Raw genomic sequence first — 230,686 nt, 5'->3', positions numbered from 1 at the left:
CGGGGCGGACTCCAACGCCGTGAAGATCGAGTTGCAGGCCGATTGCTACGGCGGGATCTGGGCTCACCACGCCAACGCTTACCACGGCCTCGAGGCCTTTAGCCAGGAGCAGCTCAATCAGGCCATCGAGACCGCCGGGGCCGTGGGCGACGATAATATTCAGCGCCGCTCTGGCTCCGAGGTCAATCCCGAAGGCTTTACCCACGGCAGTTCCCGGGAACGCGAAGAGGCCTTCCTGCGCGGCTACGAGTCCGGGCGGATGGCCTCCTGCGACACCCTGGGGCGCGGCGCGTACCGAAGCTAAATCGGGTCTAGACCTGCAGATCCGGGTGCAGATCCTTGTGCTTGATCACCCGATGGCGCCGCGCGGCCATCGAGGAGATGAACAGCGAGAGCATTCCCACCAGCGTCAGCACCGCCACGGCGATGACGGCCCGGTGGTCGCCGCCCTCCGCGTCCAGGATGGCGTAGCGGAAGAGATTCACGCTGTAGGTCATCGGATCCACCGGGTGCACCCAACCGAAGAACGCGGGCTGCGTTTCCACAGGATAGAGCCCGCCCGAGGACGTCAGTTGCACCGCCATGAGGAGCATGCAGATCACGCGCCCGGCGGTGGCCCCCACCACGGCGTTAATCATCTGGCTCATGGCTACGAAGACCGCCGAGACCCCCCACATGCAGGCCAACATGAAGAGAGTGTGCTCGGACTTCAGGCCGATCAGGAACTCCAGCACCGCCCACACGATCGTGGCCTGGGCCAGGCCCACGATCAGGCCCGGAAGATAGCTGGCCAGAACCGCACGCAGCGGGCCGGTGCCGGAATCCACGGCCCGCAGCTGGAGGGGGCGCAGCACCATCCACATGGCGAAGGAACCCATAAAAAGCGCCAGGCTCATGAAGAACGGAGCCAGGCCCACACCAAACTTGGTCACGTCCTGATCCACCAATTCCCGTTCCACGGGCTGCCCGGCGGCGGTGGCGGCCTCGTCGAGGCGCTGGCCCTGCCAGGTGGGCAGCTGGGCCGCGCCCTGCCCCAGGCGCAGGCTCAGCTGCCCCGCGCCGTCATCGAGGCGACCCAGGCCATTGGCGAGGTCGCCCGCGCCGGAATCGAGGGTGACCAACCCGTCGCGCAGGGCGGTGGCTCCGACGGTAAGTTGCCTGCTGCCCTCCACGAGCTGGCTGGTGCCGTCGGCCAGCGTATTGGCACCCACGAGGAGCTGCGCGGAACCGTCCTTGAGCTGCGCGATACCGGCGGCTAGTTCCTGGGAGGCGCTGGCGGCGCGGTTCATCCCGGATCGGTATTCGGACACGGGGTTGCTCAGTTGGTCGGCGATCTGCCGGGCGCCGTCCTTGAGCTGGAGCAACTGGTTGAACTTCTCCGGGCCCAATCCCGCCTCCCGAATGCTGGCGGCCAGGCCCTCGACCTCGGCGGCTAGGCCGTTGGTGGGGGCGAGGTTGGCCTCGCGCAGCATGGCGGCAGCGTTATCCAGGCGTCCCACCAGGCGCTGCTGCGCCCCGGCCACGGTGCCCAGGGTATCCACCACCTGATCCACGCCTCCGGAGACCTGACCCGCGCCGTCGGCCAGGCGCTCGGTGCCGGCGTTGAGCTGGCCGAGTCCCTCGGCGAGCTGCTGGGAGCCGTCCTTGGCCCGGGTCAGACCGTCGTCGAGCCGCCCCGCGCCCTCCGCGAGCTTGTGCGCCCCGGCGTCGGCCTCGCCCAGTTTCTCGGTCAGGGTGCCCGAGCCATCGGTGAGGCGCTGGGAGCCGTCGGTGAGCTGGCCTGCGCCTTCGGCAAGGCGCTGGGAGCCGTCGAGGGCCGAGGTAGAGCCCTCGGCGAGCTGCTGGGAGCCGTCCACGGCCTGGCCCATCTTTTCCCCGATGGTGTTGAAGCCCACCAGGAGCTGATTACTGATCTGCTTGCCCAGTTCCGCGTCGATAGCCTGGAGCATGATGATGGTGGCTTGGTTACCCACCATGGTGGGGATGAAGCCGTTGTTGTTGTACAGGGCCACGTTGAGCTTGGCGCTGTGAGGCTTCTCTGAGTTCACACTCACGGCGGCCTGGGAAAAGTCCGTGGGCAGCTCCACCGCAAAGTAATAGTCGCCCCGGGTGACGCCCTTTCGGGCCTCCTCCACAGAAACGAGGTGGAAATCCAGCTGATTGGAGTCCACCATCTTCTCCGCCACCTGCTGGCCTGCGTTGATGGTGGTGCCCTCGCGCTGGGCACCCACATCGGAGTTCACCAGGGCCACGGGGAGCTTGTCCATGTTTCCGATCGGATCGTAGTAGGCCCATACGAAGAGCCCGCCAAAGACCAGCGGCAGGCAGGTCACCACGAGGATCGCCAGGCGCGGGAGCACGCCGTGGCCGAAGCGGCGAAGTTCAGAACCGATATGGAAAAGGGACATCAGTTTTCCTCCGAGAGGGTGGGAATCTCGTCCTGGTGGGCCGGAGTGTGCTCGAGGCACCGGTGTGCCGCGGCCCCTGCGGACTCGTACTCGTCCGCGTCCCCCTCCCGATGGGGGGTGCGCAGGTCGATCACCCGGGTGGCGATGCCGGTGTTATCTGGGTTAACCGTGGAGGCGATCACCGGCAGGCTCAGGGAAAGTTCGCGCAGCTCGGTGAGGATCTCATCGCGCAATCGCATATCACGCACCTGGTCGATATCATCCACGATGAGCACCGCGGCATCCGTGCGCGCCACGAGCGCGAGCAGCACGCGCAGGCGGAAGCGGTCGTGCGGGCTGATCTCTCCCACCTTCGCGTCGAGGTCGATGTCCAAGCCCAGGGGCTCAAGCCAGGGGCGCACCAGGTCGTGATCGAGGAGGTTTTTACCCACGTGCCTCCACCACGGGCTGGCCCAGGCGATCTGCTCGCGCAGCACCGCACGCACGGGCACGATGCGATCGAGGGCATCGACCTCCACGGCCCCGGCCAGCGCCACCAGGCGAAACAAGTCGGCGTGGCGCTGCACGGTCTTTCCCCGGTGGTCGAGGGTCACGGAGCCGGCGCTGGGGCGTCGCCGCCCCGCCAGCGTCAGACTCAGCGCCGTGTGGTAGTTCTCGCGTCTGTTGCGCAGCAGGGTCAGCCCCGGCCCCACGGCGAAGCTCCACCCGGGCTCCGGTTGATCCGCCTGCACGCGCACGTCGTTGGCGGCGAGCGTAAAGGAGGAGCGGTGCCGGGCTGCCTTCCCGTCGTTCATGGTGATACCTCTAATTCACGTCAAGTGGAGGATAGACTATCACTTTTCAGGGCCCTATACTCCATTTATGAAGGCCGCGGTGTCAAGCCGCACTCGCCCACCGAGACCAACCATAGGGAGGTTCCCCGCGCCGTGCGTACCGACGCCCGCGAACGCAGGCAACGCATCATCGACGCCGCCTGCCATCTCTTTCGCACCAGCCACCCCGCCGAGGTCACGATGGAACGGGTGGCCGAACGGGCCCGGGTGGGTATCGCCACGGTTTACCGCAACTTCCCCGACCGCGAGGCACTCATGCTGACCTGCGCCCTGTACCTCCTGGAAGTGGTGGAGTCGATGGAACTCGACGCCCTCGCCCGCTTCGCCGCCGACCCCGCCCGCGCGGAGTGCACGTGGCGGCGCTTCGTGTTCTCCCTCGTGGAACTCGGTGCCGGCACCCTGATCCCGGCGCTCACCCCCGATTCCCTGGAGGATCTCAGCCCGGAGGGGGCACGACACCGCCTCCTGGTGCGCCAGCACACCCAGGCGATCCTGAATGCCGCAGCCCGCCACGGCCTGGTTTCTCCCGCGCTGCCCGTCCACGAATTCGTCACCCAGCTCACGGTGCTGACCCGCCCGCCCGTGCCCGGCGTACACAGCCTCAACCCCGGGGTGACCGAACAACTCGTGGAAGCCTACCTCGCCCACCAGCGCACGCTGGGCCAGCGGACCGCCGAAGCCGCGTGGGAAGTCGCGACTCACTAGCGAGGCATTGGTGTGGAATAACTCGCCACCGATATTGTTGATATGTCATAGAAAGACGATCACAGCCCCTCCGAGGGGCACAGAATCCCTTGAGGAGACATCATGCAATTCGGAATTATGAGCGTCGGAGACGTCACCCAGGACCCCACCACCGGCACCATCCCCACCGAGGCCGAGCGCATCGAGGCCATCACCGCCATCGCGCTCAAGGCGGAGGAGGTGGGCCTGGACGTCTTTGCCACCGGCGAACACCACAACCCGCCCTTCGTCCCTTCCTCACCGACCACGCACCTGGCCTACATCGCCGCCAAGACCACCCGGTTGCGACTCTCCACCTCCACCACCCTGATCACCACCAACGACCCCGTGAAGATCGCCGAGGACTACTCCTTCCTCCAGCACCTCTCCGGCGGGCGCAACGACCTCATGCTCGGGCGCGGCAACAGCGGGCCCGTCTACCCGTGGTTTGGCAAGGACATCCGCCAGGGCATCCCCCTGGCGGTGGAGAACTACCACCTGCTGCGCAAGCTCTGGCGCGAGCGCGTGGTGAACTGGGAGGGAAAGTTCCGTACCCCGCTCCAGGGCTACACCTCCACCCCGTGGCCGCTGGATGACGTCCCTCCCTTCGTGTGGCACGGCTCCATCCGCTCCCCGCAGATCGCGGAGCAGGCGGCCTTCTACGGTGACGGCTTCTTCCACAACAACATCTTCTGGAACAAGGAACACACCGCTGCGATGGTCCACTCCTACCGACGCCGCTTCGAGGACTTCGGTCACGGGCGCGCCGACCAGGCCATCGTGGGGCTGGGCGGGCACGTATTCCTTGCCGATACGGAATCCGAGGCCAAGAAGCAATTCCGCCCCTACTTTGACAACGCTCCTGTCTACGGGCACGGCCCCTCCCTGGAGGAATTTAGCGAGCTGACCCCGCTGACGGTGGGCACCGCGGAGCAGGTCATCGAGCGCACCATGCAGTTTGCCGACTGGGTGGGCGACTACCAGCGCCAGCTCTTCCTCATCGACCACGCCGGGCTACCCCTGGAGGTGGTGCTCGACCAGATCGAACGCCTGGGCCGCGACGTGGTTCCGGAGGTGCGCCGCCGCATGGAGGCCCGCCGCCCCGAGCGCGTTCCCTCCGACCCGCCCACTCACGCAAGCCTGCTCGCGGACACCAAGCGCGCCCACCCGCACTTCCACGTCAGCCCAGGCATGGCGCAACAGCAGCACGAGGCTGCCCTACACTAACGCCTATCCCCCACAAACACAGGAGGACCATCGCCATGCACACCCTCGTCGCCGTCACCGCCGGACTCTCCACCCCCTCGACCACCCGCCAGGTAGCCGAGCTCATTGCCCAGGCCGCCGCCACCCGCCTGAATCAATCCGGGTATGAGGCCAACATCACCGTCATCGAGCTACGCGAGCTGGCCACCGACCTCGCCGGGGCCATGACCAGCAGCGGGTTGCTCACCCCCGCCCTGAACCGGGCCATCGAGCAGGTCACCGGCGCCGACGGCCTCATCCTGGTCACCCCCGTGTTTAAAGCCAGCTATTCCGGGCTTTTCAAGATGTTCTTCGATGCCATCGACGCCCAGGCCATCGTGGGCATCCCCACCGTGATCGCGGCCACGGCGGGTTCCGCCCGCCACTCCCTCGTCCTCGACCACGCGCTGCGCCCTCTGATGAGTTACCTGCGCGCCACCGTCATGCCCACCGCGATCTTCGCCGCCACCGAGGACTTCGGCAGCGACCAGGGCACGCAGCTCGGTGCGCGCATCAACAAGGCCGCCGACGAACTAGCGAGGGCTATCGCCGGGACCACGCCCACCGCTCCCGCACGGGAGGAGTCCTTCCTGGGGCTGCTACGTCAGCACGACGGAGCCCAGAGCACAGATGCGGAAACGACCATGTAACGTCGTGAGGGATTCCACGTGACCGCGACCTGATCGGAAGGGTTCCCCATGACCATTAGCGTTATCGATCTCTTCAGCATCGGCATTGGTCCCTCCTCCTCGCACACCGTGGGCCCCATGCGCGCCGCCCGCGCCTTCATCGAGCAGCTCAGCTGCGTCCAGCCCGCCACCATCCGCGTGGAGCTACGCGGATCGCTGGCGGCCACCGGGCGCGGGCACGGCACCGACCGCGCGGTGATCCTGGGCCTGGCCGGACACGACCCCGTGACCGTGCCCGCCGACGCCTCCCCTGCCCCCGGAGAACCCGTAGCCGTGGTAGGCACCGCCACCGGCCCCGTCGGTACCTACCCTTACGAGATCGACTTTAACCCCACCGCCCTGGAACTCCACCCCAACGGCATGATCTTCACCGCCCTGGACGTCTCGGGCCAACCGTTCCTTGCCCAGGACTACTATTCCGTGGGTGGCGGCTTCATCCTCACCGGTACGCAGCTACGCGCCCAGATCGACAGCGAGGGTGGCCTGGGCTCCGGGGCCGCAACCCAGGCCACCGAAGCCCCCGTGCCCTACCCCTTTCACACCGCCGAGGAGCTGCTCACCCGGTGCCAGGAACGGGAAAAGAGCGTGGCCCAGATCATGGCCGCCAACGAGGAGGCGTTACACGGGGACATCGAGGTGGTCATGGACCACCTCGATCGGGTGTGGCGCACCATGCGCCAATGCGTCACCGCGGGCATCTCCACTCGCGGCGTGCTCCCCGGCGGGCTCTCCGTGGTACGCCGCGCACCTGAGGTCTACGAGCACCTGCTTCAGGAGCGGGAAAAGAACGCCGCCGGCTTTGGCGCGATGGAGTGGTCCAACCTCTACGCCCTGGCCGTGAACGAAGAAAACGCCGCCGGGGGGCGCGTGGTCACCGCCCCCACCAACGGGGCCGCGGGCATCATCCCCGCCGTCATGCACTACGCGCGGGACTTCCTCGACGACTTCACCGCCTCCAAGGCCCGCGACTTCCTACTCACCGCCGGAGCCATCGGGGCCATCATCAAAGAAAACGCCTCTATTTCCGGCGCCGAGGTAGGCTGCCAGGGCGAAGTAGGCTCCGCCTCCGCAATGGCCGCCGCCGGACTATGCGCCGTGCTTGGCGGCACACCCGAGCAGGTAACCTGCGCCGCCGAGATCGGCCTGGAGCACAACCTGGGCCTTACCTGCGACCCCGTGGGCGGCCTAGTGCAGATCCCCTGCATCGAGCGCAACGCCATCGGCGCCGTGAAGTCTATCAACGCCGCCCGCCTGGCCAGGCTCGGCAACGGCACCCACCGGGTGAGCCTCGACGAGGTGGTGCGCACCATGGCCGAGACCGGACGCGATATGCTCACCAAGTACAAGGAGACCGCCGCCGGTGGCCTGGCCGTGACCCTGGGGCTGCCGGTGAGTTTTACGGAGTGCTAGGGGTATGCCTTAAAATCCACCGGTCGCGGTCGCCGTCACTGGGGCACGTCGCCCAGGCCGAGGCATAAACATTCTTGGTTCGACCGGTGCGTTCATTCTTCCGCTCAAACCGTGCATTCCCTTTACACCACTCTTCCTCCCCGCGCGGAGCAGCTGTGAAAAGTAAAATTATAGGTCTCTGTGCGTCCACTATACGGAAGATCAACCACCGATCCCCCAACTCAACCTCAACATTTTCAACTCTGCAGGGAGCAGTCAAGCACATTCAAGTATTCACCAAGATCCAAGGTATCAATATCGCCATCCAGCGTTAGGAAAAGCATCCATAGCACGAAGACAAACACCGCTAACATACCCAATATAAAGATAATGCACCGGAATAACCCTACATAGATTAAGGAGATTTTTCATACACGAAACGCACGGGGTGAAAATGTTATAACAAAATGCGGTAAAAGGAGTCCAATCCATTGGACCGTTTACATCCATTCCTCTGACTGGCATATTTCCCTCAACCATAAGGTACCTCATTTGACATATCTAAATGAACGATATTCACCCACCGGAACTAGAATTACGAAACTTGTTAAGTTAATCATATCACCACAATCAGATGAACTATACTTAGTAAAATTTAAGGATAAGTGATTTGGGCAATAAATTCCTATATCATGCCACAATACCTAGATGATCAGAATAAACGCCACCCCCGTCTTTCCACAACAGCCTCCTGCCGCCTCTCAGTATTATTGCGCGTCCAGCCAGAGGGCCGATCCCCATCGTGGGATCGGAAAAAGCCCCGTCTCCGTTGCTAAACGGATGAGTGTCAGTGTTGGAGCCCTTGTTCGTTCCGGCCCGGTTCACCCAATCCTGACGATCCCGCTGCGGCAGATCCACCACGGAATTATTGATCGTCTTCAGGTTCGTGGGACTACCGCCTTCATCCCATTGAACCCGAGAGAGGGATTCCCGCTTCGTTCCTCACTCATTCGTTACCGTCCAGTCCGTGCGCCCAGATCCATTCCGGCGGGGTGCTCGGTGGCGATCCTGCCGTCATCGGACATCCAGGCACGCTGCCCCGGCCACCGGATTCTTGGTCATATTCTCCGGACCCTTAGCCGGATTATCACTAGCAGGCTTGGTAGCGCTGTACTTGTCCGGATCAGCCATAATCGGCAACACCGTAGTACGCTCCGGATCCACCACCTGCACCAGTTTCCAAGTCTCCGGGCCTACCTCAAAGTAGGTGGGTACCTCCTGTCCCAGCGCATAGTATGCCCACGGGCCTTCACACGTTTCGTCACATTACCTTATGTGTCGAGCACCCCCACGGATCCATCCGAGTTTTCCACCACGCACACACCTGAACAGAGCACTTCTTCATGATCGCCATCTCCAAAATATGTGCCTTGGATCATATTTTAGGAGGCACTAATCACGCCCCAACATCGAGGCAAGCCTTCCACCCATTTATTTTCAAGATCAACACATATGCACAATACATTGGATACGCTACCCCCATTTCCTTACCCTCCCCATCGCCCCGGGCGTATATTTCTATGTCCGTCTAATAAGGCGAAGGGAGGGCGCGGCGTACCGCACCCTCCCCATCCCCTCATCCAGGCCCCTATCCCCGCACCTCATTCTCCACGAGGCCCACCACAGAATCCAACGCCACCTCCCGCTGGCTGTGCTCGGCAAGGTCTTTCACCGCCACGGTGCCCGCCTCAAGCTCCTGATCCCCCAGCACCAATGCCACCCGCGCCCCCGCGCGATCGGCCCCCTTCATCGCGCCCTTCAGCCCGCGATCGCCATAGGCCATGTCCGCACGCACCCCGGCCACCCGCAGGTCATTGACCAAGGCAGCCATCACCCGCTTAGCCTCGGCCCCCAGGGCCACGCCGTAGACCTCCACCCGCGGCGCGGACAGGTCGATCCCCTCGGCCTCCAGGGCCAACACGGTGCGATCCACCCCCAGCCCATAGCCGATGCCGGAGAGATCCTGGCCACCCAGTTGGGCCAGCAGGCCGTCGTAGCGCCCGCCACCACCAATACCGGACTGCGCCCCCAGGCCATCGTGGACGAACTCAAAGCAAGTCTTGGTGTAATAGTCCAGGCCACGCACCAGGTGCGGGTTCACGGTGTACTGCACCCCCATGTCATCTAACAGACCGGCGACCCGCTCAAAGTGCTCGCGGCTTTCCGCAGAAAGGTGATCGAGCATCAAAGGCGCCTCCGCCACCATCTCGCGCACCTCGGGGCGCTTGTCGTCGAGCACGCGCAGCGGGTTGATCTCCGCGCGGCGGCGGGTCTCCTCATCCAGCGGGAGGCCAAAGAGAAACTCCTGCAGCCTTTCCCGGTACTGCGGGCGGCAGGTGCGATCGCCCAGGCTAGTGATCTCCAGGCGGAATCCGCTGAGCCCCAGGGCGCGGTAACTGCGATCCGCCAGGGCGATGATCTCGGCGTCAAGCGCCGGATCGTCCACCCCGATCGCCTCCACGCCCACCTGCTGCAGCTGGCGGTAGCGCCCCGCCTGCGGGCGCTCGTAACGGAAAAAGGGTCCGGCGTAGCAGAGCTTGGCCGGTAGCTGTCCGCGATCGAGGTGGTGTTCGATCACCGCGCGCATCACTCCGGCGGTGCCCTCCGGGCGCAGGCTGACCGAACGCCCGCCGCGATCCTCGAAGGTATACATCTCCTTGGTTACCACGTCGGTAGATTCGCCCACGCCGCGGGCAAAGAGCTCCGTCTCCTCAAAGACCGGCAGCTCGATGTGCTCGAAGCCCGCGGTGCGGGCCTGCCGCACGAAGGTATCGCGCACCCGCACGAATCCCGCGGAGGCCGGAGGGACGTAATCGGGCACGCCCTTGGGCGCCTTATGGGCCTGGTACTTCTTCTTCTCGCTCACCCCCCATACTCTAGCCCCAGGCGCAGCAGATAAGGGTTGGTGGCCCGCTCGTGACGCACGGTGGTCTCCGCCCCGTGCCCCGGCAGCACCCGGAGATCGTCCACGAGCCCCGCCACCGGCCCGCGCAGCGTGGCCAGCATAGCCTCAGGATCGGAGCCGGGCAGGTCGGTGCGCCCGATTCCACCGCGAAAGAGCACGTCGCCGCTCCAGCACACCTCCGTTCCCACCACCAGCACGCTGCCAGGGGAATGGCCGGGGGCGGGCACCACCCGGTGCTCCTGCCCGGCGATACGTACCGCGTCGCCTAAGTGCTCGACGTCCCGGATCGGCACCATCGAGGCAACGTCGAATAGTTCCCGCAGCAGCGGGCCGCCGTCGAGCATGGGTTCGTCGGCCGGATGCACGCACACAGGCACGCCGAACTCTCGGGAGAGTTCACCGGCGTCGCGCAGATGGTCGATGTGTCCGTGGGTGAGCACGATGCCGGTCACCGGTACCCCCACACGCCGCGCCTCCCGGCGTACCAGCGGGGCCGCGCCCATCCCGGGGTCGATGATCGTGGCCTCCGCCTCCCCCACGGCGAGATAGCAGTTGGTATCCAGGGGCCCGCAGGTGAGCGTGAGAATATCCATGGCTCAACGCTACAATATGACCGATACCCAGTACCCCTAGCCGAGGAATCCGAGGTCATACACCGGGATGAATAACGAACAGCGAGGCCAAGAGGCCCTCCAAAAACTCGATCGAGCCCTGCGCGGCCGCGACCGCGCCGAAAGGACCAAGCCGCTGATGGTGGTACTCATGGCCGCCGTGGCCATCCTGGTTCTGGTGGGCGGCATCGTCTACGCCGCCACCCGCGACGGCGGCGACACCTCCGCCGAGGGGAGCACCGAGAACAACGCGAGCGAACTGCCCACCCCGGAGGTGCTGGCGATGTCCCGCGAAACCCCGCTGGATAAGACCGTGACCTGCGAGTACCCAGATGCAGGCGCGGCCGCCAAGCCGGCGAGCAAGCCCACGGCCAAGGACGTGCCCACCACCGGCACCGCCACCGTGACGCTCAAGACCAGCCAGGGGGAGATCGGCATGGAGCTGGATCGCTCCGTGGCCCCCTGCACCGTCAATGCCATCACGCACCTGGCCAAGGAGAAGTACTACGACAACACCGTGTGCCACCGCATCACCGACCAGGGCATCTACGTGCTCCAGTGCGGTGACCCCTCCGGTTCCAGCTCCGGCGGCCCGGGCTTTAGCTTCGCCGACGAATACCCCACCGATTCCCCCGAGGGCGAGAAAACCCAGGTCGTCTACCCGCGCGGCGCCCTGGCCATGGCTAACTCCGGCCCGGACACCAACGGCTCGCAGTTCTTCCTGAACTACCAAGACTCCCCGCTGGAACCCAACTACACCTACTTTGGCAAGGTCACCGACGCGGGCCTGGCCACCCTGGACGCCATCGCGCAGAAGGGCATCCAGGGCGGTGCCTCCGACGGCAAGCCCGCCGAGGAGGTCAAGATCACCAGCACCACGATTTCTTAAAGAATCCAAGAAACTTCCATCCCCACCGGCCACGGTGGGGATTTTCTTATGCCTAGTTGGTCACCCGGTAGACGTCAAAAACGCCCTCGGTATTGCGCAGGGTGGTCACCAGGGCGCCCAGCTGCTTGGTATCGGAGACCGCAAAAGTAAACCGAATGGTGGCGATGTGATCCTCGGAGGCCTGCGAGTTCATCGCCATCACGGACAACTTCTGCTCCGTGATGGCGCGGGTGAGGTCCATGAGCAGGCCTTCTCGATCTAGGGCCTCCACCTGCAGGGTGGCGCTAAATACCGACCCCTTCTGCTGCCCCGCCCAGGCGACGGAGATCAGCCGCTGAGTCTCCGAACGCAGCTTGTCCGCATTGGTGCAGTCGGTGCGGTGCACCGAGACCCCGCCGCCTCGGGTGACAAAGCCGAAGATGTCATCGCCCGGTACCGGCTGACAACACTTGGCGAGCTTGGCCATCACGTCCGGGCTGCCCTCCACCAGGATGCCGGAGTTATCCGCCGTGGCGGTGGGCTTGGCGCTGATGATCTCGGAGAAGGGCGTGCGATTGACCAGCTCATCCTCGGCGGCGTCTCGATCCCCAAAGATCGCCATGAGACGGTGCGCCACCTGCTGGGCGGAAATATTTCCCGAGCCGATGGCGGTGTACAGGGCGTCCACGTCGGGATAGTGCAACTCCGTGGCCACCGTTTTCATGGATTGGGCGGTAAAGAGCCGGTGCAGGGGCAGGCCGCCGCGCTGCACCTCGGCGGCCAGGGCGTCGCGCCCCGCTTCGAGGTGTTCCTCGCGGCGTTCCTTACTAAACCACTGGCGGATCTTCGCCTTGGCCCGACCGGAGACCACAAAGTCCTGCCAATCCCGGGAGGGCCCGGCGTTTTCATCCTTGGAGGTAAAAATCTCCACCCGATCCCCGGACTTTAACGTGGTCTCCAGGGCCACCAGCTTGCCATTGATCTTGGCCCCGATGCAGCGATGCCCCACCTCGGTGTGCACAGCGTAAGCGAAGTCGATGGGAGTGGAATCCACCGGCAGGTTCACCACGTCGCCCTTGGGCGTGAAGGCAAAGATCTGCTTGGCGGTAAGGTCGTAGCGCAGGGAATCAAGAAACTCATTAGGATCGGCGGCCTCCTTCTGCCAATCCAAAAGCTGGCGCATCCACGCTATCTGATCCACCTCGGCCTGATCGCCCTTATGAGAGCCCTTGGTCTCCTTGTACCGCCAGTGGGCGGCGATGCCAAACTCCGCGTTGTAGTGCATCTCGTGGGTGCGCACCTGTACCTCCAGGGGCCGCCCGGAGTTGGTCATTACGGTGGTGTGCAGGGATTGATATACCCCAAAGCGCGGCGCGGAGATGTAGTCCTTGAACCGCCCCGGCATGGCGGAAAACAGGGCGTGCACCACGCCGATGGCGGCGTAGCAGTTGTGCACGTTATCCACGAGCACCCGCACGCCCACCAGATCGAAGATCTCATCAAAGCTATGGCCCCGCACGATCATCTTCTGATAAATGGACCAGTAGTGCTTGGGACGGCCCATCACCTCGGCCTCGATGTTGTTCTCGCGCAGCGCCTCCTCCAGTTGCTCCTTGATCTCCGCCAGGGCGCGATCGCGCTGCGGGGAGCGATCGGCCACCAGCCGCACGATCTCGTCGTACTTCTTGGGGTAGAGAATCGCAAAGGAGAGGTCCTCTAGCTCCCACTTCACGCTGGCCATGCCCAGGCGGTGCGCCAGGGGAGCGATCACATCGAGGGTTTGCTTGGCCTTCTTGGCTTGCTTTTCCGGCGGAAGGAAACGCATGGTGCGCATATTGTGGAGGCGATCGGCCACCTTAATCACCAGCACCCGGGGGTCCTGAGACATCGCCACGATCATCTTGCGGATCGTCTCCGCCTCCGCCGCCGCGCCCAGTGCCACCTTGTCCAGCTTGGTCACCCCATCGACCAGCCGGGCCACCTCCTCCCCAAAGTCCGCGGTGAGATCCGCAAGGCTGTAATCGGTATCCTCCACGGTGTCGTGCAGCAGCGACGCCGCCAGGGTCGTGGTGTCCATGCCGATCTCCGCGGCGATAGTGGCTACCGCCAGCGGATGGGTAATGTAGGGCTCCCCGGACTTGCGATACACCCCCTCGTGCAGGCGCTCCGCGGTAGCATAAGCGCGATCGAGCAACTCCCCATCCGCCTTGGGATGGAACTGCCGATGAATGCTCAGCAGCGGATCGAGAACCGGATTGACCTTGGAACGGTTACCGGTGAGGCTGCGCGCCAGGCGCGCGGACATGCCGCGCACCCCTGCGGTGGCGCGGGGCTTGATGGGCTGTTCCTGTGCCATAACTCAACGCTCCTCGCTGCCCCGGGGATAGATCACGGTCAGCGGGGCGCCCCCCAGGCGCTCCCGCCCACCCAGGCCGGGCACCTCAAGGACCACCGCGTGCCCAGCCACTACGGCGCCCACCCGGCGCACTAGGGTCCCGGCGGCCGCCAGCGTGCCGCCGGTAGCCAGGACGTCGTCGATCAGCATCACCCGACGCCCGGCCAGGTTCATCCCCTCGGCGGGAATCTCCAGGCAGGCCGCACCGTATTCCAGGGTGTATTCCTCCCGCACCACCGGCGGCGGCAGCTTGCCCTTTTTCCGAATGGCCACCACGCCCAGACCCAGCTCGTAGGCCACGGCCGAGCCCAACAGGAAGCCGCGGGCATCCAGGCCGCCGATGAGCTGCGCCCCCGCATCGCGGGCCGCCCCGGCCAGGGCCGCAACGACCTCGTGGTATGCTTCGGCGTCCGCCAGGGCCGGGGTGAGATCCTGAAAGATCACGCCCGGCTCGGGAAAATCCTTGACGTAGCGAATGGTGCGCTCCAAGGCCGCCACGGCCTCCGGGAATTGGGGTGTGCCCACGGCTTAATCCTCACTCGTCTGCCAGCGATCCAGGTTCCAGCCAATGCCGGTGAGCCCGGTGTACACGTTTACGTTACTCACCGTGGGATCGACCACAAAGGTGCGGGGCTGCGCCGCCAGCGGGATGGCGGTCACCTCCTCCCACAACTGGCGTTCGGCGGCACGCAGGGCGGGAGCCTCCGTGTTTTCTAGCTCCATTTCCCCGTATTCCGCGGCCGGGTCCACCGCCCGCAACACCGCGTCCATCGTTTCTGTCCCAGGCGCGGCCGTGCCGGCCAGGGTACCCATATCCCCGCCCTCGGCGGAGACGTCCACTACCTCGATACCCGCCGGCTCACAGGAGGCGCGAATGGTCTCCACCATGGCCGCCTTGCGCGGGTCCGGGCCCGCGTAGCCGATGCGCACGGTGCTGCCGTCCAAGGCCGCGGCAATGTTCACATCCACGCCCAGGTGCGGATCGGCGATATCCGCGAGCTGGTGGCGCACCGGGTCGGTGGCCGAGGCCACGTGCGCCGCGGTAGGCGGCACCTCCACCCCGCTGACCGACGAGGAGGCATGAGCCACCGCGGCCTGATCCACGCAAGCGGCAAACTGCCCCCGGGCCTCTTTGGTGGCAAAGACGCCCTCGCTGCCCAGCACCAGGGTATCGGTGAGCGCTCCGGCCTCGGAATGCACCTCATAGGACTCGGTGCCCTGGGCGGCCGCCTCGATCCGCCGGGCGGCGTCACTGCTCACGTCGGCCACCCGAACCCGGGTTTGCTCGCTCAGTTCCTGCACATCGCTCGTACCCGGCCACAGGGTCAGGCGATCGAGGGCGGCGGGATCGCCGTAGTAGTCTTCATTGCGGGCCAGTACCACCTCGCCGCGATCCCCGACCTTTTCTATCCGATACGGGCCAGAAGAAACCTGCACCTCCGGGTCAAAGGAGGCCAGATTGTAGCCCTCGCGCCACACCCGGGCCACGTCCACCAGGGCCGGACGATCGTGATTGACCAGAGCATTGATGAGCTGTTGCTGGGACAACCCGGCCTTGCGGGCGATGGAATGCGCAGGCAACACCTCTCCCGGGCCAAACAAGCTGCGCCAACGCCCACCCATCTTCTGCTCAAAGACCACCGTGAAGGTCTTGGCCCCCGGCGTGCAATCCAGGCTTTGCACCTGCTCCATGAGCGGAAGGTGGGAGCCAAAGAGCCCGGACATTTCCCCCGCCTTGTAGGCCAGAAGGAAATCCGTGCAGGTGATCTCTACTCCATCGGAAAAGCGCGCGTTTTCCGCGATGGTGTAAACCACCTGGCGGTTTTCCCCGGGCAGCACCTGCGCCGTGGCCAAATCCGTGTTGGGGATCAACTGCCCCGAGGGTCCCGACAGGTACACCCCCGGATACACGCGCCCGGAAAGCACCTGGGCGTTCGTCGAGGCCCCAAGGTTGCTCCCGGCGTTGGAGGTAAGCAGGGGCACGGACACCAGATAGGCCGGATGCTCCAGGCTGGAGGCCTGCGGCGCGGCCTGCTCGGTCTGATTCGAGCAGGCCGCCAGGGTACAGGCCGCGATCGTGGCCACCAATCCCCCCGCGATCCTCATTACCGTCCGCCGGGCTGTGCGCATGGTTGCCGTCCTTTCGACCTTCCTCCGCCTACCGGCGAGCGTTCCTGCCTCGGTTCCTCTCCTGGCGCAAGTAAAAACCGAAAACTTATCGTGGCAAGTGTATCGCGTAGGCCCCGAGGCCGCGCCGAGCACCATCCGGCTCGGCGTCAAGGCCCGCTCCTCCCGTGGGACTCATCGCGGTCGCCAGGTCGCGCCACGCCCCTCCGTTTCGACCGGCTCCAGTGCGTTCGGGGATCGCACCACTCGGGGGCCAACGGACTCGGCGCTCGGCGCCGAGGCCTGCGCGTCTTCGTCCACGCTCCCGGCCCGATGCTGGGCCACCAGCTCGTTATGCTCGCGCACCTGCGCGGTGCGGTTAGCGATGCTCACCAGGATGGGGGTAGCCAAGAAGATGGAGGAGAACACGCCTTCGATCACGCCGATGAGCTGGATCAGCGCCAGATCCTTCAGATCGCCCACACCCAGCATCCACACCGCCACGACCATCAGCGCCACGATGGGCAGGGCGGAGATCACGGAGGTAGAGATGGAGCGCATCACCGTCTGGTTGATGGCGGCATTGGCGGCCTCGCCATAGGTCTGGGTGCGCGATCCCAGGATCCCGGCGGTATTTTCCCGCACCTTATCGAACACGATCACCGTGTCGTAGATGGAAAAGGAGAGCACCGTGAGCAGGCCGATGATAGCCGCCGGCGATACCTCGAAACCACAGAGGGCGTAAATCCCGGCGATCACCACCGCGTCGATGATCAGGGCAATCATCGCAGCCGCGGCCATCTCCCGCTTGAGCCGCACGGCGATGTAGAAGAAGGCGAGAACCAAGAACACCACCATGGAGACCACCATGCGCTTGGTGATCGTGGAGCCCCAGGACTCCGAGACGGTGGAATCGCCCACCGCATCCGGGGTGGGCTTCCCCGCGGCGTCCTGCGGCTGATAGGCCTCAAAGAGCGCCAGGCGGGCGTTGTGAATCTGTTCCTCGCTCAGGCGCTGGGAGTTGATCTCCAAGGTAGCGGTGGAACCGGAGCCCACCACCTGGGTCAGTTCGGGTTCCACCCCGGTCGCCTCCGCGAAGGTCTGGGCCACCTCCTCGGTGCTGAGTTGGGCGGCGGGCAGGCTCATCTTGGTACCGCCCTCGAAGTCAATGCTCATGTCGAAGCCGCGCAGGCCCACGGCCAGCGCGCTCAGAGCCACCAATGCCGCAGCAATCCAGTACCACAGGCGGGAGCGGCTGATGAAGTCGATGCCCCCCTCGCCGGTATACAGGCGGTCGAAAAAGCCCATCCGGGGGGCCGTCGTGGTGGTTGTGCTCATCGTTCCTCCTTGGAGCCCTCGGTCGCCGCTGCCTGGCGCGCCTGCGCCAGGACAAAGACCTTACCCATGCCATTGACGGCGGGTTTGGACCAGAACGGCCTATCCGCGGCAAGCTGCATCAGCGGTGCGGTGACCAGGAAGGTCACCACCAGATCAAAGACGGTGGTCATGCCGAGGGTAAAGGCAAAGCCCTTGACCTCACCCACGGCCAGGAAGTAGATGACCACGGAACCGATCAGCGTCACCATATTACCGGTGATCACCGTACGCTTGGCACGATCCCAACCGCGTCGGGTGGCGGAACGGAAGGTATGCCCCTCGCGCACCTCGTCCTTGATGCGCTCGTAGATCACCACGAAGGAATCGGCCGTGGCGCCCAGGCCGATGATCAGACCAGCGATGCCGGAGAGATCCAGGGAGTAATCCACCCAGCGCCCCAGCAGCACCAGCGCGCCGTAGATGACGACACCGGAGCAAACCAGGGTAAACAGGGAGATCAACCCGTAAAGGCGGTAGTAGGCAAAGACAAACACGGCGATGGCCGCCATGCCCACGATGCCCGCGATCAGGCCCGCCTTGAGCGAGGCCTCACCCAGGGAGGCAGGAATCGTCTCCGTAGTACCGCCGGACTCTCCGTTTTCACCCGCGAAGGACAGCGGCAGCGCGCCGTAACGGAGGTTATTGGCCAGGGTCTGAGCCTCCTCCTGCGTGAAGTTGCCCGTGATCGAGGTTCCGCTGCCCACCGGGGTGGCGGACTGGATAACGGGGGCGGAGATCACCTGGGAATCCAGGGTGATGGCTACCTGCTTCTTCTCGTACTCCGTGGTGAGCTTGGCCCAGGTCTCCGAGCCGCCACCGGTGGCAAAGGCGAAGTTGATCACCATCTGTCCCTGCTGGGCATCGTATCCGCCAAAGATCTGCTTGTCGGTATCAATCTGCGCGCCGGAAAGCCGGGTGCCATCCTCTCCTGCCGGCCCCACCAGCACCGGCGCGGGATCGAGCAGGATCACCGCCCGCGTTCCCTCGCCCGCGCTGGGGTCGCACGTCACCAGGGGCTTGGCGGGATCGTCGGTGCCCTGGAGCGGGTCGATCGAACCATCACAGGTCAGCAACGTGCTCGCCGCCAACTGGGTGGTGGGATCCTCCGACTGCCGATCCTTGCGCAGCATCTCCGTGAGTTCCTGGCGGCGCTCGGTGGCCTCGATGGAGTTAGCCGGCTCCGGCTTGGCGGTGGCCACCACCTCCGGGGCCTTCATCTCCTCCTGCCCCTCCGGGCGGGCGGCGTTGATACTCTCCACCGTCTTAGTGATCGCGGCCGTGGCATCCTCCCGGGAGAGCACGCCGTACTCCACCCACCGATGGGCCATGTCGCGGACCACCTCGGGGTAGGCCGCCAGATCCGGGTTGCCCCCCTGGGCCACCGGGCGGAAGAGCAGCTTGGAGGTCTGCCCCAGGGCACGGGCCTGCGAGGTGTCCTCGCCCGGGACCGTGATCACTAGGGTATTGCCATCGGTCATCACAGAGGCACCGCTAACACCCATGCCGTTGACGCGATTTTCCATGATCGTGCGAGCCTGGGCGAGCTGTTCCTGAGTCGGCTGATCTCCCTGGGGCACCAGGGTCACGCGCGTTCCGCCCTGGAGATCGATGCCGAGCTTGGGCGAGGCGTGACGATCCCCCGTCAGAAAGACCAGGGCGTACACCACCAAGACGAGCAGGAGGAACCCCGCCATCGCCTTATGCGGCCAGGTGCGGCTTGCCTTTGCGGCAGCCCGTGTTCTGGGTTGTGACACTACTTCCTTCTCCTCATTGGCTCGCGCCACGAGCGCGCAGCAGATGGTTCTTGTGGGAATCCAAGCCCACATGGTACGGCATGGCCGTGGCGATGGGAATGCGCAGGCATTAAGAGTCTTCCGGCTGCTCCCGCTGCGCCGCCGCGGCCTCGGCCACCGGTTCGACGGAATGCCCCGCGTCCAAGTTGCGCACCACCACCGGAAGTTCCCAGGTCGTGACCGTCCCGGGGGCGATTTCCAGCTCCACGCGATCCCCGCGCACCGCGCGTACCGTGCCGTGCAGACCAGAGGCGGTCACCACCCTGGCGCCGGGCCCCAGGCTGCGCTGTGTGTTCACGATCTCCTGCTGGCGCTTGCGCTGCTTGCTCACGAGCAGCATCTGCGGGACAAGGAACACCAAGAGGAGGCCGATGAGAAAAATCCATTCCATAGCCCCCTACTATCCCACGGGTGGCGCTCCCGCCGCGCTCTTACAGCCCGATGGCCCCCTCCGGGGGCTGCAACCCCAGGTGCCGCCAGGCGCTGGCCGTGGCCACCCTGCCTCGCCCCGTGCGCGCGATCAGCCCCGCGCGTACCAGATACGGCTCACACACCTCTTCGACGGTGGTGGGTTCCTCTCCCACCGCGATCGCCAACGTGTTCACCCCCACCGGGCCGCCGCCATGACCGCGCACTAGGGCCTCGAGTACCGCGCGGTCGAGGCGATCGAGGCCCAGCTCGTCCACGTCAAAGATTTCCAGGGCGCCACGGGCCGCCGCCACGTCCACGGAGCCGTTGGCATTGACCTCCGCGAAATCCCGGACGCGACGCAGCAGCCGATTGGCGATGCGCGGCGTACCCCGGGAGCGCGAGGCAATCTCCGTGGCGGCCTCGGGAGCAATACTCACATCGAGAATCTGGGCCGCGCGGGTGACCACGCGGGTGAGATCCGGCACGTCATAGAACTCCATCTGGGCGGTGAAACCGAAGCGATCCCGCAGCGGACCGGTCAGCATTCCGGAGCGGGTGGTGGCCCCCACCAGGGTGAAGGGGGGAAGATCCAAGGGAATGGAGGTGGCACCCGGGCCCTTGCCCACGATCACGTCGATGCGGAAATCCTCCATCGCCATGTAGAGCATTTCCTCCGCCGGGCGGGCAATCCGGTGGATCTCGTCGATGAAGAGCACGTCGCCCTCCATCAGGTTCGAGAGCATGGCCGCCAGGTCACCCGCGCGCTCCAAAGCCGGGCCGGAGGTCATGCGCAGGGAGGTGCCCAATTCCTGGGCCACGATCATCGCCATCGTGGTTTTCCCGAGGCCGGGCGGGCCGGACAACAACACATGATCGGGCACCACTCCCCTGTTCTTGGCCCCCCTCAACACCAGGGAAAGTTGCTCGCGCACCTTACGCTGGCCGATGAACTCCCCCAGGGACTTGGGCCGCAGGTTCTTCTCAATGTCCTGCTCCCCAGCGTTAAGCCGCGGATTGACCTCCTGAGAAGCGGAAGGCGGCTGCACCTGAAACTCGGTGCGTTCGATATCGGACACGGGCACCCCTAGTTCTTACCCAGGCTGGCCAGCGCGGCGCGCAGCACTCCCGCAGTGTCCAGGTCGGGCCGCTCTTCTAGCACCCGATCCACCGCGGATCGCGCCTGCTTCTCGGTAAAACCCAGCCCCATCAAAGCGTCTACCACGTGCCCGCCGTGGCCCCCCGCAGCCGGGGAAAAACCCGCACCGAGATCCTCGCTCGCTCCCACGGGCCGGCCCGCAAAGGACGCCACCTTGTCCTTAAGCTCCACCACCATGCGCTCGGCCATGCGCTTGCCCACGCCCGGAATGCGCTGTAAGGCCTTGGCGTCGCCGCCGGTAATGGCCTGGGCCAGCTCCGCGGGGCCAAACACGGATTCCGCCGCCAGGGCCAGCCTCGGCCCCAGTCCGGACACGGTTTGCAACACCGCGAACATCTCTCTGCTGGCGGCATCGGCAAAGCCATAGAGCACCATCGAGTCCTCCTTGACCGCCAGCGTGGTCATGACCGTGGCTTCCTCTCCCCGGCGCAGCGTGCCTAAGGTGGCCGGGGTGGCGCGGAAGAAGTATCCCACCCCGGCGCATTCGATCACGGCCCCGTGGAGCTCCACGCTCGTCACGGTGCCTCGCAGTGAAGCAATCAACGGGTTCCTCCTTGGGAAAGGGCAGAGGCCATGCGGGCGCGTTCCAATAGGGGCGCCCGCCAGCAGTGACAGACCGCCAGCGCCAGGGCATCGGCGGCGTCGGCGGGTGTGGGAGGCTCGCTGAGCCCCAGGATGCGGGTAATCATAACGGTCATCTGGCGCTTATCGGCTCGCCCGTTGCCGGAGACAGCCTTTTTCACCTCGCTAGGGGTGTACATGTAGACCGGGATGCCGCGTTCGGCGGCGGCGAGCACCAGGACGCCCACGGCATGAGCGGTATGCATCACCGTGGACACGTTGCCGCGCTCGAATACACGCTCGATGGCCACCACGTCCGGACGATACTCCGCCATCCATTCCGTCACGGCACGCGAGAGCCGCAGCAGCCGTTCCGATAGCTCCGCCCCAGCCGGGGTACGCACCACGCCCACCGCGATGGGTACCACGGAACGCCCGCGCCCGGCCTCCACCATGGAAAGCCCGCAGCGGGTCAAGCCGGGATCAATGCCCATCACCCGCAATCCCTCTAGGTTCACGCAGCCTCCTTGGTCGTACACTCGCCCCCCATTTTTAGCACATAATTACGAAAACCCCGGCGGCTGGAGGATCTCCAGCGCCGCCGGGGCGTTTCTCGGGAGGGCTTAAACCTCCAGCGCCGCCATCGCCTCGGGGCTCAGGCTCATATTCGTGTACACGTTTTGCACGTCATCGGACTCCTCCAGGGCGTCGATGAGCCGGAGGATTTTCTTGGCGTCGTCCGCCTCCAGGGGCACCTCCAGATCGGCACGGAAATCCTGCTCGTAGTCCTCCACCGGAATATCCGCCTGAGCCAGGGCCTCCCGCACCGCCGTCGTGTCCTCCGGGGCGCTCACGACCTCGAAGACCTCGCCCATCGCATTGACCTCTTCGGCCCCCGCATCGAGGACGGCCATGAGCACGTCGTCCTCACTCAGCTCCCCCTTGAGCACCTGTACCACGCCCTTGCGATTAAACATGTAGGACACCGCTCCGGAATCCGCCATGTTCCCGCCATTCTTGGTCATGGCCGTGCGCACCTCGGTAGCCGCGCGATTGCGGTTATCCGTCAGACACTCGATGAGCATGGCCACGCCGTGGGGGCCGTACCCCTCGTACATGATGGTCTGCCAGTCCGCACCGCCAGCCTCCTCGCCGGAACCGCGCTTGCGGGCGCGCTCGATATTGTCATTGGGAACGGAGGCCTTCTTGGCCTTCTTAATCATGTCGTCCAGCGTGGGGTTCGCCGCCGGGTCCCCGCCACCGGTCCGCGCCGCCACCTCGATGTTCTTAATCAGCTTGGCAAATTCCTTGCCTCGCTTGGCATCGTTGGCCGCCTTCTTGTGCTTAGTGGTCGCCCATTTAGAGTGTCCTGACATCTCGTGGGTCCTTTCTACGCCGCATGACTACGGGCCTAGCAACCCACCCACCGCGATGCCGGGGCGGGGAGGCGACCATAGCGCGATCAGCGGCTATCTCCGGGTACGGTTTTCTAGCTCGCTCGATTATACGCAGCGCGTTATACGCAACGCGCCCCGCCCGCTACTGGTCCCGCAGCGTGCGCGTTAGCCCCTCCTGAGCCACCGACGCCACCAGCTGCCCCTCCTGGGTATAGATCCGCCCGGTGCACAGCGCCCGCCCCTCACTCGCGCTGGGGGAAACCTGATCGTAGAGCAACCATTGGTCCACCCGGGCCTGGTGATGGAACCATATCGCGTGATCCAGGCTGGCCATCTGCACCAGGTGATTCCGGTGCGGTGCCATCGCCCCGTACAGGATGGTCATGTCGGACATGTATGCCAAGGCCGCGGCGTGAAAATCCGGGTCGTCCGGCATCCGCCGGCTAGCCCGGAACCACAGCCGCTGGTGCCCATAACCGTCCTCGGCATGGTTTTCCACCATGCGGAAATCCCAATCCTCCCACTCCGCAAAGAGCAGGAGATTTTTCTGCGGAAGGTATTCCCGACCATCGCTCAGCCCCTCCGGCGGGGGCACCTGCGGCATGGGAACGCTGTGATTGGGACCCGGATCACCGGGACGGCGGAAGTTCACATGACCCACGAAGAGGGTGCGCTCTGCCTGCGCGGCCCGCACGGCCAGGTTGGTATAGCTGCGCCCCCGGCGCACCGGGGTCACCTCCACGCTCATCGCCTGGGCGGCCTCGCCCCCGGACACGAAGTATCCGTGGAGGGAATCAACGACCTTCCCTCCTCCCGATTCCCGCCCCTCGCGCAGCGCGGCGATAGCGGCGGCCAGACTCTGTCCCACCACCTGGCCGCCGAATGTGCGCTTTTGCTTCGTTCCCGCGGCAATGCCTTCCCACGTAGCCCCGCCCTTGGGCTTCACGTTCAGGATCTTCTCTACGGTTTCCATGCGACGCTCCTCACAAAAATCGGTTTCTTCACACCGTAGCGGTTTAATGTGAGAAATAACACCTTGTAGGGACGGTGCGCTATCCCTCTAGGCTCCGAGCCAGCTCAAAATACACCGGCAGGGGCGCCGTTCCCCCCAGCCGCAGCATCCGGATCGCGGGGCGAGTGCGCAGCGCCCGGGTATCGGTGACCGCATCGTTATAAAACCTGCGCGCCAGCTCCACCCTGGCGGAGGCGTCTACCACCTGCGCGGGCAGCGTCTCCAGGCCCGCCAGGGCCTCCTCCATCGTGGTCTCCGCCAGCGCGCGGCGATCCAGCGCCGAGTAGTCCGCAGCAAGCAGCTCCCTCGCCTGCGGCGCGGCTTCGGGCACTAAGGCCTCCACCAGGCTGGCGCGGCGATCCAGGCTGGCATGAAGATTCTGCCGGGCGGAGTCGGTGCGAATGTGCAGCCTGTTGAGGCGCTGGGCCGTGAAATACGCCCAGGTCAGGGTCAGGGTCAGCAGCACCGCCAGTACAATCCATCCCCCCATCAGCGCACCCTCACCCTGGTGCCATCGGCCACCGTCTCGTACACCGCGCATACATCATCGGCCACGGTGGCCCAATCGTAGCGAGCGGCGCGCTGCACCCCGGCCTGGCGCAGCCGCTCCCGGTGCCCGGGATCGGCCAGGAGCAACCTGAGCTTCTCGCGCAGGTCCGCCGCCGAGCCATTCCTAAAGAGCAGTCCCGCCGGATGCGGTGCCTCAGCATCGCACACTGCGGCAAAGGCCTCCAGATCGCTGGCCACCACGGCGCAGCCCGCCGCCATCGCCTCGACCAGGACGATGCCGAAGCTCTCCCCACCGGTATTGGGGGCCACGTAGATGTCCGCGCGCCCCAGGATCCTGGCCTTGTCCTCGTCGCTGACCCGGCCCACAAAATCCACCCCCGGGACCTCGCGCGGCGTGCCTCCACCGATCACGGTCACCCGAACCCTCTCCCCCAGCCCCTCCAGGGCGCGCAACAGGATGTCCAACCCCTTACGGGATTCGTCGAGGCGCCCCAAAAACACGATCTCGGGTACCTCCGCACCGCCGGGCCGCCCGTGCTCGCTCCGCGCCCGGCGATAAACCTGGGTGTCCACCCCATTGGGGATAAGCACCGGATCCCCGCCCAACTGCTCCACCTGCCACCGCCGCGCCATCTCCGAGACCGCGATGCCCCCGCGGATTTTTTCCAGGTACGGGCGCAAAATGGGCAAGGCGGTCTTGAGCAACCGCGAGCCGGAGGCCGAAGCATGGTACGTGGCCACCAGCGGGCCGGAGGCGTACATCGTGGCGGCCATGGAATAACTGGGCGAATTGGGCTCGTGAATGTGCAGCACATCAAAGCGGCCACGTTCCACGAACGCGCGCACGTTGCGGAACACCTGCGGGCCGAAGGCCAGCCGTGCCACCGAACCGTTATAAGGAATGGGGATCGATCCTCCGCCGCGCATCACGTAGGGCGGCAGCGCGGTGGCCGACGCCGCCGGCCCCAGCACCTCCACGTGGTGGCCGCGACCGCGCAGCACCCGCGCCAGGTCAAGCACGTGGGCCTGAACCCCACCGGGTTCATCGAAGGAATAGGGGCAGACGATACCGATGCGCATGCGCCTACCCTCGCCGTCCGGCGTGGCGGGCCCGCCGCTCTTCGCGCAGGGCAACGTCGCTGGGCCACAACGGCTGAAGCATGTGCCAGTCCTGGGGATGAGCAGCGATATGAGCCGCAAAGAGATCCGCCACTCGCTGCATGGTGGGCCCCACCTCGCCCACCTCTATCTCCTCAGACACGGAAAATCCCCACGAGTCCGCCCCCTCGAACCAGCAATGCACCACGTGCAGAGGTGCCCCGGTTTGTCGGCATAGCTCCACCGCTCCCACCGGCATGGTGGTGGTTTCACCAAAAAACTCCACCTCCACGCCCCTGCGCTTAATATCGCGCTCGCCCAAAAGGCATACCACCTTGCCCAGCCCCAGGGCTTCCTTCAGGTGGGGAAAGGGCGGGGTGCCACCGGAGAGCGGGAAGATATCGAAGCCCAGGGACTCCCGGTACTCCACGAAGGCGTCAAAGAGGGCCTCGGGGCGCAGCCTTTCTGCCACCGACACCACGGAGCCGCAGGCATGAACCGCATAGACCCCGGCCATGTCCCAGTTACCAGAGTGCGGAAGCACCAGCACTACCCCCCGCCCCTTGGCGGCCGAGGCCGCCAGGTGCTCGGCTCCGCACACGAACCGGGCCAGCCGCTCCCCGAGGGCGCCATCGCGCGCCTGGGTGGGAAGCCGAAAGGCCTCGAGCCAATAGCGCGCGTAGGAACGCGTGGCCTCTCTCACCAGATCCCTGGTGACGTTTTCCGGCCCCACCACCCGCGCTAAGTTCCGGCGCAGCTGCTCCATGCCCCGGCCGCGATCGCTGGCGATGTCCGCCCCCCGCTCAAAGAGCCACCGCGCCCACGGCTCCGGCAGCAGGCGCACCGCGCGCCAGCCCGCGAGATAGCCCATCGTGCTCAGGTCCATACACCGCCCTTTCGTGGAGGTTCGTTAATCTTGCGCAGTCCGCGCTTCCTTCGATCCCGCCGGCGGGGCGGAAAGCTGCCCGGCTAGCGGAGATCGAGAGGCGAGGCGCAGGCGCTGGACAACGGTCACCACCGAACCCACCGCCAACGCCCAGACGGCCACATCCACCGCATAGGGCACGCCCATCCCCTGCAAACCGATGCCCACCAGACCAACGATCAATCGCTCCGGGCGCTCGATCAAGCCACCGACCATGCGGAATCCGCTAGCCTCACCGCGGGCCTTCACGTAGGAAATCACCTGGGAGCACACCAGCACCACCAGCGAGGCCGCCACCAGCGGCCGGGGGGCATCGTAGGAATACACCAACCACCACGTGATCGCGGCGAAAAGCGCCCCATCGGTCATGCGATCGCACGTGGCGTCCAGAGTAGCGCCGTACTTGGTTCCGCCGCCGCGCATCCGCGCCATGGTCCCATCGATCATATCCGTGGCGGCAAAGACGCCGGAGAGCACCGCGGCCCAGACCAGGTGGCCAGTGGGGATGAGCACCACCGATACGGCGATGGTCAGCACCGTGCCCACCACGGTGATGGCATTGGGAGACAAACCGGTGCGCAGCAGCGCCGAGGCCACCGGCTCGACCACCACCGCCGCGGGACGACGCCCGTAGACGCTAAGCATGGGAATCCTCCTGTGCAATCTCCGCCCATCCCTGGGCCAACAGCGCGCGGGTCTGGCGCAGCGTCTGCGCGAGCACCTTGGTACCCGCCAGCACGGTCATGAAGTTTGCGTCTCCCGGCCACCGGGGCACCACGTGCATGTGCAGGTGATCGCGCACCGAGCCACCCGAGCCGTGGCCCAGGTTCAGCCCCACGTTGATCCCCTGCGGGCGGGATACCCGCTTGAGGGTGCGCACCGCCTTTTGGGCGAAGGCCATGAGCTCGGCGCTCTCGGCCTCCGTGAGTTCCTCCAGTTCCGCCACCTTGCGGTACGGCACCACCATCATGTGCCCGGCGTTATAGGGAAAAAGATTAAGCAGACAATAAACGGTCTCCCCCCGGGCGACGACGAGGCCCTCCTCGTCGTCGCCGCGCGCCGCGGCGACGAAGGGGTCGGCGGGGGCGGTCGCGGTGACATACTGCATGCGATAGGGCGCCCACAGGCGCTGCAAGCCGTCGGGCTCCCCCGCCCCGGTGTCTTCCCAGGTCTCCTTATCGTCGCGCGGCAAGGCGTTCCTCATTCGGTTGCTCGTTGATGCGTTCGCCCACCCAGGCGGCGATGAGATCTACCGCCTCGGTCACGGGCACCCCGTTGATCTGAGATCCATCGAGGAAACGGAAGCTCACCGCCCCGGCCTCCGCATCGCGCCCCCCGGCAAGCAGCATAAAGGGAATCTTGCCGGTGGTGTGGTTGCGGATCTTCTTTTGCATGCGGTCGTCGGAAGAATCCACCTCCGCGCGGATGCCCCTCGCGCGCAGGGCTCGGGTCACCTCGCGGAGGTGCGGCACGAACTCATCGGCCACCGGGATACCCACCACCTGACGGGGAGCCAGCCAAGCCGGGAAGGCGCCAGCGTAGTGTTCCAGGAGCACCCCGAAGAACCGCTCGATGGAGCCAAAGAGCGCGCGGTGGATCATGATCGGTCGCTTCTTGGAGCCATCCGGGGCCGTGTATTCCAGGTCAAAACGCTCGGGCAGATTAAAGTCCAGCTGCACCGTGGACATTTGCCAGGTTCGCCCGATGGCGTCGCGCGCCTGCACCGAAATCTTCGGCCCGTAGAAGGCCGCGCCGGCCGGATCCGGCACCAACTCCAGTCCGGACTTGGCGGCCACGTCGCTAAGAATGCCGGTGGCGCGCTCCCATACCTCGTCGTCACCCACGTACTTATTCGGGTCCTTGGTGGATAGCTCCAGGTAGAAGTCGTCCAGTCCGTAGTCCCGCAGCAGGGAGATGATGAACTCCAACACATCGGTGAGCTCCCGCTCCAGCTGCTCCTCGGTGCAGTAAATGTGCGCGTCGTCCTGGGTGAAACCGCGGGCGCGGGTCAGGCCGTGCACCACGCCGGACTTCTCGTAGCGGTACACGGTGCCAAACTCGAACAGGCGCAGGGGCAGCTCGCGGTAGGACCTCCCCCGGGAGGCAAATATCAGGTTGTGCATGGGGCAGTTCATGGGCTTGACGTAGTAGTCCTGCCCCGGCTTGGTCTCCTGGCCTTCCGCATCGTACTCGGCGTCGAGCTGCATGGGCGGGAACATTCCCTCGGCGTACCAATCCAGGTGACCGGACTTCTTGAACAGATCGCCCTTGGTCACGTGCGGCGTATTCACGAAGGAATAGCCCGCGGCCAGGTGCCGCTGACGGGAGTGCTCCTCCATGGCAAAGCGCACGATCCCGCCATCCGGGTGAAAGACCGGAAAGCCCGAGCCGATCTCGTCGGGAAAGCTAAATAGGTCGAGCTCCGCGCCCAGGCGGCGGTGGTCGCGCTTCTCCGCCTCCTCCAGCATGGTGCGGTATTCCTCCAGGGCCTCCTTGGATTCCCAGGCGGTACCGTAAATACGTTGCAGCCCGGCGTTATTTTGGTCCCCGCGCCAGTAAGCCGCCGAGGTACGCATGAGAGCGAAGGCCGGAATGTACTTGGTGGTGGGCACGTGCGGCCCGCGGCACAGATCAAACCACTCCACCTCCCCCGTCCGGGGGTTCACGTTGTCGTAGGCGGTCAGCTCCCCGGCCCCCACCTCGGCGGCCTCATCAGAATCGGGATCGACGTTGCCCTTATCCTCGATCAGTTCGAGCTTGTAGGGCTCGGCGGCCAGGGCCCGGCGGGCTTCGTCCTGGGAGTGCCATACCCGGCGCACGAATTTCTGCCCGGACTTGATGATCTTCTTCATCCGCCTTTCCAGCGTGCGCAGATCCTCCGGGGTAAAGGGTTCCGCGGCATCGAAGTCATAGTAAAAACCGTTGTCGATGGCAGGGCCGATGCCCAGCGTGGTTCCGGGAAACTCGATCTGCACGGCTTGGGCGAGCACGTGCGCAGCGGAGTGGCGGATCACAAAGCGCCCCTCCTCACTACCGGCGGGCACCAGGAGGAACTCGGTGTCCGCCTCCGGGGCATGAGAAAGATCGCGGAGGTTGCCCTGCCGATCCTGCGCGCAGACGATAGCCTCCGGCCCCTTGGTGGGCAGATCGTGATCCCGCATCGCCGTGCCCACCGACACCCCGGCGGGTACGAGCAGGGACTTCTTCTCGGCAGAGTTCACCATAAGTATTCCGCGCTCCTTCTTTGCGCTCGCGCGGGCGACGGCATACCGGGCCGCCCCCACTGTTGTCCTCGCTGCTGCCCTGCCACCCCCGCGTCTCCGCACCGGGGCACGCTCGGGTCACAGGGCAGTAATCCGCCCACAGCATACCCCGACGGCGGTCAAACGCCCGCACTGCCGCGCAAGCCCGCCGCGGTGGAGTCAGCTCAGCAGCTCCGCTGCCCAAAAATCCCCCCGATCCGCGCCCGTGCCCGGGGGAACGAAGTACACCGCGGAACCGATGTGGGTGATCCACTGGTTGAGCCTATCGGCCTCATCCAGACGTTGCTGAATGGGGATAAACTGCACGGTGGGGTCTTGCTGGAAGCAAATGAAAATCTGCCCGGAATGGGAACGATCCTCCGCGCCCGGTTCCGGGGCGACATCCCAGTTATACGGGCGACGCAGGATGCGTTGTTCCGGATGGTCGGGCGGCGCCACCGCGCGCGCCATGTGGCTATTGGGGTCGATGACCGGCAGACCGTATTCGTCGCGCGCCCGAAAATCGGCGGGAGTGTGCTCCTCCCCCCCGGACAGCGGGGCTCCGCTGGTCAGCGTGCGACCCACCACCTCCTCGCGGGAGGGGCGATCGAGCTTTTCCCACTCGTCCATGTGCATCCTAATTCGGCGCACCACCATCGCGCTGCCGCCACGGACCCAGGCCGGACCCTGCTCTATCCACACCTGCTCGTTGAGTTCCTCCTCACCGCGGGGATTGACGGTGCCGTCTTTTTGCCCAAAGAGGTTACGCTTGGTCTCCTCCGGGGCACCGGCGGCGACGAACCCCTGCTGCAACCACTGCACCCCGGCGTAATCCGAACCGGAACGCACCATGCAGCGCATGGCGTGAGCCACGGTCAGTGGGTCGTCGCCGCAGATCTGAAGCACCAAATCGGACTGCCCCCAGCGCTCCTCCAATCGATCCCGTGAGAAGGCGGGAATGGGAGCCAGCCAGGCGGGACACCGCTCGGCCAGGCCCGCCGCCTCGAAGGCCCCCGGCCCCAAACCACAGGTGATCGTCAGCCGGGCCGGGTGGGAGGTCAGCTCCGGTTCCAGGCTGCCACGGGGGGTTCGTCCCGCGCACAGCTCCCGAGCGTCCTGCGTCCAGAGGGTGAGTAGGCGACGCAGGTCGCGCTTATCGACGCCGTCGCGCAGGGAAAAGGCCACCAGGTTCAGGTGGGGCTGCTCAGGGGTGGCGATGCCCGCCTGGTGGGGTCCATCGAAGGCCACGGTTTGCGTCGCCGAGGACGCCCCCGTCCGATCGCGCTGCTCACCCGAGGCGCGGCAGCCGGTCAGCACCGCGCCGCCAGCGGACAAGGAAAGCCCGGAGAGGAATCCCCGGCGGCTCACGGAACCCATAGGGCGCTACCCCTCCTTATGGGCGTGGTCACCGTGCTCGTGACCGTCTTGGCTGCCCTCAAGGTCGCCGTAGTTCTCCTCGCCCGCGCCGATGCTGCGCACCGGAATGGGATCCAGCTCGGTCTCGGAGCCATCGCCCAGGTTCAGCGTCACCGTAATCTCGTCGCCGGCAGCCACGGGGTGCGCATATCCCATCACCATCATGTGGTCGCCACCGGGACGCAGCTCGTGGGTGCCGTGCGCGGGGATCGCGAAGCCCCCGGACTTCTCCCGCATCACCCCGTCCACCACCTCGTGCAGCTGATAGTGTGCCTCGCCCAGGGAGGTGGTAAAGGACTCCACGGTGACGTCCTTGTCCGTGTCGTTGACCAGGGTGCCAAAGATACTGGTCATATCGTTGTCCTCCCCCTTGGCCTTGATCACCGCGTCGTCGAGCCGCACGTCCCCGTCGGCCTGTTCGTCGCTGTGGGAACAGCCCGCCGCCGTGAGCCCCAGCACCAGCGTGAGGATTCCCGCGCCAAGTTTGACAGCCTTCATGTTTTGGTTACTCCATTTCTTCAGAAAGACGACGATGTCGAGCCGTGGCCATTACCGCCACTGCGGCGATGGCCACGATCCCCAATCCTCCCGCGGACCACACCAGGGGTCCGGAGACAGAAGAAGCATTCTCGTCCTGAGATGCCTGCGACTCCGCGACGGCCGGATCATTCCCTCTTGCCACGCTGAAGGTGGTTTTACCCCGGGTGGCGTGACCGTCGGAGGAGGTGATCTGAAAGCCCACCGTATATCGGCCCAGGCCCGGATGAATATCCTCGGGCACGGTCACGCTGACCTTTCGCCCATCGAGCCGGGGCTCCTGGGAAAACAAGACTTCGCCGCTGTCGCTATCGCTCACCGCAAAGGTATTGAAAGTGTCCTTGGGGACGCCGGAAAAGGTTAAGATAATCTCGCGGGGAAATTCCGTCACCACGCCGCCGTCTTCGGGACTAGCCTCCGTCACGCTGTCGTGAGCGTGCGCAGCTTCCGGCATCATCATGCCCGCAGCACCCACACAAAGCACTGCCGCCGTCGTGGCGATTGCGCGGGAAAAAGCGATTCGCACCAGCATTCACCTCATGCCGTCGAGCCAACATGGACGAGAAACAGGATACTCGCGCCACCGGCGACGCAGCACCCTCATAGAGAAGTCGTTCCTCGCCCCTCCCGAGTTCCTCACTGTGTCTCACATCGCAGAAAGAAGAGGCCGCGGCTTTCCCCGCGACCTCTTCTTATTTCGTGGTCCCAGCTGGGATCGAACCAGCGACCTTTCCGGTGTGAACGGAACGCTCTTCCACTGAGCCATGGGACCGTGCCCGCCGTGCGGCTTGCGAGGAATAACCTAACATGCGGCTCGCTCACCCGCCTAATTCCCAGTTCAGAATGCTTTTTCACTATTTCCGCCCTGCCCGCCAGGCCTCACCATCAACCCCGCACCCCGTCTCCCCTACCCCGCGAGGCCACGGGAAAGCCACAGGAAAACCATCGCGCCGCTTCCATACCCCACCAAACAGGCGATTTGTCCCCACGTCCCCCTCGGTATAAAGTGTGTCATCGCACCACGGCGGAGCACCTACGCACCGCCTCGTGGCGCGCGGATGTAGCGCAGTTGGTAGCGCATCACCTTGCCAAGGTGAGGGTCGCGAGTTCGAGTCTCGTCATCCGCTCCGGGCATTCCCCTTTATCGCTTGCGCGTTTAGCTCAGCGGGAGAGCGCTTCCCTGACACGGAAGAGGTCACTGGTTCGATCCCAGTATCGCGCACAGAGGAGCAATCCTCCACGCGGATGTAGCGCAGTTGGTAGCGCATCACCTTGCCAAGGTGAGGGTCGCGAGTTCGAGTCTCGTCATCCGCTCCGGTACCACGTACCTGAGGCGGTTACGCCACGGTGGAATGGCCGAGTGGTGAGGCAACGGTCTGCAAAACCGTGCACACGGGTTCGATTCCCGTTTCCACCTCAAGAGTTAGCGCGTTTAGCTCAGCGGGAGAGCGCTTCCCTGACACGGAAGAGGTCACTGGTTCGATCCCAGTATCGCGCACAGAGGAGCAATCCTCCACGCGGATGTAGCGCAGTTGGTAGCGCATCACCTTGCCAAGGTGAGGGTCGCGAGTTCGAGTCTCGTCATCCGCTCCATTCTTGTTTTCGGGGTATAAAAATCACTATGGACATCGACGCCCTCCTCGGGCACCACGCTCCCCTGGGCAGCCCGGAAACCCGGGCCATCGCGATTAGCACCCCCACGGGAAGCTGCACCCTCCACGGAACCTCCGGCGCGCTGGGCAACGCCCTGGATACCGCCTTGCTCATGCGGTTGCGTCAGTGGGCAGACGTTGTTTTTTGCGGCGCCGCCACGATCCGCGACGAGGACTACGCCGGGGTGACGCTCGACACCGAAGCCACCCGGTGTCGCCAGGCGGAGGGACGCGCCGCGCTTCCCCCCATCGCCACGATCAGCGCCTCCCTGGACTTCGACCCCGCCAGCAGATTCTTCACGGATGCCTCCGTCCCCCCGCTCATCTTCACCTCCCGGGAGCATCACGATACCGAGCGCGCCGCCACGATCCGCCGCGCCGGGGCGCGGTTATTCTTCCTCGAAGATCCACAGCCCGCCCGGGTCATCGACCACCTCCGCGCCTTGGGCTACCCTAGGATCGTCTGCGAGGGCGGCCCCGGAATGTACGGGCGGCTCCTGGAGGCCGGGCTCATTGACGTCTTTCACCTCACCCTCGCTCCCCTGCTCACCTCCCGGGTGGAGCGAGCACTCGTAGAGGGCGCGAGCGCCGAACCCCACCGCTGGCGCCTGGAGCACACCTTCGCCCACCCCGACTCCACCCTCTTTCTGCGCTACCGTCGCGCGGCACCCGGTGGAAGCGCAGCCTAGCCGGGTACCATGATCGGGTGCCCTCTCTTCTGCGCGATCGCCTCGCCACCGCCTGGGTGGCACCCACCCCCCTAACCTCGCCGCGTTCCCATCCTCTTTCGCACACGGATCGCCTGCTGCGCCCCGCGCTATGGCCGCTGGCGCTGCTGAGCATGATCCACCTGGTGTGCTTCCCCGCGGCCACCGGGACGGAGACGGACGACTTCACCACGGTCTACCGCGCGCTCTCTCGCTTCCTCGACGGCGAGGTGGTCTATAGCGAGAACTACGCACACGTGGATCCCCATTACCTGTACAACCCCGGTGCCACGCTGCTTCTCTCCCCGCTCGGCCTACCCGGCGATCCCGCCTGCGCACGCATGGTCTTTATCCTGGCCAATGCCCTGGCCATCGCGGCCGCCCTCGGAATGCTCACCCGCCTCGTCGGATTTTCACTCCGCGGCTGGCTCTTCCCCGCCTCGATTCTCGCGGCCTCCGCCACGGAAGCCATGCGCAGCACCCTAATCTTCGCCAACATCAATGGCCTGCTCCTCCTCGCCCTCGTGGGTTTCCTGGCACTGCTGCTGGACCACCGACCCGGCTGGGCTGGGGTAGTACTGGGCCTGGCCATCGTCATCAAGCCGTTCTTCGCCCCCCTGTTGTTGCTTCCCCTAGTCAAAGCACAGTGGCCCGCGATCTTCTCCGCCGCATCCGTGGTCGCAGTGCTCAACGCCGCGGCCTGGCCACTGATGAGAGAGCCGGGACGCTACCTCACGGTGGTCGCTCCCTATCTCGGCCAGGTCCGCGATTATGCCAACGCCTCTCTTTCCGGCCAGGCGGTGTATTTCGCCATGCCGTCAGCGCTACAGACCATCGCCTCCCTCGTCCTGGCCGGATGCGTGTTCCTCAGCGTCTTCGTCCTATTACGGTGGCGCTACACCGATCCCCTCCTGTGGGCGATTACCACCTCCACAGCGCTGCTGAGCGGCGTCTTTCTCCTATCCTCCCTGGGACAGAAGTATTATTCTCTACTGCTCATCCCCCTCTTTTTCACTGTCGCTCAAAGCCGCAGCGTGGCACACCACTGGCTGACCTGGGTGGCCGCATATCTCATTTTCACCCCGCAGGTCTTTGCCTCCTCGGGCTGGCATCGGGAGTACGTCTTTACCACCGCCACCGTGACCGTGGGGTGGTCGCTCCTCCTCATCGCCATCGCCGGGACGGTGGTGGGCTGGTGGCGGCACCCTACCCACGAGCAGCACCCCGATGCACCAGCTCCCGGAATAATCCCCGCCCCCGGCGAGTTGCACCGGGAAGGCAGCCTTCCACCCCAGCAAAGGAGACCGCAGCCATGACCGATTTCACGCTCATCACCGATGACCAGTGGCGCGAGCGCCTTAGCGCGGAGGAATACCGCGTGCTGCGCCAGGCCGGAACCGAGGCACCCCACGTGGGCAAGTACACTTCCACCACAACGGAAGGCGTGTATTCCTGTAAAGGTTGCGGGGAAGAACTCTTCCGCTCCACGGAAAAATTCGAATCCCACTGCGGCTGGCCTTCCTTCTTTTCCCCCAAGGACTCCGACCGCGTCATCGAGCGCGAAGACCACTCCCTCGGCATGACCCGCACCGAGGTGCTCTGCGCCTCCTGCGGCTCGCACCTCGGCCACGTCTTCGCCGGCGAGGGCTACAAGACCCCCACCGACCTGCGTTACTGCATCAATTCCATCTGCCTAACCCTAGAGGAAAAACCCGTGGAATAACCCCGGCGCCTCCCCAAGGTTGCCCCTTGCTCAGGCCAGGCCCGTCAGCAGCTCCTCGGCGCTCTCCACACGCCGTCCGCTGTAAAACGGAACTTCCTCGCGCACGTGCAGGCGCGCCTCCGTGTAGCGCATCGTGTGCATGAGATCCACGATGCGATCCATGGAGCCGGCCTCAAAGGCCAGCATCCACTCGTAATCGCCCAGAGCAAAGGCCGCCGTGGTGTTCGCGCGCACGTCCTTGAAACCGGCCGCCGCGCGACCGTGCTCCGCCAGGATCCGACGTCGATCGGCGGGATCGAGTACATACCAATCGTAGGACCGCACGAAGGGATACACGGTCATCCAGCGCTCCGCTTCCTCCCCCATGATGAAGGAAGGCAGGTGGGACTTGTTGAACTCCGAGGGCCGGTGCAGGCCGTTGCCGCACCACACCAGCTCGGAGACCAGCCCCAGGGTCGTCTCCTTGCGGAAGGCATTCAGCGCGGCCTGGAGCTCGTCGAACTCCTGCGCGTGCCACCAGATCACGAAGTCCGCGTCCGCCTTGAACCCGGAGGCCAGGTATACACCGCGCACGGTCACCTTGCCTTCCTCGGCCAATGCGTCCAAGAAACCCTGCACCTGCTTCGCGGCCTGAGCGCGCTGCTCACCCAGCGCGCCGGGGGCAGTACGGAACACCGCCCACTGGGTGTAACGCTGCACTTTGTTCAGTTCCTCCAGGTCAAGCTCTGCCATGATCCTGTGGCCTTCCTTCCTCAATGAGACTCCTAGGCACGTACTACCCCATCATAAGTTGTAAGCGATGCCCGCGTGGAACGCCCCTTCCTCGGCGCGCCTCCGCGGCAAGCACCACCGCAATGTCTACCTTGGTGATCGTGACCGATTCCGATTCCCCCCCGACGCCGCCATCGTCCGCACCGGGTGCCATCCGCGGCCCGCAGGACTCCGAGGCCTGGCCCGCCGCCTTTTCCGCCGCGGTGGAATCCATGCACGCAGCGCGGCTGCGCCCGGAGTTATCCTTGGGCACCATCCGCCCCCCGCAACGCCTCGCACCCTATAGCCACGCGGTAGGCATCGAGGTGGAGCACCCCCGGGCAGACGTGGTACCCCGCGATTCCGAGGGCGACGCCTTTGGCCGCCTCATTGTGCTCCACGACCCCAAGGCCGAGGACACCTGGGAAGGATCCATGCGCCTGGTGGCCTACATTCAGGCGGATATGGACGACGAGGTGGCCTCCGATCCGCTCCTTCCCGAAGTAGCCTGGCAGTGGCTCACCGAGGGGCTCGGTGCCCAGGAGGCCCAGCATAGCAATTTAGGCGGCACCGTGACCTCCACCTCCTCGGTACGATACGGGGATATCGGCGGCCCGCCAAAGGCCTACCAGCTGGAGCTGCGCGCCTCGTGGACGGCCAGTTCGAATAACCTCGCCCCACATGTACAGGCCTTCGCCGAGGTCCTTGCCCACGTGGCCGGGCTACCCCCGGAAGGTGTCACCGAGTTGTCCCGCCCGCGTACCGCCTATGGGCGCTAGTCTTCTGCTCGCCCCAAAGGAAGGCACACCCCCGCTAGCACAGACCCCGGAGGACTTCGTCCGCGCGGCCGCCGCCCTGGCCCGGGGTCGCGGGCCCTTCGCCCTCGATACGGAGCGTGCCTCGGCTTATCGCTATGACGATCGGGTGTTTCTGCTCCAGGTGCGACGCCGGGGCGCGGGCACCTTCCTCTTCGCCCCCGAGGGCCACCGGCAGGAACTCCACGATGCCCTGGCACCCCTGCTAGGCGGGGCCCAGTGGGTGCTCCACGCCGCCGCCTCCGACCTCCCCGGGCTGGCGATGCTGGGCCTGCGCCCCGGGGAGCTTTTTGATACGGAACTCGCCAGCCGCATGGCGGGCTTCGACAAAGTCAATCTGGCGGCCATGACCGAGGCTATCTGCGGTTACTCACTCGCCAAGGGCCACGGAGCGGAGGACTGGTCCACGACGCCTCTCCCCCCGGAATGGCTCGCCTATGCCGCCCTCGACGTGGGCAGCCTCCTCGATCTCGCAGAGGCCCTCGCCGAGATTCTGGACGCCCAGGGCAAGCTGACCTGGCTGGAGCAGGACTGCTCCGCACTCGTCGATTCCGCCACCCCGCCCGCCCGATGCTGGGAAGGGCTCAAGGGGCTTGGCCGGTTGCGCCACCCCGCGCAGCGGGCACGGGCGCGGGCGCTGTGGCAGTCCCGGGAGAGCCTCGCGGCGCGGCGCGACGTGGCCCCCGGCAGCCTGCTGCCGGATAAGGTTCTGCTGGCTATCGCCGCCGATCCCCCCGTTCGCCCCGGTGACCTATGGCAGATCCCCGGGTATTCTCGGCGCAGCGACGCTCACCGTCAGACATGGCGGGCAGCGCTGCGCGATGCCCGCCATCTTTCCCCCTCCGACTATCCTCCGGCACCCACGCCGGCGAGGATTCCCCCGCACTCGCGCTGGCCCCAGGTGGCCCCGAAGGCCGCGCACCTTTTGAGCGCAGCCCAGGATGCCTTCCGCGATTGCTCCCGGAAGCTGGGCACCCCGAAGGAAAATCTCCTGCGCCCCAAGGTATTGCGGGCCGTGATCTGGGCTGCGGCCAAGGAACACCGGTTGCACGATACCGCCGATCTTCGTACGGAACTTCGCGCCCTCGGAGCTCGGGAATGGCAACAAGACCTCGGCGCCGCCCTGCTTGGCCCACTCCTGTGGGCCTAGCTCTCAGGCGAAAAGAGAACCCCGAGCCACTGCTCCACGCTCCCGGCGATGGCAAAGGCATCGAGGCCGACCTCCCGCAGCAGCTCAGCGCGCGAGGCGTGCTGGGGAAAGACGTCGGGAAAGGCAAGGTGACGCACCGGGGTATCTACCTCTGCGGCGGCCAAGGCCTCGCTCAGCTGCGCCCCGATCCCGCCTCGAATCACCCCGTCCTCCAGGGTTACCACCAGATCGTGATCGGCCGCCAGGGCGATCAGCGAGGCCGGAATCGGGCAGACCCACCGGGGATCCACCACCGTGATGCCCACCCCGGAGGTCGTCAAGGTTTCCGCCGCGGCCAAGGCCTCCCCGGCCAGCGCCCCGATGCTCACTATAAGCACCTCCACCCCGTCCTCGGGCGCGTCGGCGTAGCGCAGCACGTCCACCCCATCGGCCAGGGTTCCCACGGCGGGAACCGATTCCGGCAGCTCCCCCTTGGGAAAGCGCACCACGGTGGGCCCGTCTGTCACCTCCAGGGCCTCCCGGAAGAGCTCCGCGAGCCGCTCCCCGTCGCGCGGGGCGGCAATCGCCAAGCCTGGCACGAGGGAAGCGATGGCTAGGTCCCATACCCCGTTATGGCTGGGCCCATCGGATCCAGTGACCCCGGAGCGATCCAACACCAAGGTCACCGGTTGATGGAGCAAGCCTACGTCCATGAGCAATTGGTCAAAGGCCCTATTGAGAAACGTGGAATACAGGGCCACCACCGGATGTAGCCCCCCCAGCGCCAGACCGGCGGCGGAAGTCAGGGCGTGCTGCTCGGCAATGCCAACATCGAAGAAGCGCTCGGGGTATTTCTCCCCGAAGGCAGCCAGGCCCGTGGGGCCGGCCATCGCGGCGGTAATGGCCACCACGTCCTCGCGCCGCTCGCCCGCCGTGAGCAGCTCCCGGGAAAATACCGAGGTCCAACTCGGCCCCTTGGCTTGACTCACGGCACGGCCCGTGGCCGGATCGATCACGCCGGTGGAGTGCATGAGATCCGTCGATTCGGTGGCCGCCGGGGCATAACCGCGCCCCTTTTCCGTGACCACATGGACGATGATCGGCCCCTCGTAATCCCGGGCGTACGCCAGGACATTGCTCAGGGCCTTGAGGTTGTGTCCGTTGACCGGCCCCACATACTTCATGCCCAATTCCGGGAACATTTCCGTGGGCAGAACGGAGGATTTCACCCCCTCCTTCAGGGCGTGCAACGCGCCAAAGGCGCGCTCGCCCACCCACCCCAGGGACTTCAACGTGCTCTTGCCCTGTTCCATCACCCGGTCGTAGGTGCGCAACATGCGCAATTCGGCAAGGTTTTCCGCGAAACCGCCGATGGTGGGGGAATAACTACGCCCGTTATCGTTAACCACGATCACCACGTTGCGGGTCTTATCGGCGGCGATATTATTCAACGCCTCCCAGCACATCCCGCCCGTCATGGCGCCATCGCCCACCACCGCCACCACGCTGCGCTCGGATTCCCCGCGCAGCAGGAACGCCTTGGACAGGCCATCGGCATAGGATAGCGCCGCCGAGGCGTGCGAAGATTCCGTCCAATCGTGCTCGCTTTCCCCGCGGTCGGTGTAGCCGGACAGCCCATCCTTTTTGCGCAGGGTGTCAAAACGATCCCGACGCCCGGTAAGGATCTTGTGCACGTAAGACTGGTGTGAGGTGTCAAAGATGAGGGGATCCCGGGGGGAATCAAACACCCGGTGCAGGGCCACGGTGAGTTCCACTACCCCGAGATTGGGGCCGAGGTGCCCACCCGTGGCGGAGACCTTGGTCACGAGGAAGTCACGTATCTCCCGGCACAGCTGCTCTAACTGGTCGGCTTCCAGCGCCTTTAAGTCTGCGGGCGACGATATTTCACGGAGAATATCCATCAGTCTGCTCGGCTCCTTTTGCCTCACACCGGCGATTAGCGTTTGTTCTACTTTACCCCCGATCACTCCCCCGGAACGATCAGAGCCAGCGCCTCGCTGTGATGAGTTCCCGGGAAAGCGTTGATAAGCTCCAGCTTCTCCACCCGATAGCCGTTGTCGCGCCAGGCACGCAGATCCCGGGCGAAGGTGGCCGGATCGCAACCGATATGCACCACCGCCTTGGGCCCGGCCTGGGCGATGCCGCGCACCACCTCCGCGCCCGCCCCGGTGCGCGGCGGATCCAGCACCACCGCCCGCGGGGCCGGGAGGGTGCTCAAGCAGCGCTCCACCCGGGAGCCGCGCACCACCACATCGTAGGGCTCCAAGCAGTCCTGCGGCCGGGTGGTGGCGGCGTGGGAGGCGTCCACGGAATAAATGCGTGTCTGGCTCCCCAAGGCCGCGGCCAACGGCGGAACAAAGAGACCCACGCCACCGTAGAGATCCCAGGCCACGGCGGGCGAATCGGAGGGCCCGCCCAAGGCCTGCGTCAGCCACTGGATCAGGCGCTCGCTATAGGCCTCCGGTGCGCGCCGGTGGGCTTGCCAAAAGGCCGTCACCGGGAAGCGGAAGGTGTGCCCGGCCACCGTGTGCGACACCTCCGGGTCGCCCTCGATGGTCTTCCCGAGGCGCTCCGTGCGCCGACCACGCGCGGCCCGCCGCGTTTCCACCACATGCCGCTGACCGTCGTCGCCCATCACGGCCACCACTTCCGCCCCCGGGCTGAGCTCTCGGGCACCGTCGCCCACCAGGCCATCGAGCAGGCCGGCCACCGGCTGCGCACAGGCAACCTCGGTGATGAGGTCGTGGGAGGCTAATCGACGCACACCCGCGCGACCCCGATCGTCCACGCCCAGCCTGGTGCGCGTGCGCCACTGCGTCGCGGGCTCCAAAGGAGTAGTCGCCACGCGCTCGGAGCGAATGCCGCCGATGCGGAAGAGCTGATCGCGCAGCACGGTCTCCTTGATCTGTATTTCCGCCTCCGGGGTCAGCGCGGCGAAATCGCAGCAGCCCGCCCCGCGCTCGGCCGCCTCGCACCGAGACGCCCCGCGCAGCGGCGAAGCCTCCAGCAGCCGCTCGGTGCGACCGCGTAGAAAAGAATGCTTGGCCTTGGTAACGCGCACGTCCACGGTATCGCCAGGAAAAGCCCCGGACGCGAACACGATGCGCCCGTCAAGGGTGCCGATGCCCTCCCCGCCGTGCGCCATCCGGTCGATGCGCACGCGCACCGTTTCCTGTTTATCCGTCATGTTCCGGTGATTCCTTTCGCTCGGGGGAACACTTCGCCACGGCGGCATCGGCGCGGCGCACCATGACGATCGTCAAAACCGTCACCACGCCCGTGAGCGGCCACCCCATGAGCATCCTGGCCACGGCGAGGTCGGTGGTAGAAAAGTCCTCGTAAAGGACCCTTTGCACCAGGAATCGCGAAAAAAATACCGCGGCCCAGCCCGCGGTGGCCCAGGAGTAGGCGCGGCGCGCCCGCACTACGGATCGCCACGTCATCGCCTCGCCGTTAAGGCCCTTCCACATCAATCCCACCAGCGGCCAGCGCACCAGGATGGACACCAGCGCGGCGATGCCCAGCACCAGCGAAGCCCAAATGCCATAGAGGAAGTACCCCTTAGCGTCGCCCATCCACCACGCGATCGCCGCGCAGATCCCCACGCCAAACAGCCCGGAGATAGCGGGCTGCAGGGATTCCCTGCGTAGCAACCGCCAGAAGAATATGAGCAGGGCGGCCCCCAGGGCCGCCACCAGGGCCGGGGTCAGCCCCCAGAGGGTATTGACGGGCACCAGCACCAGCACCGGCAGCGTGGAGGACACCAGCCCGGTCAACCCACCCATCTGTTCGAGAAGGGTGGGCTCCGGGGTGGTCATCGTCTGATCTTCCACGGAGATGAGGCCCTACTGCTGGTTTTCCTGCTCGGCGCGCTGCTTCATCGCCTGATTGACCTGGTCCACCAGCTGCTTGGGCAGGGCCACCGGCAGGGAGTTACCAGCCAAGATAGGCTGCTCGCCGCGGTAGACAAACGTACGCGCGGCGAGCTCACGGCCCAAGGTGGCAAGCTCATCGGCGGCCTCCAACGGTCCGGCGAGCGTAAAGCGCAGCATCCAGCGCGGGCCGTCCACGCCGATGAGGCGAATCACCCCCGCGGTCCCTCGGGTCACGATCTCCCGACCCCAGGGACCATCCTCGATCTCCGGCTCGAGGCCATCGCCTCGCATTTGATCCACGATCTCCGTCACCGCCTGGCGCCACTGGCTACCGGAGCGGGGAGCCGCAAAGGCCACGGGGGTAATCCGACCGTGGCGGGTCACCACGTGGAGCATCCGCGGACCCTGCTCGCCCATCTCCACCTGGACCTGCGACTCGCTGGGCAGGGGCAGCTTAAGGGAACCAAGGTTGAGGATGCCGCCGGCAAAATCGGAGAAGTCAAAGTCCTCGATGTCCACGGAATCGCCGTCGAAGGGGCCCGTATCGCCGTTGATCGCGTCGTGGCGCAGCGGCAACCCCTCCGCACCGGCGGCGGGGTCTTCCGCCTCGGTAGAGGCCGGGACGTGCTGCACCTCCGGGTTGTCGGGAGACGGTGCCGCAAGGGCGCTGCCCTGCTCCTCCGTGGAGGGATTCTTATCCTTCTTGCCAAACGGCCACAAAGCCATGTGGGTGTCACGTCCTTTCGTGTACGGCGATCGCGGAGTGGGAGGGTATCGATTTATCAGTCCTAGGATAGCCATACCGCCAGCCTGGGACGCGATGGGGCGAGGCTTTTAGTCAATCCCCGTCGAACCATACCCCCCTGTGCCGCGCTCGGTCTCATCGAGTTCCTCCACCTCCAGGAAGTCCGGCAACTCCACTCTTTGCACCACGAGCTGCGCAATACGGGTGCCGCGTCGAAGGTGGATCGTTTCTCTCGGATCGAGGTTGATCAGGCACACCTTGACCTCGCCTCGATAAGCGGAATCGATAGTTCCGGGCGCATTGACGATGCTCAACCCCTGGCGCGCCGCCAGGCCCGAGCGCGGATGCACCAGGCCGACGGTGCCGTGCGGCAAGGCGATAGCAATGCCGGTACCCACGACAGCCCGCTCTCCCGGAGCCAGATCGACGGATTCGGCAGCGTAGAGATCCACGCCCGCGTCACCGGGAAAGGCCCGCGTGGGCAGCGGAAGCTCCGGGTCAAGGCGTTTGACTTTGATCGAGGAAAGCGCATTCACCAGTCCCACCCTACGGCCTGTCGCCTATCCGATGCTAGAGCCACCCTCCCACGCCACGGCACTGCCGCAGCGGCGTCACGATGACGTAAGCTAGAAAGCCGTGACTGACTCCGCCTCCCCCGCACGCACTGTTCTCTACCGGGAACGCCAGTGGGTGCCACTGTACTGGTGGCTCCTCGCGTTCGGCTTGGTGGCCCTGGTGACCGCCCAGCTCGCCCACAATCGTTCCCCGGTCTGGCTGGTGGCACCCGCGGTTATTCTTTCCTTGGTGGCCGTATGGCTATTGCTGTGGCTTTCCTCCACCGTGATCCAGGTGGAGCGCGACGCCGAGGGGATACGCTGGCTGCGCGTCGGCGGGGCGATCTTGCCGCACGAGGTAGTAGACCGCAGCTTGGCGGTGCCCGCCACCGCCAAGCGCAACGCGATGGGTCATCAGCTCGATCCCGCGGCCTTCGTGGTCTCCCACGGGTGGGTGCCGGAGATGGCAATGATCGTGCTCAACGATCCCGAGGACCCCACTCCCTATTGGCTCATTGGCTCGAAGAACCCCGAGGCCCTCCTGGAGGCCTTTACCCAAGGCGCATGACCCCTTTACCGTCGGGGCATCGCCACCCCGGGTCCCCCTCGGGGCATAAACTCCCCTATGTTTCTTTAGGCGCAGTCCTGGCAGATGACGGCACCGTCGTCCTCCACGTGGGAGATACGGTTTTTGCGCTGCACCAGGAAGCAGCTGGAGCAAGTGAACTCGTCAGACTGGCGCGGCACCACGGTCACGTTGATTTCCTCGCCGCTGAGATCCAGCGTCGGCGGCTCAAAGGAGTCGATGATCTCCCCATCCTCGTTCATAGAGGAGTTCTCCGCTTCCGCGGCCTTGATGCCCTCCAGGGAATCGGTCTCAAGCTCGTCCTCGGCCCTGCGTCGCGGGGCGTCATAATCGGTTGCCATGCGGTTCACCTCTGGCGTCGTCGTCGTGCCACGCCAGCCCGTGGTCCTGTCGCACGCGAAGCGTGGGGACACGCGCCCGGCTGGCGTTGTGTTCTTGGACGCGCATATTAAACCACACGACTAGCCCTGTCATATCCCCAGGTAAAAGGATATTTTACCGTGTCGGACCACCGATAATCGCACGACCGATACCGTCTGCTAATCGCCCAGGCGCGTCCCCGCCCCGGCGTCGTCGATAACCCGCTTCATCTCGGCGGCCACCCCGGGCGCCGCGGCGAATGTGCGGCGGCATTCCTCGCCCGGCACCGAGAGCGCCGGCGCTTCTACCACGGCTCCCGCCTCCTGCGCGATGAGCGCGCCCGCCGCATAATCCCAGCAATGGATCCCGTGCTCGTAGTAGGCATCCACCCGTCCTTCCGCCACGGCGCACAGGTCGAGCGCCGCCGAACCCAGGCGGCGAATGTCCCGCACCCGCGGCAGAATCTCCTGCAATGCCCTCGCTTGCTGCGCACGGCGCGCAGCATGGTAGGAAAAACCCGTGGCCACCAGCGCCTGAGCGGCTTGCTGCGTCTCCGTGACGCGCAGCTGCGTCACGCGCTTCCCGCGCACCACCTGGGCACCGCACCCGCGCGCGGCCCGATAGAGGGAGCCATCGGCCACGTTCATGACGGCGGCGGCTACCACGGTGCCGTCGATAGCTGCGGCGAGGGACACCGCGTAGTGCGCGAGGCCATAAAGAAAGTTCACCGTGCCGTCGATGGGATCGATGATCCACGACACCCCCGTGGTGGAGCGCTGGCTGGAGCCTTCCTCCGCGATGATCCCATCGCCCGACCGCCGCGCGGCGATCGCCTCCACCAGGAGTTCCTCGGTCATGGTGTCCACCACGGTCACCGGATCCACCGAGGAGGTCTTGGTGAAGGTATAGGGGCGTAGGTCGCCCAACTCCGCTTTCTTCTTCTCGATGGCTGCGGCGGCCTGTCTCACCCAGTCCTGAGCAAGGTCGCGCAATAAGGTCGGGTCCCGATCATCCGTCATGCACCCCATTGTGCCGATTTTGTACACTCCGAGGCTATGAGCAGCATCGGTTTTGGCATCGACGTGGGCGGTTCCGGGGTCAAAGGAGCCCGAGTGGATATGCGTAGCGGGGAATTCGCCTCCGAGCGGATCAAGATCCTTACCCCCCAGCCCGCCACCCCGGAGGCGGTGGCCGAGGTAACCGCCCGCATCGTCGAGCGGGCCGGATGGAGCGGGCCGGTGGGCATCACCGTGCCCGGCATCGTGCGCAACCACGTCGTGGAAAGCGCCGCCAACATCGATTCCTCCTGGGTGGGCACGAACGCGCGAGAACTCTTTTCTCGACACCTCGGCGGCCGAGCCGTGACCGTCCTCAACGACGCAGACGCCGCGGGCCTGGCGGAGGTTGCGTACGGGATCCCCGAGGCCGCCACCGGCCCGGTTATCTTCCTCACTCTGGGGACGGGGATCGGTTCGGCCATCCTTATCGACGGCCATCTCTACCCCAACAGCGAACTCGGACACCTGGAGGTGGGCGGCAAGGAGGCCGAGCGTCGCGCCTCCTCCACCGTCAAAGAACGCAAGAACCTGAGCTACGCGCACTGGGCCAAGCGGGTGGATAAGGTGCTGCACGCCTACGAGGCGTTATTCTCCCCCTCCCTGTTTATTGTGGGCGGGGGCATTTCCCGGAAGTCCGAAAAATGGGTGCCGCTGCTCACGTGCCGCACGCCGGTTCTGCCCGCCCGCCTGCTCAATACTGCGGGTATTGTGGGGGCAGCCATGGCCGCGCAGCGGCTATCCACCACCTAGGGCATTACCTGCTACACTGTGCGGTTGTCTATCGTGGCCCAGCATTGTAGGGACCACGTGCCCAGCGCAGCGATGGTGCCCGGAATCCTTCCGGGCCGCTATTGCTTGTGGATACGGGTATCATCCTTGGATGGTTTGAGGAAGCATCAAGCAAGTCGAAAGGGCGTACGTGGTAGCCACCACTACTTCAGGAAATTCCGGTGCGGGAGAAAACGAGGCGCATCAGCCTGTTTCCTCCACCGCTACCGCGAAAAAGACTGCCAAGAAGACCGCACGCAAGGCTGCGCGCAAGGCCGCGCCCCGCAAGGCCGTGGCTACCGCCCCGGAGGCTTCCACGGCACCCGCCGCCCCCGAGGCCACCTCGCAGGCTGCCGATGCCACGCCCACCCCGGTAAAAAAGACCGCCAAGAAGGCGGCCACAAAGACGGCTAAGAAAACAGCGAAAAAGACCGCACGCAAGGCTGCGCGCAAGGCCGCGGCGAAAAAGGCCGCCAAGAAAACCACCCGCAAGACGGCCGCGAAGAAGACTCCCGCTCGTCCGGCAAAGGTCAAGGAGGCACCCCCGGCCCCCGTGGAGGAGGATGAGACCCTCACGGAAGAGGAGCTCACCCCCCACGAGGAGGAACAGGACTTCGATCCCGATCTCGACGAGGACGACGATTTCGATAGCGAGGATGTCGAGGAGGACGACGATTTCGATAGCGAGGATGTCGAGGAGGTAGATGACACCGAGGTGTCCGAGGACGAGCCCGAGGACGACGGCGACGAGGAGAGCGAGAGTTCCTCGGTCTGGGACGAGGACGAGTCCGCCGCGCTGCGTCAGGCCCGCAAGGACGCTGAGCTGACGGCCTCCGCGGACTCCGTGCGCGCCTACCTTAAGCAGATTGGCAAGGTCGCGCTGCTCAACGCCGAGCAGGAGGTCTCCCTGGCCAAGCGGATCGAGGCCGGGCTGTACGCCACGTACCGCATGGAACAGATGGATGAGGCCTTTGCCGCCGGGGACAAGGATGCCAAGCTCACCCCGGCCGTAAAGCGCGATCTTCGTTCCATCGCCCGGGACGGACGCAAAGCAAAGAACCACCTGCTAGAAGCCAATCTCCGCCTGGTGGTCTCCCTGGCCAAGCGCTACACCGGGCGCGGCATGGCCTTCCTCGATCTTATCCAGGAGGGCAACCTGGGCCTCATTCGCGCGGTGGAAAAGTTCGACTACACCAAGGGCTATAAGTTCTCCACCTACGCCACCTGGTGGATCCGCCAGGCCATCACCCGCGCCATGGCGGATCAGGCGCGCACCATCCGTATCCCAGTACACATGGTGGAGGTCATCAACAAGCTCGGGCGTATTCAGCGCGAACTGCTCCAGGACCTGGGCCGCGAGCCCACTCCCCAGGAACTCGCCCGGGAGATGGACATCACCGAGGAAAAGGTGCTGGAGATCCAGCAGTATGCCCGCGAGCCCATCTCCCTGGACCAGACCATTGGCGACGAGGGCGATAGCCAACTGGGCGACTTCATCGAGGATTCCGAGGCCGTCATCGCCGTCGACGCCGTCTCCTTCACCCTGCTCCAGGATCAGCTCCGGGACGTACTGCACACCCTCTCCGACCGCGAGGCCGGCGTGGTCAAGCTGAGGTTCGGCCTCACCGACGGCATGCCGCGCACTTTAGACGAGATCGGTCAGGTCTACGGAGTAACTCGGGAACGCATCCGCCAGATCGAGTCCAAAACGATGTCGAAGCTGCGCCACCCCTCGCGCTCCCAGGTTCTGCGCGATTATCTGGATTAGGAACCTCGGGTCATCATCACGCGAAGCCCGTGCCCACCGGAGCACAACCGCCGGTGGGCACGGGCTGTTGCCGTGCGGATCGAGACTCAGCCCGCCATATGCTGAATCACCCCCTCGATGCACTGCGTCTGCTCATCAGAGCCATCGGGGTATTTATCCCTGCAATCAATGATGTCGCCGCTATTGCGCGCGATGAGCACCGTCACCACGACGGTGGTCACGAGGCTGATGATGAAGGCCGTGGCGGACATCACCAGGCCCGCCACGGATCTACCCATGTGGCGGCCCTCGGTGGTATTTTTCTTCGCCTTGCGCACGGCTAGTATGCCCACGATGATGCCGACCAGGCCCACCAGCAGAGGCGCTACCACGACGATCAGCGAGGCGAGGGAGGCGATGCCCACCCCCAACGCCCAGTTGGCCAGGTGGTTCTTCTCCACCGTCGCGGCCGTCCACCCCTCGTCCGGCTCCGTGGAGGTGTGCGGCACCTGCACCAGCGCGGGGACATCCTGGGCCGGCTTCTCCGGTTTCTTATCCCCCGCGGCCGCCTTGGGTTTCTCCTTCTTTTCTCCCGGGGCGGGGATCCTCGGAGCCTTCTCCACGGTCTTTTTCCCCTCGGCGGCGGCCTCCTCCAGGCCGGGCCACGCCGCAGCAGACGCCCCCTGTTTCTTCTCAGCGGCCTTCGCGTCCTCGGCGGACTCCTCCCCCGGTGTCCCCAGTGGAACGGAGATGAGGGGGGCAACATCCCCCTCGGGTTTCTTATCGGGCTGCTTGGCGTAGGGGTTTTTCCCCGAATCGGTCATCACATAATCCTTTCACCGGTTATCCGCATGATATTGGGAAACATTAACATTCCCGCCTCTCTCGCTCGCTACCTCGATTCCCTGGGCTCCCACCGCTGCGGCAGTCCGTCCTTGCCGTAACTCAGCCTCCGATGCAGTGTCTCCAGCGGTCCCGACTTCCCGGCGCACTCTAGCGCCACGGCGGCCAGGAGCGTGAGAGCCCACACGGCCACCGCGATCAACGACTTCCCCGCGGCCCCCATTCCCTCCGCGAGGTGGAGGGTAAAGGGCAGGACCACAAGGAAAAATAGCGCCGATTGGGCCACATACCCGGACATGGACCGTTTGCCCAGGGCCACCAGGGCGCCGATGACCGGGTGCATCGTGCCGTCCCGCTGCCAGCGGCGCTGCGCGGGCTGCACGAGCAGGGCGATGGCGGCCACAAGGCCCGGGCCAGTGACAAAGCCGGCGGCCTGGTTCAGTGCGTAGAGCGGCCCTCTCCAGGCTGCGGGCAGCACGCCGATCTCCGCCAGGCCCCAGGGCAGGCCCACGAGGAGGATGAACGCCGCGGCGATGCTAGCCCACGCCATGAGTCCGCGTCGGTGGGCGGGAACGTCGTGCAGCATGAGCAGGCGGGCCATGAGCAACCCCACGATCATCGGCGGCAGGAGGGAAAGGAGCAGCAGAGGACTCAGGATGGTCATGTTCACCAGGGTGAGGGCACCAAACTCCAGGTAGGAGAGGTAGGTCTCGGGGGGCGTTGGTGTCCCTTCGGAGACGAGGTTGAGCACAAAGACGGCGATGGCCCCGAGTAACCAGACACCACCCGCAATTCTCTGGAGGGTTTTGTTGCTCAGGGCGATGAGCCCGGTCAGAACGAGGCCGCACATGCCGTAGCTGAACATGATGTCTCCGTAGAAGAGAAAAATCATGTGGATGGCGCCAAAGAGGATGAGCCAGCCGTACCGGCGCAGCAGCACCAGCTGGGCGTTCATCCGGGGGTATCCCCGGCGCAGCAGGCTCAGCGAGATCATACCCACGCCGAATCCCAGGAGGGTGGCAAACATCGGCAGGCCCCGCACGTGCACGAACATAGCTCCGAGAACCACGGCGATCTTGTCGGCAAGGGAGTCCCCGCGTACTCCCCCGATCGCGGACGCCGTCATTGCTTCTCCCGCCGGGGCCCAGGCGGTCACCACGTTGGCTAGGGCGATAAAGAGCAGCATGAATCCCCGGGCCACATCGGGGGCGAGGAATCGGGTGGACACGGCGTGATTGTTGTGGGCCGGTGGCGTCATGGCGTCCTTTCTGGCGAATCGACTGTCGGTGGTTGTTACCACTTGCGCAGGTAAGCGATGCGGTCGCGCAGTTGTTCCGCCGAGCACATTGCCGTGGGCGGTCCCCCGCAGACCCGACGCGCCTCGTTATGGATGGAGCCGTGCGGGCGTCCCGTGCGCGCGGCGGTCATCGAGACGATGGCGTTGAGCTTCTTGCGCAGGATGGGCAGCTCCTCGCTGGCCACTCGGTCGCGGGCGGCCTGCGCCCCGGCCGAATCCTGGGCACGGGCCCGGCGTTCCTTGTCCCGCTCGGCCTCGGCGGTGCGGGCATCGAGCTGTTCCTTTTCCCGCTTGCGCAGCAGGGCGCGCATTTGCTCGGCGTCAAGGAGGCCGGGCAACCCCAGGTAGTCCGCCTCCTCGGCCGAGCCGGTGAGCGCCCCGGTGCCGTAGGTGGAGCCGTCGTAGATGAGGGATTGCAGCTCGGCCTCGGCGCCAAGGGATTGATAGCTGCGGTCGAGGTCTGGCTCGTTTTTTTCTTTGTTGGCCTCGGCCAGCAGTTCGTCATCGAGGCCGTCGGAGGGGCGGTCGGGTTGACTCAGCACGTGGTCGCGGGACTTTTCCAGCTTGGCGGCCAGATCCAGCAGCACGGGCACGGAGGGCAGGAACACCGAGGCGGTCTCCCCCGGGATGCGCGAGCGCACGAAGCGCCCGATGGCCTGGGCGAAGAAGAGCGGCGTGGAGGCGGAGGTAGCGTAGACGCCCACGGCCAGCCGGGGCACGTCCACCCCCTCGGAGACCATGCGCACCGCCACCATCCATTCGTCGGTGGAACGGGAGAATTCCGCGATGCGTTCGGAGGCACCCGCCTCGTCGGAGAGCACCACCGTCACCGGGGTCGCCGAGATACGTTCCAAGATGGCGGCGTAGGCGCGGGCGGTCTTGGTATCGGAGGCGATGACCAGCCCCCCGGCGTCGGGCATGTTCTGCCGCAGTTGGATCAGGCGGGTGTGCGCGGCGGACAGCACCGCCGGTATCCATTCGCCCTTGGGGTCGAGCGCGGTGCGCCAGGCCCGAGCGGTTTGTTCCGCGTTGAGGGGCTCGCCCAGCCGGGCGGTATATTCCTCGCCGGCACTATCGCGCCAGCGGGCCTCGCCGGAGTAGGCCAAAAAGACCACGGGGCGCACCACGCCGTCGGCCAGCGCGTCGGAGTAGCCGTAGGTATGGTCGGCCTGGCTGACCAGGTGTCCCTCGCCGTCCTCGGCGTAGCGCACGAAGGGGATCGCGGAGTCATCCGAGCGGAAGGGAGTTCCTGTGAGCGCCAGGCGATGCGCCGCGTCAGCGTAGGCCTCGCGGATGCCATCGCCCCAGCTTTTGGCGTCGCCGCCGTGGTGGATCTCGTCGAGGATGACCAGGCTGCGCCGCGCGGTCGATACGGAATAGTGCTTGAACGGGTGCAGGGCTACCTGGGCGTAGGTGACCACGATGCCGTCGTGGGAGGCATTGACGGCATCGGAATTGCGGAAGTTCGGGTCGAGCGAGATGCCCACGCGCGCGGCCGCGCTGGCCCATTGCACCTTGAGGTGCTCGGTAGGCACCACGACGATCACGCGATCCACGGTGCGGTTATCCAGCAGCTCGATGGCCACGCGCAGCGCGAAGGTGGTCTTGCCCGCGCCGGGGGTGGCCACCGCGAGGAAATCCTTGGGCTTTTTCACCAGGTAGGTGGTCAGTGCCTTGCGCTGCCACTCGCGGAGCTGCCCCTTGACGCGGCCCGTCACTTTTTCCGCAGGCCCTTGTACACCCGTTCGCAATCGGGGCATACCGGGGAGCCTGGCTTGGCCTGCTTGGTCACCGGAAAGGTCTCTCCGCAGAGGGCCACCACCATGTTTCCGCTGACGGCGGACTCCACAATCTGGTTCTTCTTGACGTAGTGGAAGAACGTGGGCCTGTCGTTATCGGTGGTGGTTTCTTCCCTGATCTCGGGGCGATCAATCGTCGTGCTCGTACTCACCCCACCCATCATGCCCCACCCGTGCCGGTGCGGGCCACACGCCCGGTTACCCTGGGAACATGGATTCTCACGGTGCCTCCCCGGATCCCGGGACTATCGATGCCCCCGTCGGCGCTTCCCCGCCGCGGCGGAGGGTATTGCCGGGCCCGCGGCGGAGGGTGGCACTGATTACCGACGCCCATCGCACCCCGGAGCAGAACCTTCGTCACCGGGAGCGCCTGTACGGGATCATGCAGGGGGTGCGCCTGCCCCTCATCGCGCTGGCGCTGCTCGCGCTGGTGGCCTGGAATAACTGGGTGATCGCCGGGGTGTTGTTCTGCGTGTCCATTCCCATGCCGTGGATCGCCGTGGTGATCGCCAACGGGCGCGGGGAGCCCCGAGATCCGCGCGTCCGGCGAGTGTATAAACCCGCGCTGGCACGCCAACAGCAGGCCACCGCCCTCGAGGCCCGCGCGGGGAAGCCCGAGATCTCCGCCTCGACGAGCGCCGATGACCACGCCCGCCCCGACCCCGCAAAGGATGCCTAAGCCATGTCCCTGTCCCTTCTGAAGGATGCCGCCGGCATTCTCGTTCCGTTACTGCGCGACGCGCAGTTCACCGCGGCAGGCATTCGCCGCCACCTCGGCCCAGAGGCCACTGGTGCCCTGCATCGCGGCGAGCCCGCCGCCGTGCGGCGCGCCACCCTCGATGATTCCCGCTTGTCTTTTCTCGTGCGGTTCTTTCTCCTCCACGACGAACTACCGTGGGAGCGCTGCCTCGATGCGCTGGGAGCGGAGGCATGCCAAAGCCTACGGAAGGCAGAAGCCCTTGTCGCGTGCGCGGACCGGGCGCGCACGACAATCGACGTCTACCCCCACGTGCTCTCCGGTCGAGATCAGTGGGTGTTCTCCGACGCCGATGCCTCCATGATCGCGCATGTTCCCGGACCCGATCACGTTCTGGGTGTGGGCGCGGCCAGTATCTCCCTGCTCGATTCCGTGCCCACCTCCCCGGTGGACAGCGTGCTCGATCTGGGCACCGGCTCGGGTGTGCAGGCCCTGGGGCAGATTCCCTATGCGCGGCGCATCACCGCGACCGATGTGCACCCCCGCGCCCTGGATTTCGCCCGCGCCACCTTCCGCGGGGCGGCCACCGCCGAGGATGCCGCTTTCCCGGAGATCGAGGTCCGCGCGGGCTCCTGGTTCGAGCCGGTGGCCGGGCGGGTATTCGATCGGATCATCACCAACCCTCCGTTCGTGGTAGGCCCGCCCGAGGTGGGGCACGTCTACCGAGATTCCGGCCTCGCCCTCGACGGTGCCTCGCGCCTGATTCTCTCCCAGGCCCCGCGCCACCTGCGCCGGGGCGGCACCGCGCACGCGGTGGCGGCCTGGGTTCACCGCGAGGGTGAGGCCTGGCAATCCCGTGTGGCCTCCTGGCTGCCCTCCCACGGGGTGGCGGCCTGGGTATTACAGCGCGACGTGGCCGATCCGGCCCTCTACGTAGGCACCTGGCTGCGCGATGAGTCCCTCGATCCACGCGGCGACGAGGCTGCCCAGCGCAGCGAGCAGTGGCTCGACTTCTTTGCCACCGAGAGCGTCACCGGCGTAGGCTTCGGCTTCGTGGCCCTCCAGCGGCTAGCCGACGACGAGCCCAGCGAGGTCATAGTCGAGGAACTCAGCCACGACTTCCAGGATCCCCTGGGACCGGAGGTGGAGGAATACTTCGAGCGCAGTCACTGGCTGCGCGGCCTTCGCGGTCACGAGGAGGTTCTCTCCTGCCGCTTCGTCCTACGCCCCGGCGTGGCTCGTGAACGCATCGGGATAACCGATACCGCCACCGGCATGGGATTTCGCCCCGCCGTGCAGCGACTGAGCCGCACGGATGGGCCGCGATTTAGCCACGAGGTGGACGAGCACATCGCGGCCATCGTCGCCGGCCTGCATCCCGAGGGGCTGAGCCTGGGCGAGGTGGTGCGCCTTTACTGCGCCGCCCAGGATCTCGCCGCCGAGAGCATCCTACCGGAGGTCGCCGCGGCGGTGGTCGATCTGGTACGCCACGGCCTGCTGCTGCCCGCCGATCTCCTCGCCGGGGGTCGCACGCATGGCGAGGAGTCTCGATGAAGGCGGTGGTAAGCAGGGTCACCCGGGCGGCAGTGCTAGTGGAGGGGGAAATGGTGGGGGCCTTAGAAGAACCCGGCGTCCTGGCCCTGGTGGGCGTGCACCGCGAGGACACTGCACAGGACGCGGTCGCGATGGCGCGCAAGATAGCGCAGCTGCGGCTGCTCGACGGCGAGGTCAATGCCGTCGACGCCGCGGCCCCCGTGCTGGTCGTCAGTCAATTTACCCTCCAGGGGCGCACCTCCCGCGGGCGTCGTCCCTCCTGGGCGCAGGCTGCTCCCGCCGAGGCTGCGGCCCCGCTGATCGAGGCGGTGGTATCGGAGCTTCGGGCCCAGGGCCTACGCGTGGAGCAGGGTCGGTTTGGCGCCATGATGCAGGTGGAATCCGTCAATGACGGTCCCTTTACCCTCCTGGTGGATACCCGGGAAAAATAAGCGGGAACTAATGTGCGGGGTCGGGCGTTGTACTTTGCAGCATCGGTGAGAACGAGGAGGCATTCATGACAGCGTCGGTGACCGAGTTTGACCCTGACGAGCAGGATCGCGGCAGCCGCCGCAACCAGACCAACGATAACCCCTCCGCCGACCTCGTCAGGGTGTATCTCAACGGCATCGGCAAAACTGCGCTGCTCACCGCCGAGGACGAGGTGGAATTGGCTCAGCAAATCGAAGTCGGTCTCTACGCCGAGCACCTCCTCGCCCACGCTCACGAACCCCTCACCCGGGCCAAAAAGCGCGATTTGAAGGTGCTGGCCCGCGAGGGGAAAAAGGCCCGCAGCCACCTGTTGGAGGCTAATCTCCGCCTGGTGGTCTCGCTGGCTAAGCGTTACACCGGGCGCGGCATGCCGCTGCTGGATCTGATTCAGGAGGGCAACCTGGGCCTCATCCGGGCCATGGAAAAGTTCGATTATTCCAAAGGCTTTAAGTTTTCCACCTACGCTACCTGGTGGATTCGTCAGGCCATTACCCGCGGCATGGCTGATCAATCCCGCACGATCCGCCTGCCGGTGCACCTAGTAGAACAGGTCAATAAGCTCTCTCGGATCAAGCGCGAGCTCTACCAGCACCTCGGGCGCGAGGCCACCAACGAGGAGCTCGCAGAGGAGTCCGGCATCGATGAATCCAAAATCGAGATGCTGCTGCGCCAGTCCCGGGATCCCGTGAGCCTGGACATGCCTGTGGGGGCCGATGAGGAGGCTCCCCTGGGGGACTTCATCGAGGATGCCGAGGCCGCGGACGCCGAGAGCGCGGTAGTCGCCTCCCTGCGCCACTCCGATATTCGTTCCGTGCTCTCCACCTTGGAGGAGCGCGAGCAGGACGTCATTCGGCTGCGCTACGGCCTCGATGATGGCGTGCCGCGTACCCTCGATCAGATCGGGCGGCGCTTTGGGCTCTCCCGGGAACGCGTGCGACAGATCGAGCGGGAGGTCATGAGCAAACTGCGCGATGGCGAACGCGCGGCCCGGCTGCGCGATTATGCCCAATAATGAGGCTTCCGCCGCGCTTCTCCGGCCTTCTCTCAACGAGGAGTCGGCGGAGCGGGTAGTGTGATGGTCACTTCCATAGCGCAAAAACATAAAAAGAGGTAAACAGTGAAAGATCTCGTCGATACCACCGAGATGTATCTGCGCACCATCTACGAACTTGAAGAAGAAGGCATCGTTCCCCTGCGTGCCCGCATCGTGGAGCGCTTGGAGCAATCGGGCCCCACGGTCAGCCAGACGGTCGCCCGCATGGAGCGCGACGGCCTGCTGCACGTGCGTCCGGATCGCAGCCTACTTTTGACCGATGAAGGCCGCGAGCGCGCCACCGCTGTGATGCGCAAGCACCGCCTCGCGGAGCGACTGCTCACCGACGTCCTCCACCTCGATCTCGAACAGGTTCACGATGAGGCCTGCCGCTGGGAGCACGTGATGAGCGACGAAGTGGAACGCCGGGTCGTCGATGTGCTGGGGGACGCCGCCTACTCCCCCTTCGGCAACCCCATTCCTGGTCTCAAAGAACTGGGGATCGATAGGGAGTCTCCCAGCGAGCGCGGCATACGCCCCGTGGATCTCCCCGAGGGCCGGGATATTCCGGCCCTGCTGCTTCAGGTCAACGAGATCGTGCAGATGGAAAACCGCCGCCTGCGCGCCTTCGCTGACGCTGGCATCGGCATAGGTTCCGAGGTGATTGTGCGCAACGAAGGCGGGCTGGTCACCATCTCCAAGGCGGACAAGACCATCGAGCTCGCCGACGACCTCGGGCACGCCATACGCGTGGAACCACTGGAGGGCTAGGGATCATGAAGTTGCTAGTTACCGGCGGGGCTGGCTACGTGGGCAGCGTCTGCTCCCAGGTGCTCGTAGAAGCCGGCCACGAGGTCACCATCCTCGATGATTTTTCCACCGGCAACCGCGACGCGATCGCCCCCGGCGCGCGGCTCGTGGAGGGGCGCGTGGACGAGGCGGTCGACGCCGTGTTATCCGAGGGGGGCTTCGAGGGCGTGCTGCATTGCGCCGCCCGCTCCCTCGTCGGCGAGTCGATGGACCGGCCCGCCGAATACTGGCGCGATAACGTGGGCACCTCGCTGAGCTTGCTCGATGCGATGCGCCGCCACCGCGTGACCAACCTCGTCTTTTCCTCCACCGCAGCCACCTATGGTGAACCAAACGCCGTACCCATCACGGAGGACTGCCCCACCGCCCCCACGAACACCTACGGAGCCACCAAGCTCGCTATCGATCACGCCATCACCTCCTATTCCCAGGCGTATGGGCTCGGCGCAACCAGCCTGCGCTACTTCAACGTAGCCGGAGCCTACGGGGACATGGGCGAGCACCGGCAGGTGGAGACTCACCTCATCCCACTCATTTTGGAGGTGGCGATGGGCCAGCGCGAAAAGATCCTCGTTTTCGGTGAGGACTGGCCGACCCCGGACGGTACGGCGGTGCGCGATTACATCCATATCCGCGACCTGGCCCAGGCTCACCTGCTGGCCCTGGAAACCCAGTCTCCCGGTACCCACCGCATATACAACCTCGGTTCGGGGGCCGGTAACTCGGTGCGCGAGGTCATTGCGGCCTGCCGGCGCATCACCGGGCACCCCATCCCCGCGGAGATTTCCCCCCGACGCGCGGGCGATCCGGCGGTGCTGATCGCGTCCTCGGACAAGATCATGCGGGAGTTAGGATGGCGGCCCGAGCATACCGATATCGAGACCATTGTCTCCGACGCCTGGGAGTACACACAGCGGCGCGGTTGACCTCCCGCGCGTTTTATCCTTCGGGGCGTGGTCGCTGCGTTACCGCGTTGAGCATGGTCTGCGCCCCGCACTGCGTCAAGACCGCGTGGAGGAGTCGGCTCAGGTTATGGGTGGGGGCCTCCGCCAGCGCCGTGTACAGGGCGAGGGCTGCCCGCCACGGCCGCCCGCACGCCACGGCGGCGATGGCATAAAGGCAGAGTGCGTTGATCCGCGCCTCTCCTCTGGTATGCCGGGCGGCCTGATGAAGTAAGCGATGGGACTGCTCGGCGTGCTCCACCACGGGATGTACGAGGGCATCGCGCAGCATGGTATGGCTTAAAAAGAAGACCACGTGCGTTTTGTCCCCGAGGCCACGGAGGATGTCTTGGCCCTCTGCCATGAGCTCCGCCAAGAGGCCTGGCTGTCGATCGATCTTCTCCACCAGATGCTGTATTTCTTGCTTATTTACCGGCCAGGGGTCTCCCGAGGGTTGGAAAGAAGCACACGCTTCTTTTCTGCTCAGTGCGGGTAATTCCCCACGATCCACCAGGACCTGCATGGCGGGGGTTGCGGCAATCATTGGGATCATGCCCGCGGGCCATCGGACGCTCCCATTCGATTCTCCCACGCGCATGTAGCGCTGCCCCGTAGCGATCTCGTCGCACCGCCACATGCCCCAGAGAAATAACTGCGGGTGGTGCAGGGCCCGCTGCAAGGCCATCACGGACTCCTCCGAGGGCACGGCGCCAACGAGGAAGACCATGCAGGATCCGGCACCCGCTTCGAGGATCGTGCGCACAGCCGCATCGAGAACATCCGGTGGCACGGGATAGTCTCCCCTCACCACCGGCCCCATCCGATACCGGCTGGCCCGATCATGATCCAATCCCACGAGTACCACCGATTCCTGGGGATAGAAGCCCAATACTGCGGGAATATTGGCCAGAAGGTAGCCGGGAATATTATCCGTGGGACACTTTTCTCCCGGGCCGCTATGCCGATGATATCCGTTCGCAATGCGCCCTGTGCCGTAGCCGCCGTGATCGTGCATACCTTTCGTCATGGTCCCAGCATGGCTGGTGGGGTACCTTGCCCTTGTCCTCGGACTCATCCGCCTGTGGATAATGCTCTTTATCCACAGGCATCTCACCGGCGCGTAGTGCGGACGACGTGAACGCGGTTGGTTACACTGGCGGGAAAAGCCACCTGGCTCCCGCGTTCCGACCTGTACACACCGGACCACGCGCTCGCTCCCAGGCCTCAGACCCGTATGAGCCTCCCGGAGCATAAAGGCGCAGCCTGGAATGAATCCACAGGGTTCTTCGTTGCACGAGGTAGACCAAGAAACAAGGAGGATCATCATGCCGGAAGAACACCGCCATATGTACGAATTGGAATACCCCACGCCGGAGGTGTCCTCGGACGGATCCTCCGGCCCCACGCTTATCGTCGCCCTGCATGGCTACGCGGATGCCGGCCAGGCCGTCAGCGCGAGCGCCGATCATCTGCTGGCCGCGTTAGAAAATCGGCTCCTGGCCTCGTTTAACACCGACGAACTCATCGATTATCGCTCCCGTCGCCCCACCGTGACCATGGAAAACCACGAGGTGACCAAGATAGAGAAATTAGCCCTGGAAATGCGCGTGCTCAGGGATACCAAAGGGCAGCATTTTCTGCTTCTTTCCGGCCCGGAACCGGATTTACGCTGGGATTCCTTTACCCACGCGGTGGCCGGCCTGGTGCGCAAGTACAACGTCAGCCGGGTGGTTTGCCTTTATTCCGCACCCATGATGGTTCCCCATACTCGCCCCCTCGTGGTGTCCGCCCACGGCACGAGCCCCGAGCTCATGCAGGATCTCTTCCACTTCGACGGTTCCGTGATGATGCCGGGTTCTGCAGCCTTGCAGCTGGAATCGGTGCTCGGACAGCAGCACACGGCCGTCGCCGGTTTTACCGCGCACGTCCCCCATTACGTTTCCTCCTCCGCCTATCCGGAGGCCACGTTGAAGCTCCTGCGCTCGGTGGCCCATAACGCCAACCTGGAGCTACCCCTGCAAACGCTGGAACACGACTGGGAACGCGCCGCCCAGCAGCTCACCGAACAGGTCGAAGGCTCCGCGGAGATTCAACACGTGGTCGCGGCCCTGGAACAACAGTACGACGAGGAGGTGGAACAATACCGCACGCGCCATCCCAAGGCCGCCCTACCCGGCGAAGAAGATCTACCCAGCGGCGAAGAAATCGGGCAAGAGTTTGAGCGCTTCCTCGCCAACCTCGACGAAGAGGAATAGGGGCCGGTACCCGCGGGGTCTTCTACTAGGGTGGGAAGAATGAATCTCTCCCACATGCTGCCGGATCTCAGCGAGGTACCCGAGTCACTCTTCGACGAGTCGATCTTTGATTCTTTTACCGCCTGGACCCGGGAGCACGGCATCAGCCTATACCCCGCACAGGAGGAGGCCGCCCTGGGAATCCTCGCGGGCGATAACGTCATTTTGGCCACCCCCACGGGATCGGGAAAATCCATGGTGGCCATCGCCGCCCACTTCATTGCCATGGCCCGGGGGCAGAGGAGCTTTTATACCGCTCCGATCAAGGCCCTGGTCAGCGAAAAGTTCTTTGCGCTATGCGAAATATTCGGTCCCGATAACGTGGGCATGATGACCGGCGATGCCACCGTGAATGGCAACGCCCCCATTATCTGCGCCACCGCGGAAATCGTAGCAAATATCGCACTGCGCGATGGAGCCGCGGCGCGTATAGACCAGGTCATCATGGACGAGTTCCATTACTATTCCGATCCCGAACGCGGCTGGGCCTGGCAGGTCCCGCTCCTCGAATTACCGCAGAGCCAGTTCCTGTTGATGTCCGCCACGCTGGGCAACACCGAATTTTTGCAGAAGGATCTCAGCACGCGGACGGGTCGCACCACCTCCTTGGTCGGCGGGACGACCAGGCCCGTACCCCTCGACTTCTCATACGTATACACACCCATACATGAAACGATCGAGGGGTTACTCTCAGAGGGGAAATACCCCATTTACGTGGTTCACTTCACCCAGCGGGAGGCCGCGGAACGCGCTCAGGCGCTGACCTCCCTGGCGATGTCCACTCCCGAGGACAAGCAGGCTATCGCCGCGGAAATTGGCTCATTCCGCTTCAGCACGGCATTTGGCTCGCAGCTATCCCGACTGTTACGCAAGGGAATCGGCGTACATCACGCCGGAATGCTGCCTAAGTATCGCCGCCTGGTGGAACGCCTTGCCCAAAAAGGCCTACTCAAGGTGATCTGCGGTACCGACACCCTCGGCGTGGGCATCAATGTGCCCATCCGCACCGTGGTGATGACCGGTTTGGCCAAGTTCGATGGCACGCGACAGCGCATCATGAAATCTCGGGAATTTCACCAGATCGCCGGGCGCGCCGGGCGCGCCGGCTTTGACACCGAGGGCACCGTGATCGTTGAGGCTCCCGAGCACGAGATCGAGAATTGGCGCTTGCGCCAGCGCGCGGGCAGCGATCCCAAGAAGCTCAAGAAGCTGCGCAAAAAGCATGCCCGCGAGGGCGAGGTGAGCTGGAGTGAACGCACCTTTGAGAAACTGACCCAGGCCGAGCCCGAGCAGATGACCTCGCAATTCAAGGTGTCCAACTCCATGGTGATTAACCTGGTATCCCGGCCGGGAAACACCTACGACCACTTTGCCCACCTCCTGCGCACCAATCACGATCCCCGGGGCAAACAGAATAAGGACATCGTCACCACCGTGGAACTGGGGCGCGGCCTGCTGCGCGCGGGGATCGTCGAAAAGCACGGTCAGGGCTACCGCCTCACCCGGGAGATGCAGCGAGACTTTGCCCTGAATCAACCGCTTTCCCCCTTCGCTCTGGCCGCGCTCACGCTGCTCGACCCGGAATCGGAGACCTATACCCTCGACATCATCAGCACTTTTGAGGCTATCTTGGACGATCCCCGTCCCATCTTGATCGCTCAACAAAAGGCCGCACGCGGCGAGCGCATCGCCGAACTGAAATCCGACGGCGTGGACTACACCGAACGCATGGCCCTCATCGAAGACATCACCTGGCCGATGCCCTTAGCGGAGGAATTGGAGGACGCCTTTGAGACCTTTTCTCAGGGCGCCCCCTGGGCCCGGGAGTTTAGGCTCAGCCCCAAATCCGTGCTGCGCGATATGATCGAACACGCCATGACCTTTTCCGATCTGGTGGCCACCTATTCCCTGGCTCGATCGGAAGGAGTCGTGTTGCGTTATCTCACCGATGCCTGGCGGACGCTTCAGCACTCCGTGCCCGCGGAATACCACACGGAGGAATTGGAGGACGTCGTCGTGTGGCTGGGCGAGCTTATCCGGCAGGTGGATTCCTCCCTCGTGGACGAGTGGGCGCACATGGCCGACCCCGATGCCCCCGTCTCGCAGGCCGTGGTGGAACAGGAATTGGCGTTCGGGGTGGACGATCCCACCGCGCTCAGCGCAAATCGCCGCGCCTTCACCATCATGGTGCGGAACGCTATGTTCCGGCTCGTGGAACTCTTCGCGCTCGAAAACGAGGAACGGCTGGAACAATTGACCGATTACCTCGACGAGGCTCCCGACTTCCCCGCCGCGATGGACGAGTACTTCGATCAATATGCCGACCTCGATACCGGCCCCTCGGCTCGCGGGCCGGAGTACTTCCTGCTGGAGACCACCGGCCGATCCTGGCGGGTGCGGCAGATCTTGAAGGATCCTGAGGGGGATCGTTCTTTTGCCTACGAGGCCGTGGTGGATCTCGATGCCTCCGATGCGGCCGGGGAGGTGCGGTTTTCCTCGCTGCGAATCGATGCACACTAGTGATGCGTCGGGAGCCTCGATAAGGAGTTATCAATGGCTCCCCGCAGCTGCCATAGGTTAAGGTAATGGACTATGCATCATAAAGAGTATCGGCCGACTCTTGCCCAACTTCGCACCTTCGTCACCATCGCGGACAACAAGCACTTTGGCACCGCCGCAGCGAAGCTGAACATCTCCCAGCCCTCGCTATCCCAGGCCCTCTCCGCCCTGGAAAACGGGATCGGAGTGCAGCTCATCGAGCGCTCCACCCGTCGGGTTATCGTCACGCCCATCGGCGAGCGTCTCCTGCCTTATGCCAAGGCCGCGCTGGACGCCACCGACATCTTCGTGGCGCACTCCCGAGGCTCCTACGGCCAGCTTGCCGGTCCGCTGTCACTGGGCGTTATTCCCACCATCGCCCCGTACCTACTGCCCGCATTGCTTCCCCTGCTCCAGCAGGAATACCCGGAACTCGAACCACGCATCGTGGAGGATCGCACCACGCACCTGCTGGCGATGCTGCGCGATGGGCGCATCGACGCCGCCCTGCTTGCCCTGCCCTCCGAGGCCTCCGGCCTCATCGATCTTCCCCTCTACCAGGAGGAATTCGTGGTGGTGGTACCCGCCTCGCATCACCTGGCCGGGCGCGACGATCTCACGCTCCAGTCCCTGGAGGAGTTGCAGTTGCTGTTACTCAACGATGGCCACTGCCTTCACGATCAGATCGTCAATCTCTGCCGCAGGGCGGATCTCAACCCCAGCGAGGCCGCAAGCGCCGTCACCCAGGCCTCCTCCTTGACCACCATCGCACAGCTGGTGGCCGGGGGGTTGGGTTCAACGTTGATCCCCCTTAGCGCGGTGGAGGCGGAATGCCGACGCCCCGGTCTCAGCACGGCCTCTTTTGCCCCCGGCGTCACTGCGGAGCGACACATCGGTCTGGTGTACCGGGCCTCCAGCTCCCGGGCACCGGAATTCACCAAGCTGGGTGCCACCATCACCCGCGCTTATCGCGCGACCGTACCGCTGCGGCCCTCTCCCCTCGACCGGTTTTAGCCTTCTCTCCCCTATTCGGTGGGAAGGGCACCCTGGCTCGCCTGGCGGAACATGTGGGCGTATACCAAGTAATAGGCGGGCAGCAGGATCACCACGCCCAGGGTGAGGGTAGCGATCATGCCAACAACAATCGCAAGTCCGCCCACAAAGCTAAAGACCAGCAGTGCGAGGTAGTTGCGCTTCCCCGCCTTGAGCCCGAGCACGATCGACTCCTTCACCCCATGACCATCGGCGGCATACCAGTTCCAGAAGACAAAGAATGGGCTGATCAGTATGCTCAGCAGCACAAGCACTCCCATGACACCCAGGATCACCCCGACGTTCGACTCCGCGTTAGCGCTCATCGTCGCGACCACCACGGGGACCACCACGGCGACAATCCCCAGTACACAGAGCAGCGTTTGTACCAGGGAGACGACGAGCACGCGGAGATAGTGCACGTCACGGAAAAAGTCACCCAGCCCGATGCGTTTCTTGTTCACCTGAGCCAGCAGGCCGGTGAGCAAGAACGGCATGATGAAGAACTGAACCATGCTGAGGCCTGCCTCGCTCCATCCGGCGTTCCAGGTCACAGAAGTGTCATCCATCCCCGCCAGGGACATCGCGACGGAGGCACCAGCACCCACCAAAAGAAGAACCAGGCTACCGAGGATCCAGATGTACCAGCTGCGAAAAACCGACTTGAAGCCCCAGGGCACCGCCGCCATCACGTCGATCTTTCCGGTTCCCCGCGCAGGCCGCTCCTGCGCCCATTCCGAAATCTCCTGGGGATACTGAGGGTACTTGTCAAATCCCGGGGAATCCTCCGGGTGCGGCGTAGACGGATAGGTCATAGCAGCTCCTTTTCTTCATTTTTATGTTTTCTTTCCCTGCACCAGGCTATCGCAATCTCTCGCATGACCTCGGAACGGAGGGCAACGTCGAGCCGTCCACAGCCGCGCTCCGCTCGTGCAGATCGTGGAAGGCCTCCCACCGTCCACTGGCACCGACTCGCCGGAGTGGTGAGCGAGGAAGAAAATAAAAAACAGCGCGATATGGATAAAAGCGCTGGCATGGCTATCGCACCATCGCACTTCCCCATCGTTGGCGCGAGGCCACCAATCCCCTAAAATCTGCTGACACCATGAATACTTCCAGTATCCAAGAGCGCATCGCGACCCGCCTCCCCCACGTTCCCCTCGCCCAGGAGCGTTCCCTGCGCCGCCGCTTCCGCGAGGCCACCACCGCCGAGGAGTGGCAGGCCCTTGACCGCGACGTCGAAAGTGGCTGTGCAGAGGTAGCGCGCCGCGCAGCGGCGATCCCGGAGATCTCCTACCCCAACGAGCTTCCGGTGAGCGCCCGCCACGATGACATCGCGGCGGCGATACGAGATCACCAGGTGGTCATCATCGCCGGCGAAACCGGCTCCGGAAAAACCACCCAGATCCCCAAGATCTGCCTAGAATTGGGCTTTGGCCGCCGCGGCATCATCGGTCACACTCAGCCGCGACGATTAGCCGCACGCACCGTGGCCGAGCGCATAGCCGAGGAACTGGGCCAGGACATCGGGCAATCGGTGGGATACGCTATTCGCTTCGACGACCGGGTGGGCCCGGATACCGCCGTCAAGCTCATGACAGACGGCATCCTCCTGGCCGAAATGCAGCGGGATCGCTTCTTCCGGGCTTACGACGTCATTATCATCGACGAGGCCCACGAGCGCTCGCTCAACATCGATTTCCTGCTGGGCTATCTTAAGCGGATACTTCCTCAGCGGCCCGACCTCAAGGTCATCATCACCTCCGCCACCATCGACCCCGAGCGCTTTGCGCGCCACTTTGCCGACGCGCAGGGCAATCCCGCCCCCATCGTGGAGGTCTCCGGCCGGACGTATCCGGTAGAGATTCGCTATCGACCCACCGACGAGGACCCCGATGCCCTGGTGCGCGCCATCGAGGAGCTCATGGCCGAGGGCCCCGGCGACATTCTGTGCTTTTTCCCCAGCGAGCGTGACATCAGAGATGCGATGGAGCTCCTGGAGGCCCAACGCTGGAGCGGCACCCACATCCTTCCGCTCTTTGGTCGGTTGTCTAATCAGGAACAACACCGGGTGTTCTCGCCTCATTCGGGGCGGCGCATTGTGTTATCCACCAATATCGCAGAAACCTCCCTGACCGTTCCCGGCATCCACTACGTGGTGGACACCGGGACCGCCCGCATTTCCCGCTATTCCACCCGCACCAAGGTGCAGCGCCTCCCCATCGAAGCCATCTCCCAGGCCAGCGCCAATCAGCGCTCCGGCCGCTGCGGGCGAGTGGCCGAGGGCGTGGCTATTCGCCTGTACTCCGAGGAAGATTTTCTTTCCCGCCCGGAATTCACCGACCCAGAGATCCTGCGCACCAATCTCGCCAGCGTGATCCTTCAGATGGCTTCCCTGCGCCTAGGCGATATCGCGCAGTTCCCCTTCGTGCAACCGCCGGAGGCCCGCCACATCCGCGACGGCCTCGCCCTCCTGCACGAGCTGGGAGCCATCTCCCCTCCCCGGGCGGGAGCACTGCCCAAGCTCACCCGCATCGGTCGCGACCTGGCGCGCATACCTGTGGATCCCCGGTTGGCCCGGATGCTGGTAGAGGCCCAGCGCCTGGGTTGCCTCCACGAGGTCATCGTGATCGTGGCGGCTTTGACCACTCAGGATATCCGCGAGCGTCCCCTGGATCATCAGGCCCAAGCGGATCAACTGCACGCGCGATTCCGCGATAAAAAGAGCGACTTCCTCAGCTACCTCAAGCTCTGGGAGTATCTGGATCACAAGCGACAGGAGCTCAGCGGCAACGGGCTGCGCCGATTAATGAAAGCCGAGTTCCTGCACTACATGCGCTCGAGGGAATGGCGGGATCTGGTTCGACAACTGCGCGAGGTCTCGCGTCAATTAGGGTGGAACATCCCCGATCCCACCGGAAACGCGGAGGCGATCCATAGCAGCCTGCTCGCCGGCCTGCTCATGAATATTGGGCAACGCGACGGTAATTCCAAGGAATTCCGGGGCACCCGCAACACCAGGTTCATGGTTTTCCCCGGCTCTGCCTTGGCAAAAAAGCCTCCGGAATTTGTGATGGCCGCCGAGCTCGTGGAGACCTCGCGCCTGTGGGCCCGCGACGTGGCCGCCATCGACCCCGCCTGGGTGGAGCGCCTGGCGGGAACCCTGCTCAAGCGCCAATACTCCGACCCCGTGTGGTCGCGCTCACGCGCCACCGCCGTGGTGCAAGAAAAAGCCACCCTCTACGGGGTGACCATCTATGCGGATCGCACCGTGCCCTATCACCGGGTGGATCCCGAGGCCGCGCGCGGTTTGTTTATCCGGCACGCCCTCGTCGAGGGCGACTGGGCCACCCAGCATCGCTTTTTCCATGACAACGCCGCCGCCCTCGCCCAGGCCGCGGAGGTGGAGGACAAGGCCCGGCGCCGCGGCCTGGTAGCCGACGAGGATGTTCTCTACGAATTCTACGAACAGCGCATCCCCGCCTCCATCACCACGGGGGCGCACTTCGATTCCTGGTGGAAGAAGAAACGACGCGCCGACCCCCACGCCCTGACGCTTACCTCCGAAGCACTGCTGCACGATGCGGCCCAGGACATCACCCAGGATCTCTTCCCCGACCACTGGGATCAATTCCGCCTGGAGTATTCCTTTGCCCCCGGCACCAAGGACGACGGGGTGCGCGTGCTCATCCCGGTGCCCATGCTCGCCAGCATCGACCCCGCCCCCTTCCAGTGGCTCGTGCCCGGCATGCGCGTGGAGCTGGTCACCGAACTCATTCGAGGACTACCCAAAGGGCTACGCCGCAGCGTGGTACCCGCCCCCACCTTTGCGGAGCGAGTCGTGCCTCTGCTCGATCCCCGCGAGGACCTGTGCGACTCGCTGGCCGCGGGGCTACGCCGGTTAGGCGGGACGGGAATCGATACCACCGATTTCTCCCTTTCTGCTCTACCCACACACCTGCGCATGACCTTCGCCGCCGTGAATAAGTGTGGAAAAATCATTGATGCAGATAAGGACATCCGCGCGCTTGCACGGCGCCAAGCCACGCAGATACGCTCCTCCATGGACCGCCTCAGCAACTACGCGGAAACGACCTCCGCCGAAGAATGGACCGAGGAGACCCTGGGCACACTGCCGCAGACCGTGCAAACCTCCGTGGACGGTCATTCCGTCACCGCATACCCGACCCTGCAGCTGCGCGGAAAGATCATTTCTGTCGCGGTGCTGCCCACCAAAGCCGCCGCCGATCAGGCCATGTTCACCACTACCTTGACCCTGCTGATGCGCGCAGTCAGCATCAATGCTAAGCAGATGACCAAGGGGCTTGTTTTGCAGCAACGTGTGGCCCTGGAGCACTATCCTCATGGCGGCGTGGAGGGAATCGTGGAGGAGGCTCGGGTAGCCGCCATCCGGGATCTTCTCCTGGCCGCCGGCGGCCCCGTGCGCAGCCCGGAAAAATTTGCCGCGCTACGAGATTCCCTTGTCCCCCAGGTGACCGCCCAGGTACGACGCAGCATTGTCACCATCGCCCCCGCCCTAGTCTCTTACGAGCGTGTGGCCAACGAGCTGAGCCAATGGGAGGGACCCGCGATCGATGACATGCAGGCGGAATTGCACTTCCTCCTGCCGCCCAAGGCGCTCATCGTGCACGGGATGAACCGACTCAAGCACCTTCCGCGGTATCTCCAGGCGATGACCATGCGATTGGCGGAGATGAATCACGACCCGGATAAGGACGCCGCGCGCCAGGAGGAGGTGGATGCGGTGATGACGCGTCTGCGCGCCGTACTGGCCAAGAGGCCTGAGGGAATGGACAAGACCACCCCCGTCAAGGATGTGCTCTGGATGATAGAGGAGTTTCGCGTGAGCCTATTCGCTCAGCGCCTGGGAACCGCCCAACCGGTATCGCGCAAGAGAATCATGCGAGCCATCGACAGACTCTAGACCTCGTGGCTCATCACCCCCTCCCGGCAACGGCGGCGCATGAGGCGAATTTCCTTCTCGAAATCCTCCGCGCAATCGAAGGATTTATACACAGAGGCAAAGCGCAGATAGGCCACCTCGTCAAGTTCTCGCAGGGGCTCCAGGATGGCCAGGCCTATGGCGTTGGCGTTGATCTGCGAGCTACCGTGGCTGCGCACCGTCTCCTCCACCTGTTGGGCTAGGCGCTTAAGGGCGTCGTCGGAGACGGCACGGCCCTGGCAAGCCCGCCGCACACCGGTGATCACCTTTTCTCGGCTAAACGGCTCCGTCACCCCATTGCGCTTGACCACCAACAGGATCGCCTTCTCCACGGTGGTAAAGCGCCCGGAACAGCTGCTGCATTCCCTGCGACGACGAATCGCCGCGCCGGCGTCGATCACCCGGGAATCGATCACTTTGGAATGCGTGTGATGGCAAAAAGGGCAGTACACGGAAAACCATGCCTCCTCGTGGCAAACGGCGAGAAACGTACAGGCCGATTCTATTGCCTCACCACGCCGACGCCGCGGGCACCGGGTGCGCGGGTGATCCCACCTCGGCCGCGGGATCTACGCCCTCATCCGTGAGAAAGACCGCGCCGAGCACCATGCTGAGCCCAAAAGCACCGCCCACCAGATAGGTGGTGATCTGATCCATGCGGCTGCGTCGCGGACATGTTCCCGCCCCTCCACCATCGCTGCGCGCGTAGGCGGGAACGGATCGCCGGCATCCCGAAACAGCTTCATTCGAATGAGTGATCGTTCGAACAGAAACCGGAACCATAGCGAACGACGGGCCAACGCCCATTTCGCGAACATCCACCGGAGAAACGGAAGAAGAGGACATCCGTGCACTTTGAAAGGGGATAAAGGGGGTGCTCATGCCGTTTCCTTTCGGAAGTTTTCACATCATAAATCGAGCGAACACACCCTCGAACACCCTCTCCCCAAGGATAGATCAGATGTTCGATACAGTGCTCGATACCCGTTATAGCATCCCCCCTCGCCTCTGTCTAGTCCCAGGGAAAAATTTTCGAACATCAGTCCCAACGGAGCGCGACCATTGTGTAAAGTGAAAGCATTGGAATCGCACCGGCAAAGGAGTACCGCGCATGCCACGCACCGCCAGCACCCCCGACGCAGACACATCCGCCCCCGACCTCACCTCGCTTTCCGCCCGACAGCGCCGGATCCTCGAGGTCATCCGCGACGCCGTGGTGCTGCGCGGATACCCGCCGAGCATTCGGGAGATCGGCGACGCCGCCGGCCTACAGTCCACTTCCTCCGTGGCCTATCAGCTCAAGGAGCTGGAGAAAAAGGGTTTCCTGCGCCGCGATCCCAATAAGCCTCGCGCGGTAGATGTGCGACACCTACCCGGCGACCCCTCCCCGTCTGCCTCAAGCAAGGGCGCTCCCACCGCAGCCACCCCACCGGAGGCACCTGCCCCCTCCTATGTACCGCTCCTAGGCAGTATCGCCGCCGGCTCGCCCATCCTGGCCGAGGAAAATATCGACGATTACTTCCCCCTTCCCAGCGATATCGTGGGCGAGGGCGAGCTCTACATGCTCAAGGTCTCGGGGGAATCCATGCGCGATGCAGGCATCCTGGACGGCGATTGGATCGTCGTACGCTCCCAACCGGTGGCCGAGGAGGGGGAATTTGTTGCCGCCCTCATCGAGGGCGAGGCCACCGTCAAGGAGTTCCATCGAGATTCCACCGGCGTATGGCTCCTGCCCCATAACGAGGCCTTTGACCCCATCGACGGCAGCCACGCCCAGATCATGGGCAAGGTGGTATCGGTCATGCGAAAGCTATAGGCATCATCGCCCCCAGAAAGGGGTAGCATCCCATCGACACCCCGCCTTTCCCACTTTCTGACCTCCGCTTTTAGCCCGAGCCAACACGAGATCAATCAATCCCACAAACCAAATGTGGTTTTTGTGGAACAATGGTAAGCGTTTGAAGGCTAGAAGCCCCGGATCAAGCCGGATCGGAAAGGAATAACCGCCATGTACGCAGAGGAGCGTCGGCGTCAGATCGCCGCGCAAACTGCCGTTGAAGGCAGGGTGAACGTGACGGAGCTCTCCCGAAAATTCGACGTCACGGCCGAGACGATTCGGCGCGACCTCGCGGTACTCGATCGGGAGGGAATCGTCCACCGCGTCCACGGCGGCGCCGTGGCCACGCAGTCTTTCCAAACAACAGAGCTATCCCTGGATGCCCGTCTACGCTCGGCTCCCAACGCTAAATCCGCCATTGCCCGGGCGGCGCTCAATTTCCTTCCCGAGACCCCGGGCGGCGGGTTATTCCTGGATGCAGGCACCACCGTCACCGCCTTGGCGGATTTGATCGCCGATACCCCCCAGGCCAATCAATGGTCCATCGTGACCAACAGCCTGCCCATCGCACTGAACATGGCAAACAAAGGACTCAGCGAGATTCAGCTACTTGGCGGCTCCGTCCGGGCCATCACACAGGCCGTGGTGGGCGATACCGCGCTGCGCACCCTGGCGCTCATGCGCGCGGACGTGGCTTTCATCGGCACCAACGCCCTGACCCTCGATCACGGGCTCTCCACGGCGGATGCGCAGGAGGCGGCCATCAAATCCGCGATGGTGACCAATGCCCGCCGCGTGGTGGTGTTGTGCGATTCCAGCAAGATCGGCAACGACTACCTGGTGAGTTTTGCCGCTATCGACAACGTCGATGTGGTCATCACCGATAGCAACGCCCCCGCATCCTACGTACAGAGCCTGCGCGACCGCGACATCGAGGTGGTTATGGCTCCCTAAGGTCGGCGCGGCACCTCCGCCGCACCTCCATGAGGCCCTTCCCTCACCTGGCTAGGACTAATCGAACCGCCTCACGCGCCTCGAAGGCGCCCTCGGAGGCCAGGGCCGCCGCAGCGGCGACCTCGCATTCCTCGAAAGTCACCTCCGCGAGTTGGGCCCCCACCCCGGCCACCGCTGTGGAGGCCGCGGACAGCGAATGAACGCCCAGACCGGCGAGCACACAGGCAAGCATCGGGTCGGCGGCCGCCTCACCGCATACGCCCACGGCGGTATTCGTGTCGCGCCCCACCACGCAGGTGTGCTGAATGAGCCGAAGCACCGCGGGCTGCCAGGGGTCGGTCAGGTAGGCCAGCTGGGAGGAAAGCCGATCGGCCGCCATCGTGTACTGCGTGAGGTCGTTCGTGCCGATAGAGACGAAGTCCAGGTGCGGCATGATCTTATCCGCCATGAGGGCCGCGGCGGGCACCTCGATCATCGCCCCCGGCGTCAGGCCACGCTCCTTGCATAGGGAGGCAAACCATTCCGCTTCCCGCGCCGTGGATACCATCGGGGCCATCACCCAGGTGGGGGCCTGCTCGCCGCGCCCCTCGGCGGCCTGTGCGATCGCGTCGAGCTGCCGGGTCAGCAGCGCCTCATTATCCCGCGCGATGCGCAGCCCGCGCACCCCCAGAGCCGGGTTTTCCTCCTCGCTCATGTTCGCGTAGGCGATCGGCTTATCCGATCCGGCATCGAGGGTGCGCACCACAACCTTGGACTCCGGGAAAGCGGAGAACACCTTGCCGTACAGCGCTGCCTGCTCCTCTACCGAGGGCTCCTCGGTGGCGGACAGGAAGCTCATCTCCGTGCGGTACAGGCCGATCCCCTCCGCCTGAGTGTCGGCGGCAATCCGAGCGGCATGGGCGTCCTGCACGTTGGCGAGCAGCTGTACCCGGTAGCCATCCTTGGTAACGGCGGGACCGGTCCACCGGGCGATCGCGGCCGCCCTCTCCTGGGATTCACACACCATGCGCTGGGCCTCCTGCGGATCCGCACCGGTGCGCACAAGCCCCAGGGAACCATCGATGAGCACCCGCTCCCCCGCCGTGACATCGCGGATCGCGGCACCCGCGGCCACGATGCACGGCAGATTGAGCTGCCGGGCGATAATGGCCGTGTGGCTGGTGGGTCCGCCAAGCTCGGTCACCAAACCGCGATAATGCTTCACATCCAGGCCCGCGGTATCGGCCGGGGAAAGGTCATCGGCAAAGAGGATCGCCTCGCCCTCGATCGCGGGAAGGCCGGGTTCTTCTTCCCCCCGCAGCTGGGCGATCACCCGGTCGCGAATATCTCGCAGATCGGTGGTGCGCTCGGCCATCACCCCACCCGCGGCGTTGAACATGGCGACGAACTTGGCCGTGGCCTCCATCGTGGCCACGGCGGCATCCATGCCCGATCGGACATTCTTGCGCACGGCCTTGCGCCATCCCCGGTCGCGTACCATGCCAGCGGTGGCACCGAGCACCTCCGCCGCGACCCCCTCGGCGCGGGCCGCCCGCTCGTCGAGGCGGCGCGCCACGGTCTCGGCCGCCTCCACAAACCTCTCGTATTCCGCCTCCCGTTCCCCCTCGGGAAGGGTGGTGCCGCCGGTGGGGAGCTCGGGCCGGGGACGCACCCACACCACGTCCGCGTAGGCGATGCCCGCCACCACGCCGGTCCCTTTGATGGTGAGGTGGGCAGAAGCGTTATTTCCAGAACCTTCGGTCATGCGCACCACTCTAGCCGGGGGCGCACCCGCCGCGCCACAGCAATGTGTCCGAACAAACCCCATATTCTCCCGAGCAGACATATGATCTCTTGACTTTTCGGACATAAAGGGAAAGGATTAAAGCATAACCAAACATAGACAGTGACCCTCCTCTCTCAGCAGCCAAGCGTCAAGGAACCACCGTGATCCTCACTCTCACCCCCAACCCCAGCGTCGATGCCACCTTGATCCTCCCCGAACCGCTTTCCCCCGGGGCCGTGCACAGACTCAGCACGCTCCACTACGTCGCCGGGGGCAAGGGCGTCAATGTTGCCCACGCGATCCATCTCGCCCATCGCCCCACCCTGGCGCTCTTCCCCGCCGCACCCACCGATCCCTTTGTCGATCTAGCCACCCGGGAGGGCATCCCCCACCGCGCGATTCCCATGCAGGAGCCGGTGCGCACCAACACCACTATCACGCAGCCTGATGGCACCACCACCAAGCTCAACGGACCCGGCCCTCGAATCGATGCGGCCGTGCGCGACCTCATGGCCGATACCCTGATCACCGTGGCCAAGCAGGACAACGTCCCATGGATAGCGCTGGCAGGCTCCCTTCCCCCCGGGCTGCCCGTCGGCTGGTACGGAGACCTCGTGGCGCACCTGCGGGCAGAGGTTCCCCGCGCCCGCATCGCCGTGGATACCTCGGATGCGGCCATGATCGCCCTCGGCCACAGCTTCGACCGCGCCGCCCCACACCTCATCAAGCCCAACGGACTGGAGCTGGGCCAGCTCGTCGGCTGCGATGGGCTGGAGCTAGAAAAACAGGCGGAAGAAGGACACTTCGAACCCGTGGTGGATGCCGCGCGATCCATCGTCGCCCGCGGCGTGGAATCCGTGCTGGTCACCCTCGGCGGGGCGGGGGCAGCCCTCGTGACGGCCCAGGGCGCGTGGATCGCCGCCGCCCCGCCCACCACCGTGGTCTCCACCGTGGGGGCGGGCGATAGCGCCCTGGCGGGCTACCTCCTGGCCGCCAGCACACAAGCGACCCCCGAGCAGCGCCTGCGCCATGCCGTGGCCTACGGAAGCGCCGCCACCGCACTGCCCGGCACTACCCTGCCCCGTCCGGAACAAGCCGATCTTAGCCGAACGCGCGTCACGGCCCTTGCTTCCGAGGCCTGAACCCACCCATATAACTCGATAGTCAGAAAGGAATCCCCGATGAACGCCCCTCTCATCACCACCGATCTTGTGGGCCTGGACATCGATGCCGGCACCAAACCCGCCACCGTCATCGAGCACCTGGCCCGGCTCGTCTCGGGTGCGGGACGAGCCACCGACCCCGCCGTGCTCGCCCACGACGCCCGCACCCGCGAGGAGAAATCCGGCACCGGCGTTCCCGGCGGCGTGGCCATTCCGCACTGCCGCTCCGCGGCCGTCACCGAACCGACGCTCGCCTTCGCCCGACTGCACCACCCCGTGGATTTTTCCGGCCCCGACGGCCCCGCTTCCCTGGTTTTCCTCATCGCCGCCCCCGATGGTGGGGGCAAAGAACACCTCAAGATCCTCTCCAAGCTCGCCCGGGCCCTCGTACGCCCGGATTTCCTTGAGGGGCTGCGCGGAGCGGGCAGCGCCGAGGAGATCGTCGCGCTCGTCACCGAGGTCATCCAGGCCGCGCCGAGGAAAAAGAAACCCACCGAGGAAACTGGAGCCTCGGATTCCGTCGCCTCCAGCACCAGACGCACTCGGATCGTGGCCGTGACCGCCTGCCCCACGGGCATCGCCCACACCTACATGGCCGCCGACGCCCTCACCCACACCGCCGATGCCCGCCCGGACATCGAGCTTTCCGTGGAACCGCAGGGCTCTTCTGCCGTCACCCCCCTACCGGCCGCCACCATCGAGGCCGCCGACGCCGTCATCTTCGCCACCGACGTAGGCGTCAAAGATCGGGAGCGTTTTGCCGGCAAGCCCGTGATCGAGTCAGGCGTTAAGCGCGCCATCAACGAACCGGGCGTCATGCTCGACGAGGCGGTGGCCGCCGCGACCGATCCCGGCTCCCTGCGCGTGGCCGGCGATCCCGCCGCGGCGCCGGAAGGCCACGAGGCCACCCCCGCCCAGGGCTCAAGCCTGAGTTGGGGCAAGCGCATCCAGCAGGCCGTAATGACCGGCGTTTCCTACATGGTGCCCTTCGTGGCCGCCGGTGGCCTGCTGCTCGCCCTGGGCTACCTCCTCGGCGGCCGCGCCGTAGGAGACTACTGGCAGGTGCTGGTCACCGAGTACTCCCTGACCAACCTGCCGGATCAGGCGGCCATGATCAACGGCCAGCTCGTGGCCTTTGACCAGGCGGGGCTGCCCCTTTACCTAGCCGCCGTGTTCTTTGCTACCGGCCAGGCTGCGATGGGATTCGTGGTGGCCGCGCTCTCCGGCTACATCGCCTACGCCCTAGCCAACCGCCCCGGCATCGCCCCCGGTTTCGTGGGTGGTGCCCTCTCGGTGGCCCTGGGAGCGGGGTTCATCGGCGGGCTGGTCACGGGTATTCTCGCCGGACTGATCGCCATGTGGATCGGCTCGTGGCGGGTGCCCCGCTGGGTGGCCTCCCTCATGCCCGTGGTCATCATCCCGCTGCTGAGCTCCATGATCGTGGGTCTGGCCATGTTCCTGCTGCTCGGCAAGCCTCTCGAGGCGATCATGACGGGACTCCAGGACTGGCTCAACTCGATGTCCGGCTCCTCCGCCGTATTGCTGGGAGTGATCCTTGGACTGATGATGTGTTTCGACCTCGGCGGGCCGGTGAATAAGGCTGCCTACCTCTTCGCCACGGCGGGCCTATCCACCGGCGACGAGTCCTCCATGACGATCATGGCCGCCGTCATGGCCTCGGGCATGGTTCCGCCCATCGCGCTCTCCCTAGCCACCTTCTTACGCTCCAGCCTGTTTACCCCGGTGGAGCGGGAAAACGGCAAGTCCTCCTGGCTCCTGGGCCTCTCCTTCGTCTCCGAAGGTGCGATCCCCTTCGCCGCCGCCGACCCGCTGCGCGTCATCCCCTCCATGATGGCTGGCGGGGCCGTCACCGGCGCGTTGAGCATGGCCTTTGGCGTGACGGCCAGCGCACCGCACGGCGGCATCTTCGTCCTTCCCGCTATCTCCCCCGCCGCGGGATGGGTGCTCTCCCTGGCCGCCGGGATCGCGGTATCCACCGTGGCCGTCCTGGCGATGAAGCAGCTGTGGCCCACTAAGGCCGTCGCCGAGAACACCGCCGCACGCCAGATCGCCGAACCTGGCACCGCGGACCCCGCACGCCTAAAATAGGTTACTGAGCATTTTTCGATCCCCGCCGCGCCCCAAGGACGCGGAAGAAAGGATAATCATGGCCTCTAAGACCGTCACCGTTGGCTCCGCCGTGGGACTACACGCCCGTCCTGCCTCCATCATCGCCGATGCCGCCGGCGATTACGACGAGGACATCTTCCTCACCCTGGTCGGGGGCGACGAGGACGATGAGACCGATGCCGCCTCCTCTCTCATGATCATGGCCCTGGGCGCCGAGAAGGGCGACCAGGTAACCGTGACCTCGGAGAATGCCGAGGCCGTGGAGAAGATCGCCGCCCTCATCGAAAAGGATCTGGATTCCGAGTAATCCCCCGATGCCAAGCGCCCCGCAGCGAGCGGGGCGCTTTTATCATGCGCGCTGCGCCGCGCCCTCGCCCACGCCACGGTAAAGGCGCATCAAGATGGGATAGCCCAAAATGATCCCCGCCGATCCCCAGGCTATCCCCTCCAACTCCACCGAACCCAGATTCAAGGTGAGATTGCCGATCCCCGCCACCAGGGCCACCGCCGCGGCGATGAGGTTCACCGGGTGATTAAAATTCACCTCATTATCCTGCCAGATCCGCACCCCGAGCATGCCGATGAGACCGTAGAGGACAAAAGTCGCCCCGCCCAGAACCCCGGTGGGAATACTCAAGATCAGCGCCCCGAATTTGGGGATGAAGGCCAGGGCCACGGCCGTGAGCGCCGCCACCCAGTAGGCCGCGGTGGAATACACCCTGGTAGCGGCCATCACGCCCACGTTTTCTGCATAGGTAGTGGTGCCCGAGCCGCCGCATCCCCCGGCGAGCGTGGTGGCCAGACCGTCGGCAAGCAGGGCATCCCCGGCGCGATCATCGAGGTTGCGCCCTGTCATGGCGGAGACCGCCTTGACGTGTCCCACGTTTTCCGCGATGAGCACGATCACCACCGGCAGCGTGACCACGATCGCGGAGAGGCGAAACTCCGGGGTGTGGAACTGCGGCATTCCCACCCAGGCCGCCCGGCCTATGGCCTCACGCGCACCCTCCGCAAGCGCACCCGTGGCCGCCGCAAAGATCCAACCCACGAGCACCCCGCCGAGGATCCCCAGGCGCGCGACCATACCGCGTCCGGCCACCGTGAAAATTAGGATGCTCAGCAGCGTCACGGCGCCCACCAGCGGTTGGGATTGAAAATTATGCGCGGCGGTGGGGGCGAGGTTCAGGCCGATCAAGGCGACGATGGCTCCCGTGACGGCCGGTGGCATCACGGCGTCGAGCACGCCCCGACCGGCCGCCTTGACTATCACCCCCACTACGACGAGCACCAGGCCGGCCACCACCACCCCGCCGAGTTGCACCGCAATCCCCTCCCCCTGGGTAGCCGCCAGCGGGGCGCTGAAAGCGAAGGAACTCCCCAGATAACTGGGCAACCGATTGGCGGTCATGAGGAGGAAAAGCATGGTACCCAGTCCGGAGAAGAGCAAGGTGGTGTTCACCGGGAAGCCCGTGAGTGTGGGCACAAGCAGGGTGGCCCCAAACATAGCAATGACGTGCTGCATGCCGATACCGATGGTGCGCGGCCAGTTCAGGCGCTCCTCGGGGGCCACTACTTCTCCGGGCAGGATCTTCTTGCCGTCGCCGTGGACGGCCCACCTCATCACAGTCGCACCTCGACGAAAAGACATGAGCGGAACCTATCTGCCAGAAAATGCTGTACGCGTAGGGATTATACGAGACCAAGGGTCGCAACAACACACTCCAGCGGCGGTTTCCGCGCGGGGTTTTTCGACACCTATTCTTCCGTACGGAATATCGTCAAATAAACAAAACCATAAGGCGAGGGTTGATTACTACCTTTTCACAGCAATCAACCCCCACCCTCTAGATGATTGCCGCATTAATTTTACCGACGATCATTCCCGACAAAAATCATCATAAGAAAAATACATAGTGACATGAATACCATTGATACCGTCACCCATAGACCGGAATTAACACTCACCACATCTATCGCCGCAAGAAGCCACCATAGGGGAATGAGGGGGATAGGTATTACCGCCCTCTTCAATGCAGAACGCCTATTTGTTTCCACAATAATCCCTCTTTACAAACCCATTATACGAATAGTACATAACAAGGCGTTGGCTATTAGGACATACCCCCATAGTGGAAATATAGGTAATCAACGCAGCAGAAATAACCGCAGAAACAACACATGCAACAGGCCCCGCAAGGCAAATACCCGCCACAATTCCAGCTACGCTACCGTTAGCTGCCATCTGTTGCTCCAGCGGAGTATACTCCACCCAGATTGACCTACCCTCAATTCCCGCACGCACACGATTCTCAAAAACCGCAGGAGCCGGCAAAGCAAAAACCCCACCGTCACCTACCGCATATTCAGCAATGGGAACACCATCCACTTCACGATACCCTCTCGGAAGATCACTCCGCTCCAGCTCCTTAGAAGCTTCATACCATACCTGACGAATAGTCATTCCATTTTTTCGGCATACTCTTCCACGGACTCAAAAGCTTCAGCATCAGAAACGGCACCATAAGCATGCGCCACAGAGGGCACAGTCACAAAGCTTGACAATATGACAACGCCCGAAAGAAACTCGGCAAGGAATTTCTTCAACACTACCGACCTTCCAGAAGGCCAAAAGCCAGTTGGTAACCTTTTTAATTACCCATACAGAAAGATATCACCGAGAGTGAACCGCCGCAAATAGTGGTAGAGTGATTTATATCATAAATGCAGATGTTGGTTGCCTGGCAGGATGGGACAGTTAAAGAAAATCTATGACGTATAAATCCCTCACATAGTCACTCTTCTCGGGAAGATACGGAAACAAACTCCCCCAGCTCCTCGACCAGGCGGCGCGGCAGTCGCACGTCGATGCGGGTGCCGGTATCCGTGTACCGCTCGTCGAGCACGGTACCCAGCTCGTGGACCCGGGAGACCACCTCTCCCCTGGTGAAGGGAATCTCCAGAAGCACGTGGCTATCGAGGGTGTTGAGGAAAAGCTCGATGCGCGATTCCAACTCGCCGATGCCCTCGCCCGTGGCGGCGGACACGAACACCGCGTCGTCGATGGCGTGGCGCAGCTCCGCTAACGCCAGCGGGTCCGCGATGTCCGTCTTGTTCACCACGATCACCTCCGGCGGGGCCTGTTTGCCCGTATCCCGCACGATGTCCGCGATCACGTGGTTGACGGCCTGGATCTGCTTGAGCGGGAAGGGATCGGAGCCGTCCACCACGTGCAGAACGAGATCCGCCTCCAGCACCTCCTCCAAGGTGGACTTGAAGGCCTCCACCAGCTGGGTGGGCAGATGACGCACGAAGCCCACGGTGTCGGTGACGATGATGGAGCGGCCGTCGGCCAGCTGCGCCTTGCGCGTGGTGGGATCCAGGGTGGCAAACAGCGCGTCCTCCACGAGCACCCCGGCCCCGGTCAAAGCGTTGATGAGGGAGGACTTCCCCGCGTTGGTGTAGCCCGCGATGGCGATCTTGGGGGTCAGCGAGGCGCTGCGCCGGGAGCGCTTGACCTCGCGCGAGGTGGTCATCGCGGAGAGTTCCTTGCGCAGGCGCGCCATATCCGCGCGCAGCCGACGCCGATCCGCCTCGATCTTGGTCTCGCCGGGACCGCGCAGGCCCACCCCGCCGTTCGAGCCCGCGCGTCCACCCGCCTGACGCGAAAGGTTGCCGCCCCAGCCGCGCACGCGGGTGATGAGGTATTCCATCTGAGCCAGGGAGACCTGTGCCTTGCCCTCCTTGGACTTGGCATGCTGGGCAAAGATATCCAGGATCAGCATGGTACGGTCAATAACCTTGGTGTTTAAGGCGTTTTCCAGAGCCACGAGCTGACCGGGGTTGAGCTCCCCGTCGCAGATCACGGTGTCGGCCTCGGTGGCGGCTACCACGTCACGCAGCTCCTCGACCTTACCGGAACCCACGTAGGTGCCGGGATCCGGCTTATCGCGGCGCTGGTAAAGCATGTCGACGACCTCCGCCCCGGCGGTCTGCGCGAGCGCGGCCAGCTCGTTCATGGTGGCCTCAACCTCCGCCAGGGTGCCCTGGGTCCACACCCCCACCAGGATCACCCGCTCCAGGCGCAGCTTGCGGTACTCCACCTCGTAGCCGTCGGCCTGCTCCTCGGCGTGGATGGTGGTCTGACGGTTGATCCGACGCAGGGAATTGCGCTCGGAAAGATCGAGATCGCCCACCGTGGGTTCCCGGTGACCGGGCTGTTGTCTCTCGCCCGCAGGGGTGGAGCGGGAAAGACTCTCGACGCGAAAGGCGGTGACATCCTTTGGATTATTCATCGCCGCCCATTGTCCCACACTCCTCGCGAAAGGCTAGAGTCATAAGCCATGAGCACGGATCTCAAAAGCATCGGCCTAGGTTTTTCTACGTGGCAGGACGCGGTGGAAGCAGCCATCGCTTCCGGAGCGCTCTCGGTGACCGGGGAGGTGCGCGGGGGGCAGCTGATCCAGTTTGCGGATCGCTCCGGAGCCCAGATCAACATTCTGGCGGTGGAACCCTTTGCCACCTACGCGGGCTTCGAGTCCGTCGCCCAAACCTACGCGCACGTGGATATGCTCACCGACGTGGTCGCCCTGTGTGAGATCGTTGATCCCCTGGGCAACGCCCTGGCCACCGTGACCTGCAACCTAGCCCAGGGGCCGCTGTTGGCTGAGGACGGCCAACAGCAGTTCCAGCCACTCGCGGTAACCGCCCTGGGCATCGAGACCGTCGTGTATCCCTCTGCGGTGGACTACGAGAACGCCACCGGCGACACAGTGGGCACGGTGTTGTCCGACGCCGCACGCGCCGTGGCGGAGGGCTCCGGCGGCACGGCCCCGGATGCCGGGGCGCGGTTCTCCGCGCGGGTACTCGACGCAGAATACCGCACCTCGGAGCTGACCGGGCAGCGGTTCATTCACGCCACGGTGGACGCCGCCTTCCCTTTCGACGTCTGCCTACCCGATAACCCGGTGCTACCGCAGCGCGACGAAATCATTGCTGGAAAGGCCGTACTGGTGGCCTCCGTGAAGGCACCCCTCGGCGGCGGGTGCTGCGGAGGGGGCGGCGGTTCCTGCGGGTGCGGAGGGCACTAGGAAAGCCGCTCTCCTCACCCTCGCTTCTATCCCTAGAGCCAGGTAGTCCCGGTAGCCACGATCTCCGAGGGGCCCGTCAGCGTCGTGGTTTCCCCCCCGAGGCATACGCTCACCTCACCACCGGGCACCCGCACGGTCACTTCTCCGGTGGTGTGCCCGGCGTCGGCAAGCGCCGCCGTGGCCGCCGCTACGGTGCCGGTGCCGCACGAGAGGGTCTCGCCCACCCCGCGCTCCCAGACTCGCATGTTCACGGCGCCGTCGGCGAGCGGGGTGAGGATCTCCACGTTGACGCCCTCGGGGAAAAACTCCACGTCCCACTCCGGCTGACGCAGTGGCCAGTCGCACAGACCCTGGGTGTCGAGCCCGGGGATCACCGCCGCTAGGTGCGGGTTACCCACATTGATACCCAAGCCCGCCACGGACTTATCACCTATGCGCGCGGTGGAGAGCCCCTCCACCCGCACCGGGCCCATATCCACGGATACCACTGCATGGCGCGCGGTGGACTCGTGGATCTTCACCTCCCGCTGGCCGGCCCTGGTGTCGACCACAAAGGAGGGGGAATCCACCAGGCCGCGGGAATAAAGCCAGTGCGCGAAGACCCGCACACCATTGCCGCACATCTCCGCCACGGAGCCATCGGCGTTGCGGTAATCCATGAACCACAGCCGGTCCCGGCGGACCACACGCAGGATGCCGTCTGCCCCCAGGCCCCGGTGCCGATCGGCGAGCAGCGCTACCCGCTCGGGGCTCAGATCGATGCGGTCATGTTCGTCGGGAATAATAAGAAAATCATTTCCCGTTCCGTGTCCCTTGGCGAAAAAGAGTTCTTCTTGAGTGCTCACCCCAGCCACTCTAGCGCCTGGGAGACGGTGTCTCTGGACGCATCGATCCAATGAATCCGGGGGTCTCGGCGAAACCACGACCGCTGGCGGCGCACGTAGCGCCGGGTACCAAAGGTGGTGCGCTCCTTTGCCTGCTCCCAGCTCATCTGGCCATCGAGGGCGTCGAGCACCTGCGCATAGCCGATCGCCCGGCCGGCCGTAGAATCCCGGCGCAAGCCGCGATGGGCTACCAGGTGCTCGACCTCGGCCACTAGTCCCGCCTCGAACATCCCTCCCGTGCGTCGCTCGATGCACGGATTGAGCCACTCGGAGTCTGCCCCCAGGCCGATGATGCGGGTATTCCAGCGCGGCGGTGCGCCGATCGGCGGCTGGCTAGCTTGATAGGGGCTGCCGGTGAGCTCTATGACCTCCAGGGCACGCACGGTGCGACGGGGGTCGCGATCCTCGATGATCGCGGCGGCCTGCGGATCGCGGCGGGCCAGTTCCCGATGCAGGGCGGCGATACCCACCTCGTCGAGGCGCTTCTGCCATTTATCGCGCACCGCCGGATCCGTGGGCGGAAACTGCCAATCATCCAGCAAGGCCTGCGCATAGAGCATAGATCCGCCCACCAGGATGGGGGTTATCCCCCGAGCGAGCAAGCGCTCCACGTCCGCGACGGCGGCCCGCTGATACCTGGCCACCGAGGCCTTCTCCGTGACCTCCCACACGTCAAGCTGATGATGGACGATTCCTTCGCGCTGCTCCATGGCAAGCTTGGCGGTGCCAATATCCATGCCTCGATAGAGCTGCATCGAATCCACATTGACGATCTCTCCGCCCAGCCGGTGCGCCAGCGCAAGACCTAGCGCAGACTTACCGGAGGCGGTAGGCCCCACCACGGCGATGGGAGTGGGTAGCCGATCGCGCACGCTCACCACTCCCATTGCGCCACGTAGCGGCCCACCCCGGCGGTGGCATCCGCGTCCACCAGACGCGCGCGGGTGGGCCGCAGGGCGGCCATCTCGCACCATAGATCTGGTTCGATCACCCCCCCGCGGCGCAACCAGCCGGGCAGATCGTCACCCACCGCTTTTTCCCCACGCCCCGCCAACAGATCGCGGCACCACTGATCGACCTCGGCAGCACCATCCCGGAGCGCGAGCGGAGCGCGCGGGGTTAGGCCCGCCGAGCCGTCTAGGGCCACCACAGTGAGCACCCCCTCGTCCGGTGATCCCAGACGGTCGCGCACCTGCGTCACCCGTACATCCGGGCCTAAGACATGGCGCATGACCAACTCCGGGAGATAATGTCCCTCCCCCACTCGCTCCTGCGGTGCCCCCCACGCGCGAAAGCTGCCCGCATGGGCGGTAAACCAGCGTTCATCGCGGCTTCCTACCAGGTGAACCGGCATATCCGCATATTTTTTCGCGCTGCGCCGCGCCAGCGCTCGCAGGCGCTGGGCCGCCTCGTCGCGGGGGGCCAAGGCCCGCACGAGGGCGGGGCTTCCGGGTATTACCAAGAGCTGAGCAGTCACGGGGAATAAGGTTAGTGGGTACACCATGACGTGTAAGGAGCAGCCCTGTACATTTGGTAGATGCGATGTGCGACGGTCGCGCGTAGCGCGGCGTGAGAACTCAACCCGTAAGGACGTGCTTTCCGATTATGACCCAGCAGCCCGCCCCCACCCCGGCGCAATTGGCAAAGAAGAAGCCCACCCCCGGCCCCGCGGCCGTGTCGCAGGCACCCGCAGCCCGTCCCGCGCCCAATAATCCCGCACAATGGGGGCGCGTGGAGGCCGACGGCACCGCCTGGGTGCGCACCGGCGATGGGGAGCGACGCATCGGCCAGTACAAGGCGGGCACCCCCGAGGAGGGCCTCGCCCACTTCGGCGCCCGCTACGATGACCTCTCCACCGAGGTATCCCTGCTGGAATCGCGCCTGCGGCTCCACCCCGAAGACGCCGAGGCCATCCGTTCCCAGGCCAAGGAGGTACGCGCCCAGCTAGACACCGCCGCCGTGATCGGCAACCTTGATGCCCTGGATACCCGCTTAGCCGGAATCATCACGGACTCCGATACCGCGCAGGCGCAGGTGACCCAGGAGCGACAGCGACGCCGCGCCGAGGCCATCGCCGCTAAGGAAAAATTAGCCGCCGAGGCCGAGGAAATCGCCGCGCATTCCACCGAGTGGAAAGCCGCAGGCGACCGGATTCACGCGATCCTCGAGGAATGGAAAACCATCCACGGAGTGGATCGCAAAACCGATGACAAACTCTGGAAGCGCTACTCGCGCGCCCGCGACTCCTTCAACCGCCGCCGCGGCTCCCACTTCGCAGACCTCGACCGCGCCCGCGCCCAGGCCAAGCGCGCCAAGGAGGAACTCGTGGAGCAGGCCGAGGCCCTCCGGGACTCCACCGACTGGGGTGACACGGCCCGCGCTTTCCGGGATCTGATGAAGGAATGGAAGACCATCGGGCGCGCCCCCCGCGAGACTGATGATGCCCTGTGGGAGAGGTTCCGCAGCGCCCAGGATCATTTCTTCGACGCCCGCACCGCCGCCAACAACGCCCGCGACCGCGAATATGCCGACAACGCCGCAGCGAAGGACGCCCTACTTGCGGAGTACCGTCCCCTCATCCAGCCCGAGGAAAACCTGGAGGCCGCCCGCGACAAGCTGGCGGAGTTACAGGAAAAATGGGAGCAGATCGGCTACGTTCCCCGCGGCAAGGTGCGCGAGTACGAGGATAAGATCGCCGCCCTGGAACGCCACGTGAAGGAAACCGCGGAAAGTGCCTGGCGTCGCACCGATCCCGCCGCCCAGGCACGGGCGGCGCAGTTCCAAGCCAAGGTGGAGGAATTCGCAGCCCAGGCCGCCCAGGCCGAGGCAAAGGGCGAGGCGAAGCGGGCCGAGCAGCTGCGCGCTCAAGCGGCCCAGTGGGCGGAGTGGGCAGATGCCGCCGCTCAGGCCGTGGAGAACCGTTAGGTCACGCCCCCATGCGGCCCCGCCGGGTTCCTAGGAGCGCACGCAGGAACCCGGCGGGGCCGCTACTCGGATTATTCCTCGCCCCGCGGAGAACGGGTGTGTTCGGCGCGGTGGGCGGCCCGGGCGCGGCGATCATCCACCAGCAAGGGGTTATGCTGCTCGCCGCGTTGCTGCTGCTTAACCAGGGCTGTGCGCTGGGCATAGCTTACCTCGTCAAGATCTTCAACCTCGGCGCGTGCCTGCGCGATGCGCTCCTGTTCCGGGGAGCGACGCAATGCTATCCGGGAGTACACCACCACGGCCACCAGCACCGCGCCAATCGCGAGGTACATCCCGACCCCGGCGCTCGTGGCCTCCTCGCTGCCGGAGCGCGTCTGACGCAACCACAGGGCCAAGAGCGCTTCCACAGCCGCCACAGTACACAGCATCCAGGCCACCAGCGCCCACACGGTACGGCGCAGCACCAAGGCGAGCGCCGTGCATACCCCGAGCCCCAGGAAAGCGCAAATCGCAAAGATATATTCGGTGATCTTGACCCCGGCCTGCGCGGCGGTGTCGGTCGCAAACACCACCTGATACCCCGCTACCCCCGTGACCTGGGGCAAGAAAAGCGAGGCCACGTAGAAGACAAAGGCACCCAGCAGCGCATAGCCCGGGGTACCCAACCACAGCCGCGAGGCTGCCTCGCGCTCAAGCTCGGCCAGGTGCGCTGCCGAATGTTCTTCCCTGCGTGTTTCCGCCATGAGTGGCTCCTGCCTAAATACTAGTGAGATGATGAGGAACGCGGGCGGACACGTGGCATGCCCAGCCCCACGCCCACGGGAGGGGTAGTAGGGGTGCGTCCCAGCTCGGCCATGTCACCGGCTCGGGTGCGGCGGTGCTGCTCGACACCGGAATCGGCGATGAGGAAGAAGGGGGTGGAATCCGTCACTGTCACCTCCACCACGTCGCCGGGCCGAATGGGCTGCGCTGCCCCCGAAGGATCGAAGTGCACCAAACGCCCATCGCGGGCGCGCCCGGACATGCGCCGGGTGCGGTGATTCTTGCGACCCGCCTGGTCTTGGACAATGAGCTCCACCCGCGTGCCCACCAGGGCGGCGTTATCCTCGGCGCTGATCCTCTCCTGCAGGGCGATGAGGCGCTCGTAACGCTCCTGCACCACTTCCTTGGGCACTTGGTGATCCATCTCCGCGGCCGGGGTGCCGGGGCGGGGCGAATACTGGAAGGTAAAGGCGGAGGTAAAGCGGGCTTTTTCCACTACGTCCAAGGTTGCCTGAAAGTCCTCCTCCGTCTCCCCGGGGAAACCGACGATGATATCCGTGGTGATGGCCGCGTGCGGGATCTTGGCACGCACCTCCTCGAGGATGCCCAGGAATTTCTTAGTGCGATAGGAACGCCGCATGGCCTTGAGCACCGCGTCGGAGCCGGATTGCAGGGGCATGTGCAGCTGGGGGCACACGTTGGGGGTCTGGGCCATCGCATCGATCACGTCCGAGGTGAACTCGGCCGGGTGCGGGCTGGTGAAGCGCACCCGTTCCAGGCCCTCGATGGTGCCGCAGGCACGCAGCAGCTTGGAAAAAGCCGAGCGATCGCGCTCCAACTCGGGATCAGCAAAATGCACACCGTAGGCATTGACGTTTTGTCCCAGCAGCGTCACCTCGGTAACCCCCTGGTCCACCAGGGCCTGTACCTCCGCAAGGATATCCCCAGGGCGGCGATCTGCCTCCTTGCCTCGCAGCGAGGGGACGATGCAAAAAGTACAGGTATTATTGCAGCCCACGGAGATGGATACCCACCCGGAATAGGCGGATTCCCGCTTGGCTGGCAGCACCGAGGGAAACTCCTCGAGCGCCTCCACGATCTCCACTTCGGCGCGCTCGTTGTGCTGAGCTCGATCCAGGAGCGCGGGTAGGGAACCGATGTTGTGCGTGCCAAACACCACATCCACCCAGGGGGCCTTATCCACCACGGTGGAACGATCCTTCTGCGCGAGGCACCCACCCACGGCAATCTGCATCCCGGGGTGTTGATCCTTGACCTTCTTGAGTTGACCCAGGGAGCCATACAGGCGATTATCCGCATTCTCCCGCACCGCACAGGTGTTGTACACCACCAGATCCGCCTGGGCGTCGGTATCCGCCGGAACGTACCCGGCCTCTTCCAAAAGGCCCGCCAGGCGCTCGGAATCATGCACGTTCATCTGGCACCCGAAGGTCTTGACCTCGTAGGTGCGGGGATGGGTGTCTTGCTGCATCACGGGCCACATTCTAACGGGCAGCCCCGGTTAGATCCCAAACCCCATCGGACCGCCAAGTTCCCGGTAACGCTCCTCTACCGCCTCGCGCGCCAGGGCCAACGACATCCCCTCGGAAAAACCCCGCCGGGCCAGGACGCCCACGACCCGGCGTAGGTCCTTGGCTTGACCACGGTAATCCCGCGGAACCTCTTTGATACCGCTCGCCTTTTTCCTCGCCAGACCTCGCGCCGTCTCCCGCTCTTCCTCCCGGCTGATCTGCCCCAGGGCCTCCTGGCATTCCCGGTCCGCCACCCCCTTGTCCTTGAGCTCCTGCGCCAGCGCCCGGCTGGACTTACCACGACCGCGCGAGCGCTGCCGCACCCATTCTTGGGCAAAGGCAGCGTCATCGACCAGGCCGACCTCCTGCAGATCGTTGAGAACCTCGGTGACCAGAGCGGGATCGTAGTCCTTGTCTAGCAGACGGCGCTGCAGCTCTCGACGGGATCGGGCCCGATAGTCCAATAAGCCCAACGCGCTCTCGCGCACCGCAGCCTTGTCCTTTTCCTCCCGCTCATCAATGAGGCCCCGGGGCCGGTAATTCGCCAGAGCGGTGCGCAATCGCTCCAGTTTCTCCTCCCGCCTAAGCCCCTCCGGTTGGCGAGCCATGGCGATTAATCCTCGTCGTCAAAGTCCACGTTGGGCACCACATCGACGGGTTCATCGCTGAGTTCCCCCTCGGTCCCACCTTCCGGCTGCTGTGGTTCCGCCTGATCACCCATGCCCAGCTTGGCCAGGATCTTGCGCTCGATCTCATCGGCCAGGTCCGTGTTGTCCTTAAGATGGAGCCGCACCTTTTCCTTGCCCTGGCCCAGCTGCTCGCCCTCGTAGGTAAACCAGGAACCGGACTTCTTGATCACGCCGTTTTCCACGCCCATATCGATGAGCGAGGACTCGCGCGAAATACCCTCGCCATAGATGATGTCAAACTCCGCAACCTTAAAGGGCGGCGATACCTTGTTCTTTACCACCTTGATCTTGGTGCGGTTGCCAATGGCATCCTGCCCATCCTTAAGCGTCTGGATGCGGCGCACGTCGCAACGCACGGAGGCGTAGAACTTCAAGGCCTTGCCGCCCGTGGTGGTCTCCGGGGAGCCAAACATCACGCCGATCTTCTCGCGGAGCTGGTTGATAAAGATGGCGGTGGTACCGGAGTTATACAGCGCACCCGTCATCTTGCGCAACGCCTGACTCATCAGCCGGGCCTGGAGACCCACGTGGCTATCACCCATCTCCCCCTCGATCTCCGCCTTGGGCGTCAGCGCCGCCACGGAGTCCACAACGATGATGTCAATCGCACCGGAACGCACCAGCATGTCCGCGATTTCTAAGGCCTGCTCTCCGGTATCTGGCTGGGATACCAGCAGGGCATCCGTGTCCACTCCCAGTTTGCGTGCGTATTCGGGATCGAGCGCGTGTTCGGCATCGATAAACGCGGCGATGCCGCCCTCCTTTTGCGCGGAGGCGATGGCGTGGAGCGCGACGGTGGTCTTACCCGAGGATTCCGGGCCGTAAATCTCCACGATACGACCCCGGGGAAACCCTCCCACGCCAAGGGCCACATCGATGGCGGTATTGCCGGAGGAAATAGCTCGCACCGGGGGCCGCTTATCCTCCCCCAGGCGCATGACCGCACCTTTACCGAAATCTTTTTCGATCATCGCCAGGGCGGCGTCGAGAGCCCTCTGACGATCCTCGCCAGCACTCTTTGCGTTGGCAGTTTTCTTCTTCGCAGCCATGATCCTCAATCCTTGCGATAACGATGCGTAAGCTCTAACAGTTTAGACCGCCGTGAAACCACACCGGTTCCCTCGTGGGTCCATTCCCACCCTAGAGGGCGGGCGCGACAGCTTCGAATATACACGCACACATGTTCGAACATCAAGCGCGGCACGCCAGTTCCCACCTAAACGATGTTCAAGGTAAGTTCTCTAAGCATGACTGGTTCCCTCCGCTCGCTGACCGACCTCGCGCTGGCCGCCGTCTTCGCCGCACTGATCATCGTGCTGGCCTTTGTCTCCATCCCCGTAGGCAGCGCGGGAGTGCCCATAGTTCTCCAAAACACCGCCTTCATCCTCACCGGCCTCGTCCTGGGCGCACGCCGAGGCCTACTCACCGTCGCTATTTTCTTCATCCTCGGACTCGTGCTCCCCGTCCTCGCCGGGGGCCGCAGCGTTACCGCAGCACTCGCCGGTCCCACCGTGGGTTACCTCATCGGCTATGCCGTTTCCACCGTCCTCGCCGGTACCCTCGCCTACCGACTGCGTGGTCACCGCTACGTCACCTTCAGCATCGCCGCCCTCGTCGCGCTGCTTTCCCAATACCTCTGCGGCACCATCGGCCTTATCCTGCGCGCCCACATGCCCCTGGGCGCCGCCGTGGCCGCCCAGGGTTCCTTCGCACTCATCGACGCCCTAAAACTCATCGTGGTCGTAGCCGCCGCGACCACGCTCCACACCGCTCTGCCGCACGTGCTCCGCCCCGCCCATGCCCGAGATTAAGTTCCGCGACGTCACCCTGGACCACGGCACCGGCCCCATCCTCGATACCGTCACCACCACGCTCAGCGAACGCCGCATCGGGATCATCGGGGCTAACGGCTCCGGCAAATCCACCTTCGCCCGCATGATCAACGGGCTGGTCCTCCCGAGCAGCGGCGAGGTACTCGTCGATGGGCTCAGCGTGCGGAAAAACGGCGCACGGGTGCGCACCAAGGTGGGCTTTATTTTCTCCGACGCCGACAACCAAATCATCATGCCGAACGTGCGCGACGACGTGGCCTTTTCTCTACGCAAAAACAAGGCCCTCAGCAAGGAACAGCGCCACCAGCGCGCCGAAGAAGCCTTAATCGCCGCGGGGCTGGGCAACCACGCGGACTCCTCCCCGCACGTACTCTCCGGCGGGCAAAAACAGCTCCTCGCCCTGACATCGGTTCTCATCGCCGAGCCGAGCCTGATCGTGGCCGACGAACCCACCACCCTGCTCGACCTGCGCAATCGCCGTCGCATCCAGCGCTACTTCACCGCCCTGCCGCAGCAGCTCATCGTGGTCACCCACGATCTCGACCTGGTGGCGGATTTCGACCGCGTGCTGTGCATCGATCACGGCCGCATCGTCGACGACGGCGCCCCGGGTTCAGTCATCGAGGCCTACCTGGCTCGCATCGAGGCGGAGCAATGAAGACGCGCTCCGTCGCGGTGCCACTGGGCACCTACGCCCCGGGCCGCTCACCGATCCATCGAGCGGCCGTGGGCCTGAAGATCCTCGGCGTGCTGGGCTACGTGCTCCTTGGGATAGTGGCCGTCCGTTCCATACTCGCCGCGGGTTTCTACGCCCTGCTCTGCGCGGGCCTTTATGCCCTGGCCCGCATCCCCCTGTCCGTGGCGTGGTCGCAGTGGTGGCCGCCGATGCCCGTGCTCCTCGCACTGGGGGCCTTCCAGTGGTGGCAACGCGGGGCCGAACACGCCGCGATCCTCGTCATCACCCTGAGTGCCTCCCTCATGACCGCCGCCCTGCTCACCCTGACCACCACCATCGCGGATCTCTTGGAGACACTGGAGCGCGGCCTCTCCCCCCTGACCCACTGGGGGTTTCCCGCCGAGCGCTTTTCCCTGGCGCTCTCCCTCACACTACGCATGATTCCGGTGCAGCTGAGCACGGTAGGCGAGGTCATCGAAGCACGAAAGGCACGCGGCGCCGCATGGAGCCCTCGAGCCTTTCTGACCCCCGTGCTCATCCGATCGCTCAACCGAGCCCAGGGCATCGCTGAGGCGCTCTGGGCTCGCGGTACCGGGGACGACACCTCGCACCCCGATACCCCTGGTTAGGATTCGCCGCGCAGCTCCCTCATCTTGCGCGCCACGGCGTCATCCCCTGGGGTCGACGCCGCACCGGCACCAGATTCGATCTGCCCACCCGAGGAGGGAGCACCGTGCATCTCGCGGCGGATCTGCTCCAAGCGGGAGTGCCCGGCCATCTGAATCCCGGCCTGCTGCACCTCCTCCATGCGCGCCTCCACGGAATTTTCCGCCAGCTCCGCCTGGCCCAGGGCGTGCGCATAACGGCGTTCGATCTTGTCGCGCACCTGATCCAGGTTCGGGGAAGAACCTGCGGTCAGGGAGTTCATCGACTTCACCGACTCCGCCACCTTTTCCTGCATCTTTGCCTGCTCCAGCTGGCTGAGGAGCTTGGAGCGCTCGGCTACCTGCTGCTGCAATCGGGCGGAGTTACGCTCCACCGCCTGCTTGGCCTGCTGCGCCTGTTGAATCGCCTGATCGTGAAGCTGCTTGGTCTCCTCCACCGACTGTTCCGCCGTAACCAACTGGGCGGCAAAGGCCTCCGCGGCGTTTTCATACTCCAGGGCCTTTTTCTCATCCCCCTGGCCGCGGGCCTGATCCGCCAGCCGCAGCGCCTGCTTGGTATTGGCCTGAAGCTTCTCGATCTCCTCCAGCCGACGATGAAGTTGCATCTCTAACTGGCGCTGGTTGCCGATCACCGCCGCGGCCTGGCGAGAAAGCTCCTGGTGCTGCTTCTGGGCCTGCGCCATTGCCTGTTCAATTTGTACCTTGGGATCGGCGTTTTCCTCGATCTTGCTATCGAAGAGTGCCATCAGATACTTCCACGCCTTGCTGAACCGGTTTGCCATCGTGTGTATTCCTCCTATGATGCGTCGTCAGTAGTGCATGGTACCGCGTTTTATCCCCTGGCCCCCAAGCCCTCATCCCTCCGGCCCTCGGGAACAAACGTCGTCTCCCGGGAGTTGAAAAGCATGATGGGTACTCAGACCGCTACTTTGACCACGCGCCCCGCGGCACCTCACCGTGGGCGAACGCACCCCGAACCCCTGCTGCGTGAGGCCCTCGGCGAGGCGTTGCGCGCTTTTCGCGCCGAACGGCGCATCACGCTGCGGGAATTAGCCGAGTCCGCGCGGGTCTCCCCCGGCTACATCTCCGAACTAGAGCGCGGACGCAAAGAGGTTTCCTCCGAGCTCTTGGCCGCCGTATGCCATGCCCTGGGGGTCACCGTGGCCGACGTCCTCATTGAGGCTGCCGGTTCCATGGCCTTGAGCGACGTCGCAGAAGAGCTCGCCACCGGTGAACTCGGCGCACAGGCACCCCGGGAGGCCTAGGCTTCCGGTTCCCCGTCGCATTGCGGTATGGAATCCGAGCGCACCTCGCGCAGCAAGCCGTCAAGGGCCGCCCACACAGCCTCCTGCCGTATCTCGGCGCGCCCACCGGTTAGGTCAATTCGCTGCACCCGCCGCACCCCCGGCCCGTAGTAGCCCAGCCACACTTCCCCCACCGGATGCCCATCGTGAGGCTCCGGACCTGCCACGCCCGTGAGCGCCACCGCCCAGGTCACCCGGAGTCTGCGCGCACACCCCCGAGCCATACTCAGCACCGTGGGACCAGCCACCGGGCCGTGGTGCGCCAAGACCTCACCGGGAACACCGGCCAAAGATTCCTTGAGATCCACCGCATACACCACCATCGCGCCGCGCAGTACCGCAGACGCCCCGGGAACTTCGGCCACGGTGGCGCTGGCCAACCCGGCCGTGAGGGATTCGCACCACCCCAATGTCTCTCCCCGGCGGGCGAGGAGTTCCACCACCTCCGTGGCCAGCGCGCTCACACTCGGCTTCGCCGCACCGGTCATGCTCGCTCCCTAGGACTTCTGGCGCTGCGCGTCCACCACGTACTGCACTCCGGTGACCACCGTGACCACGACAGCCACCACCATAACGGCGTGGGTGGGCCAGGCCATCCAGTCCGGCAACGGGCAAAGATACAGGGCTACGCCCAGAGACTGCAGCACGGTCTTGAGCTTGCCACCCCTGCTAGCCGGCACCACTTTGCCACCGCGCAGCAGCACCATGCGCCACAGGGTAATACCCAATTCTCGCACCACGATCACCACGGTGATCCACACCGGCATGGCCCCGACGACGTTGAGGCACACCAGCGCCGTGATCATCAGCGCCTTATCCGCGATGGGATCGGCGATCTTGCCGAAGTCCGTGACCAGCCCCCGCGACCTGGCGATATCCCCATCCAGCTTATCGGTGGCCATCAACACGGCAAAGAGGCCGAAGGCAGCCCACATCCCGCCCGCGTGGGAGTTTTCCGCCCGCAGGGTTAGCCATGCAAACACCGGAACAAAAACGATGCGCAGGCAGGTCAGGACGTTTGGCAGGTTCCAATTCGATGGTTCCTGCGCGGGGGACCCGCCGCTCGCCGTCGATGCATTCACGCCCATCACTGTACCCTCTAGGGGCGCGCGGGTGCCCCCGAGCCATGATCCCGTTTGTTCTTCCACAGGGAGGCGACGATGGTGATCGTCAACATGCCCACGATGACCAGGAGGGAGGTCTCCGTACCGATCTCCGGCGCTCCGTGCACGGACTCGCCGCCGTTGATGAAGGGCAGGTTATTCTCGTGCAGGGCATGGAAAATGAGCTTGACGCCGATGAATCCCAGGATGACCGCAAGGCCATAGGAGAGATAACCCAGGCGATCGAGCAGGCCGTCGAGCAGGAAATACAGTTGGCGCAGGCCCAGGAGGGAAAAAGCATTAGTGGTAAACACCAGGTATGCCTCCTGGGTCACCCCGTAGATAGCAGGGATGGAGTCCAGGGCAAACATCACGTCTACCATGCCGATGGCCACCAGGGCTACCATGAGCGGGGTGAAGTAGCGCTTGCCGTCTTTGCGGAGGGTGAGGTGATCGGACTCGTAGGTCTGCGTCACCGGGATGACCTTGCGCACCACCTTGATCACCCACATGTCCTGCGGGTCGGTGGGCGGGGCATCACGTACCTCATCCGCCACCATCTTGGCCGCGGTAAAGAGCAGAAAGATACCGAAGAGATAGAACACGTCCGACCACGCATTGATGATTGAGGCACCCAAAAGGATAAACACCAGGCGGAAAATCAAGGCCAAGGCGATACCGATGAGCAGCACCTTTTGCTGGTATTTCCGGGGGATCTGAAACGCCCCCATGATGAGAGCAAAGACGAAAAGATTATCCACGGAGAGGGCCTTTTCCGTGACGTAACCCGTGAGGTATTCCATGCCGTGCTGGTGATCCCACACCGCGTACACGACGCCACCGAAGACCAGGGCGATGAGAACATAAATCACCGACCACCAAGCGGATTCCTTGATGGTCGGTTCGTGCGGCACCCGCACGTGGGAATAAAAATCGAAGAAAAACAGGCCGAGGATCAGCGCGAGGGTCGCGGCCCAGACCCACAGGGGAACAGTCATACTTCTTTTTCTCCTCCGGTTCGATGGAAAAACAACCGGAGGTCTCCCCCACTCGCCATCGAGCCGAGCCGACAGGACCGGGAGTTCCCCCGCCCCGCGATACCGCGAGGTCAACCGGGGTACTCCGTGCTGACGATCCCTGCCGTGGGCGGGGTACTCCCCTCCAATGCCGGTTCAGTCTAGCACCAAACGCGGGACTAAAACGCCCCGCCGGTGGGATTGGAGGTGGCGCTCACGCTGCGCACCGCGTCGTATCCTCCGGACTCCTGCGTGGGCGCTAGCTCGGCTCCCTCCTCCTTGGGAGCCTCCGCGGGATCGGCGCCCTTAATCATCCAGAGGATCGTATCCAGCTCTTCTGGCTTGACCAAGACCTCGCGTGCCTTAGATCCCTCCGAGGGGCCCACCACGCCGCGCGACTCCATGAGGTCCATCAGGCGACCGGCCTTGGCGAAGCCGATGCGCAGCTTGCGCTGCAACATGGAGGTGGAGCCCAACTGCGAGGTCACCACCAGCTCCACGGCCTCCAAGAGGTCGTCCATGTCCTTGCCGATGTCCTCGTCAATCTCTTTCTTCTCCGCGGCCTTCTCCTCCGTCACACCCTCGGTGTAATCCGGTTCTGCCTGAGACTTGGCGGCCTCCACCACGCGCTGGATCTCCTCATCGGTCACAAAAGAGCCCTGCAGGCGCTGGGGCTTGCCCGCCCCCTGGGGGATAAAGAGGGCGTCGCCCATACCGATGAGCTTTTCCGCCCCACCCTGGTCGAGGATCACGCGGGAGTCCGTCAACGACGAGGTGGCAAAGGCCAGTCGAGAGGGAACATTCGTCTTAATCAGGCCGGTCACCACGTCCACCGAGGGGCGTTGGGTGGCCAGAACCAGGTGGATGCCCGCCGCGCGCGCCTTCTGGGTGATGCGCACGATGGATTCCTCGATCTCCTTCGGGGCCGTCATCATAAGGTCCGCCAGCTCGTCTACCACGCAAACGATGAAGGGGTAGGGCCGGTATTCGCGCTGCGATCCGGCCGGGGCCTGGATCTGCCCCGCACGCACCTTGCGGTTGAAGTCCTTGATGTGGCGCACCCGGGCGGCCTTCATGTCCATGTAGCGCTGTTCCATCTCCTCCACCAGCCACTGCAGGGCGGCGGAAGCCTTTTTCGGCTGGGTGATGATCGGGGTGATGAGGTGGGGAATCCCCTCGTAGGGCGTCAGCTCCACCATCTTCGGATCCACCAGGATCAACCGTACTTCCTCCGGGGTGGCGCGGGTGAGCAGGGAAACCAGCATGGAGTTGACAAAGGCGGATTTACCCGATCCGGTCGAACCAGCCACCAAAAGGTGCGGCATCTTCTGCACGGAAGCGCAGATGAAGTCGCCCTCGATGTCCTTGCCCAGGCCGATGAGCATGGGATCCTTGTTATCCACCGTGGCCGGGGCGTTGAGCACATCGGCCAGGCGGACCATCTCCCGATCCGTGTTGGGCACCTCGATGCCCACCGCGGACTTGCCCGGAATAGGGGTCAGTAGGCGAACATTATCGGTGGCCACCGCATAGGCTAGGTTCGACTGCAGATTAGTAATCTTGGAGACCTTCACCCCCGGGCCCAGCTCCACCTCGTAGCGCGTCACCGTGGGACCGCGAGAAAAGCCCGTCACCGCCGCATTGACCTTGAATTCCTCGAATACCGCGGTGATCGCCTCGATCATGCGATCGTTAGCCTCGGAGTGCTGGCGGGGCGGCTCTCCGGCGATGAGCAGCCCCGTGGACGGCAGCGCGTACTCGCCGTCCGAGGGTCCCTCGGTCGTAGTGGGACGAAACTCCTCGTCGTCCTCTTCTGGTTCCACCGCCGCCCGCTCCGGGGCGGTGGCCGCCGCGTCCATCCCGGAGCGGGCGATAATCGCCTGACGGATGGACTCGCGGCTGGTGGAGACCGCGTCGCGGGAGGCGGCTCGGGGGGCGGGTGCCTCCTCTGGCTCTTCCTCGACATCGGGCAAAGATTCCTCGGCTTCCACGATCGGGATCTCGTCGGTATCGGCCACCGAGGGCGCCGCCGGTGCGGGCTTTGTCTTCTTCCGCTTCTTGGCGAAGAGGCCATCGGGATCGAGTCCGGACGCATCGCCGGGCTCGTCCGCTGCGTCATAACCTCGCGGCGCGGGTCGCTTAGCCGGGCGGGGGGCACGGCGAGGAGACGAAGGGGCACCCGGGTGGGCGCGACGCTCCAGTTCCTCGTCCACGTGGGCATAAGCATCCTGGGGATCTTCCTCCCGATCCGCGTTCACGGAGCTGCGGATGAGATCCACCACGTAGTCGTAGCCCTCGCGCACCGTGATGCCGGTGACCTTGAGCGCGCCGTAGAAGATCACTAGGGCCAGGATGGGAATGGCAAGGTAGCGGCTAAAGCCCAGAGCGAGGATCCCCCCGGTGTAGGCCCCCACCAGCCCACCGGCGGCGGAGCGCGCGGACGCCCCGGCGGGATCCCCGGCGAGGAGGTGGATAAGGCCCAGCATGGCCACCGCGATGAGCCCCACGCCCCCCATCACGCGCGTCATCACCTCTCTGGGTTGGCGTATTCCCATCATCAGCGCCACCGCCACCACGACTAAGGCCACGGGCAGTACAAAGGCCCCCGCCCCGATCACGGTGTGCACGCCCCGGGCAATGAACTCACCGATGGGGCCCGCCACGTCGAACCACACCGAGGCACCCAACACCACGGCCACGCCGATGAGGCTGAGCCCGATGCCGTCGGAATGCTTCCGCACGGACTCCACCAGGCCGGTGTCCGGGGCCTCTTGTGGTTCCTCCTCATAATTATCCCGGGCGGCCTTCTTCCTCGGTTTCCTGCTCATATCCTCCGGTTTCTGTTCCTGATCTCGGGCACCACCAAGGCTGCGAGTAAGCTTTCCTGCCCCACCCGCCGCCGCGCTAAAGAGAGATTTCATGCCGCTGCCCACGGCCCCCACCGCGCTACCGGTACGCTCCTGCGAGGTCTCGGCGGCGCGGAAGGCCGCCGTGGCGGGAGCCGAGGAGAAAACCGCGGTACGCTCCTCCGCTCGGCGGGAATCACCCGCTCGGGCGCCGGCGCGGCGCGGTTTTCGGGGGGAAGGACTCGTGGCAGACATGGGCACCAGGATAGTTGCCTCGACACCACGATTCACATACGCCACACCAGATTGCGGAAAAACTTATCCGTACCCCCGAGTCATCCCTAGAGACTTGACTTAACGACGTCGTCCACCTCCCCCTCCACCGTCACCTCGACCGCGGTACGTCCGGAGCACCACAGCAGTATCTCGCCCGGATCCCCCTTAACCCGCACCACCGCGTCTCCTCGGGTAGCCACCCCGCGCTGCCGAGCCACCACAAGAGGGCGCATTCCCCGTCCCTCGAGTACCACCGGTCGCACGCTGCGCCGCAACAGAAGGGGTGCCATGCGCGCACACCACGACCACAGCGTCTCATCCACCCGGACGGAAAAATCGCGCGGTGTCACTTCTCCCCCGCCCCGACGCACGTCCTCGTGGTGAAGAAAGTGCTCGGCGGTGTTGAGGGGGGCGTCGATGAGCCGAACCGGGGAAAACCGACCCGGCCCGGCGGCCCACTGGCGCACTACGTCTTCGTAAGGGCGAGATTTGAGCTTAGCGGCGAGATTCTCCGCGTGGCCCCGCAGGGGATGAAGAAACATACCCGCTGCGGCATCGGGGCGCCGCTCCCGCAGCCACAGGTGGACGGCCAGGTCCTGCGTCGTCCACCCCTCGCACAACGTGGGAGCCCCCGGCCCCAGGCTCAGCAATAGATCGCGCAATCTCATCCGCTCGGCGCTCGCAAAAGACATGCACCCCAGCATAGGCCGGGGTGCACCGAAGCGTCGCGAATTACTACAGGGACTCGCGGGCGGAATCCACGTCCTCATCGGCAACCGGGTCGCCCTGATCCGAGGTCATGGGCACCACCGTGGGCAGGATCATCGGCTCGCGGCGCCACTTCTGCTCCACAAAGCGGGATACCTTACGACGCAGCTGCTGCACCATGCGATAGGGATCGTTCTCCCCCTCCGCAGCCAGGTCGTTCATGGTCTTTTCCGCCAGCTCGCGTACCTGCGGTACCACGGAACGATCGTCCTCGGCGAAACCCTTCGTCTGCACGGCAGGGGCCTCCAGCAGGCGGCCGGTGCGATTATCGATCACCGCGGTGATGCTCACGATGCCACCCTCACCCAAGGAGGTACGATCCGCCAACACATCCGAATCCACTTCGCCCATGGTCACGCCGTCAACGTAGAGGTGCCCGACCGGAATCTGCCCGACCACGCTGGCGCGACCATTGACCAGGTCCACCACCACGCCGTTTTGCGCCAACACGGTGCGATCCTCCGGCACGCCGGTGGCGATGGCCAGCTCCTTATTAGCACGCAGGTGACGCCACTCACCGTGCACCGGCATAGCGTTGCGAGGGCGCGCGGCGTTCCACAGGAAGAGCAACTCGCCGGCATAACCGTGACCCGAGGTGTGCACCTTAGCGTCGCGCCCGGTGATCACCGTGGCGCCGATCTGGGAAAGCATGTTGATCACGCCGAACACGGCTTCTTCATTGCCCGGCACCAGGGAGGAGGACAGAATGATGAGGTCGCCGTCGCGCACCGTGATCTGGCGGTGCTCCCGGCGAGCCATGCGCGACAGCGCCGCCATCGGCTCACCCTGGGTCCCGGTGGTGATCAGCAGCACCTTGTGCGGCGCCATCTTGGCGGCCTCATCCATCGAGACGATGGTGCCGCGCGGGGCCTTCAGATAGCCGAGCTTCTCTGCGATCTCCATGTTGCGGATCATGGACCGCCCATTGAAAGCCACCTTACGCCCGGCCGCCACCGCGGCATCCACCGCGGACTGCACCCGGTATACGTTGGAGGCAAAGGAGGCCAGGATCACGCGCTGCTTGGCCTCCCCCACCAACCGCTTGAGGGTAGGGGCGATCTCCGCCTCCGAGCCAGACACCCCGGGGGTGGTGGCGTTGGTGGAATCGCACAGCATGAGATCCACGCCCTCGTCGCCAAAGCGCGACAACGCCGGCAGATCCGTGGGGCGACCATCCGTAGGAGTTTGATCCATCTTGATGTCGCCCGTGTGGATCACCAGACCAGCGCCGGTCTTAATGGCGATGCCCAGGCAGTCCGGCACGGAGTGATTGACGTGCCAGAAACGAAGATTGAAGGGACCGCGATTTTCATGGGAATCCTCATGAACCTCGATCAGCTTGGGCCGCTGACGGTGCTCCTTACACTTGGCGGCAATCAGGGCCACCGTGAAGCGAGAGGCCAGGATGGGGATGTCCGGGCGCAGCTTGAGCAGCCAAGGAATCGCGCCGATGTGATCCTCGTGACCATGGGTGATCACCAGTGCGTCCACGCGATCCAGGTGCTTTTCGATGGGCCCGAAGTCCGGCAGGATGAGATCCACGCCCGGCTCGCTGGACGTGGGGAACAAGACGCCGCAATCCACGATGAGGAGACGGTTGTTGTACTCAAACACCGTCATGTTGCGGCCGATCTCGGAGATGCCTCCGAGGGCGTAGATGCGCAGGCCATTCTTGGGCGGCTTGGGCGGGGCGGGAAGACGCTTGGTCAGATCCGCCCCCTGCATGGACTTCACCACATTACGGCGGTTACCGCCCTGATGAGCGCGACTACCGCGACGGCCCCGGCCGCCGCGCTTGCTTCCGCCGTTACCGCTGCCCTGGAACCGCGAGGCGGATTCATTCTTCGCGCCGTTGCCGTTTCCCTCGTTCTTCTCCGGGGCCTGGAACACCGGGGTTTCCTCCGGGGGACCGGCCTTACGGGTGACCTTGCGGGAACGGTTTCGGGTTTCGCTCATATTTATAGGACTCCAGCTTTCTGCATGTCACGGCGGAGTTCCTCCACCTGATCCGGGGTCGGTGCGACCACCGGCAGGCGAGGATCCCCCACCTCGATGCCCTGCAGCCGCAGGGCAGCCTTAGCGAGGCTGACCCCGCCCAGGCGAGCCTGGGCGCAGACCAGCGGATTCAATGCGGCGTTGATTTCTCTAGCTCGAACGAGGTCGCCTTCCTCGAAACTTGTGTGCAGCAAGCGCAGCTGTGGGGCAGCCACATGCCCAATCACGGAGATGAAGCCGCTCGCGCCCAGGGAAAGCCAGGGCAGGTTCAGCGGATCGTCGCCGGAATACCACGCCAAACCGGTCTCCCGTATCAGGGCAGCCGCGGCGACCATGTCCCCCTTGGCGTCCTTGACGGCCATCACCGTGGGCAACTCCGCGAGGCGACGAATGGTATCCGGTGCCAGGGGAAGACCGGTGCGACCGGGGATATCGTAGAGGCAAATCGGAAGATCCGTGGCACCCGCCACGGCCTCGAAATGCCGATAGACACCCTCCTGGCTGGGCTTGGAGTAATACGGGGTGACCACGAGGAGGGCATCCGCGCCCGCCTCGGCCGAGGCCCGGGCGAGGCTTATGGACGCCCGAGTGTCATATGTCCCCGCGCCCGCGACGATACGCGCGCGATCACCCACCTCCTGCTTGACTGCGGTGAGCAGGCGCAGCTTTTCTTCTACCGTCACGGTAGGGGATTCCCCCGTGGTGCCGCCGAGAACGAGGGAGTCGCATCCGCTGTCCACCAAGTGGGCGGCCAGCCGGCGACCAGCATCAACATCCAGGTCCCCCTCCTTCGTTAGGGGGGTCACCATCGCAACGCTGACCGTGCCGAAGTGCTCGACTCCCGCCTTCGCTGTCAAACCTGTGCTCATGGCCCTCAACACTACCGCCTCGGCGGCGATAACGGGACAGCGCCCCGCGCTTAATCCATCCCGTAGGCGCTTTCCACCGCCGGCGTCCCGCCCGTAACGGGCACCTCCTCGACGTCGATGAGCAGCGCCGGGGCCACCGGCCGCAAAGCATCGAGCAGAGCAACGGCCAGGCTGCGCCGCTCCGCATCGGCGTGCTCGGCACCAAACCCGAGGATGACCGACCGCCAGGCCTGCATCGACGCGGTAACCACGAGCGAGGTCGCCACCGCCGCCGGAACAACCGCGTGCGCGGCCTGACGAGCTTGGCGCGCCGCCCACACGGCATCGTGGAGCTGAGGCTCGTTCTCTTCGAGTCCGTCCACCACCTGCTCATAGGCAAAGCAGGCCTCATCCACGGTCCGAAGGAACAGGCCGCGCAGGGTCTCGTCGCGCTCGATCGCCAGCGGAATCACCACCTCCGCCCCCTCCGCACTCACCGGAGGAGCCGCGCGGGTCACGGTGAGGTCTCGGCGGCAAGCCACGATATCCGCACACCCGCGCGACAGCCCCGCGATATGCACCGTGGCGATGGCATGCGCCATGAGATCCCAGCGCGCCACCTCCTGGAGGTGGCGCACATACGCCCCCGTGCCCCGTGTGCGCGGACGGGGATGCTCGAGGCTACCCGCCTCCAATCTGCCCGCAAACTCCACCACCGCCTCGGCCGCCGTGGCCCCCTCCTCCGGGGACCACGCGGTCTCAACAGGCGGGATCAGCATCGGTGCGCTGAGCAGGCGCACCCGCAACCGGGCCAAACGCACCACGTTAGAGCCCCAGGTAGGAATCCAGGCCCACCGTCAGCCCGGGGCGTTGGGCCACGGTACGCACCCCCAGCACCACGCCCGGCACAAAGGAAGTGCGATCGTAGGAGTCCTGGCGGATCGTCAGCGTCTGCCCCTGGGTACCAAAGATGATCTCTTCGTGTGCATTCATGCCCTGCATACGCACGGCGTGAACCGGAATGCCGTCCACCGTGGAACCGCGGGCGCCGTCCAAGGCCTGCTCAGTGGCGTCCGGGGCGGGGTCCATACCGGCCTCGCGCCGTGCCCGCGCGATCCCCTGCGCGGTGTGCAGCGCCGTCCCGGAGGGAGCATCCAGCTTATTCGGGTGGTGATACTCCACCACTTCGGCCGATTCAAAGTACGTGGCGGCCTGGCGGGCAAAAGCCATCGCTAACACGGCCGAGATCGCGAAGTTCGGAGCGATCAGCACACCCACCCCGGGATTACCCTCGCACCAGGCACGCACCTGGTCTCGGCGCTGATCGTCGAAGCCAGTGGTACCCACCACGCAGTGGATCCCCTGGTTGATGCAGAACTCCAGGTTCCCCATCACCTGATCGGGCACCGTGAAATCCACGATCACCTCCACCTCGGCGGTCACAAGGTCCTGCTTATCATCCCCGTGATCCAGGGCCGCGACGAGCTCCAGGCCTTCGGTATTCCTGATTCCCTCCGCGATCGTGGAACCCACGCGGCCCTGGGCACCCAGAACCCCTACCCTTATCGTCATGTCTTACCTCCTCGCGAGTGTTTTCTTTCCCCCACGCTAGCGCAGGCACCCGGCATCCACCTCGCCGGGATGGTCCTCGGGCTGCCGTCATCGAGATCATCGCCTCGATACGTCCTAGGGCACACCGACGCCAAATCCTACTGTCATCACCCACACATCGTCCTGAAAAAAGAACGCCTCGCCGTGTCCCCCACGGGAACCACGACGAGGCGATGAGCGGCGACTCTACTTGTCCGCCACCGGCACCAGGGAAAGCTTGCCGCGGTTATCAATATCCGCGATCTCCACCTCCACCTTGTCACCGACGTTAATCACGTCCTCGACCTTGTCGATGCGCTTGTTGCCGCCCAGATTGGAGATGTGAATCAAACCATCGCGGCCCGGGGCGATGGAAACGAACGCGCCGAAGGCCACGGTCTTGACCACCGTGCCCAGGAAGCGCTCCCCCACCTTGGGCAGCTGCGGGTTAGCAATGCTATTGATCTTCTCCACGGCGGCATCGGCGGCCTGCCCGCTGGCGGCGGAGACGTAGACGGTGCCGTCCTCCTCGATGGAAACCTCCGCGCCGGTTTCCTCCGTGATCGCGTTAATGGTCTTGCCCTTGGGACCAATGAGCTCGCCGATCTTGCTCACCGGCACGGTGACCGTGACGATCTTCGGAGCGAGCCCGCTCATCTCATCGGGGCCGTCGATGACCTCCATCATCGTGTCCAGAATCGTCAGGCGCGCCTCGCGGGCCTGATCCAAGGCGGAGGCCAACACCTTGGAGGGAATACCGTCGAGCTTGGTATCCAGCTGCAAGGCGGTGATGAACTCGGCAGTACCGGCCACCTTGAAGTCCATGTCGCCGAAGGCGTCCTCAGCCCCGAGAATATCGGTGAGCGCCACGTACTGGGTCTTGCCCTCCACCTCGCCGGAGACCAACCCCATAGCGATGCCCGCCACCGGGGCCTTCAGCGGCACGCCCGCGTTGTAGAGGGAAAGCACGGAGGCACACACCGAACCCATCGAGGTGGAACCGTTGGAGCCCAACGCCTCGGAGACCTGACGGATGGTGTAAGGAAATTCCTCTCGGGAAGGGATCACCGGAGCTACAGCGCGCTCGGCCAGGGCACCGTGGCCGATCTCGCGACGCTTAGGCGAACCCACTCGTCCGGTCTCACCAGTGGAATAGGGCGGGAAGTTGTAGTGATGGATGTAGCGCTTGGACTTCACCGGGGTGAGCGAGTCGATCTGCTGCTCCATCTTGAGCATGTCCAGGGTGGTCACGCCCAGGATCTGCGTCTCGCCGCGCTCGAAGAGGGAAGAACCGTGGGCGCGCGGCACCAGATCCACCTCCACGCCGAGGTCACGGATGTCGGTCAGGCCGCGACCATCGATGCGGAAGCCGTCGGTGAGGATCATCTCCCGCACGATCTCCTTCATCACCGCACCGTAGGCGGCGCGGATCTGCTTGGCGATCTCCTCCAGGTCTTCCTCCTCGGCGAAGCGCTCCAGCAGCTGTTCCTCCACCTCGGCGTAGAAGGCATCGGTGGCCTCGTCGCGCTCCTGCTTGCCAGCGATGGTGAGCAGCTTGCGCAGCTTCTTGGCGGCCTTCTTCTCCACGGCGGCGCGGATCTCCTCCCCATAGGGGGGAAAGAGCGGGAACTCGCGATCTTCCTTGCCCGCGCGCTGCGCCAGGCCCTCCTGAGCCCGGCACAACGTGGCCAGGAAGGGCTTGGCCGCCTCAAGCCCCTCGGCCACCACGGACTCCGTGGGGGCGGGCGCGCCCTGGGCGATGCGGTCCACGACGGTCTCTCCCGCACCGGCCTCGACCATCATGATCGCCACGTCCTCGACCGTGCGGCGGCCCTGGCGGCGCTTGACGATGCGCCCGGCCACCACGAGCTCGAAGAGGGCTTCCTCGTGCTGCTCGGCGGTGGGGAACGCCACCCACTGCCCCTTGGGATGCTCGTCATCGGCGAGCAGCGCCATGCGCACTCCGGCCACCGCGCCGGAGACCGGCAGGCCGGAGAGCTGCGTGGCCGCGGAGGCACCGTTGATGGCTACCACGTCGTAGAAGTCCTCGGGGGCCTGGGACATCACGGTGATAACGATCTGCACCTCGTTGCGCAGCCCCTTGGTGAAGGTGGGGCGCAGCGGGCGGTCGATGAGGCGGCAGGCCAAGATGGCGTCCGTGCTCGGGCGGCCCTCGCGGCGGAAGAAGGAGCCCGGGATGCGCCCGGCGGCATACATGCGCTCCTCCACGTCCACGGTCAGGGGGAAGAAGTCCAGGCCCTCGCGCGGCTTGCTCGAGGCCGTGGTGGTGGCCAGCAGCATCGTGTCCTCGTCCAGGTACGTGGTGACCGAGCCATCGGCCTGGCGGGCCAGCTGGCCCGTCTCGAACCGCACCTCGCGGGTACCAAAATCACCGTTGTCGATGATGGCCACCGCCTCGGTGAGGCCATACTCCTCATCGATATTGAACTCGAGGTTCTTCTCGACGTTTTTCAGCGGGTTATTCTCATTTTTCCGGCCGGGATTCGGTTTCCCGGACTGAGACTTCCTAGGCAAAAGGGCCCTCCTCTATGCTGCATAGCGTCATGGCGATCGTCGATGTCGCCTTCATTTCCACATTCGTGCTATGAACAAGGCTACCCTAACACGCTCGGTCACGCGCACGCACCCCGCGAGGGCCGAACACAACAAACCCCGCTCGCCGGATCGACGGCGTAGCGGGGTGAGGCAAAACCGAGCGTGCTTATCGGCGCAGCCCCAGCCTGGAGATCAGGTCGCGGTAGCGATCGATGTTGGTCTCCGAGAGATAGTTAAGCAGGCCACGGCGGCGGCCCACCATCAGCAGCAGACCGCGACGGGAGTGGTGGTCGTGCCTGTGGGTCTTGAGGTGCTCGGTGAGGTTGGAGATGCGCTCGGTCAGCAGCGCCACCTGCGCCTCGGGGGAACCGGTATCGGTCTCGTGCAGGCCGTACTCGGCCAGGATTTCCTTCTTCTTCTCAGTGCCCAGGGACATGGGAGTCATCACCTCGCGGTTATTTCAGTCCACACGAAAAAACAAGCGGGGCAACTACTGTGGACCGCAGTTGCCAAACCGGACTACACAATAGCAGGAATCGGCCCACCGCCGAAACCTCGCCCCGCACAGCGGATCGGTAGGTTAGCACAGGACCGAACCGATACGCTCCATGAATTCCGCGAGGAAGCGCGGGGCGTCCACCGCCACCGCGGCTCGTGAGGTGTGCTCGGCATCGTTGAGCCGCTTTTCATCGCCAATGGTGCGCCCGCGCGTGGGCCCCTCGAGATCCACCTTGAGGTTGATCGGCAACAGAGTGACTAGGGAGGGATCCACCGCCACGGCCACCGCCAACGGGTCGTGCAGGCCGCAGCCGCCGAGGTAGGGGGCGGTGGTCTCGTAGGCCTTGATGTAATAATCCGTGATGTCCGCCAGGGCGCGCCCCGCCTCGGTGCCCAACGCGCGCCACTGACGCGTCTCCTCGTAGGTAAGCAGGGTCTGCAGCGTCACGTCGAGGCCAATCATGGTCACGTCCGCCCCGGAGCGCAGTAGCGCGTCCGCGGCCTCCGGATCCTGGTTGATATTAGCCTCCGTCCAGGCGTTGACGTTGCCAGGCACGGTGAGCGCACCGCCCATGATGACGATGTGAGCGTGACGAGCAAAGCCCGGGTCTCGGGCGATAGCTGCGGCGAGGTTGGTCATCGGCCCGGTGGCCACAATCACCAGGTCGTCGCCGTGCTCGCGCACCGAGTCCACCAGGAAGTCCACCGCCGCACGCCCCTCCACCGCGCGCGGGGAGGCCGGGATCTCCACCTCGCCGATGCCGTTCTTCCCGTGGATAAAGGCCGAAATATCGAGTACCTCGAAGCCCTCCTTAGCCTGCGCGTGCGGCTCGCCCAGGAACACCGGCACCTCGGAATGGCCCAGCAGATCGAGCAAAGCGAGGTCATTGGCGGCCCCCTGCTCGATGAGGACGTTGCCGTAGGTACAGGTCACGCCGATGAGGTCGAGTTCCGGGGAACCCAGCGCATAGGCCAAAGCCAGGGCGTCATCAACGCCGGTATCCAGGTCGAGGATGATTTTCGGGCCACGGGATGCACTCCTTGTGCCGATCGTTTTTCGGTTGCGGTCACCCCATACTTTATCCCGCGAGAATCCCCCGGGCACGCCCCACGTCCTGCTCCATCGCCGCGAGCAACTCCTCCGCCCCGGAGAACTTCACCATCGGACGCACGTACGCCACAAACTCCACCGTGGCGGTATGCCCATAGAGATCCGCCTCCTGGTCGATCACGAAGGACTCCACGCTGCGCGGCTCGTCGCCAAAGGTCGGATTGGTGCCCACGGAGATGGCCGCCGGGTACCGGCGGCCGGCCACCATGGTTCCCGCGATCGGCCCCGAATCCATGACGGTCAGCCAACCCGCGTACACGCCGTCGGCGGGCAGCGCCATGTACTCCGGGAAATACTGATTGGCCGTAGGGTAGCCTAGTTCCTTGCCCCCGCGGCCCGCGCCGTGCACCACTTTGCCCGTCACCCGAAAGGGACGCCCCAAGGCCCAGTTGGCACCCTCGATATTGCTCTCGCTGAGGTAGCGGCGCACCAGGGAGGAACAGAGGCGCTGGCCGCCATCGTGATAGAGACCCACGACAATCGGATCAATACCGTAACTCTCGCCCAGCTCGCGCAGCGTCTGCGCGGTGCCTGCGGCATCCTTGCCAAAGGTAAAGTTCTCCCCCACCAGCACCGCGGCGGCCTTGAGCGTGTCCACCAGCAGCGAGGTGAAGTAATGGCGTGGGCTAAGTCCCGCCAGCTCACAGGTAAAGTTGACCACCAGCACGGCGTCCACCCCCAGCTCACCGGCCAGGCGCAACCGCTCATCGAGCGAGGTCAGTCGCGCCGGGGTTCGCTCCGGAAGGAACACCGACACGGGGTGGGGGTCGAAGGTCACCATCACGCAAGGCAGCCCGCGCCCGCGCGCCTCTTCCACCGCGCGCCCGAGCAGGTGCTGATGTCCCCGATGCACCCCATCGAATACCCCGATGGTGACCACCGAGGCGGCGAGATCAGAGGGAACGGCTGCAAGCCCGTACCAAATATTCACGCACCTAGACTACGACATACACTACGGGGCATGATGGATCCCCTCGCGCGCTCAGGAATAGTAGTGGTGGACAAGCCCCAGGGATTGTCCTCCCACGACGTTGTGGTCCGACTCCGCAAGGCAATGGGGACCAAAAAGGTGGGGCACGCGGGCACCCTCGACCCCATGGCCACCGGGGTACTAGTGACCGGCATCGGGCGCGGCACCAAATTCCTCGCCCACCTGACCGCCGCCACCAAGGCCTATCGCGCTACCATCCGCCTGGGGCAGGCTACCACCACCGACGATGCCGAGGGGGAGATCACCGCGCAGGCTAACACCGAGGCCCTGCGCGCGCTCGACACCCCGCGCATCGAGCACGCGATCGCCGCCCTCACCGGGGACATCATGCAGCGCCCCTCCTCCTTCTCCGCCATCAAGATCGATGGCCAGCGCGCCTACGCCCGTGCCCGCGCCGGCGAGAAGGTCGAAATCGCCCCCCGCCCCGTGACCGTCTCGCGCTTTACCCTGCTCGATCGCCGGGATACCGACCTCGATGTGGAGGTACGGTGCTCCTCCGGCACCTACATCCGCGCCCTAGCCCGCGATCTGGGTGCGACCCTGGGAGTAGGCGGGCACCTCACCGCGCTGCGCCGCACCGAGGTGGGCCCCTTAAGCCTGGCGGACGCAGCGCCCCTCGACGAATTGGCCGAAAACCCCCGGCTGAGCCTCACTCTGGATCAGGCCCTGCCCCGCTGCTACCCCACCGTGGCGGTGACCCACGCCGAGGCCGAGGCCCTCGCAAAGGGGCAATGGCTAGAGCCCCGGGGACTCAGCGGAGTGCACGCCGCGGTGGACCCGGAGGGGCGCAGCATAGCGCTCATCCGGGAGAAGGGATCGCGCCTGGCCACCGTCTTCGTGGCCCGGCCCTCCACCCTCTAGGGCGATCACGGGCGCGGCACCGTGATCGCCGCGCAGCAATAGCCCTCGCGCACCACCCACCGCCCCTGGAACGCCCGCAGGGGGGCGGCATCATGAAGCAGGCGCGAGGTAAAGGTGCCCCCGGGGTGCAAATCGATTTCGGCCTGGTCGAAGTCCAACCAGCGCTGTGTCAGGGGAAACCAGGCCTTGTAAGTGGCCTCCTTGGCGCAAAACAGCAAGCGATCCGCCCAGGTCCTGCCCTCCCTACGCCACCGCCGCACCACGTGCCGCTCCGAGCCCAGCGCGATGGATTCCAGCACGCCCTCGGGCAGCGCGGCCGCCGGTTCCACGTCCAGCCCCAACGCACGCACCTCCGCGCGGGGGGCCACCGCCGCGACGCGCAGCCCCTCGGTATGGGCGAGCGAGCCGGTAAAGCCCCGCGGCCACAGCGGCATCCCCTTAGGCCCCCGCAGAATCGGCGTGCTCACAGGCACCCCATAGCCCGCTAGAGCCTGATGGGCGCACCACCGCGCATCCCCGAACTCCGCCTTACGCTTGTCCACCGCGCCCGCCACCAACTCCCGCTCCGCGGCGGGCAGGGCCGCATATCGGTGTAGGGCGACCTCCCCCACCCGCAATAGGCGCCACCGCACCGAGGATCCAAAGAGCGTGTCCATCACCGCGCCTGCCCTCCCAGCACCGGGTAGGGCCACGGGCGCCGAGAGCGAGAATGCCGCTCCCTGGGATAGCCCAGGGAGGCCTCGATGTGTGCGACGCCACGCACCCGGGTCACCCCCGGCAGGTGCAGGTGCCCATACACCACGGCGCGGGCGCAATACCGCTGCGGCCAATGCCTCGTGTGCTCGGTACCGCACCACAGGGATAGCTCTGGTATCCCCAGGCGCATCACCGGCTCACGAACCAGGGGCCAGTGATTAACCAGCACCGTGGGTTTGCCCCGGAGCACGGCGAGCCTGCTCGCGCTGTAAGCCAGGCGCTCCCGACACCACCTCGGAACATCCACGAAGGGCTCCAGGGCGACCGCATCGATGAGCGCCCGCCCTGCGCGCAGCACTCCGTCCCGAGTCACCCCGGCGGGGGCAAGGCTGTAATCGTAAAGGGTACATAGTGGAGCCACCGCGCTGCCCTGAAACACCGGATACTCATCCTCCGGGGTATGCACGCCGATCTCCCGGCACCGGCGCACCAGCTCCGCATACCGCCCGCGCCCCCGGTGCTCATCACCGGCGCGACTGAGCAGCTCGTGATTACCCGGGGCCCAGATCACCTCGGCAAATCGCGCGCGCAGCAGGCCTAGGGTGTCTATCACCAGGTCCATGTTCTCCGCCACATCCCCGGCCACGATGAGCCAATCATCGGGGTGGTGCGCCCGCAGAGCCGCTACGCGATCCTGATTAGCCGGCACGGCGGCATGAAGATCGGAGACCGCCCACAGCGTCGGTCCGGTCACGTCACCGCCCACCTCATCGAGCGGAAGCGCCAAACCACCGCCACCAGGCGCAGCCCGATGAAGGCCACCAGGCCGCACCACACCCCCACCAGCCCGCTGTGGAAGGCATAGGCCAGCCACACCCCGGGTAGGAAACCGCAGAGCACCGCCGCCACCGTGGCGTTGCGCAGGAACGCGGCATCAGCGGCCCCCAGCAACACTCCGTCGAGGGCAAAGAGGACGCCACCCATCACGATCATGGCGATCATCAGCCACCACGGCCCGCGAATCTCCCCAAGCACCGCTTCCTCCGAGCTAAAGATTCCCGGTATCACCCCCGCCCCCACGGTAAAGCAGGCCGCAAGCCCGCAGGAGAAAAGAAAGGAATAGCGCGTGATGGTCAACCCCACGGCGCGCGCCCGCCGCACCGTGCCCTGGCCCAGGGCCGCCCCGGTCAGCGTCTGAGCCGCAATCGCCAGGGAATCAAGCACCAAGGTGAGGAAGTTCCACAGCTGCAGCAGGATCTGGTGCGCAGCCAGGGCCGCCACGCCGAACCGCCCCGCCACCCCGGCCGCGGAGAGAAAGGCCACCTGGAAGGAGGCCGAACGCACAATGAGGTCACGCCCCAGCACCAACTGACTCCGAATCATCGCCCACTGCGGCCGCCACGGCCCGCGGTGTTCACGCACCAAGGCCCCCAGGAACAGCAACGCGGACACGCTGACCCCCAACAGGTTGGCTACCGCCGAGCCCACCAGCCCCAGGCGCCCCACCAGAACGGGCACCAAGAGCGCGCCGGGTATCACCCCCGCCAGCGTGAAGTACAGGGGGCGGCGGGTATCCTGCACACCGCGGAGCCAGCCGTGACCGGCCATGACAATCAGGGTGAGCGGGATGCCCACTGCGGCCAGTCGCATCCAGGCGGTGGCTTGGCGTGCCACCTCCTCGCTACCGCCGAGCCACCCCGCCAGGACGGGCGCCCCAACGATCACGCCCAGGGTCAACGCCACCCCCACTGCCAGGGCCACCCAGGTTGCCTGCACCCCTTCGGCCACCGCCTCGGCCCGTCTGCCCTGGCCAAAAAGACGGGAAGCACGCGCGGTAGTGCCGTAGGACAAAAAGGTCAGCTGGGTGGTCACCTGGGATTGAATGGTCGTGCCTACCGCCAAGGCCGCCTGCTCCAGGCCACCCAGGCGCCCGACCACGGCGGTATCGAGCAACAAATACAGCGGGGTCGCCGCCAGGACCCCTAGGGCCGGCACGGCGAGCGCAAAGACGTCCTTCGCCGTCACCTCCCGGCCGGGTGCGGGCGCGCTCATGCTTTCTCGCTATATTCTCGCAGCACCGCGATAAGATCATCGATGGCCTCGTCGCGCGACCCCACCGCCGTATAGCCGGCCGCGGGGCGATGCCCGCCGCCGCCCAGGGCCGTCGCAATCCGGGATACGTCCAGGGTATCGCTGCGCAGAGACACCGCCCAGGTGCGCGGCGACGTGGCCTTGAATACCACCCCCAGCTGGCAGCCGTCCAGAGAATGCACGAAATCCACCAGCGACTCCACCGCCGAGGCCGAATGCCCTAGGACATCGCGGTGCTCGGCCACCAGGAGCGCCAGGCGGAGACCATCGATGTGGAGCACGTCGATGCCCGCGAGCACGGTGCCCACCATCTTCAGGTCATGAGCGGAGGCGTGATCCAACAGATCCGCGCTAATCCGTCGGGCCGCCACGCCCCGATTCAGCAGATCCGCGGCGATGGTGTGCATGCGCGGGCTGCCCCAGCGGAAGCTCCCGGTATCCGTGACTAACCCGGCGTAGAGGCTATGCGCGATCGAGGTATCGATCTCGACGCCCATGAGGTGAAAGAGATCGTAAAGGATCGTGGTGGTCGATTCCGCCCCCGGCACGACGCAATCGAGCGCCCCGAAACCGGGGTTCGAGGCGTGATGGTCGATCACGACGAGCCGGTCGCAGCGCTCGCGGAGCTGTTCGGCGAGTAAGCCCGTACGATCCAGGGAACCGCAGTCCACCGCCACATAGACGTCCGCCTCGGGCAGGCGCGCCCCACGCAACAGCTCCCGTGCCCCGGGAATGGTATAGAGATTTTCCGCAAAGCGCGGGTCCTGGCCAACGATCCCCTGGGCTCGTTGCCCCCGCTGGCGCAGCGCCGCCACCAGGGCGGTCACCGAGCCGATCGCGTCCGCGTCCGGGCGTAAGTGACCAATCACCACCACACTACCGGCGGCTTTCAGCCACGCGGCTACCTGCTCTAGCTCTGCCACTGGCGGTTAGTGCCCTTCTGCGGCATCGGCGTTCTTGTAGGGGTTAGCCTCCCCCGCCGGGGTGGCCTTTTCCTTGAGCCGGGCCAGCTCCTCGTCCCGGGCCTTGGCCCGGGCCAGCACCTCCTCCATGTGGGCGGAGGTCTCCGGCACCGTATCGAGCGCGAAGCTCAAGGTGGGGGTAAAGCGCACCCCCAGCTCCTCACCCACGATCTTGCGCAACTGCCCGCGAACCCGCCCTAGAGTCTCCGCCGCAGCCTCCTCGTCCGGGGCCTGGCCGATGTTCTCCCCGCGCACCGTGTAGTACACGGTAGCGTCGTGGAGATCGCCGGTCACGCGGGCGTCGGTGATCGTGATGAGTTCCACCCGGGGAGCCTTGATCTGGCGCTCCAACGCGGTGGCAACGATGGTCTGGATGCGCTTGGCCATCCGCCCGGCACGCGCCTGATCAGCCATCATGTTCCCCTTTCGCTCCGTGTTCACAAGGTCAATGCCACGGCATTTTACCTCGCCACCCAGATAAGAAGGCAGCGGGCCTACCGTGATGCAATCATCTCGGTAGGCCCGCTGCAACGAAACGCACGGGTGCGCGTTTATGCTTCGCGCGGCACCTCCACCATCTCGTAAACCTGGATCTGATCGCCCACCGCGATGTCCGGGTACGAAAGCACCATACCGCACTCGTAGCCCGCCGAGACCTCGGTGGCATCGTCCTTGCCGCGTCGCAGCGAGTCAATGGTAGCGCTATCGGTGATGACATTGCCGTCGCGGACCAGACGCGCCTTGGCATTGCGGCGTACCTTGCCCGACTCGACCATGCAGCCCGCGATGAGACCCACGGCGGAGGCCTTGAAGATCTGACGGATCTCCGCGGCACCCACCTCGCGCTCCTCGTAGATGGGCTTGAGCATGCCCTTGAGCGCGGACTCCACCTCGTCGATGGCCTGGTAAATGACCGTGTAGTAACGGATATCCACGCCCTCGGCGTTGGCCTCCTCCGTGGCCTTGCCCTCGGAGCGCACGTTGAACGCGATGATGATTGCGTCCGACGCCGCCGCCAGCGTGACATTCGTCTGCGTCACCGCGCCCACGCCGCGATCGATGATGTTGAGCTGAACCTCATCATCCACCTCAATCTTGAGCAGGGCGTCCTCCAGGGCCTCCACCGAACCGGCGTTATCGCCCTTAAGGATGAGGTTGAGGGTGGAGTGTTCCTTGAGCACCTCGTCCAGATCCTCCAGGGAGACGCGCTTGCGGTTGCGAGCGGCCTCGGCGCTGCGGCGACGAGCGTCGCGCTGGTTGGCGATCTGGCGCGCCACCCGATCGTCCTCCACCACGAGCAGGTTATCGCCGGCGCCGGGCACACCGTTAAGGCCCTGCACCTGCACAGGACGCGAGGGGCCAGCCTCTTCGACATCCTGGCCGTGCTCGTCCACCATGCGGCGCACGCGGCCGTAGGTATCGCCCACCACGATGGAATCGCCCACGCGCAGGGTACCGCGCTGCACGATCACCGAGGCCACCGGGCCACGGCCGCGATCCAGGTGCGCCTCGATGGAGGTGCCCTGCGCGTCCATCTCCGGGTTCGCGCGCAGATCCAGGGCGGCATCCGCCGTGAGCAGCACAGCTTCCAACAGGGACTCGATGTTCTGCCCCTGCTTGGCCGAGATGTCCACGAACATCGTGTCTCCGCCGTACTCCTCGGGCACCAGGCCGTACTCGGTGAGCTGGCCGCGGATCTTATCCGGCTGTGCTTCCGGCTTATCGATCTTGTTCACCGCCACCACGATCGGCACGTCGGCCGCCTTGGCGTGGTTGATCGCCTCCACCGTCTGCGGCATGACGCCGTCGTCGGCGGCCACCACCAGGATGGCGATGTCCGTGGACTTCGCGCCGCGGGCACGCATGGCGGTAAAGGCCTCGTGGCCGGGCGTATCGATAAAGGTGATCGTGCGATCACCGCCCTCGGCCTCCACGGTGACCTGGTAGGCGCCGATGCCCTGCGTGATGCCGCCGGCCTCGCGGCCGCCCACATTGGCGTTGCGGATGGTATCCAGCAGGCGGGTCTTACCGTGATCCACGTGACCCATGACGGTGACCACCGGAGGACGCTGGGCGAGATCCTCTTCGCCGCCCTCATCCTCACCGAACTGAAGGTCAAAGGACTCCAGCAGCTCGCGATCCTCGTCCTCGGGGGAGACCACCTCGACGGTATAGTTCATCTCCTCGCCCAGCAGCTTGAGCGTCTCCTCGGAGACGGAGGCCGTAGCGGTCACCATCTCGCCCAGGTTAAACAAAGCCTGCACGAGCGAGGAGGCGTCGGTACCGATCTTCTCCGCGAAGTCCGAGAGCGAGGCGCCCCGGCGTAAGCGCAACTTCTTGCCGCCGCCGTCGGGCAGGTGGACACCACCGATGACGTTCGGGGCCTTCATAGCCTCGAACTCGTTGCGCTTCTGACGCTTGGACTTGCGGCCCTTGCGCGGAGCACCACCCGGACGCCCGAAGGCACCCGCCGTGCCGCCACGACGCCCACCGCGACCGCCGCGGAACCCGCCGCCGGTCGGGCCGTTGCCGCGGTTATTACCGCCACGACCGCCACGACCACCGTTAGCGGAGGTAGCCGGCATCTGGTTCGGGTTCGGATGTGCCGGCATCATCGCCGGCGTGGGGGCCTTAGCCGAACCGCCTGGCCGCAGGGAGCCACCGGAACGCTTGGCCTGCTGCCCTGGCCGCGGGGCACCGTTCCGGTTGCCCCCGGTACCGCCGGGGCGCGGTGCCGGTCGATCGTTTCCACCCGTGGAGAATGGGTTGTTGGCCACGCGCGGGGCGCGGCCCCCCGGTTTCGGGCCGGGCTTGGGCATCGAGCGCGGGGTGGGACGTTCCGCCCCGCCCTGCTTGGCGCGAGGCTGACCGGGCCGGGGCATCTCCTGCCCCGTCGGCCCCGGCTTGGGGGCGGTGGGCTTCTTGGCCGCGGGGCCCGGTTTCGGGCCGGGCTTGGCCACGGGTCGTCCCGCATCCGGGGAAGCCTGCGCGCCGCGCGCGGTCTGGAAGGCCGGGCCGGGCTTGGCCGCCGGGCGAGGAGCGGCAGGCTTCTTCTCCGCCTGCTGCGTCGCAGGCCCCGGCTTCGGGCCGGGCTTCGCTGCGGAGCCGGGCTTGGCCCCGGGGGTGGGGGCGGTGGGCTTCTTGGCCGCGGGGCCCGGCTTCGGGCCGGGCTTGGCCGCAGTCTTTCCCGCCTGGGGCGCTCCGGCAGCGGCCTTGTCTCCGGCGCCGGAGACCGCCTCATAATGCGCGCGCATCTTCTTCACCACCGGGGGCTCGATGGTAGACGAAGCGGTCTTGACGAACTCGCCCTGCTCCTTGAGCGTGGCGAGCAGTTCCTTACTGGTAATACCGAGTTGCTTGGCCAGCTCGTGTACACGTAGCTTTCCGGGCACTTCTCTCCTTAGTGTTGTACTAAGAACCGCGAAGTACCCGTGAAGTCGCCGGGATACTTCCAGTCCCTAGTCCTGGTTCTTGACGTTCATCGCTGATGCTTCATCGTGTGCTCATCAGTGTTCGGTCTTCTTTCCTTGTTTCTGTTCCGTCCCGCGAACCCCTGGCGACGCCGCGAGGCGTTCCAGGAAGACGCGAACTTCACTCGTGTCCGTATCCACGGGCACCTTCAGCGCGCGCGGAATCGCGCGACGCTTCTCAGCAAGCTCCCATGCCGCAAGGTCCGGGGTGATCCACGCACCACGCCCAGGGGCTGTGCGGTGCGGATCGGGAACGATCCGCCGCCCGTCCTGGGGGCACACGACCATGCGCAGAAGCTCAGAATCGGGGTGACGCTGCCGGGTGGCAACGCAGGTGCGGATCGGACTTGTTCGCGTCAATCCCATCCCTTTCCGCCTGATTTTTCCATGCACAACCGAACCCCGTGGCTACCAGGGCCGGGATACAGTGTACGCGACGAATCATAGAATTTGTAGTTAGGTACGCCCCGGTCTATCGTCGCACCCCGAATAATCCCCGCGCGGGCCGGCCCAGAACGCAACTCCTCGTCCCCGCAACACGACGAGAGCGACGGTGGAAGTACCACCGCCGCTCCTTCCCCGATGACCCCCGCGTGGGTTTACTGCACCACCGCGTCCTTCTTCACCCAGAACCGCCCCTGATCGTCCTTGTAGACGATGTCACCGGACTGGGCGGTCTCGTACTCATTAACCTTCAGCTGGCGCAGGTCGCGCGTCTCCTCCTCGGGCTTAACGAACTCGCCGCCCGCGAACCAGTTCTCAAAGGCGGCCACGGAGGTAGAGGAGCCGGAGAACTGGTGCTCCTCGTATCCGGCGGGAGATTCGCCAGCACTAGCAGCTACGGCGGCGGAACCCAGAGCGAGGACGGAGGCACAGGCGGTGGCGATACCGCGACGAAGAGACAAGGACATGAGAGAGTTCTCCTTTACAACAATGTGGACCAAAACATCAACGCCTCCCAATCTAGGGAAACGGGGAGACAGTGTCAACAGTCACTGCCCCTCCACGTTTCGCACAGATCAGGGCGAGCAATGCGGCTTCTTTACTCCGCATCCGAGTGGATGTCGATCTTCCAGCCCGTGAGCCGCGCCGCCAGGCGGGCGTTCTGCCCCTCCTTCCCGATCGCTAGGGAGAGCTGGTAGTCCGGCACCACCACGCGGGCGGATTGCTCCTCGGCGTCGGTAATCTCCACGCGCACCACCTTGGAGGGGGACAACGCGTTGGCCACGAACTTCTTAGGATCCTCGGAGTAGTCGATGATGTCGATCTTCTCCCCCCCCAGGGCGTCCATGATGTTGCGCACGCGCTGACCGCGCGGGCCGATACAGGCCCCCTTGGCGTTGAGACCGCGGGAGCGGGCCTTCACGGCCACCTTGGAGCGGTGCCCGGCCTCGCGGGCGATGCCCACGATCTCCACGGATCCTTCCACGATCTCCGGCACTTCAAGCTCGAAAAGCCCGCGCACCAACTCCGGGTGGGTGCGCGAAAGGTTGATCTGGAGCCGCTGACCGCCCCGATTCACGCCCACCACGTAGGCCTTGACGCGATCGCCGTGAGCGAGCTTCTCGCCCGGAAGCTGCTCGGCGGGCAGCAGAATACCGTCCTGGGAATCCAGCTCCGTGCCCAGCTCCACCACCACGATGCCCTTCTGGTTGGCGTAGGCGTCGCGCTGCACCACGCCGGAGACCACGGTGCCCTGAATCTGCTGGTAATTGCCGTACGCCACGCCGGTCTCCGCCTCGCGGAGCCGCTTGATGAGGGAGCTCCGCACCACCGGGGCCGCCACGCCGGCAAAGCCCGCGGGGGTATCGTCATATTCGGAGGAGACGGACCCATCCTCCTCGTACTCCGTGACGACCACGCTGACCGCGCCGGTACGAGAATCGATGTCCACGCGGGCGCGCTCGGCCTCACCAGGCTGGGTTCCCCGGTAGGTGCGGTAGGCATGCAGCAGGGCCGCCGCCACGGTCTGGAGGAGTTCATCGACGGGAATGCCCCGGTCATTCTCGATCGCCTGAAGCGCGTCTAGATCAATATTCACTTGTGCTCCTCCTGCCACTGCATGGCTTCGTCGAATGAAAGGCCGGTGAGTGCGATCTGCTCCGCCGGCGGCTGTGCGAACTCAATTTGTACCACCGCGGTGAGTTCCCGATCCAATCGCTGCGCGCTCACCATCAGAGTCTTGCCCTCCTTGCGCACGAGGATCACCGCCGATTCGTCCTCCGCCAGGGCGCCGATGCGTCCCAGAACGGCTTCCCCTCCTTTCTCCTGGGTGATGGAGACCAGGCGATGCCGGTTGCGCCTCCAGTGCCGGGGACTGCTCAACGGGGTATCCACGCCAGGTGTGGATACCTCCAGGGTGTAGCCGGGGCCAAAGCTGCACTCCCCGGCCTCCTCGGCGGCATCGAACAAGGCCGATAACTCGCCGGAGATGGTCTCCAGGGTATCCGAGTCCGCATCCACCATGACGGCCACCAGGGATTTCCTTCCGGCACGGTTGATACGAACCCCTTCGATGGGGTGCCCGTGGGCCTCCACTACAGGGCGGGCGAGAGCGGTAATTTCTTCCGGAGTAGGAAAGGGCATGACCCAAGATTAGCGCGCAGCCGGTATGGTCAATGCACGTGTCACTCCGGTTTTCCTCCCGCGCTCACCTCGTCCTCGCCACCGGCCTCGCCGCCACCCTGCTCGGCGGCTGTGCGGTGGATGATTTCTTTGGCCCGCGGCCCCATGCCGCAGTGAGCTCCCTGGCGGCCGGGGCGCGTGCCGACGCGGATCGCCTGGCCACCACCGACCCCCCGCTAGCCGCGCTGCGCAGGAAGCAAGCCGAGATTTTTGACGCCGAGGTCGCCCGGCTCTGTGGCACCCTCCCCGACGGCACGACCCCCTCCTCCTGCGCCACCGGGCAGGACGATCCCGCCGAGGCCCCCGAGCACACGGGCCTGGAGCAGATCCTGGCGGCCTTCGATTCCCTCCCGGAAGAATCCCGCCCGCTGGCCGCCGAGCAGGCCATCGCCCTCGCCAAGGCCACGGGCACCACGGACGTGGAATCCGCGGCGCGTAACGCCGACCTCGCCCAGGATGCCCTCTCCGCCGAGGCCGCACGGGAGGTGCTGCGCCGGGAACACGCCCTGGCTTACGGGGTGGGGGTAGCCAGGGCCTTTGGCGCTGGCAATCTCGACGATCTCACCGCCTCCATCCACGAGCGCATCGCGGCCCTGACCACCGCCCTGGAACCCACCGGGAACGTCCCCGTGGCGGAGGCGGGATACCTGATCACCGGTGTGCCCTCCCCCACGGACGCCGCCTCCGCCCAGGCTTTCGTGGCGGCCGCCATCGCCCAGGCGGTGGATTCCTGGACGGCCGCGGCGGCGGCCGCCCCCGGCAACGGGTCAGGCTGGCTCGCGCTGGCCATCACCGGCGCGGCCCACGCGGGCCGCTTCCAATAACCGCCGCGCTAGCCGCGCACCCACTCCACCAGCGTGGAGACGGCCTCAGCCACCGGCACCTCGACGGACTCTCCCCCGCGCCTGCGCAGCTCGATCACGCCCTGCGCGTAGCCTCGCCCCAGTACGGCGGCGAAGGGCATTCCCAGCAGCTCGGCGTCCTTGAACTTCACCCCGGGGCTGACCTTGGGACGATCGTCAAAGAGCACGTCCAGGCCTTCCCGGGACAGCTCCTCGGCCAGGGTTCCGGCGGCCTCCACCGCGGCGGCATCCTTGTTCGCCGCCACCACGTGCACCTGGTAGGGAGCCACCTCCACCGGCCAGCGCAAGCCCTTCTCGTCGTGCATCTGCTCCGCCAACACCGCCATCACACGGGAGACGCCGATGCCGTAGGAACCCATCGTGGGCACGGAACGCTTGCCACTGACATCCAGGATCTGCACGTCGAAGGCCTCGGTGTACTTCCGGCCCAGCTGGAAGATGTGCCCGATCTCGATGCCGCGCTGCAGGGTCAGCGTGCCCTGGCCCTCCGGGGCGGGATCGCCCTCCTTGACCTGGGCGGCCTCCACAAAGCCATCGGGGGTGAAGTCGCGACCACACACCAGGTTCGTCACGTGGCGGTTATGTTCGTCGGCCCCGGCGATCCACCTGGTGCCGCGCACCACGCGCGGGTCGGCCAGCACGCGCACCCCGTTCTCCGCGAGGCCGCGCGGGCCGATGTAGCCCTTGACCAGGAAGGGGTTGTTCTTGAAGTCCTCCTCATCGGCCAGCTCCACCGTGGCGGGCTCCACGGCGGCCTCCAGGCGCTTCATGTCCGCCTCGCGGTCGCCCGGCAGCAGCACGCCGACAAGCTCGGCCTCCTCGGCACCCGGCTGGGTCAGCTTGACCATGAGGCACTTGAGGGTGTCGGCGAGCTGCACCTCGCGGCCGTCGATCGTTAGCCCCTCCGCGCGCGCCCACTGCACCAGGGAGTCCATCGTGGAAGCGTTCGGGGTCTCATAGACGCAGGCCTCCGGCTGCCCCTCGATCTCGCGCTCCTCGCCCGGCTGGGTCACCACGGCCTCCACGTTGGCCGCGTAATCGCCCTGCGTGGCGCACACGAAGGTGTCCTCGCCGTTGGGGGAGATCGCCAGGAACTCCTCGGAGGCCGAGCCACCCATCGCCCCGGAGGTGGCCGCGCAGATCACGTAGTCCAGGCCCAGGCGATCGAAGATTCGCCGGTAGGCGCCGCGGTGGCGCCGATAGGACTCCTCCAAGCCGGCGTCGTCCATGTCGAAGGAGTAGGAATCCTTCATCACGAACTCGCGCCCGCGCAGGATACCCGCGCGGGGGCGCTCCTCGTCCCGGTACTTGGTCTGGATCTGATACAGGGTCACCGGGAAGTCCTTGTACGAGGAGTACAAGTCCTTCACGGCGGTGGTAAACATCTCCTCGTGGGTGGGCCCAAGCAGCATGTCCGCGCCCTTGCGGTCCTTCAGGCGCAGCAGCGAGGAGCCGTACTCCGTCCAGCGCCGCGTGGTCTCGTAGGGCTCGCGCGGCAGCAGTGCCGGGAAGAGCAGCTCCTGGGCGCCGATGCCGTCCATCTCCTCGCGCACGATCGTCTCGATCCTGCGCAGCGTGCGCAGCCCCAGGGGCAGCCACGAGTAGATACCGGGGGCGACGCGGCGGATGTACCCGGCGCGCACCAGCAGCTTATGGCTGGGGACCTCGGCATCGGCGGGGTCCTCGCGCAGGGTGCGCAAGAAGAGCGTGGACAAGCGAGTAATCATGACCCCTGACTCTACCCGTTAGGCTAGTGCGCATGTTGATCGTCCTACCCCCATCGGAAACCAAGGCTCACGGGGGCGATGGCCCACCCCTTAACTGGGATCGCCTCTCCTTTTCATCGCTGAATCCGCGGCGCAAGGAGATCGTCGCCGCCCTCGCGGGGCTGCCGGTGGGCAAGGCGTTGACGGTCTTAGGAATCTCGGAGAAACTGCGCCCGGAAGCCGAGGAAAATACCCGGCTTTTCAGCGGCCCCACCATGCCCGCCATCGAGCGCTACACCGGAGTGCTCTACGACGCCCTGGGCGCCTCCACCCTGCCCCCGCAGGCCCGCGAGCGCCTCGCGGTGGGCTCCGCCCTCTTCGGCCTGCTGCGCGCCGACGACCTCATCCCCCACTACCGGCTCTCCGCCTCCACCAAGCTGCCCGACGCCGCCGGGGCCACCCCCACGATGAAGGCCCGGTGGGGCACGGCCATTACCGAGGCACTAAGCGAGGTAAGCGGACTGGTGGTGGATCTGCGCTCGGGCGGGTACCAGCAGCTCGGCCGCTACCCCGGCGCGCTGACGGTGCGGGTGGAGTCCGTGCGCGAGGATGGTACCCGCAAGGTGGTCAGCCACTTTAACAAGCACTACAAGGGACAGTTGGCCCGGGTGCTGGCGCTCGGCGAGGCCACCCCCTCCGACGCCGTCGGGGTTGCCCAGGTAGCGCGGAAGGCGGGGATGACCGTGGAGGAGGCCTCCCCCACGGAGCTGACGCTGGTGGTGTGAGGATTTTTGTCGCCATTCCGGGGAACCAGCCCGCCGCCACGCCATATCCCCTTTAGTCCTCACCGAGCGCGAGGCTGGCCAGGGCTTCGTCGTAGGCCGACGCCGTCTCCTGCGCCAGATTCCCCAGGATCTCCACGCCAGTCGCGACGTTATCCGCCACGGCGTCAACGCTCGTAGGGTCCTCCGCGAGGATGCTCAGCGCGTCCTGCGTCTGGATCCGTAGCTCCCCTGCGGCGTACATGGTGTTAGCGATAGCGATCTGCTCGGCGTCTGCCATCGTGACCGGCTCGGCGGGCTTTTTCATCTCCTCCGGTATCTCCCGCTCCGCCCAGTCCGCGACGCGCTGCTTGTGTTCCTTCACGGTAAGCATCGGATCGTGGGCCTCGGTGGACTCCGGCAGGCTGAAGTGCTCGTTGACCTGACCATCCGGGATGCCGTAGGCCTCCTCGAGAGCCACGTCGAAGGGCTGGGTGGTCATCAGCAGCCCCAGCATGGACTGCGTGGAGGCGCCCAGGGCCTCGCCGGTGGTGGGATCAAAGTTCACGCCGCCGGAATCGCCGGGGAGCGCCAGGCTGCTGGACCACAAGCTGTGACGCGTGCGCATGAACTGGATGCCGCAGGTGCGCCCGCTGGCGGCGCCGTCCTTGCAGATGGGTTGCCCAAAGTTATCGAAGGAGACCTCGTCTTCCCCCAGATCGGGGTAATCACGCACCCCGGTGAGCACCACGGGATCACCGTGCCTGCGCCCATGCTGATCCACGGAATCCGCCACGCGGGTCATCTCCGGCTCGGGGTTGAGGTTGACGGTGGCCCAGTCGGGGTCGGTGGAAAGCCAATAGTTAAGGTCGAGGGGGTTATCGCTATCGGTCGTGCGCACCTTCTCTCCCCGATCGGGAAGCGCGATGAGCCGGTTTTCCTCCTCCTTAGGGGCATACGAGGTAAGCGATGTCGTCCTCCCCCTCGACCCCATGGAGGCAGTGGGCCGCGCTGACCATCACGTTGCGCCGCTCTCCGTTCGGAAGCGCGACCGTGCCGGACAGGCCCTGGGAGCAAAAGCTCAGGGCGTCGTATCCCGGCGGCACCTCGATGGGAAGATCCTCGGCGATGTTGTCCCCCACCAGGATCATCATCGCTCCCGGAGCTACCTCGGCGGCGGTCGCTGGGTCGCAAGACCCAGGATGGCGGCAGTTAGGCACAGGACCAGTCCGATGCGTGCGTTCTTCATGATCATTCTTCCTTTCATCAGTGTGTGCCAAGGTGGCTTTTAGTTCACGGCGCAGCGGTTGACGGTTCGCCAGGCCAGCAGGCCCAGTGCCCCGATCGTGACGACGAGGATCGCCGCCGCGGCGGCCTGTCCGATATCCGTTCCCATGCCCGCGGCATCCACGCCCTGCACCACCACGATGCTGTTGCGCAGGGGCAGGAACTGCGCCAGCGTTTCCGCCCAGTCCTTCCCCAGAAGCGGCAGGCTCACCTCGAGAAAGAGCGCATCCAGAACCATCAGCAGCGCCGCATAGACCGCTCGGCCCAGGATGTAGGTGAGCAGCAGCGCGATGGTGCCCAATACGATCCACTGGGAATACACGGAGGCGATGCTCGCCCAGTCCTGCTTGCTCAGGACAAAGTCCACGCGGAAGCCGAGGGCACATACTCCCAGGATTCCCACGGCCACGCCCAGGCTCGCCGCCACGAGAAAAGCCCCCAGCAGCACCACGAGCTGGGCTGTCATCAGGGCAAAGCGGTTCTTATGGGAGAGGTAGCACCACGCCGTGGCTCCCTTGACCAGATCCGAGCCCGGGATCATCGCGGCCCCGAAGAGGACAACGATGAGCACGATCTGCCCGGACTCGAAGAATGAGCTAAAGGAGAAGGGTTCGTCTCGGCTCTCTCCGATGGTGAGCAGCATCGGGATGGCGGTCATACTCGCGGCGATAATGGCCATGTATATCCAGGTGATACGCAGGGAGAACAGGGCGCGGGCCTGGCTTTTCATATGCAACATGCGGGTAGTTCCTTTCTGAGATTATTTAGGCCGACCGGTATTCGGTGGCGTCGGCGGTGGCGGTCAGGAAGGCCTCCTCCAGGGAGGGGGCGCGGCGCTGTAGGCCCGCCACCGTGAGGTCCAGCGCCCGGCACACGGCCCCCACCTCGGCGGGGTCCTCCACCCCAAAGACGCGCAGCAGGTTGTCCGCCCCGCGCTCCGCCCGAATACCGTTGCCCGCCAGGGCGTCCTCGAGTTCGTTGGGACGATCCACCCGCACCTCGATCACGGATTCCCCGCTGGCTCCCACGAACTCGTCCACGGTGCCCTCGCGCACGAGCTGCCCGCGCCCGATGACCACCAGGCGATCCGCCGTCAAGGCCATCTCCGAGAGCAGATGGGAGGACACGAGCACGGAGCGCCCCTCGGCGGCCAGTTCCCGAATGCGATCGCGCATCCAGTGCACGCCCTCGGGGTCGAGGCCGTTGATGGGTTCGTCGAGCAGCAGGTGCTTGGGATCGCCTAATAGGGCGCAGGCCAGGCCGAAGCGTTGCCTCATCCCCAGCGAGTATCCGCTCACCTTCTTATGCGCCACGCTGGCGATTCCCACGCGCTCCAGGATGTCGTCCACTCGGCGCATGGACACCTGCTGCAGGGTCGCCATCATGCCCAGGTGCGCACGCGCGCTGCGGCCGGGGTGAAACCAGGTGGCGTCAAGCAGCGTGCCCACCGTCCTGCCGGGATGGGCGAGCCGGCGGAACTCCGTACCGTCGAAAGTCGCGGTCCCCACGGTGGGGCGTTCGAGCCCCACGGCCATACGCATGGTGGTGGACTTGCCGGCGCCGTTGGGGCCGAGGAAGCCGGTCACGACGCCGTCGGGCACGGTGAAGGAGAGGTCGTTCACCGCCCGTTTGAACTTGTAGGTCTTGGTGAGGTTCTTGATCTGAAGCATGACCTCATCCTCGCCCCCAACACCTCCGCCCCGCATCGCCCCGGGGGCTGAAACCTTGGCTCAGCCTTGGGGATGATGGAGCAATTCCTGTGGGCTGACCACACCGCGCCGATACGCGAACAGCACCGCCTGCACCCGGTCCCGCGAGCAGGTCTTCATCAGAATGTGACGCACGTGCGTCTTAACCGTGGCCATGGACACCACCTCGCGCTCCGCGATCTCCTGGTTATTCAGGCCCAGCGCCATCAGGCGCAACACGTGCAGCTCCCGCTGCGTCAGCTCCTCCACCGGTGCCGCCTCGCCTGGCGACGCCACCACGGACACCGGATCGGCTGGGCGTGCCGCCGCTAGATCCCGCAGGATATTGGCGGTGACCTTGGGCGCTAGGACGGCATCCCCGGAATGCACCACCCGCACGGCGCGCAGCAGCTCCTCCGGCTGGGCGTCCTTGAGCAAAAAGCCGCTGGCCCCGGCGTCCACGGCCCCGCGCACAAAGCCGTGATCGTCAAAGGTGGTGAGCATGATGACCCTGGTACGGGGATACCGAACCACGAGGCGCCGGGTGGCGGTGATGCCGTCCACCCGAGCCATCTGCACGTCCATGAACACCACGTCCACCGGTTCCTGGCCGGGCACCTGATCCCCGTCGCCGACTCCCCAGGCCACCTCAATGTCATCCTGGGAATTCAACAACATCTCAAACCCCGTGCGCACCAGGGGTTGGTCGTCCACCAGCCCTACCCGTATGAATGATTCCGTCTCGCTCACGCCGCCACCTGTGCCTTCACTAGAAAATCTCCGCCCTTTCTTTCCGCCTCCAGGGTGCCACCCTGGGATTGCAGTCGCTCCCGCATCCCCATCAGGCCAAAACCGCCGGACGAGGGCTCGCCCTCCGTGGGGTTGCGCGAATAAATGGCGATGGTGCGTCCCGACACCTCCACCTTGATGCTGCCCGTTCTGGTAGAAGAGTATTTGAGCATGTTGGTTAGCAGCTCCTGCACAGTGCGATAAAGAGTAAATTGCAGCAAGGGAGGAAGATCGTCCGGAAGAGAATCCAATCCGGTGACCATGAGCTCCAAGCCATTACGCCGGGCGTCGCTGACCAGGGCCAAAATATCGGTTATGCCGGGAGCGGAGTGACGATCCCTCCCTTCCTCATCGCGCAACACCGATAGCAAACCTCGTATCTGATTGAGCGCATCGCGGGATGTTTCCGAGATCACCTCCAGGGTGTCCACCGCCACCTGCGGATCGCGGACCGCGCTATACCGGGCGCCATCGGCCAGGGCGATCACGCCGGAAAGATTGTGCGCGATAATATCGTGCATCTCGCGGGCGATTCTGTTGCGCTCTAGGATCCCCGTCAGCTCGGCCCTCTCACGCATTAATAAAAGATTTTCCCGACGCTGTTTCATGGAAAATCCAACCAACCAAACCAAAGACGTAGGCAAAATAGCAACGGCGGCGCGACCCAAAACCCAGAAAAATGATTCCTCGAAGGAGAAAAAATTCCACAGCAAACAAATCGAAACGATGACCAGTAACCAGATTTTAGAATTCTTACTACTGGATAGCACGGCGGAGATATAACCCGCATACATGAATATGAAGATAATGTATACCGCCGTCGGGTAGGGGTATCCCAAAACCGCCAGAAGAATAAGGTGAGCGCAGATGACAGCGGAGGCGCGGCCCGCCAGTATCGGAACAAATATTATAGCGAAAAAGGTAGATAAGCAGACCGCACCGTAAATAAATCCATTTCTGGTAAATATTTCAGCAAATGCGGAACCCACCAAAATTATCAATAAAACCCTTAAAGGATGCCCCACCCATCGCGTCGGCCACACACGCTTAAGAAACTTCATAGTTCCCCCACGCTACCCCCGGCAGGCCCGGGCACGCCTCATCCCTGGGGCTGATCCGCGCTCAGCCCGGCCACCTCCCCGATCACGTACACCGCTGGAGAACGCACGTCCTTATCCCGCATAGTGTCCGCCAGGCTCCCCAGGTCACACCGCACCACGCGCTGATTCTCCGTGCTGCCCTCCTGCACGATCACGCAGGGCGTGGCGGGGTCCAAGGCGGCGTCGATAAGCGCCTGCGCGATCGGCCCGGCCTGGCGCACCCCCATGATCACCACGATGGTGCCGCCGCTGCGCGCCAACGCCCCCCAATCCACCTCGGAGCGCGGGTGCCCGGGCGGGAGGTGCCCCGAGACCACGTGAAAGGAATGCACCATGCCGCGCTGCGTGAGCGGCACCCCCGCCAGGGCGGGTACCGCCACCGCGGAACTCACCCCGGGAATCACCTCGCACTCGATGCCGTGGCTCAGGCAGTATTCGTATTCCTCGAAGCCGCGGCCAAACACGTAGGGGTCCCCGCCCTTGAGCCGGGCCACCACGGCCCCGGCGCGGGCGTACTCTACCAGCAGCTCGTTGATCTTTTCCTGAGCGGTCCTGCGCCCGTAGGGCATCTTGGCCACGTCGATGATCGTGGTGGTGGAGGTATCGCAGAGCCGATCCAGCTCCGCGGTGGGGCCAAGATGATCGGCCAGGATGACGTCGGCTCGTTGCAGCGCCCTCATGCCACGCACGGTGATGAGATCCCAGGCGCCCGGGCCTCCCCCCACTAAAAAGACGCGGCCGGGGGTGGGATGCTGCTGCTGTGCCCTCATGGGCATCGAGTGTACCGGCACGGGGGCGGCTCCTCGCGATTTTTTCTCACCCCTGTGTGACCGGTGTGGTTGCCTACCGACACACGGAGGCATGGCGGTCGCTCGACTCAGCCCCGTGGTGCTTCCGAGAACCACATCCGTCACGCAGCGATGAGAAAACTACGCCCAAACGCCACCGCCGCCCCTCGCATGAAGCGAAGAAGCGGCGGTTTCGGCCTAAGCCGACTAGCTCTCCAGCTGGAGCGTACGCTGGGTGTTCTCCCAAACCTCCGCGAACATGTCCGGCTCCCCAGCAAGCTTATGGCCATAGGAGGGAATCATCTCGATGAGCTTATCGGCCCAATCGATCATGCGCTCACCGAAGCAGCGTTCCAGCAGCTCCACCATCGCCGCCGGGGCGATGGAGGCTCCGGGGGAGGCGCCGAGCAGGCCGGCGATGGAACCCTCGGTGTCGTTGACCAGGGCCGTACCGAACTCCAGGGAACCGAAGCGCGGTGCGGCCACCGGCTGGATCACCTGCACGCGCTGGCCAGCGATCACGGTCTCCCAATCCTTGCCCTCGGCCAAAGGCATGTATTCGCGCAGGGTGTCGACACGACTGTCGAAGTTTTTGAGCACCTCGGTGACAAGGTACTTGGTCAGGCCGAATTCTTGCACCGCCACGCCGAGGTAGGAGGGGATGTTATCCGGGCGGATGGACTTGAATAGGTCGAGATAGGAGCCCTTCTTGAGGAACTTGGGCGTCCACCCAGCAAACGGGCCAAAGAGCAGGCCGCGCTTGCCATCGATCACGCGGGTATCCAGGTGCGGCACCGACATCGGCGGGGCACCCACGCGCGCCTTGCCATAGACCTTGGCCTGGTGCTGCGCGATCAGCTCCTCGTTGGTGCAGCGCAGCCACATGCCGGAGATAGGGAACCCAGCGATGCCGCGCACGTCGGCCACCCCGGCCTTGCGTAGGAGATCGAGCGCGTAGCCGCCGGCGCCCACGAACACAAAGTTCGCCCGCACCACGGAGAGGTCACCCGTGTGGACGTTCTTGACGGTGATGTGCCACTTCTTGCCCTCGCGCTTGAGGCCCTTGACCTCGTGGCCGTAGCGGAACTGCGTGCCGGCGCGCTGGCTGGCGTCGAAGAACTGGCGGGTCAGGGAGCCATAATTGATGTCTGTTCCGGCGTCGGTCCAGGAAATAGCCACGTCGTCGGCGTGCGCGCGCCCGGCGGCCATGAGCGGCAGCTTCTCCGCGAACTCGTCGCGATCATCGGTAAACTTCATGTTCGGGAAGAGCGGGTGACTCGCCAGCACCTCGTAGCGGCGTCGCAGGTATCCCACCTGATCCGCGCCCTGGGCGAGGGACACATGGGGGACGGGGTTGATGAAGTCCCGGGGGGAAGGCAGCACGCCGCTGATGACCTGATGAGACCAGAACTGCCGAGAAACCTGGAACTTCTCGTTAATGGCCACGGCTTTGGTCACGTCGATCTTGCCGTTTTTCTCCGGCGTGTAGTTCAACTCGCACAGGGCCGAGTGGCCGGTACCGGCGTTATTCCAGGGGGAGGAGGACTCCATCGCGGCACCGTCGAGGCGCTCGATCACCATCTGCGTCCACGTGGGTTCCAGCTCTCGCAGCATGGCGCCCAGGGTGGCGCTCATGATCCCCGCACCGATGAGTGCGACATCCACCTCGTCGCTGATCCTTGCATTCTCAGACACTGTTCTTTACCTCTTTTTCCTTAGCGCTGGCGGCTGTCTGACTTGGCTCCTGCCACCCCGCAGCGCCGCTTCTTGCTCACGCGGGCCGCAGTCAGTGACCTACACCTTACGCCCTCGGAGAATAAAATCCCGCACTATGGCGCGCCTCGCGCGCCGCAATCGGGTGTTCCAGCACGCCACGGCTACCGAATCCCACCCCCGCCTCCTCCCCCGTCTCCACGCTGCGAGACTGTCTACACTGTCTCGATATGAATCACGACTCCGAGCAAGAACCACTCTGGGATGCCGACATGCTGGGGGCGGGTTTTTCCGCCGCCACCTTAAATTTTGGCCACGACCCGGACGAGGAGGGTGAGGCCCTGGCTACCCTGGTGCGCGCCGAGACCTCCTTAGACAACCCTCGCCCCGCGGTCTTGTGGCTGCATGGCATGACCGACTACTTCTTCCACGCGCACGTGGCGGAGCGCTTCACCGACCAAGGGTATGCCTTCTACGCGCTAGATCTGCGCAAGTGCGGGCGCTCCCACCGCCCGGGCCAGCACTGGCATTACACCAGCGATCTGCGCCACTACTACCCGGAGCTGAACGCGACGGCGCGGCTGCTCGCCCAACGTCACGGCGGCGTGATCCCGCTAGCCCACTCCACCGGAGGCCTCATCGCCACCCTGTGGCTGGATCACCTGCGCGCCGCCGACCCCGGCCTCTTTGGCCGCATCCCGGCGGCCATCCTCAATAGCCCCTGGCTCGACATGCCCTTCCCCCGCCCCGTGGTGCTCGGCACCAAGGCGCTCACCAGCACCATCGGCAAGGTGCGCCCCTTTTTCTCCCTGCCGACCAAGGAGGTCAGCGCCTACGGGCGTTCCCTACACCGCTCCCTGGGCGGGGAGTGGGACTATAACACCACCATGAAGCCCCTGGGCGGGCACCGCAAGTACTACGGCTGGATCGAGGCGATCTTTGCCGGGCAGGCCGCCGTGCGGGCACAACCCAGGCTCCCCCTGCCCCTGCTTACGCTGTGTTCTGCCAAATCCTGGCTGGGGCACGAATACTCGGCGGCCTCCGATAGCGCGGACACGGTCCTCGACGTGACGCAGATTCAGCGCCTAGCCCCCGGGTTGTCCGAGGATTCCACGGTCATCTCCTTGGATTCCGCGCGCCACGATGTTTTCCTGTCCACCCCGCTCGTGCGCGAAGCGGCCTTCGAGGAGACTTTCTCCTGGTTGGATCGAGTGCTCGGGGCGCGGCACGATAGCACGAAATAATCGGCCCTCCCCTATGGTTAGTGCCCATATGCGTCCCCACACCAAGCACTACGATCTCATCGTCATCGGTTCCGGTTCCGGAAACACCCTGCCGCCCGAGTTCGAAGATCTCTCCATCGCCCTCGTCGAGGAGGCCCGTTTCGGCGGCACCTGCCTGAATGTGGGCTGCATCCCCACCAAGATGTACGTCCACGCCGCCGACCTCGCCTTTGAGGCCCGCAACGCCGCCCGCCTGGGCGTGCACGCGCAGGTGACCTCCGTGGACTGGCCCGGCATCGTCTCCCGCGTGTTCGACAAGCGCATCGACCCCATCTCCCGGGGCGGAGAGGCCTACCGGCGCGGGGCGCAAACACCCAATATCGACGTCTACGACCGGCACGCAGTGTTCGTGGGCGAGCGCACCCTGCGCACCGGGCAGGGCGAGCGGGAGGCCATCATTTCCGCCGATAACGTGGTCATCGCGGCGGGCTCTCGCCCCATGATTCCCCCGGTCATCGCGGATTCCGGGGTGGAGTATCACACCAACGAGACAATCATGCGCCTGCCCGAGCAGCCGGACTCCCTCCTGATCGTGGGCAGCGGCTCCATCGCCATGGAGTTTGCCCACGTGTTCGAGGCCCTGGGTACCCGGGTCACCATCGTAAACCGCTCCAATGCCCTGCTGCGCCACCTCGATGAGGAGATCAGCCGGGAATTCACCGCGCTGGCTCAACAGCGCTACGACGTGCGCTTGAACACCGAGATCACCGGGCTGCGCCAGGGCCCCGACGGCACTATCACCGCCACGCTCAGCGATGGTTCCTCCGCCCAGGCTACCCACCTGCTGGTGGCCACCGGCCGCATACCCAACGGGGATCGCCTAGAGGCTCAGGCCGGTGGGGTCTCCGTGACCGCAGGCCGGGTGGAGGTGGACGAGTACGGCCGCTCCACCACCGCCCCGGGCGTGTGGGCCCTCGGCGACGTCTCTTCGCCCTACCTGCTCAAGCACGCGGCCAACGCGGAGGCCCGCGCCGTGTGGCACAACCTGCGCCATCCGGAGGATCTGCGCCCGCTGCCGCACAGCAATGTGCCCGCGGCGGTGTTCACCCATCCGCAAATCGCCACCGTGGGGCTCACCGAAGACCAGGCTCGGAGCGCCGGCATCGAGGTGGCGATCAAGGTGCAAAAATACGGCGACGTGGCCTACGGCTGGGCGATGGAGGACACCACCGGGCTAGTCAAGCTGGTGGCGGATCGCGCCACCGGTCGGCTGCTGGGCGCGCACCTAATGGGGCCGCAGGCGGCCACGCTCATCCAGCAGCTGGTCACGCTCATGGCCTTCGACATCGACGCGCGCAAGGCCGCGCGCGGGCAGTACTGGATTCATCCCGCGCTGCCCGAGGTGATAGAAAACGCGCTGTTGGGGCTGGATCTCTAGGACTCGGTGGGCAGGGTAAGGATCTCGTTGCCGTCCTCGGTGATGACGATGGTGTGCTCGAATTGGGCGGTGAACTTGCCATCGCGGTTTTGCACCGTCCAGCCGTCGTCCCAGATATCGTAGTCCAGGCCGCCGAGGTTGATCATCGGCTCCACGGTCAGCGTCATGCCCGGTTCGAGGACGTCGCGGTAGGCGTCGGAATCGTAGTGCAGGACGATCAGCCCGTTGTGGAACGTGGTGCCCACCCCGTGCCCGGTGAAATCCGTGACCACGGAGTAGCCAAAGCGCTTGGCGTAGGACTCGATCACCCGGCCGATCACGTTGATCTCCCGGCCTGGCTTGGCCGCCTTGATGCCGCGCATGGTGGCCTCCCGGGTGCGCTCCACCAGCAGGCGATGATCCTCGGAGACCTCCCCGGCCAGGAAAGTAGCGTTGGTGTCGCCGTGCACGCCGTTCTTGTAGGCGGTCACGTCGATATTGACGATGTCTCCTTCCTGGATCACCGTGCTATCGGGGATGCCGTGGCAGACGATCTCGTTGAGGGAGACGCAGCAGGACTTGGGAAAGTGCCGGTACCCCAGGGTGGAGGGGTAGGCGCCGTGGTCGATCATGTACTCGTGGGCCACGCGGTCGATCTCATCGGTGGTCACGCCCGGGCGGACGGCGGCGCCGGCGGCCGCCAGCGCGTTGGCGGCAATTGTGGAGGCCTCGCGCATGGCCTCAATAGTGTGGGGGGTCTGGATAAACGGCTCCCCCACGTTTTCTTGTACCTCGTCCTTCCACGCATACTCCGGGCGAGCGATGTGCTCGGGTACGGCGCGGATGGGGGTCGGCGTTCCGGGGGTCAGCTTGGCACGGGTTGCAGACATGCCGCCCATGGTAGTCCCCGTGGCCCATCGCCCCGGAGGTAGGCCGCCCCACCGGGCTAGGACAATGCCGCCACCGGGGCGGCGATCGCCGCGCACACCGCCACCGCCAGGCCCAGTCCCCCACCCGTGCGCTTCCATCCATGCTGCACCACGTCGTTAGCCACGATCGCCGGCAGGATGCAGAAGACGATGTTTTCCGCCCCGCCCACGCGGTGCCCGGTCAGCGCCACCACCAGGGCCTCCAGGGCGATGACGGCGAGGATGGACAGCGCGCACAAGACGATGAAGCGATCCTTGCCAAACAACGGAACCCGGCGCGCATAGAGGCTATAGGCCGCCCACACCACCACCGCCGAGGCACCCAGCACCGCGATGTAGCGGGGATGCATGGAGCTAGCCACCAGGAGACCGGCGGTAATGTATCCGCCGGTGCGCAGCCTGAGGTCTTTGAGGAAACCATCCTGAATGAGGATGGCGCACAGCACGGAGGCCGCCGCGATGCCAAAGAACTTGGGATCGGAGCGCGGGATCTGCTCGAACAGCGCGCTGGAAAAGGACAACGGCAAAACCACGCTGGTCAGCCAGGTCAGGCCCAGGCCGATCAGTCCGGCCAGCGGCACCATCCAGGCCAGGGGCACCAGGGTGCGGCTCGGGCCCTGCTTGACCAAGGAGTTGCACAACATGCCGGGCACAATCACCCCGATGAGCGCGAACTCCATGCCGTGAATCTGGGTGTCAAAGAGGTAGTGGCCGCCGATCACCCACAGTCCCCCGCACAGCACTCCTGCAAAGAGGCCGATGGCGAAGATCTGGCGGGGCCTGGGCAGCCAGATCTTGAGGACGACGTATTTAATGAGCAGCCAGGCCAGCACGGAGACCGCCACGGTAAAAAGCACGTTCCACGGCATGTAGAGCGAGGCCGCCAGGTAGCCGACGGTCAGCGAGCCACCCACGGAGACGTGCCGGGACCGGAAGTACAGGTAGCTGATTACCAGGCCCACCAGGAAGGTGAGGTGGATGAGATCCACCAAAAAGTAATAGGAGCCAAAGTCCACGCTGATCACTGTGCCGCGGCCTCGCTTTCGGCCGGTGCGGCATAAACCGGGGTGTGCGCCACGACGTCGGAAATGTAGCGGCGCATGGCCGTGACATGATCGGTGTGGATATTAACCATGCCAAAGATGGCCACGTCCTGGCCCTCGAAGCCGCGCCGCGCGCGGGCCACTAGTTCCCTGCCGTCCTCGGTTTCATCCACCACCTCGCAATCGGTCGTGGTGATGATCCCGCTTTCCGGGAATCCCTGGTCGATCAGGCGCTGGCGCACCACCTCCTGGAGGTCGCCGTAGAGCACCACGCGGTCGATGTTCGAGCGCAGATCGGTGGAGACGAGGTCGATGAACATGGCGGCGCGATCGGTGCGATCGGAGCGGTTGTTGAGGGCCACGACGCGGCGGCAGGCATCGGGAAGGGCGGTCTGCGAGACGCTGTCGAAGACCCGCACGGTGGATTCCCAATCGTTCACGGCAAACATGGGCACCCAGAACATCGAGTCGCGGCCCTCCTGGATCTGCGTGACGGAGGTGGTGCCGGGGTCCGGGGCGGCCGCGAGCATTCCACGAACGGCGGTCTGGGCGTCGATGCCCAGTTCCTCGGCCACGGCCAGGGCCACCGCAATGTTCTCCTCGAACTGCTGGTAGCTAAAGCGCGTCACCAGGGAACGGGAAAGCTCGGTCTCCTCCGCCACGATCAAGCGGCTGCCGCGCTCGCGGGCGTAGCGGCCGATGATCTCTACCAGCTTGGGCGAGCGCTCGCCGGTAATCACCACCCCATTGTCCGGCACCGTGGTGCACAGCGAGGCGGCGATCTCCTCCAAGGTATCGCCCATATCCTCTTGGTGGTCCAGACGCACATTGGTGATCACGGTGATGGGCGAGCGCAAGATGGTGTCCTGACAGATACGCTGATACTTGGGCTTGACCGCCATGCACTCCACCACCAGGGCGTCGATGTCCCGGGTGATCCATTCCTTAACAAAGCGGTACTGTTCGTTGATATTGGCCGGGCCGGTGCGGGAAATGGGGTATTCCTCGGCCTGGCCGTCGATCACGCAGGCATAGGTGCCGGTGGTCTTGGCGATGGTGTTGTGCCCGGCCTCGCGCAGCACGCCGCCGATCATGCGGGTCAGCGTGGACTTGCCGCGAATACCATTGACGTGGACGTGATAGCGCAGGCCGTCGAGCCGAGCGCGGTGCTCGCGCTCGTGTCGATGAAAGTAGGTCATGGAGGTGCCGGCGAGCGCGCCGGACATGGCGAGAAAAGCAAACATGAGTTCGTGGTTCCTGTTCTTGGAGGCGGGCAACGGGTGGTACTGGGGTAGCTCTCGATGCGTCCTGTTATCCGCCGGCCACGGCACCGCCGCGGCGCGGGTCTGCACCACCCTCCACGCCGTCGGGCGTGCGGCGCACGATCCCGGCGCCGCTATCGGCCTCACCCACGCTGACCGGTTGGCCCCATTCCCGCAGCAGCCGCTGAAGTGCGCCCTGCCGGGAGAGGGTTTCCTCGCCGTACATGGTTTCTGCGTAGACCCCGTTGCGGTTATCGGCCCCAAAGTTGGGCATGGCGATCGCCTCGGCGGGGCTCAATCCCCACTGGGTCATGGCCACGAGGTTTTTAAGGTTATAGGAGGGAATCTTGCGGCCGCCGGGGGATCCCAGCCCCACCACGTCTTCGCCCTCGCGGGCGATCAGCGGCGCCATCATCGTCCTGGGGGCCGAGGCGTTGCGACGCCCGTTGGGGGCCTCCGGGGAGGCGGAGGAAGCGAAGTTATCGAGGGAATTATTAAGGAAGAAGCCCTGCGTCATCAGACCGCTGCCGAAGTTGCGTTGCAGCGTGGTGGTCATGGATGCGACGTTTCCTTGGCTATCGACCACCGTCATCTGCGCGGTGCCCTCCTCCTGCGAATCCTCGTAGCCGTGCTGATCGAATCCCTCCAGAGCCGCGGGTTGGGGATCGTCCACGCTGCGCTTTTGTCCTATCTCCGCGGCCTTGGCCGCCAGGTAATCCTCGTTGGTCACCACCCGGTCCAGGTAGGCGCGGGCGCGCTCGGGATAGAACAGCGGATCGTCCATCCACGTGTTGGCGTCGGTGAAGGCGAGCCTCTCGGCTTCGGTCATCAGGTGAGCCGCCGTGGCCCGAGCCACCGGTGCGCCGTCCTCGGAATACGGTTCCAGCCGGGCCAGGTCGAGATGCCTCATGATGCCCAGGGCCTGGGCCACCACCATCATACCGGTGGCCGTGGACGGGTTGCCGCACACGCTGGTCCCGGAGAAGTCGGTGCACAGGGCCTCGCGCGATTCCACCGGTGTCTCAAGATCGCGGCGCCACTGCGCCAGCAAGCCATCCACGTATTCCTCCCCGGCCGCCTGATCCAACAGCTCGGAGCGCATCGCCGCCACGGTGTCCTCGCTCAGCGTCCCCCGGTGCGCCCACTGGCGGAGGAAGTCCGCATAGGGCTTGTTGGTCAGCTCGTCGCCCTCGGCGGGGCGATCCCCGCTGGCGTTGCGCAGCACCGCGCCTGGCTCGGAGAGCCTGAAGGGTCGCTGATTGTCCTCCATCGCGGCGGCCAGCCGCGCGCTGGTGCGAAAGCCCGAGGTACCCAGGCGGTAGGCGGGATCGACCAGGGATTCCAGGGGCAAGGTGGCGTGGTCCTCGTGCAGCTGGCGCAGCAGGCGCAGGGTTTGCGGCACCCCGATGCTGCGCACCTTCTCATCGGCGCCGGCGGAGGCCGCGTCGTCGTTGGCCAGGCTGTGCACCGTGGCATCGTAGGCCCGGGTATCCCCGGTGGCGGCATCGTAGTACACGGCGATAGCCCCGCCTCCCGGGCCGGAGGACTGCGGCTCCACCAACCCCAGCACCGCCTGGGCGGCGATGAGCGCATCGGCGGCGCTGCCTCCCTCAGCCAACACATCGCAGGCGGCACGGGTGGCCTCGGGATGCGTGGTGGCCGCTAGGTACTCGACGGAATACGCCTCCACGTTCTCCCCGGTGACCTCGCACTGCGGTTGGTTCGCGATGGCGGCGGGTTCGTCCCGCGTGGAACACCCGCTCACCCCCGCGCCGACGAGGGCGGTAATCAGCAAGAGCGCGAGAATACTCCGTCCGCCGTAGCGCACAACCATCTTTCTCTTTTCTTGTCGGCAACAATAAATATGCGGCCCTTGGCCGCGATCACAGTTACCCGAAGATAGCAACGCCGAGCAGGGGTGACAACCCTTATCATCAGGGCTTTTTCGGTTTTTATCCGAAGGTGCCGGGGATTAGATACTAAAGTAGACCCTCCTCCGGCTCGGGATTCTTATATTTATCCAGCGTGCTCAGGAAGTGATCGGTGATCTGCACCGACGCCTCGGAACCACCACCGAGCACCACGAGTGTGGCAAAGGCAATATCATCGCGGTACCCAGCAAACCAGGCGTGCGATCCCTCATTGATTTCCGCCTCGCCGGTCTTGCCGTAGATGTCGCCCTGCGCCTTCATCCCCCGGGCGGTGCCCTGGGTGACCACGCTGCGCATGGCGCGCCGCAGGTTCTCTATGGCCGCCGGGGCCGGTGGGTCCACCTTCTCGCTCACGGTGGTCTCATGCCCGGTGATCAACGTGGGCATGGGGGTGTGTCCCGCCGCGGCGGTGGCCGCGCTTAAGGCAAGGCCAAAGGGGCTGGCCAGGTCGAGGCCCTGCCCGTACCCGGACTCCGTGCGATCCAAGGCGCTCTCCCCCTCCGGCACAGAACCGGTGATGGTATCCAGGCCGGGGATCTCGTAGTCAAGACCCAGGCCAAACTGCTTAGCGGTCTCCTTGAGTTGCCCCGGTTCCAGCGTGGTGGAGATGTCCGCGAAGCTGGTGTTGCAGGATTGCGCAAAGGCCTGTTCTAGGGGCACGATGCCCAGGGAAAACTGATTGTAATTGGTCACCGTGCGGCCATAAATATCCATCGTTCCGGGGCAAGGCACAAGAGAATCCGCGCTTAACCCCTGGTGCTCAAAACCCGCGGTGGCGGTGATCATCTTGAATACCGAACCGGGTGGGTACTGTCCGCTAAGCGCAATATCACCATCTTTATCGGCCGGGGCGGTCTGAGCCACCGCCAAAATCTCCCCCGTCGAGGGACGGATGGCCACCAACATGGCCTTATCGCCCCCGCGAGTATGCACCGCCTCCTCGGCGGCGCGCTGCACGTCATAATCGATACTCACCCCCACCGCCGGGGCCACCGTGGCCGGGTGATACTCCACGTCATCGAGAGCGGAACCCTGCTCATTGACGACGGACACGCGCCAGCCCGCAGCTCCATCAAGATCATCCTCCACGATGGCACGCACCCGAGACATAATGTCCGGGGCAAAGTTCGGCTTGGGCGTGACCAACGAGGCCTCCGCGTTCAACCGCACGGCGGGTTCGCCCGCAAGCGCCTGAGACACCTGCCCTGCCACCGCATCGGGCAGCGTGGTCACGGAGTACTCGCCCCGGGCGCTGCGCAGGGTTCCCTCCAGGGAGGAGGCCGATACGGCGGTCACGGAGGGATCGGCCTGCCCCGCCTTTTTCAAGGCAGCCTCGACGGCGCGCGCGGTGCGCCCCGGATCGCTGACATCATCGGCATTGATCAACAACCGCTGCACCACCCCGGGACTGAGCAGCGCCACCCCGTCCGAGCTGACCACGCTGGCCCGTTCCGCGGGCACGGGGCGCAGCTCCAGGTGCTGGTGCGCGCCGAGGGTGGGGTGAATGATGGTGGGCTGCCACCGCACGGACCAGTCGGATTCCTGACGGGTCAGAAGCATGGAGGCTTCGTAGTTCAGCGTGCGCTGCCGGGGCAGCTGCCACTCCAAGCGATATCGGACGGTGGCGGAGTGCTCGCTTTGATCCACGTCTTCCACGGTGGCCCGCAGACCTTCCGCCTGCAGCCCCTCCACGCTGGCCTGGATGGGCGAGATCGCGGCCGTGGGATCGTCGAGGTATTGCGCCAGAGAGTCCCAATCCCGGTCCGCGAGGGCGGTTAAGAAGTCCTGCGCCACGGGGCGCACGTCCGCCGGCTTCGGCGTGCAGGAGACAAGGCCTAACGACGCCGTGACCAGCGCCAAAAGCAGAGCGGACAATCTTGTCATAGCGCCCTAGACTAGCAGCGCCACCCGGTACCGCTACTGAGTGACGCGCACCTTGGACCCCACTCCGGCGGCCTGCGCCGCCGCCAACTCCTCCGGGTCCATCTCCTCCATCATCCGCATGGCCTCCTCGATGAGCGTCTCCACGATCTGCGACTCCGGCACGGTCTTAATCACCTCGCCCTTGACGAAGATCTGCCCCTTGCCGTTGCCGGAGGCCACGCCCAGGTCGGCGTCACGGGCCTCGCCCGGCCCGTTGACCACGCAGCCCATTACCGCCACGCGCAGGGGAGCATCCATTCCCTCCAATGCCGCGGTGACCTCCTCTGCCAGGGTATACACATCCACCTGGGCGCGCCCGCACGAGGGGCAGGAGACGATCTCCAGGCCGCGGGGCCGCAGGTTGAGCGACTGCAGGATCTGATCGCCCACCTTGACCTCCTCCTTGGGATCCGCGGACAGCGACACCCTAATGGTGTCCCCGATCCCCGATCCCAGCAGCCAGCCAAAAGCTACGGAGGACTTAATAGTGCCCTGGAACGCGGGTCCGGCCTCCGTGACACCCAGGTGCAGTGGGTAGTCCGTCTTGGCCGCCAGCTGGCGGTAGGCCTCGACCATCACCACGGGATCGTTGTGCTTGACCGAGATAGCGATGTCCCCGTAACCGTGTTCTTCGAAGAGACTAGCCTCCCAGATCGCGGACTCCACCAGGGCCTCAGGGGTGGCCTTGCCGTACTTCTCCAGCATCCTCTTGTCCAGGGAACCGGCGTTTACGCCGATGCGGATCGGGATGCCCGCATCGGCGGCGGCCTTGGCCACTTCCTTAACGCGACCGTCGAACTCGCGGATGTTGCCGGGGTTCACCCGCACTGCGGCGCAGCCGGCGTCGATGGCCGCGAAAATATACTTGGGCTGAAAATGAATATCCGCGATGACCGGGATCGGGGACTTCTTAGCGATGGCCGGCAGGGCCTCCGCATCGACCGTCTTGGGGCAGGCCACGCGCACGATGTCGCAGCCCGAGGCGGTGAGCTGGGCAATCTGCTGCAAGGTGGCATTGACGTCGTGGGTTTTCGTGGTGGTCATCGACTGCACTGAGATCGGGTAATCCGACCCCACGCCCACCGAACCCACCATCAATTGACGCGTCTTGCGCCGCGGCGCCAGGGTGGCGGGAGGGGCTTCGGGCATACCTAGTCCGACGGGAATGGACAAGTTCTCATACTCCTTGCAAGGCGGCCCTCGACCGGGCCATGCCGACCGGCGCGTGCCGCCCTCGACTCAACACTCGTAGGCTCTTGCCAACACCACGAGCATACACGGCCTAGGGCTAAGGAAAGAGGCGCACCGGATTGACCACGTCGGCCACCACGAACACCAGGCCCAGGGTCAGCAGCACCGCACCGATGGCGTAGGTAACGGGCATGAGCCGGGTGTAATCCGCTGGACCCGCCGGGGTCAGGCCACGCAGTCGGCGCATCGCGTCGCGCGCCTTCTCGTAGAGCACCACCGCCACGTGTCCGCCGTCGAAAGGCGGCAACGGGATCAGATTAAACACCGCCAGAAAGAAGTTCAGGCTGGCCAAGAGCATCCAGAACATGCCCCAGTGGGAGCGCTGGGCGAACTCCCCACCGGCCCGCGAGGCACCCACCACGCTCATTGGGCTATCGGCGGCGCGCTCCGCACCGAAGATCGACGCCACCACGCCCGGTATCTTGGCTGGTAGTTGTCCCAGGGCCACCACGGTGGACGCCACGAGCTCCTTGGCGTAGGACGCCGCCACCCCGACGGCCTCCGCCGGGCCGAAGGTGGCGATCGCGCTCTCCACCGGCGCCGAAGCCACGCCGATGACTCCCTGGCCTTGCTCCCCCACCCCGGTGGTCACCTCGACACGGTGGCGCTGCCCCTCGCGTTCGATGGTGAGGATAAGCACCTGTCCGGGACGACGACGAATATCCTCGGCCAAGTGCCCAAAATCCTGCGTGGCCTGGCCGTCTAGCTCCACGATCCTATCCCCCGGGCGCACCCCGGCGGTGAGCGCTGGCCCCTCATGAACCTCCGCCACGGTGGGGGTAAAGTCCGCCTTGGGGTTGGGCAGGCCGGAGGTCATGGCCACGCCATAGAGGATAAGCAGACCCACGATGAGGTTCATGGTGATCCCACCAAGCAGCACCGCGATGCGCTTCCACCACTCCTTTTTATACATGGCCCGCGGCTCTTCGTCCGGGGTCAAGGCGGGATCCATGGCGGTCATGCCCGCAATATCGCAAAACCCGCCGAAGGGAAGCGCCTTAAGCCCATACTCCGTCTCCCCCCGACGGAAGGAAAAGATCTTTGGGCCAAAACCAATGAAGTAGCGCCGCACCCTCATCCCGAAAGCACGAGCCACCACGAGGTGACCCCACTCGTGCAGGGCGATGGTCACCGCAATGCCCAGGGCAAAAAGCACCAGTCCCACGAGGTATCCCGCCATGCGGCTTCTCCTTCCCGTCTCCGTGCCTCGATCTTGTGTGCGCTGGGCCTAGCGCGCCAGGGTAGCCACGATCTCCCGGGCTCGCCGCCGTGCCTCGTCCTCCACCGCCACAACATCCGCGATCGACGCCGGCCGCACCACCCAGCTATCGGCGCATCCCACTACTTCCTCCACCACGTCCACGATCTGCGGGAAGCGGATACCGCCCCGGAGAAAGGCGGCGGCGGCCTCCTCATTAGCCGCATTGTAGACGGCCGTGTGGCCGCCACCTCGGCTCGCCGCCGCCCGCGCCAGCTCTACAGCGGGGAAGGCCTGATTATCTACCGGCTCGAAATCCCAGGACAAGGACCGGCGAAAGTCCAGAGGTGCCTCCGCCCCCGACACCCGATCCGGCCATCCCAGGGCCAGGGCTATGGGGAGTTTCATCGAGGGCGGCGAGGCCTGGGCGATGGTGGCGCCGTCGCGGAATGTGACCATCGAGTGCACGATGGACTGCGGATGAACGGTCACGTCAATGTCCTCCGGGGCAATGCCAAAGAGCAGGGATGCCTCCACCAGCTCCAATCCCTTATTGACCAGCGTGGCGGAATTGAGGGTGTTCATCTGCCCCATCGACCAGGTGGGATGAGCCGCCGCCTGTTGCGGGGTGACCTCCCACATCTGCGCGCGACTACGCCCCCGAAACGGCCCGCCCGAGGCCGTGAGCACGAGGCGCTCGACCTCCGCCTGCGCCCCGGAGCGCAGGCACTGCGCCATCGCGGAGTGCTCGGAATCCACCGGGACGAGCTGGCCGGGCCCGGCCGCACCCAGCACTACCTCGCCGCCGGCCACCAAGGATTCCTTATTTGCCAGCGCCAATCGCACCCCGGCTCGCAGGCTGGCCATCGTGGCTGCCAGGCCCATCGATCCCACCAGGGCGTTGAGAACCACGTCCATGCCGCGCTCGGCATCGAGCGACTGGACGAGGTCCCGGGCGGCGTCGGGACCGTCGATGACCCGGCCGCCCAGCGCCTCCGAAACCTCCCGTGCGGCCCGTGTCCCGGCGACGGCTACCCGCTGCGGGGGCAGGCCCAGGCTCCGGGCTTGCTCGATGATCAGGGACGGCGAGGAACCGCCAGCGGCGATGCCCGCCACCGCGAAAAGATGAGGATTTTCCGCGATCACCTCCAGGGCCTGCGTGCCGATGGAACCGGTGGAACCGAGGATAAGAATGCGCTGTACCACGCACCCCATTGTTCACCATCGCCGGGGCGTCCCCGGCCGCAGGGGCAACCGAAAGGTGGATTGCAGGGCGTGACCAGGCGCCTATCCCCCGCAGGAGTTCTCCCCACCCCTCGCCCTGTGGCACAATAATGGGCAGTGTTGAAAGCCCGCAGCCTGTCTATAAGGAGAGATTACCGTGGCTGGTTCCCACCGCATCGAGCCTGAGATTCACAATGGTGTGTCCACCCTGGACGAGCCCTCGGCCGCCTGGGGCTGGCACGACATCGGATTCCGCGCCACCCAGATCTCCGGCTGGGTGTGCGTTCTCTTCCTGCTGGGCTACAACTTCGGTAACCACAAGGGCCACGTGGAAACCATTTGGTTGTTCACCCTGGCTGCGGTCATCGCGGTGGGGCTGCTTCTCCACGCCTTCCGCCCCAAGCTGAGCCAGGTGCGCACGTTGAGCGCACACAACAAGCCCGTGGGCCATAAGGAGCCGGAGTGGGCCTATCTTCAGGCCACCCTCCAGGGTCCTTACGCCGAGCTTAGCGATAAGGAGCTGCGTGCCCTCAACATCGAGCCTTCCCGCGTGGAGCACCTGCGCGCGCTGCCGCAGAACTAAGCGATACCCCCGAGAAGGGGGCGGGCCACATCCTCGTGGGTGGCCCGCCCCCTTTCGTTGTGCTTTTCTAGTTCACCCAGGAGCGCACTTTTTGGTAGATCTCCGACCAGGTGCGCTCCAGCCTGCGCACGGATACCCGCATCGCCACGAGATAGAGCGCCAAAGGAACCGCCACGGCCAGCACCCCACCCAGAACCGAGGCCCAGAGCATCGCCTTGATCGCGCCCAACCCCAGCAGTAGTGCCCCCGGCGCCAAGGGCACCCAACCGAGCAGGAGGAAGCCGAAACCGGTCACCATCGCCGCGGAGGAATACCCGGAGCGATCCGACCAGGGGCTCGTCCCGGGACGGGCCGTGGGAAAGGCGTTATACACGGTCAGGTACAGGCCCGAGGCTGCCGCGGAAAGCCAGTAGCCCAGCACTGCGCTAAGAACCATCGTGGTCATCGCCCGATTCGGGAGGATCGCCACCATCAGCGCGGCATAAAGCAGGAAGAACGCTCCCGGAATTGCCACCGAGCCCGCGTGCCGGGCCAGCAAAAGCGTGCGCGGACGCACCCCGCTGACCAGGTGCAGCCAACCGCTGGGACCGTCATAACCGAAATCATTGGAGCAGATCCCCGCCAGGAAGAAACAGAGGATGAAGGCACCCATGTACGCGTTGAAGGCGTCCTGCGCATAACCGCGATACAGGAAGAACACCATCACGAGCGGAATAATGAGCACGCTACCGATCATGCGGCTATCCCGGCGCACGTAGCGCAGCGCGCGGGAGAAGATTGCGGTGGCCGGATTGCGGGGCATCATCGGTAGGAAAACAGTGGGCAGAGCGTCGCCATCCGAACGCACCTTTTCCTTCTTCCTCCCGGCAGCGATGTGAATTTGGGGTTCCCGCAGGTCCTGCGCCACGCCTCGTAGCCACAGCCACAGCAGGGCTCCCAGGGTGGCAATGGCGATCAGGCCCTGGGCCACGCCGACGCCCCACTGCCCGGTCAGAGCCGCCGCGAGGGCACCGCCCGTAGCGCCGAAAGGAGTCCAGGCCAGCACCCTACCCACCGCCTCCAGGGGGAGGCTGCCATCGCCGTTGAGCACCAGGTTAAACCCCAGGATCAGGGCCATAACACCCACCGCGCTCCAAGCGGCCAGGCGATCCTTACCCACCGCCCCGCGCCCCAGGAGCCTGCCTATCACCTCGCCCGCGAGCACCGTGGTGGCAAACGCGACCGTCAGCATCGGCAGGCCCACCGCGAAGGCCAGCCCCGAGCCCGCCGCCGCGCACACCACGGCCGCCGTGGACAGCGTGCAGAGCAGGGATACGAGCGAGCGGCTATGCAGGAATATCAGCGGCCACAGGGCCGAACGGGCCTGGCGGGCCGTTATGGGAAACACGGCCAGATCGCGCGCGGTGACCTGCTGCTCGCCCGAGGGCATCATCGCCATGAGCACGATGTAGGCGATCATGCCCACGGCGACGGCAGCGGGAACGATCTCGGAGCTCCCCTCCCGAACCCGGAAAAAGAGCATGAAACCCACCGAGGCCATGCCGATGAAGGCATACAGGCCGATCAGCACGGCCATGACGATCACGGAGGGGTTCGACGTAGCCGTGCGGCGCCACAGGGTGGCGTGCAGCTTTATCAGCGCCTTGGTCATCGGGATTGGTCACCGCCCAGCCAGGCCAGGGAATCCGTGCCGCGTTCCCCACCCACGGCCTCGACAAAGGCGTCGGTCAGCGAACGCCCGCCGCGCACCTCCTCCACGCTCCCCGCCGCATGCACCCGGCCGTGGTTGATGATGGCCACGTGGCTGCACAACCCCTCCACCAGCTCCATCACGTGTGAGCTGATAACCACGGTGCCGCCCGAGGCCGCGTAGCTGCGCAGAAGGTTCTGGATAGTGCGCCCGGAGACCGGGTCCACGGCCTCCAGGGGCTCGTCCAGGATCAGCACCTCCGGGTTGTGCACCAGGGCCTGGGCGAGCAGGATCTTCTTGGTCATGCCCGCGGAATAGTCTGCCACCCGCTTGTCCCCGGCCTCCGTCAGCCCGAGCGCATCGAGGAGCTCCCGGCTGCGCTGGGCCACCACGGCCTCGTCCATGCCACGCAATGCCCCCACGTAGCTGAGCAATTCCGGGCCGCTCAGGCGATCAAAGACCGGCACCCCGTCCGCCAGCAGGCCCATGGCTCGCTTGACCTCCAGAGGCTGCTTCCAGGTCTGGTACCCCGCCACCCAGGTATCACCGCGATCGGGGCGCAGCAGGCCCGCGATCATGGACAGCATGGTGGTTTTGCCCGCCCCATTGGGGCCGACGATGCCGTAGAGGGAACCCCGGGGGATGTCGAGGTCAATCTCGTTGACGGCTGCCTTGCCGTCAAACGCCTTGCACAGCCCTCGCACGGCGAGGGCCTGCGTTGTAGGATCCTCGTGGAACACGGAGGCACGTCCTTTCTCAAGAAACTATCGTGCCTCTCACTCTATCGAAAGAACGTGAACAGCCGATTAAACCGTGGCCTGCTCCCCCGCTTCCGCGCCGCGTTCTTCCGCCGCCAGCTGGCCGCAGGCCGCCGCGATCTCCGATCCCTTGGTATCGCGCACCGTACACGGTACCCCCTGCGCGATCACCCGACGCACGAACTCGTTCTGCCGCTCCTTGGGGGAGGCATCCCACTCCGATCCGGGGGTGGGATTAAGCGGAATAACGTTCACGTGCACCTTGGATCCTAGGGCGGCGTGGAGCTTTGCACCCAGCATATCGGCGCGCCAATCCTGGTCATTTTTGTCCCTAATCAGGGCGTATTCCACCGACACCCGGCGACCGGATTTATCGGCGTAATAGCGCGCGGCGTCCAAGACCTCCGCCACTGGCCAGCGATTATTCACCGGCACCAGGGTATCGCGTAGCTCGTCGTCGGGAGTATGCAGGGAGATCGCCAGGGTCACCGACATGTCCTCGTCGGCCAGCTTGCGAATCGCCGGGGCCAGCCCCACGGTGGACACCGTGACGTTGCGCTGCGAGATGCCAAAACCCTCGGGCACCGGGCTGGTAATCTGCCGCACGGCGGAGACCACGCGCTTGTAGTTGGCCAGCGGCTCGCCCATCCCCATGAACACCACGTTGGAAAGACGACCTCCCTCCGACTCCATCGTGGCCGCGGCGTTGCGCACCTGATCCACGATCTCCCCGGTGGAGAGATTACGATCCAGGCCCCCCTGCCCCGTGGCGCAAAACGGACAACTCATACCGCACCCCGCCTGGGAGGAAATGCACAGGGTGGCACGATCCGGGTAGCGCATGAGAACAGATTCCAGCAGCGTGCCGTCGTGGAGGCGCCACAGCGTCTTCTGCGTCTCCCCCTCATCCGTGGCGGTCCGCTTGACCGGGGTCATCAGCGGCGGGAAGAGCGCCTCGCGCACCTGCTCCCGCGCTTGAGCGGGCAGATCCGTCATCGTGCTCGGATCGGCCTCGTACCTGCCGTAATAGTGCCGCGCGATCTGATTGACGCGGAACCGCGGCAGACCCAGACCGGTCACCGCGGCCACGCGCGCCTCGGCGTCGAGATCCGCAAAGTGCTTGGGCGGCATACCGCGCTTGGGCGCGGCAAATTGAAGCTTGATTGGTTCAGCCATGATGGGCACCATTGTTCCACCTCAGGCACGCCGAATCTAATCCCACCTCGACCCGGGGTGGACTCCCCGAGCACACGCACGCTTGAATAGAGGCATGGCTACTCATACAGAACCTACACCCGACGATCCTTCCTCCCAGGCTGCCTCCGCCGACGCCCCCGTCACGGAAGCCCCCCGCACCACCCCGACCACGCCGCACCGTACCTTCGCCGCGACCACCTGGGCCGCCCTCATTGTCGGAGCCCTGCTGCTGATCATCCTGCTCGTCTTTATCATGCAGAATCAGCAGTCCGTGGAACTCACGCTCTTTGCCTGGAGGTTCAGCTTCCCCGCCGGGGTGGGCTTCCTTTTGGCCGCCATCGCCGGAGCTCTCATCATGGCGCTTGTGGGCGGGGTACGAATGTTCGAGCTGCGCCGCCTGGCCAAGAAGAACGCCCAGTAATTCCCTAAGAAAGTCCCTGAGTGACCAGGCTGAGCAGAAGCCAGGTCACCATCGCCGCCGGCAGCAGGCCATCAAGGCGATCCATCATGCCTCCGTGGCCGGGCAGCAAGCCGGACATGTCCTTGATCCCCAGGTCCCGTTTGAATTGCGACTCCACCAGGTCACCCAGCGTGGCGCACACCGCCATGAGCAGGCCCATCGCCACGCCGAACCACCAGTGATGCCCCAACAAAAATACCACGCAGACTAGCCCCACGAGGCCCGCGCCGATCAGCGATCCCGCGAACCCCTCCCACGATTTCTTTGGGCTCACCGCAGGAGCCATCGGGTGGGAACCAAAGCACACCCCGGCAATGTAGCCTCCCGTATCCGAGGCCACCACGCAGGCCATAAAGGTGACGATGAACAGCGGCGCGGCGGCAAAGTCCGATTCGATCCGCGAGATCAGCGCGGCAAAGGAACCGAACATGGGGATCCAGGTTAAAACAAAGAGCGAGACGGCCACGTCACGCACGTAGTGGCGGGCACGAACGCTATCGACCTGAACGAACAGCCTGCTATACATCACCACGAGAGCGACCGCCACGTAGGCGGCCACCATGCCGCCTACCCCCCACGGCCAGGTCAGCCACACGAGGATCTGTCCACCCACGATCAACAGCGGGCGGCTAATCAGGAAGTCCGCCTCCCTCAGCCGCGTGCTCACCTCCCAGGTGCCCACCCCCACGGCGAGACCGACCAGAAGATACCAGCCCAGCGGGCCCGATAAGACCGCTGCAACGACCAAGGCCCCCAGGCCCACCCCCACGGCTACCGCAGCCGGAAGATTGCGCCCCGCGCTGTTTTTAGGTTTCAACCGCGCAAAACGGCGGGTTGCGGCCACGACGGCACTCCTTTCTACGGTGCGGCAAGAATCCCGGTTCAGACCTCCATGAGTTCCGATTCCTTGTGGGAGACCACCTCATCGACCTTGGCCACGTATTCCTGAGTGGTCTTGTCTAATTCCTTCTCCGCGGCGATGACCTCGTCCTCACCGGCGTCACCATCCTTTTGCAGCTTCTTCAGCTGCTCCATCCCCTTGCGGCGCACGTTGCGGATGGCGATCTTGCCGTCCTCGCCCTTAGACTTAGCCAGCTTCACCATGTCCCTGCGGCGCTCCTCGGTGAGCTGCGGCACCGTCACGCGCAGCACGTGGCCATCGTTGGTGGGATTAACCCCCAGGTCGGAGTTGCGGATGGCGTCCTCGATCTCCCCCATGATGGAGGGCTCGTAGGGCTTGATGAGCAGCATCCGCGGTTCCGGCACGGAAATGGAGGCCATCTGGGTGATGGGCGTGGGCACGCCGTAGTACTCGGCCACCACGCCGTTGAACATGGAGGGGTTGGCCCGCCCGGTGCGGATCGTGGTGAGATCCTCGCGGGTATGCTCCACGGTGTTACTCATGCGCTCTTCGGCGTCCATCAAAATCTCGTCAATCATCGTTCATCCTCTGTCTGTCGTAGTCATGCTTTCATTTCTCCTCGCCATGCACGCGGGGATGCCGGGCTCACGGCACACCCCGGACCCGCGGCTTAGGACTTCACCAGCGTGCCGATCCGTTCCCCGGCCACCGCGCGCGCGATATTGCCCTGGGTCAGTAGGTTAAAGACCAGGATCGGCATATCGTTATCCATGCACAGGCTAAACGCCGTGGCGTCGGCCACCTTAAGGTTTTTCTCAATGACCTCCCGCGGGGTGATCTCATCGTAAAGGATCGCCTCGGGATTGGTGCGGGGATCGTCCGAATAGACGCCGTCGACAGCCTTGGCCATGAGTAGCACCTCGCAACCGATCTCCAGTGCACGTTGCGCGGCGGTGGTGTCCGTGGAGAAATAGGGCATACCCATGCCCGCGCCGAAGATCACCACGCGCCCCTTATCCAAGTGCCGTGCCGCGCGCAGCGGCAGATACGGCTCGGAGATCTGCGCCATGTTGATGGCCGTCTGGACGCGACACTCCACGCCCTCTTGTAGCAGGAAGTCCTGCAAGGCCAGACAGTTCATCACAGTGCCCAGCATGCCCATATAATCGGAGCGCGCCCGATCCATGCCGCGCTGCTGCAGCTGAGCGCCGCGGAAGAAATTACCGCCGCCGATGACCACGGCGATTTCCACGCCCGTACGAGCCACCTCCGCGATCTGACGCGCCACGTTCTCCACCACATCGGGGTCGATGCCCACCTGCCCCCCACCGAACATCTCCCCGCCGAGCTTGAGCATGACGCGGCGGTATCCTTCGCTTCTGGCGCTCTCCTGCGCAGTGGTCACCGGGAGACTCCTTTTCTTTTGCCTGCGGGCGTTATCCTCCGGATAGTCTACCGTGCCCGCCGGACCAGAGGAGGCTGCGCCACAGGCTCGACCGAACCCCCACCGTTCGGCAGCACGCGCACGCCCGTGGTCAAAAGCAAACGGCCCGCGCCGGAAAAGCACCAAGCTCTCCGACGCGGGCCGTCAGGCTACGCAGCGATTACTGCTGGCCCACCTCAAAGCGGGCAAAGCCGGTCACGGTGATGCCGGCCTCTTTGGCCACATCGCCCACGGACTTCTTGCCGTCCGCCACGGAGGCCTGCTCCAGCAGCACGACGTCCTTGTAGAAGCCGTTGAGGCGCCCCTCGACGATCTTCGGGATCGCCTGCTCGGGCTTGCCCTCCTCGCGGGTGATCTGCTCCGCGATGGAGCGCTCCTTCTCCACGACCTCGGCGGGCACGGACTCGCGGTTGAGGTAGCGGGCCTTGAGCGCGGCCACCTGCATGGCCACCGCGTGGGCGGCCTTCTCGTCCTCGCCCTCGTAGGCCACCAGCACCCCCACGGCCGGGGGCAGGTCGGCGGAGCGCTGGTGCAGGTACACGGAGACCTTCTCGCCCTCAAGGGTCACCGCGCGACGCAGCTCCAGCTTCTCGCCGATCTTCGCGGACAGCTCCTGCAATACCTCGGAAGCCGGCTTGCCTTCGACGTCCGCGGCGGCCAGCTCCTCGGCGGAGTTCGCCTTCACCGCGGCGGCGGCCTCGGCGATCTTGGCGGCGAGCTCCTTGAACTCAGCGTTCTTGGCCACGAAGTCGGTCTCGGAGTTGACCTCGATCATGGTGTTGCCGGACACGGCGATCAGGCCCTCGAGGGCGTTGCGCTCGGCGCGCTTACCGACGTCCTTGGCGCCCTTGATGCGCAGGTTCTCGACGGCCTTCTCGAAGTCGCCGTCGGTCTCGTCCAGCGCCTTCTTGCAATCGAGCATCCCGGATCCGGTGATCTCGCGCAGCTTCTTCACATCAGCAGCAGTGTAGTTCGCCATTATTAGGGCGATCCTCCTTGTATAAAACAGTGACCGTTGAAAATCGTAACGGGCTGGTGAAAGTTATGGAACAACAGAGGCCCCGCGGTGTTTCCACCACGGTTCATGGCGGCATTCACCTGGGGCCTACGTTTGTGCGGGCACGATTACCCGGAAAAGGATTAAGCCTCCTGGGATGCCTCGGCGGCGTCGGCTTCCTGAGCCTTCTGCACGTCCTGGGCTTCCTTGTCCCGCGTATCGCCAGCGGCTTCCTTGGCGGCGGCCAGTTGGCGCTCCTCGCGGGACTTCTTACCCTCGATGACGGCCTCGCTCACCACGTGGGTAAGGACGTTCACGGAACGGATGGCGTCATCGTTGCCCGGGATCGGGTAAGCGACATCATCGGGATCGCAGTTGGTGTCCAGGATGGCCACCACAGGGATGTTGAGCTTGTGCGCCTCATGGACGGCGATGTGCTCCTTGTTCGTGTCCACGATCCACAGCGCGGAGGGCACCTTGGTCATCTCGGAGATACCACCGAGGACGCGCTCGAGCTTCACGCGCTCGCGGGTGAGCATGAGAACTTCCTTCTTAGTGCGGCCCTTGTAGCCGTCCTCCGCGGCGTCCATGGCCTGAAGCTCCTTCATACGGGCCAGGCGCTTGGACACGGTCTGGAAGTTGGTGAGCATGCCGCCGAGCCAGCGGTGATTGACGTAGGGCATCCCCACGCGCTCGGCCTCGGTCTGAATGGCCTCCTGGGCCTGCTTCTTGGTTCCCACAAAGAGGATGTTGCCGCCGTGCGCGACGGTCTCCTTGATGAACTCGTAGGCCTCATCAATGTAGGTCAGCGTCTGCTGAAGATCAATGATGTAGATGCCGTTGCGGTCGGTGAAGATGAAACGACGCATCTTCGGGTTCCAGCGACGGGTCTGGTGACCAAAGTGGACACCAGCATCCAGAAGCTCGCGCATGGTCACGACTGCCATGGTGTGCTCCCTTTCTTCAAGGTTGTCTTTCGGTTTTAAAACTGCAACAGGTTTTGCTGTATTGTCCTGCGCCCTGGCGAACACGCTTTGCCGCATCAACACCCGGCGCCACCGCCGGGACCGCGTCGAAGCAACGTGCATAGTCCGCGCGTAGTCAGCACTCCCTCTCAACGATGGACACACTGCTGCCCCCAACGCTACCCCACCCGCACCCACACGACAAACCGCGCGACGAACTTTTCCACAGGTAAAGCACACCTTTCACTCCCACACCACCATCCACAGAAGGGCAGGTGCGTACTCGATCTCCCAATCCGACCAGCGGCACACTCAAGCCCATGAACCCGCATCGAATATCCGTCGTCTCCCTTTTCTTCTGCGCCCTCTGCCTCCTCGCTCATCCAGCGCAGGTGTGCGCGTGGGTCTCCCCCGTCACACGCACCTCGTCACCCGGGGTGGTACGCCGCGCCTTCGAACCAACCGAGCACAACTGGCTCAGCGGGCACCGCGGGGTAGATCTCGAGGCTCATCCCGGCACCCCTATTTACGCCTCGGGTACCGGTGTGGTGGCCTTTGCTGGCGTGGTCGCGGGAAGCCCCACCGTCTCCATCGACCACGACGAGCCTGTCGCCAGCACCGGCAACAACCGCGCCACAGAACTGTTCAACCTCGACCCTATGACGCGCATACGCACCACCTATCAACCCGTCATCGCCCAAGTAAAACAGGGACAACGCATCCACGAGGGGCAGCTGATAGGTCATGTCGGAGGCCAGCCCGCCGCCCACCACCATGCGGCAAGCGGACTGCACTGGGGCGCACGGATCCTGCCCACCGATGACCACTACATCAACCCGCTGTTTCTGCTGCCCACCCCCGTCATCAGGCTCAAGCCCTTTCACGCCGCTACGCCCGCGGGAGCACCTTAAGCTCGGGGATGCGCCTGCTCATATACCTTCTTGAGGCGTTGCGTGCTCACATGGGTATAAATCTGCGTGGTCTGCATGGAGGAATGACCTAGCAATTCCTGTACCTCGCGCAGATCCGCCCCACCCTCCAAAAGATGCGTGGCCGCGCTATGGCGTAACCCGTGCGGAGTCACATCCTGCTCCCCCACCTCACGGGCAGCCACCGCCACGACCCTGCGCACCTGGCGGGGATTAATGCGACCCCCCCGGCTTCCCAGGAAGAGGGCCTCGCCGGCTCCGCCCGCCGAGGCACCGTGACCGGTCTTGGCCGCTAGAGTCGGCCGCCCCTCCGCCAACCACCGCCGCACAGCTTCGCGCGCCGGTCTACCAAAAGGCACCACGCGTTCTTTATTTCCTTTACCTAACACCCGCACCGTGCATCCACGCAGATCCAGACGCGACGTATCCAGACCACACAGCTCCGATACTCGGATTCCCGTGGCGTAGAGCACCTCCAGCATCGCGCGATCGCGCAGCGCCTCCGGGGTCTCGTCTTCTTGTGAGCACGAGCGGGTCTCCTCGTCCGCCGCATCGGCAGACGGCTCGACCTCCAGGAGATCGTGGGCCTGGTCGAGGCTGAGTATCCGGGGCAGCGCGCGGTGGACCTTGGGCGTTTTCAACCGCGCCGCGATATCCGACTCCAGATAGCCCTGGTCGAGGGCCCATCGGGAAAAAGCGCGGGCGGCAGCAGTGCGACGCGCGATCGTCGCCCTGCTCATGCCTTGTTGTGCCGCCGAGCCGAGCCAGGAGCGCAAGCCGATGAGATTCCACTGGTCAAAGGTGGGCGCTACTCTCGCGAGATCGAGAAGATCGTTGCGGTACGCGCGGATGGTTGCCTCGGATCGACCCAACACCAATCGCTGGTATTCGGCAAAGTCCTCCACCGCCTCGCCCACCTGGGTCACCGCCTCACTCATGGATGCTCAGTCTAGGTCTCCCCCGTGTCTCCTTCCACGCGGCGCCACTTCTCCCCGTCCAAGGCAACAAGATTCCTCGTGCTCAGCTCCACCAGTAGGTGCACCGTAAGCGGTAGAGAGAGCCCGGCACCTCGGGCGATAGCCCGGGTGTCCTCGCTTCGGGAGACGGGCAACGCATCGAAAACACGTAATTCGTTTCTGCTCAAGGCCTGAATGGCATCCGGGGCGTAACTCAGTTCGTATTGCTCGGCAACGTCCAGCGCTCCCACGGGAGCCAGCAGCGCGCGAATATCATCCGCGCTGGTGACCAACTGCGCTCTCCCCTCCCGAATACGTTCATGACAGCCCATCGATCCCGCCCCCGTGATCGGACCGGGCACCGCCATGGCTATCCGGCCCAGGCCTTCGGCCCAACTCAGGGTGTTCAGCGCCCCGGAGCGCCAGGCCGCCTCCACCACCACGGTCCCCTGACTGAGCGCAGCCACAAGCCGGTTACGGGTAAGAAAGCGATGCCGCTGCGGCGGTACCTCGGGTGGGTACTCCGTGACCACCGCCCCGCTGCGGGCTACATCATCAAAGAGCCTGGCGTGACGGGCAGGATACGCACGATCGATACCGCAAGCGGCCACCACCACGGTGGCCCCGCCGCAGCGTAGGGCGCCGTGGTGTGCCTCGGCATCGATGCCCAGTGCCCCACCGGAGATCACCGTCCATCGATGTTGGGCCAAACCCTGCACGATGTGCGCCGTGGCCTGCGCACCGTAACGCGATTGCGCCCGGGTCCCCACCACGGCCACAGCCTGAGCACACAGCTCGCGCAGGTTCCCACCACGCACCCACAGGGCGTGTGGGCGCACGGCATCCGATTGATAGGTACGCACGTGCGTGCTCACCCCGCTGCGGGCAAAGCCAAAAGCATGATCTAACTGCTCGGTGGGCCATTCCTCGTGACCTGGATAAAGCAACCGCGCCCCACACCGTCGGGCCAGTTCCAAATCCTGCTCCGCACGATCCCACTCATATCGCGTGGCGGTCTGGGCGAGGAGATGACCCAGCCACCTCTTGCGACCCCGCACGCCCTCGGCGATCTCGGGGGCCTCACGCCCCTCCTCCAGAAGCTCGGTGAGCTGCCGCGATGGCCCCTCCACCACCCGGGACAGGTAGGCGAAGGCCAGTTCCATGTCAGAAAAGATCATTATTATTCCTTCACCGATCCGTGGAGGCTCATCGCCTCCGTGATCTCTGCTATTCCAGGCCGTTCCCCACCGGCCAGGTCGGTGAGCGTCCAGGCGATGCCGAGCACGCGATCCACCGCGCGCTGGCTGAGCTGCCCCTGGGCCAGGTAGGCCTCCACAAGCAGCATGGCCTCCTCGGTAGCCGGGAAATGCTTCCGCAACACCTGAGGGGGAACCCCCGCGTTACACGTCTCCGTGCGCCCGGCACCACGCCATCGGGCCTGTGAGCGCCGCCGCGCCCGGGCCACGCTCATCGCAAGGTCCGCGCTGCTTCGAGAAGCCTCGGTGCTCAACCCCACCCCCACCGCACTGGTCCGCACGATGATGTCAAGCCGATCGCGCAGCGGACCGGAGAGATTATCGAGGTAGGTGGCCCGCTGCCGGGGCAAGCACCGACACGCCTGCGGTTCTGCCGCCCCGCATCGACAGGGGTTGGCGGCCAACACCAGCTGAAACTTGGCGGGAAAGAGATACTCGCGGTGCGCTCGCACCAACCGCACCTGGGCGCTATCCAGGGCCGTGCGCAGGCTGTCGAGCACACCGGCGGGAATCTCTGAGACCTCATCGAGGAAAAGAATCCCGTGATGGGCAAGCGTCACGGCTCCCGGGCGAGGTATTCCGCTGCCGCCGCCAAGCAGGCCCGCCCGCGTGATGGAATGATGCGGGGCGATCACGGGTGCCCGAGAAAGCGGGCCGGAAAAAGACTCGGCGGCCACCGAATGCACCGCCGTGACCTCTAAAGCCTGCTTGGGGGTGAGCGGCGGCAAAATCCCGGACAGCCGCTGGGCGATCATGGATTTACCCGAACCCGGCGGGCCGATGAGCATGAAATGATGGCCGCCCGCGGCGGCAACCTCGGCGGCGCGCACCGCATGATGCTGACCCGCGATCTCCGCGAAGTCGCCCGGCCACGCCTCTTGTGCCGAGGCTTCGCCTCCCCGCGCGCGGCCCAGGTCTCGTTGTCCCAGCATCCATCCCACCGCCTCCGCCAGCGTCGGAACCACCAGGGTGTCCAACGGGGCAACCAGGGCCGCCTCGGCCTCATTTCCCGGTGGCACCAGGGCGTGCGCGTACCCGTGACGCTGGGCGCTCAGCAGCGCGGGCAGCACGCCGGGGATGGGTCGGACGGTACCGTCGAGGGCCAGCTCCCCCAGCACAAGGGTGGAAGCGAGCCGATGATGCGCCCGCCGCGCCTCCTCCCCGGTCAGGGTGGCGCTAAGGATCGCCAGGGTGATGGCGAGGTCAAAGTGCCCGCCCGACTTGGGCAGAGAGGCCGGGGACAGGGAAACGATAATCTTGGTGCGTGGCCAGGTGAGGGTGCTGTTAGCCACCGCCGTGCGGATGCGATCCCGAGATTCGCGCACCGAGGCATCGCCAAGCCCCACCACGTGCATCCCCGGTAATCCGGGGCCGATATTGGCCTCCACCGTCACGCGGTGCGCGCGCAGACCGTGCAGGGCTACCGTGTGCGTCCTGCCTAGGCGGGGCGCGGGGAGGATCTCAGTGGGCACCGGACTCCACCCCCTCGTAGCGGTGGGCGTCGAACACAAGGTGTTCGCACTGAGAATCCACCCGCCTGCCCACCACGATCAATTCGAGTACGTCGAAGCGCACCGACTCCCAAGGGTGATCGCGCAGCCACTGCGCTGCGGCGCGGCGCATGCGCAACAGCTTGCGCTGATCCACCGCCTCTGCGGCCCCAAAGTTCCGTCCACTGCGGGTTTTGACCTCCACGAACACCACAGTTCCCTCGGGTTCGCGCACAATGAGGTCGATCTCCCCCGCAGCACAGCGCACGTTCATACCCAGCACCTGTGCCCCGCGTTCGCGATAGTATGCGGCGGCGAAGGCTTCCCCCTGACGTCCCAATGTCATTGCTGTTGTGCTTATCATGCCCGTCAGCCTGCCCCTCCCTGTGGCAAGAACCCAGCGGACAACAAGCGAGGGTGTGGATAACCACGGTTATCCACACCCTCGCTGTAGGCCTTTGTGCGCCCCGGCTATTCCGGCATCACCAGATCCGGCTTGTCCAGCTCCTCGATATTAACGTCCTTAAACGTAATAACGCGCACGTAACGAACGAATCTGGCGGGGCGGTACATGTCCCAGACCCAGGCATCCGACATGCGCACCTCGTAATACACATCCGCGCCGCTGCCGTGGGGAATCAGCTCCACCGCGTTGGCCAGGTAAAACCGACGCTCCGTCTCCACCACATAAGAAAACTGGCTCACCACATCGCGGTATTCGCGGTAGAGAGATAGCTCAGCCTCGGCCTCATAGTTCTCCAGCTCTTCGGCACTCATCGCTCGCCTGTTCCTTCCTCTCTGCTACCCATCTTGCTCTCCCACACCCGGCCACTCTCAGCGTGCCCCTGGGCTCGCAGCCAATGAGCGTGAGCGGCGCTCACATTCGAGTAAGTGTATCGATGCTCTGGACTTGCACCGTGACGGCGCACCGCGTCCATGTGCGCCTTTGTGCCGTAGCCCTTGTGCCCGGAAAATCCATAGCCGGGGTACCGCTCGTCAAGCTCCACCATCATGCGATCCCTGGTGACCTTCGCCAAGACGCTCGCCGCCGCGATGCACCTCGCCGCGGCATCCCCGCCGATAATCGGCAGGTGCGGCTGACGTATGCCCGGTATCCGCACGGCATCGCTGAGCACATAGCCGGGTGCCACGTCCAGGGCTACCACGGCGCGCCTCATGCCGGAAACATTAGCCCGCTGAATACCGTAGGCGTCAATGTCCTGTGCGCTGACAACCACCACGGACCAGGCCAGGGCGTGCTGCTTGATGAGGGGAAAGAGGCGCTCGCGCGCCGCGGCGGTGAGCTTTTTGGAATCGGTGAGGCGATCGAGTTCCCCGATGATACCGGGAGGCAGCGCGCAAGCAGCGATGGTCAGCGGCCCGGCGCAGGCGCCGCGCCCGGCCTCGTCCACCCCGGCCACCGGACCCAATCCCGCTCTATCGAGCGCCACCTCCAGGGTGCGCAGTTGCGTCAGGCGACGCATGACTAGGCGGCGCCCTCCTGAATATCCGGCGAGTCCACCAGGCCCATGCGCCCCAGAGGCCAGATGCGCGCCACAGTTTTACCCCGGATGTTATCCACCGGGACGGTGCCCTGGTACTCGTCGCCCATGTGTACGCGGGAGTCCCCAGAGTTGGTGCGATTATCCCCCATCACCCACACGTTGCCCTCCGGCACGGTCACCGGACCGAAATAAGCACCGCCGCAGGCCTCGGAGCCGCCAGCACCGGTGACCTGAAACTGCGGCGGGTTGAGGGTAAAGGACTGATCCGTGGGCCGGCCATCTACCATGACCGCCGGATCACCCTCCTGGCAGGAAACCGTCTGCCCCTCGGTAGCGATCACGCGCTTAACCAGGTTGTTCTCATTAGGAGCCACGAGCCCCACGTAAGAACCCAGATCCTGGAGGCCGCGCACCACGGGGTTATCCGAGCGGTGCGAGACAAAGCTCTGGTTCCAGGAGGGCGGCCCGGCAAAAACCACCACGTCGCCGGGCTGAGGATCGGAGAAATAATAGGAGATCTTCTCCACTGCTATACGATCGCCCGCGCAGCCCGCGCAACCGTGCAACGTGGGTTCCATGGAGCCACTGGGAATCATGTACACGCGCCCGACGAACGTCTGCACCAGAAATACGATGAGGAAGGTCACGCCGATGATCAGCGGGATCTCCAGGTACCAGGGCAGTTCTTTTTTCTCTTTTTTGGCCTGGGAGGAATCTTCGACCCCGGCGGCGCTGGTGGCATCTGCCCCGTCGGCGGGCAAAGAAGCACGAGAAGAATCAGTCACGAGATTCGACTCTAGCAGGCGGCCCCAAAGGTCCCATTCCTCCTGTTCACACCCCGGGAAAGCGAAACCCCGCCGTCCTCCGTGGAGAGCAGCGGGGTGGGCACACGCGCCAAAAGCTAGCGGCGTTCCTTGATACGGGCGGCCTTACCGCGCAGGTTGCGCAGGTAGTACAGCTTGGCGCGACGCACGCGGCCGCGGCGAGTGACCTCGATGGAGGCGATGTTCGGGGAGTGCACCGGGAAGGTACGCTCCACGCCAATACCGAAGGACACCTTGCGCACGGTGAAGGTCTCGCGGATACCGGAACCCTGACGGCGAATGACCACGCCCGTGAAGAGCTGGGTACGCTCGTTGGATCCCTCGATGACCTTGACGTTCACGCCGAGGGTATCACCGGGACGGAAATCCGGGATGTCATCGCGGAGCTGGGCGGCATCGACCTTGTCGAGAATGTTCATGAGAAACAATCCTTAAGCTTTCGGGACAGAGGACCCTGGCGGCGCTTCCCTCACATCGCGGGCGCTCGGCCGGTTCGTATCCGTGACATATTTTTGCCGCGTGCCCGGAACCGAGCAAGCAACCCCGCCATTATTCCATCTCTCACGGTCGCAATCCAAAACGTCACCGGTATCGCCGCCGCGCTACACTTGGCGAAGAAACCTCACGGGAGCCCGGGGCCACGCGGGCTGAGAACGCGCTCGCCACGCCGCGCGGACCGTCCGAACCTGCCCGGGTGATGCCGGCGAAGGAAGCAAGGAGAATCATGCTGGATCTGCGGTGCTACCTGGTCACAGGCCCGGGCGATGCCGTGGCGGCAGCCGCAGCTACGGCGCGCGGCGGGGCGGGGGTGGTCCAGGTACGCAGCAAGCCCATCGCCACCCGCGACTTGCTCGCCCTGGCCACCTCGGTGGCCAGGGCCGTGGCCCAGGCCAATCCCGCCACCCGGGTGCTCATTGACGACCGCGTGGACGTTGCCGCCGCCCTCATGCGCCGAGGCGAGCACGTTCATGGGGTGCACCTGGGGCAAGAGGATCTGCCCGTGCGTGACGCGCGCGCCGTGCTGGGTCCCCGGGCAATCATCGGCCTGACCACCGGCACCCTGCCGCTCGTGCGAGCCGCCAACGAGGTGGCCGACGCAATCGACTACATCGGGGCCGGCCCGTTTCGCCCCACCCCCACCAAGGATTCCGGCCGCCCGCCCCTAGGGGTGGAGGGCTATCGCGTCTTGGTGCGCGCCTCGCTGCTGCCGGTGGTGGCCATCGGGGACGTCACCGCCGACGATGCCCCCGCGCTCGCGGCCACGGGGGTGGCCGGCGTGGCGCTCAGCCGGGCCCTGATGAGGGCCGATGACCCTGCGGCCATGAGCCGCCGCATCCTGGGATGCTTTCCATGACTGAACGCATCATCGTGATCGGCGCCGGAATCATCGGCCTGTGCACGGCCTTCGAGCTCACGGAGATGCTAGGCCGCGACGCCCACCTCACCGTGATCGACCCGGCCCCGGCTAGCGGCGCCTCCCACTACGCCGGGGGCATGCTCGCCCCCGTGGCGGAAGTGCAGTACCGTCAGGAACCCCTCTATCCCCTCATGATCGAGTCTGCTCGGCTCTATCCCAACCTGCTGCGACGGGTGGCTTCGGCCACTGACCTCCCCCTTGGCTACCGCAACGAGGGAACCCTGGTAGTCGCCGCCGACCGCGCAGACGCCGATCACCTGCGCGATCTCACCGCCCACCAGCGAGCGCACGCAATGACCGTGGAACCGCTGACCCTACGCCAGGCACGCCGTCTCGAGCCCGCGCTCTCCCCCGCCCTGGCCGGGGCGGTCTCCATCCCCAACGATACCCAGGTGGCCCCGCGGCTTTTGAGCGCGGCGCTGATGGATGCGCTGCGCCACCGCGGGGTGGAGTTCCGGACCACCCGAGTGACCGGGATCGGCAGCGCGGAGCTGCGCACCGACCACGGGAGCATCGATACCCGAGGCGCACGCGTGGTCCTCGCCGCGGGTCTGGGGGCGGCACCGCTGGTCAAGGGGCTGCGCCTGCGCCCGGTGTATGGCGATATTCTCGTGGCGCGCTGCCCCGGCGTGCTGCAGCGGGTGGTGCGCGGCTTCGTGGAGGACCGCCCCATCTATCTCATTCCCCGAGGCGAGACGATGGCCATCGGGGCGACCTCGCGGGAGGATCATCGTGCGGGCACTCCCCTGGGCGCGGTGCGCGACCTCCTGCGGGATTCCTGCAGGATCGTCCCCGCCCTCGAAGAGGCGGACCTGCTGGAATGGGGCACGGGCACGCGACCGGGAACTCCGGACGATCTACCCTACCTCGGAAAAATCGGCGATACGGTGATCTCCACCGGATACTTCCGCCACGGCATCGTGCTAGCGGCCCTCGGCGGCCGCGTCGGCGCGCGCCTAGCCCTCGGCCTCGACCCTGGTTTTGATATTCATGCTTGCAACCCCCAACGCCACAAGGAGGAACGATGACGTACACGGTCAACGGCCACGCGCGCGCGGGCGATCCGCTCACCGTCGCACAGCTAGTAGACGCGGAGGTCGGTTCGCGCGAAGGGGTGGCCGTGGCGATCAACGCCCAGGTGGTGCCCGCCTCGCTGTGGCACCGCACCATCTCCGAGGGCGATGCCGTGGACATCCTCACCGCGGTGCAGGGAGGCTAACGTGCTCACCATCGCGGATCGCTCCTTCCATTCCCGCCTCATCATGGGCACCGGGGGTGCCACCTCGCAGGCCATCCTGGAGGAGTCTCTGGTGGCCTCCGGCACCCAACTGACCACCGTGGCCATGCGCCGCCACGCCGCGCGTACCCCCGGCGGCGGGGAATCCGTCTTTGAGCTGCTGCGCCGCCTCGACATTGCGCCGCTGCCCAATACGGCGGGCTGCCGCACCGCCCGCGACGCCCTTCTGACCGCCCAACTCGCCCGCGAGGCGCTGGGCACCTCCTGGGTCAAAGCGGAGATCATCGCGGACGAGCACACGCTGCTGCCGGATACCACCGAGCTCATCGACGCCTGCGAGCTGCTCGTCGCGGATGGCTTCACGGTGCTGGCGTACACCTCGGACGATCCCATCACCGCCCGGCGGCTGGAGGACGTCGGCGTGGCCGCCGTCATGCCCCTGGGCTCCCCCATCGGCACGGGCCTGGGCATCCTCAACCCCCACAACATCGAGCTGATCTGCCAGCACGCCACGGTTCCGGTCCTCCTCGACGCCGGGGTGGGCACGGCTTCCGACGCCGCCCTGGCCATGGAGCTGGGGTGCTCGGGCGTGCTGCTCGCCAGCGCCATCAACCGCTGCCAGGATCCCGTGGGCATGGCCCGCGCTATGCGACTGGCCGTGGAGGCCGGGCACCTGGCGCACCGCTCCGGGCGCATTCCCCAACGCCACCACGCCCAGGCCTCTTCTTCCTTCGAAGGCCTGGCCCGCTGGGCGGATGAGGTGTTATAGGGCCATGGACAAACAAGAACTGCGCCGAGTGGCCCGCCAGCTCGCACTCCCTGCATTCGACATGGAGCACCAGGAACGCCTCCACCGGGCGCGCGTGCTGGTGATCGGCGCGGGTGGCCTGGGCTGCCCGCTACTGCAATCCCTCGCCGGGGCCGGGGTGGGGCGGATCACCCTTCTCGATGACGACGCGGTGGATCTGAGCAACATCCACCGCCAGATCCTCTTTGGCGCCTCCGATGAAGGAAAACCCAAGGTAGAGGTGGCCGCCGCGCGGCTGCGGGAGTTGCAGCCGGGCATCGAGGTCGCCGCGCGGCGCGAGCGCCTCGACGTTCATAACGCCCTTGATCTTTTCCGCGCCGCCGACCTAGTCATCGACGGCTCCGATTCCTTTGCCACCAAGTACCTCAGCGCCGATGCCGCCGAGATCACCGGCACGCCCCTGCTCTGGGGAACGGTGCTGCGCTTTACCGGGCAGGTGGCCCTGTGGCATTCCGGGCCGGGGACCCCGGCCGGCGGCGTGGGGCTGCGCGACCTCTTCCCCACCCAGCCCGGCCCCGACTTCGCCCCCGATTGCGCTACCGCCGGCGTGCTCGGTGCCACCACCGCCGTGGTGGGCAACCTCATGGCCACGGAGGCCATCAAGCACCTCAGCGGCCTGCAGCCGGTGCCGCCAGGGCGCGTCACTTCCTATGACGCCCTGAGCGCCACGCTGCGCGCCGTGACCGTAGCCGGCGATCCCGCGCGGTCCCGCGTGCGGGAATTACAGGATTCCTACGAGGCCACAGCCTGCGCCACCTCCCCCGGCGATACCGACATCGCCCGCGAGCTCCTAGCCGAGCTGCGTGCCGGCACCGCCACAGCGCTTGACGTGCGCGAGCCGCACGAATCCCTGCTGGCCGACCTCCCCGCTCCCATACGCCCCCGGCGGCTGCCACTGAGCGCCCTGGCCATCGGGTCTGACAAGGAAGTCCGGGAGGCTCTTGGCGACCTGCCCACCCGGCGCGTGGTGGTGTACTGCGCCTCTGGGAAGCGCAGCGCGGAGTTCGTACGCCGCTATCGCGCCCTGGCCCGAGACCTCAACCGCAACCTCATCAGCCTTCCCGGCGGGGTTTCACGCTCCTGGGGCGCTCCCGGCTAGGGCATAACCGAGGTCGCCTTACGGCGCTAGCGGAGGAACCGCGCCGGGTAACGGCAGCGATTCTCCCGCGGCCGCTGGCTCAGTGCCGAAAGCTCTGGGACACCATCCCCCGCCTAGCCGCTCAACCCGGCGCGCTTCAGGGCCTCGGCCATCGCACCACCCGCAGGCTTACCCCCACCACCACGCTGCCTCTGGCCGGATCGGGCACCCCTCTTGCTCGCACCCCGCCCGGCGGGCTTATCCCCCCGCGCGCCACCGGGTTCATCGTCGAGCCGCAGGGACAGGGAGATGCGGTTGCGCTCTGCGTCCACGTCCACCACCTTCACGTGCACCACCTCCCCGGAGCGCACCACGTCGCGCGGGTCGGAAACGAAGTTATTGGACATGGCGGAGACGTGGACGAGGCCATCCTGGTGCACGCCGATGTCCACGAAGGCGCCGAAGGCCGCCACGTTAGAGACGGTGCCCTCGAGGATCATGCCGGGTACCAGATCGGAGACCTTTTCCACACCCTCCTTGAAAGAAGCGGTGACGAACTCGGGGCGGGGATCGCGCCCCGGTTTATCCAGCTCCGCGATGATATCGGTGACGGTGGGGATGCCGAAGGTGTCATCCGCGTAGTCGGCCGGACGCAGGCTTTTCAGCAGGCGGGTATTGCCGATGAGATCGGCCACCGCACAGCCCTGGGCGGCGGCGATGCGCTCCACCACGGGGTAGGCCTCCGGGTGGACGGCGGAGGCATCCAGGGGCTGCGCACCTCCGTTAATCCGCAGGAAGCCTGCGCATTGCTCGAAGGCCTTAGGTCCCAGGCGCGGTACCTTGCCGAGTTCCTTGCGGGTGGCAAAGGGACCGTTCTCGTCTCGGTAGGCCACGATGTTGCCGGCCACGGTGGCCGAGACCCCGGCCACCCGGGCCAGCAGGGGCGCAGAGGCGGAGTTAAGATCCACGCCCACGCCATTGACGGCGTCCTCTACCACAGCGTCGAGGGCGCGAGCCAGGGCTGTTTGATTGACGTCGTGCTGGTATTGCCCCACGCCAATAGCCTTGGGGTCGATCTTGACCAGCTCGGCTAGGGGATCCTGGAGGCGTCGGGCGATGGAGACCGCGCCGCGCAGGGAGACGTCCATGCGCGGGAATTCCTGGGCGGCGAGTTCCGAAGCGGAGTACACCGAGGCCCCGGCCTCGGAGACAATCACGGGGGTGGGCCGCTCGGCACCGGATGCCGCGGCGGCGTTTGCGACCTCGCGGGCGAGTTTGTCGGATTCGCGCGAGGCGGTGCCATTGCCCACGGCGATGAGTTCCACCCCATGTTTGGCGCACAGGGCGCTGAGCTCCGTGAGGGCCTGCGACCATTGATTGCGCGGCTGGTGCGGGTACACGACGGTGGTGTCGAGCACCTTGCCGGTAGCGTCCACCACCGCGCACTTGACGCCATTACGGTAGCCGGGATCAAGTCCCAGCACCGCCTTGGGCCCGGCGGGGGCCGCCAGCAGGACGTCGCGCAGGTTGGCGGCAAAAACCTCCAGCGCGCCGCGCTCAGCGCGTTCCTTGAGGCGGGTGCGCGCATCGAGCCCGGAGGAAACCTCCAGCTTGGTGCGCCAGCCCCAGCGCACGGCCTCGGCCAACCACCGGGAGGCGTGGGTATCGAGGTCGAAGGCGCGGGCGATCATGCCCTCGTAGAGTTCATCCTCTCCGGCGTCCAGGTCGAGGCGCAGCACGCCCTCGGCCTCTCCGCGCAGCAGGGCAAGGATGCGGTGGCTCGGCAGGGCGCTCAGGGGCTCGGAGAACTCAAAGTAATCTTTGTACTTGGCCCCCTCGTTCTCCTTGCCCTCGATCACGCCGGAGCGCAAGTGGCCGCGGCGGAACACCTCGTCGCGCACCGCGCCCACGAGGTCCGCGTCGAGGGCAAAGCGGTCGATGAGGATGGCGCGGGCGCCGTCGAGGGCGGCCTTGGCATCGGCGTAGCCCTCGGTGAGGTAGGCGTCGGCGGCGGCCTCCGGGTCGAGGGAGGGGTCTGCCACCAGGGCGTCGGTCAGCGGTTCCAGCCCAGCCTCGCGGGCCTTGTCCGCCTTGGTCTTGCGGCGCTTTTTAAAGGGCGCGTAGAGATCCTCCAGGCGGGCCTTGGTGGTGCACTGCTCGATCAGGGCGCGCAGGGCGTCATCGAGCTTGCCTTGCTCCTCAATGGCGGCGAGCACCGTGTGCTTGCGCTCCTCGAGGTCGCGCAGGTAGGCGGCGCGTTCCTCGATGGTGCGCAGGGCGGTGTCGTCGAGGCCGCCGGTGGCTTCCTTGCGGTAGCGGGCGATGAAGGGCACGGTGTTGCCCTCCGCGAGCAGGCGCAGGGCGGTCTCGACCTGTTCCGGGCGCGCTCCGATCTCCTGGGCGATGGTGGCTGCGATCATTCGCCTCATTGTAGTGGTAGCCACCCTGACAACATTGTGCTAGTTTTACTAGTTGTGCTAGTTCTTATCGATCCCCAGGATCCCCAGCCGATCTACGAGCAGATCGCCGAGCAGATCGCCGAGCAGATCCGCGACGGGCGTATCGACCCCGGTCACCGCCTGCCTGCGGCCACAGAACTAGCCGCCTCGCTGGGGCTCAACCGCAACACCGTGCTGCAGTCCTACCGCCTGCTGCGCGATCGCGGACTCGTGGAGCTGCGGCGCGGGCGCGGTGCGGTGGCGCTTGCCCCGGCCCAGACCGACCCCCACCAGGAAGTGCGGCGCAACGTCCAGGTGCTGATCGATGCCGCCCGCCGCCACCGCCTCTCCCTATCCGACGTGACCGAACTACTCTCCCAAGGAGGTCTGCAATGACCCGTTTTCTTCTCAGCGCCGCCCTGCCCACCGGCCTGATCAGCGCCGCCCTGCTGATCTGCTCGCTCTTCTCGATGAAAGAGGCGCCCGACCTCCTCGCCGTGCACTTCTCCGGCACCGCCCCCAACGGCTACGCCACCCCATGGGCGCTCTGGCTGGGGTGCACCGCCCTAACCACCACGATCCTGGGGCTCTTCTGCTGGTTCTCCGCGCGCGGGCTGGCCCACGGCCGAATGGCCCGCTTCCGCGCCGCGGCGGCGGCCTTCGGCTGCTTCCTCCTCGCGGGCACGGCGTTCCTACTGCTGCGCCTCAACGAGCGAGCCCCGGATGCCAGCCAGGTCTCGTTGCACGCCTCCCACGTGGCGACTCTCTGCGGCGGGGCGCTGGGCGGCGCTTGCCTCATCGCGACCATCGCGCGACCCGCGCCGCGCACTACCGCCGCCCCGGCCGTACCCGGCGCGCTGAGCATCCCCACCGGCGGTGCCGCCGCCTGGGTGGGCACCGCGTCCCTGCCGCTGCTTCTGCTCCTCATCCTGGGCACCGCCGCGGCCGCCCTGCTGCTGTGCGGGGCCCTCTGGGTGCCGTGGCTCCTGCCCGCCGGGTTGCTCGTGTTCCTGCTTACCCTCGCCACCGCTTCCTGGCAGGTGCGCGCCGACGCCCAGGGCCTGACCGCGCGCTCCCTGCTGGGGTGGCCGCGCCTGCGCGTTGCAGCCCGCGAGATCGAGCACGCCGAAGTCGCCGACCTCAACCCGGCGGACTGGGGCGGCTGGGGCTGGCGAGTCTCCCCGCGCGGGCGCGCCCTCATGCTGCGCGGCGGCCCCGGGCTGCGGGTGCTGCGCACCAACGGCACGGTGGTGGAGATCAGCTGCCTGGGCGCCGAGTACGCCGCCTCGGTGCTCAACTCCTACGCCGGGGCTACTCCGAATGCTGCCACGCGCACGCCGCGCTGATCCCCGGCTCCAGGAATCCCGCCACGGAGGTGCCGTACCAGTACGTGCCCTCCGGCAGGCAGGTCGCCACCGCGGCGGTGGCCGCGCGCAGGTCGAGGTCGCTACGCCCGTTGATCACGATGCGGTGCAACACCTCCGCGATCGGCGGGTGCCCTTCCACCTGCGCGTACTGGGTAGCCAGCATGTTATCCGGCTCGCAGGTCAGATCCACCTCCTGCGCCCACACCTGCTCCGCCTCGTAGCCGCGCTCCCGCAGCGCACCCGGCAGATCGGCGGCGCACCGCCGCCACTCGGTGGGCAGCAGCAGCGCCTGAATATCGGTGGCAATGCTACGCACCCGGCCACCCCCGCTCAGCCAGGAAGGCGCGGTCGGTCTTGCTCAGCTCCGCGCCGTCCAGCAGCTCCGGGCGCACCTCGAGGGTGCGCAGCAGGGACTGTTCCCTGCGCCACCGATCCACCCGCGCGTGGTTGCCCGAGAACAACACCTCCGGCACCTCCAGATCCCGCCACTCGCGGGGCTTGGTATAGCACGGCCCCTCCAAGAGCCCATCGGAAAAACTATCCTCCTCGTGGCTGCGCCTATTGCCCAGCACGCCGGGGATCAGCCGCACCACCGCCTCCGCGATCACCAGCGCGGCCACCTCCCCGCCGATGAGCACGTAATCCCCGATGGACACCTCGCGCACGCGGTAACGACGGGCGGCATCGATCAGCACCCGCTGGTCGATGCCCTCGTAGCGCCCGCAGGCAAAAACGATATGCTCCTCGCGCGACCAGGCGCGCGCATCCGCCTGGGTAAACGGCCTGCCCGCCGGGGTGGGCACCAGCAACAACGGCAGATCGCCGTTCTCCTCGCGCTCGTCGTAGTAGCGCTCGGCCACCCCCTCTAGCTCGTCGTGGCGGGCGCGATCCAGGTGTGGCAGCGCGCTCTCCAGGGTGGGTGTGGCGACGGTACCGGCGGCGACGTCGTCGAGCGCCGGGCCCCACACCTGCGGCTTCATCACCATGCCCGGCCCACCGCCCACCGGCGCGGAGTCCACGGACTTGTGCACGTCCGTGGCCCAGGCGCGCAGATCGTGCACGCCCACCTCCAGGCGGCCCTGCTCGATGGCCTTGCCCAGCAGGGCGTGACGCAGCGGGTCGAGGTATTCGGGAAAGATCGTGAGGACGTCGAGGCGCATTAGAGCTCCAGCAGCCCCTCGGGTGGGGTGATCGTCAGCGTCCCGGCCTCCAGATCCACCTCGGGAACGATGGCCTCCACGAAGGGCACCAACACCTCCTTGCCGGACTGCAAGGTGACTTCCAGTAGGTTGCGGTGCGGGCCGTGCGTGATCCCAGTGACCTCCCCGATGTCCTCGCCGCCGCGGAGCACCCGCAGGCCCTCCAGCTCGTGGTCGTAGAAGCCCTCGCCGTCCTCGCCCTCACGCGGCTCGGCAAAAAACTGCATCCCGCGCAGCGAGTCCGCCGCCGCGCGGTCCGCGATCTCCTCGAAGGTGAGCAGCAGCCGCCCCTTGTGCGGGCGCATGGCGCTCACGGTCAGCTCGCGATCCTTCTTGTTCTGCCGCCCAGTGAGCACCTGGCCCACCGCAAAGCGCTCCTCCGGCTCGTCCGTGGTGGCCTCCACGGACACCTCGCCTCGGATACCGTGGGACTTGATCACCCGACCGATCATTAACTCCATGACTCAGCAGTGTAATCGGTGCCCCCACCCGGGCGGCCTCGGCGGGCCGCGCGCAACGCCCGTGCACCCGCCCCGCACGCACCCGGAGAGTCAACGTGATGGATCGCTTTCAAGGCCTCATCGGCACCACCTACATCTTTGCCGTCATCGTCGCCTTTTCCAGCAGCCGCCGCAACATCAAGTGGCGCACCCTCGGCGTGGGCTTCGGGCTCCAGGCCCTCTTCGCACTCCTTGTGCTCACGTGGGAACCCGGTTTTCATGCGCTCAAAGCCACTGCCAACGGGGTATCCCGGCTCATCGACTTCACCCACCGGGGGCACCTCCTTCGTGTTTGCTCTTAACGTATTGCCCCTCATCGTGTTCCTGGGAGCGATCATCGGCGCGCTGTCCTACCCGCGTGTGCTCCAATGGTTCGTGGAGATCGTGGGCACCTCCAAGCTGGAATCCGCGTGGGCCTCCACCGTGATCTTCCTCGGCAAGTCCAAGGCTCCCCTCGTCATCAAACCCTGACTGCCCAAGCTCACCCGCTCCGAGCTCTTTGCCTGCATGACCAGTGGCTTCGCCTCCGTCGCCGGGTCCACCCTCATCGGATACTCCCTGCTCGGCGCGCCTCTGGAATACCTTGCTGGCCGCCTCCATCATGAACGGCCCCGGCTCCCTCATCGTAGCCAAGAGCCTCATGCCGGAAACAGAACAGTCCGTGGCCAGCACCAACGTGCGCGGCATCCGGGACACCGAGAACCGCAACCTCATCGACGCCCTCGGCGCCGGGGCCCTCTCCGGCGGGCGCATCGCCGCGACCGTGGCCTGCCTGCTCGTGACCTTCATCGCGCTCATCGCCATGGCTTCCGCCGCGCTCGGGGGAATCGGGCACCTCTTTGGGCAGGAGAACTGGTCCCTCGACGGCCTCCTGTTCAGCCCCGTGCCCTGGGGCAAAGCCTCGCTGGTGGACAACTTCATAGGCCAAAAGACCATCCTCAACGAGGATGTGGGTTATATCAGCTTCTCCGAGCACGTGGACACCATGAGCGCCAAGGCCGTGATGCTCAGCACCTTTGCCCTGGCGGGCTTTGGCAACCTCGCCTCCATCGCCATCCAGATCGGTTCCTTCGGCGCGATATGCCCGGAGCGGCGTTCCGACGTCGCGGAGCTAGGGCTGCGCGCGCTCTTCGCCGGGTCCCTCACCAACATGCTCAACGCGGCGATCGTGGGGGTTATCGCGTTTTAATGACCCATATCACTAAAAAGCTCTTGCGGCAACCTCTTTTTATCTTAGAATAAGATTCGGAAACAATAATGTAAACAAAGAAAGGATAGCATAAACGATACTCAAACCATAGGAGCCGGCTTCAACATAGTAGAGGACACCCACCTCCTCCCATGGTCTCGGCTTACAATTCTCATATTCATTTTTACCGCAGCATTCACATTCTAAGGATACCCACCTTTAGGATCGGCAAACTTAATCCGATGGAAGAATAAGAAGCAACCCACCGGTTTTCCTCTATTCGCATTCGCAACGCTATACAATACTGAACGCTCCACAAAGTTTGAATTCTCTACATACCTTGTACCGATTGGACGAAATGGATATCAGAGTAAAGCGGTTCAAACAACAGTGAATCACCGCTAACGAAAGAGGGTGCAGACCGGATAATAGGAGATCCTGTCGTTATACTTATAATTTTTGGGATCATCTCCACACTATTCCTGCCATGATGAAGAAAGGGTTAATCAAAAAAATTAAGGACAGTGACCAGTAATAAAATGGAAGATTGGCACACGGTTAAAATGTGCCAATCTCCCCTTCTCTTTCAATAAGTCACCTCAGACCTCTAACCCAAAAATCCACCATGTCACCGTTTACCCCCAAAGAAAGCAATTCAAAATCCTCCACCAGCCGCAACGGGCTAAAGCGCTTGCATTTCACTTCCTTACCTTCCCCTTCCGAGTTCATAACCCTACATGAGATACACTCGGCTTCCTCGGAAGTATCATGAAAGATGGAATGATAATTCTCATCCCTGTAAGCATGAGAACGAATCAAATATTCCGGGCACAGAGGCTGGGCATCGCTATATCCTCTATTACTCACATGCATCGTAATCGCGGTCGGCTCGACGTTTGAGAGCGCCGCAAGAACAATCTCCCACACGGCAAAGAGGGGGCGGAGGGGAAGGCGATCCCCGATCATCGCAACCGTCAACAAAAAAGTAGCCCACTCCCTGTTTTCAGTCACAGATTCCAGCATCCGCGGTCGGTGGTAGTAATCGTGAACCTCCCAGAGCGCAGCCGAACCAATAGGATGCTCTCCTCTCTCCCACTCCCCCTCTCCTGTATGAGCAAAACCCAAGATTCTTTCACAATCGCGGAAATCCCTCAGAGGATCTACTTCCTCGCGAAAAACCGTTTCCCTCGGATAAGACGCCATTAACTCCACCGTCACAAAGGAGCTGCCCCCACCGATGAGCAGAGGCTGCCTCTGGCACTCGTATCCGTCAGACACCATAATTCCCTAGTGTAGCCTGCTTTCTGATCACCGTGGCTCGCATCTCATCTCCTTAATATTCTGTTGCTTTCCAAACCAATCACACTGTCCCGATACATTCACATCAACCACGTTCTTCCAACTAACCTGCTGAGAAGTGGGCCTACATGAAGCGCGAGCGGTTACCCGATTACCGCGTCCGCCTCCCGGAGCTATCGTTCCGCTATTCTCCGACCGCAACGAAAAATCCCTGTCCAGTACGCTTGTTACCCCAAAAGGCGTACAAGCAAACAGTAACCTTTGCTTTCGCGGCGTTACAGTTATTCCTTCTCCAAAATCCATGTGCAGATACCTCACCCCCGGATATATGGGGGTTTTCCGCATGTCCCCAGGGACTACAGATGAAGGCTCTCGATTGAATCTGATTTTCCGTCGGCGGCTCAGCGGAAGAAATTTCTCTCGGTACCCGAATCGGTTCAAACTCCGATAACTTCTGAGCCGGTATCGATTGTTCTTCCACCACAACCCAGCGCTCCGGTTCTCCTTGTACAAGGGATAAGGCATTCGACACCGGAACATTAGCCGCCACCATCAAAATCGCTAGGAGAACGGCGATAGCAAGAATAAACTTTGAGCTCTGATTTTCCTTCACAATCAGAGACCTTTCCCACGGGTATGCATAAATAAAATGCAAATAATCCATAGGAGGTTCCGATTGATAGTTTGTACGCCCTTGGACCGGGGTTCATTCGCAAGGTTTGGATGATGAACAGACCCCTTCATCACTCGGTAGGAAAAATATACCCTCCCGTTCACCCACCCGTCATACCCCATTCACCTCCATCCCCTACCACCGCCCCATGCCTGTTTCCCGTCGCCTCTTCCTGGCCCCTCCGGCCTCGCCACCGCAACGGCCTCCACCCAGAACTCCTCCCCGCTGTCCTCCTTCGGAGGCCTCGTCCCGGAGCGCCCGCGCCTGACCCACGGCGTCGCCTCGGGCGATGTGCGCCCGGACGGCGCCCTGATCTAGACGCACGCGGATCGTCCCAGTCGCCTTATCGTGGAGGTCTCCCCACCGAGTCCTTCCGCAATCCCCGCCGCTTCACCGGCATGACCATGACTCCGGAGAGCGATCACACCGGCAAGCTGCGTCTGGTGGGCCTGGACACCGATGCGGACGTGCACTACCGGGTCTTTGCCCAGGACCTCGATACCGGCCTGCTCTCCGAGCCAGTGCTGGGGACGCTGCGCACGGCGCCGTCGGCAAGCAGGAACATCCGCTTCCAGTGGTCGGGCGACGTGGCGGGCCAGGGCTACGGCATCAATCCGGAGCTCAGGGGCTGGACGGCGTGGTCGCAGATGGCGCAGCGCAACCCGGACTTCTTCCTGCACTCCGGGGACACGATCTACGCGGACAACATCATCGAAGAGTCGGTGACGCTGCCCGATGGCCGCGTGTGGCGCAACGTGGTCACGGAGGCGAAGTCCCACGTGGCGCAGAGCCTAGAGGATTATCGCGGCAACTACGCCTATAACCTCATGGACTCCCACTACCGGGACTTCCAAGCCCAGGTTCCGCAGATCGTGCAGTGGGACGATCATGAGACGGTGAACAACTGGTACCCGGGCGAGGTCTTGGACCTGCCGGAGTACGCGGTCAAGGACGTCAACACCCTGGCCGGGTGGGCGCACCGGGCATTCCACGAGTGGCAGCCCACCGATCGGAGCATGGCGGTGGACGGGCGCATCTACCGCAAGGTCTCCTACGGCCCGCTGCTGGACGTCTTCGTGCTGGACATGCGCTCCTACAAGGACGATAACGAGCTGAATCATCGCGGCACCAGGGCCGACGGCGCGATCCTGGGCGAAAAGCAGGAGCACTGGCTGATCCGGGAACTGCAATCCCCCACCGCCACGTGGAAGGTGGTGGCCAACGATCTTCCACTGGGGACCGTCGTGCCTGATGGTAAGACCAGCCACTAGGAGTCCGTGGCCAACGGCGGCCCAGGGGTGCCGGTGGGACGGGAATCGGAGATCACCCGCGTGCTCCGCGCCATCCGCGTGTGGCGCAACGTGGTGTGGCTAACCGCCGACGTCCACTACACCACCGCCCACCGCTACCACCCGGATCGCGCGGCGTTCCAGGAGTTCTCCCCGTTCTGGGAGTTCGCCTCCGGGCCGCTGCAGGCCGGGGCCTTTGAACCCAACGAGATGGATCCCACCTTCGGCCCCGAGGTGGTGTACGTACACGCCTCCGAGGAGGCCAACGAGTCCCCGCTGGACGAGTTCCAGGACATCGATGGGCAGACGCGGGAGATGACGGTCAAGCTGCTCCCCCGGGGAACGGAGCGGTACCGGATGATGCTGCCCACCCAGTAACGCAGGTGCCCGATAGGCGCGGCATAAAACATAAGAAAACCGCTCCGGAGACAGCTCACAAGAACTCCCGGAGCGGTTAGCCCGTTGCCACGGGTAAGGAATTACTCGGCGGACTCCGCCTCGGCATCCTTCTCGCCGGCCTCGGCGGCGGCCTTCTCGGCAGCCAGCTTCTCTGCCGCAGCCTTGGCCTCCTTCTCCTCCTTGGCCTTGCGCTTCTTCTCCACCACGTCGTCCACGGAGGGGCCGTTGTTGGCCTCGGCCAAGGCCTCGTTGAACAGGTCCAGCTTGGACTTCTTCTCCGGGGCCACCTTCAGGGTGCCCTCGGCGCCCTCGATGCCCTTGAACTTCTGCCAGTCGCCAGTGATCTTCAGCAGGGCCAGCACGGGCTCGGTGGGCTGGGCACCCACGCCCAGCCAGTACTGGGCGCGCTCGGAATCGATCTTGATGACGGAGGGATCCTGCTTCGGCTCGTAGATACCGATGTTCTCGATCACCTTGCCGTCGCGGCGGGTGCGGGCGTCCGCGATCACCACGCGGTAGTGCGGGGTGCGGATCTTGCCGAGGCGCTGAAGCTTGATCTTGACAGCCATGCTGGTGTTCCTTCTCTGTGGTCACTGGGCAGTGCGGACACCCGCCCCGGGTGGGCGGGCCGGTTCAACCCTTGGATTAGCCTGCGCGTGATCCTGCTGGTCGGCCGTGGCCGGTGTCAGCGTCACGCAGGATATGCTTGGCGTCGCCCCGGCATCGGGACAACCCACAGCATTATAGTACATCGACCACCCACGCGGCTACTTGCCCTTGCCGAAGTCCAGGTTGTTGAGGTCGATGTTCTCCATGCCCTTGGGCATCGTGGGCATCCCTTTGGCCAGCCTGCCCAGTCCGCCGAGCCCCGGCATGCCACCCCCGGCCTCCATCTGCTGCTGGAGCTGCTGGAGCTGCGCCATGTCCGGCATCCCCCCGCCCATGCCGGGCATCTTCGGCGGGGTAGGGCCCTTCTTGGCGGGCTTGCGCTTGCCGTTCTTCCCCTTGCGTCCCTTGGGCTTTTTCTTGGTGGCCGAGCGCATACCGCCGCCCATGCCGAGCTGACCGGCCATCTTGCCCATCATCTTCTTGGCTTCGAAGAACCGTTCCACCAATTGGTTGACCTCGGAGACCTCCACGCCGGAGCCGGCGGCGATGCGCTTGCGGCGCGAGGCGTTGAGGATCTTGGGGTTCTCACGCTCCTGCGGGGTCATGCCGCGGATGATGGCCTGGATGCGATCCAGTTGTTTTTCATCCACCATGTCGGCCATCTGGTTCATCTGCTTGCCGCCGGGCAGCATCTTGAGCAGGTTACCGATGGGCCCCATGCGGCGGATCATGAGCATTTGGTTGAGGAAGTCCTCCAGGGTCAGTTCCCCGGTGCCGATCTTCTGGGCGGTGGCCTCCGCCTGCTTCTGGTCAAAGACGCTCTCGGCCTGCTCGATGAGGGAGAGCATGTCTCCCATGCCCAGGATGCGGCTGGCCATGCGCTCAGGGTGGAAAACATCGAAGTCCACCAGCTTTTCTCCGGTGGAGGCGAAAAGGATCGGCTTGCCGGTGACCTCGCGGATGGACAGCGCCGCGCCGCCGCGGGCATCGCCGTCGAGCTTGGTGAGCACCACGCCGGTGAAATCCACGCCGTCGCGGAAGGCCTCGGCGGTGCTCACGGCGTCCTGGCCGATCATGGAGTCGATAACAAAGAGCACCTCGTCGGGCTGCACGGCGTCGCGGATGTTGCGCGCCTGGGTCATCAGCTCCTCGTCGATGCCCAGGCGACCGGCGGTGTCCACGATCACCACGTCGTGCTGGGCGCGACGGGCCTCCTCGATACCGGCCTGGGCCACGGCAACGGGATCACCGTGCGAGGTACCCATCTCGTGCTCGGAGGAGTCGATGGAGGTGCCGGGGTCGGGGGCAAAGGTGGGCACGCCCGCGCGCTGCCCCACGATCTGGAGCTGCTGCACGGCGCCGGGGCGCTGGAGGTCGCAGGCCACCAGCATGGGGGTGTGGCCCTGCTTTTCTAAGTGCTTGGCCAGCTTTCCGGCCAGGGTGGTCTTACCCGCGCCCTGGAGGCCCGCGAGCATGATCACGGTGGGTGGGTTCTTGGCCAGGTTGAGCCGGCGGGTCTGCCCGCCGAGGATCCCGGTGAGTTCCTCATTGACGATCTTGATGACCTGCTGAGCGGGGTTGAGGGCCTGGGATACCTCCGCCCCGTTCGCGCGTTCCTTGATCCGTTTGATGAAGCCGCGCACCACGGGCAGGGAGACGTCCGCCTCCAACAGCGCCAGGCGGATTTCCCGCGCGGTGGCGTTAATATCCGCCTCGGTGAGTTTGCCCTTTCCGCGGATACCGCTGAGCGCTCCGGAAAGGCGATCGGACAAAGACTCAAACACGTTGGTGCTGCTCCCTCGTAGAACTACGGGTTGTTCACTGCTGCGATTAGTCTACGTTACCGCCCACGGCCCGGGCGATGTCGCGTTCCACTGCGACGCGCTCGATACCCTGCGGCAGCTGGGCCTGCACGATCATGGTACCGCCCACGTTACGCATGGTCAGCCAGCGCGCGGTAGCGAGGGCCCCGGCCACCGCGCCGAGCGCGCCGACGCCGTCCACGGTGCGCACCTCCACCACCGAACCGCGCCAATACGTATCCGTATGGGTAGACGTCACCACCGGCAGGTCACGGTAGACCCCCGAGTGATAGGCGCGCACGAAGTCCTGGACGTCCAGGGTGGGCCGCACCGTGGAGCGCACCTCGAATTCGGCGTGTACCTGTCCGGTGGCGCGGGTGAGGACACGGGCGGCGTCGATGGTCCAGGCCTTAGCCGCGATCGCGGCGAGCACGTCGCTTACGTCCTTTCCCTCGGTAGAACGCCAGTACACGGTGGCACCCCGCACCCCCACCTCCGAGGGCGCATGCACCAGCGGCGGGGCGGGAGAAAGCTCCGCGAGGTGGCTCCGGGCCTGCCCGCTGAGCTGCGCGATGCCGTGGGCCAGGCGGCGATTCCACACTCCCGGCCCGGTGGCCTGGGCGTCCGCCGGTGCCAGGGCGGTGAGCAGCTCCAGGGTGAGCAGGTCGTAGTGCACGGCGCGCAGCAGCTCGTCCACGGTGGATTCGGCCCCGGGATCACGAGTAGTGACCAAACGGGACAGCGTGGTGTGCTCTGCCACGAGGGTTTGCACGCAGCTGCGCTCCCGAAGATTCATCCCCAGCCGGGTGCCCATGCGCGCCACCAGCTCCGCGCCCACGAGCTCGTGCGGGCGGCGATACCCCTTGCCGATGTCGTGGTAGAGCGCCGCGAGCAGCAGCAGATCCGGGCGCGACACCGTGGTCTTGGCCGAGGCGCAGCGCGCCACCACCCCCAGGGTGTGCTCATCGATGGTGTGCGTGTGACTGGGCTCGGCGGGCATCCTGCCCCGGATGTGCGTCCACTCCGGCACCAGCGTCTCCCACAAACCGAGGGCGTCCATCTGGCGGATCACCGGGGCGCTGTGCTCCGGGGAGTTCAGGAGGGAAAGGAAATCGGAGGCGGCTTGGCGCGGCAGCCGCTGCGGTAACGGTGGCAGGGTGGACACCTCCGCCCAGGTGCGCGGCGCCACCGGCAGGCCGGTGCGCGCGGCGGCCGCGGCCACCCGCAACAGCAGGCCGGGATCGTCCAGGCGGGGCTGGCGCGAAAGCACAATCTGCCCATTGTCTTCCACCACGTCCACGTCGAGGGGACGGCGAAGGCGCCTGCGGGCCCGTGCCCCCAGGAGATCCCGCGCCTGGGCTAGGGCCACGGTGAGTTCCGACTCCACGCGGCGAGCATTCGTGGCCAGGGCGCGCGCCAGGGCGTAGCGGTCCTCGAAACCCAGGTCCCGTGCGATCTCGGCGGCAAATTCGGGGTCGAGCACGTCCCGGCGCCGCCGCGCGTGCCGATGCAGGCGAGCGCGAACGTCCAGGAGCAGGGCCCGCTCGGCGCTGAGATCCGGCATGTCGCACACATGGCCGAGCGCCAGGGCCCTCAGGAGCTCGATATCGCGCAGTCCACCGCGACCGTGCTTAAGATCGGGTCGGGTCATGGTGACCAGGGAGCCGGAGCGACGCCACCGCGCAATCGCGGTATCCACCACCGCGTTGAAATTACGGCTCAGCTCCCTGCGCCACGCACGTAATACGCGTTCGCGGCACCGCGCGGTCAGGGTCTCATCCCCGCGCAGGTGGCGCAGATCCAGCAGCGCCAGGGCCGCGGTGGCCTCCCGGCTGATAAGCTCCACGCAGTCGGCGGGGCTGCGCACCGCGTGATCGAGACGCTGGCCGGCGTTCCAGATGGGATGCCACAGGCGCTCCACCTCCCCTGTATCGGGTTGCTCGCCCTCCGGGTGCAGCAAAACCAGATCAATATCGGAGTACTCCGTGGCCTCCCCCCTGGCCACGGAGCCGGTGGCCGCCAGCGCACAGCCGACGGGCACCTCCACGGCGTCCAGCGACGGTTTCACAAGGCCTCGTGATCGCGCTCCCCGGTGCGCACCCGCACCACCTGTTCCACGGGGCTGACCCATACCTTCCCGTCGCCCACCTTCCCGGTGTAGGCCGCCTCCGTGATCGCGGTGACCACGTCGTCGAGGGCGGCGTCCTCGACCAACACCTCCACCTTGACCTTGGGCACAAACTCCGTGGCATACTCCGCGCCGCGGTAAAGCTCCGTGTGACCCCGCTGCTGACCGAATCCCTGGGTTTCGGTCACGGTCATGCCGTAGATACCCAGGGCATCGAGGCTCTCCCGAATATCAGACAAGGTAAAGGGCTTGACCACTGCGGTGACGAGTTTCATTACTGCTCTCCTTCGCACTTGAGCGTGTCTCCACGCTGCCTCATCCTACTTTGTTCCGGCGATGTCATAGGCGGATTCCGCGTGCTGAGCGTAATCCACGCCGTGGTATTCCTCTTCCCGATCCACGCGCCAACCCACCGTGGCCTTCAAGGCCAGGGCAATCGCCGCGGTCAACAGGCCGGAAAACAGCACCGCCACCGCCGCGATCAGGGCCTGGACGACCGTGAGCTTGAGGTCCCCCAGCAGCAGACCCAGGCCCACGGTTCCCCACAACCCCGCCACGAGGTGCACTCCCACCACGTCTAGGGAGTCGTCGTAGCCAAAGCGAAACTTCAAGCCCACCGCCAGGCAGGCCAGCACGCCACCCACGGCCCCCAAAACCAGGGAGGACACAGGGCCGAGCGCCCCCGCGGCCGGGGTAATAGCCACCAACCCGGCCACCAGCCCCGAGGCCGCACCCAGCGAGGTCGCATGTCCGTAGCGCACCCGCTCGGTGGCCAGCCAGGACAGCAGGCCGGCGGCCGCAGCGGCAGCGGTATTGACCCAGGCCAGGGCCGCCGTGGCGTCTGGGGCCAGGGCCGAACCGGCGTTAAAACCGCACCACCCGAACCAGAGCAGGGCCGCGCCCAGCATGACCATCGGCAGGTTGTGGGGCCGCGGTACCCGACGCGGGAAACCCCGACGTTTGCCCACCACGAGCGCCAGCACGAAGGCCGCCGCACCGGCGGAGATGTGCACCACGGTGCCGCCCGCGAAGTCGATGGGGGCCACCAGCGCCTCTCCCTGCCCGTCGGTGCCGAAGATCCACGCGGACAGCGAACCGGCACTCTCCGAGAGCAGGCCCCCGCCCCACACCATGTGAGCCAGGGGGAAATACACCAGGGTGGGCCAGGCGGCGGTGAAGATGAGCCACGTGGAGAACTTCACGCGCCCGGCCAGCGCACCGGAAATGATCGCCGTGGAGATCACGGCGAAAGTGAGCTGGAATGCGACGTCGATGAGCGCGGGATACCCGTTCTCTCCCCGCGTGGCGGCAGTCATGCCGCGCAGGCCGAAGAACTCGGTGGGGTCGGCCACCACCCCGCCCCAAGAGCGCGTGCCATAGGACATCGACCATCCCCACAGCAGGTACACCACGGTAACCATACCCAGGGCCGCGAAGCTCATCATCATCATGTTGAGCACGGCCCGCCGCCCCGTCATGCCGCCGTAGAACAGCGCCAGGGCGGGGGTCATCAACAGGACAAGGGAGGCGGAGATCAACACCCACGCGGCGTTGGCAAGAAGGACGTCGTGATCCATGAGGCACCTGCTTTCCCGGTTTTTCTATCGTTATATAGATAAATGTAGCCCGGGACAGTCGGTTTTTAACACTCAATAGAAAATAAAGTGGCGCGGATCATAGGGTCCGCGCCACCCTGACTGAAATCTTCGACCTTAGGCGGACTCCCCCAGGAGGGCATCCACGAAACCTTCCACCTCAAAGGGCGCCAGATCGTCCGATCCCTCTCCCAGGCCCACCAGCTTCACCGGAACGCCCAACTCCTCCTGCACCCTCAACACGATGCCCCCCTTGGCCGAGCCATCGAGCTTGGTCAACACCACGCCGCTGATGTCCACCACCTCGCTAAACGTGCGCGCCTGCATCAGGCCGTTTTGCCCCACGGTGGCATCCAACACCAGCAGAACCTCATCCACGCGGGCCTTCTTCTCCACCACGCGCTTGACCTTGCCCAGCTGATCCATCAACCCCACCGAGGTATGCAGGCGACCCGCCGTGTCCACCAACACCACGTCGGCCTGGTCGGCCACGCCCCGGGCCACGGCGTCGAAAGCCACCGAGGCCGGATCCGCCCCCTCCTCGCCGCGCACCGTCGTGGCACCCACCCGGCACCCCCAGGTCTCCAGCTGATCCGCCGCCGCCGCGCGGAAGGTATCTGCGGCACCCAGCACCACCGTGTGCCCCATCGAAACGAGCACGCGCGCCAACTTACCCGTGGTGGTAGTCTTACCCGTGCCATTGACGCCCACCACCAACACCACGGCGGGCTTGCCCTCGTAGGGCATCGCCTTAATCGAGCGATCCATCTCCGGTTGGCACGCCTCGATCAGGGTCTCGCGCAGCATGGTCCGCGCCTCCGCCTCGGAGGACACCCCTCGCTGCGCGATCTTGGTCCGCAGGTCCTCGACCACCCTGGTGGTCACGGCGGTACCAAGATCCGCCATCACCAGGGTATCCTCGATCTCCTCCCAGGCGTCCTCATCGAGGTCACCGGCGGACAGAATACCCAGCACGGACTTGCCAATCACGTTCTGCGACCGCGACAACCTCCCGCGCAGCCGACCCAGGCGCCCCGCCACCGGGGCGATCTCCTCCTGGGGTTCCCGAACCTCCTCCCGCGCAACCGGTTCCTCGTCGTGGGGTTGAGGCGCCGGGGTCTTCTCCAGGGCCTCCGCCGCCGCCTGCGCGGTCACCGCTGCCGCCGCGGCCTCGATCGCCTCCTCCGGCCGCTCGGCCTCGACGGCCTCAGCGGGAACGTCCGCCCCCACCTCATCCTCCCCGGAAGAAGGCTCCACCTCGCGCGCGTCCTTATCCTCGACGGCGTCCTCGACCGCCTCGACGGGCTTACGCTCGGGCTGCGCCTCGTCGACAACGGCGACCCCCGGACGCACCTCCTCCCGCGGGGCCTCCTGGACCGCGGGCCGCGGCGGCTCCGGGGCATCCTGGACAAGATCGACCGAGACGCCGGGCTTTTCCGACTGCTCCTCGGCCTTCTTCTCGAATTTTTCTGCCGTGGGTTCGGTGACCGGCCGCGGCTCGTGGGCGGCGGGTTGCTGGGCCGATTCCGGCGCGGGTTTGACCCGCTTGGCGGGGGCGGAGGGGCGAGGGTGCGTCCGGCGGACCTGCGGCACCGGTTCCTTGCTCGCCTCCTCACCGGTCAGCGAGGCGTTCTTCGTCAAAGCCGCGACGCTGGCGTCGGCCGTCGAACCCCCGGTCGCAAAGTTAAAGCCCCCCTTGGCCTGGTAATTTCCGGATTTTTCCTGCTGCGTGAGCTGCTTAGGCGTCTCCTGGTCCTTCTTCTCGAAGGTGACCGTCTTGGCAGCGGTATTTTTTCGCCCGATGAGCACCAAAACTGCCGTCAGAAGAAGAATGACAAGGAGCGCTATGCCAGCAATGATCCAAAAATCCGTAGTCATGCCCTCCATCATGGCAGGGCAGACCGCCTATTGACCACCTCGCCTCACTGCGCGTTGATCCCCACCGCCACGCGAGACCGGATCGATGCCTCCGTCACGCGGCGGCGAGCTTGTTGGCCCCGCGGCTACGTCCTGCCTGGGTGGCTCGGCTACCCCCGCGCCGCCGAGGCCGCCAGAGCCATCGCCTCCGCCGAGATCACGTCGCCGGTCACCAGATCCGGCACCACCTCGGCCAGCTGCGACCACCCCTGCGCGGCGGCATCAAGGGTTTTGGACTTACCCATCAACCCGTGGGCGTGCATGCGGGCGGACAGCGCGAATACCAGCGAGACCACCGGTGCCAACGCCCAGGCGTTATCCTTGTCCTCCGTATTGACGCCGTCGAGCTTGTCGAAGCGCACGCGCGCCGCCGCGTAGAGGGCACGGTGGGTGCTACGCAGCGCCCGCAGCAGGGAGACGGCGGGCTTGACCAACCCCTCGGAGGTCAGCAGCCGATTGAGTTCCTCGCGTTTACGGAAGGTCTCAAACACCGCCATGAGGCGGGGACCATCCTCCATGATAGGGCCCGGCACGATGTCCGCGTTGGCGAAGAACATGCTCATCAGCTGCTCCTGCTGGGCGGAATCCATGTGGGCGATGCGCACGGTAGAGGCATCGATGCAGGCGGAATCCAGGGTGGAATCGCGCCCGGTCAGCAGGGTATTAACGAGGGCGGGCCCGGCGGTCTTCTTCAGCTCCGCCAGCAGCGCCTTGAGCTCCTTGGTGTTTTCGCTGCGGCCCAAAGCCCCACCCACCTCGCCCAGCTGCAGCATGATGGTGATCCACGGGCTGCGGTGATCCTCCCGCTGCGCGGGAGCCTCCTGCGCGAGGTTAAAGGAATGATTGACCAACCCAGTTACGATCATGCGGCCCGGTTGCAGGCGGGCGGGCACCAAGGAACCGGAGAGCCCGCGCAGGGCGGCGCGGGGGGATTCCTCGAAGATAGCGTGGGCCACGTCGCGCTCCCGCGTGGTCGCACCGAAGTGATCCCAGATCACCGGCAGCACCTGGGCGCTGGCGGGCGGCGTTTCCTCCTGCCCGGAGAGGAAGGCCGAAAGCCGGGCCAGCTCCTCGGGCTGATCGGCCAGGTAACCGGGTTGTTCCACCCGGAACGCCGTCTCACCGGGGCGGTGCGGGGCCCGCAGGGTGCCGAAGGGATCTCCGGCGTAGAGCTGCACGATAAGGTCCCCGGCGTCGATCAGCGATTCCGGCAGCGCGGTCACCTCCGTGACCTGGTGCAGGTGCCGGGCCGCCGACCAGGGAGCGGTGGCCGGCCACACCCACGCGGCGAGGTTGCGCGATTCCATGAGATCGGAAAAGTGCAGGGCGCCATCCATCACGCGCGCCGCCGTGGCGTGCGGGGTGGAACTCATCACCGCCAGGGTGACGGACACGCGATTGTTGCTGCCGGGATCCGTCCATTCGAATTCCAGGCGTCCCTCCGGCATCACCGCCACGGACTGCGCGATAGCACCCACCGGGGCGGAGTAGGTCACCGCATCCTCCCTGCTCAGCGCGACGGTACGCACCGGGGAACCATGCTGGTTGCGCACGCTGACCCGGGGTCGCCCCAGCTCCCCAGTGGCGCGCACGCGGATCTGACCGGCGGGATCGATGTGCCGGGTGCCCAGGTAGAGGCGACTGGTGCGCCACATCGGTTGATAGGTGGTCATGCCCAGCTCGAAGGACAACGCCGGGGGGCTAAAGCGCAGCGGCAAGCTATCGCCCTCGTCGGTGCTCACCACGAAGTCCGCGCCGGCCTCGGCCGGGGCCACGGCGATGCGGCGCGGCGAAACGGAAAAATCCTTCTCCCCGTGTCCCACCGCCAGGGAAGCCGGGGACAGCCCACCCTGAGCGGGAATGCGCACGCTGTGCGCGGCGGCGTCGATGGTGGTCTCGGCGACCATCCCCTCGACGATAGCGTAGCGGTGGCGGAAAGATTCGTTGCGCGGCCCGCGCAGGCGCACCAGGTATTCCCCCACCCAGGGGGCGTCATAGGCCTCGGGGTCAAAAATCTGGAAGGCCCCACCCTCGGCGGGCACCTCCAGCGGCTCCGGCTCCGCGATCTCCTCGGCGGTCTCTCCCACCCCGGAATAGGCGGAGATGGACAAATACCAGATCTCCTCGCGTCCGGAGACGGTGGCCGGGAAATCCGCCACCAGGGACTGCGCATGCACCGGCAGGCGGTTAAGCGTGCGCACGTGTGCCACCGGCTCCACCGGGTGCACAAAACGCACCCGCTGGCGGGGATCCACGCTGCGCAGATGCGACATGGCCGAGGGCGCCTGGCCCACCCGCACCACCTGGAGGGAGGCGATCGACGCCGCCTCCACCCGCCGGCATTCCCAGCCCGGCCAGCCCAGGATGGGCTGCGCGCCCACCACCGGCACCGGCTGCCCGGACACCACGTCCACCAGCTGCGCATCATCGGGCACGACCACGAAGAGCTCCGAATGGTGGAGCGAGACCTTATCCGTGAGGTTCTGCCCATTGACGGCAAAGATCAGCACGGGATCGCCCGCGTCCACCACCGGCACCTCCCAGGTGATCCCGTTGGTGGTATCGAACACCGTGGCCTCCCGCACCGGGCTGTCCACCGCCACGTCCAAGGCCTCGGCGTAGGTGGGCTCGCCCCAGGGGCGACCGGTGCGGAAGATCCGGGTGGTACCCGCCAGGCTCACCCGCCACGACACCTCGGCGTGCTCCCCCTCGCCCACGTACTGCGTGGACACGCGCTGCTCCGGCAGCCGCAGGCAGACCCTGCCGCGCCGAGGATCGAGCACCAACCTCGGGCGCATCTCTCGGGGTGCCACCCCCACCGCAGTGGCGCGCTCCGGGGTACCCACCGGGCGCTCGCGCAGTTCCGCCACCACGGCCTCGGCCACGAGCCGGGGCAGGGCGGGCTCCAGGTGGGAGCGGTCTCGATCCAGCCAGGAGGTGGGATGGTGCGTGGAAAAGGCCCGCACGGCCTGGATCCCACGCACCAGGTGCGCCATGCGCTCGGGAGCCTGAGCGGCCACGAGCGCGGTGGCGGTCAGGTCGCTGTCTTGGATGGCCGCCACGGCCTCCTGCGCGCCGGTTTCCCCGGGGCCGGTGTGCTCGTCGAGGCGATCAAGCAACTCCAGCAGGCCAGCCACCTCGCGGTAGATCACCCCGGCGTGATAGCACAGCGCATCCACGCTGCCCAGGGCCTCCGGGGTCTCCAGCCCGGCCCGCGCCAGGAGGGAGGGGACCTTCCGGTCCAGGGCAGCCACCCATTCCTCGGTGGAGCGCAGGCCCAGACCGGCGAAGTACTCGGTGTAGAATTCCGCGCGATCCACCAGGCGGCTCGCCCGGAAGATCAGGGTCACCGAGGTCATCACGGGGGTGACCTCCCAGAGGGCCGGAAGATCCGCGCCCGCGGCTACCTGCCGGGACAGGAACAGTCCAAAGAGCCTGTCGTAGCGCTCCATCTCATCGCTGCTGAGCCCCGCAGCGGGGAAATACGGGTGCCGCGCGAAAGTCTCCGCCAGCCTCAGCTCCCCCTGCGAGGCCCAGCCCAACAGGGAATCCGTCATATCGGCAAAAGGAGTACCCGCCCCCGTACCGTGCTCACTCATCACCGTGTTTTCTACCTCTTAAAATCTTTCCCGGAAAATATCGTTCGCGGTCGACCGCCTTCGCCAACGCCGCCAACGCCTTGTGCCCACCTAGCCTAGAGTAGCGGCCTCGGTTGCAGTATCGTCGGGCTGCATACGTTGGCTGAGTACCCTCGTGATGCCGTCGCCGCGCATGGTCACGCCGTAGAGCACGTTGGCCACATCCATCGTGGGCTTTTGGTGCGTAATCACGATGAGCTGGGAATCCCGGCGCAGTTCCTTGAACAGGTTGATCAGGCGGCGCAGATTGACGTCATCGAGGGCGGCCTCCACCTCATCCATGACGTAGAAGGGGCTGGGCCGCGCCCGGAAGATCGCCACCAGCAGTGCCAGGGCGGTCAGCGATTTCTCGCCACCGGACAGCAAAGAGAGCCGCTTGACCTTCTTTCCCGGCGGCCGGGCCTCCAGCTCGATGCCCGTGGTCAGCATATCCTCCGGCTCGGTAAGCACCAGGCGCCCCTGACCACCGGGAAAGAGCGTGTGAAAGACCTTGGGAAACTCTTCCTCCACGTCCCGCCAGGCCTCCATGAACAGGCGAAGGATGCGCTCGTCTACCTCCTCGATCACGCCTTCTAGATCCTCCCGGGCGGCCTCCACGTCCGCCAGCTGGGTGGAAAGAAACTGGTAGCGCTCCTCCAGGGCCTTGTATTCCTCCAGGGCCAAGGGATTGACCTTGCCCAGGGCGCTAAGGTCCTTTTCCGCCTGCTTGAGCCGGGCCTGCTGCTCCCGCCGGTCAAAGTCCGGCCCCGGGGCATACTCGGCCACCAGATCCGCCACCGCCATGCCCAGCTGCTCGGCGGCCTTGGCCTCGGCCTCGTCGAGGCGCACCTGGGCCTGTCCCACCGCGATCTCGGCGGCGTGGGCCGTATCGCTCAGTCGCCCCAGCTGCTGGCGCACCGCGCTCACCGCGTCCTTGGCCCCGGACACGCGCGCGGCGATCTGCGCCTTTTCCCGCTTCACCGCGTCGCGGCGCGCGACGGCGCGCCCCACGGCGGCCTCCACCCGGCGGGCCACCTCCTGCGCACCCTCCGCCACAGCACGGGCCAGGGCGGCCTCGGCCCGGCGTGCCGCCATCGCCTGCTCGTGGCGAGCTCGCGCCGCGCGCTCATGGCTCGCCTGGCGGCGCAGCTGCTGGGCCTTGCCTCGGGCCTGCTCCACGCGCTCCTCGGCGCTGCGGGCGCTGAGCTTGGCCTCTATCTCCATCGCCCGAACCTGCGCCAGGGCCTCCTTGGCGCTGTCGCGGGCCTCGGTGGAGGGCTCCTCGGCCGCGACATCTTCGGTATCCACGAGGCTGAGGCGCTGGCGCACCGCCGCCAGCTCGGCCCGGGTCTGGGCGAGGCGCTGCTCCGCCTCGCCTACCCGCGCCCGTGCCGTGTCCCGCGCCGTCGTTTGCTCCGCCAGGGTGCGCTCCAGGCGCTGAGTCTCCCGGGCCCATCCCTGAGCCTGGGCGTCGTGCTCGCGCAGCGTCGCAGTGGCGGAGGCGGCCTCCACGCGTGCTTCCTGCGCGGCCAGGGTGGCGCCCTCCACCGTGCCGGACAACTCCCCCAATCGAGTGCGCGCGGCCGTCAACTCATCCTGCGCCCGGGAAATCTGGCCCTCGACGGCCACGGAGCTGGCGGCATCCCGGCCCAATTGCACCCAGCCCTGGCCGGCGATCTCCCCCTGGCGCGTCACCGCCCGCACGCGAGGATCGGCCGCCACGGCGGCCTGCGCGGTGGCCCAGTCGGGGGCCAGCACCACGTCCGCCACGAGGCGATTGACGGCAGCCGCCACCGCCGGGGAAAGCTCCACGTGATCGAGCAGCCACTCGGTGCCCGCCGCAAGGTCGGCGTCCATGCGCCAGGGGCGCTCAACGCCGTCGGTGTCGCCGGATTGCCGAGTCACCAGCACCGTGCGCTCGGCGCCGGCCTGACGTATGGTATCCACCACTTCCTCGCCCACCGGCCCCACCAGGGCCTCCCCGTAGTGCCCCAGGGCGGCGGCAAGCGCCAGCTCCACACCGGGGCGCGGTCGTATCTCCCGGCTTAGCCTTCCCCACGGCTCTCCCTCGAGGATCTCCGCCGCGCTCGCCCGGGGCGCGGTATGACGCAGGGTCTCGATCCGGGAGCTCAGCGTGTACACCTCGCGCTCGTGCTCGCGCTGGGTGGCACGCACCTGCTCCAGGCGCTCCTCGGCGGATCGGGCCTCGGCGGCGGCACGGTCGCTGGCCTGAGCCAGAGGGACGCGCTGCTGGCCGGCCTGCTCATGGCGATCCCGCGCGGCCTCCCATTCCTCGCGAACCTGTCCCAGTCGGCCCTGGGCCTCCTCGACGGCTGCTCGATGGCGCTCCAGCTCCTCCTGCGCGGAGCTCACCCGCGCGGCATGATTTTCCTCGGCGGCCAGCAGCCGCACCACGCCTTCGCGGTGATCGGCCAGCGCCTTGATCTGGGCGAGGTGTTCGCGCTCCGCCTCGCGGGCGGCCTCCTCGCGGGCGGCGGCCTCCTCCTCGATCGCCTCGAGACGCTCGCGGGCCATCTCCGCTGCCTCCTCCAATCGAGCGAATTCCTCGTCCGCCTCGCGAGCACGGCGCTCCAAAAGATCCGGATCCATCCCGGAATAGGGCGCCTCGTGCCCCGCGGTCCGGGCCCGCTCGGCGGCGATCCGCGCGGTGGCGTTCACCCGCTCGGTGAGCGTGGACAGGCGGAACCACAGGTGCTGGGCGGATTCTTCCTGCGGAACGATGTCGGCCAGGCGCTCCTCCCAACCGACCTGCTCTTCCGTGCGTTCCTCCAAGTCCTCGGTCAGCGATACCACCTTGTCTCGGTACACGTCGGCCTGACGTGAGGCATCGCTGAGTTCCAAGCGCAGGGTGACGATGCGATCCCCGGCCAGCCGCAGCCGTGCATCGCGCACCGTGGCCTGCACGGTGGCGGCTCGTCGCGCGGCCTCCGCCTGGCGGGCCAAGGGCTTGAGCTGACGGCCAAGCTCCTCGGTGAGGTCGCGCAGGCGGTCGAGGTTTCCCTGCATCCCCGCGAGCTTGCGCTGCGCCTTTTCCTTGCGCCTGCGGTGTTTGAGCACCCCGGCCGCCTCCTCGATGTAGGCGCGGCGCTCCTCGGGGCGCGATTCGAGAATCTCCGAGAGCTTCCCCTGGCCCACGATGATGTGCATCTCCCGGCCGATCCCAGAGTCGGACAGCAATTCCTGGATGTCCATCAGGCGGGCCTTGGCCCCGTTGATCTCATACTCGCTGGCCCCGTCGCGGAACATCCGGCGGGTCACCGAAACCTCGGAGTATTCGATGGGCAGCCTGCCATCCGAGTTGTCGATCGTGAGCGTGACCTCGGCGCGGCCCAGCGGCTTGCGCTCCCCCGCTCCCGCGAAGATCACGTCCTGCATCTTCCCGCCGCGCAGGGTCTTGGCACCCTGTTCCCCCATGACCCAGGCCAGGGCGTCCACCACGTTGGACTTCCCCGAGCCGTTGGGACCCACCACCGCGCAGATTCCCGGCTCGAACTTCAACGTGGTCGCGGACGCGAAGGATTTAAATCCCTTGAGCGTCAGCGATTTGAGATGCATGGTGGCACGATTCTAGCAGCCACAGGGCGCGAGACTATCGACGCCCGGGCAGTGTTGACGCCTAACGCTCCACAAATCCTTCTTCACCTTTGGGCAGCATCCACTGCTCCACCACCGCATCCACCTGACCCGGCGTACCGCCTCCCCGGAGCAACCCCAGCAACTCCTCGCACCGTGCCCGAGTACCCTCGGCCACCACGCACACTCGGCCGTCGCTAAGGTTCGTGGCGGAGCCACACAGGCCGAGTTCCAGGGCCCTGCTGCGCGTCCACCAGCGAAACCCCACCCCCTGCACGCGTCCGTGCACGAAGGCGACGAGGCGGGTGACGCCCTGCGGGAGATCCACATGCGTCACTGATAGTCCAGTTCCTCGTAGCGCCGCGGGCGCTGGGTGAGGGGATCGCCCCCGTCCCAGGCCTCCATGTGCTTCCATCCCAGAGTGGAACGGGAAATGTCCTCTCGGTGAAACACCGGATTAAGCCCGGCGCGGCGCTGCACGGAGTAGTGGCGCAGCACCGTCACCGCCACCCCGCTCAGGGGAATCAACGCGATAAGATTGATCGAGGCCATCACGCCGCTAAAGACGTCCGCCAGGGCCCACACCAGGGGCACCGAGCCGATCGCCCCGCCAAAGACACAGATCGCCACGAGCACGCGGAAGATGCGCAGCCACCGCGCGCTGCGCTGCTTGCCGGCCAGGTATTCGATATTCGATTCGCCGTAGTAGTAGTTGCCGATGATGGAGGAATAGGCCAGGAAGATAATGATGAACGTGAGGAAGTGAATGCCCCACTGCCCCACGGAAGCCGCCAGGGCGTGCTGGGTCAGTTCCATGCCGCCCGTCTCCTTATCCAGTTCCTGGCCGGCCAGCAGGATGATAAAGGCGGTCATGGAGCACACCACCAGGGTGTCAAAGTACACGCCCAGGGTCTGGATGAGGCCCTGCTTGGCCGGGTGGGAGACGGAGGCGGTGGCCGCCGCGTTGGGCACCGACCCCATGCCCGCCTCGTTGGAGAACAAGCCGCGGCGCACCCCCTGGATGAACACCGTGGCCAGGGTGGCCCCGGCGAATTCGCGGAAGCCAAAGGCGTGGGCCACGATGTCGACCACCATGCCGGGCACCTTGTCAATATTCAGGCCGATCACGATGAAAGCCAAGACGATGTAGAGCACCGCCATCACCGGAACCACGGTCTGCGTGAAAGAGGCGATGCGCTGCACGCCCCCAAAGACGATGAGCAGGGTCACGGCCGCGAGCACCAGTCCGATGATCGCGTTGGTGCGGATGCCCTCGTTGCCGATCGAGGTGGAAATCGCCGCGCTAATCGAGTTCGACTGCACCGCGTTAAACACGAAGCCGTAGGTCACGCAGATCACCACGGCAAAGACCACGGCCAGCGGTTTCCACCCCAGGGCGCGCGTCATGTAATAGGCCGGGCCGCCACGATAGGAGTCCTTGTCCCGCACCTTGTACACCTGTGCCAGGGTGGATTCCACGAAGGAGGTGGCCCCGCCGATGATCGCCAAGCACCACATCCAAAACACCGCGCCCGGGCCGCCCGTGGCCACCGCGATGGCCACGCCCGCCACGTTGCCCGTGCCCACGCGCGAGGCGGCGGACATGGTAAAGGCCTTAAACGCGGAGATCCCCTTGGTGCCCTCGGAGATCTCGGAAGGTTTTTCCACCACCGAGCGGAACATGTCCGGCAGGAAGCGGATCTGCACCAGGGCAGTGCGGAAGCAGTAGCCCAGGCCCGAGAGGATCAGCAGTGGGACGACCAACCAGGCCCAAAAGATGCTGTTGAACGCCTCCACGGCACCGACCAGAAAATCCATGCGCAAAAGATTACCGTTTCCGCCTCACGGAATAGTAACTCCGCTCCTTGAGCGTGCACGGATCACCCCAGCATGCGCCTTAGCGTCTGCAGGACCAGCGACCGGGGGTAGGTAAAATATCATGTACACTTCAGGGCGTACATATTTTCTTACGGTTCCCCTTAGGAGGATGCACAATGGCCAGTCGGCTCTCCCGCCCCCTCGCGATACCAGCGGAAGAAGAACTCGATCTCTTCGCCATCATGGCGGCCCTTGCCGATCCGACACGACGCGCCATCGTCGCCCACATCGCCGCGACGCCCGGAGGGGCCTGCGCCAGTGCCGAGTTCGGTGTGACAAAGTCAGCGCTGACCCGACACTGGCGCATACTCCGAGAGGCCGGACTGATCCGGCAGAAGGCCGACGGGACGCGCCACCGCAACTGGCTGCGCACGGAGGAACTCGACCGCCGCTTTCCCGGACTGATACACATGGTCCTCACCGAAATCGACCGAACACCCACGACCGTGGAGGAAGGATATAAAGCATGAACAAGATCGGAATCATAGGAAGCGGGGCCATCGGGGAAGCCATCGCACGCCTCGCCGTGGCGGCGGGCCTCTCCACGACGATGGCCAACTCGCGCGGCCCCGCCTCGCTCGACAACCTGATCCGGGACATAGGACCCCGCGCACACGCGGGAACGGTACAGGAGGCCGCCGCCGCAGAGATCGTCGTCCTCGCCGTGCCGCTAACGGCGTACCCGAGCCTGCCCACGGACGCGCTGCGAGACACGATCGTCCTCTCGACAGGTAATTATTACCCTTCCCGCGACGGCCGCATCCCCGTCCTCGATTCCCTCCAGGCCACAACCGCACAGTACGAACAGTCCCTGTTACCAGGCGCGCGCGTCGTCAAGGCCTTCAACAACATCGTTGCCCACCACATCCCCCTGCTCGCCCACTCCGCACCGCGCACCGCACTGCCCATCTTTGGGGACGAACCAGCAGCAAAAGACGAAGCGATCACTCTGATCCATTCGTTGGGCTTCGACACTGTCGATGGGGGCGAGCTCCCCGCATCGTGGCGCGCCGAACCCGAATCGGGCGCATACACGGAGACCTATGCCGCCGATCACGGTGGCTTCGCAGCCGATTATCTCGCGGATCGCGGTCGGCCAGTTCCCACCGCCGAACTCGAAGAAATCCTGGCTTCCGCACACCGGCCCGACGTCGCCGCCCGCCGGGTCTAGCCCCGGTATCGGCAGCTATCGAGGCCGCTGGCAGGTGGGGCAAAAATGCGAGGAGCGGTTCATGAAAGCCTCGCGGACGATCGGCGTGCCACAACGCGCGCACGGCTGGCCCTGACGCCCGTAGGCACGCAGGCTGACCTCGAAATACCCGGATTGACCATTGACGTTCACATACAAAGAGTCGAAGGAGGTGCCGCCCTGTGCCAGGGCCTTGGTCATGACCTCGCGGCCCGCCCGCAGCAACTCCTCCAGGCGAGCCTGGCTCACCCGGCTGGCCCGCTGTCGACCGTGCAGGCCGACCTGCCACAGCATCTCGTCGGCGTAGATGTTGCCGATCCCGGAGACGATCTCCTGATTCAACAGCACCCTTTTGAGCTCCGTGGGGCGCGCCTTGATGCGGCGGGCCAGCGCAGAAATATCTAGGGAGGAATCCAGGAGGTCCGGGGCGATGTGTGCCACCGGCAGCGGGATGCCGTGTTCGTCCGCCGGCGTAGCGCGCCAGTAGCCGAAGGTGCGTTGGTCGATGAACTGCAACCAGGTGCCCTCGGCGGAGCCCGCATCGGTCAGCGGGCCAAGGCGCGCGCTCGCCCGCAGGTGCGGGTGGGCCTCCGGCTGCTCCTTGATGAGCATCTGGCCGCTCATGCCCAGGTGCACCAACAGACATTCCAGGCGATCCGTACTCAGCCAGAGGAACTTGCCGCGGCGATGCGCCCCGGTAAGCTCGGCGCCCTCCAGGGCGCGCTCAAGGGCAACTCCCCCTCCGGGTTGATGGCGCGCGGCCCGCGGGTGCCACACCTGCACCCGGTGGAGGCGACGACCCACCGCGTGGCGCGCCAGACCCCTGCGCACCACCTCCACCTCCGGCAGCTCAGGCATCGCTCGATTCCGCGCTCACCTCGGCGCACACCTGGGGATCGGACAACGCCAGGCACGCCCGGTGGGCGGCTTCCTGCTCAGCGATTTTTTTGTTCTGCCCGCTCCCCGAGCCGACCACGCGCCCGTGGACGGCAACGTGGGCGGTAAACACCAGCTCGTGCTCCGGGCCGGTGGAGGTGGACTCGTAGGTGGCCATGGGCAGCTTGAGCTGCGCCAGGCGCTCCTGGAGCACCGTTTTCCAGTCCTCGTGGCGGCCCTTGGCCGTGGCGGTATCGATCTTGTGGCCAAATAACCGCAGGATCACCTCGCGAGCCACCTCGAAACCGTGCTCCCGGTAGATCACCCCCAAGATCGCCTCGGTGGTATCGGCCAGGATAGATTCCTTCTTTCTGCCCCCCGTGGCCAGTTCTCCTTTGCCCAGCAGGATGTGATCGCCTAGATGGATATCGCGCGCAATATCCGCGCAGCCGTACCGGGAGACGATCCCGGCGCGCATTTTCGAAATCTCCGATTCCGGGCTGGAGGGATACTGTGCGTAGAGCTGCGTGGCCACCGAGAGCCCCAGGACCGCATCGCCTAAGAACTCAAGGCGTTCATTGTTCGGCAGCATACCGTTTTCATTAGCAAAAGAACGATGCGTCAGCGCCAGACGCAGCCCCTCGTCGCTGATCTCCACGCCGAGCTTATCGAGCAGCGGTCGGTGATTGACCGCCTCGAAGGCGGCGTCAAGGGCCTCCTGCCCACTGAGTCGTTTCTTTTTCATCACAGGAACTTCTCCAGCCCCGCCCAGCGTGGGTCCGGCAGGCCGCCCTCGTCCTGCCCGGAGACCCCATCCGGGGCGGGAACCCCCGCCTCCTCCTGCGCGCAACCGTCTGGGCAGGAGGGGTTGAACGGAAGGTTCAGCCCCACCTCATCGGTTACCGCCTGCTGAATATCCACGCGATCGTCCACGATCTGCGGGATATCCTCCTCGTCCTCCTCCCCCTCGCCGGTAATGAGGTCCGCCGAATCCGTAAAGAACTGATTGATGTGGAAGCTCCCCTCCTGGTGCAAGGGAGCTAAGCAGCGAACGCACTGCCCGCGCAGCGGGGCCTGCACCTGGGCGTCCACGAGCACACCGGTACCCAGAGGCGTGAGCATCGCCTCCACGCTCACTTTCTCTCCTTCCTCGACGGCGATCATCGCCGCGCCAATACGCACCGGCGAGGGGCCGGAAAGGCTGCGGCGCTGAGGTGTGGAGGAGTGCACAAGGCCGGTGACGTCAAAAACAAAAGGTGAGTTCATAGCGTGCTCAGCTTACCCCGCGCGCTCGTCCTCATAATCATACGTCTCGCGGGACTCCCGCCCCGTGCCGGCCGCCCCCGCACCGCGGCGCAGGGCCGCCCGATCTCGCGATACCGTGCGCAGCACCCCGGAGAGCGTCTCCTCGAAGTCCGCGAGCTTGCCATCCACGAACTGATCGCATTCGCTGCGTAGCTTCTTGGAGTCCGCGTGCGCGGCGTCCACCACGCGGTGTGCCTCCTCGTTGGCCCGGCGTACCACCTCGGACTCGGAGACCAGGCGATTCTGCTCCGCCAGGCCTTCGTCCACGCTGCGCTGGTAGGAATCGTTACCGTCCGCAATGAGTCGATCGGCCTCCGCCTGCGCGCGCGAGAGCGTGTCATCGGCCTCGGCGCGGGCTCGACTCACGGTCTGGTGCGCGTCCTCCTCCGCCCGCGCCACCAGAGTGGTGGCGCGGTGTTGAGCGTCAGCCACCATTTCCTCGGCCTCGCGGTGAGCGCCATCGACGATCTCCGCCGCCTGGGCGTCCGCGTCACCCACGATGGTGCTCGCGCGTTCCTCGGCACCGCGCAGGATCTCATCCTGTTTGTCCAGGACATCTTGGGCGTCATCGATCTCGATGGGCAGGGCATTGCGCAGATCGTCGAGGAGGGCGAGCACGTCGTTGCGCGGCACCATGCAGTTAGAGGTCATGGGCACGCCGTAAGCCTGCTCCACTGTTTGAACCAGTTCATCCAGGGCTTCGAATACGCGGTACATGAAAAAAATGCTACCTGTTAGCCCGCGAACGTATCATTAGCGCTGGTCAGCGATACCCCCTGCGGATATTTCCCACAGGGAAGCGTCGATCGAGCGTGAGGCATCGCGGGCACCACGATATATGTATGCCTCGCGTTATTCCCCGAATGTCGTCGCCGGGGAGGCGATCAGGTCATCGGAGGAGATGTAATAGGTATCCATCGTCCCGTTAAGCATCACCATCTGATCGGACAACGCGTCGGGTACCCCCACGCCCAGCGTGTATAAGGCAGACTTGAGCTCCTCCGGGGGCATGTCCGCGCTGAGATTCAGGGCAACCGGCAGCGTCACCCCTGCTACCTGCGGAGTGACCTCTACGGAGTGGACGATGATATGAAAATTGCCATTGAGGGTGGTGATAGCGCCGGGTCCGCTGCGCTTCCACACCGGGGGTACCCCGGAGGCATCGCCGGGAAAACGCACGGAGAGATTATCGAGAATGGCGTGATCCGCGTCAATTCTGATCGCCTGGCGCGGCCCCTCGGCGGTATCGATGGTGACGTAAGAGAACTTTACGTTGCCCACCAGGGAGGTCTTATCCGTCATCACGGTGTAGCGATGACCACTGGGCGGCACGGCCCAGGCAATGGGCTCCGGAGGGGCGAGATCAATGCCGGGGATCGGCGGCAACGGGGCCTGGCCGATCTTGTCCAGAAACTGCCCGCGCAGGATGTCCTCGCCGCGCTCCCGCAACTCCTCCCCCGTGGGCAGCGGAGGCAGGCCCGGGATCGTGGGGGTTCCCGGCGCGGCCTGTGGACCTTGTGGGGACTCGGCGGGCTGGTCGTGGGTTCGCGCGGCGTGGTCTTCTCGCGGCAAAAAGGGGATGACGTCCTGGATACGGGGCAGCAGGGGCGGGTTGGCCTCCGCTGTGGGGGGCTGGCCCGCGGTGACCGCCAGCGCCGTGGCCGCCACCGCAGCCGCGGCGCCGCTGCCTGCGGCTCGCCGTCGTCTCCTCCGCCGCTGCCTGGGGTGTTTGTCTCGTTCCGTCCAGGATAGCGCCAGCGCCCCACCCAGCAGGGCCAGTAATGTTCCCACGCCGAAGCCACCGAAATTAGAGGTGGGCAACGCCACCACACCGAGGATCAGGGATACCACGCCGGTGAGAATGCGCCCCTCGCCTTTGAACCAGGTGAGAAATCCGCAGACGATGAGCAACACCCCGATGATGAGGGTGGATACGCCGGAGATGGTGGAGACCTGCACCTGGATATTGGAGATCTCGAAGGCAAGATAGGCGGGGGTCAGAATAACCGCCCCGGCGCAGATCATCACCAGCCCCGCCCCGAAGGGACGCTGTGTGCGCCACGAGGTGAAGCGCCTGTTGCCCCGCTCTAGTTTATCGACGGCGGGCACGACCCCGGCCTCGCTGCGATCCGAGGCAGACCGCACGGCCTCGGACTCCTCCTTTTTCCCGGTTCCGGTGGCTTCTTCTACCACGAAGCCAAGGTCGCGGGTCTCCTCGCTTAGTCCCTCCACGGGGGCATTCTTAGCAGACACTCTTCCCCACCTCTTCGATGGTGATCTTCGCCCCGGCAGCGGTGAGCTTATCGGCAGAAACGGAGGCGGCTTTAATCTTTTGGTCGCTGGCCACCAGCCCCTGCGCCACGATGGCGCTGGCCCCGGGTTCCGCCTGATCGGAAAGTTGCTGGGCATCCACGCCGATCTGCGGCTTGATCATGGTGAGGGCGCCCTCCAGGTTTTTCGCCCCGATCACCAGGTTCGAGGCGGTGGTGCTGGGGCCATTGGCGATCATCTGGAACTTACGTTCCCCCAAACCCGGAACGTTGATGGGCATGGACATACACATGTCGCTGATGGTGGCCTCGTCGAGACGCAGGCGGGTCACGCCCGTATTGCCGTCGCGCATGACTTCGTTGTCCACAAAGAGGTTCATACCCTGAGCCTCCATGGCGCCCACCTGCATAGAAAAGATGGTGTTGGACAACGCCAGGTTGGCCGACAGTCCGCCTTGGGCCATCGCTACCCCCATGCCCGCCGTGACCAGGGCACTGCCCGCCATGATGGCCGTGAATCGGATCTTCCTAATATGCCCCATGGCTTTGCTCCTTCGTTGGGCCTACGTGATAGCAGCCCCTCGATACCCCCATGGGTGAGAGAAGCCACTTTATTGTTTCCTGTTGCTACCAAAAGGGATACTAACACCCCCCTCGCCGCACCACACAAGTTTTTGTGGAAAATTTTTTGCCCCTCACGATCCCCTCACCCCCTCCCAAACACGCCACCCCCATACCCACAAGGGGCCCGCGCCTACCGACGCGAGCCCCTCTACCAGGAGTAATGAGCCTTAGATGATACCCTGAGCCAGCATGGCATCGGCCACCTTCTTGAAGCCGGCAATGTTCGCGCCCACGACGTAATCACCCTCATGTCCGTACTCCTTGGCGGTGCGATCCGCCGCCTTGAAGATATTGGACATGATCTTGTGCAGGCGCTCATCGGTGTACTCGAAGCTCCAGGAGTCCCGGGAGGCGTTCTGCTGCATCTCCAGCGCGGAGGTCGCCACGCCACCGGCGTTGGCGGCTTTGCCCGGGGCAAAGTGCACCCCCTCCTTGCGGAACACCTCGATCGCCTCGGCGGTGGAGGGCATGTTGGCGCCCTCCGCCACGTAGCGGCAGCCGTTGCCCGCCAGAGTTCGGGCGTGGTCGCCGTCGAGCTCGTTCTGCGTGGCGCACGGCAGGGCGACGTCGCACGCAAGATCCCAGAGGCTCCCCTCGGTGTGCAGCACGGCACCCTGCGCCTCCTCTACGTACTCGGACACGCGAGCGCGGCGTACTTCCTTAATCTCCTTGAGCAGCTCCACATCCACACCCCCCGGGGTCTCCACCCAGGCGGAGGAATCGGAGAACGCGATGACGGTGGCCCCGAGCTCCTGAGCCTTCTCGATGGCATAGATCGCCACGTTGCCGGAACCGGACACCACAACCTTGGCCCCATCGAGCTTCTCCCCGTGGGCCTTCATCATCTCCTCGGTGAGGTACACCGCACCGTAGCCGGTGGCCTCGGTGCGCACCAGGGAGCCGCCCCAGGTCAGCCCCTTGCCGGTGAGCACGCCGGACTCGTGCTGGTTGGCCAGGCGTCGGTACTGGCCAAAGAGGTAGCCGATCTCGCGCCCACCCACGCCGATATCGCCAGCGGGAACGTCACGGTACTCGCCGATGTGGCGGTGCAGCTCCGTCATGAAGGACTGGCAGAAGCGCATGATCTCTCCGTCGCTCTTGCCCTTGGGATCGAAGTCGGAGCCACCCTTGCCACCACCGATGGGCAGGCCGGTCAGGGAGTTCTTAAAGATCTGCTCGAAGCCCAGGAACTTAATGATGCCCAGGTTCACCGAGGGGTGGAAGCGCAGGCCACCCTTGTAGGGGCCCAGGGCGGAGTTGAACTGCACGCGGAAGCCGCGATTGACCTGCACCACGCCCTCGTCGTCCACCCAGGGCACCCGGAAGATGAGCTGACGCTCCGGCTCGCAGAGGCGCTGGATCAGGCCGTAGTCGGCGTAGTGGGGGTCCTTTTCCAGCACGATCTTGAGGGAGTCCAGCACCTCGGCAACGGCCTGGTGGAACTCCGGCTCTCCTGCGTTGCGCTTGAGCAACATGTCGTAGTAGCTGGATACCTGCTCTTCAATGGACACGGGGGTTCCTTTCTCTCGCGGCTCCCGCCGCCGTGCGTGCTCGCGCGGCGTGACCGAGGCCAGCATGTGATCGAGATATTTCAATTAAAGCACAGGTATTGCCCGAACGGAACAGCTTTCCCTCCTCGATCGGACATTTCCCATGCTCAGGACGGGTAAGTACCATTGGTCGAGTGACCGAAAAAACCATCGCCGAGCCATCCGCCCGCGTCGTTATCGCACCCGACTCGTTCAAAGGCCGCGCCAGCGCCCAGGAGGCCGCAGAGTACCTCGGAGCGGGCGTGCGCGAGGTGCTACCGCACGCCGAGATCGCCCTGGCTCCGATGGCCGACGGAGGCGAGGGCACCGCGGCAACCTTTAGCGGGCGCACCATCACCCTGCCCACCACGGACGCCGCCGGGCGCCTCACCGAGGCCAGCTACGTCTACGACGACACCACCGCCACCGCCTACATCGACGTAGCGGCCGCCTCAGGGTTACCCGCGGTCATCGACCGCCCCGTGCCGCTGACCGGGGACACCTACGGCACCGGCGTGCTCATCGCGGACGCCCAGACCCGCGGGGCGCGCACCATCACCCTGGCACTCGGCGGCACCGCCACCATCGATGGCGGCACCGGTATCCTCGTCGCCCTGGGAGCCACCCCTCTCGATCCCCGCGGCCGCGCCGTGCCCAAGGGCGGCGGCTACCTCTGCGCCATCGCCGACATCGATACCGCGCAGCTCAACATCCCCGCCGCCGCCAGCGAATGGGTGCTGCTATGCGACGTCCGCTCCCCCGCTACCGGCCCCGAGGGCGCGGCCGCCGTGTTCGGTCCGCAAAAGGGGGCCGAACCGGAGGACGTGGCGATCCTCGAGCGAGGCCTCGACCACCTCTGCACGCTCCTCGGGGTCGATCCCACCACCCCCGGCATGGGTGCCGCCGGCGGGCTGGGCATCGGCCTGACCTGGCTCTCGCGCACCCTGCACGGAAACGACTCCCACCTCCGCCTGTTGCCCGGCGCGCCCGTGGTAGCCGCCTCGCTGGACCTGCCGGAACTCATCGCCCGGGCGGACCTCGTCATCACCGGCGAGGGCCGCCTGGATCGCCAGTCCACCCGGGGCAAGGTGGTGGGCACCGTGCTCGACCTCGCCCGCCCCCACCACACCCCGGTGGCGGTGGCCACCAGCTCCGTGTCCGGGGAAACACCGCCGGGGACCCGGGTCACCCTGCTGAGCGATACCTCGGATGATCGCGCCCAACTCACCGACGCCGGACGGCGCATCGCCCAGGATTACCTGCGCACCTCCACCGTCCAGGGGTAATGCGCGGGCCGCTCGTGGGCGGCCTCGTTGGCCAGCAACACCGGGTCCTGCGGGAGGTCGGCCTGCGGGGTGAGCATCCGAGACAGGCTCATGGCCAGCTCGTTGATCGAGCCCTCCACCCCGTCCACGTCGAGGGTGTAGCGCCGCACGCCCGCGCCATCGAGATCGCGCCCCTCGTGCTCGGCGCGGAAGATCTCGCGGAGCTTCTCCTCCACTCCCTCGGCCACCTGGGGATGGGGGTCGAAGGAGAGTTCGGCACTGCGTGCCCTGCCGGTGGCGCGCAGCCGCTCGCTGGCATCAGAGAAGGCCGCGCGCAGCCGCTCGGCCGGATCGCGGGGGATCAACACGTCGAATTGAATCTTAGGCATGAGGCAAGCCTAACTAGAAATGATCGGGAATGGTTCTATGATTGGTGCGAACCCACATTTTTCTAGGAGTGAAACGTCACCGATGGGCACCATCGCTCAGTTGTTGCAGACCAGTTCCGTCGATCTCACCTTCCAGCGCGCCTTCTACGAGGACCTTCACGAGCACCCGGAGCTCTCCGGGCTCGAGCGCGCCACCGCGCAGCGCATCGAGACGATGCTGGAGCGCTTTGACTGCGAGGTTATCACCCAAATCGGCGGCTTCGGGATCGTCGCCATCTTTCGCAACGGCGAGGGCCCCACCGCACTCATGCGCGCGGACTTCGACGCCCTCCCCGTCAAAGAAACCACCGACGTATCCTATGCCTCCACCCGCATCCAGGCCCGCCCCGATGGCTCCACCGCCCCCGTCATGCACGCCTGCGGGCACGACATGCACACCACCGCCCTGATGGGCGTGTGCGCACTTCTCGACGCCTCCCGCGAGCACTGGAGGGGCACCTTCGTCGCGCTCTTCCAACCCGCCGAGGAGACCGGCACCGGCGCGGACGCGATGGTGGCCGACGGCCTGGCCCGCCTTATTCCCAAGCCCGACGTCTGCTTCGGCCAACACGTCATGCCGGGGCGCGCCGGCCAGGTGCAGACCATGCCCGGGGCGCAATTGGCCTCCACCAACTCCCTCAAGATCACCCTCACCGGGCGCAGCGCCCATGGCTCCATGCCGCACCGCGCCATCGACCCCACCTACCTGGCCGCCATGATCGTGGTGCGGCTGCAAGGAATCGTGAGCCGCGAAGTGGATCCCAACGAGTTCGCGGTGGTGACCGTGGGATCACTACACTCCGGCAGTACCAACAACATCATCCCCGATACGGCCGAGCTCGTGCTCAACTGCCGGTTCTACAACGAGGACGTCAAGCGTCACGTGCTGCGCGCCATCCGCCGCGTGGTCACCGCCGAGTGCGAGGCCTCCGGCGCGACCGTCGCCCCCGAGTTCGAGTTCTTCTCCCACGGGGAACTCACCGATAATTCCCCTGCCGTGTTTGAGCGGGTGCGGCCCGTCTTTGACGACGTCTTTGGCCCCGACTCCGTGGACTCCGCCCGCTCCACCGTGTCCGAGGACTTCTCGCACATCCCCCGCGCCCTCGGCGCGCCCTATCTCTTCTGGCTGGTGGGGTGCACCCCGCGCGAGGTGTGGGACAAGGCGGTGACGAATAACAGCGTAGGGCAGGACGTGCCCGTCAACCACATGCCCACCTTCCTCCCCGACTACGAGCCGACCGTTCAGGCCGCCACCCGCGCGGGGGCGGCGGCGGTACTGTCCTACCTGAGGGCGTAGGGCCGAAAAACCAGAAGGGGTTCGCCCATGCGTGCCGTAAGGCAGAGGCAACGGAGCGAACCCCACCGCGTGACCAGAAAGCCAGAGGCGGTATGTGGGGCACATGATACCATCTATCCATGTCACGCAAGATATCCTGGGTCTCACCTGCACGTTTCTCTCCTTCCTCACCGCTTGCGATCATGATGAAGCCGTAGCATGGAAACTCTACGAGTGGAACGCACACGTAATCATCAGCCCTATCGGAATGCATCCATCACGCCGAGGTACTTCTCCGCAACACAATGATGGAACAACTTTCACAGGTTCATCCGCTCAAATATCCCTGGCAACAAGATCTGCCCGCCATCACCGCAGCCGCACAAAAGCGAAAAGATGAAACTACCAAAACCGCCACACCCGATGCAATAATATCCAAACTCACCCTGGGATTCTGGCTGAGCCTGCTCGATCCAAACAAAACTGAAAATCAGTCTCTATGGGGAGAATCTCTCCATAGAGCATTCCCAAACTCGCCGGGAATAATTAAGGTAGTCTACAACGCGGTTCACGACATGCGCGCGATCCGCAATCGTTGCGCACATCAAGACTCACCCCTAGAGCACGACCCAGGAATCGAACTAAAGAAAATACTTTCCCTAACAGAATGGATCGATCCAGACGCCCGATTGTGGATCGAAGGAATCGAGCGGGTGTCAGAAGTCATGCGACAGCGCCCCATACCGCCTCGCAATGATGTGGTCATCATCGGAGACAACGCCGAAGATGCAGTAAAGATGTACGAGAAAGTTTCAGCATACACCTGCCCGGCAGAGCGACCTTTCGCACCGATAGAGTACATGACCTACTATCGAGATAAAAGAATAGAACCATTTTTCCCATAATTCAGGGAATATACTTTCCTTAAAAATGGTCCAAGTCAGAATCTAAAAAGCTTCAACAATCGAGCGATCCTACCAAAAGAAGGATAGGGGAGATAATAGACTACAGCTTAAATAAGAAAATTGTCAATCCAGATAAGGGCATCAAATTTTTCTCTTATCTAAGAAAAACTCTGCGGAAACACTCACCAGAGAAATGCCCATCTACCATAACAGAACAGGAAGGGGATCAGCCTATGTGCAGTATAAGAGATACGCCGCTAAGGCTCAGCTCCTCACCGCAACCAACACCTCCCAGCTTACGTAATTAGACATCCTTCTCCGCCAACGCCATGTTGATCACTGAGGACCTGCTCACCCACAGCAGACGCCACGAGGACAGTGGCATGGTGCTCACACACGTTACTGACCACATACACCACCAGTTACAAGGTCTGCCCACCACATCCACCTCCACTAAGTCCCTGGGCGATAACGACTCCACGATGCTCATCCCGTGGGTGTGCAATCGCTTCCGTGACATCCCACCGATTGCCTTGCCTAAACAGAGTGAGATCGCGCGTCCACTGGGGCAGAAGCAGAGCCTGGCGCCAGCTCATCGGGGACCTTGCAATCACCACAGGCGCTTGTGCACTTACCTCGTAGCAGTATCAGTAGGGGCTGTGCAGAGCGGTGGTCCTCCGCCCATCCCAGCGGCGTCGATAAAACGCCCCCGCCTTCCTCACTCAGACAGGTAACCGGGCCCCACGAGATCCATCCCGTAGCCCCGGGCCTTGTGTGGCCCGCGCGCACGAACCCCCAGGAACCCAGCCGTCAGCGCCGCGGTCACCCCTCTGCCAAGCCGACAATAATAATATGAGGTACTAGTGCGGTGCCAGGCCGCCCCACTTTAATAAAAAGACCCCCACCGCGAAGGCGGGAGTCTTAGGAGAAGAGGAACCTACTGCGCACCCCGCGCGGACTGCGCCTCGGCCTTGCTGAAGCTATCTCCCAGCAAGTGCACGTGGATCATGTTGGTGTTGCCCTGGATTCCGGGGGGCGTACCGGCCACGACCACAATCATGTCGTCGCGGGAATACTCCTTCATCTCCAGCAGCTCCGCATTGACCTCCTCCATCATGCGGTCGGTGGAGTCCACGTCATTGACGAGGAAGGACTGCGTGCCCCAGCTCAGGGCGAGCTGGGAGCGCACGGACTCATTGGGGGTAAACACCAGCAGCGGCAGGTGGGAGTGCAGGCGCGCCACGCGACGGGCGGTATCGCCGGAGGTGGTGAAGGCCACGAGGGCCTTGGCGCCCAGGCGCTCGGCGATGTCGCGGGCGGAGTAGGAGATCACGCCGCGCTTGGTGCGCGGGATGTGAGACAGCGGCGGCACCACGCCTCCGGCCTCAGCCTGACGCACGATGCGGGCCATAGTGCGCACCACGTTGTGCGGGTCCACGCCCACGGAGGTCTCCCCGGAGAGCATGACGGCGTCGGCACCGTCGAGCACGGCGTTGGCGACGTCGGAGGCCTCGGCGCGGGTCGGGCGCGAGTTCTGGATCATGGAGTCGAGCATCTGGGTGGCCACGATCACGGGCTTGGCGTTCTCGCGGGCCACCTGGATGGCGCGCTTCTGGAAGAGCGGAACCTGTTCCAGGGGGACCTCCACGCCGAGGTCGCCGCGGGCGATCATGATGCCGTCGAAGGCCAACACGATGGATTCCAGGGCATCCACGGCCTCGGGCTTTTCCAGCTTGGCCACCACGGGCACGCGGCGTCCCACCTCATCCATGACCTGGTGCACCAGGTCCACGTCCCCGGGGGAACGCACGAAGGACAGGGCGATGATGTCCACGCCCAGCTCGAGGGCGAAGCGCAGGTCGCGGATGTCCTTTTCGGACAGCGCGGGCACGGAGACGTCCATGCCGGGCAGGGAGACGCCCTTGTGGTCGGAGACGGGGCCGCCCTCGACGACCTCGCACACCACGTCGTTGCCCTCCACCTCGATGCACACCAGGCCCACCTTGCCGTCATCTACCAGCAGACGGTCGCCCGCCTTGGCGTCGTTGGCCAGGCCCTTGTAGGTGGTGGACACGCGGTCGTGGGTGCCCTCCACGTCCTCGGTGGTGATGCGGATGATCTCGCCGTTCTCCCAGCGGGTGGCCCCCTCGGCGAAGGTGCCCAGGCGGATCTTGGGCCCCTGGAGGTCGGCGAGAATGCCCACGGCCTTGCCGGTTTGCTTGGCAGCCTGGCGCACCCAGGCGTAATTCTGCGCATGATCCTCGTGCGAGCCGTGCGAGAAGTTCATGCGCGCCACGTTCATTCCGGAATTGACCAGATCCAGAATAGCGGTCTCGCTCGCCACGGCCGGGCCGAGAGTACAGACAATCTTTGTTCTTCTATCCACGTTGTTCCACCCTACTGCTAATCGCGTCCGATCTCCACGGGCATACGCCCAGATAGGCCCACTCATGTGGGATTGCCCGGGCCGACTCCGTATGCCAATGTACCCGCCTCAGCACCCCTGTGTCGCCTCGCCGCGCTCCCGCCCGCGCAGCGCGAAGAAGGCCGCCAGCGCCGCGACACACACCGCCGCGGACACGATGGTATTGATCCGCAGCCCCCCCACCATCGTCGCAGGATCATCGCGCATGAGCTCGATCCAGAATCGACCCACCGTATAGCCCACCACATAGAGGGCAAAGAGCCGCCCCCCGCGCGGCCGGAAACGCCGGTCGATCCACAGCAGCACACCAAAGATCGCCAGGTTCCAGGCCATCTCGTAGAGGAAGGTCGGGTGCACCGAGGCCAGCACTTCCCCCGTGGAGGCGCCCGTGACCGGGGCGTAGCGGCCTTGCTCGTCCACCCGGCGGTAGATCTCCAAAGCCCAGGGAACATCGGTGGGGCGGCCGTAGAGCTCCTGGTTAAACCAGTTGCCCAGCCGCCCGATGGCCTGGGCCACGATCACCCCGGGGGCCGCCGCGTCCGCGAACGGTCCCAGCGCCACTTTCCTGCGGCGCAGATACCACCACACCGCCAGCGCGCCCAGGGCCACCGCGCCCCAGATGCCCAGGCCACCGTTGGTGATCTTCAACGCGTCCACCGGGTTGGCTCCCGCACCGAAATACTTAGGCCAGTCTGTTAGCACGTGATAGAGGCGTCCACCGACAATGCCGGCCGGAATTGCCACGATCGCCGCATCCAGCACCACGGCGGGGTCGCCGCCGCGCGCCGCATAACGGCGGGTGGTCAGCCACAGCGCCGCCACGATCCCGGCGATGATGCACAGCGCATAGGCGCGAATGGGCAGCGGGCCCAGGTACCACACGCCCTGCGGCGGGGAGGGGATATTGGCTAGGTCATCAACACGCACGCCTATCAGTGTGCCCTATGCCCCGCCGACACGCCCACCGAGGTTCGCGGGAGATCACCTACTCCTGCGGGCTGCGCAGGCCGGATGCTGGCCCGCCGCCGTGAGCGCGCGCAGGCTTGCACTGGGATCGAAGCTGCAGCGCACCGCGCTGCCTACCACCACGGCATCCGCTCCGTTAGCTGCGTACGCCAAGAGGTCGCTGGGGTCTTTCACCCCCGCCATCCCCACGCAGATGGTGGATTCCGGCAATCCTGTGGTGATCTCCGCAAAGAGCTCCGCGTTGGCCGTCCCCGTGGCTCGATCCCTGGTGTTGATCCCCAGCACCCGCAGCCCCGCGTCCAGGGCACGTCCGGCTTCCTCCGGGGTACGTACCTCCGCCAGGGCCGTCATGCCCAGCGATTCCGCCCGATCCGCCAGGGCCGCCAGGCGGTATTGATCCAGATAGTGCACGCGCAACGACACGAGATCGGCCCCGAACACCCGAACCTCGTGGATCTGATAGGGATCGAAAAACAGCCCGCACGCCATCACCGGCACGCTCACCACGGCACGCGCCTGCACCATCGCGGCCAGCGCCCCGAGAAAGCGCTGCGGCTCCGCGCGGCAGGCGATCAGATGGGCGCCCTCCTCCTCGTAGGCGCGGGCCGCTCGCTGGGGGTCGTATCCCTTCCCGGCGGCGGAGCAGGCCAGTCCGCGCAACTCCGGAATCACCCCGCAGCCGTCGCGCAGCAGGGCGGCCACGGCGTCACGGGCCGGGGCGGCATCGCGGGAGCGGGCCTTGATCTCGGGAAAGGGGAGCCGCGCCTCGCGCAGGCTCAGGTGGCGGCGAGCAAGAGCGGGGATGGGATCGACTACCACCAAAGGCCTCACTATCGCCTCCTCCGCCTCGCATCGGACGTGACTCATGCCACCCGTAGGTTCCTACACAGAATAATCGCCGCGCAGGGCAGAGAAAAATCCCCCGTGCTTTCTTCTCAGCGATACTCGCCAGGCTCTCCTTCCTCCGCGGAATCGCTCGTGGGATCGATATCGGCATCCAATGCGTCCCACATCACCCGCCCCGAGTCCGGGGCGGCGCGAAGATCGGCACGCAGGCACTGCCTGCGCCCTTCCACGCGCTCATAGCGATTCATCGTGGCCGCGTCCCGCCCCGGACGCAGCGCGAGGATCACCCCGCACACCAAGGCCACGGCCGCCCCGGCGACGCTTAGCCCGGGCCCCACATAATGCAGGGTCACCGAGGATATCTCCGCCCACTCGGATATCCCCACCGGCCCCGCCTGGGTTCCCGTCGCGGTCTGCGCGCCGCCCTCCAGGGTGCTACTGAGCAAGCCGTGCACGCGCTGGGTATCGATCTCCTGGGTGAGGGTGCGCACGGGTATCCAGGCGACGCCCGCGCCCGCCAGAGCGCACACCACGCCCACCGCGCGGCGCCCCACGCGCCGCAGCGCCAGGCCCGCCACGCACCCGGCGGCCAGCAACAACGCCACAGCAGTCAATTCCGTGGCCCAGACGGCCCCGGTCAGGGTGGCGGAGGCAGCACCCGATTTATCGTCAAAGGCCTCCACGCCCAGCCACGTCGCGCGCGAGGACGCCCACTCCATGGCCGCGGCCACCACCAGGCCACCGGCCGCCAGGCGATCGAGACGGCGGGACCCGCGGGTGTTCATTGCTTCTCCCCCAGCAGCAGGTCCGCGTCGAAGCAGGTGCGATCCCCCGTATGGCAGGCCCCACCCTCCTGTTCCACGAGCACCAGCACCGTATCGCCGTCGCAGTCCAGGCGCACCTCCCGCACCCTCTGGGTGTGCCCGGAGGTCGCTCCCTTGATCCAGTAGTCCTCCCGCGAACGCGACCAATAGGTGCCCTGCCGTGTGGCGAGGGTATGCGCCAGGGCGGCGGCGTCCATCCAGGCCAGCATGAGCACCGCGCCCGAGTCCGCATCCTGGGCCACGGCGGGCACGAGACCCCGTTCGTTAAAGCGCACCCTGCGGGCTATCTCCGGGTCGAGCTGATGATCCCGCACGCTCACCGACGCACCTCCTGACCCGCCCGCGCCAGCTCCGCCTTAACCTCCGCGAGGGAGGTCACCCCGAAGTGGAAGATCGAGGCCGCCAGCACGGCATCCGCCCCCGCGCTCACGGCGGGCGGAAAGTGCTCGGCGGCGCCCGCCCCACCCGAGGCAATCACGGGAATGCTCACCACCGCGCGCACCGCCCGGATCAGCTCGATGTCAAAGCCGTCCCGGGTGCCATCGGCGTCCATCGAGTTCAGCAGGATCTCCCCCACCCCGAGCTCCTGCACCCGGCGCGCCCACGCCACGGCGTCTACGCCCGCAGAGCGACGCCCCCCGTGCGTCGTCACCTCGAAGCCCGAGGGCTGCTCCGCGCTACGGCGGGCGTCCACAGACAAGACGATGCACTGGGCACCGAACTGCTCGGAAAGCTCCCGCAGCAGCTCCGGTCGGGCCAGGGCCACGGTATTAACCGATACCTTGTCCGCCCCGGCGCGCAGCAGGGCGCGCACGTCTTCGACGCTGCGCACCCCGCCGCCCACGGTCAACGGGATAAACAGGGCCTCGGCGGTGCGGCGCACCACCTCGATCATGGTGCCCCGCCCGGCGGCGGAGGCGCTCACGTCGAGGAAGGTCACCTCGTCCGCCCCCTCACGCCCGTAGCGCGTGGCCAGTTCCACGGGATCACCCGCGTCCTTGAGGTCGGCAAAGTTAATGCCCTTGACCACGCGCCCATTATCGACATCCAGGCAGGGAATCACCCGCACCGCTAACGCCATCGGTTACCTTTCCACCGTCTCTCGGATGCGGCCTACACCCGCTGACGCCTCAGCGCGCTCCGCCTCCGGTCATAATGCAGTACTCATCGTACTCAGCAATACCTCGTGCGTGGCAGCATCTCCCGCCACCAGGCCGGAGGAACCGGGATTCCAGGGCCGCCCCGCGGTATCGGTGACCACCCCGCCCGCCTCGCGCACCAGCAGGGCACCGGCAGCATTGTCCCAGGCATGCGGGGAAAAGGACACCGCTCCGGCAAAGATCCCCTGGGCGGCAAAGGCAAGATCCACCCCCACCGATCCTGTAACCCTAGGCCGCAGGTAGGTCTGAGAAAGCTGGGCCAAAAAACGATGCCGGGCGTAGGTGGAATACTCGCACTGCGCCTGGGAGGACAGCGAGGAAAAACCCACCTGAGCGATACTTTCCTCGGTGTTCCACAGCGGTGTCGCGGGCACGCCATCGACGAACAGCCCTCCGCCCTCGCAGGCGGTAAGCCGACGGCCCAGCAGCGGCAGGGACGTCACGGCGAGCACCGGGCGCCCGCCCGCCACGAGACTGAGCAGGATGGAGCACAGGGGGTTGCCCACGGCGTAGTTGGCCGTGCCGTCGATGGGGTCAATCACCCACACGGGTCCCTCCGTGAGGTCTCCACCGCATTCCTCACCGTACACGGGGATTCCGGTGAGCCGCACGAGCATGGTGCGCACGTGTTCCTCGATCCGCAGGTCCACGTCGGTGACGTATTCCCCCGGGGCCTTCTCGCGGCGCTGTCGCGTGCCCACCCCGCGGAGGAAGAGCGCCTCGGCCTCGTCCACCACCGCCTGGGCCACGGCCAATAGTTCCTGCGTATCCATGCCGCCTCCTTCGCGCCGCGCGCTAGTGCGCGAGGACCGCCAAGGCCTCGCGGAGACTCAAGGAACCCTCGTAGAGGGCCTTGCCCACGATCGCGGAGTCGATGCCCTCCCCACTCACCCGGGACAAGGCGGCGATGTCTTCTACCGTGGCGATACCGCCCGAGGCGGTCACCGCGGCGTCCGTGGCCGCCGCCACATCCCGCAGCAAGTCCACGTTGGGGCCGGTCAGTGTGCCGTCCCGGGAGACGTCCGTCACCACTAGGCGTTGGCAGCCCGCGGCATCCAGGCGCTCCAGGACCTCCCAGAGGTCGCCGGCATCGGCAGCCCAGCCCCAAGTCTTAGCACGCCACTGCCCCTCACTTTCGTGGGCGGCGAGGTCGATGGCCACGAGGTCGCCGTGACGCTCCAGCACCCGCGCGATCCACTCGGGTTTTTCGATCGCGGCGGTGCCGATGTTGATCCGGGAGGCGCCGGTGGCCAGGGCTTGATCCAGGGAGGCATCGTCGCGGATGCCCCCGGCCACGTCCACGGAAATATCGAGGGTTCCGGCGATCTCGGCGATGATCTCGTGGTTGCTGCCGCGCCCAAAAGCGGCGTCGATGTCCACCAGGTGTACCCACCTCGCTCCCTGCTCCTGCCAGACCAGCGCGGCCTCCAGCGGGCTGCCGTAGGACTTCTCCGTCCCGGCCTCACCTTGGTGTAGGCGCACCGCCTTGCCATCGGAGATGTCTACTGCGGGCAGGAGTGTCAGGCTCATAGCGCAATAGTCTAACCACCCGCCCCGCGCGTAGCTACAACTGCCGCACCCAGTTGCCCAGGAGCCGCAAGCCAGCCTCGCCGGACTTCTCCGGGTGGAACTGCGTGGCCCACAGCGGCCCATTTTCCACCGCGGCCACGAAGCGATCACCGCCGTATTCAGCCCACGCCACCGCGGGGGGAAGGGTGAGGTCATCGCCCTCGAACTCCCAGGTGCGCACCCCAAAGGAATGCACAAAATAGAAGCGCTCCTGCGGGTCGATCCCGGCAAACATCGCGGAGCCCTGCGGGCGTTCCACCGTGTTCCATCCCACGTGGGGCAGCACCGGCGCCCGAAGCTGCTCGACCACGCCGGGCCACTGGCCGCAGCCGGGCGTGTCTACCCCGTGTTCCACTCCGCGGTCGAACAGGATCTGGTGGCCCACGCAGATCCCCAACACCGGCCGCCCACCCGCCAGGCGCTGCCCGATGATGCGCGGGCCGTAAATGGCTCGCAGCCCCTCCATGCAGTAGGAAAAGGCCCCCACCCCCGGCACCACTAGCCCATCGGCCTGGGTGGCAACCTCGGCATCGGCGGTCACGCTCACCCTGGCCCCCACGTACTCCAGGGCGCGCTGTGCCGAACGCAAGTTACCGGCACCATAATCTAAAAGAGCCACATGAGCAGACATGCCCGTTATTCTAGCCTGTCGACGATGCGGCCCTGGCCCGTGGCGATCTAGCGGAACCTCCGCACCAGCCGCCACGCGCGCCGCGCCGCGGAGATCTGCCGCAACCGAGCGCGGGTGTTCTGGTATTCCGTGAGGCGGTGGCGCCCAGCAAAGGAGTCGGCGGCCGTGAGCGCAATGCCCATCGCGATGAACGTCGCGGCTGTGGCAAAGGCCCCGGAATAGGCCGCGCGGGCCGCCACCGCCCCCAGCAGGAAGGAACCGGCTCCGGTACCGGCGTCGTAGGCGATGTTCCAGATCGCGGAGGCCTCCGAGACCTTCGAGCGCGGCAGGCGCAGGAACATCGAGAGCAGCGCCTCGTTTTGCACCACCCCAAAGCCACCTCCAAAGGCCACCGCACCCAGCACCAGCCACCACGCCGACCCCTCCGTCAGCAGCACGGCGGCGGTCAGGGCCACCCCCAGACCCGCCAGGACCTGGCCCGGGATCATCAGGGCCCCCGGCTGACCCCGACGATCCGCGAGCAGCCCGGAAAAATACCGGAAGGTCATCGCCGCTCCACCCGTGATCGACAGCATGAAGCCGGCGAGCAGCCCCCCGAGGCTGGGGTCTAGCGCCTTGACCGCGGCCGGGAGAAACGAGGACACCGCGCCGAAGCTCATGGAGATGCTCACGACCGCCAGGGCGGGCACCGTGACGAGCTTCCAGGTGGATACGCTGGGAAGCGGGCGCGCGGATCCCTCGTGATCGCCCGCGCACGACGCACCCGAGGAAGAGGCCTTCAACCGGGGGATGCGCAGGCACATCACCCCCGCCAGGGCCCCCACCACCGCCGCGATCACATACACCCCCGGATACCCCAGCGCGGTATCGGCCAGGGCCAGGCCCATGGGCAGGAAGATCATCTGGGAAAGGCCCACGAACACACCCAACATGCCCGAGGCCTTGCCCAGGAAGCGCACCGGCACCAGCTCCGCCACCAGGGCGGATTCCGCCACCGTGAGCGCTCCGAAGCCCACTCCGCGCAAGGCGGAGAACACGAGGGCAGGCGCCGCCTCCATGCCCACGAGGTATCCCAGGGAGGGAAGTCCAAGAATCAGGGCAGCGGCTACCATCACGGGGTTATAGCCCACGCGACGCAGCAACGCCGGGGTACAGATCTGGGTCAGCACGGTGGCCGCCATGAAGATTCCCGTGGTGGCTCCCGCCAGGAGATCGCCACCTCCGGCATCCAACACCGCGGAGGGCACCACGGGTAAAAGGAGCGACCACGAGCCAAAGGCGCAGGCCACGGCGAGGAGGGTGGGGATATAACCAGGGGCCTGCCATGCGCTTTCGAGTCGCGATGTTTCGGTGCGATGATCCCGCCCCTGGTACGTCACTTATCTCATTCCTCCCATCAGCCACATGATCGCTCCGGTTAGAGCAAGGGCCGCAAGGATACCACACACGATGACGAGTTTCTTAGCCCCGTTCTGGTAGGCGGACCAGGTTCCCCCCACGAGCACGCCCGCCACGGCAAACATGAGATAGATGAACCAATGATTCGTGGTCTGTGCCCCATCGGGCGCCGCCAACAGCGTCTCCACGGTCTACAGCGCCCCCTTGGTGGAGGGGATGGTATCCACCCTGGGGTCGGGTTCCCAGGCCTGGCGCAGGGCACGGGCCACGGCCTTGTACTCCGCCTCGGTGATGTGGTGCGGGTCGCGCCCATAGTGGCATACCAGGTGCAGGGTGATCCCGGAGTGGAAGGCCAGCGTCTCAAAGAAGTGCCGGTTTATCACCGTGGCATAGTGACCTCCGATGATCTGGTGCACCATGTGCTCGGGCTCTCCGCGCATCTCAAAGTAGGGCCGCCCAGAAATATCCGCCACGGCCTCCACCAGGGCCTCGTCCATGGGCAGCTGCTGGGAGCCAAAGCGGCGGATCCCCACCTTCTCCCCCAGCGCCTGGGCCACAGCGCGGCCCAGAACGATGGCGGTGTCCTCCACCGTATGATGCGCATCCACCTCGATATCGCCGCGAGCCTGCACCGTAAGATCCACGCAGCCGTGGGTGGCAAAGGCGGTGAGCATGTGGTCGAAGAAGGGCAATCCGGTGGCGATCTGGGAGATCCCGGAACCATCCAGGTTGATCTCCACGGCGATCTGCGACTCGCTGGTGGCGCGCTCGGCGCGCCCGATGCGCTGCGACATCGTGTGATCCTTTCTGCGTTACTTCATCCCGCGGGCTTCGCCGCGGACTATCTCCCGCGCCGCGCGCAGGAAGGCGTCGTTTTCCCCGGGGAGGCCGATGGTCACCCTCAGGTGGCCCGGAATACCCACGTCGCGGATCAGTATTCCCCGATCCAGGAACTCTTGCCAGGCCGCCGTCGCGTCGCCCATCCCACCAAAGAGCAGGAAGTTGGATTCGCTGGGAACCACCTCGGCCCCCAGCTCCACCAGGGACGAGGCCACCCGCTCGCGCTCCTTCACGATCGTGCGCACCGTGGCCAGGGTCTCCTCGGCGTGGTTGAGGGCAGCCACAGCGGTGGCCTGGCTCAGGGTGGAAAGGTGATAGGGCAGGCGCACCAGCATGATCGCCTCGATCACCGCCGGGGCGGCCACCAGATAGCCCAACCGGGCACCGGCAAAGTCGAAGGCCTTGGACATCGTGCGCGAGACCACCAGCTTGCTCGGGTATTGCGCCAGCAAACTTACCGCCGAGGGGGAGTCGGAGAACTCCATGTACGCCTCGTCCACGATGACGATGCCCGGGGCTTGTTCCACCAGTTGGCGCAGCTGAGGCAGCGGCAACACCGAGCCGGTGGGGTTATTAGGCGTGGTGACAAAAACCACCTCGGGGCGCTTCTCGCGCAGCACCACCAGCGCCTCGTCCATGTCGATCTGGAAGTCCGCATCGCGAGGCACGCTCAGCCAGGCGGTCTGCGTCGCCTCGCTGAGGATCGGGTGCATGGAATAGCTCGGGCTAAAGCCCAGCGCGGTGCGCCCCGGCCCGCCAAAGGCCTGAAGCAGCTGCTGGAGAACTTCATTGGAGCCATTGGCCGCCCACAGGTTGTCCACGCTGACCTCGGTGCCGGTCTGGGCGCTCACATAGCGGGCCAGGGCGCGGCGCAGCTCCACGGCGTCGCGGTCGGGATACCTATTGAGGCTTCCCGCCAGATCGCGCACCCGATCGGCGATCTCCGCCACCAGACCCTGAGAAGGCGGGTAAGGGTTTTCGTTGGTGTTGAGGCGCACCGGCACGTCGAGCTGCGGGGCGCCGTAGGCGTGCTGACCGCGCAGTTCCTCGCGCAGGGGCAGGTCCACCAGGCGCGTGCCCGGGGCCACCGTGGCCTCGGCGTAACTAGGTGGGGTCATGGAAGCCTAGTCCTCCTTGTCGGGGTCGAAACGAGCACGGATCGCCTCACCGTGGGCGGGCAGGTGCTCGGCCTCGGCCAGGGCAATGATCGTCGGTGCGATCTCTCGGAGCGCGGTGCGATCGTAGAAAATGGTGTTCACCGGGCGCAGGAAGGTGTGGGTGGACAGCCCCGGGTTGAACCGCGCGGTGCCCGAGGTGGGCAGCACGTGATTGGATCCCGCGGCATAATCGCCCAGCGGCACCGGGGAATACGGGCCCACGAAGATCGCCCCGGCGTGCCGGATACGCTCGGCGTCCTCCTGCGCCCGCCGGGTATGAATCTCCAGGTGCTCGGCCGCGTACGCATCGGCGGTGACCAACGCCGCCTCCGGGGAATCCACCAGGACGATCCCCGACTGCTCGCCCTGCAGGGCCTCCGCGACGCGCTGCGCGTTCGCGGTGACGGTGTAGCGACGCTCCACCTCCCGATCCACCGCCTCGGCCAAGTCCAGCGAATCCGTGATGAGCACGCTGGCCGCCATCGGATCGTGCTCCGCCTGGCTGATCAAGTCGTAGGCCAGGTACACAGGGTCCGCGCTCTCATCGGCCACGATGGCGATTTCGGTGGGACCGGCCTCCGCGTCCGTGCCCACCACGCCGCGCACCAAGCGTTTGGCGGCGGCGACAAAAATATTGCCGGGGCCGGTAATCATGTCCACCGGTGGGAGCCCCGCGGCGTCATCGCCGTAGGCCAGCAGGGCTATGGCCTGCGCCCCGCCCACGGCCCACACCTCTTCCACGCCCAGCAGCGCGCAGGCGGCCAGAATCGTGGGGTGCGGCCAGCCGCCGTGCTCGGCCTGCGGCGGGGAGGCCACCACCATGGACCCCGCCCCTGCCTCCTGCGCGGGAACCACGTTCATGATCACGCTTGAGGGATACACCGCCTTGCCGCCGGGAACGTACAACCCCACCCGTTCAACGGGAAGGAAACGCTCGGTCACCAGGGCCCCGGGACCCAACCGCGTGATGTGGGAGGCGGGTACCTGATCGGCGTGGACACGGCGCACTCGAGCGATCGCCTCGGTCAGCGCCGCACGGACATCGCCGGTGATGGCGGCCGCGGCGGCCTCGATCACCTCCCCCGGCACGCGCACGGCCGCCGGTCGTACCCCGTCGAAGCGCTCGCCGTAGTCGAGGGCCGCTCGCGCGCCGCGCTCTCGAACATCGTCGATGATGGGGGCCACGATCTGCGTCACGGCAGCGACGTCGGTGCGCCCCCTGGGCAACCGGCGACGCAGCTCGGAGATCGTGGGCTGGCCGCCGGTGAGATCGATCCGTTGCATCATGGAACACACTGCCTTCCGTCAAGGGGCGTCATCTGTCGCTCGATTATAATGTCTAGCTCTCGCCCGGCTTCCCGGCAGCGTCAGCTCGGGGGCCTCCCGGCGCACCCGGAGCACTCCTCGGGGCAACCACCATGCAGCTCCAGTAGGCGAGCATCGCCGCAAACGCGGGGAATAGGAAGGAAATGGGGGTGCCCAAACCCACCGTAGCCAGGACATCTACCTCATCGCCGGGATGTAGCGTCGCAGGATCGGGCACGGGGACCCGCCACCTGGCCAGGGACAGCCCTGCGGCATGGGCATAGGCCGTTCCCCCACCGGCCAGCAGGCCCAGCCAGACCTGCATGGCCACTCCCCGGCTGCGCTCGGAACGCACAAACACCGCAATCGACAGCACGCTGGCGAGCAGACCGGCACCGAGCACCAGCCACAGCCAAGAATGAAACTCCTGGTTGTGGCCCGTGTCGACGGCAACCGCCCCGCCCTCCACGAGGGTGCCCCGATAGCGGGGGTAGCTCAGTCCCCACAGCACTCCTGCGGAGCTAAAGAGAAGAGCGCTCACCGCCAGGGTGCCGCTGGCCGCCCCGAGCGCAACGCGCATTCGCCCCGGCATTTAGTTGCAGAACGTCCACGCGCCGTTTTCGCGGCTAAAGCGCTGCGTCGCCTCCGAGGGGCCGTTATTCGAGGTCGCCACCACGGTAGCGGAGGCCTGGTCCCCATCCACCACGATGTCGCGCACCTCCGTGACGGAGGAATTGTACTGCTCGCCGCCGGGCATCTCGGCGAGGTTCACGTCGGGGATGGCTGAGAAATCAAAGGCCTCGGGACCACCGTTTTCCTGGATCACCCGCGAGCAGGTGTGCTGCGGCAGATACTCCATCTTGCGCCGCATGGAGGTCTCGTCATTAAAGCCGGTCACCAGCGCGCGGATAGCCTCGGCGTCCTGGCCGCTGGCGGGCTGGCCGCCGGGAATGGGCGCCACCGTGGTAATCGGGAGGTCGTTATTGTCCTGCGGCGCGGACTGCCCTGGCGCGGGCTGGGTATTATTCTGTTCAGCTTGCGCCCCGGCCGGCGGGGCCGGCTTCGGCGAGGGAGCCGCGGGGGCGCTGGGCTGCGGGGGCGCAGCGGGAACGGCCGAGGCCGTGTTCGCCGGCGCGGGGGGAGCCGTCGTGGTCTGGGAGGCGGGCGCGGTGGTACTGGTGGCCGCGCTCGAGGCCTCCGTGGCTTCCTCCGCCTCCTTGCCGCACCCGCTGAGCACGAGCGGGGCGGCCACGGCGGCGGCGATCAGGGCTTTAACGGAGGCGGAAAAGTTCACCACGGGGTATGTCTCCTTTGTGGTTGTCGGCGGGCGTCACTACCTGACTGCGTGTTCAACACTACCAACCCATTATCGGCCCTTTCGGGGCGCGGCGTTACGCGACGCCCACGTACCCGAGCCACGCGCCACCACCACGCAGCATGCGACCCGCGCTGCGCTTAGGCTGGCAGCGTGCATCTTCACCGCGAAGCCCTCATCACCGCAAGCCTCGACATCGTGGATCGCTATGGCCTCGCGGACCTCTCCATGCGTCGCCTGGCCCGGCACGTGGAGGTCACTCCCGGCGCGCTGTATTGGCACGTGGAAAGCAAACAGCACCTGCTGGAAATGATCGCCCGCCACATCCTCGGCCCCGCGCTGGCCACCGCGCCCACCGACCCCATGGCATATGCCGAGCTGATGCGCTCGTGCCTGCTGCGTCACCGCGACGGCGCGGAGATCGTCACGGCGGGGCTGTCCATGCCGGGGCTGCACCGGGAGGTGCTGGATGCGAGCAGGCGCGTTCTCGGCGGAGATGCGATCACCGCCCAGACCTTCCTGGCCTTTGTCCTGGGTTCGGCCACCCTGGAACAGGCGCAGCGGCAGTTGCGGGAGGTCACCGGCCAGCCCACGGAGGAGGGGAACCCGGGATACGGCGCGGGAGAGTATTTCTCCCAGGGAATAGCCGCGGTGCTGTCCGGGTTACGGGAAGCGTCCCTCTCCCCCACGATTTCCCTAGGAGACTCCATGTCCCGCATCGTCATCATGGGAGCCACCGGCATGGTCGGCTCCGCCATCACCGCCGAGGCCCGCCGCCGGGGACACGCGGTGACGGGCCTATCGCGTCGTCGTCCCACCGAGCCTATCGAGGGGGTGGACTACCGCGAGGGTGCAATCGGCGCGACCGCGGCTCTGATGGAGGCCACCCACGACGCCGATGCCCTGGTGATCGCGGTGCCGATCGACCGGCAGACCGGGGAATCTGACTCCATCGTGGAGGCGCATCGCCAGCTCATCGCCGCCGCCCCACGCACCCGCGTGATCGTGGTCGGCGGCGCCGGTGGTCTCAGCATCGAAGACGGCACGCTCCTGGTGGATACCCCGGATTTCCCTCAGGAATACGAGGCCGAGTCCCGGGCCTTCGTGCGGATCCTGGCTCTCTACCGCCAGGCCCCAGAGGACCTCGATTGGACGATGGTAGCCCCCTCCCCGGAGATCGCCCCCGGCCCGGCCTCCGCCTCCTACCGCCTCTCCACGGAACACCCCGCCGGGGCATTCGTCAGCACCGGCACTTTCGCCGTGGCCCTGCTCGACGAGCTCGACAACCCTCGGCACCGGCGCGCTCGGTTCAGCGTCGCAGACCCCGAGTAGGCTATCCCGCGTGGGGCGCAGCGACCCCCGCACCGCAGGTTTGGCTGAAAGGATAGGTCTTCCCCGTGATTCCGGCTCATGGCGCCCACGTCTCCGTCTCCCCCGACGAGGTGCGTATCGCCTATTCCGACCTCGCCGCAGCGCTCTCCGGGATTTCTCAGCGCACGGTGCCGCTCGCCCAGATCGATGCCATGGAACTGTGCGCCCCCACCTCCCATCTGGGCGGCTGGGTGGAGCTACGCGGCCCCCAGCCCGCGGTGCGGGTACGCTTCGCCCCGCATCAGGAGGCCCAGGCCCGGGACTGCGAGCGGGCCATCGCGGCGGCCCTGCGCGGCGACGATCCCTCGGCGGGCCCGCGCGTGCCCGGCCTGGACTTCGTGGCCCTCGACGTGGAGACCGCCAACGCCGACTGGGGTTCGATATGTCAGGTGGGTGCGGTGCTCTTCCGCGACGGCATGGAGGCCGCCTCGGCGTCCTGGTTGTGCCAGCCGCCCGTCGGTGGTTTCCGCGCCGCCAACGTGAAGATCCACGGGATCTCCGAAGAGGACGTGGCCCAGGCGCCGACCTTCGCCGAGTGCTTCCCGGAGATCATCGAGTTCCTGGGGGATCTTCCCTTCATCGCCCACAACGCGCAGTTTGACGCCACCGCCCTGCACCGCGCCTGCCTCGCCGCCGGGATCGAACCCCCCATGCTGCATTTTGGTTGTTCCCTGGCGCTATCGCGGGCACAGAGCCACCGGTCGCTCAGCGTGATCAACCATCGCCTGCCCACGGTGGCCGAGGCGCTGGGGGTCTCCCTCGACCAGCACCACGACGCCCTAGCCGACGCCCGCGCCTGCGGGGCCATCGTGGCGGCGCTCGCCACGCGCCACGGTTGGACCGGCACCGCGCCAGGTTTCGTGCACGACCAGGGCTTTACCCTGGGTACCCTGGACGCCCGGCGGGTTTTTCCGGTGCTGCGGGATCGCACCGGAGCGGGTATTGCGTTGCAACAACGCGAGGTCGATTCCCCGGAGAAGGTGCATAAGGCCCTCGATGCCCAGCGGCCGGAATCGGCCGGGGAGAAGAAAAAGAGGGGTCCCGCCCGGCGAGCACGGTGGCAGGCCGTGGCGACCCCTGAGGAGATCCCCGAGCCCAATCCGCACGCCGCGCCGGACGGGCTGCTCTTTGGCCACCACGTCACCCTCTCCGGGGAATTCGCGCCCTTTGATAAGGGCACGCTGTGGCGCAAGATCGCGGAGCAGGGGGCGCGCATCGGCAAGAATGTAACCAAGAAAACCACGATCCTGGTCACCGGGGCGTGGACCACCAAGACCTCCAAGCACAAGCGCGCCGAGGAACTGCAGGCCCAGGGCCAGCCGATCGAGATCTGGTCGGAAGAAGAGCTCCTGGCGGCCCTGGAGCTAGGCGAGCAGCCCCCCTTTTAGACGCGGTTGTCGGCGCGGCGGGAACCAACGAAGGAGCCGCGAAGTCTATAAGGGGCAACACCAAAACCGACCGCGAAAGGCCCCGCCCGCCATGACCGCCACCCTTGCCGCCCCTGCCCTACCGCTGCGCCCCACGCTGCTGCCCCGCCGAGCCGATGCCGAGGCCGCCCTCGACGAACGTTATTCCCGCGCACCGGCGACTATCGTGCTCTCCCGGGGCTTGACCGCGGGACTGACCGTGGGCGATTCCCCCGCTACTCACGACGATATCGCCGCCCTGGGGCTCACCCTGCATCAGGCCTGGGATCGGGCCGCAGCGCTCATGCTGTCTATAGCGCAATGCACCCAGGGCACGCAGTTTCGCACCAGGGCCGCCACCGCCCTGCACCCGCACTTCCGCGATCAGCCGGTGTGGCAGGTGGATTGTCCCGGTTCCCCCGCCACGGCCTGGCTGGCGCATCCCTATCCGTTTACAGTGCTCCACCGCCACCTCACCGCCCTGGGGCAGGGTGCGCAACCGTGGTACTTCGCCCCGCGGGCCGATATTTTGCTCGCCGCGCCCCTGGGGCAGCCCATCGACCTTTCCATCATCCCGGTGCGCCTGTGCGGCGATCCTATCGTGTACCGCCACGGGTTTCCCTCTCTCCACGCGAGCGCCGCCGAGCCGCCGGGGTAGCATGAGCACCACGATGTCCGATACCGTCATTGCCCGCCTGGGCACCACATATCACGCATGGGTGCGCGCGCACCCGCACGCCGCGGAGCGCTTCATCGACACCATCGAGGAATTGCTCTCCGACGCCGGCGTGACCTACGACCGGGTGGTGGCCCGCATCAAGGCCTGGCCCTCCCTCAAGGCCAAGGCCCGCAAGCGTACCGCCGACGGCAAGCCGCTCTACCCGGAGCCGTGGCAGAACATTCACGACCTCATCGGGGTGCGGGTGACCACCTTCCACTCCACCGAGATCCCGGTGGCCATCAACGTGCTGACGCAATCCTTTCACGTGGTGCGCTCCGTGGATAAGACCGCGGAAACCAGGGTCGCGGGGGACTTCGGTTACGGTTCACACCACCTGGTGCTGCGGGTGGAGGACGATTCCGAGGAGCTGGAGGAATACCGCGGAATGGTCTTTGAGGTGCAGGTGCGCACGGTGTTGCAGCACGCCTGGGCGGAGTTCGAGCACGACATTCGCTATAAGAGCGGCACCGATCACCTGGATCCCCGGGTGGATCGCGCCTTTACCCTGGCCGCGGGGTTGATCGAGCTGGCGGATCAACAGTTCGACCAGATCGCCGCGCTCAAGGGCGGTCGGGTAGAGGCCGGTGACGAGGTGGAACTCACCGCCCAAACCCTCCCCGGGGTGCTGGCGATGCTGCTCGAATCGCGCTTCCCGCGCTCGCGCTCGGATCACTACCGCTGGTTGGAGGAGTTGCTCAGCGCCCACGGGATCACGCGCGTATCACAGCTGCGGGATCTGCTTCAGGAATCCGATATCCGGGCGGTGCGCACGGCTATGAACTATCGCTACCGCCCTAGCCAGGTGCGCATCATCGACGACCTGCTGCTGCATCGCTACGGGCGCGAGCACATCGAGCTGACCGGCACCAGCGGGAACCGGGCCGAGCAGCGCCCGCAGCGGCTGGCCCGCAGGCTTCGCGCCCTGCGCGGCGCGCCATAGCCGCGCCCTTCGCCTCCGACGTCGTGCGCGTGCCGGTCCTGAACCCCGACGAGGAGCCGCTGCGCCAGCTTCAGCCCCTAACCTCGGCCGCGGAGCCGATCGAGCTGGCGACGCTCCTTCTTCGTGGGCCGTCCGCTGCCGCGATCGCGCTGCGGGAGTTGGAGAAAAACCTCCTTGGGGGGGGAGGCGGCGAGGTGTGATCCACGTAGCACTGAGTCGCCACCGCCGCCCCCACCCTTTTGCGCACGGTGGCGGTGACCTCCACGTCCACCTCCCGATGATGTGCCCACACGCGCACCCGATCCCCGGGCACCACCTGCTGGGCGGGCTTGACGCTCTCACCGTTGATCTTGACGTGTCCGGCGCGGCAGGCGGCGGCCGCCTCGGAGCGGGTCTTGAGCAGGCGCACGGCCCACACCCAGGCGTCGATGCGCACCGGCCCACCACCGGGCTGGGTTGCCTGCTGCGGCATCAGTCGGCGTCCCGGGGGTGGAGAATCCGGTCGATCTTCTTACGGTGGTAGAGCGATCCGCCCACTGCGACGAGGCAAATCAGGATCATCAGCCACCATTGATCGGCGGCACAGAGGATCACGGCCCCGTTGGCTATCGCCGCGAAGAAGGCCCATCCCAGCATGCTGTAGAGATGGACACGCACGGCCTGCGCGCGGGCCTCGGTGGGGTCCGATGGGGTGGTCATGGCGGTCATTCTACCCCTCCACCCAGGTGCTGCCCGCGGCGCGTGGGGCGGCCCTCCCTGAGGTCACCGCACCGATCGTGCGGGCCAATGCCTCCCCCTCGCCGGGGTCGGCCGCCAGGGTGAGCCGCGCCTGTTGACCGTAGTCCACGCCGGTGACGGTCACGCCCCTGGCCCGCAGTTCGGCCTCGTAGCGTCCGGCCTGGGCGTGCGGCAGATCGAGGTGCCACAGTTCTTTGCGCGCCCTTGTGGTGCGGGTGACCAGCGGCAAGGCCTCGCCCACGGAGTTGGAGTAGGCGTGTACCAGGCCCCCGGCGCCGAGCTTGATGCCGCCGAAGTAGCGCACCACCACGGCGGCGATGTCGAGCATGCCCGATCCACGCAGTTGTTCGAGCATCGGGGTGCCCGCGGTGCCGGAAGGCTCGCCGTCGTCCGAGGAGCGCTCGACCGGGTTGGCCCCCTCCACGTGGTAGAGGTAGGCGCTGCAGTGATGGCGGGCGTCGGGGAAGGCGGCGCGCACAGAGTCCACGAAGGCGCGCGCCGAGGCCTCGTCGGTGACCCTGGCGATGTGGGCGATAAAGCGCGAGCGCTTGATTTCCAGGGTGTGCGTAACGGTCCGGGCGGCGGGACGAAGATACATGTGTTAGATCAGAAACTCGTATTCCGGACTACCGGGGTGGAGTTGGCGGCAATCGAGGCGGGAGGCCGCCATGCGTTCCAGCAGGGGTTCCAGGTCCGCGGCAGCGCTGAGCTGGAGCCCCACCAGGGCGGTGCCGGTTTCCCTGTTGTTGCGCTTGAGGTATTCGAAGCGGGTGATGTCATCGCCCTGCCCTAGCACCTCTTCGAGGAAGTGGCGCAGCTGGCCGGGCTCCTGGGGAAAGTTCACCAGGAAGTAGTGCTTCAGCCCCCGGTGCACCAGGGAGCGCTCCATCACCTCGTTATAGCGCAGGACGTCGTTATTGCCCCCGGAGATGATGCACACCACCACCTCCCCGGGCTGGAACCGCAGTTCCCGCAGCGCCGCCACGGAAAGCGCCCCGGCGGGTTCCGCGATGATCCCCTCGTTTTGGTAAAGATCGAGCATCTCCGTGCACACGGAGCCCTCGGAGACGTCCATCGCGTGCAGGCGGCCGAGGTTGGCCTCCACGATCCGCCAGTTGAGATCGCCCAGGCGCTTGACGGCCGCGCCATCGACGAAGGGGTTCACGCTCTCCAGGGTCACCGGGGCATCGTTGCGGATGGCCGCTTGAAGGGAAGCTGCCCCGCGGGGCTCCACGCCGATCACGGCGGCGCGCGGGGCCATGTCCGCCACGTAGCTAAGCACCCCGGAGAGCAACCCGGCCCCGCCCACGGGCACCACGATGGTATCGAGCGACTTCCCCTCGGCCGTCAGCTGCGAGAGCACCTCGGCGGCCACCGTGCCCTGGCCGATGATCGTGGCGCGATTGTCAAAGGGTTCCACCACGGTGGCACCGCGGGCGGCGGCATCCGCGCGGGCGGCCTGGGCGGCCTCGTCGAAGCTATCCCCGGTGACCACCAACTCCACGGCCTCCCCGCCGTGAACCCTAATCCGGTCCCGCTTCTGCTTGGGCGTTTGGTTGGGCACGAAGATCCGACCCCGGATGCCAAAGGTCTTGCAGGCATAGGCCACGCCCTGGGCGTGATTGCCCGCCGACGCCGCGACGATCCCCGCCGCACGCTCCTGCTCGCTGAGCTGGCTGATCGCGTTCATCGCTCCGCGGATCTTGTAGGAGCGCACGCCCTGGAGATCCTCCCGCTTCAGGTAAATCCGCGCTCCCGTGGCCTCCGAGAGGCGTGGGCAGTATTGCAGTGGGGTGTACGCGATCGCGGAAGAAATCCGTGCCTGGGCCGACTGAATGTCCGAGGCGTGGATGGGCGTGCTACTCATGGTTGGCGATTCTAGTCGCTCGGGCGCCACCTCCATACGGGTGGTCACTTTAGTATTTCCCCCCTTCCTCACTTATATTCTTTTCGTCAATCCTTTATCAGGAAAGGTTATATCTCGCATGAAGCGCACCGCACTGAGCGTGGCCCTCGCCGCCACCCTCGCGGCCCCTGGTATCGCCCAGGCCGCCCCCTCCTCCAGCGACATCCCCAACCTGGAACACAACATCACCCTACCCGTGCCCGAGAATCTCGCCGCCCAGGGCAGCACCGGGGTCGTTGCCACCGCCCCCTATAATGAGCCCGCCGGGGCCATCCGCACCACCTTCGGGCAGCGCGGCCCCCACCCCGTGGCGGCCACCGACGAGACCCACGAGTGCACCGACCTGGTGTTCTCTCTGTATAACCAGATCCTGCGCTTCCAGCACGGCGTGCCCGGCGGCGCCCCCTGCTACGACACCTTCCCCGCGGGCAACGAGTCCCCGATGGGCAGCAAGTTCCTCTACCCCGCGGACATCGCCGCGATGGACAAGACTCCCCTGGTGATCCTCAGCCCCGGCATCGGCGCCGAGCCCGGCCTCGTCTCCCGCCAGGCGGAGCTGTACGCCTCGCACGGCTACGTGGTGGCCCTCGGGTATTCCTTCGTGAACTGGTTTGGCCACCAGGTCGAGCGCGCCGCCGCCGAGACCATCGCCGCCAACCAGGACGCCTCCTCTCCCCTGTTCGGCAAGGTCGATACCTCGCGGACCACCCTGGTGGGACACTCCGCCGGCGGCGGATCCGTGGTGCGCGTCTCCGAGACCTTAGAACAGGGCGCGCGCGCCGCCGGGGACCAGAGCTTCCGCGTCACCGGCGTGGTGGCCGTCAACCCCGGCCCCTCGGACTTCGGCCTGGCCTCCCCCGCCACCACCAAGCCGGTGCTCTTCGCCCTAGCCGAGAACGAATCCCTCGTGCCCCACCCGCTCTCGCGCATCCTCTACGATCGCGCCACCGGGCCTAAGTGGTGGGCCGTGGTCAATGGCTCTTACCACGGCACCTTCACCGGCGACCCGGCCGATTCCGTGCTCGGCGGCCTCGTGCTCTCCTTCGCGGAGTACACCACCGCCCACAGCCCGCGCAGCGCCGAGGTCTACGAGGGGAATGGCCTGGCCTCCGACTCCGAGCTGCACGGCGTGGAGCGCGCGGGGGTGTAGAAAACACTATAGGAAACGAAGGTATCTACGGGGGAGGCAACTTCACGATTACGGATAGGTCTTATTCCCCTATCCCAACCCCCTCCCCCGCTGCTCCGGCAGCGTCCAGGCGGCCAGGGCCGCGATCGCAAAAGCTGCACCGAAGATGCCGAAGAGCGCCCCGGTACCCCACCCGGCCACCACCGGCGGGACGATCAGCGGCGCGATGATGGAGGCCAGGCGGCCAAATCCGGCCGCGGCTCCCGTGCCCGTCCCGCGCAGCGCCGTGGGGTATAGCTCCGGCCCGATGGCATAGAGCGCGCCCCAGGCCCCGAGGTTGAAGAAGCTCAGCAAACATCCGGCCAGGATAATCAGCGCCACGGAATCCGCGTAACCGTAGAGCCCGGCCGCCAGCGCCGAACCCGCCAGAAAGGCCGCGAGGGTAACCCGCCGCCCCCACACCTCGATGAGCCAGGCTGCCGCCGCATAGCCGGGCAGCTGGGCCAGCGTGATAATCAGGGTAAAGTGGAAGGACTTCACCAGGCCAAAGCCATCGGCCACCAGCAGCGAGGGGATCCAGATAAACGCCCCGTAGTAGCTGAGATTAATGCAGAACCACACCACCCACAGCGCCGCCGTGCGCCCGCGCAAACCCGGGGCCCAGATACTGGGCGCCCCCAGCGCGTCCTCGTCCTCCCGGCCGCGCACCGGTTGCGCGGGGGCGTCGATCAGTTCGGCTTCGCGCTCAAAATCGACCACGATGCGTTCCGCCTCCTCGTGGCGCCCACGAGATTCCAGAAAGCGCACGGATTCCGGCAGCCGGGCGCGCACGTAGAGCGCATAGGCGGCGGGCAGGCAGCCCAGGGCAAGCGCCCAACGCCAGCCGCTCTCCGAGGCCGAGACGACGAATGCCCCGAGGGCGGCCGCGGCGATCCAGCCCAACGCCCAGAATGCCTCTAGGAGTACCACCAGGCGGGCGCGCAGGTGACGCGGGGAGAACTCCGAGACCAGCGTGGAGGCCACCGGTAGTTCCGCACCCAGGCCCAGGCCCACGATGAAGCGCAGCACCATCAGCGCCGTCAGGGAGGTGGCCAGCGCGGAAGCCCCCGTGGCCAGGCCGTAGACCAAGAGGGTGGCGGCAAAGACCTGCCTGCGCCCTAGGCGATCGGCCAGCAGGCCGCCGCAGGTCGCGCCGAGGGCCATGCCGAGGAAGCCGGCGGAGGCCAGCCAGGAGGCCTGAGCGGCGCCGAGATCCCAGTGCGCGACCAGGGCCGCCATGACAAAGGAGATGAGACCCACGTCCATGGCGTCGAGGGCCCAGCCGAGCCCGGAGCCCCACAGCATCTTCTTGTGTTTGGTCGTGAGCGGGAGGCGGTCGAGGCGCTCGGCGCGGGTAAGGCCCCCGGAGGAAGCATCGAGTGGCATGAACCACAATATAGCCCCTCGGGTAGCCGCGCGGGGATTTTTAGCCCAGGATGCCGGTGCCCATCGTGGCCTTGAGGTCGCCCATCAGGGAGGCCGAGCGCTCCACCCGCAGGTGCTCGCCCAGGATCATGAGGGTGGATTCCTCCCCGTTGACCAGCTTCAGGTACACGTCGGACTCCCCCTTGTTGGCCACCAGCACGTCCTTGAGCTTCTTGATGTTCATCGGCGTGCACTGGTCGGTACGCATGGTCAGGCGCAGCGGCAGGCCGCTGCCGTTGCCCGGGCCGAGTTCCGGTACCTTGAGGTCGTCGCAGAACAGGCTGGTGCGCTCGTCCCGGATGGACACGTGCGCCTTGGCCAGGATGATATTGTCCTCCACGATCTGAGAACTCACCAGGGCGTAGACCTTGTTGAACACCAGCAGATCAGTCTGCGCTCCGTTGTGATCCTCCACGGTGACGATCGCCCAGGGGGAACCGTCCTTCTTGGAAAAGCGTCGATCCACCCCGGAGATGATGCCGCCGATGGTCACCTCCTGGCCGTGGCGCACCTCCCCGCCCAGGATGGTGGTGATCGCCGTGTCGGTCTGGGCGGCCAGGGCCTCCTCGAAGCCATCCAGGGGGTGCCCGGAGACGTAGAGGCCCAGCATCTCGCGCTCCAGGGCCAGCTTATGCTTGCGGTCCCACTCCGCGTCTGGCACCTCGATGGCAAAGACGTTATCCATCGCCTCGTCCTGGCCGCCCAGGCCCGCAAACAGATCGAATTGCCCCTTGTCCGCCGCCTTTTTGGTGGAGGTCACGGCGTCCACGGCGTCCTCGTGGATGAGGGTCAGCCCCTTGCGCGGCAGGCCCAGGGAGTCGAAGGCCCCGGCGCGGATGAGCGACTCCGTGATGCGCTTGTTACAGGGCAAAAGCTCGATCTTTTCTAGGTAATCCCCAAAGTCCTTGTACGCCCCCTTGGCCTTGCGGGTGCGCACGATGGAATCCACCACGTCCTTGCCCACGTTGCGGATGGCCCCCAGGCCGAAGCGGATGTCCTCGCCCACGGCCATGAAGTCGTTGTGGGACTCATTGACGTCCGGGGAGAGCACCCGGATGCCCAGGTGACGGCAGTCGGCCAGATAGATAGCGGACTTATCCTTCTTATCCGCCACAGAGGACAGCAGGGCCGCCATATATTCCGGGGCGTAGTGGGCCTTAAGGTAGGCCGTCCAGAAGGACACCAGCCCGTAGCCCGCGGCGTGGGACTTATTGAAGGCGTAGGAGGCAAAGGGCTCGATAGTGCCCCACAGCGCATCCACCGCAGCCTTGGAGTAGCCGTTATCCTTCATCCCCCCGGCGAACTTCTCGTACTGCTTGGCCAGCACCTCGGGCTTTTTCTTACCCATGGCCTTGCGGAAGTTATCGGCCTCGCCGGCAGTGTAGTTGGCCACCTTCTGGGAGATGCGCATGATCTGCTCCTGGTAGACGATCAGGCCGTACGTCTCGTCAAGGATCTCGCGCAGCGGCTCCTCCAGCTCCGGGTGGATGGGGGTGATCGGCTTGCGGCCGTTTTTGCGATCCGCATAATCCCAGTGGGCGTTCACGCCCATCGGGCCGGGTCGATACAGGGCCAGGGAGGCCACGATGTCCTTGAAACCCGTGGGCTGCATGCGCTTGAGCAGTTCCTGCATGCCACCGCTATCGAGCTGGAACACGCCCAGGGTTTCGCCGCGACTGAGCAGCTTATAGACCTCCTCGTCCTCGGTCTCCAGGGTCTCGAGCAGCACCTCTTCCCCGCGATTGGCCTTGATGTTCTCGATCGCGTCACCAATCACGGTGAGGTTGCGCAGGCCCAGGAAGTCCATCTTGAGCAGGCCGATGGCCTCGCAGGCGGGATAGTCCCAGCCGGTGATCAAAGCGCCGTCGGCCGCGCGCTTCCACATGGGGATGTGATCGAGCAGCGGCACGGAGGCCATGATCACCGCGCAGGCGTGCACGCCCGCCTGGCGCACCACCCCCTCCAGGCCGCGCGCGGTCTCGTAGATCTGCTTGACGTCCGGGTCGGACTCGATCAGCGAGCGCACCTCGCCGGCCTCGGCGTAGCGCTCGTGGCTGGGGTCGGTGATCCCGGCCAGCGGGATGTCCTTGGCCATGATGGCGGGGGGCAGCGCCTTGGTGATGCGGTCGGCAATCTGATAGCCGGGCTGGCCGAACTGCACCCGGGCGGAGTCCTTGATCGCCTGCTTGGTCTTGACCGTGCCGAACGTGATCACCTGGGCGATCTTGTCCTCGCCCCAGCGGTCCGAGGCGTAGCGGATCATCTCGCCGCGGCGGCGATCGTCGAAGTCGATGTCGATATCCGGTGCGGAGGGCCGCTCCGGATTGAGGAATCGCTCGAAGAGGAGGTCGTGCTCGATGGGGTCGATGTTGGTGATCGTCAGGGCGTAGGCCACCAGGGCACCGGCCGCCGAGCCACGCCCCGGCCCCACCCGGATGCCCACGGAACGGGCGTGCTTGATGAGCTCGGCCACGATGAGGAAGTACGAGGGATAGCCCTTCATGTCGATCACGCCGATCTCGTACTTGGCGCGCTCGATGTATTCTTGCGGCACCTCCCGGCCGGGGAAGCGATCGCGCAGACCCTCCATCACCTCGTGGGTGAGCCAGGAGGTTGGGGTCTCGCCCTCGGGCACGTCCGCGATGGGCATGCGGTCGTGCGGGTGATCCTCCCACAGCTCCCCGTAATCGCCCACGCGCTCGGCGATCCACAGGGTGTTATCGCAGCCATCGGGCACCATCTCGTCCCAGATCTCGCGCATCTGGGCCGCAGACTTGATGTAGTAGCCATCGCCGCCGAACTTGAAGCGATCGGGATCGTGCAGGGTTTTGCCCGTTTGCACGCACAGCATGGCCTCGTGCGGCTGGGACTGGGATTGCAGCACGTAGTGGCAGTCGTTGGTGACCAGGGGCGGCAGCCCCAGTTTGCGGCCGATCTCCAGGAGTTCGGAGCGCACCCGCGTCTCGATGTCCAGGCCGTGATCCATCAGTTCGAGGAAGTAATTATCCTTGCCATAGATGTCCTGCCACATCGCCGCGGCCTCCAGGGCCTTATCGAATTGCCCCAGGCGCAGGCGCGTTTGCACGTCCCCCGAGGGGCATCCGGTGGTGGCGATGATGCCGTCGGCGTGCTCCGCGATGAGGTCGGCGTCCATGCGCGGCCATTTGCCCAGTTGTCCCTCGTAGGAGGCCATGGAGGAAAGATAGAAGAGATTGCGCAGGCCAGTGGCGTTCTCCGCGAGCATGGTCTGGTGCAGGTAGGCGCCGGAGGCGGAGACGTCGTCGGACTTCTGGTGCGGCTCGCCCCAGCGCACGCGGTTTTTGTTGAAGCGCGATTCCGGGGCCATGTACGCCTCGATGCCGATGATGGGCTTGATCCCGGTCTCCACCATCTTGCGGTAAAAGGCGTTGGAACCAAACATATTGCCGTGATCGGTGATGCCCACCGCCGGCATGCCCTGACGGGCCACCTCCTCGGCCAGCATGTCCACCTTGGCCATCCCGTCGAGCATGGAATATTCCGTGTGATTATGCAGGTGCACAAAGGAGGAGTTCTTGGCCATGCCGCTCAGTCTATCGGCTCGCGCAAATCCCGCCCCGGCGCGCGCCTCCCGCCCACCGGCTAGAGTAACTGCATGGTTTACGGCGTCCTCGCGTATCTCCTCTGGGGTCTCTTCCCCGCCTTCTTCCCGCTGCTCAAGCCGGCCGGGGCGGTGGAGATCCTGGCCCACCGCATCGTCTGGGCCGCCGCGCTCATGGCCCTGGTGCTCAGCATCACCAGGGGCTGGGGCGAGTTGCGTCGCGCCCCGCGCACCACGTGGTGGCGCATGGCGGCAGCTGGCGTGCTCATCGCGGCCAATTGGCTGATCTACATCGTGGCCGTCAATTCCGGGCACGTGACCGACGCCGCCCTGGGCTACTTCATCA

214 protein-coding genes, 7 tRNA genes, 4 pseudogenes and 1 riboswitch (2 of these 226 cut by a window edge) are annotated in these 230,686 nt (G+C 65.6%); of the genes and pseudogenes, 69 read left to right on the top strand and 156 right to left on the bottom strand.

All coding sequences use genetic code 11. The annotated features are described in order from the left end of the window. Positions 1-304, top strand: the 3' portion of a protein-coding gene (locus H7347_RS02550) for a neutral zinc metallopeptidase (protein WP_152820946.1). 572 nt of this gene lie to the left of the window's left edge; 304 of the gene's 876 nt are visible here — the last part of the coding sequence; its start codon lies beyond the left edge, outside the window; the stop codon is at positions 302-304. Between the two features lie 7 nt (positions 305-311). On the opposite strand, the gene H7347_RS02545 is transcribed toward H7347_RS02550, so the two are convergent. Both H7347_RS02545 and H7347_RS02540 read right to left on the bottom strand, forming a co-directional pair. Beyond that, positions 312-2,408 (bottom strand): YhgE/Pip domain-containing protein, encoded by a 2,097-nt coding sequence (locus tag H7347_RS02545; protein ID WP_152820944.1) that lies wholly within the window; start codon positions 2,406-2,408, stop codon positions 312-314. Next, positions 2,408-3,202 carry a hypothetical protein gene (locus H7347_RS02540; protein WP_186337133.1) on the bottom strand — a complete coding sequence of 265 codons (795 nt, stop codon included), beginning with the start codon at positions 3,200-3,202 and terminating at the stop codon, positions 2,408-2,410. Before H7347_RS02540 ends, H7347_RS02545 begins: the two co-directional genes overlap by 1 nt. 132 nt (positions 3,203-3,334) lie before the next feature. Here H7347_RS02540 and H7347_RS02535 point away from each other — a divergent pair, with 132 nt between their 5' ends. The 4 genes from H7347_RS02535 to H7347_RS02520 all read left to right on the top strand — a co-directional run bounded on the left by H7347_RS02535 (position 3,335) and on the right by H7347_RS02520 (position 7,308). Then, a complete protein-coding gene (locus H7347_RS02535; protein WP_186337132.1) occupies positions 3,335-3,946 on the top strand; it encodes a TetR/AcrR family transcriptional regulator in 612 nt (203 codons plus the stop codon). A 102-nt stretch (positions 3,947-4,048) separates the two neighbouring features. Next, positions 4,049-5,191, top strand: a complete 1,143-nt coding sequence (locus H7347_RS02530) for a CE1758 family FMN-dependent luciferase-like monooxygenase (protein WP_152820940.1) — start codon at positions 4,049-4,051, stop codon at positions 5,189-5,191. A 35-nt stretch (positions 5,192-5,226) separates the two neighbouring features. Next, the gene (locus tag H7347_RS02525; RefSeq protein ID WP_152820938.1) at positions 5,227-5,859 is read left to right on the top strand and encodes a CE1759 family FMN reductase; all 633 of its coding nucleotides are present in this window, start codon (positions 5,227-5,229) and stop codon (positions 5,857-5,859) included. Between the two features lie 48 nt (positions 5,860-5,907). Further along, complete coding sequence (locus tag H7347_RS02520) at positions 5,908-7,308, top strand: L-serine ammonia-lyase (RefSeq protein ID WP_152820935.1); 1,401 nt, start codon at positions 5,908-5,910, stop codon at positions 7,306-7,308. Positions 7,309-8,935: 1,627 nt separating this feature from the next. Here the strand turns inward: H7347_RS02520 and hisS are convergent. Next, positions 8,936-10,213: a histidine--tRNA ligase gene (gene hisS / locus H7347_RS02515; protein WP_186337131.1), complete on the bottom strand. Its 1,278-nt coding sequence runs from the start codon at positions 10,211-10,213 to the stop codon at positions 8,936-8,938. Next, a complete protein-coding gene (locus tag H7347_RS02510) occupies positions 10,210-10,845 on the bottom strand; it encodes an MBL fold metallo-hydrolase (protein ID WP_152820933.1) in 636 nt (211 codons plus the stop codon). Before H7347_RS02510 ends, hisS begins: the two co-directional genes overlap by 4 nt. Positions 10,846-10,912: 67 nt before the next feature. Here H7347_RS02510 and H7347_RS02505 point away from each other — a divergent pair, with 67 nt between their 5' ends. Next, the gene (locus H7347_RS02505) at positions 10,913-11,752 is read left to right on the top strand and encodes a peptidylprolyl isomerase (RefSeq protein ID WP_152820931.1); all 840 of its coding nucleotides are present in this window, start codon (positions 10,913-10,915) and stop codon (positions 11,750-11,752) included. 52 nt (positions 11,753-11,804) lie between these two features. Here the strand turns inward: H7347_RS02505 and H7347_RS02500 are convergent, their stop codons facing one another. The 21 genes from H7347_RS02500 to H7347_RS02400 all read right to left on the bottom strand — a co-directional run bounded on the left by H7347_RS02500 (position 11,805) and on the right by H7347_RS02400 (position 32,439). Beyond that, a complete protein-coding gene (locus H7347_RS02500) occupies positions 11,805-14,087 on the bottom strand; it encodes a bifunctional (p)ppGpp synthetase/guanosine-3',5'-bis(diphosphate) 3'-pyrophosphohydrolase (RefSeq protein ID WP_152820929.1) in 2,283 nt (760 codons plus the stop codon). 3 nt (positions 14,088-14,090) lie between these two features. Then, positions 14,091-14,651: an adenine phosphoribosyltransferase gene (locus H7347_RS02495; RefSeq protein WP_370513889.1), complete on the bottom strand. Its 561-nt coding sequence runs from the start codon at positions 14,649-14,651 to the stop codon at positions 14,091-14,093. A 3-nt stretch (positions 14,652-14,654) separates the two neighbouring features. Further along, complete coding sequence (locus H7347_RS02490; RefSeq protein WP_152820928.1) at positions 14,655-16,256, bottom strand: ABC transporter substrate-binding protein; 1,602 nt, start codon at positions 16,254-16,256, stop codon at positions 14,655-14,657. Between the two features lie 171 nt (positions 16,257-16,427). Then, positions 16,428-17,570: a protein translocase subunit SecF gene (gene secF, locus H7347_RS02485; protein WP_152820927.1), complete on the bottom strand. Its 1,143-nt coding sequence runs from the start codon at positions 17,568-17,570 to the stop codon at positions 16,428-16,430. Then, positions 17,567-19,303 (bottom strand): protein translocase subunit SecD, encoded by a 1,737-nt coding sequence (gene secD, locus H7347_RS02480; RefSeq protein WP_152820925.1) that lies wholly within the window; start codon positions 19,301-19,303, stop codon positions 17,567-17,569. The genes secF and secD overlap by 4 nt, the downstream gene beginning before the upstream one ends. Before the next feature lie 169 nt (positions 19,304-19,472). Beyond that, the gene (yajC, locus tag H7347_RS02475; RefSeq protein WP_152820923.1) at positions 19,473-19,793 is read right to left on the bottom strand and encodes a preprotein translocase subunit YajC; all 321 of its coding nucleotides are present in this window, start codon (positions 19,791-19,793) and stop codon (positions 19,473-19,475) included. 40 nt (positions 19,794-19,833) lie between these two features. Then, positions 19,834-20,889, bottom strand: a complete 1,056-nt coding sequence (gene ruvB, locus H7347_RS02470) for a Holliday junction branch migration DNA helicase RuvB (protein WP_186337130.1) — start codon at positions 20,887-20,889, stop codon at positions 19,834-19,836. A gap of 8 nt (positions 20,890-20,897) precedes the next feature. Then, entirely contained in the window at positions 20,898-21,512 is a 615-nt protein-coding gene (gene ruvA, locus H7347_RS02465; RefSeq protein ID WP_152820921.1) for a Holliday junction branch migration protein RuvA, read from the bottom strand. Beyond that, positions 21,509-22,048, bottom strand: a complete 540-nt coding sequence (gene ruvC, locus H7347_RS02460; protein WP_186337129.1) for a crossover junction endodeoxyribonuclease RuvC — start codon at positions 22,046-22,048, stop codon at positions 21,509-21,511. The genes ruvA and ruvC overlap by 4 nt, the downstream gene beginning before the upstream one ends. Positions 22,049-22,153: 105 nt before the next feature. After that, positions 22,154-22,906 (bottom strand): YebC/PmpR family DNA-binding transcriptional regulator, encoded by a 753-nt coding sequence (locus H7347_RS02455; protein ID WP_152820920.1) that lies wholly within the window; start codon positions 22,904-22,906, stop codon positions 22,154-22,156. A 163-nt stretch (positions 22,907-23,069) separates the two neighbouring features. Then, positions 23,070-23,900, bottom strand: a complete 831-nt coding sequence (locus tag H7347_RS02450) for an acyl-CoA thioesterase II (protein ID WP_152820918.1) — start codon at positions 23,898-23,900, stop codon at positions 23,070-23,072. Between the two features lie 79 nt (positions 23,901-23,979). After that, positions 23,980-24,429 carry a hypothetical protein gene (locus H7347_RS02445; RefSeq protein WP_152820916.1) on the bottom strand — a complete coding sequence of 150 codons (450 nt, stop codon included), beginning with the start codon at positions 24,427-24,429 and terminating at the stop codon, positions 23,980-23,982. Beyond that, positions 24,429-25,529: a glycosyltransferase family 4 protein gene (locus H7347_RS02440; protein ID WP_152820914.1), complete on the bottom strand. Its 1,101-nt coding sequence runs from the start codon at positions 25,527-25,529 to the stop codon at positions 24,429-24,431. The genes H7347_RS02445 and H7347_RS02440 overlap by 1 nt, the downstream gene beginning before the upstream one ends. Positions 25,530-25,533: 4 nt before the next feature. Continuing rightward, positions 25,534-26,433, bottom strand: coding sequence for a phosphatidylinositol mannoside acyltransferase (locus tag H7347_RS02435; protein WP_152820912.1), 900 nt, complete (start codon positions 26,431-26,433; stop codon positions 25,534-25,536). 24 nt (positions 26,434-26,457) lie between these two features. Further along, the gene (gene pgsA, locus H7347_RS02430) at positions 26,458-27,117 is read right to left on the bottom strand and encodes a phosphatidylinositol phosphate synthase (protein ID WP_152820910.1); all 660 of its coding nucleotides are present in this window, start codon (positions 27,115-27,117) and stop codon (positions 26,458-26,460) included. Continuing rightward, positions 27,110-27,676, bottom strand: a complete 567-nt coding sequence (locus H7347_RS02425; protein ID WP_152820908.1) for an HIT domain-containing protein — start codon at positions 27,674-27,676, stop codon at positions 27,110-27,112. Before H7347_RS02425 ends, pgsA (H7347_RS02430) begins: the two co-directional genes overlap by 8 nt. Next, on the bottom strand, positions 27,648-29,696 hold the full coding sequence (thrS, locus tag H7347_RS02420) for a threonine--tRNA ligase (protein WP_152820906.1): 2,049 nt from the start codon (positions 29,694-29,696) through the stop codon (positions 27,648-27,650). Before thrS ends, H7347_RS02425 begins: the two co-directional genes overlap by 29 nt. A gap of 198 nt (positions 29,697-29,894) precedes the next feature. Continuing rightward, a complete protein-coding gene (locus H7347_RS02415) occupies positions 29,895-31,091 on the bottom strand; it encodes a Dyp-type peroxidase (RefSeq protein WP_152820904.1) in 1,197 nt (398 codons plus the stop codon). Positions 31,092-31,097: 6 nt separating this feature from the next. Next, positions 31,098-31,628, bottom strand: coding sequence for a copper chaperone PCu(A)C (locus H7347_RS02410; protein WP_152820902.1), 531 nt, complete (start codon positions 31,626-31,628; stop codon positions 31,098-31,100). Between the two features lie 7 nt (positions 31,629-31,635). Next, on the bottom strand, positions 31,636-32,199 hold the full coding sequence (locus H7347_RS02405; protein WP_152820900.1) for a copper resistance CopC family protein: 564 nt from the start codon (positions 32,197-32,199) through the stop codon (positions 31,636-31,638). Between the two features lie 168 nt (positions 32,200-32,367). Next, positions 32,368-32,439, bottom strand: a tRNA-Val gene (locus tag H7347_RS02400). Between the two features lie 282 nt (positions 32,440-32,721). On the opposite strand from H7347_RS02400, the gene H7347_RS02395 reads away from it, so the two are divergent. The 9 genes from H7347_RS02395 to msrB all read left to right on the top strand — a co-directional run bounded on the left by H7347_RS02395 (position 32,722) and on the right by msrB (position 35,749). Continuing rightward, positions 32,722-32,794 (top strand) — tRNA-Gly (locus tag H7347_RS02395). Positions 32,795-32,817: 23 nt separating this feature from the next. Continuing rightward, a tRNA-Val gene (locus H7347_RS02390) sits at positions 32,818-32,889 on the top strand. A 19-nt stretch (positions 32,890-32,908) separates the two neighbouring features. Continuing rightward, positions 32,909-32,981 (top strand) — tRNA-Gly (locus H7347_RS02385). Positions 32,982-33,013: 32 nt separating this feature from the next. Beyond that, positions 33,014-33,084, top strand: a tRNA-Cys gene (locus tag H7347_RS02380). A 9-nt stretch (positions 33,085-33,093) separates the two neighbouring features. Beyond that, positions 33,094-33,165: transfer RNA gene (locus tag H7347_RS02375), tRNA-Val, on the top strand. A gap of 19 nt (positions 33,166-33,184) precedes the next feature. Further along, positions 33,185-33,260, top strand: a tRNA-Gly gene (locus tag H7347_RS02370). A 28-nt stretch (positions 33,261-33,288) separates the two neighbouring features. Beyond that, on the top strand, positions 33,289-34,008 hold the full coding sequence (locus tag H7347_RS02365; RefSeq protein WP_152820899.1) for a pyrimidine reductase family protein: 720 nt from the start codon (positions 33,289-33,291) through the stop codon (positions 34,006-34,008). A gap of 17 nt (positions 34,009-34,025) precedes the next feature. Continuing rightward, complete coding sequence (locus H7347_RS02360; RefSeq protein ID WP_370513888.1) at positions 34,026-35,342, top strand: glycosyltransferase family 87 protein; 1,317 nt, start codon at positions 34,026-34,028, stop codon at positions 35,340-35,342. Next, positions 35,339-35,749, top strand: a complete 411-nt coding sequence (gene msrB / locus H7347_RS02355; RefSeq protein WP_152820897.1) for a peptide-methionine (R)-S-oxide reductase MsrB — start codon at positions 35,339-35,341, stop codon at positions 35,747-35,749. The genes H7347_RS02360 and msrB overlap by 4 nt, the downstream gene beginning before the upstream one ends. 30 nt (positions 35,750-35,779) lie before the next feature. Here msrB and hemQ read toward each other — a convergent pair whose 3' ends face one another. After that, complete coding sequence (gene hemQ / locus H7347_RS02350) at positions 35,780-36,481, bottom strand: hydrogen peroxide-dependent heme synthase (protein ID WP_152820895.1); 702 nt, start codon at positions 36,479-36,481, stop codon at positions 35,780-35,782. A 140-nt stretch (positions 36,482-36,621) separates the two neighbouring features. Here hemQ and H7347_RS02345 point away from each other — a divergent pair, with 140 nt between their 5' ends. Both H7347_RS02345 and H7347_RS02340 read left to right on the top strand, forming a co-directional pair. Continuing rightward, positions 36,622-37,278 carry a DUF3000 domain-containing protein gene (locus tag H7347_RS02345; protein ID WP_370513887.1) on the top strand — a complete coding sequence of 219 codons (657 nt, stop codon included), beginning with the start codon at positions 36,622-36,624 and terminating at the stop codon, positions 37,276-37,278. Further along, positions 37,268-38,464 (top strand): HRDC domain-containing protein, encoded by a 1,197-nt coding sequence (locus H7347_RS02340; protein WP_152820891.1) that lies wholly within the window; start codon positions 37,268-37,270, stop codon positions 38,462-38,464. The genes H7347_RS02345 and H7347_RS02340 overlap by 11 nt, the downstream gene beginning before the upstream one ends. Here the strand turns inward: H7347_RS02340 and dxs are convergent. The 5 genes from dxs to dut form a co-directional block, all read right to left on the bottom strand. Continuing rightward, a complete protein-coding gene (dxs, locus tag H7347_RS02335) occupies positions 38,461-40,365 on the bottom strand; it encodes a 1-deoxy-D-xylulose-5-phosphate synthase (protein WP_152820889.1) in 1,905 nt (634 codons plus the stop codon). The two genes, H7347_RS02340 and dxs, sit on opposite strands and share 4 nt — an antisense overlap. A gap of 62 nt (positions 40,366-40,427) precedes the next feature. Next, positions 40,428-41,651, bottom strand: coding sequence for a class I SAM-dependent RNA methyltransferase (locus tag H7347_RS02330; protein WP_152820887.1), 1,224 nt, complete (start codon positions 41,649-41,651; stop codon positions 40,428-40,430). After that, on the bottom strand, positions 41,641-42,282 hold the full coding sequence (locus tag H7347_RS02325) for a DUF3159 domain-containing protein (protein ID WP_152821314.1): 642 nt from the start codon (positions 42,280-42,282) through the stop codon (positions 41,641-41,643). Before H7347_RS02325 ends, H7347_RS02330 begins: the two co-directional genes overlap by 11 nt. A 27-nt stretch (positions 42,283-42,309) precedes the next feature. Then, positions 42,310-43,065: a DUF3710 domain-containing protein gene (locus H7347_RS02320; RefSeq protein ID WP_152820885.1), complete on the bottom strand. Its 756-nt coding sequence runs from the start codon at positions 43,063-43,065 to the stop codon at positions 42,310-42,312. Between the two features lie 108 nt (positions 43,066-43,173). Then, complete coding sequence (gene dut, locus H7347_RS02315; protein WP_186337128.1) at positions 43,174-43,620, bottom strand: dUTP diphosphatase; 447 nt, start codon at positions 43,618-43,620, stop codon at positions 43,174-43,176. A 100-nt stretch (positions 43,621-43,720) separates the two neighbouring features. Between dut and H7347_RS02310 the strand changes: the two genes are divergently transcribed. Continuing rightward, positions 43,721-44,206, top strand: a complete 486-nt coding sequence (locus H7347_RS02310; RefSeq protein ID WP_186337127.1) for a DUF3093 domain-containing protein — start codon at positions 43,721-43,723, stop codon at positions 44,204-44,206. Between the two features lie 65 nt (positions 44,207-44,271). On the opposite strand, the gene H7347_RS02305 is transcribed toward H7347_RS02310, so the two are convergent. After that, the gene (locus H7347_RS02305; protein WP_152820883.1) at positions 44,272-44,565 is read right to left on the bottom strand and encodes a DUF4193 domain-containing protein; all 294 of its coding nucleotides are present in this window, start codon (positions 44,563-44,565) and stop codon (positions 44,272-44,274) included. A 198-nt stretch (positions 44,566-44,763) separates the two neighbouring features. Continuing rightward, complete coding sequence (locus tag H7347_RS02300) at positions 44,764-45,603, bottom strand: inositol monophosphatase family protein (RefSeq protein WP_152820881.1); 840 nt, start codon at positions 45,601-45,603, stop codon at positions 44,764-44,766. A 36-nt stretch (positions 45,604-45,639) separates the two neighbouring features. Between H7347_RS02300 and ppgK the strand changes: the two genes are divergently transcribed. Further along, positions 45,640-46,392 carry a polyphosphate--glucose phosphotransferase gene (gene ppgK, locus H7347_RS02295; RefSeq protein WP_152820879.1) on the top strand — a complete coding sequence of 251 codons (753 nt, stop codon included), beginning with the start codon at positions 45,640-45,642 and terminating at the stop codon, positions 46,390-46,392. A gap of 169 nt (positions 46,393-46,561) precedes the next feature. Next, positions 46,562-48,178 (top strand): RNA polymerase sigma factor, encoded by a 1,617-nt coding sequence (locus H7347_RS10660; protein WP_186337126.1) that lies wholly within the window; start codon positions 46,562-46,564, stop codon positions 48,176-48,178. Between the two features lie 86 nt (positions 48,179-48,264). Here H7347_RS10660 and H7347_RS02285 read toward each other — a convergent pair whose 3' ends face one another. From H7347_RS02285 to H7347_RS02270, 4 genes are all read right to left on the bottom strand, one after another. After that, a complete protein-coding gene (locus tag H7347_RS02285) occupies positions 48,265-48,981 on the bottom strand; it encodes a DUF4190 domain-containing protein (RefSeq protein ID WP_152820877.1) in 717 nt (238 codons plus the stop codon). A 68-nt stretch (positions 48,982-49,049) separates the two neighbouring features. Continuing rightward, complete coding sequence (locus tag H7347_RS02280) at positions 49,050-50,258, bottom strand: DUF418 domain-containing protein (protein WP_227658944.1); 1,209 nt, start codon at positions 50,256-50,258, stop codon at positions 49,050-49,052. A 35-nt stretch (positions 50,259-50,293) separates the two neighbouring features. Beyond that, complete coding sequence (locus tag H7347_RS02275; protein WP_152820875.1) at positions 50,294-52,057, bottom strand: DEAD/DEAH box helicase; 1,764 nt, start codon at positions 52,055-52,057, stop codon at positions 50,294-50,296. Next, on the bottom strand, positions 52,012-52,248 hold the full coding sequence (locus H7347_RS02270; RefSeq protein WP_186337125.1) for a DUF3039 domain-containing protein: 237 nt from the start codon (positions 52,246-52,248) through the stop codon (positions 52,012-52,014). The genes H7347_RS02275 and H7347_RS02270 overlap by 46 nt, the downstream gene beginning before the upstream one ends. Positions 52,249-52,307: 59 nt before the next feature. Here H7347_RS02270 and H7347_RS02265 point away from each other — a divergent pair, with 59 nt between their 5' ends. The 6 genes from H7347_RS02265 to galE all read left to right on the top strand — a co-directional run bounded on the left by H7347_RS02265 (position 52,308) and on the right by galE (position 57,587). Next, positions 52,308-52,775, top strand: a complete 468-nt coding sequence (locus tag H7347_RS02265; protein ID WP_152820871.1) for a DUF3099 domain-containing protein — start codon at positions 52,308-52,310, stop codon at positions 52,773-52,775. 3 nt (positions 52,776-52,778) lie between these two features. Then, positions 52,779-54,347 (top strand): class I SAM-dependent methyltransferase, encoded by a 1,569-nt coding sequence (locus H7347_RS02260; RefSeq protein WP_152820868.1) that lies wholly within the window; start codon positions 52,779-52,781, stop codon positions 54,345-54,347. Further along, positions 54,344-54,778 (top strand): D-aminoacyl-tRNA deacylase, encoded by a 435-nt coding sequence (gene dtd / locus H7347_RS02255; RefSeq protein WP_152820866.1) that lies wholly within the window; start codon positions 54,344-54,346, stop codon positions 54,776-54,778. The genes H7347_RS02260 and dtd overlap by 4 nt, the downstream gene beginning before the upstream one ends. Positions 54,779-54,843: 65 nt before the next feature. Beyond that, positions 54,844-55,830, top strand: a complete 987-nt coding sequence (locus H7347_RS02250) for a sigma-70 family RNA polymerase sigma factor (RefSeq protein ID WP_152820864.1) — start codon at positions 54,844-54,846, stop codon at positions 55,828-55,830. Positions 55,831-55,935: 105 nt separating this feature from the next. Further along, a complete protein-coding gene (locus tag H7347_RS02245) occupies positions 55,936-56,622 on the top strand; it encodes a metal-dependent transcriptional regulator (protein ID WP_186337124.1) in 687 nt (228 codons plus the stop codon). A gap of 5 nt (positions 56,623-56,627) precedes the next feature. Next, entirely contained in the window at positions 56,628-57,587 is a 960-nt protein-coding gene (gene galE / locus H7347_RS02240; RefSeq protein ID WP_152820862.1) for a UDP-glucose 4-epimerase GalE, read from the top strand. A gap of 13 nt (positions 57,588-57,600) precedes the next feature. Here galE and H7347_RS02235 read toward each other — a convergent pair whose 3' ends face one another. After that, the gene (locus H7347_RS02235) at positions 57,601-58,629 is read right to left on the bottom strand and encodes a DUF4192 domain-containing protein (protein ID WP_186337123.1); all 1,029 of its coding nucleotides are present in this window, start codon (positions 58,627-58,629) and stop codon (positions 57,601-57,603) included. A gap of 298 nt (positions 58,630-58,927) precedes the next feature. On the opposite strand from H7347_RS02235, the gene H7347_RS02230 reads away from it, so the two are divergent. The 3 genes from H7347_RS02230 to H7347_RS02220 all read left to right on the top strand — a co-directional run bounded on the left by H7347_RS02230 (position 58,928) and on the right by H7347_RS02220 (position 63,448). Next, a complete protein-coding gene (locus H7347_RS02230; RefSeq protein WP_152820858.1) occupies positions 58,928-59,857 on the top strand; it encodes a PAC2 family protein in 930 nt (309 codons plus the stop codon). Between the two features lie 39 nt (positions 59,858-59,896). Further along, entirely contained in the window at positions 59,897-62,416 is a 2,520-nt protein-coding gene (locus H7347_RS02225; protein WP_152820856.1) for an RNA helicase, read from the top strand. A 72-nt stretch (positions 62,417-62,488) separates the two neighbouring features. Then, positions 62,489-63,448: a hydrogen peroxide-inducible genes activator gene (locus H7347_RS02220; RefSeq protein WP_152820854.1), complete on the top strand. Its 960-nt coding sequence runs from the start codon at positions 62,489-62,491 to the stop codon at positions 63,446-63,448. A gap of 11 nt (positions 63,449-63,459) precedes the next feature. On the opposite strand, the gene H7347_RS02215 is transcribed toward H7347_RS02220, so the two are convergent. Next, on the bottom strand, positions 63,460-64,281 hold the full coding sequence (locus tag H7347_RS02215) for a hypothetical protein (protein WP_152820852.1): 822 nt from the start codon (positions 64,279-64,281) through the stop codon (positions 63,460-63,462). Positions 64,282-64,571: 290 nt separating this feature from the next. Here H7347_RS02215 and hrpA point away from each other — a divergent pair, with 290 nt between their 5' ends. Continuing rightward, positions 64,572-68,411 carry an ATP-dependent RNA helicase HrpA gene (gene hrpA, locus H7347_RS02210; RefSeq protein ID WP_152820850.1) on the top strand — a complete coding sequence of 1,280 codons (3,840 nt, stop codon included), beginning with the start codon at positions 64,572-64,574 and terminating at the stop codon, positions 68,409-68,411. On the opposite strand, the gene nrdR is transcribed toward hrpA, so the two are convergent. Then, positions 68,408-68,881 (bottom strand): transcriptional regulator NrdR, encoded by a 474-nt coding sequence (gene nrdR, locus H7347_RS02205; RefSeq protein ID WP_186337122.1) that lies wholly within the window; start codon positions 68,879-68,881, stop codon positions 68,408-68,410. The genes hrpA and nrdR overlap by 4 nt on opposite strands. Positions 68,882-68,939: 58 nt before the next feature. After that, positions 68,940-69,086 (bottom strand): hypothetical protein, encoded by a 147-nt coding sequence (locus H7347_RS02200; protein WP_186337121.1) that lies wholly within the window; start codon positions 69,084-69,086, stop codon positions 68,940-68,942. 454 nt (positions 69,087-69,540) lie between these two features. On the opposite strand from H7347_RS02200, the gene lexA reads away from it, so the two are divergent. Continuing rightward, on the top strand, positions 69,541-70,245 hold the full coding sequence (lexA, locus tag H7347_RS02195; RefSeq protein ID WP_152820848.1) for a transcriptional repressor LexA: 705 nt from the start codon (positions 69,541-69,543) through the stop codon (positions 70,243-70,245). Between the two features lie 192 nt (positions 70,246-70,437). Continuing rightward, on the top strand, positions 70,438-71,220 hold the full coding sequence (locus H7347_RS02190) for a DeoR/GlpR family DNA-binding transcription regulator (RefSeq protein WP_152820846.1): 783 nt from the start codon (positions 70,438-70,440) through the stop codon (positions 71,218-71,220). Between the two features lie 43 nt (positions 71,221-71,263). On the opposite strand, the gene ptsP is transcribed toward H7347_RS02190, so the two are convergent. Beyond that, positions 71,264-72,964, bottom strand: coding sequence for a phosphoenolpyruvate--protein phosphotransferase (gene ptsP, locus H7347_RS02185; protein ID WP_152820844.1), 1,701 nt, complete (start codon positions 72,962-72,964; stop codon positions 71,264-71,266). A gap of 182 nt (positions 72,965-73,146) precedes the next feature. Here ptsP and H7347_RS02180 point away from each other — a divergent pair, with 182 nt between their 5' ends. Genes H7347_RS02180 through H7347_RS02170 form a run of 3 tightly spaced genes read left to right on the top strand, consistent with a single transcriptional unit; the run spans position 73,147 to position 76,585 of the window. Further along, the gene (locus tag H7347_RS02180) at positions 73,147-74,127 is read left to right on the top strand and encodes a 1-phosphofructokinase family hexose kinase (RefSeq protein WP_186337120.1); all 981 of its coding nucleotides are present in this window, start codon (positions 73,147-73,149) and stop codon (positions 74,125-74,127) included. Positions 74,128-74,166: 39 nt separating this feature from the next. Further along, complete coding sequence (locus H7347_RS02175) at positions 74,167-76,257, top strand: fructose-specific PTS transporter subunit EIIC (protein WP_152820842.1); 2,091 nt, start codon at positions 74,167-74,169, stop codon at positions 76,255-76,257. A 58-nt stretch (positions 76,258-76,315) separates the two neighbouring features. Then, complete coding sequence (locus tag H7347_RS02170) at positions 76,316-76,585, top strand: HPr family phosphocarrier protein (protein WP_152820840.1); 270 nt, start codon at positions 76,316-76,318, stop codon at positions 76,583-76,585. A 42-nt stretch (positions 76,586-76,627) separates the two neighbouring features. Here the strand turns inward: H7347_RS02170 and H7347_RS02165 are convergent, their stop codons facing one another. The 4 genes from H7347_RS02165 to hflX all read right to left on the bottom strand — a co-directional run bounded on the left by H7347_RS02165 (position 76,628) and on the right by hflX (position 80,570). Next, on the bottom strand, positions 76,628-77,899 hold the full coding sequence (locus H7347_RS02165; protein ID WP_152821303.1) for a uracil-xanthine permease family protein: 1,272 nt from the start codon (positions 77,897-77,899) through the stop codon (positions 76,628-76,630). Between the two features lie 420 nt (positions 77,900-78,319). Continuing rightward, positions 78,320-78,739, bottom strand: a complete 420-nt coding sequence (locus tag H7347_RS02160) for a hypothetical protein (RefSeq protein ID WP_152820838.1) — start codon at positions 78,737-78,739, stop codon at positions 78,320-78,322. Next, positions 78,736-78,885, bottom strand: a complete 150-nt coding sequence (locus tag H7347_RS02155) for a hypothetical protein (protein WP_186337119.1) — start codon at positions 78,883-78,885, stop codon at positions 78,736-78,738. Before H7347_RS02155 ends, H7347_RS02160 begins: the two co-directional genes overlap by 4 nt. Before the next feature lie 185 nt (positions 78,886-79,070). Next, positions 79,071-80,570 carry a GTPase HflX gene (gene hflX, locus H7347_RS02150; RefSeq protein WP_227658943.1) on the bottom strand — a complete coding sequence of 500 codons (1,500 nt, stop codon included), beginning with the start codon at positions 80,568-80,570 and terminating at the stop codon, positions 79,071-79,073. A 48-nt stretch (positions 80,571-80,618) separates the two neighbouring features. Here hflX and H7347_RS02145 point away from each other — a divergent pair, with 48 nt between their 5' ends. After that, entirely contained in the window at positions 80,619-81,365 is a 747-nt protein-coding gene (locus tag H7347_RS02145) for a hypothetical protein (RefSeq protein ID WP_152820836.1), read from the top strand. Positions 81,366-81,397: 32 nt separating this feature from the next. Here the strand turns inward: H7347_RS02145 and dapF are convergent, their stop codons facing one another. The 3 genes from dapF to H7347_RS02130 are packed head-to-tail and all read right to left on the bottom strand — an operon-like array spanning position 81,398 to position 83,726. Next, positions 81,398-82,210: a diaminopimelate epimerase gene (dapF, locus tag H7347_RS02140; protein WP_370513886.1), complete on the bottom strand. Its 813-nt coding sequence runs from the start codon at positions 82,208-82,210 to the stop codon at positions 81,398-81,400. Further along, positions 82,207-83,136, bottom strand: a complete 930-nt coding sequence (gene miaA / locus H7347_RS02135) for a tRNA (adenosine(37)-N6)-dimethylallyltransferase MiaA (RefSeq protein WP_152820833.1) — start codon at positions 83,134-83,136, stop codon at positions 82,207-82,209. The genes dapF and miaA overlap by 4 nt, the downstream gene beginning before the upstream one ends. Continuing rightward, positions 83,124-83,726 carry a hypothetical protein gene (locus H7347_RS02130; protein WP_370513885.1) on the bottom strand — a complete coding sequence of 201 codons (603 nt, stop codon included), beginning with the start codon at positions 83,724-83,726 and terminating at the stop codon, positions 83,124-83,126. Before H7347_RS02130 ends, miaA begins: the two co-directional genes overlap by 13 nt. A gap of 128 nt (positions 83,727-83,854) precedes the next feature. On the opposite strand from H7347_RS02130, the gene H7347_RS02125 reads away from it, so the two are divergent. After that, positions 83,855-85,174, top strand: a complete 1,320-nt coding sequence (locus H7347_RS02125) for a DUF349 domain-containing protein (RefSeq protein ID WP_152820829.1) — start codon at positions 83,855-83,857, stop codon at positions 85,172-85,174. Between the two features lie 71 nt (positions 85,175-85,245). On the opposite strand, the gene H7347_RS02120 is transcribed toward H7347_RS02125, so the two are convergent. The 4 genes from H7347_RS02120 to recA are packed head-to-tail and all read right to left on the bottom strand — an operon-like array spanning position 85,246 to position 89,206. After that, the gene (locus H7347_RS02120) at positions 85,246-85,917 is read right to left on the bottom strand and encodes a hypothetical protein (RefSeq protein WP_152820827.1); all 672 of its coding nucleotides are present in this window, start codon (positions 85,915-85,917) and stop codon (positions 85,246-85,248) included. A gap of 20 nt (positions 85,918-85,937) precedes the next feature. Then, positions 85,938-87,428: a tRNA (N6-isopentenyl adenosine(37)-C2)-methylthiotransferase MiaB gene (miaB, locus tag H7347_RS02115; protein ID WP_152821302.1), complete on the bottom strand. Its 1,491-nt coding sequence runs from the start codon at positions 87,426-87,428 to the stop codon at positions 85,938-85,940. 30 nt (positions 87,429-87,458) lie between these two features. Next, entirely contained in the window at positions 87,459-88,076 is a 618-nt protein-coding gene (locus H7347_RS02110; protein ID WP_152820825.1) for a regulatory protein RecX, read from the bottom strand. Positions 88,077-88,081: 5 nt separating this feature from the next. Beyond that, complete coding sequence (recA, locus tag H7347_RS02105) at positions 88,082-89,206, bottom strand: recombinase RecA (protein ID WP_152820823.1); 1,125 nt, start codon at positions 89,204-89,206, stop codon at positions 88,082-88,084. Between the two features lie 198 nt (positions 89,207-89,404). Here recA and H7347_RS02100 point away from each other — a divergent pair, with 198 nt between their 5' ends. The 3 genes from H7347_RS02100 to H7347_RS02090 are packed head-to-tail and all read left to right on the top strand — an operon-like array spanning position 89,405 to position 91,294. Then, positions 89,405-89,968 carry a biotin transporter BioY gene (locus H7347_RS02100; protein WP_152820821.1) on the top strand — a complete coding sequence of 188 codons (564 nt, stop codon included), beginning with the start codon at positions 89,405-89,407 and terminating at the stop codon, positions 89,966-89,968. Continuing rightward, complete coding sequence (locus tag H7347_RS02095) at positions 89,955-90,647, top strand: energy-coupling factor ABC transporter ATP-binding protein (RefSeq protein WP_152820819.1); 693 nt, start codon at positions 89,955-89,957, stop codon at positions 90,645-90,647. Before H7347_RS02100 ends, H7347_RS02095 begins: the two co-directional genes overlap by 14 nt. Continuing rightward, positions 90,644-91,294 (top strand): energy-coupling factor transporter transmembrane protein EcfT, encoded by a 651-nt coding sequence (locus tag H7347_RS02090; protein ID WP_152820817.1) that lies wholly within the window; start codon positions 90,644-90,646, stop codon positions 91,292-91,294. Before H7347_RS02095 ends, H7347_RS02090 begins: the two co-directional genes overlap by 4 nt. Here the strand turns inward: H7347_RS02090 and H7347_RS02085 are convergent. Continuing rightward, a complete protein-coding gene (locus tag H7347_RS02085; protein ID WP_152820815.1) occupies positions 91,291-92,112 on the bottom strand; it encodes a PspA/IM30 family protein in 822 nt (273 codons plus the stop codon). The two genes, H7347_RS02090 and H7347_RS02085, sit on opposite strands and share 4 nt — an antisense overlap. Before the next feature lie 126 nt (positions 92,113-92,238). On the opposite strand from H7347_RS02085, the gene H7347_RS02080 reads away from it, so the two are divergent. Next, a complete protein-coding gene (locus H7347_RS02080) occupies positions 92,239-92,595 on the top strand; it encodes a helix-turn-helix domain-containing protein (RefSeq protein ID WP_152821300.1) in 357 nt (118 codons plus the stop codon). Here H7347_RS02080 and H7347_RS02075 read toward each other — a convergent pair. The 13 genes from H7347_RS02075 to H7347_RS02015 form a co-directional block, all read right to left on the bottom strand. Next, positions 92,592-93,122, bottom strand: a complete 531-nt coding sequence (locus H7347_RS02075; RefSeq protein WP_152820813.1) for a CinA family protein — start codon at positions 93,120-93,122, stop codon at positions 92,592-92,594. The two genes, H7347_RS02080 and H7347_RS02075, sit on opposite strands and share 4 nt — an antisense overlap. Positions 93,123-93,131: 9 nt before the next feature. Further along, on the bottom strand, positions 93,132-93,722 hold the full coding sequence (pgsA, locus tag H7347_RS02070) for a CDP-diacylglycerol--glycerol-3-phosphate 3-phosphatidyltransferase (RefSeq protein ID WP_152820806.1): 591 nt from the start codon (positions 93,720-93,722) through the stop codon (positions 93,132-93,134). 11 nt (positions 93,723-93,733) lie between these two features. After that, positions 93,734-94,735 (bottom strand): TerC family protein, encoded by a 1,002-nt coding sequence (locus tag H7347_RS02065; RefSeq protein ID WP_152820804.1) that lies wholly within the window; start codon positions 94,733-94,735, stop codon positions 93,734-93,736. 197 nt (positions 94,736-94,932) lie between these two features. Then, positions 94,933-97,854 carry a DNA translocase FtsK gene (locus H7347_RS02060; protein ID WP_152820802.1) on the bottom strand — a complete coding sequence of 974 codons (2,922 nt, stop codon included), beginning with the start codon at positions 97,852-97,854 and terminating at the stop codon, positions 94,933-94,935. Positions 97,855-97,940: 86 nt separating this feature from the next. Beyond that, entirely contained in the window at positions 97,941-98,567 is a 627-nt protein-coding gene (locus H7347_RS02055) for a TIGR03085 family metal-binding protein (RefSeq protein WP_227658942.1), read from the bottom strand. A gap of 43 nt (positions 98,568-98,610) precedes the next feature. Further along, a complete protein-coding gene (locus H7347_RS02050) occupies positions 98,611-100,599 on the bottom strand; it encodes a ribonuclease J (protein ID WP_152820797.1) in 1,989 nt (662 codons plus the stop codon). Positions 100,600-100,601: 2 nt separating this feature from the next. Further along, complete coding sequence (dapA, locus tag H7347_RS02045) at positions 100,602-101,507, bottom strand: 4-hydroxy-tetrahydrodipicolinate synthase (protein WP_152820795.1); 906 nt, start codon at positions 101,505-101,507, stop codon at positions 100,602-100,604. 50 nt (positions 101,508-101,557) lie between these two features. Then, positions 101,558-102,310: an FAD-dependent thymidylate synthase gene (locus tag H7347_RS02040; protein ID WP_152820793.1), complete on the bottom strand. Its 753-nt coding sequence runs from the start codon at positions 102,308-102,310 to the stop codon at positions 101,558-101,560. Between the two features lies 1 nt (position 102,311). Then, positions 102,312-103,058 (bottom strand): 4-hydroxy-tetrahydrodipicolinate reductase, encoded by a 747-nt coding sequence (dapB, locus tag H7347_RS02035; RefSeq protein WP_152820790.1) that lies wholly within the window; start codon positions 103,056-103,058, stop codon positions 102,312-102,314. Between the two features lie 225 nt (positions 103,059-103,283). Next, entirely contained in the window at positions 103,284-105,551 is a 2,268-nt protein-coding gene (locus H7347_RS02030; RefSeq protein WP_152821298.1) for a polyribonucleotide nucleotidyltransferase, read from the bottom strand. Between the two features lie 247 nt (positions 105,552-105,798). Beyond that, a complete protein-coding gene (gene rpsO / locus H7347_RS02025; RefSeq protein WP_152820789.1) occupies positions 105,799-106,068 on the bottom strand; it encodes a 30S ribosomal protein S15 in 270 nt (89 codons plus the stop codon). Positions 106,069-106,212: 144 nt separating this feature from the next. Further along, positions 106,213-107,181, bottom strand: coding sequence for a nucleoside hydrolase (locus H7347_RS02020; RefSeq protein WP_186337187.1), 969 nt, complete (start codon positions 107,179-107,181; stop codon positions 106,213-106,215). 28 nt (positions 107,182-107,209) lie between these two features. Continuing rightward, positions 107,210-108,172 carry a bifunctional riboflavin kinase/FAD synthetase gene (locus H7347_RS02015; RefSeq protein ID WP_186337117.1) on the bottom strand — a complete coding sequence of 321 codons (963 nt, stop codon included), beginning with the start codon at positions 108,170-108,172 and terminating at the stop codon, positions 107,210-107,212. Between the two features lie 30 nt (positions 108,173-108,202). On the opposite strand from H7347_RS02015, the gene truB reads away from it, so the two are divergent. Further along, positions 108,203-109,093, top strand: a complete 891-nt coding sequence (gene truB, locus H7347_RS02010; RefSeq protein ID WP_152820787.1) for a tRNA pseudouridine(55) synthase TruB — start codon at positions 108,203-108,205, stop codon at positions 109,091-109,093. A 5-nt stretch (positions 109,094-109,098) separates the two neighbouring features. Here the strand turns inward: truB and H7347_RS02005 are convergent, their stop codons facing one another. From H7347_RS02005 to rimP, 10 genes are all read right to left on the bottom strand, one after another. Continuing rightward, positions 109,099-109,749 carry a 4'-phosphopantetheinyl transferase gene (locus tag H7347_RS02005; RefSeq protein ID WP_152820785.1) on the bottom strand — a complete coding sequence of 217 codons (651 nt, stop codon included), beginning with the start codon at positions 109,747-109,749 and terminating at the stop codon, positions 109,099-109,101. Then, entirely contained in the window at positions 109,749-110,543 is a 795-nt protein-coding gene (locus tag H7347_RS02000; protein WP_370513884.1) for a metallophosphoesterase, read from the bottom strand. Before H7347_RS02000 ends, H7347_RS02005 begins: the two co-directional genes overlap by 1 nt. Then, entirely contained in the window at positions 110,540-111,841 is a 1,302-nt protein-coding gene (locus H7347_RS01995) for an MATE family efflux transporter (RefSeq protein ID WP_152820781.1), read from the bottom strand. Before H7347_RS01995 ends, H7347_RS02000 begins: the two co-directional genes overlap by 4 nt. Further along, a complete protein-coding gene (locus H7347_RS01990; protein WP_186337116.1) occupies positions 111,838-112,803 on the bottom strand; it encodes a bifunctional oligoribonuclease/PAP phosphatase NrnA in 966 nt (321 codons plus the stop codon). Before H7347_RS01990 ends, H7347_RS01995 begins: the two co-directional genes overlap by 4 nt. A gap of 6 nt (positions 112,804-112,809) precedes the next feature. Then, on the bottom strand, positions 112,810-113,256 hold the full coding sequence (gene rbfA / locus H7347_RS01985; protein WP_152821292.1) for a 30S ribosome-binding factor RbfA: 447 nt from the start codon (positions 113,254-113,256) through the stop codon (positions 112,810-112,812). 137 nt (positions 113,257-113,393) lie between these two features. Then, positions 113,394-116,234 carry a translation initiation factor IF-2 gene (gene infB / locus H7347_RS01980; protein ID WP_186337115.1) on the bottom strand — a complete coding sequence of 947 codons (2,841 nt, stop codon included), beginning with the start codon at positions 116,232-116,234 and terminating at the stop codon, positions 113,394-113,396. 114 nt (positions 116,235-116,348) lie between these two features. Further along, the gene (locus tag H7347_RS01975) at positions 116,349-116,678 is read right to left on the bottom strand and encodes a YlxR family protein (protein ID WP_152820779.1); all 330 of its coding nucleotides are present in this window, start codon (positions 116,676-116,678) and stop codon (positions 116,349-116,351) included. A 233-nt stretch (positions 116,679-116,911) separates the two neighbouring features. After that, a complete protein-coding gene (locus H7347_RS01970; RefSeq protein ID WP_152820777.1) occupies positions 116,912-117,223 on the bottom strand; it encodes a hypothetical protein in 312 nt (103 codons plus the stop codon). A 131-nt stretch (positions 117,224-117,354) separates the two neighbouring features. Further along, entirely contained in the window at positions 117,355-118,353 is a 999-nt protein-coding gene (gene nusA / locus H7347_RS01965) for a transcription termination factor NusA (protein WP_186337114.1), read from the bottom strand. Beyond that, positions 118,350-118,898 (bottom strand): ribosome maturation factor RimP, encoded by a 549-nt coding sequence (rimP, locus tag H7347_RS01960; RefSeq protein ID WP_152820775.1) that lies wholly within the window; start codon positions 118,896-118,898, stop codon positions 118,350-118,352. Before rimP ends, nusA begins: the two co-directional genes overlap by 4 nt. A gap of 38 nt (positions 118,899-118,936) precedes the next feature. On the opposite strand from rimP, the gene H7347_RS01955 reads away from it, so the two are divergent. Next, complete coding sequence (locus tag H7347_RS01955; RefSeq protein ID WP_152820774.1) at positions 118,937-119,761, top strand: hypothetical protein; 825 nt, start codon at positions 118,937-118,939, stop codon at positions 119,759-119,761. An 8-nt stretch (positions 119,762-119,769) separates the two neighbouring features. On the opposite strand, the gene H7347_RS01950 is transcribed toward H7347_RS01955, so the two are convergent. Further along, positions 119,770-121,527: a proline--tRNA ligase gene (locus H7347_RS01950; protein WP_152820772.1), complete on the bottom strand. Its 1,758-nt coding sequence runs from the start codon at positions 121,525-121,527 to the stop codon at positions 119,770-119,772. 32 nt (positions 121,528-121,559) lie between these two features. On the opposite strand from H7347_RS01950, the gene yaaA reads away from it, so the two are divergent. After that, positions 121,560-122,291, top strand: a complete 732-nt coding sequence (yaaA, locus tag H7347_RS01945; RefSeq protein ID WP_152820770.1) for a peroxide stress protein YaaA — start codon at positions 121,560-121,562, stop codon at positions 122,289-122,291. A 52-nt stretch (positions 122,292-122,343) separates the two neighbouring features. Here yaaA and H7347_RS01940 read toward each other — a convergent pair whose 3' ends face one another. From H7347_RS01940 to mqo, 8 genes are all read right to left on the bottom strand, one after another. After that, positions 122,344-123,168 carry a hypothetical protein gene (locus H7347_RS01940; protein WP_152820768.1) on the bottom strand — a complete coding sequence of 275 codons (825 nt, stop codon included), beginning with the start codon at positions 123,166-123,168 and terminating at the stop codon, positions 122,344-122,346. A 46-nt stretch (positions 123,169-123,214) separates the two neighbouring features. Then, the gene (locus H7347_RS01935; protein WP_152820766.1) at positions 123,215-123,421 is read right to left on the bottom strand and encodes a hypothetical protein; all 207 of its coding nucleotides are present in this window, start codon (positions 123,419-123,421) and stop codon (positions 123,215-123,217) included. A 134-nt stretch (positions 123,422-123,555) separates the two neighbouring features. After that, positions 123,556-124,293 carry a hypothetical protein gene (locus H7347_RS01930; RefSeq protein WP_152820764.1) on the bottom strand — a complete coding sequence of 246 codons (738 nt, stop codon included), beginning with the start codon at positions 124,291-124,293 and terminating at the stop codon, positions 123,556-123,558. A gap of 25 nt (positions 124,294-124,318) precedes the next feature. After that, entirely contained in the window at positions 124,319-125,224 is a 906-nt protein-coding gene (locus H7347_RS01925; RefSeq protein WP_152820762.1) for an ABC transporter ATP-binding protein, read from the bottom strand. 60 nt (positions 125,225-125,284) lie between these two features. Further along, the gene (locus H7347_RS01920; RefSeq protein ID WP_370513898.1) at positions 125,285-125,920 is read right to left on the bottom strand and encodes a response regulator; all 636 of its coding nucleotides are present in this window, start codon (positions 125,918-125,920) and stop codon (positions 125,285-125,287) included. Between the two features lie 68 nt (positions 125,921-125,988). Continuing rightward, positions 125,989-127,092, bottom strand: coding sequence for a sensor histidine kinase (locus tag H7347_RS01915; protein WP_152820760.1), 1,104 nt, complete (start codon positions 127,090-127,092; stop codon positions 125,989-125,991). Between the two features lie 38 nt (positions 127,093-127,130). Continuing rightward, positions 127,131-127,901, bottom strand: a complete 771-nt coding sequence (gene cobA, locus H7347_RS01910; protein WP_152820758.1) for a uroporphyrinogen-III C-methyltransferase — start codon at positions 127,899-127,901, stop codon at positions 127,131-127,133. 225 nt (positions 127,902-128,126) lie between these two features. Next, positions 128,127-129,614, bottom strand: a complete 1,488-nt coding sequence (gene mqo, locus H7347_RS01905; RefSeq protein ID WP_186337112.1) for a malate dehydrogenase (quinone) — start codon at positions 129,612-129,614, stop codon at positions 128,127-128,129. 248 nt (positions 129,615-129,862) lie between these two features. Between mqo and H7347_RS01900 the strand changes: the two genes are divergently transcribed. Together H7347_RS01900 and mtr are read left to right on the top strand one after the other, a co-directional pair. Further along, positions 129,863-130,876, top strand: coding sequence for an alpha/beta hydrolase (locus H7347_RS01900; RefSeq protein WP_186337111.1), 1,014 nt, complete (start codon positions 129,863-129,865; stop codon positions 130,874-130,876). A gap of 13 nt (positions 130,877-130,889) precedes the next feature. Then, positions 130,890-132,293, top strand: coding sequence for a mycothione reductase (gene mtr, locus H7347_RS01895; RefSeq protein ID WP_227658941.1), 1,404 nt, complete (start codon positions 130,890-130,892; stop codon positions 132,291-132,293). On the opposite strand, the gene map is transcribed toward mtr, so the two are convergent. The 8 genes from map to dxr all read right to left on the bottom strand — a co-directional run bounded on the left by map (position 132,290) and on the right by dxr (position 143,024). Further along, positions 132,290-133,171, bottom strand: coding sequence for a type I methionyl aminopeptidase (map, locus tag H7347_RS01890; RefSeq protein ID WP_152820756.1), 882 nt, complete (start codon positions 133,169-133,171; stop codon positions 132,290-132,292). The two genes, mtr and map, sit on opposite strands and share 4 nt — an antisense overlap. 47 nt (positions 133,172-133,218) lie before the next feature. Next, positions 133,219-134,226, bottom strand: a complete 1,008-nt coding sequence (locus H7347_RS01885; protein ID WP_186337110.1) for a poly-gamma-glutamate biosynthesis protein PgsC/CapC — start codon at positions 134,224-134,226, stop codon at positions 133,219-133,221. Continuing rightward, entirely contained in the window at positions 134,223-135,488 is a 1,266-nt protein-coding gene (pgsB, locus tag H7347_RS01880) for a poly-gamma-glutamate synthase PgsB (RefSeq protein WP_227658940.1), read from the bottom strand. The genes H7347_RS01885 and pgsB overlap by 4 nt, the downstream gene beginning before the upstream one ends. A 67-nt stretch (positions 135,489-135,555) precedes the next feature. Continuing rightward, positions 135,556-137,301 carry a gamma-glutamyltransferase gene (locus H7347_RS01875; protein ID WP_186337109.1) on the bottom strand — a complete coding sequence of 582 codons (1,746 nt, stop codon included), beginning with the start codon at positions 137,299-137,301 and terminating at the stop codon, positions 135,556-135,558. Between the two features lie 184 nt (positions 137,302-137,485). Next, positions 137,486-139,321, bottom strand: coding sequence for a penicillin-binding transpeptidase domain-containing protein (locus tag H7347_RS01870; protein ID WP_152820752.1), 1,836 nt, complete (start codon positions 139,319-139,321; stop codon positions 137,486-137,488). A 33-nt stretch (positions 139,322-139,354) separates the two neighbouring features. Continuing rightward, positions 139,355-140,533, bottom strand: a complete 1,179-nt coding sequence (gene ispG / locus H7347_RS01865) for a flavodoxin-dependent (E)-4-hydroxy-3-methylbut-2-enyl-diphosphate synthase (RefSeq protein WP_152820750.1) — start codon at positions 140,531-140,533, stop codon at positions 139,355-139,357. A 115-nt stretch (positions 140,534-140,648) separates the two neighbouring features. Further along, positions 140,649-141,791, bottom strand: coding sequence for an RIP metalloprotease (locus H7347_RS01860; RefSeq protein WP_152820748.1), 1,143 nt, complete (start codon positions 141,789-141,791; stop codon positions 140,649-140,651). Positions 141,792-141,839: 48 nt separating this feature from the next. After that, a complete protein-coding gene (gene dxr, locus H7347_RS01855; RefSeq protein ID WP_152820746.1) occupies positions 141,840-143,024 on the bottom strand; it encodes a 1-deoxy-D-xylulose-5-phosphate reductoisomerase in 1,185 nt (394 codons plus the stop codon). Between the two features lie 166 nt (positions 143,025-143,190). On the opposite strand from dxr, the gene H7347_RS01850 reads away from it, so the two are divergent. Then, entirely contained in the window at positions 143,191-143,616 is a 426-nt protein-coding gene (locus H7347_RS01850) for a DUF2631 domain-containing protein (RefSeq protein ID WP_186337108.1), read from the top strand. 67 nt (positions 143,617-143,683) lie between these two features. Here H7347_RS01850 and H7347_RS01845 read toward each other — a convergent pair whose 3' ends face one another. The 3 genes from H7347_RS01845 to rlmN form a co-directional block, all read right to left on the bottom strand. Beyond that, positions 143,684-145,267, bottom strand: a complete 1,584-nt coding sequence (locus H7347_RS01845) for a hypothetical protein (RefSeq protein WP_152820744.1) — start codon at positions 145,265-145,267, stop codon at positions 143,684-143,686. Beyond that, positions 145,264-146,046, bottom strand: a complete 783-nt coding sequence (locus tag H7347_RS01840; protein ID WP_186337107.1) for an ABC transporter ATP-binding protein — start codon at positions 146,044-146,046, stop codon at positions 145,264-145,266. Before H7347_RS01840 ends, H7347_RS01845 begins: the two co-directional genes overlap by 4 nt. Positions 146,047-146,112: 66 nt before the next feature. Then, positions 146,113-147,240, bottom strand: a complete 1,128-nt coding sequence (gene rlmN / locus H7347_RS01835) for a 23S rRNA (adenine(2503)-C(2))-methyltransferase RlmN (RefSeq protein WP_152820742.1) — start codon at positions 147,238-147,240, stop codon at positions 146,113-146,115. 208 nt (positions 147,241-147,448) lie between these two features. Here rlmN and H7347_RS01830 point away from each other — a divergent pair. Further along, a pseudogene (locus H7347_RS01830) lies at positions 147,449-147,682 on the top strand (lipopolysaccharide assembly protein LapA domain-containing protein); the annotation flags it as partial. A gap of 4 nt (positions 147,683-147,686) precedes the next feature. Here the strand turns inward: H7347_RS01830 and H7347_RS01825 are convergent. From H7347_RS01825 to rpsB, 5 genes are all read right to left on the bottom strand, one after another. Beyond that, on the bottom strand, positions 147,687-148,565 hold the full coding sequence (locus H7347_RS01825) for a phosphatidate cytidylyltransferase (protein ID WP_186337106.1): 879 nt from the start codon (positions 148,563-148,565) through the stop codon (positions 147,687-147,689). Positions 148,566-148,603: 38 nt separating this feature from the next. Then, a complete protein-coding gene (frr, locus tag H7347_RS01820) occupies positions 148,604-149,161 on the bottom strand; it encodes a ribosome recycling factor (protein WP_152820738.1) in 558 nt (185 codons plus the stop codon). Between the two features lie 92 nt (positions 149,162-149,253). Then, complete coding sequence (gene pyrH / locus H7347_RS01815) at positions 149,254-149,940, bottom strand: UMP kinase (RefSeq protein ID WP_152821272.1); 687 nt, start codon at positions 149,938-149,940, stop codon at positions 149,254-149,256. A 247-nt stretch (positions 149,941-150,187) separates the two neighbouring features. Then, positions 150,188-151,006: a translation elongation factor Ts gene (tsf, locus tag H7347_RS01810; protein ID WP_152820736.1), complete on the bottom strand. Its 819-nt coding sequence runs from the start codon at positions 151,004-151,006 to the stop codon at positions 150,188-150,190. Positions 151,007-151,167: 161 nt separating this feature from the next. After that, positions 151,168-151,971 (bottom strand): 30S ribosomal protein S2, encoded by an 804-nt coding sequence (gene rpsB, locus H7347_RS01805; RefSeq protein ID WP_152820734.1) that lies wholly within the window; start codon positions 151,969-151,971, stop codon positions 151,168-151,170. A 338-nt stretch (positions 151,972-152,309) separates the two neighbouring features. On the opposite strand from rpsB, the gene H7347_RS01800 reads away from it, so the two are divergent. After that, a complete protein-coding gene (locus tag H7347_RS01800) occupies positions 152,310-152,900 on the top strand; it encodes a M23 family metallopeptidase (protein WP_152820732.1) in 591 nt (196 codons plus the stop codon). Here H7347_RS01800 and H7347_RS01795 read toward each other — a convergent pair. From H7347_RS01795 to rplS, 8 genes are all read right to left on the bottom strand, one after another. After that, a complete protein-coding gene (locus H7347_RS01795; RefSeq protein ID WP_152820730.1) occupies positions 152,897-153,856 on the bottom strand; it encodes a tyrosine recombinase XerC in 960 nt (319 codons plus the stop codon). The genes H7347_RS01800 and H7347_RS01795 overlap by 4 nt on opposite strands. Positions 153,857-153,867: 11 nt before the next feature. Next, positions 153,868-155,052 (bottom strand): DNA-processing protein DprA, encoded by a 1,185-nt coding sequence (dprA, locus tag H7347_RS01790; RefSeq protein ID WP_152820727.1) that lies wholly within the window; start codon positions 155,050-155,052, stop codon positions 153,868-153,870. A 2-nt stretch (positions 155,053-155,054) separates the two neighbouring features. Further along, a complete protein-coding gene (locus H7347_RS01785) occupies positions 155,055-156,602 on the bottom strand; it encodes a YifB family Mg chelatase-like AAA ATPase (protein ID WP_370513883.1) in 1,548 nt (515 codons plus the stop codon). After that, a complete protein-coding gene (locus H7347_RS01780) occupies positions 156,592-156,966 on the bottom strand; it encodes a YraN family protein (RefSeq protein WP_152820723.1) in 375 nt (124 codons plus the stop codon). The genes H7347_RS01785 and H7347_RS01780 overlap by 11 nt, the downstream gene beginning before the upstream one ends. Before the next feature lie 125 nt (positions 156,967-157,091). After that, entirely contained in the window at positions 157,092-157,397 is a 306-nt protein-coding gene (locus tag H7347_RS01775; protein WP_152820721.1) for a DUF2469 domain-containing protein, read from the bottom strand. Further along, positions 157,394-158,104 carry a ribonuclease HII gene (locus tag H7347_RS01770; RefSeq protein WP_152820719.1) on the bottom strand — a complete coding sequence of 237 codons (711 nt, stop codon included), beginning with the start codon at positions 158,102-158,104 and terminating at the stop codon, positions 157,394-157,396. The genes H7347_RS01775 and H7347_RS01770 overlap by 4 nt, the downstream gene beginning before the upstream one ends. A gap of 2 nt (positions 158,105-158,106) precedes the next feature. Continuing rightward, positions 158,107-158,910, bottom strand: a complete 804-nt coding sequence (lepB, locus tag H7347_RS01765) for a signal peptidase I (protein ID WP_186337104.1) — start codon at positions 158,908-158,910, stop codon at positions 158,107-158,109. Between the two features lie 116 nt (positions 158,911-159,026). Further along, positions 159,027-159,368 carry a 50S ribosomal protein L19 gene (gene rplS / locus H7347_RS01760; RefSeq protein WP_055121671.1) on the bottom strand — a complete coding sequence of 114 codons (342 nt, stop codon included), beginning with the start codon at positions 159,366-159,368 and terminating at the stop codon, positions 159,027-159,029. 195 nt (positions 159,369-159,563) lie between these two features. Then, positions 159,564-159,679, top strand: a riboswitch (TPP riboswitch). Between rplS and H7347_RS01755 the strand changes: the two genes are divergently transcribed. The 5 genes from H7347_RS01755 (at position 159,674) to H7347_RS01735 (ending at position 163,510) form a co-directional block, all read left to right on the top strand. After that, positions 159,674-160,303 carry a thiamine phosphate synthase gene (locus tag H7347_RS01755; protein WP_152820717.1) on the top strand — a complete coding sequence of 210 codons (630 nt, stop codon included), beginning with the start codon at positions 159,674-159,676 and terminating at the stop codon, positions 160,301-160,303. Its footprint overlaps the riboswitch before it by 6 nt. After that, positions 160,300-161,394, top strand: coding sequence for a glycine oxidase ThiO (gene thiO / locus H7347_RS01750; protein WP_152820716.1), 1,095 nt, complete (start codon positions 160,300-160,302; stop codon positions 161,392-161,394). The genes H7347_RS01755 and thiO overlap by 4 nt, the downstream gene beginning before the upstream one ends. After that, positions 161,391-161,585 carry a sulfur carrier protein ThiS gene (gene thiS / locus H7347_RS01745; RefSeq protein WP_152820713.1) on the top strand — a complete coding sequence of 65 codons (195 nt, stop codon included), beginning with the start codon at positions 161,391-161,393 and terminating at the stop codon, positions 161,583-161,585. Before thiO ends, thiS begins: the two co-directional genes overlap by 4 nt. 1 nt (position 161,586) lies before the next feature. Further along, the gene (locus H7347_RS01740; RefSeq protein ID WP_186337103.1) at positions 161,587-162,372 is read left to right on the top strand and encodes a thiazole synthase; all 786 of its coding nucleotides are present in this window, start codon (positions 161,587-161,589) and stop codon (positions 162,370-162,372) included. Between the two features lie 4 nt (positions 162,373-162,376). Beyond that, entirely contained in the window at positions 162,377-163,510 is a 1,134-nt protein-coding gene (locus H7347_RS01735; RefSeq protein ID WP_255476808.1) for a ThiF family adenylyltransferase, read from the top strand. A 113-nt stretch (positions 163,511-163,623) separates the two neighbouring features. On the opposite strand, the gene H7347_RS01730 is transcribed toward H7347_RS01735, so the two are convergent. Then, positions 163,624-165,909: a Tex family protein gene (locus H7347_RS01730; protein ID WP_152820708.1), complete on the bottom strand. Its 2,286-nt coding sequence runs from the start codon at positions 165,907-165,909 to the stop codon at positions 163,624-163,626. 54 nt (positions 165,910-165,963) lie between these two features. On the opposite strand from H7347_RS01730, the gene H7347_RS01725 reads away from it, so the two are divergent. Together H7347_RS01725 and H7347_RS01720 are read left to right on the top strand one after the other, a co-directional pair. Next, positions 165,964-166,323 (top strand): GntR family transcriptional regulator, encoded by a 360-nt coding sequence (locus tag H7347_RS01725; RefSeq protein ID WP_186337102.1) that lies wholly within the window; start codon positions 165,964-165,966, stop codon positions 166,321-166,323. Further along, the gene (locus H7347_RS01720) at positions 166,320-167,273 is read left to right on the top strand and encodes a hypothetical protein (protein ID WP_152820706.1); all 954 of its coding nucleotides are present in this window, start codon (positions 166,320-166,322) and stop codon (positions 167,271-167,273) included. Before H7347_RS01725 ends, H7347_RS01720 begins: the two co-directional genes overlap by 4 nt. Here the strand turns inward: H7347_RS01720 and H7347_RS01715 are convergent. The 3 genes from H7347_RS01715 to rimM are packed head-to-tail and all read right to left on the bottom strand — an operon-like array spanning position 167,239 to position 168,954. Further along, positions 167,239-167,610 carry a hypothetical protein gene (locus H7347_RS01715; RefSeq protein ID WP_186337101.1) on the bottom strand — a complete coding sequence of 124 codons (372 nt, stop codon included), beginning with the start codon at positions 167,608-167,610 and terminating at the stop codon, positions 167,239-167,241. The two genes, H7347_RS01720 and H7347_RS01715, sit on opposite strands and share 35 nt — an antisense overlap. Then, a complete protein-coding gene (gene trmD / locus H7347_RS01710; protein ID WP_152820702.1) occupies positions 167,603-168,454 on the bottom strand; it encodes a tRNA (guanosine(37)-N1)-methyltransferase TrmD in 852 nt (283 codons plus the stop codon). Before trmD ends, H7347_RS01715 begins: the two co-directional genes overlap by 8 nt. Next, positions 168,454-168,954: a ribosome maturation factor RimM gene (gene rimM, locus H7347_RS01705; protein WP_152820700.1), complete on the bottom strand. Its 501-nt coding sequence runs from the start codon at positions 168,952-168,954 to the stop codon at positions 168,454-168,456. The genes trmD and rimM overlap by 1 nt, the downstream gene beginning before the upstream one ends. Before the next feature lie 98 nt (positions 168,955-169,052). Here rimM and H7347_RS01700 point away from each other — a divergent pair. Beyond that, positions 169,053-170,182 (top strand): annotated as a pseudogene (locus tag H7347_RS01700) (NupC/NupG family nucleoside CNT transporter). A gap of 594 nt (positions 170,183-170,776) precedes the next feature. Here H7347_RS01700 and H7347_RS01695 read toward each other — a convergent pair. Together H7347_RS01695 and H7347_RS01690 are read right to left on the bottom strand one after the other, a co-directional pair. Next, entirely contained in the window at positions 170,777-171,463 is a 687-nt protein-coding gene (locus H7347_RS01695; RefSeq protein WP_152820698.1) for a hypothetical protein, read from the bottom strand. Between the two features lie 202 nt (positions 171,464-171,665). Then, positions 171,666-172,094 carry a hypothetical protein gene (locus H7347_RS01690; protein ID WP_152820696.1) on the bottom strand — a complete coding sequence of 143 codons (429 nt, stop codon included), beginning with the start codon at positions 172,092-172,094 and terminating at the stop codon, positions 171,666-171,668. Between the two features lie 408 nt (positions 172,095-172,502). On the opposite strand from H7347_RS01690, the pseudogene H7347_RS01685 reads away from it, so the two are divergent. Further along, positions 172,503-173,821 (top strand): annotated as a pseudogene (locus tag H7347_RS01685) (alkaline phosphatase). A 101-nt stretch (positions 173,822-173,922) separates the two neighbouring features. Here the strand turns inward: H7347_RS01685 and rpsP are convergent. The 10 genes from rpsP to H7347_RS01635 all read right to left on the bottom strand — a co-directional run bounded on the left by rpsP (position 173,923) and on the right by H7347_RS01635 (position 190,922). Then, a complete protein-coding gene (gene rpsP / locus H7347_RS01680) occupies positions 173,923-174,411 on the bottom strand; it encodes a 30S ribosomal protein S16 (RefSeq protein ID WP_152820694.1) in 489 nt (162 codons plus the stop codon). A gap of 198 nt (positions 174,412-174,609) precedes the next feature. After that, a complete protein-coding gene (gene ffh, locus H7347_RS01675) occupies positions 174,610-176,235 on the bottom strand; it encodes a signal recognition particle protein (RefSeq protein ID WP_186337100.1) in 1,626 nt (541 codons plus the stop codon). Between the two features lie 46 nt (positions 176,236-176,281). Further along, a complete protein-coding gene (locus H7347_RS01670; protein WP_370513882.1) occupies positions 176,282-178,321 on the bottom strand; it encodes a [protein-PII] uridylyltransferase in 2,040 nt (679 codons plus the stop codon). Then, positions 178,318-178,656 carry a P-II family nitrogen regulator gene (locus H7347_RS01665; RefSeq protein WP_152820690.1) on the bottom strand — a complete coding sequence of 113 codons (339 nt, stop codon included), beginning with the start codon at positions 178,654-178,656 and terminating at the stop codon, positions 178,318-178,320. The genes H7347_RS01670 and H7347_RS01665 overlap by 4 nt, the downstream gene beginning before the upstream one ends. A 45-nt stretch (positions 178,657-178,701) precedes the next feature. Next, positions 178,702-179,958, bottom strand: coding sequence for an ammonium transporter (locus H7347_RS01660; RefSeq protein ID WP_152820688.1), 1,257 nt, complete (start codon positions 179,956-179,958; stop codon positions 178,702-178,704). 135 nt (positions 179,959-180,093) lie between these two features. Next, entirely contained in the window at positions 180,094-181,854 is a 1,761-nt protein-coding gene (ftsY, locus tag H7347_RS01655) for a signal recognition particle-docking protein FtsY (protein WP_152820686.1), read from the bottom strand. Positions 181,855-182,003: 149 nt separating this feature from the next. Next, positions 182,004-185,492: a hypothetical protein gene (locus tag H7347_RS01650; RefSeq protein WP_227658939.1), complete on the bottom strand. Its 3,489-nt coding sequence runs from the start codon at positions 185,490-185,492 to the stop codon at positions 182,004-182,006. A 90-nt stretch (positions 185,493-185,582) separates the two neighbouring features. Then, complete coding sequence (smc, locus tag H7347_RS01645) at positions 185,583-189,086, bottom strand: chromosome segregation protein SMC (protein WP_152820684.1); 3,504 nt, start codon at positions 189,084-189,086, stop codon at positions 185,583-185,585. A gap of 61 nt (positions 189,087-189,147) precedes the next feature. Continuing rightward, a complete protein-coding gene (locus H7347_RS01640; protein WP_370513881.1) occupies positions 189,148-189,441 on the bottom strand; it encodes an acylphosphatase in 294 nt (97 codons plus the stop codon). Further along, on the bottom strand, positions 189,438-190,922 hold the full coding sequence (locus H7347_RS01635; RefSeq protein ID WP_152820680.1) for a sodium:alanine symporter family protein: 1,485 nt from the start codon (positions 190,920-190,922) through the stop codon (positions 189,438-189,440). The genes H7347_RS01640 and H7347_RS01635 overlap by 4 nt, the downstream gene beginning before the upstream one ends. A gap of 176 nt (positions 190,923-191,098) precedes the next feature. Between H7347_RS01635 and H7347_RS01630 the strand changes: the two genes are divergently transcribed. Continuing rightward, positions 191,099-191,452: a helix-turn-helix transcriptional regulator gene (locus tag H7347_RS01630; RefSeq protein WP_152820678.1), complete on the top strand. Its 354-nt coding sequence runs from the start codon at positions 191,099-191,101 to the stop codon at positions 191,450-191,452. Then, positions 191,449-192,153 (top strand): NADPH-dependent F420 reductase, encoded by a 705-nt coding sequence (locus H7347_RS01625; protein ID WP_152820675.1) that lies wholly within the window; start codon positions 191,449-191,451, stop codon positions 192,151-192,153. The genes H7347_RS01630 and H7347_RS01625 overlap by 4 nt, the downstream gene beginning before the upstream one ends. A gap of 15 nt (positions 192,154-192,168) precedes the next feature. Here the strand turns inward: H7347_RS01625 and mutM are convergent, their stop codons facing one another. The 7 genes from mutM to gdhA all read right to left on the bottom strand — a co-directional run bounded on the left by mutM (position 192,169) and on the right by gdhA (position 198,757). Further along, on the bottom strand, positions 192,169-193,029 hold the full coding sequence (mutM, locus tag H7347_RS01620; protein WP_152820673.1) for a bifunctional DNA-formamidopyrimidine glycosylase/DNA-(apurinic or apyrimidinic site) lyase: 861 nt from the start codon (positions 193,027-193,029) through the stop codon (positions 192,169-192,171). Then, on the bottom strand, positions 193,022-193,792 hold the full coding sequence (rnc, locus tag H7347_RS01615; protein WP_152820671.1) for a ribonuclease III: 771 nt from the start codon (positions 193,790-193,792) through the stop codon (positions 193,022-193,024). The genes mutM and rnc overlap by 8 nt, the downstream gene beginning before the upstream one ends. Continuing rightward, the gene (locus H7347_RS01610) at positions 193,792-194,313 is read right to left on the bottom strand and encodes a DUF177 domain-containing protein (RefSeq protein WP_152820669.1); all 522 of its coding nucleotides are present in this window, start codon (positions 194,311-194,313) and stop codon (positions 193,792-193,794) included. The genes rnc and H7347_RS01610 overlap by 1 nt, the downstream gene beginning before the upstream one ends. 12 nt (positions 194,314-194,325) lie before the next feature. Further along, positions 194,326-195,069: a DivIVA domain-containing protein gene (locus H7347_RS01605; protein ID WP_152820667.1), complete on the bottom strand. Its 744-nt coding sequence runs from the start codon at positions 195,067-195,069 to the stop codon at positions 194,326-194,328. A gap of 135 nt (positions 195,070-195,204) precedes the next feature. Beyond that, the gene (locus tag H7347_RS01600) at positions 195,205-196,605 is read right to left on the bottom strand and encodes a DUF6114 domain-containing protein (RefSeq protein ID WP_152820665.1); all 1,401 of its coding nucleotides are present in this window, start codon (positions 196,603-196,605) and stop codon (positions 195,205-195,207) included. Beyond that, on the bottom strand, positions 196,595-197,164 hold the full coding sequence (locus tag H7347_RS01595) for a DUF6230 family protein (RefSeq protein WP_152820663.1): 570 nt from the start codon (positions 197,162-197,164) through the stop codon (positions 196,595-196,597). Before H7347_RS01595 ends, H7347_RS01600 begins: the two co-directional genes overlap by 11 nt. Before the next feature lie 249 nt (positions 197,165-197,413). Beyond that, on the bottom strand, positions 197,414-198,757 hold the full coding sequence (gdhA, locus tag H7347_RS01590) for an NADP-specific glutamate dehydrogenase (protein ID WP_370513880.1): 1,344 nt from the start codon (positions 198,755-198,757) through the stop codon (positions 197,414-197,416). 173 nt (positions 198,758-198,930) lie between these two features. Between gdhA and H7347_RS01585 the strand changes: the two genes are divergently transcribed. Beyond that, positions 198,931-200,061 (top strand): glycerate kinase, encoded by a 1,131-nt coding sequence (locus H7347_RS01585; protein ID WP_186337099.1) that lies wholly within the window; start codon positions 198,931-198,933, stop codon positions 200,059-200,061. Here H7347_RS01585 and H7347_RS01580 read toward each other — a convergent pair. After that, positions 200,031-200,429, bottom strand: a complete 399-nt coding sequence (locus H7347_RS01580; RefSeq protein WP_152820659.1) for a hypothetical protein — start codon at positions 200,427-200,429, stop codon at positions 200,031-200,033. The two genes, H7347_RS01585 and H7347_RS01580, sit on opposite strands and share 31 nt — an antisense overlap. 82 nt (positions 200,430-200,511) lie before the next feature. Here H7347_RS01580 and H7347_RS01575 point away from each other — a divergent pair, with 82 nt between their 5' ends. Next, positions 200,512-201,765 (top strand): amidohydrolase, encoded by a 1,254-nt coding sequence (locus tag H7347_RS01575; RefSeq protein WP_152820657.1) that lies wholly within the window; start codon positions 200,512-200,514, stop codon positions 201,763-201,765. A gap of 284 nt (positions 201,766-202,049) precedes the next feature. Further along, positions 202,050-202,649, top strand: coding sequence for a hypothetical protein (locus H7347_RS01570; protein WP_152820655.1), 600 nt, complete (start codon positions 202,050-202,052; stop codon positions 202,647-202,649). A gap of 937 nt (positions 202,650-203,586) precedes the next feature. Here H7347_RS01570 and pyk read toward each other — a convergent pair. The 16 genes from pyk to H7347_RS01490 all read right to left on the bottom strand — a co-directional run bounded on the left by pyk (position 203,587) and on the right by H7347_RS01490 (position 217,067). Continuing rightward, the gene (gene pyk, locus H7347_RS01565; protein WP_186337098.1) at positions 203,587-205,035 is read right to left on the bottom strand and encodes a pyruvate kinase; all 1,449 of its coding nucleotides are present in this window, start codon (positions 205,033-205,035) and stop codon (positions 203,587-203,589) included. A 108-nt stretch (positions 205,036-205,143) separates the two neighbouring features. After that, a complete protein-coding gene (gene lgt / locus H7347_RS01560; RefSeq protein WP_186337097.1) occupies positions 205,144-206,001 on the bottom strand; it encodes a prolipoprotein diacylglyceryl transferase in 858 nt (285 codons plus the stop codon). A gap of 54 nt (positions 206,002-206,055) precedes the next feature. Then, positions 206,056-206,907 carry an indole-3-glycerol-phosphate synthase TrpC gene (locus H7347_RS01555; RefSeq protein ID WP_152820649.1) on the bottom strand — a complete coding sequence of 284 codons (852 nt, stop codon included), beginning with the start codon at positions 206,905-206,907 and terminating at the stop codon, positions 206,056-206,058. Positions 206,908-206,975: 68 nt separating this feature from the next. Next, positions 206,976-207,671 carry a TIGR02234 family membrane protein gene (locus tag H7347_RS01550; RefSeq protein ID WP_152820647.1) on the bottom strand — a complete coding sequence of 232 codons (696 nt, stop codon included), beginning with the start codon at positions 207,669-207,671 and terminating at the stop codon, positions 206,976-206,978. Beyond that, positions 207,668-208,030 (bottom strand): phosphoribosyl-AMP cyclohydrolase, encoded by a 363-nt coding sequence (gene hisI / locus H7347_RS01545; protein ID WP_186337096.1) that lies wholly within the window; start codon positions 208,028-208,030, stop codon positions 207,668-207,670. The genes H7347_RS01550 and hisI overlap by 4 nt, the downstream gene beginning before the upstream one ends. Further along, positions 208,027-208,791, bottom strand: coding sequence for an imidazole glycerol phosphate synthase subunit HisF (hisF, locus tag H7347_RS01540; protein WP_152820645.1), 765 nt, complete (start codon positions 208,789-208,791; stop codon positions 208,027-208,029). Before hisF ends, hisI begins: the two co-directional genes overlap by 4 nt. Before the next feature lie 69 nt (positions 208,792-208,860). Next, entirely contained in the window at positions 208,861-209,643 is a 783-nt protein-coding gene (locus tag H7347_RS01535; protein WP_152820643.1) for an inositol monophosphatase family protein, read from the bottom strand. Positions 209,644-209,665: 22 nt separating this feature from the next. Then, the gene (gene priA / locus H7347_RS01530) at positions 209,666-210,400 is read right to left on the bottom strand and encodes a bifunctional 1-(5-phosphoribosyl)-5-((5-phosphoribosylamino)methylideneamino)imidazole-4-carboxamide isomerase/phosphoribosylanthranilate isomerase PriA (protein ID WP_152820641.1); all 735 of its coding nucleotides are present in this window, start codon (positions 210,398-210,400) and stop codon (positions 209,666-209,668) included. A gap of 34 nt (positions 210,401-210,434) precedes the next feature. After that, positions 210,435-211,070 carry an imidazole glycerol phosphate synthase subunit HisH gene (gene hisH / locus H7347_RS01525; protein ID WP_152820639.1) on the bottom strand — a complete coding sequence of 212 codons (636 nt, stop codon included), beginning with the start codon at positions 211,068-211,070 and terminating at the stop codon, positions 210,435-210,437. A gap of 47 nt (positions 211,071-211,117) precedes the next feature. Then, positions 211,118-212,449 carry an MFS transporter gene (locus H7347_RS01520; protein ID WP_186337095.1) on the bottom strand — a complete coding sequence of 444 codons (1,332 nt, stop codon included), beginning with the start codon at positions 212,447-212,449 and terminating at the stop codon, positions 211,118-211,120. Further along, positions 212,450-212,656 (bottom strand): hypothetical protein, encoded by a 207-nt coding sequence (locus tag H7347_RS01515; protein ID WP_152820637.1) that lies wholly within the window; start codon positions 212,654-212,656, stop codon positions 212,450-212,452. Positions 212,657-212,659: 3 nt separating this feature from the next. Further along, entirely contained in the window at positions 212,660-213,262 is a 603-nt protein-coding gene (gene hisB, locus H7347_RS01510) for an imidazoleglycerol-phosphate dehydratase HisB (protein ID WP_152820635.1), read from the bottom strand. Positions 213,263-213,280: 18 nt separating this feature from the next. Continuing rightward, positions 213,281-214,426 (bottom strand): histidinol-phosphate transaminase, encoded by a 1,146-nt coding sequence (locus tag H7347_RS01505; protein WP_152820633.1) that lies wholly within the window; start codon positions 214,424-214,426, stop codon positions 213,281-213,283. Positions 214,427-214,432: 6 nt separating this feature from the next. Next, positions 214,433-215,752 (bottom strand): histidinol dehydrogenase, encoded by a 1,320-nt coding sequence (hisD, locus tag H7347_RS01500; protein ID WP_152820631.1) that lies wholly within the window; start codon positions 215,750-215,752, stop codon positions 214,433-214,435. 52 nt (positions 215,753-215,804) lie between these two features. Continuing rightward, positions 215,805-216,350, bottom strand: coding sequence for a hypothetical protein (locus H7347_RS01495; protein ID WP_152820630.1), 546 nt, complete (start codon positions 216,348-216,350; stop codon positions 215,805-215,807). Positions 216,351-216,362: 12 nt separating this feature from the next. Next, positions 216,363-217,067 carry a hypothetical protein gene (locus H7347_RS01490; protein ID WP_152820628.1) on the bottom strand — a complete coding sequence of 235 codons (705 nt, stop codon included), beginning with the start codon at positions 217,065-217,067 and terminating at the stop codon, positions 216,363-216,365. Positions 217,068-217,238: 171 nt separating this feature from the next. Between H7347_RS01490 and H7347_RS10920 the strand changes: the two genes are divergently transcribed. The 4 genes from H7347_RS10920 to H7347_RS01470 all read left to right on the top strand — a co-directional run bounded on the left by H7347_RS10920 (position 217,239) and on the right by H7347_RS01470 (position 221,523). After that, positions 217,239-218,417, top strand: a complete 1,179-nt coding sequence (locus H7347_RS10920) for an NAD(P)H-binding protein (protein ID WP_152820626.1) — start codon at positions 217,239-217,241, stop codon at positions 218,415-218,417. 65 nt (positions 218,418-218,482) lie between these two features. Then, complete coding sequence (locus H7347_RS01480; RefSeq protein WP_186337094.1) at positions 218,483-219,844, top strand: exonuclease domain-containing protein; 1,362 nt, start codon at positions 218,483-218,485, stop codon at positions 219,842-219,844. A gap of 91 nt (positions 219,845-219,935) precedes the next feature. Then, a complete protein-coding gene (locus H7347_RS01475) occupies positions 219,936-220,520 on the top strand; it encodes a hypothetical protein (RefSeq protein ID WP_152820624.1) in 585 nt (194 codons plus the stop codon). A gap of 13 nt (positions 220,521-220,533) precedes the next feature. Further along, a complete protein-coding gene (locus H7347_RS01470) occupies positions 220,534-221,523 on the top strand; it encodes a GTP pyrophosphokinase family protein (protein WP_152821260.1) in 990 nt (329 codons plus the stop codon). 77 nt (positions 221,524-221,600) lie between these two features. Here the strand turns inward: H7347_RS01470 and H7347_RS01465 are convergent. From H7347_RS01465 to ilvA, 4 genes and pseudogenes are all read right to left on the bottom strand, one after another. After that, positions 221,601-221,995 (bottom strand): annotated as a pseudogene (locus H7347_RS01465) (RNA-binding S4 domain-containing protein). Beyond that, positions 221,995-222,222 (bottom strand): hypothetical protein, encoded by a 228-nt coding sequence (locus H7347_RS01460; RefSeq protein ID WP_152820622.1) that lies wholly within the window; start codon positions 222,220-222,222, stop codon positions 221,995-221,997. The pseudogene H7347_RS01465 and the gene H7347_RS01460 overlap by 1 nt, the downstream one beginning before the upstream one ends. Positions 222,223-222,232: 10 nt before the next feature. Then, on the bottom strand, positions 222,233-222,859 hold the full coding sequence (locus tag H7347_RS01455; protein WP_152820621.1) for a YigZ family protein: 627 nt from the start codon (positions 222,857-222,859) through the stop codon (positions 222,233-222,235). A gap of 3 nt (positions 222,860-222,862) precedes the next feature. Next, positions 222,863-224,128: a threonine ammonia-lyase IlvA gene (gene ilvA / locus H7347_RS01450; protein WP_152820619.1), complete on the bottom strand. Its 1,266-nt coding sequence runs from the start codon at positions 224,126-224,128 to the stop codon at positions 222,863-222,865. Positions 224,129-224,246: 118 nt separating this feature from the next. On the opposite strand from ilvA, the gene H7347_RS01445 reads away from it, so the two are divergent. Further along, entirely contained in the window at positions 224,247-225,317 is a 1,071-nt protein-coding gene (locus H7347_RS01445; RefSeq protein WP_186337093.1) for an alpha/beta hydrolase, read from the top strand. 69 nt (positions 225,318-225,386) lie between these two features. Here H7347_RS01445 and H7347_RS01440 read toward each other — a convergent pair whose 3' ends face one another. Together H7347_RS01440 and dnaE are read right to left on the bottom strand one after the other, a co-directional pair. Beyond that, positions 225,387-226,721 carry an MFS transporter gene (locus tag H7347_RS01440; protein WP_152820617.1) on the bottom strand — a complete coding sequence of 445 codons (1,335 nt, stop codon included), beginning with the start codon at positions 226,719-226,721 and terminating at the stop codon, positions 225,387-225,389. Positions 226,722-226,761: 40 nt separating this feature from the next. Beyond that, positions 226,762-230,322: a DNA polymerase III subunit alpha gene (gene dnaE, locus H7347_RS01435; protein WP_152820615.1), complete on the bottom strand. Its 3,561-nt coding sequence runs from the start codon at positions 230,320-230,322 to the stop codon at positions 226,762-226,764. A gap of 72 nt (positions 230,323-230,394) precedes the next feature. Between dnaE and rarD the strand changes: the two genes are divergently transcribed. Beyond that, positions 230,395-230,686, top strand: the beginning of a protein-coding gene (gene rarD, locus H7347_RS01430; RefSeq protein ID WP_152820613.1) for an EamA family transporter RarD. 584 nt of this gene lie beyond the right edge of the window; only the first 292 of its 876 coding nucleotides appear in the window; it begins with the start codon at positions 230,395-230,397; its stop codon lies off the right edge, out of view.

This window comes from Corynebacterium sp. zg-331 (assembly GCF_014267345.1).
Lineage (GTDB): Bacteria > Actinomycetota > Actinomycetes > Mycobacteriales > Mycobacteriaceae > Corynebacterium.
Note: the sequence above shows the minus strand (reverse complement) of the source record. Positions and strands in the feature narration are given on the sequence as shown.

Bases quoted from the DNA above. Each gene is read 5' to 3' on its own strand.
- H7347_RS02450 (WP_152820918.1), bottom strand. From the start codon at position 23,900: ATGGAAACCGTAGAGAAGATCCTGAACGTGAAGCCCAAGGGCGGGGCT.
- H7347_RS01650 (WP_227658939.1), bottom strand. From the start codon at position 185,492: ATGAGTGAGCACGGTACGGGGGCGGGTACTCCTTTTGCCGATATGACG.
- H7347_RS02060 (WP_152820802.1), bottom strand. From the start codon at position 97,854: ATGTCTGCCACGAGTCCTTCCCCCCGAAAACCGCGCCGCGCCGGCGCC.
- H7347_RS02085 (WP_152820815.1), bottom strand. From the start codon at position 92,112: ATGGCAAACCGGTTCAGCAAGGCGTGGAAGTATCTGATGGCACTCTTC.
- pgsA (WP_152820806.1), bottom strand. From the start codon at position 93,722: ATGGGCGTGAATGCATCGACGGCGAGCGGCGGGTCCCCCGCGCAGGAA.
- hisD (WP_152820631.1), bottom strand. From the start codon at position 215,752: ATGATGCAACGGATCGATCTCACCGGCGGCCAGCCCACGATCTCCGAG.
- thiO (WP_152820716.1), top strand. From the start codon at position 160,300: ATGACTGAACGCATCATCGTGATCGGCGCCGGAATCATCGGCCTGTGC.
- H7347_RS02505 (WP_152820931.1), top strand. From the start codon at position 10,913: ATGAATAACGAACAGCGAGGCCAAGAGGCCCTCCAAAAACTCGATCGA.
- H7347_RS02125 (WP_152820829.1), top strand. From the start codon at position 83,855: ATGACCCAGCAGCCCGCCCCCACCCCGGCGCAATTGGCAAAGAAGAAG.
- rpsB (WP_152820734.1), bottom strand. From the start codon at position 151,971: ATGGCAGTCGTGACCATGCGCGAGCTTCTGGATGCTGGTGTCCACTTT.
- secD (WP_152820925.1), bottom strand. From the start codon at position 19,303: ATGGCGGGGTTCCTCCTGCTCGTCTTGGTGGTGTACGCCCTGGTCTTT.
- H7347_RS02340 (WP_152820891.1), top strand. From the start codon at position 37,268: ATGGGCGCTAGTCTTCTGCTCGCCCCAAAGGAAGGCACACCCCCGCTA.
- H7347_RS02100 (WP_152820821.1), top strand. From the start codon at position 89,405: ATGACTGGTTCCCTCCGCTCGCTGACCGACCTCGCGCTGGCCGCCGTC.
- map (WP_152820756.1), bottom strand. From the start codon at position 133,171: ATGGGCGGCATGTCTGCAACCCGTGCCAAGCTGACCCCCGGAACGCCG.
- H7347_RS02410 (WP_152820902.1), bottom strand. From the start codon at position 31,628: ATGAAGGCTGTCAAACTTGGCGCGGGAATCCTCACGCTGGTGCTGGGG.
- thiS (WP_152820713.1), top strand. From the start codon at position 161,391: ATGACGTACACGGTCAACGGCCACGCGCGCGCGGGCGATCCGCTCACC.
- thrS (WP_152820906.1), bottom strand. From the start codon at position 29,696: ATGGTGAACTCTGCCGAGAAGAAGTCCCTGCTCGTACCCGCCGGGGTG.
- H7347_RS01660 (WP_152820688.1), bottom strand. From the start codon at position 179,958: ATGGATCACGACGTCCTTCTTGCCAACGCCGCGTGGGTGTTGATCTCC.
- priA (WP_152820641.1), bottom strand. From the start codon at position 210,400: ATGAGCCTGACACTCCTGCCCGCAGTAGACATCTCCGATGGCAAGGCG.
- H7347_RS02215 (WP_152820852.1), bottom strand. From the start codon at position 64,281: ATGACCTATCCGTCTACGCCGCACCCGGAGGATTCCCCGGGATTTGAC.
- hrpA (WP_152820850.1), top strand. From the start codon at position 64,572: ATGAATACTTCCAGTATCCAAGAGCGCATCGCGACCCGCCTCCCCCAC.
- H7347_RS02520 (WP_152820935.1), top strand. From the start codon at position 5,908: ATGACCATTAGCGTTATCGATCTCTTCAGCATCGGCATTGGTCCCTCC.
- secF (WP_152820927.1), bottom strand. From the start codon at position 17,570: ATGAGCACAACCACCACGACGGCCCCCCGGATGGGCTTTTTCGACCGC.
- H7347_RS01580 (WP_152820659.1), bottom strand. From the start codon at position 200,429: ATGCCTAAGATTCAATTCGACGTGTTGATCCCCCGCGATCCGGCCGAG.
- H7347_RS02200 (WP_186337121.1), bottom strand. From the start codon at position 69,086: ATGGATCAGATCACCACCTATCTGGTGGGCGGTGCTTTTGGGCTCAGC.
- pyrH (WP_152821272.1), bottom strand. From the start codon at position 149,940: ATGCTCAAGCTCGGCGGGGAGATGTTCGGTGGGGGGCAGGTGGGCATC.
- hemQ (WP_152820895.1), bottom strand. From the start codon at position 36,481: ATGGCAGAGCTTGACCTGGAGGAACTGAACAAAGTGCAGCGTTACACC.
- lexA (WP_152820848.1), top strand. From the start codon at position 69,541: ATGCCACGCACCGCCAGCACCCCCGACGCAGACACATCCGCCCCCGAC.
- hflX (WP_227658943.1), bottom strand. From the start codon at position 80,570: ATGAATAATCCAAAGGATGTCACCGCCTTTCGCGTCGAGAGTCTTTCC.
- ppgK (WP_152820879.1), top strand. From the start codon at position 45,640: ATGAGCAGCATCGGTTTTGGCATCGACGTGGGCGGTTCCGGGGTCAAA.
- H7347_RS01795 (WP_152820730.1), bottom strand. From the start codon at position 153,856: ATGAGTGAGGCGGTGACCCAGGTGGGCGAGGCGGTGGAGGACTTTGCC.
- recA (WP_152820823.1), bottom strand. From the start codon at position 89,206: ATGGCTGCGAAGAAGAAAACTGCCAACGCAAAGAGTGCTGGCGAGGAT.
- H7347_RS02110 (WP_152820825.1), bottom strand. From the start codon at position 88,076: ATGGCTCGCCAACCGGAGGGGCTTAGGCGGGAGGAGAAACTGGAGCGA.
- H7347_RS02525 (WP_152820938.1), top strand. From the start codon at position 5,227: ATGCACACCCTCGTCGCCGTCACCGCCGGACTCTCCACCCCCTCGACC.
- H7347_RS02305 (WP_152820883.1), bottom strand. From the start codon at position 44,565: ATGGCAACCGATTATGACGCCCCGCGACGCAGGGCCGAGGACGAGCTT.
- dnaE (WP_152820615.1), bottom strand. From the start codon at position 230,322: ATGGCCAAGAACTCCTCCTTTGTGCACCTGCATAATCACACGGAATAT.
- H7347_RS02365 (WP_152820899.1), top strand. From the start codon at position 33,289: ATGGACATCGACGCCCTCCTCGGGCACCACGCTCCCCTGGGCAGCCCG.
- H7347_RS02405 (WP_152820900.1), bottom strand. From the start codon at position 32,199: ATGCTGGTGCGAATCGCTTTTTCCCGCGCAATCGCCACGACGGCGGCA.
- rpsP (WP_152820694.1), bottom strand. From the start codon at position 174,411: ATGGCTGTCAAGATCAAGCTTCAGCGCCTCGGCAAGATCCGCACCCCG.
- H7347_RS02435 (WP_152820912.1), bottom strand. From the start codon at position 26,433: ATGGACCTGAGCACGATGGGCTATCTCGCGGGCTGGCGCGCGGTGCGC.
- H7347_RS02415 (WP_152820904.1), bottom strand. From the start codon at position 31,091: ATGGGTTCCGTGAGCCGCCGGGGATTCCTCTCCGGGCTTTCCTTGTCC.
- pgsB (WP_227658940.1), bottom strand. From the start codon at position 135,488: ATGTTTGCTTTTCTCGCCATGTCCGGCGCGCTCGCCGGCACCTCCATG.
- H7347_RS01780 (WP_152820723.1), bottom strand. From the start codon at position 156,966: ATGACATTGGGACGTCAGGGGGAAGCCTTCGCCGCCGCATACTATCGC.
- H7347_RS02455 (WP_152820920.1), bottom strand. From the start codon at position 22,906: ATGTCAGGACACTCTAAATGGGCGACCACTAAGCACAAGAAGGCGGCC.
- H7347_RS02325 (WP_152821314.1), bottom strand. From the start codon at position 42,282: ATGACCACCCCGGAGCCCACCCTTCTCGAACAGATGGGTGGGTTGACC.
- H7347_RS02190 (WP_152820846.1), top strand. From the start codon at position 70,438: ATGTACGCAGAGGAGCGTCGGCGTCAGATCGCCGCGCAAACTGCCGTT.
- cobA (WP_152820758.1), bottom strand. From the start codon at position 127,901: ATGAGGGCACAGCAGCAGCATCCCACCCCCGGCCGCGTCTTTTTAGTG.
- H7347_RS02265 (WP_152820871.1), top strand. From the start codon at position 52,308: ATGGATTCTCACGGTGCCTCCCCGGATCCCGGGACTATCGATGCCCCC.
- H7347_RS02145 (WP_152820836.1), top strand. From the start codon at position 80,619: ATGAGCACGGATCTCAAAAGCATCGGCCTAGGTTTTTCTACGTGGCAG.
- H7347_RS01470 (WP_152821260.1), top strand. From the start codon at position 220,534: ATGTCCGATACCGTCATTGCCCGCCTGGGCACCACATATCACGCATGG.
- H7347_RS01925 (WP_152820762.1), bottom strand. From the start codon at position 125,224: ATGCTTCAGATCAAGAACCTCACCAAGACCTACAAGTTCAAACGGGCG.
- rlmN (WP_152820742.1), bottom strand. From the start codon at position 147,240: ATGGCTGAACCAATCAAGCTTCAATTTGCCGCGCCCAAGCGCGGTATG.
- H7347_RS02220 (WP_152820854.1), top strand. From the start codon at position 62,489: ATGCATCATAAAGAGTATCGGCCGACTCTTGCCCAACTTCGCACCTTC.
- H7347_RS01665 (WP_152820690.1), bottom strand. From the start codon at position 178,656: ATGAAACTCGTCACCGCAGTGGTCAAGCCCTTTACCTTGTCTGATATT.
- H7347_RS02055 (WP_227658942.1), bottom strand. From the start codon at position 98,567: ATGTCTTTTGCGAGCGCCGAGCGGATGAGATTGCGCGATCTATTGCTG.
- rimM (WP_152820700.1), bottom strand. From the start codon at position 168,954: ATGGAGTTAATGATCGGTCGGGTGATCAAGTCCCACGGTATCCGAGGC.
- ptsP (WP_152820844.1), bottom strand. From the start codon at position 72,964: ATGACCGAAGGTTCTGGAAATAACGCTTCTGCCCACCTCACCATCAAA.
- H7347_RS01475 (WP_152820624.1), top strand. From the start codon at position 219,936: ATGACCGCCACCCTTGCCGCCCCTGCCCTACCGCTGCGCCCCACGCTG.
- H7347_RS01440 (WP_152820617.1), bottom strand. From the start codon at position 226,721: ATGCCACTCGATGCTTCCTCCGGGGGCCTTACCCGCGCCGAGCGCCTC.
- H7347_RS02330 (WP_152820887.1), bottom strand. From the start codon at position 41,651: ATGACGGATAAACAGGAAACGGTGCGCGTGCGCATCGACCGGATGGCG.
- H7347_RS02005 (WP_152820785.1), bottom strand. From the start codon at position 109,749: ATGGACACGCTCTTTGGATCCTCGGTGCGGTGGCGCCTATTGCGGGTG.
- truB (WP_152820787.1), top strand. From the start codon at position 108,203: ATGATGGATCCCCTCGCGCGCTCAGGAATAGTAGTGGTGGACAAGCCC.
- H7347_RS02540 (WP_186337133.1), bottom strand. From the start codon at position 3,202: ATGAACGACGGGAAGGCAGCCCGGCACCGCTCCTCCTTTACGCTCGCC.
- hisF (WP_152820645.1), bottom strand. From the start codon at position 208,791: ATGGCGTTAGCGGTGCGGGTGATTCCCTGCCTGGATGTCGATAATGGG.
- H7347_RS01770 (WP_152820719.1), bottom strand. From the start codon at position 158,104: ATGCGTCGCCTGACGCAACTGCGCACCCTGGAGGTGGCGCTCGATAGA.
- trmD (WP_152820702.1), bottom strand. From the start codon at position 168,454: ATGCGCCTCGACGTCCTCACGATCTTTCCCGAATACCTCGACCCGCTG.
- H7347_RS01595 (WP_152820663.1), bottom strand. From the start codon at position 197,164: ATGGGGCATATTAGGAAGATCCGATTCACGGCCATCATGGCGGGCAGT.
- H7347_RS01735 (WP_255476808.1), top strand. From the start codon at position 162,377: ATGGACAAACAAGAACTGCGCCGAGTGGCCCGCCAGCTCGCACTCCCT.
- H7347_RS01755 (WP_152820717.1), top strand. From the start codon at position 159,674: ATGCTGGATCTGCGGTGCTACCTGGTCACAGGCCCGGGCGATGCCGTG.
- H7347_RS02510 (WP_152820933.1), bottom strand. From the start codon at position 10,845: ATGGATATTCTCACGCTCACCTGCGGGCCCCTGGATACCAACTGCTAT.
- miaB (WP_152821302.1), bottom strand. From the start codon at position 87,428: ATGCAGCAAGACACCCATCCCCGCACCTACGAGGTCAAGACCTTCGGG.
- H7347_RS01995 (WP_152820781.1), bottom strand. From the start codon at position 111,841: ATGAGCGCGCCCGCACCCGGCCGGGAGGTGACGGCGAAGGACGTCTTT.
- H7347_RS01860 (WP_152820748.1), bottom strand. From the start codon at position 141,791: ATGGCGGGATACCTCGTGGGACTGGTGCTTTTTGCCCTGGGCATTGCG.
- H7347_RS01970 (WP_152820777.1), bottom strand. From the start codon at position 117,223: ATGTCCTTGTCTCTTCGTCGCGGTATCGCCACCGCCTGTGCCTCCGTC.
- H7347_RS01445 (WP_186337093.1), top strand. From the start codon at position 224,247: ATGAAGCGCACCGCACTGAGCGTGGCCCTCGCCGCCACCCTCGCGGCC.
- H7347_RS01800 (WP_152820732.1), top strand. From the start codon at position 152,310: ATGAACCCGCATCGAATATCCGTCGTCTCCCTTTTCTTCTGCGCCCTC.
- H7347_RS01845 (WP_152820744.1), bottom strand. From the start codon at position 145,267: ATGACCAAGGCGCTGATAAAGCTGCACGCCACCCTGTGGCGCCGCACG.
- H7347_RS01460 (WP_152820622.1), bottom strand. From the start codon at position 222,222: ATGACCACCCCATCGGACCCCACCGAGGCCCGCGCGCAGGCCGTGCGT.
- H7347_RS01975 (WP_152820779.1), bottom strand. From the start codon at position 116,678: ATGGGATTGACGCGAACAAGTCCGATCCGCACCTGCGTTGCCACCCGG.
- H7347_RS01900 (WP_186337111.1), top strand. From the start codon at position 129,863: ATGAATCACGACTCCGAGCAAGAACCACTCTGGGATGCCGACATGCTG.
- H7347_RS02320 (WP_152820885.1), bottom strand. From the start codon at position 43,065: ATGGCTTTGTGGCCGTTTGGCAAGAAGGATAAGAATCCCTCCACGGAG.
- H7347_RS01505 (WP_152820633.1), bottom strand. From the start codon at position 214,426: ATGACCCCACCTAGTTACGCCGAGGCCACGGTGGCCCCGGGCACGCGC.
- galE (WP_152820862.1), top strand. From the start codon at position 56,628: ATGAAGTTGCTAGTTACCGGCGGGGCTGGCTACGTGGGCAGCGTCTGC.
- H7347_RS02095 (WP_152820819.1), top strand. From the start codon at position 89,955: ATGCCCGAGATTAAGTTCCGCGACGTCACCCTGGACCACGGCACCGGC.
- H7347_RS01535 (WP_152820643.1), bottom strand. From the start codon at position 209,643: ATGGATACGCAGGAACTATTGGCCGTGGCCCAGGCGGTGGTGGACGAG.
- dxr (WP_152820746.1), bottom strand. From the start codon at position 143,024: ATGGGGTGCGTGGTACAGCGCATTCTTATCCTCGGTTCCACCGGTTCC.
- hisH (WP_152820639.1), bottom strand. From the start codon at position 211,070: ATGTCTGCTCATGTGGCTCTTTTAGATTATGGTGCCGGTAACTTGCGT.
- frr (WP_152820738.1), bottom strand. From the start codon at position 149,161: ATGATTGACGAGATTTTGATGGACGCCGAAGAGCGCATGAGTAACACC.
- hisB (WP_152820635.1), bottom strand. From the start codon at position 213,262: ATGTCGCAGCGCATCGGGCGCGCCGAGCGCGCCACCAGCGAGTCGCAG.
- H7347_RS02175 (WP_152820842.1), top strand. From the start codon at position 74,167: ATGAACGCCCCTCTCATCACCACCGATCTTGTGGGCCTGGACATCGAT.
- H7347_RS02500 (WP_152820929.1), bottom strand. From the start codon at position 14,087: ATGGCACAGGAACAGCCCATCAAGCCCCGCGCCACCGCAGGGGTGCGC.
- rimP (WP_152820775.1), bottom strand. From the start codon at position 118,898: ATGCCCTTTCCTACTCCGGAAGAAATTACCGCTCTCGCCCGCCCTGTA.
- H7347_RS01570 (WP_152820655.1), top strand. From the start codon at position 202,050: ATGATGGAACAACTTTCACAGGTTCATCCGCTCAAATATCCCTGGCAA.
- mtr (WP_227658941.1), top strand. From the start codon at position 130,890: ATGGTTAGTGCCCATATGCGTCCCCACACCAAGCACTACGATCTCATC.
- H7347_RS01630 (WP_152820678.1), top strand. From the start codon at position 191,099: ATGGCCAGTCGGCTCTCCCGCCCCCTCGCGATACCAGCGGAAGAAGAA.
- H7347_RS02445 (WP_152820916.1), bottom strand. From the start codon at position 24,429: ATGGGGGGATGGATTGTACTGGCGGTGCTGCTGACCCTGACCCTGACC.
- ilvA (WP_152820619.1), bottom strand. From the start codon at position 224,128: ATGAGTAGCACGCCCATCCACGCCTCGGACATTCAGTCGGCCCAGGCA.
- yajC (WP_152820923.1), bottom strand. From the start codon at position 19,793: ATGGAATGGATTTTTCTCATCGGCCTCCTCTTGGTGTTCCTTGTCCCG.
- H7347_RS01610 (WP_152820669.1), bottom strand. From the start codon at position 194,313: ATGAACTCACCTTTTGTTTTTGACGTCACCGGCCTTGTGCACTCCTCC.
- rplS (WP_055121671.1), bottom strand. From the start codon at position 159,368: ATGAACATTCTCGACAAGGTCGATGCCGCCCAGCTCCGCGATGACATC.
- H7347_RS02275 (WP_152820875.1), bottom strand. From the start codon at position 52,057: ATGCCCCGATTGCGAACGGGTGTACAAGGGCCTGCGGAAAAAGTGACG.
- dprA (WP_152820727.1), bottom strand. From the start codon at position 155,052: ATGATCTTTTCTGACATGGAACTGGCCTTCGCCTACCTGTCCCGGGTG.
- H7347_RS02075 (WP_152820813.1), bottom strand. From the start codon at position 93,122: ATGACCGGTGCGGCGAAGCCGAGTGTGAGCGCGCTGGCCACGGAGGTG.
- H7347_RS01935 (WP_152820766.1), bottom strand. From the start codon at position 123,421: ATGATGATCCTGGTGGGGGACAACATCGCCGAGGATCTTCCCATCGAG.
- H7347_RS01775 (WP_152820721.1), bottom strand. From the start codon at position 157,397: ATGAGTGCCGAAGAGCTGGAGAACTATGAGGCCGAGGCTGAGCTATCT.
- dapA (WP_152820795.1), bottom strand. From the start codon at position 101,507: ATGAGCACAGGTTTGACAGCGAAGGCGGGAGTCGAGCACTTCGGCACG.
- H7347_RS02530 (WP_152820940.1), top strand. From the start codon at position 4,049: ATGCAATTCGGAATTATGAGCGTCGGAGACGTCACCCAGGACCCCACC.
- H7347_RS01870 (WP_152820752.1), bottom strand. From the start codon at position 139,321: ATGACAAGATTGTCCGCTCTGCTTTTGGCGCTGGTCACGGCGTCGTTA.
- H7347_RS01550 (WP_152820647.1), bottom strand. From the start codon at position 207,671: ATGAACACCCGCGGGTCCCGCCGTCTCGATCGCCTGGCGGCCGGTGGC.
- rnc (WP_152820671.1), bottom strand. From the start codon at position 193,792: ATGAAAAAGAAACGACTCAGTGGGCAGGAGGCCCTTGACGCCGCCTTC.
- H7347_RS01930 (WP_152820764.1), bottom strand. From the start codon at position 124,293: ATGTTGCATATGAAAAGCCAGGCCCGCGCCCTGTTCTCCCTGCGTATC.
- rbfA (WP_152821292.1), bottom strand. From the start codon at position 113,256: ATGGCTGATCAGGCGCGTGCCGGGCGGATGGCCAAGCGCATCCAGACC.
- H7347_RS02160 (WP_152820838.1), bottom strand. From the start codon at position 78,739: ATGACTATTCGTCAGGTATGGTATGAAGCTTCTAAGGAGCTGGAGCGG.
- H7347_RS02545 (WP_152820944.1), bottom strand. From the start codon at position 2,408: ATGTCCCTTTTCCATATCGGTTCTGAACTTCGCCGCTTCGGCCACGGC.
- H7347_RS02065 (WP_152820804.1), bottom strand. From the start codon at position 94,735: ATGACTGTTCCCCTGTGGGTCTGGGCCGCGACCCTCGCGCTGATCCTC.
- dapB (WP_152820790.1), bottom strand. From the start codon at position 103,058: ATGACGATAAGGGTAGGGGTTCTGGGTGCCCAGGGCCGCGTGGGTTCC.
- H7347_RS01920 (WP_370513898.1), bottom strand. From the start codon at position 125,920: ATGTTGTTGAATTCCCAGGATGACATTGAGGTGGCCTGGGGAGTCGGC.
- H7347_RS01915 (WP_152820760.1), bottom strand. From the start codon at position 127,092: ATGAAGTTTCTTAAGCGTGTGTGGCCGACGCGATGGGTGGGGCATCCT.
- H7347_RS02280 (WP_227658944.1), bottom strand. From the start codon at position 50,258: ATGACGCCACCGGCCCACAACAATCACGCCGTGTCCACCCGATTCCTC.
- H7347_RS01555 (WP_152820649.1), bottom strand. From the start codon at position 206,907: ATGAGTCACGTCCGATGCGAGGCGGAGGAGGCGATAGTGAGGCCTTTG.
- H7347_RS01635 (WP_152820680.1), bottom strand. From the start codon at position 190,922: ATGGATTTTCTGGTCGGTGCCGTGGAGGCGTTCAACAGCATCTTTTGG.
- H7347_RS02170 (WP_152820840.1), top strand. From the start codon at position 76,316: ATGGCCTCTAAGACCGTCACCGTTGGCTCCGCCGTGGGACTACACGCC.
- H7347_RS01605 (WP_152820667.1), bottom strand. From the start codon at position 195,069: ATGTACCGCGTATTCGAAGCCCTGGATGAACTGGTTCAAACAGTGGAG.
- H7347_RS02080 (WP_152821300.1), top strand. From the start codon at position 92,239: ATGGGTACTCAGACCGCTACTTTGACCACGCGCCCCGCGGCACCTCAC.
- yaaA (WP_152820770.1), top strand. From the start codon at position 121,560: ATGTTGATCGTCCTACCCCCATCGGAAACCAAGGCTCACGGGGGCGAT.
- H7347_RS01625 (WP_152820675.1), top strand. From the start codon at position 191,449: ATGAACAAGATCGGAATCATAGGAAGCGGGGCCATCGGGGAAGCCATC.
- H7347_RS01495 (WP_152820630.1), bottom strand. From the start codon at position 216,350: ATGCGCGTTGCGCTCGGGGCGGCCAGCGGCACCCTGGCGGTGAGCGCT.
- H7347_RS02440 (WP_152820914.1), bottom strand. From the start codon at position 25,529: ATGCGCATCGGTATCGTCTGCCCCTATTCCTTCGATGAACCCGGTGGG.
- H7347_RS02300 (WP_152820881.1), bottom strand. From the start codon at position 45,603: ATGACGGATGATCGGGACCCGACCTTATTGCGCGACCTTGCTCAGGAC.
- H7347_RS02225 (WP_152820856.1), top strand. From the start codon at position 59,897: ATGAATCTCTCCCACATGCTGCCGGATCTCAGCGAGGTACCCGAGTCA.
- H7347_RS02230 (WP_152820858.1), top strand. From the start codon at position 58,928: ATGCCGGAAGAACACCGCCATATGTACGAATTGGAATACCCCACGCCG.
- H7347_RS01950 (WP_152820772.1), bottom strand. From the start codon at position 121,527: ATGATTACTCGCTTGTCCACGCTCTTCTTGCGCACCCTGCGCGAGGAC.
- H7347_RS01455 (WP_152820621.1), bottom strand. From the start codon at position 222,859: ATGTATCTTCGTCCCGCCGCCCGGACCGTTACGCACACCCTGGAAATC.
- msrB (WP_152820897.1), top strand. From the start codon at position 35,339: ATGACCGATTTCACGCTCATCACCGATGACCAGTGGCGCGAGCGCCTT.
- H7347_RS01575 (WP_152820657.1), top strand. From the start codon at position 200,512: ATGGGCACCATCGCTCAGTTGTTGCAGACCAGTTCCGTCGATCTCACC.
- pgsA (WP_152820910.1), bottom strand. From the start codon at position 27,117: ATGCTTAGCGTCTACGGGCGTCGTCCCGCGGCGGTGGTGGTCGAGCCG.
- rpsO (WP_152820789.1), bottom strand. From the start codon at position 106,068: ATGTCCCTGGGCACTGAGAAGAAGAAGGAAATCCTGGCCGAGTACGGC.
- tsf (WP_152820736.1), bottom strand. From the start codon at position 151,006: ATGGCGAACTACACTGCTGCTGATGTGAAGAAGCTGCGCGAGATCACC.
- H7347_RS01720 (WP_152820706.1), top strand. From the start codon at position 166,320: ATGACCCGTTTTCTTCTCAGCGCCGCCCTGCCCACCGGCCTGATCAGC.
- H7347_RS02120 (WP_152820827.1), bottom strand. From the start codon at position 85,917: ATGGCGGAAACACGCAGGGAAGAACATTCGGCAGCGCACCTGGCCGAG.
- H7347_RS02235 (WP_186337123.1), bottom strand. From the start codon at position 58,629: ATGACGAAAGGTATGCACGATCACGGCGGCTACGGCACAGGGCGCATT.
- smc (WP_152820684.1), bottom strand. From the start codon at position 189,086: ATGCATCTCAAATCGCTGACGCTCAAGGGATTTAAATCCTTCGCGTCC.
- H7347_RS02165 (WP_152821303.1), bottom strand. From the start codon at position 77,899: ATGAGGTGGGCCGTCCACGGCGACGGCAAGAAGATCCTGCCCGGAGAA.
- H7347_RS01695 (WP_152820698.1), bottom strand. From the start codon at position 171,463: ATGGTGTCTGACGGATACGAGTGCCAGAGGCAGCCTCTGCTCATCGGT.
- H7347_RS02425 (WP_152820908.1), bottom strand. From the start codon at position 27,676: ATGAGGAACGCCTTGCCGCGCGACGATAAGGAGACCTGGGAAGACACC.
- miaA (WP_152820833.1), bottom strand. From the start codon at position 83,136: ATGGGAGTGGTGAGCGTGCGCGATCGGCTACCCACTCCCATCGCCGTG.
- dtd (WP_152820866.1), top strand. From the start codon at position 54,344: ATGAAGGCGGTGGTAAGCAGGGTCACCCGGGCGGCAGTGCTAGTGGAG.
- H7347_RS01730 (WP_152820708.1), bottom strand. From the start codon at position 165,909: ATGATCGCAGCCACCATCGCCCAGGAGATCGGAGCGCGCCCGGAACAG.
- H7347_RS02050 (WP_152820797.1), bottom strand. From the start codon at position 100,599: ATGAGCGAAACCCGAAACCGTTCCCGCAAGGTCACCCGTAAGGCCGGT.
- dxs (WP_152820889.1), bottom strand. From the start codon at position 40,365: ATGGATATTCTCCGTGAAATATCGTCGCCCGCAGACTTAAAGGCGCTG.
- H7347_RS02260 (WP_152820868.1), top strand. From the start codon at position 52,779: ATGTCCCTGTCCCTTCTGAAGGATGCCGCCGGCATTCTCGTTCCGTTA.
- H7347_RS02490 (WP_152820928.1), bottom strand. From the start codon at position 16,256: ATGCGCACAGCCCGGCGGACGGTAATGAGGATCGCGGGGGGATTGGTG.
- H7347_RS02285 (WP_152820877.1), bottom strand. From the start codon at position 48,981: ATGACCGATTCGGGGAAAAACCCCTACGCCAAGCAGCCCGATAAGAAA.
- H7347_RS02250 (WP_152820864.1), top strand. From the start codon at position 54,844: ATGACAGCGTCGGTGACCGAGTTTGACCCTGACGAGCAGGATCGCGGC.
- H7347_RS02090 (WP_152820817.1), top strand. From the start codon at position 90,644: ATGAAGACGCGCTCCGTCGCGGTGCCACTGGGCACCTACGCCCCGGGC.
- mutM (WP_152820673.1), bottom strand. From the start codon at position 193,029: ATGCCTGAGCTGCCGGAGGTGGAGGTGGTGCGCAGGGGTCTGGCGCGC.
- ftsY (WP_152820686.1), bottom strand. From the start codon at position 181,854: ATGACTACGGATTTTTGGATCATTGCTGGCATAGCGCTCCTTGTCATT.